193 protein-coding genes, 1 tRNA gene and 7 pseudogenes (2 of these 201 only partly in view) are annotated in these 230,686 nt (G+C 70.0%); 105 read left to right on the plus strand and 96 right to left on the minus strand.

The genetic code is table 11. The features are described 5' to 3' along the window. The 4 genes from AB0B66_RS07650 to AB0B66_RS07665 all read left to right on the plus strand — a co-directional run. Positions 1 to 1,290, plus strand: partial view of a M14 family zinc carboxypeptidase gene (locus AB0B66_RS07650; protein ID WP_360524492.1) — the 3' portion only. The gene continues 552 nt to the left of window position 1, outside the view; 1,290 of the gene's 1,842 nt are visible here — the last part of the coding sequence; the start codon falls outside the window, past its left edge; the stop codon is at positions 1,288 to 1,290. A 250-nt stretch (positions 1,291 to 1,540) separates the two neighbouring features. Then, a complete protein-coding gene (locus AB0B66_RS07655; protein ID WP_360524495.1) occupies positions 1,541 to 2,158 on the plus strand; it encodes a GPP34 family phosphoprotein in 618 nt (205 codons plus the stop codon). A 50-nt stretch (positions 2,159 to 2,208) separates the two neighbouring features. Then, positions 2,209 to 3,708, plus strand: coding sequence for an APC family permease (locus tag AB0B66_RS07660; RefSeq protein WP_360524498.1), 1,500 nt, complete (start codon positions 2,209 to 2,211; stop codon positions 3,706 to 3,708). Beyond that, complete coding sequence (locus AB0B66_RS07665; RefSeq protein WP_360524501.1) at positions 3,705 to 4,301, plus strand: GNAT family N-acetyltransferase; 597 nt, start codon at positions 3,705 to 3,707, stop codon at positions 4,299 to 4,301. The genes AB0B66_RS07660 and AB0B66_RS07665 overlap by 4 nt, the downstream gene beginning before the upstream one ends. A 61-nt stretch (positions 4,302 to 4,362) precedes the next feature. Here AB0B66_RS07665 and AB0B66_RS07670 read toward each other — a convergent pair whose 3' ends face one another. Together AB0B66_RS07670 and AB0B66_RS07675 are read right to left on the minus strand one after the other, a co-directional pair. Then, complete coding sequence (locus AB0B66_RS07670) at positions 4,363 to 5,085, minus strand: sterol desaturase family protein (RefSeq protein WP_360524504.1); 723 nt, start codon at positions 5,083 to 5,085, stop codon at positions 4,363 to 4,365. Next, complete coding sequence (locus tag AB0B66_RS07675) at positions 5,082 to 5,801, minus strand: GntR family transcriptional regulator (protein WP_360524507.1); 720 nt, start codon at positions 5,799 to 5,801, stop codon at positions 5,082 to 5,084. The genes AB0B66_RS07670 and AB0B66_RS07675 overlap by 4 nt, the downstream gene beginning before the upstream one ends. Before the next feature lie 181 nt (positions 5,802 to 5,982). Here AB0B66_RS07675 and AB0B66_RS07680 point away from each other — a divergent pair, with 181 nt between their 5' ends. The 6 genes from AB0B66_RS07680 (at position 5,983) to AB0B66_RS07705 (ending at position 10,726) form a co-directional block, all read left to right on the plus strand. Then, the gene (locus tag AB0B66_RS07680; RefSeq protein WP_360524510.1) at positions 5,983 to 6,399 is read left to right on the plus strand and encodes a helix-turn-helix transcriptional regulator; all 417 of its coding nucleotides are present in this window, start codon (positions 5,983 to 5,985) and stop codon (positions 6,397 to 6,399) included. A 125-nt stretch (positions 6,400 to 6,524) separates the two neighbouring features. Then, on the plus strand, positions 6,525 to 7,997 hold the full coding sequence (locus AB0B66_RS07685) for an APC family permease (RefSeq protein WP_360524513.1): 1,473 nt from the start codon (positions 6,525 to 6,527) through the stop codon (positions 7,995 to 7,997). After that, on the plus strand, positions 7,994 to 8,998 hold the full coding sequence (locus AB0B66_RS07690; protein ID WP_360524516.1) for an acetamidase/formamidase family protein: 1,005 nt from the start codon (positions 7,994 to 7,996) through the stop codon (positions 8,996 to 8,998). The genes AB0B66_RS07685 and AB0B66_RS07690 overlap by 4 nt, the downstream gene beginning before the upstream one ends. A gap of 195 nt (positions 8,999 to 9,193) precedes the next feature. Next, positions 9,194 to 9,832: a GPP34 family phosphoprotein gene (locus tag AB0B66_RS07695; protein WP_360524519.1), complete on the plus strand. Its 639-nt coding sequence runs from the start codon at positions 9,194 to 9,196 to the stop codon at positions 9,830 to 9,832. Positions 9,833 to 9,836: 4 nt separating this feature from the next. After that, positions 9,837 to 10,283, plus strand: coding sequence for a hypothetical protein (locus AB0B66_RS07700; RefSeq protein WP_360524522.1), 447 nt, complete (start codon positions 9,837 to 9,839; stop codon positions 10,281 to 10,283). Continuing rightward, positions 10,283 to 10,726, plus strand: coding sequence for a hypothetical protein (locus tag AB0B66_RS07705; RefSeq protein ID WP_360524525.1), 444 nt, complete (start codon positions 10,283 to 10,285; stop codon positions 10,724 to 10,726). The genes AB0B66_RS07700 and AB0B66_RS07705 overlap by 1 nt, the downstream gene beginning before the upstream one ends. Before the next feature lie 10 nt (positions 10,727 to 10,736). Here AB0B66_RS07705 and AB0B66_RS07710 read toward each other — a convergent pair whose 3' ends face one another. Together AB0B66_RS07710 and AB0B66_RS07715 are read right to left on the minus strand one after the other, a co-directional pair. Next, entirely contained in the window at positions 10,737 to 11,726 is a 990-nt protein-coding gene (locus AB0B66_RS07710) for a hypothetical protein (protein WP_360524528.1), read from the minus strand. 118 nt (positions 11,727 to 11,844) lie between these two features. After that, complete coding sequence (locus AB0B66_RS07715; RefSeq protein WP_360524531.1) at positions 11,845 to 12,552, minus strand: HEAT repeat domain-containing protein; 708 nt, start codon at positions 12,550 to 12,552, stop codon at positions 11,845 to 11,847. A gap of 144 nt (positions 12,553 to 12,696) precedes the next feature. On the opposite strand from AB0B66_RS07715, the gene AB0B66_RS07720 reads away from it, so the two are divergent. Beyond that, positions 12,697 to 14,655, plus strand: coding sequence for a primary-amine oxidase (locus AB0B66_RS07720; RefSeq protein ID WP_360524534.1), 1,959 nt, complete (start codon positions 12,697 to 12,699; stop codon positions 14,653 to 14,655). A 75-nt stretch (positions 14,656 to 14,730) separates the two neighbouring features. Here the strand turns inward: AB0B66_RS07720 and AB0B66_RS07725 are convergent, their stop codons facing one another. Next, a complete protein-coding gene (locus tag AB0B66_RS07725; RefSeq protein WP_360524537.1) occupies positions 14,731 to 16,170 on the minus strand; it encodes an APC family permease in 1,440 nt (479 codons plus the stop codon). 295 nt (positions 16,171 to 16,465) lie between these two features. Between AB0B66_RS07725 and AB0B66_RS07730 the strand changes: the two genes are divergently transcribed. From AB0B66_RS07730 to AB0B66_RS07760, 7 genes are all read left to right on the plus strand, one after another. Then, on the plus strand, positions 16,466 to 17,137 hold the full coding sequence (locus AB0B66_RS07730; RefSeq protein ID WP_360524540.1) for a GPP34 family phosphoprotein: 672 nt from the start codon (positions 16,466 to 16,468) through the stop codon (positions 17,135 to 17,137). Between the two features lie 1,135 nt (positions 17,138 to 18,272). Then, on the plus strand, positions 18,273 to 21,425 hold the full coding sequence (locus AB0B66_RS07735) for a hypothetical protein (RefSeq protein WP_360524543.1): 3,153 nt from the start codon (positions 18,273 to 18,275) through the stop codon (positions 21,423 to 21,425). A gap of 41 nt (positions 21,426 to 21,466) precedes the next feature. Further along, positions 21,467 to 25,087, plus strand: coding sequence for a LamG domain-containing protein (locus AB0B66_RS07740; protein WP_360524546.1), 3,621 nt, complete (start codon positions 21,467 to 21,469; stop codon positions 25,085 to 25,087). 23 nt (positions 25,088 to 25,110) lie between these two features. Next, complete coding sequence (locus AB0B66_RS07745) at positions 25,111 to 31,998, plus strand: RHS repeat-associated core domain-containing protein (protein ID WP_360524549.1); 6,888 nt, start codon at positions 25,111 to 25,113, stop codon at positions 31,996 to 31,998. 5 nt (positions 31,999 to 32,003) lie between these two features. After that, positions 32,004 to 32,450, plus strand: a complete 447-nt coding sequence (locus AB0B66_RS07750) for a hypothetical protein (protein WP_360524552.1) — start codon at positions 32,004 to 32,006, stop codon at positions 32,448 to 32,450. Between the two features lie 250 nt (positions 32,451 to 32,700). After that, a complete protein-coding gene (locus AB0B66_RS07755; RefSeq protein ID WP_360524554.1) occupies positions 32,701 to 33,222 on the plus strand; it encodes a hypothetical protein in 522 nt (173 codons plus the stop codon). A 68-nt stretch (positions 33,223 to 33,290) separates the two neighbouring features. Further along, complete coding sequence (locus AB0B66_RS07760) at positions 33,291 to 33,503, plus strand: hypothetical protein (protein WP_360524557.1); 213 nt, start codon at positions 33,291 to 33,293, stop codon at positions 33,501 to 33,503. Positions 33,504 to 33,531: 28 nt separating this feature from the next. Here AB0B66_RS07760 and AB0B66_RS07765 read toward each other — a convergent pair whose 3' ends face one another. After that, positions 33,532 to 34,734, minus strand: a complete 1,203-nt coding sequence (locus AB0B66_RS07765; protein ID WP_360524560.1) for a cation:proton antiporter — start codon at positions 34,732 to 34,734, stop codon at positions 33,532 to 33,534. 82 nt (positions 34,735 to 34,816) lie between these two features. Beyond that, positions 34,817 to 35,998: a citrate synthase gene (locus tag AB0B66_RS07770; RefSeq protein WP_360524563.1), complete on the minus strand. Its 1,182-nt coding sequence runs from the start codon at positions 35,996 to 35,998 to the stop codon at positions 34,817 to 34,819. A 68-nt stretch (positions 35,999 to 36,066) separates the two neighbouring features. Between AB0B66_RS07770 and AB0B66_RS07775 the strand changes: the two genes are divergently transcribed. Together AB0B66_RS07775 and AB0B66_RS07780 are read left to right on the plus strand one after the other, a co-directional pair. Further along, complete coding sequence (locus tag AB0B66_RS07775) at positions 36,067 to 37,200, plus strand: citrate synthase (RefSeq protein WP_360524566.1); 1,134 nt, start codon at positions 36,067 to 36,069, stop codon at positions 37,198 to 37,200. 178 nt (positions 37,201 to 37,378) lie between these two features. Then, positions 37,379 to 37,912 (plus strand): hypothetical protein, encoded by a 534-nt coding sequence (locus tag AB0B66_RS07780; RefSeq protein ID WP_360524569.1) that lies wholly within the window; start codon positions 37,379 to 37,381, stop codon positions 37,910 to 37,912. Between the two features lie 65 nt (positions 37,913 to 37,977). Here the strand turns inward: AB0B66_RS07780 and AB0B66_RS07785 are convergent, their stop codons facing one another. Next, positions 37,978 to 39,288 carry a hypothetical protein gene (locus tag AB0B66_RS07785; RefSeq protein ID WP_360524572.1) on the minus strand — a complete coding sequence of 437 codons (1,311 nt, stop codon included), beginning with the start codon at positions 39,286 to 39,288 and terminating at the stop codon, positions 37,978 to 37,980. Between the two features lie 169 nt (positions 39,289 to 39,457). Between AB0B66_RS07785 and AB0B66_RS07790 the strand changes: the two are divergent. The 4 genes and pseudogenes from AB0B66_RS07790 to AB0B66_RS07805 form a co-directional block, all read left to right on the plus strand. Next, positions 39,458 to 39,664 (plus strand): annotated as a pseudogene (locus AB0B66_RS07790) (LysR family transcriptional regulator); the annotation flags it as partial. A 7-nt stretch (positions 39,665 to 39,671) separates the two neighbouring features. Further along, positions 39,672 to 39,908 carry a LysR substrate-binding domain-containing protein gene (locus tag AB0B66_RS07795; RefSeq protein WP_360524575.1) on the plus strand — a complete coding sequence of 79 codons (237 nt, stop codon included), beginning with the start codon at positions 39,672 to 39,674 and terminating at the stop codon, positions 39,906 to 39,908. Between the two features lie 142 nt (positions 39,909 to 40,050). After that, positions 40,051 to 41,670: an NAD(P)/FAD-dependent oxidoreductase gene (locus AB0B66_RS07800; protein ID WP_360524578.1), complete on the plus strand. Its 1,620-nt coding sequence runs from the start codon at positions 40,051 to 40,053 to the stop codon at positions 41,668 to 41,670. Continuing rightward, complete coding sequence (locus AB0B66_RS07805) at positions 41,667 to 42,809, plus strand: aromatic ring-hydroxylating dioxygenase subunit alpha (RefSeq protein WP_360524581.1); 1,143 nt, start codon at positions 41,667 to 41,669, stop codon at positions 42,807 to 42,809. Before AB0B66_RS07800 ends, AB0B66_RS07805 begins: the two co-directional genes overlap by 4 nt. Before the next feature lie 69 nt (positions 42,810 to 42,878). Here AB0B66_RS07805 and AB0B66_RS07810 read toward each other — a convergent pair whose 3' ends face one another. Both AB0B66_RS07810 and AB0B66_RS07815 read right to left on the minus strand, forming a co-directional pair. Next, the gene (locus AB0B66_RS07810) at positions 42,879 to 43,397 is read right to left on the minus strand and encodes a YfbM family protein (RefSeq protein ID WP_360524584.1); all 519 of its coding nucleotides are present in this window, start codon (positions 43,395 to 43,397) and stop codon (positions 42,879 to 42,881) included. A 22-nt stretch (positions 43,398 to 43,419) separates the two neighbouring features. After that, complete coding sequence (locus AB0B66_RS07815; RefSeq protein WP_360524587.1) at positions 43,420 to 44,037, minus strand: hypothetical protein; 618 nt, start codon at positions 44,035 to 44,037, stop codon at positions 43,420 to 43,422. 76 nt (positions 44,038 to 44,113) lie between these two features. Between AB0B66_RS07815 and AB0B66_RS07820 the strand changes: the two genes are divergently transcribed. Next, the gene (locus AB0B66_RS07820) at positions 44,114 to 44,725 is read left to right on the plus strand and encodes a hypothetical protein (protein WP_360524590.1); all 612 of its coding nucleotides are present in this window, start codon (positions 44,114 to 44,116) and stop codon (positions 44,723 to 44,725) included. A 124-nt stretch (positions 44,726 to 44,849) separates the two neighbouring features. Here the strand turns inward: AB0B66_RS07820 and AB0B66_RS07825 are convergent, their stop codons facing one another. The 3 genes from AB0B66_RS07825 to AB0B66_RS07835 form a co-directional block, all read right to left on the minus strand. Further along, positions 44,850 to 46,337, minus strand: a complete 1,488-nt coding sequence (locus tag AB0B66_RS07825; RefSeq protein WP_360524593.1) for a hypothetical protein — start codon at positions 46,335 to 46,337, stop codon at positions 44,850 to 44,852. After that, on the minus strand, positions 46,334 to 46,912 hold the full coding sequence (locus tag AB0B66_RS07830; protein ID WP_360524596.1) for a SigE family RNA polymerase sigma factor: 579 nt from the start codon (positions 46,910 to 46,912) through the stop codon (positions 46,334 to 46,336). Before AB0B66_RS07830 ends, AB0B66_RS07825 begins: the two co-directional genes overlap by 4 nt. A 293-nt stretch (positions 46,913 to 47,205) precedes the next feature. After that, on the minus strand, positions 47,206 to 47,688 hold the full coding sequence (locus tag AB0B66_RS07835) for a VOC family protein (protein WP_360524599.1): 483 nt from the start codon (positions 47,686 to 47,688) through the stop codon (positions 47,206 to 47,208). 129 nt (positions 47,689 to 47,817) lie between these two features. On the opposite strand from AB0B66_RS07835, the gene AB0B66_RS07840 reads away from it, so the two are divergent. Beyond that, positions 47,818 to 48,849 carry a hypothetical protein gene (locus tag AB0B66_RS07840; protein WP_360524602.1) on the plus strand — a complete coding sequence of 344 codons (1,032 nt, stop codon included), beginning with the start codon at positions 47,818 to 47,820 and terminating at the stop codon, positions 48,847 to 48,849. A gap of 63 nt (positions 48,850 to 48,912) precedes the next feature. Here the strand turns inward: AB0B66_RS07840 and AB0B66_RS07845 are convergent, their stop codons facing one another. From AB0B66_RS07845 to AB0B66_RS07855, 3 genes are all read right to left on the minus strand, one after another. Then, positions 48,913 to 49,602, minus strand: a complete 690-nt coding sequence (locus tag AB0B66_RS07845) for a DUF4386 domain-containing protein (protein ID WP_360524605.1) — start codon at positions 49,600 to 49,602, stop codon at positions 48,913 to 48,915. Between the two features lie 216 nt (positions 49,603 to 49,818). Beyond that, positions 49,819 to 51,087 carry a PQQ-binding-like beta-propeller repeat protein gene (locus tag AB0B66_RS07850; RefSeq protein ID WP_360524607.1) on the minus strand — a complete coding sequence of 423 codons (1,269 nt, stop codon included), beginning with the start codon at positions 51,085 to 51,087 and terminating at the stop codon, positions 49,819 to 49,821. Further along, a complete protein-coding gene (locus AB0B66_RS07855; protein ID WP_360524610.1) occupies positions 51,084 to 51,608 on the minus strand; it encodes a SigE family RNA polymerase sigma factor in 525 nt (174 codons plus the stop codon). Before AB0B66_RS07855 ends, AB0B66_RS07850 begins: the two co-directional genes overlap by 4 nt. Before the next feature lie 578 nt (positions 51,609 to 52,186). Here AB0B66_RS07855 and AB0B66_RS07860 point away from each other — a divergent pair. Further along, entirely contained in the window at positions 52,187 to 52,333 is a 147-nt protein-coding gene (locus AB0B66_RS07860) for a hypothetical protein (RefSeq protein ID WP_360524613.1), read from the plus strand. A gap of 85 nt (positions 52,334 to 52,418) precedes the next feature. Next, the gene (locus tag AB0B66_RS07865; protein ID WP_360524616.1) at positions 52,419 to 55,376 is read left to right on the plus strand and encodes a glycoside hydrolase family 2 TIM barrel-domain containing protein; all 2,958 of its coding nucleotides are present in this window, start codon (positions 52,419 to 52,421) and stop codon (positions 55,374 to 55,376) included. 106 nt (positions 55,377 to 55,482) lie between these two features. On the opposite strand, the gene AB0B66_RS07870 is transcribed toward AB0B66_RS07865, so the two are convergent. Then, the gene (locus tag AB0B66_RS07870; RefSeq protein ID WP_360524619.1) at positions 55,483 to 56,046 is read right to left on the minus strand and encodes an ATP-binding protein; all 564 of its coding nucleotides are present in this window, start codon (positions 56,044 to 56,046) and stop codon (positions 55,483 to 55,485) included. A gap of 138 nt (positions 56,047 to 56,184) precedes the next feature. Between AB0B66_RS07870 and AB0B66_RS07875 the strand changes: the two genes are divergently transcribed. Beyond that, positions 56,185 to 56,268: transfer RNA gene (locus AB0B66_RS07875), tRNA-Leu, on the plus strand. A gap of 2 nt (positions 56,269 to 56,270) precedes the next feature. Here AB0B66_RS07875 and AB0B66_RS07880 read toward each other — a convergent pair. Next, positions 56,271 to 57,764: a recombinase family protein gene (locus tag AB0B66_RS07880; protein ID WP_360525246.1), complete on the minus strand. Its 1,494-nt coding sequence runs from the start codon at positions 57,762 to 57,764 to the stop codon at positions 56,271 to 56,273. 420 nt (positions 57,765 to 58,184) lie between these two features. Here AB0B66_RS07880 and AB0B66_RS07885 point away from each other — a divergent pair, with 420 nt between their 5' ends. Next, on the plus strand, positions 58,185 to 58,985 hold the full coding sequence (locus tag AB0B66_RS07885) for a hypothetical protein (RefSeq protein WP_360524622.1): 801 nt from the start codon (positions 58,185 to 58,187) through the stop codon (positions 58,983 to 58,985). 67 nt (positions 58,986 to 59,052) lie between these two features. Next, the gene (locus AB0B66_RS07890; RefSeq protein WP_360524625.1) at positions 59,053 to 60,003 is read left to right on the plus strand and encodes a DUF4365 domain-containing protein; all 951 of its coding nucleotides are present in this window, start codon (positions 59,053 to 59,055) and stop codon (positions 60,001 to 60,003) included. Between the two features lie 12 nt (positions 60,004 to 60,015). Here the strand turns inward: AB0B66_RS07890 and AB0B66_RS07895 are convergent, their stop codons facing one another. The 3 genes from AB0B66_RS07895 to AB0B66_RS07905 form a co-directional block, all read right to left on the minus strand. After that, positions 60,016 to 61,524, minus strand: coding sequence for a UvrD-helicase domain-containing protein (locus tag AB0B66_RS07895; protein ID WP_360524628.1), 1,509 nt, complete (start codon positions 61,522 to 61,524; stop codon positions 60,016 to 60,018). Beyond that, positions 61,524 to 63,488, minus strand: coding sequence for an AAA family ATPase (locus AB0B66_RS07900; protein ID WP_360524631.1), 1,965 nt, complete (start codon positions 63,486 to 63,488; stop codon positions 61,524 to 61,526). The genes AB0B66_RS07895 and AB0B66_RS07900 overlap by 1 nt, the downstream gene beginning before the upstream one ends. A 259-nt stretch (positions 63,489 to 63,747) precedes the next feature. Next, positions 63,748 to 63,924, minus strand: a complete 177-nt coding sequence (locus AB0B66_RS07905; RefSeq protein WP_360524634.1) for a hypothetical protein — start codon at positions 63,922 to 63,924, stop codon at positions 63,748 to 63,750. Positions 63,925 to 64,148: 224 nt separating this feature from the next. Between AB0B66_RS07905 and AB0B66_RS07910 the strand changes: the two genes are divergently transcribed. Next, positions 64,149 to 64,466, plus strand: a complete 318-nt coding sequence (locus AB0B66_RS07910) for a transposase family protein (protein ID WP_360525249.1) — start codon at positions 64,149 to 64,151, stop codon at positions 64,464 to 64,466. A gap of 82 nt (positions 64,467 to 64,548) precedes the next feature. On the opposite strand, the gene AB0B66_RS07915 is transcribed toward AB0B66_RS07910, so the two are convergent. The 4 genes from AB0B66_RS07915 to AB0B66_RS07930 form a co-directional block, all read right to left on the minus strand. Further along, complete coding sequence (locus AB0B66_RS07915) at positions 64,549 to 64,770, minus strand: hypothetical protein (RefSeq protein WP_360524637.1); 222 nt, start codon at positions 64,768 to 64,770, stop codon at positions 64,549 to 64,551. A gap of 159 nt (positions 64,771 to 64,929) precedes the next feature. Next, complete coding sequence (locus tag AB0B66_RS07920) at positions 64,930 to 67,353, minus strand: RNaseH domain-containing protein (protein WP_360524640.1); 2,424 nt, start codon at positions 67,351 to 67,353, stop codon at positions 64,930 to 64,932. Beyond that, on the minus strand, positions 67,350 to 70,559 hold the full coding sequence (locus AB0B66_RS07925; RefSeq protein ID WP_360524643.1) for a hypothetical protein: 3,210 nt from the start codon (positions 70,557 to 70,559) through the stop codon (positions 67,350 to 67,352). The genes AB0B66_RS07920 and AB0B66_RS07925 overlap by 4 nt, the downstream gene beginning before the upstream one ends. Next, positions 70,556 to 71,740, minus strand: coding sequence for a hypothetical protein (locus AB0B66_RS07930; protein WP_360524646.1), 1,185 nt, complete (start codon positions 71,738 to 71,740; stop codon positions 70,556 to 70,558). The genes AB0B66_RS07925 and AB0B66_RS07930 overlap by 4 nt, the downstream gene beginning before the upstream one ends. Positions 71,741 to 71,963: 223 nt before the next feature. Between AB0B66_RS07930 and AB0B66_RS07935 the strand changes: the two genes are divergently transcribed. After that, complete coding sequence (locus AB0B66_RS07935; RefSeq protein WP_360524649.1) at positions 71,964 to 72,758, plus strand: hypothetical protein; 795 nt, start codon at positions 71,964 to 71,966, stop codon at positions 72,756 to 72,758. Then, the gene (locus AB0B66_RS07940) at positions 72,745 to 74,016 is read left to right on the plus strand and encodes an XRE family transcriptional regulator (RefSeq protein WP_360524652.1); all 1,272 of its coding nucleotides are present in this window, start codon (positions 72,745 to 72,747) and stop codon (positions 74,014 to 74,016) included. The genes AB0B66_RS07935 and AB0B66_RS07940 overlap by 14 nt, the downstream gene beginning before the upstream one ends. Positions 74,017 to 74,214: 198 nt before the next feature. Here the strand turns inward: AB0B66_RS07940 and AB0B66_RS07945 are convergent, their stop codons facing one another. The 4 genes from AB0B66_RS07945 to AB0B66_RS07960 form a co-directional block, all read right to left on the minus strand. Beyond that, complete coding sequence (locus AB0B66_RS07945; RefSeq protein ID WP_360524655.1) at positions 74,215 to 77,319, minus strand: DUF87 domain-containing protein; 3,105 nt, start codon at positions 77,317 to 77,319, stop codon at positions 74,215 to 74,217. Continuing rightward, the gene (locus AB0B66_RS07950; protein WP_360524657.1) at positions 77,316 to 77,951 is read right to left on the minus strand and encodes a hypothetical protein; all 636 of its coding nucleotides are present in this window, start codon (positions 77,949 to 77,951) and stop codon (positions 77,316 to 77,318) included. Before AB0B66_RS07950 ends, AB0B66_RS07945 begins: the two co-directional genes overlap by 4 nt. Further along, positions 77,941 to 79,026, minus strand: coding sequence for a DUF559 domain-containing protein (locus AB0B66_RS07955; protein WP_360524660.1), 1,086 nt, complete (start codon positions 79,024 to 79,026; stop codon positions 77,941 to 77,943). Before AB0B66_RS07955 ends, AB0B66_RS07950 begins: the two co-directional genes overlap by 11 nt. Before the next feature lie 513 nt (positions 79,027 to 79,539). After that, on the minus strand, positions 79,540 to 80,496 hold the full coding sequence (locus AB0B66_RS07960; RefSeq protein WP_360524663.1) for a serine protease: 957 nt from the start codon (positions 80,494 to 80,496) through the stop codon (positions 79,540 to 79,542). 555 nt (positions 80,497 to 81,051) lie between these two features. Between AB0B66_RS07960 and AB0B66_RS07965 the strand changes: the two are divergent. From AB0B66_RS07965 to AB0B66_RS07980, 4 genes and pseudogenes are all read left to right on the plus strand, one after another. Beyond that, a pseudogene (locus AB0B66_RS07965) lies at positions 81,052 to 81,186 on the plus strand (SAVED domain-containing protein); the annotation flags it as partial. A gap of 471 nt (positions 81,187 to 81,657) precedes the next feature. After that, a complete protein-coding gene (locus AB0B66_RS07970) occupies positions 81,658 to 82,245 on the plus strand; it encodes a type II toxin-antitoxin system antitoxin SocA domain-containing protein (RefSeq protein WP_360524666.1) in 588 nt (195 codons plus the stop codon). Continuing rightward, complete coding sequence (locus AB0B66_RS07975) at positions 82,242 to 82,820, plus strand: Fic family protein (RefSeq protein ID WP_360524669.1); 579 nt, start codon at positions 82,242 to 82,244, stop codon at positions 82,818 to 82,820. The genes AB0B66_RS07970 and AB0B66_RS07975 overlap by 4 nt, the downstream gene beginning before the upstream one ends. Positions 82,821 to 83,705: 885 nt before the next feature. Next, positions 83,706 to 84,074, plus strand: coding sequence for a hypothetical protein (locus AB0B66_RS07980; RefSeq protein WP_360524672.1), 369 nt, complete (start codon positions 83,706 to 83,708; stop codon positions 84,072 to 84,074). Between the two features lie 388 nt (positions 84,075 to 84,462). Here the strand turns inward: AB0B66_RS07980 and AB0B66_RS07985 are convergent, their stop codons facing one another. From AB0B66_RS07985 to AB0B66_RS08000, 4 genes and pseudogenes are all read right to left on the minus strand, one after another. Beyond that, positions 84,463 to 85,602 (minus strand): hypothetical protein, encoded by a 1,140-nt coding sequence (locus tag AB0B66_RS07985; protein ID WP_360524675.1) that lies wholly within the window; start codon positions 85,600 to 85,602, stop codon positions 84,463 to 84,465. A gap of 391 nt (positions 85,603 to 85,993) precedes the next feature. Next, positions 85,994 to 86,425 (minus strand): zinc ribbon domain-containing protein, encoded by a 432-nt coding sequence (locus tag AB0B66_RS07990; RefSeq protein WP_360524678.1) that lies wholly within the window; start codon positions 86,423 to 86,425, stop codon positions 85,994 to 85,996. Between the two features lie 16 nt (positions 86,426 to 86,441). Beyond that, positions 86,442 to 86,735, minus strand: a pseudogene (locus AB0B66_RS07995) (recombinase family protein); the annotation flags it as partial. Further along, the gene (locus AB0B66_RS08000; RefSeq protein ID WP_360524681.1) at positions 86,717 to 87,541 is read right to left on the minus strand and encodes a recombinase family protein; all 825 of its coding nucleotides are present in this window, start codon (positions 87,539 to 87,541) and stop codon (positions 86,717 to 86,719) included. The pseudogene AB0B66_RS07995 and the gene AB0B66_RS08000, both read right to left, overlap by 19 nt. A gap of 113 nt (positions 87,542 to 87,654) precedes the next feature. Between AB0B66_RS08000 and AB0B66_RS08005 the strand changes: the two genes are divergently transcribed. Continuing rightward, positions 87,655 to 88,224 (plus strand): barstar family protein, encoded by a 570-nt coding sequence (locus tag AB0B66_RS08005; protein WP_360524684.1) that lies wholly within the window; start codon positions 87,655 to 87,657, stop codon positions 88,222 to 88,224. A gap of 161 nt (positions 88,225 to 88,385) precedes the next feature. On the opposite strand, the gene AB0B66_RS08010 is transcribed toward AB0B66_RS08005, so the two are convergent. Continuing rightward, on the minus strand, positions 88,386 to 89,507 hold the full coding sequence (locus AB0B66_RS08010) for a hypothetical protein (RefSeq protein WP_360524687.1): 1,122 nt from the start codon (positions 89,505 to 89,507) through the stop codon (positions 88,386 to 88,388). 95 nt (positions 89,508 to 89,602) lie between these two features. On the opposite strand from AB0B66_RS08010, the gene AB0B66_RS08015 reads away from it, so the two are divergent. Together AB0B66_RS08015 and AB0B66_RS08020 are read left to right on the plus strand one after the other, a co-directional pair. Next, complete coding sequence (locus tag AB0B66_RS08015) at positions 89,603 to 90,148, plus strand: DUF4240 domain-containing protein (protein WP_360524690.1); 546 nt, start codon at positions 89,603 to 89,605, stop codon at positions 90,146 to 90,148. Positions 90,149 to 90,492: 344 nt separating this feature from the next. Then, positions 90,493 to 90,678 carry a hypothetical protein gene (locus AB0B66_RS08020; RefSeq protein ID WP_360524693.1) on the plus strand — a complete coding sequence of 62 codons (186 nt, stop codon included), beginning with the start codon at positions 90,493 to 90,495 and terminating at the stop codon, positions 90,676 to 90,678. A gap of 335 nt (positions 90,679 to 91,013) precedes the next feature. On the opposite strand, the gene AB0B66_RS08025 is transcribed toward AB0B66_RS08020, so the two are convergent. Together AB0B66_RS08025 and AB0B66_RS08030 are read right to left on the minus strand one after the other, a co-directional pair. Then, positions 91,014 to 91,511, minus strand: coding sequence for a zinc ribbon domain-containing protein (locus AB0B66_RS08025; protein WP_360524696.1), 498 nt, complete (start codon positions 91,509 to 91,511; stop codon positions 91,014 to 91,016). A 167-nt stretch (positions 91,512 to 91,678) separates the two neighbouring features. Next, entirely contained in the window at positions 91,679 to 92,224 is a 546-nt protein-coding gene (locus tag AB0B66_RS08030; protein ID WP_360524699.1) for a TetR family transcriptional regulator, read from the minus strand. A gap of 164 nt (positions 92,225 to 92,388) precedes the next feature. On the opposite strand from AB0B66_RS08030, the gene AB0B66_RS08035 reads away from it, so the two are divergent. From AB0B66_RS08035 to AB0B66_RS08045, 3 genes are all read left to right on the plus strand, one after another. Beyond that, positions 92,389 to 93,228, plus strand: a complete 840-nt coding sequence (locus AB0B66_RS08035; RefSeq protein ID WP_360524702.1) for an oxidoreductase — start codon at positions 92,389 to 92,391, stop codon at positions 93,226 to 93,228. Between the two features lie 123 nt (positions 93,229 to 93,351). Next, complete coding sequence (locus tag AB0B66_RS08040) at positions 93,352 to 94,224, plus strand: SDR family NAD(P)-dependent oxidoreductase (protein ID WP_360524705.1); 873 nt, start codon at positions 93,352 to 93,354, stop codon at positions 94,222 to 94,224. Between the two features lie 93 nt (positions 94,225 to 94,317). Further along, entirely contained in the window at positions 94,318 to 95,766 is a 1,449-nt protein-coding gene (locus tag AB0B66_RS08045; protein ID WP_360524708.1) for an aldehyde dehydrogenase, read from the plus strand. Positions 95,767 to 95,841: 75 nt separating this feature from the next. On the opposite strand, the pseudogene AB0B66_RS08050 reads toward AB0B66_RS08045, so the two are convergent. The 6 genes and pseudogenes from AB0B66_RS08050 to AB0B66_RS08075 all read right to left on the minus strand — a co-directional run. Continuing rightward, positions 95,842 to 96,006: pseudogene (locus AB0B66_RS08050) on the minus strand (CrcB family protein); the annotation flags it as partial. Positions 96,007 to 96,058: 52 nt separating this feature from the next. Further along, positions 96,059 to 96,760 carry a hypothetical protein gene (locus AB0B66_RS08055; protein ID WP_360524711.1) on the minus strand — a complete coding sequence of 234 codons (702 nt, stop codon included), beginning with the start codon at positions 96,758 to 96,760 and terminating at the stop codon, positions 96,059 to 96,061. Between the two features lie 242 nt (positions 96,761 to 97,002). Beyond that, on the minus strand, positions 97,003 to 97,287 hold the full coding sequence (locus AB0B66_RS08060) for a DJ-1/PfpI family protein (RefSeq protein ID WP_360525252.1): 285 nt from the start codon (positions 97,285 to 97,287) through the stop codon (positions 97,003 to 97,005). Beyond that, positions 97,191 to 97,547 (minus strand): DJ-1/PfpI family protein, encoded by a 357-nt coding sequence (locus tag AB0B66_RS08065; RefSeq protein WP_360524714.1) that lies wholly within the window; start codon positions 97,545 to 97,547, stop codon positions 97,191 to 97,193. The genes AB0B66_RS08060 and AB0B66_RS08065 overlap by 97 nt, the downstream gene beginning before the upstream one ends. Next, the gene (locus tag AB0B66_RS08070) at positions 97,544 to 97,891 is read right to left on the minus strand and encodes a DUF427 domain-containing protein (RefSeq protein ID WP_360524717.1); all 348 of its coding nucleotides are present in this window, start codon (positions 97,889 to 97,891) and stop codon (positions 97,544 to 97,546) included. The genes AB0B66_RS08065 and AB0B66_RS08070 overlap by 4 nt, the downstream gene beginning before the upstream one ends. 219 nt (positions 97,892 to 98,110) lie before the next feature. Then, positions 98,111 to 98,839, minus strand: coding sequence for a hypothetical protein (locus AB0B66_RS08075; RefSeq protein ID WP_360524720.1), 729 nt, complete (start codon positions 98,837 to 98,839; stop codon positions 98,111 to 98,113). Positions 98,840 to 99,060: 221 nt separating this feature from the next. Between AB0B66_RS08075 and AB0B66_RS08080 the strand changes: the two genes are divergently transcribed. Beyond that, positions 99,061 to 100,716 (plus strand): discoidin domain-containing protein, encoded by a 1,656-nt coding sequence (locus AB0B66_RS08080; RefSeq protein ID WP_360524723.1) that lies wholly within the window; start codon positions 99,061 to 99,063, stop codon positions 100,714 to 100,716. Here the strand turns inward: AB0B66_RS08080 and AB0B66_RS08085 are convergent. Further along, positions 100,695 to 101,303 (minus strand): annotated as a pseudogene (locus AB0B66_RS08085) (recombinase family protein); the annotation flags it as partial. The gene AB0B66_RS08080 and the pseudogene AB0B66_RS08085 overlap by 22 nt on opposite strands. Positions 101,304 to 101,643: 340 nt before the next feature. On the opposite strand from AB0B66_RS08085, the gene AB0B66_RS08090 reads away from it, so the two are divergent. Further along, a complete protein-coding gene (locus AB0B66_RS08090) occupies positions 101,644 to 102,213 on the plus strand; it encodes a hypothetical protein (protein ID WP_360524726.1) in 570 nt (189 codons plus the stop codon). Here AB0B66_RS08090 and AB0B66_RS08095 read toward each other — a convergent pair. Both AB0B66_RS08095 and AB0B66_RS08100 read right to left on the minus strand, forming a co-directional pair. Next, complete coding sequence (locus tag AB0B66_RS08095; RefSeq protein WP_360524729.1) at positions 102,161 to 102,655, minus strand: hypothetical protein; 495 nt, start codon at positions 102,653 to 102,655, stop codon at positions 102,161 to 102,163. The two genes, AB0B66_RS08090 and AB0B66_RS08095, sit on opposite strands and share 53 nt — an antisense overlap. Positions 102,656 to 102,990: 335 nt before the next feature. After that, entirely contained in the window at positions 102,991 to 104,202 is a 1,212-nt protein-coding gene (locus AB0B66_RS08100) for a hypothetical protein (RefSeq protein WP_360524732.1), read from the minus strand. Positions 104,203 to 104,311: 109 nt separating this feature from the next. On the opposite strand from AB0B66_RS08100, the gene AB0B66_RS08105 reads away from it, so the two are divergent. Both AB0B66_RS08105 and AB0B66_RS08110 read left to right on the plus strand, forming a co-directional pair. Next, complete coding sequence (locus AB0B66_RS08105; protein ID WP_360524735.1) at positions 104,312 to 104,911, plus strand: helix-turn-helix domain-containing protein; 600 nt, start codon at positions 104,312 to 104,314, stop codon at positions 104,909 to 104,911. Continuing rightward, entirely contained in the window at positions 104,908 to 105,456 is a 549-nt protein-coding gene (locus tag AB0B66_RS08110) for a PIN domain-containing protein (protein WP_360524738.1), read from the plus strand. Before AB0B66_RS08105 ends, AB0B66_RS08110 begins: the two co-directional genes overlap by 4 nt. Positions 105,457 to 105,688: 232 nt before the next feature. Here AB0B66_RS08110 and AB0B66_RS08115 read toward each other — a convergent pair whose 3' ends face one another. Genes AB0B66_RS08115 through AB0B66_RS08135 form a run of 5 tightly spaced genes read right to left on the minus strand, consistent with a single transcriptional unit; the run spans position 105,689 to position 111,110 of the window. After that, positions 105,689 to 106,378 carry an alpha/beta hydrolase family protein gene (locus tag AB0B66_RS08115; protein WP_360524741.1) on the minus strand — a complete coding sequence of 230 codons (690 nt, stop codon included), beginning with the start codon at positions 106,376 to 106,378 and terminating at the stop codon, positions 105,689 to 105,691. Positions 106,379 to 106,393: 15 nt separating this feature from the next. After that, positions 106,394 to 107,455 carry a hypothetical protein gene (locus AB0B66_RS08120; RefSeq protein ID WP_360524744.1) on the minus strand — a complete coding sequence of 354 codons (1,062 nt, stop codon included), beginning with the start codon at positions 107,453 to 107,455 and terminating at the stop codon, positions 106,394 to 106,396. Beyond that, positions 107,446 to 108,708 carry an acyl-CoA dehydrogenase family protein gene (locus AB0B66_RS08125; RefSeq protein WP_360524747.1) on the minus strand — a complete coding sequence of 421 codons (1,263 nt, stop codon included), beginning with the start codon at positions 108,706 to 108,708 and terminating at the stop codon, positions 107,446 to 107,448. Before AB0B66_RS08125 ends, AB0B66_RS08120 begins: the two co-directional genes overlap by 10 nt. 3 nt (positions 108,709 to 108,711) lie before the next feature. Then, positions 108,712 to 108,972 (minus strand): phosphopantetheine-binding protein, encoded by a 261-nt coding sequence (locus AB0B66_RS08130; protein ID WP_360524750.1) that lies wholly within the window; start codon positions 108,970 to 108,972, stop codon positions 108,712 to 108,714. A 41-nt stretch (positions 108,973 to 109,013) separates the two neighbouring features. Next, a complete protein-coding gene (locus AB0B66_RS08135) occupies positions 109,014 to 111,110 on the minus strand; it encodes a thiamine pyrophosphate-dependent enzyme (protein ID WP_360524753.1) in 2,097 nt (698 codons plus the stop codon). A gap of 380 nt (positions 111,111 to 111,490) precedes the next feature. Here AB0B66_RS08135 and AB0B66_RS08140 point away from each other — a divergent pair, with 380 nt between their 5' ends. The 3 genes from AB0B66_RS08140 to AB0B66_RS08150 all read left to right on the plus strand — a co-directional run bounded on the left by AB0B66_RS08140 (position 111,491) and on the right by AB0B66_RS08150 (position 114,122). Then, on the plus strand, positions 111,491 to 112,144 hold the full coding sequence (locus tag AB0B66_RS08140; RefSeq protein ID WP_360524756.1) for a thymidylate kinase: 654 nt from the start codon (positions 111,491 to 111,493) through the stop codon (positions 112,142 to 112,144). Then, on the plus strand, positions 112,141 to 112,995 hold the full coding sequence (locus tag AB0B66_RS08145; RefSeq protein WP_360524759.1) for an NAD(P)-binding domain-containing protein: 855 nt from the start codon (positions 112,141 to 112,143) through the stop codon (positions 112,993 to 112,995). The genes AB0B66_RS08140 and AB0B66_RS08145 overlap by 4 nt, the downstream gene beginning before the upstream one ends. Before the next feature lie 230 nt (positions 112,996 to 113,225). Beyond that, entirely contained in the window at positions 113,226 to 114,122 is an 897-nt protein-coding gene (locus AB0B66_RS08150; RefSeq protein ID WP_360524762.1) for a winged helix-turn-helix domain-containing protein, read from the plus strand. An 8-nt stretch (positions 114,123 to 114,130) separates the two neighbouring features. On the opposite strand, the gene AB0B66_RS08155 is transcribed toward AB0B66_RS08150, so the two are convergent. After that, a complete protein-coding gene (locus AB0B66_RS08155; protein ID WP_360524765.1) occupies positions 114,131 to 114,760 on the minus strand; it encodes a GNAT family protein in 630 nt (209 codons plus the stop codon). A 293-nt stretch (positions 114,761 to 115,053) separates the two neighbouring features. Here AB0B66_RS08155 and AB0B66_RS08160 point away from each other — a divergent pair, with 293 nt between their 5' ends. From AB0B66_RS08160 to AB0B66_RS08235, 16 genes are all read left to right on the plus strand, one after another. Beyond that, on the plus strand, positions 115,054 to 115,713 hold the full coding sequence (locus AB0B66_RS08160; protein WP_360524768.1) for a thymidylate kinase: 660 nt from the start codon (positions 115,054 to 115,056) through the stop codon (positions 115,711 to 115,713). Continuing rightward, positions 115,710 to 116,939: an FAD-binding oxidoreductase gene (locus AB0B66_RS08165; RefSeq protein ID WP_360524771.1), complete on the plus strand. Its 1,230-nt coding sequence runs from the start codon at positions 115,710 to 115,712 to the stop codon at positions 116,937 to 116,939. The genes AB0B66_RS08160 and AB0B66_RS08165 overlap by 4 nt, the downstream gene beginning before the upstream one ends. Continuing rightward, positions 116,936 to 117,934: a hypothetical protein gene (locus tag AB0B66_RS08170; protein WP_360524774.1), complete on the plus strand. Its 999-nt coding sequence runs from the start codon at positions 116,936 to 116,938 to the stop codon at positions 117,932 to 117,934. Before AB0B66_RS08165 ends, AB0B66_RS08170 begins: the two co-directional genes overlap by 4 nt. Before the next feature lie 2 nt (positions 117,935 to 117,936). Continuing rightward, positions 117,937 to 119,454, plus strand: coding sequence for an amino acid adenylation domain-containing protein (locus tag AB0B66_RS08175; RefSeq protein WP_360524777.1), 1,518 nt, complete (start codon positions 117,937 to 117,939; stop codon positions 119,452 to 119,454). After that, entirely contained in the window at positions 119,451 to 119,711 is a 261-nt protein-coding gene (locus AB0B66_RS08180) for an acyl carrier protein (RefSeq protein WP_360524780.1), read from the plus strand. The genes AB0B66_RS08175 and AB0B66_RS08180 overlap by 4 nt, the downstream gene beginning before the upstream one ends. Positions 119,712 to 119,716: 5 nt before the next feature. Next, positions 119,717 to 120,079 (plus strand): cupin domain-containing protein, encoded by a 363-nt coding sequence (locus AB0B66_RS08185; RefSeq protein ID WP_360524783.1) that lies wholly within the window; start codon positions 119,717 to 119,719, stop codon positions 120,077 to 120,079. Further along, positions 120,076 to 121,557, plus strand: a complete 1,482-nt coding sequence (locus AB0B66_RS08190; RefSeq protein ID WP_360524786.1) for a class I adenylate-forming enzyme family protein — start codon at positions 120,076 to 120,078, stop codon at positions 121,555 to 121,557. The genes AB0B66_RS08185 and AB0B66_RS08190 overlap by 4 nt, the downstream gene beginning before the upstream one ends. Then, the gene (locus AB0B66_RS08195) at positions 121,554 to 122,834 is read left to right on the plus strand and encodes a type III PLP-dependent enzyme (RefSeq protein ID WP_360524789.1); all 1,281 of its coding nucleotides are present in this window, start codon (positions 121,554 to 121,556) and stop codon (positions 122,832 to 122,834) included. The genes AB0B66_RS08190 and AB0B66_RS08195 overlap by 4 nt, the downstream gene beginning before the upstream one ends. Beyond that, positions 122,831 to 124,429 carry a hypothetical protein gene (locus AB0B66_RS08200; protein ID WP_360524792.1) on the plus strand — a complete coding sequence of 533 codons (1,599 nt, stop codon included), beginning with the start codon at positions 122,831 to 122,833 and terminating at the stop codon, positions 124,427 to 124,429. The genes AB0B66_RS08195 and AB0B66_RS08200 overlap by 4 nt, the downstream gene beginning before the upstream one ends. Before the next feature lie 52 nt (positions 124,430 to 124,481). Then, on the plus strand, positions 124,482 to 125,426 hold the full coding sequence (locus AB0B66_RS08205; protein WP_360524795.1) for an ABC transporter ATP-binding protein: 945 nt from the start codon (positions 124,482 to 124,484) through the stop codon (positions 125,424 to 125,426). Continuing rightward, a complete protein-coding gene (locus AB0B66_RS08210) occupies positions 125,423 to 126,160 on the plus strand; it encodes a hypothetical protein (RefSeq protein ID WP_360524798.1) in 738 nt (245 codons plus the stop codon). Before AB0B66_RS08205 ends, AB0B66_RS08210 begins: the two co-directional genes overlap by 4 nt. Position 126,161: 1 nt before the next feature. Then, entirely contained in the window at positions 126,162 to 126,902 is a 741-nt protein-coding gene (locus tag AB0B66_RS08215) for an ABC transporter permease (RefSeq protein WP_360524801.1), read from the plus strand. A 64-nt stretch (positions 126,903 to 126,966) separates the two neighbouring features. Continuing rightward, positions 126,967 to 127,146: a hypothetical protein gene (locus AB0B66_RS08220; protein WP_360524804.1), complete on the plus strand. Its 180-nt coding sequence runs from the start codon at positions 126,967 to 126,969 to the stop codon at positions 127,144 to 127,146. A gap of 62 nt (positions 127,147 to 127,208) precedes the next feature. Next, on the plus strand, positions 127,209 to 128,288 hold the full coding sequence (locus tag AB0B66_RS08225) for a nucleotidyltransferase domain-containing protein (RefSeq protein WP_360524807.1): 1,080 nt from the start codon (positions 127,209 to 127,211) through the stop codon (positions 128,286 to 128,288). Continuing rightward, positions 128,285 to 129,679: a TldD/PmbA family protein gene (locus AB0B66_RS08230; RefSeq protein WP_360524810.1), complete on the plus strand. Its 1,395-nt coding sequence runs from the start codon at positions 128,285 to 128,287 to the stop codon at positions 129,677 to 129,679. The genes AB0B66_RS08225 and AB0B66_RS08230 overlap by 4 nt, the downstream gene beginning before the upstream one ends. Further along, positions 129,680 to 131,029: a hypothetical protein gene (locus tag AB0B66_RS08235; RefSeq protein ID WP_360524813.1), complete on the plus strand. Its 1,350-nt coding sequence runs from the start codon at positions 129,680 to 129,682 to the stop codon at positions 131,027 to 131,029. 291 nt (positions 131,030 to 131,320) lie between these two features. On the opposite strand, the gene AB0B66_RS08240 is transcribed toward AB0B66_RS08235, so the two are convergent. From AB0B66_RS08240 to AB0B66_RS08265, 6 genes are read right to left on the minus strand one after another with little or no spacing between them, the layout of a single operon-like run. Further along, positions 131,321 to 133,396, minus strand: coding sequence for a hypothetical protein (locus AB0B66_RS08240; RefSeq protein WP_360524816.1), 2,076 nt, complete (start codon positions 133,394 to 133,396; stop codon positions 131,321 to 131,323). Then, positions 133,393 to 135,720: an AAA family ATPase gene (locus AB0B66_RS08245; protein WP_360524819.1), complete on the minus strand. Its 2,328-nt coding sequence runs from the start codon at positions 135,718 to 135,720 to the stop codon at positions 133,393 to 133,395. The genes AB0B66_RS08240 and AB0B66_RS08245 overlap by 4 nt, the downstream gene beginning before the upstream one ends. Beyond that, a complete protein-coding gene (locus AB0B66_RS08250) occupies positions 135,720 to 137,297 on the minus strand; it encodes a hypothetical protein (RefSeq protein ID WP_360524822.1) in 1,578 nt (525 codons plus the stop codon). Before AB0B66_RS08250 ends, AB0B66_RS08245 begins: the two co-directional genes overlap by 1 nt. Further along, a complete protein-coding gene (locus AB0B66_RS08255) occupies positions 137,278 to 140,754 on the minus strand; it encodes an AAA domain-containing protein (RefSeq protein ID WP_360524825.1) in 3,477 nt (1,158 codons plus the stop codon). The genes AB0B66_RS08250 and AB0B66_RS08255 overlap by 20 nt, the downstream gene beginning before the upstream one ends. Beyond that, positions 140,751 to 142,151: a hypothetical protein gene (locus AB0B66_RS08260; RefSeq protein WP_360524828.1), complete on the minus strand. Its 1,401-nt coding sequence runs from the start codon at positions 142,149 to 142,151 to the stop codon at positions 140,751 to 140,753. The genes AB0B66_RS08255 and AB0B66_RS08260 overlap by 4 nt, the downstream gene beginning before the upstream one ends. A gap of 21 nt (positions 142,152 to 142,172) precedes the next feature. Continuing rightward, on the minus strand, positions 142,173 to 142,829 hold the full coding sequence (locus AB0B66_RS08265; protein WP_360524831.1) for a VWA domain-containing protein: 657 nt from the start codon (positions 142,827 to 142,829) through the stop codon (positions 142,173 to 142,175). Positions 142,830 to 142,971: 142 nt separating this feature from the next. On the opposite strand from AB0B66_RS08265, the gene AB0B66_RS08270 reads away from it, so the two are divergent. Next, on the plus strand, positions 142,972 to 143,277 hold the full coding sequence (locus AB0B66_RS08270; RefSeq protein ID WP_360524834.1) for a hypothetical protein: 306 nt from the start codon (positions 142,972 to 142,974) through the stop codon (positions 143,275 to 143,277). Between the two features lie 123 nt (positions 143,278 to 143,400). Here the strand turns inward: AB0B66_RS08270 and AB0B66_RS08275 are convergent, their stop codons facing one another. The 3 genes from AB0B66_RS08275 to AB0B66_RS08285 are packed head-to-tail and all read right to left on the minus strand — an operon-like array spanning position 143,401 to position 146,980. Next, positions 143,401 to 144,090, minus strand: coding sequence for a DUF6308 family protein (locus AB0B66_RS08275; protein WP_360524837.1), 690 nt, complete (start codon positions 144,088 to 144,090; stop codon positions 143,401 to 143,403). 47 nt (positions 144,091 to 144,137) lie between these two features. Then, on the minus strand, positions 144,138 to 144,533 hold the full coding sequence (locus tag AB0B66_RS08280) for a hypothetical protein (RefSeq protein WP_360524839.1): 396 nt from the start codon (positions 144,531 to 144,533) through the stop codon (positions 144,138 to 144,140). Beyond that, positions 144,530 to 146,980, minus strand: a complete 2,451-nt coding sequence (locus AB0B66_RS08285; protein WP_360524842.1) for an AAA family ATPase — start codon at positions 146,978 to 146,980, stop codon at positions 144,530 to 144,532. Before AB0B66_RS08285 ends, AB0B66_RS08280 begins: the two co-directional genes overlap by 4 nt. Positions 146,981 to 147,018: 38 nt before the next feature. On the opposite strand from AB0B66_RS08285, the gene AB0B66_RS08290 reads away from it, so the two are divergent. From AB0B66_RS08290 to AB0B66_RS08300, 3 genes are read left to right on the plus strand one after another with little or no spacing between them, the layout of a single operon-like run. Next, complete coding sequence (locus tag AB0B66_RS08290) at positions 147,019 to 148,431, plus strand: hypothetical protein (RefSeq protein WP_360524845.1); 1,413 nt, start codon at positions 147,019 to 147,021, stop codon at positions 148,429 to 148,431. Further along, on the plus strand, positions 148,424 to 150,421 hold the full coding sequence (locus AB0B66_RS08295; RefSeq protein WP_360524848.1) for a hypothetical protein: 1,998 nt from the start codon (positions 148,424 to 148,426) through the stop codon (positions 150,419 to 150,421). The genes AB0B66_RS08290 and AB0B66_RS08295 overlap by 8 nt, the downstream gene beginning before the upstream one ends. After that, the gene (locus AB0B66_RS08300) at positions 150,418 to 153,267 is read left to right on the plus strand and encodes a helicase-related protein (protein WP_360524851.1); all 2,850 of its coding nucleotides are present in this window, start codon (positions 150,418 to 150,420) and stop codon (positions 153,265 to 153,267) included. Before AB0B66_RS08295 ends, AB0B66_RS08300 begins: the two co-directional genes overlap by 4 nt. Here the strand turns inward: AB0B66_RS08300 and AB0B66_RS08305 are convergent. Then, positions 153,252 to 153,764: a DUF4352 domain-containing protein gene (locus AB0B66_RS08305; RefSeq protein ID WP_360524854.1), complete on the minus strand. Its 513-nt coding sequence runs from the start codon at positions 153,762 to 153,764 to the stop codon at positions 153,252 to 153,254. The two genes, AB0B66_RS08300 and AB0B66_RS08305, sit on opposite strands and share 16 nt — an antisense overlap. Positions 153,765 to 154,088: 324 nt before the next feature. Here AB0B66_RS08305 and AB0B66_RS08310 point away from each other — a divergent pair, with 324 nt between their 5' ends. From AB0B66_RS08310 to AB0B66_RS08360, 11 genes are all read left to right on the plus strand, one after another. Continuing rightward, entirely contained in the window at positions 154,089 to 154,889 is an 801-nt protein-coding gene (locus AB0B66_RS08310) for a hypothetical protein (RefSeq protein WP_360524857.1), read from the plus strand. Between the two features lie 54 nt (positions 154,890 to 154,943). Next, the gene (locus tag AB0B66_RS08315) at positions 154,944 to 156,107 is read left to right on the plus strand and encodes a hypothetical protein (RefSeq protein WP_360524860.1); all 1,164 of its coding nucleotides are present in this window, start codon (positions 154,944 to 154,946) and stop codon (positions 156,105 to 156,107) included. Next, positions 156,104 to 157,588 (plus strand): hypothetical protein, encoded by a 1,485-nt coding sequence (locus AB0B66_RS08320; protein ID WP_360524863.1) that lies wholly within the window; start codon positions 156,104 to 156,106, stop codon positions 157,586 to 157,588. Before AB0B66_RS08315 ends, AB0B66_RS08320 begins: the two co-directional genes overlap by 4 nt. Further along, positions 157,585 to 158,904, plus strand: a complete 1,320-nt coding sequence (locus AB0B66_RS08325) for an AAA family ATPase (RefSeq protein WP_360524866.1) — start codon at positions 157,585 to 157,587, stop codon at positions 158,902 to 158,904. Before AB0B66_RS08320 ends, AB0B66_RS08325 begins: the two co-directional genes overlap by 4 nt. Next, positions 158,847 to 159,053 carry a YdeI/OmpD-associated family protein gene (locus AB0B66_RS08330; protein ID WP_360524869.1) on the plus strand — a complete coding sequence of 69 codons (207 nt, stop codon included), beginning with the start codon at positions 158,847 to 158,849 and terminating at the stop codon, positions 159,051 to 159,053. The genes AB0B66_RS08325 and AB0B66_RS08330 overlap by 58 nt, the downstream gene beginning before the upstream one ends. A gap of 107 nt (positions 159,054 to 159,160) precedes the next feature. Then, on the plus strand, positions 159,161 to 160,333 hold the full coding sequence (locus AB0B66_RS08335; protein WP_360524872.1) for a branched-chain amino acid ABC transporter substrate-binding protein: 1,173 nt from the start codon (positions 159,161 to 159,163) through the stop codon (positions 160,331 to 160,333). A gap of 543 nt (positions 160,334 to 160,876) precedes the next feature. Next, a complete protein-coding gene (locus AB0B66_RS08340; RefSeq protein WP_360524875.1) occupies positions 160,877 to 161,287 on the plus strand; it encodes a hypothetical protein in 411 nt (136 codons plus the stop codon). Positions 161,288 to 161,442: 155 nt separating this feature from the next. Further along, positions 161,443 to 162,672 (plus strand): serine hydrolase domain-containing protein, encoded by a 1,230-nt coding sequence (locus AB0B66_RS08345; protein WP_360524878.1) that lies wholly within the window; start codon positions 161,443 to 161,445, stop codon positions 162,670 to 162,672. 32 nt (positions 162,673 to 162,704) lie between these two features. Continuing rightward, a complete protein-coding gene (locus AB0B66_RS08350; protein ID WP_360524881.1) occupies positions 162,705 to 162,827 on the plus strand; it encodes a hypothetical protein in 123 nt (40 codons plus the stop codon). A 391-nt stretch (positions 162,828 to 163,218) separates the two neighbouring features. Beyond that, positions 163,219 to 163,827 carry a hypothetical protein gene (locus tag AB0B66_RS08355; RefSeq protein WP_360524883.1) on the plus strand — a complete coding sequence of 203 codons (609 nt, stop codon included), beginning with the start codon at positions 163,219 to 163,221 and terminating at the stop codon, positions 163,825 to 163,827. Positions 163,828 to 163,904: 77 nt separating this feature from the next. Then, on the plus strand, positions 163,905 to 164,510 hold the full coding sequence (locus AB0B66_RS08360) for a hypothetical protein (protein WP_360524886.1): 606 nt from the start codon (positions 163,905 to 163,907) through the stop codon (positions 164,508 to 164,510). 58 nt (positions 164,511 to 164,568) lie between these two features. Here the strand turns inward: AB0B66_RS08360 and AB0B66_RS08365 are convergent, their stop codons facing one another. The 8 genes from AB0B66_RS08365 to AB0B66_RS08400 form a co-directional block, all read right to left on the minus strand. After that, positions 164,569 to 165,345, minus strand: coding sequence for a class I SAM-dependent methyltransferase (locus AB0B66_RS08365; RefSeq protein WP_360524889.1), 777 nt, complete (start codon positions 165,343 to 165,345; stop codon positions 164,569 to 164,571). A gap of 149 nt (positions 165,346 to 165,494) precedes the next feature. After that, on the minus strand, positions 165,495 to 165,821 hold the full coding sequence (locus tag AB0B66_RS08370; RefSeq protein WP_360524892.1) for a hypothetical protein: 327 nt from the start codon (positions 165,819 to 165,821) through the stop codon (positions 165,495 to 165,497). Positions 165,822 to 165,845: 24 nt separating this feature from the next. Further along, a complete protein-coding gene (locus tag AB0B66_RS08375) occupies positions 165,846 to 166,238 on the minus strand; it encodes a VOC family protein (RefSeq protein ID WP_360524895.1) in 393 nt (130 codons plus the stop codon). Between the two features lie 121 nt (positions 166,239 to 166,359). Then, positions 166,360 to 166,599, minus strand: a complete 240-nt coding sequence (locus AB0B66_RS08380; protein WP_360524898.1) for a hypothetical protein — start codon at positions 166,597 to 166,599, stop codon at positions 166,360 to 166,362. Positions 166,600 to 166,896: 297 nt separating this feature from the next. Beyond that, the gene (locus AB0B66_RS08385) at positions 166,897 to 167,397 is read right to left on the minus strand and encodes a Fic family protein (RefSeq protein ID WP_360524901.1); all 501 of its coding nucleotides are present in this window, start codon (positions 167,395 to 167,397) and stop codon (positions 166,897 to 166,899) included. After that, the gene (locus tag AB0B66_RS08390) at positions 167,394 to 167,612 is read right to left on the minus strand and encodes a hypothetical protein (RefSeq protein WP_360524904.1); all 219 of its coding nucleotides are present in this window, start codon (positions 167,610 to 167,612) and stop codon (positions 167,394 to 167,396) included. The genes AB0B66_RS08385 and AB0B66_RS08390 overlap by 4 nt, the downstream gene beginning before the upstream one ends. After that, positions 167,605 to 168,177, minus strand: coding sequence for an IS607 family transposase (locus tag AB0B66_RS08395; RefSeq protein ID WP_360524907.1), 573 nt, complete (start codon positions 168,175 to 168,177; stop codon positions 167,605 to 167,607). The genes AB0B66_RS08390 and AB0B66_RS08395 overlap by 8 nt, the downstream gene beginning before the upstream one ends. 188 nt (positions 168,178 to 168,365) lie before the next feature. Further along, positions 168,366 to 168,941 (minus strand): hypothetical protein, encoded by a 576-nt coding sequence (locus tag AB0B66_RS08400; RefSeq protein WP_360524910.1) that lies wholly within the window; start codon positions 168,939 to 168,941, stop codon positions 168,366 to 168,368. A 394-nt stretch (positions 168,942 to 169,335) separates the two neighbouring features. Here AB0B66_RS08400 and AB0B66_RS08405 point away from each other — a divergent pair, with 394 nt between their 5' ends. Then, entirely contained in the window at positions 169,336 to 172,323 is a 2,988-nt protein-coding gene (locus AB0B66_RS08405) for a S8 family serine peptidase (RefSeq protein WP_360524913.1), read from the plus strand. A gap of 190 nt (positions 172,324 to 172,513) precedes the next feature. Then, positions 172,514 to 173,149: a DUF305 domain-containing protein gene (locus AB0B66_RS08410; protein WP_360524916.1), complete on the plus strand. Its 636-nt coding sequence runs from the start codon at positions 172,514 to 172,516 to the stop codon at positions 173,147 to 173,149. 47 nt (positions 173,150 to 173,196) lie between these two features. Here AB0B66_RS08410 and AB0B66_RS08415 read toward each other — a convergent pair whose 3' ends face one another. After that, the gene (locus tag AB0B66_RS08415) at positions 173,197 to 173,790 is read right to left on the minus strand and encodes a DinB family protein (RefSeq protein ID WP_360524919.1); all 594 of its coding nucleotides are present in this window, start codon (positions 173,788 to 173,790) and stop codon (positions 173,197 to 173,199) included. A gap of 69 nt (positions 173,791 to 173,859) precedes the next feature. Next, positions 173,860 to 174,264 (minus strand): SHOCT domain-containing protein, encoded by a 405-nt coding sequence (locus tag AB0B66_RS08420; RefSeq protein ID WP_360524922.1) that lies wholly within the window; start codon positions 174,262 to 174,264, stop codon positions 173,860 to 173,862. A gap of 352 nt (positions 174,265 to 174,616) precedes the next feature. Between AB0B66_RS08420 and AB0B66_RS08425 the strand changes: the two genes are divergently transcribed. Next, positions 174,617 to 175,201, plus strand: coding sequence for a hypothetical protein (locus AB0B66_RS08425; RefSeq protein ID WP_360524925.1), 585 nt, complete (start codon positions 174,617 to 174,619; stop codon positions 175,199 to 175,201). A gap of 16 nt (positions 175,202 to 175,217) precedes the next feature. Here AB0B66_RS08425 and AB0B66_RS08430 read toward each other — a convergent pair whose 3' ends face one another. Together AB0B66_RS08430 and AB0B66_RS08435 are read right to left on the minus strand one after the other, a co-directional pair. Continuing rightward, positions 175,218 to 177,467 carry a tetratricopeptide repeat protein gene (locus tag AB0B66_RS08430; RefSeq protein ID WP_360524928.1) on the minus strand — a complete coding sequence of 750 codons (2,250 nt, stop codon included), beginning with the start codon at positions 177,465 to 177,467 and terminating at the stop codon, positions 175,218 to 175,220. Positions 177,468 to 177,558: 91 nt separating this feature from the next. Beyond that, positions 177,559 to 178,956: an FAD-linked oxidase C-terminal domain-containing protein gene (locus tag AB0B66_RS08435; protein ID WP_360524931.1), complete on the minus strand. Its 1,398-nt coding sequence runs from the start codon at positions 178,954 to 178,956 to the stop codon at positions 177,559 to 177,561. 288 nt (positions 178,957 to 179,244) lie between these two features. Here AB0B66_RS08435 and AB0B66_RS08440 point away from each other — a divergent pair, with 288 nt between their 5' ends. From AB0B66_RS08440 to AB0B66_RS08460, 5 genes are all read left to right on the plus strand, one after another. Beyond that, positions 179,245 to 180,135 carry a universal stress protein gene (locus AB0B66_RS08440; RefSeq protein WP_360524934.1) on the plus strand — a complete coding sequence of 297 codons (891 nt, stop codon included), beginning with the start codon at positions 179,245 to 179,247 and terminating at the stop codon, positions 180,133 to 180,135. Positions 180,136 to 180,165: 30 nt separating this feature from the next. Further along, complete coding sequence (locus AB0B66_RS08445; RefSeq protein ID WP_360524937.1) at positions 180,166 to 181,527, plus strand: NAD(P)/FAD-dependent oxidoreductase; 1,362 nt, start codon at positions 180,166 to 180,168, stop codon at positions 181,525 to 181,527. A gap of 376 nt (positions 181,528 to 181,903) precedes the next feature. Further along, positions 181,904 to 184,324: a helix-turn-helix domain-containing protein gene (locus AB0B66_RS08450; RefSeq protein WP_360524940.1), complete on the plus strand. Its 2,421-nt coding sequence runs from the start codon at positions 181,904 to 181,906 to the stop codon at positions 184,322 to 184,324. Between the two features lie 208 nt (positions 184,325 to 184,532). Continuing rightward, positions 184,533 to 185,351: an alpha/beta hydrolase gene (locus tag AB0B66_RS08455; RefSeq protein WP_360524943.1), complete on the plus strand. Its 819-nt coding sequence runs from the start codon at positions 184,533 to 184,535 to the stop codon at positions 185,349 to 185,351. A 334-nt stretch (positions 185,352 to 185,685) separates the two neighbouring features. Continuing rightward, positions 185,686 to 187,392, plus strand: a complete 1,707-nt coding sequence (locus tag AB0B66_RS08460; protein WP_360524946.1) for a BTAD domain-containing putative transcriptional regulator — start codon at positions 185,686 to 185,688, stop codon at positions 187,390 to 187,392. A 117-nt stretch (positions 187,393 to 187,509) separates the two neighbouring features. Here AB0B66_RS08460 and AB0B66_RS08465 read toward each other — a convergent pair whose 3' ends face one another. Further along, a complete protein-coding gene (locus tag AB0B66_RS08465) occupies positions 187,510 to 187,764 on the minus strand; it encodes a hypothetical protein (RefSeq protein WP_360524949.1) in 255 nt (84 codons plus the stop codon). A 224-nt stretch (positions 187,765 to 187,988) separates the two neighbouring features. Between AB0B66_RS08465 and AB0B66_RS08470 the strand changes: the two genes are divergently transcribed. Then, positions 187,989 to 191,318: a S8 family serine peptidase gene (locus tag AB0B66_RS08470; protein WP_360524952.1), complete on the plus strand. Its 3,330-nt coding sequence runs from the start codon at positions 187,989 to 187,991 to the stop codon at positions 191,316 to 191,318. A gap of 43 nt (positions 191,319 to 191,361) precedes the next feature. Here AB0B66_RS08470 and AB0B66_RS08475 read toward each other — a convergent pair whose 3' ends face one another. From AB0B66_RS08475 to AB0B66_RS08495, 5 genes are all read right to left on the minus strand, one after another. Continuing rightward, a complete protein-coding gene (locus AB0B66_RS08475; RefSeq protein WP_360524955.1) occupies positions 191,362 to 194,109 on the minus strand; it encodes a BTAD domain-containing putative transcriptional regulator in 2,748 nt (915 codons plus the stop codon). Between the two features lie 132 nt (positions 194,110 to 194,241). Then, positions 194,242 to 194,766 carry a sigma-70 family RNA polymerase sigma factor gene (locus AB0B66_RS08480; protein ID WP_360524958.1) on the minus strand — a complete coding sequence of 175 codons (525 nt, stop codon included), beginning with the start codon at positions 194,764 to 194,766 and terminating at the stop codon, positions 194,242 to 194,244. Between the two features lie 152 nt (positions 194,767 to 194,918). After that, a complete protein-coding gene (locus tag AB0B66_RS08485; protein WP_360524960.1) occupies positions 194,919 to 196,781 on the minus strand; it encodes a BTAD domain-containing putative transcriptional regulator in 1,863 nt (620 codons plus the stop codon). Positions 196,782 to 196,828: 47 nt separating this feature from the next. Then, positions 196,829 to 198,058 (minus strand): DUF6596 domain-containing protein, encoded by a 1,230-nt coding sequence (locus AB0B66_RS08490; RefSeq protein WP_360524963.1) that lies wholly within the window; start codon positions 198,056 to 198,058, stop codon positions 196,829 to 196,831. Continuing rightward, a complete protein-coding gene (locus AB0B66_RS08495; protein ID WP_360524966.1) occupies positions 198,055 to 198,423 on the minus strand; it encodes a YciI family protein in 369 nt (122 codons plus the stop codon). The genes AB0B66_RS08490 and AB0B66_RS08495 overlap by 4 nt, the downstream gene beginning before the upstream one ends. 168 nt (positions 198,424 to 198,591) lie before the next feature. Here AB0B66_RS08495 and AB0B66_RS08500 point away from each other — a divergent pair, with 168 nt between their 5' ends. Then, positions 198,592 to 200,082, plus strand: a complete 1,491-nt coding sequence (locus AB0B66_RS08500; RefSeq protein ID WP_360524969.1) for an MFS transporter — start codon at positions 198,592 to 198,594, stop codon at positions 200,080 to 200,082. A gap of 63 nt (positions 200,083 to 200,145) precedes the next feature. Here the strand turns inward: AB0B66_RS08500 and AB0B66_RS08505 are convergent, their stop codons facing one another. Both AB0B66_RS08505 and AB0B66_RS08510 read right to left on the minus strand, forming a co-directional pair. Further along, the gene (locus AB0B66_RS08505) at positions 200,146 to 200,970 is read right to left on the minus strand and encodes a DUF1295 domain-containing protein (RefSeq protein ID WP_360524972.1); all 825 of its coding nucleotides are present in this window, start codon (positions 200,968 to 200,970) and stop codon (positions 200,146 to 200,148) included. Positions 200,971 to 200,995: 25 nt separating this feature from the next. Beyond that, positions 200,996 to 201,850 carry a hypothetical protein gene (locus tag AB0B66_RS08510; RefSeq protein WP_360524975.1) on the minus strand — a complete coding sequence of 285 codons (855 nt, stop codon included), beginning with the start codon at positions 201,848 to 201,850 and terminating at the stop codon, positions 200,996 to 200,998. Between the two features lie 178 nt (positions 201,851 to 202,028). Between AB0B66_RS08510 and AB0B66_RS08515 the strand changes: the two genes are divergently transcribed. After that, positions 202,029 to 202,331 carry a hypothetical protein gene (locus tag AB0B66_RS08515; protein ID WP_360524978.1) on the plus strand — a complete coding sequence of 101 codons (303 nt, stop codon included), beginning with the start codon at positions 202,029 to 202,031 and terminating at the stop codon, positions 202,329 to 202,331. 52 nt (positions 202,332 to 202,383) lie between these two features. Here the strand turns inward: AB0B66_RS08515 and AB0B66_RS08520 are convergent, their stop codons facing one another. The 3 genes and pseudogenes from AB0B66_RS08520 to AB0B66_RS08530 all read right to left on the minus strand — a co-directional run. Then, positions 202,384 to 202,938 (minus strand): hypothetical protein, encoded by a 555-nt coding sequence (locus AB0B66_RS08520; RefSeq protein ID WP_360524981.1) that lies wholly within the window; start codon positions 202,936 to 202,938, stop codon positions 202,384 to 202,386. Positions 202,939 to 203,006: 68 nt separating this feature from the next. Beyond that, a pseudogene (locus AB0B66_RS08525) lies at positions 203,007 to 203,858 on the minus strand (polysaccharide deacetylase family protein); the annotation flags it as partial. Between the two features lie 87 nt (positions 203,859 to 203,945). Next, positions 203,946 to 204,935, minus strand: a pseudogene (locus tag AB0B66_RS08530) (glycoside hydrolase family 11 protein); the annotation flags it as partial. 498 nt (positions 204,936 to 205,433) lie between these two features. Here AB0B66_RS08530 and AB0B66_RS08535 point away from each other — a divergent pair. Further along, positions 205,434 to 208,244, plus strand: a complete 2,811-nt coding sequence (locus AB0B66_RS08535) for an AAA family ATPase (RefSeq protein WP_360524984.1) — start codon at positions 205,434 to 205,436, stop codon at positions 208,242 to 208,244. A gap of 201 nt (positions 208,245 to 208,445) precedes the next feature. Continuing rightward, complete coding sequence (locus AB0B66_RS08540) at positions 208,446 to 209,348, plus strand: EAL domain-containing protein (RefSeq protein WP_360524987.1); 903 nt, start codon at positions 208,446 to 208,448, stop codon at positions 209,346 to 209,348. Between the two features lie 84 nt (positions 209,349 to 209,432). On the opposite strand, the gene AB0B66_RS08545 is transcribed toward AB0B66_RS08540, so the two are convergent. From AB0B66_RS08545 to AB0B66_RS08555, 3 genes are all read right to left on the minus strand, one after another. Then, on the minus strand, positions 209,433 to 211,295 hold the full coding sequence (locus tag AB0B66_RS08545; protein ID WP_360524990.1) for a LamG-like jellyroll fold domain-containing protein: 1,863 nt from the start codon (positions 211,293 to 211,295) through the stop codon (positions 209,433 to 209,435). Between the two features lie 327 nt (positions 211,296 to 211,622). Continuing rightward, positions 211,623 to 212,402 carry a polyprenyl diphosphate synthase gene (uppS, locus tag AB0B66_RS08550; RefSeq protein ID WP_360524993.1) on the minus strand — a complete coding sequence of 260 codons (780 nt, stop codon included), beginning with the start codon at positions 212,400 to 212,402 and terminating at the stop codon, positions 211,623 to 211,625. A gap of 148 nt (positions 212,403 to 212,550) precedes the next feature. Next, entirely contained in the window at positions 212,551 to 212,967 is a 417-nt protein-coding gene (locus tag AB0B66_RS08555) for a hypothetical protein (RefSeq protein WP_360524996.1), read from the minus strand. Positions 212,968 to 213,042: 75 nt separating this feature from the next. Between AB0B66_RS08555 and AB0B66_RS08560 the strand changes: the two genes are divergently transcribed. From AB0B66_RS08560 to AB0B66_RS08580, 5 genes are all read left to right on the plus strand, one after another. Further along, on the plus strand, positions 213,043 to 213,852 hold the full coding sequence (locus AB0B66_RS08560) for an alpha/beta hydrolase (RefSeq protein ID WP_360524999.1): 810 nt from the start codon (positions 213,043 to 213,045) through the stop codon (positions 213,850 to 213,852). Positions 213,853 to 213,963: 111 nt separating this feature from the next. Then, entirely contained in the window at positions 213,964 to 214,560 is a 597-nt protein-coding gene (locus AB0B66_RS08565) for a hypothetical protein (protein WP_360525002.1), read from the plus strand. Between the two features lie 57 nt (positions 214,561 to 214,617). After that, the gene (locus AB0B66_RS08570) at positions 214,618 to 215,379 is read left to right on the plus strand and encodes a hypothetical protein (protein WP_360525005.1); all 762 of its coding nucleotides are present in this window, start codon (positions 214,618 to 214,620) and stop codon (positions 215,377 to 215,379) included. 190 nt (positions 215,380 to 215,569) lie between these two features. Further along, complete coding sequence (locus AB0B66_RS08575) at positions 215,570 to 217,504, plus strand: transposase (RefSeq protein WP_360525008.1); 1,935 nt, start codon at positions 215,570 to 215,572, stop codon at positions 217,502 to 217,504. Between the two features lie 468 nt (positions 217,505 to 217,972). Then, on the plus strand, positions 217,973 to 219,370 hold the full coding sequence (locus AB0B66_RS08580) for a trehalose-6-phosphate synthase (RefSeq protein ID WP_360525011.1): 1,398 nt from the start codon (positions 217,973 to 217,975) through the stop codon (positions 219,368 to 219,370). Between the two features lie 11 nt (positions 219,371 to 219,381). Here AB0B66_RS08580 and AB0B66_RS08585 read toward each other — a convergent pair whose 3' ends face one another. Together AB0B66_RS08585 and AB0B66_RS08590 are read right to left on the minus strand one after the other, a co-directional pair. Further along, entirely contained in the window at positions 219,382 to 219,630 is a 249-nt protein-coding gene (locus AB0B66_RS08585; protein ID WP_360525014.1) for a hypothetical protein, read from the minus strand. Positions 219,631 to 219,685: 55 nt separating this feature from the next. Further along, on the minus strand, positions 219,686 to 219,814 hold the full coding sequence (locus AB0B66_RS08590) for a hypothetical protein (protein WP_360525017.1): 129 nt from the start codon (positions 219,812 to 219,814) through the stop codon (positions 219,686 to 219,688). A 261-nt stretch (positions 219,815 to 220,075) separates the two neighbouring features. Between AB0B66_RS08590 and AB0B66_RS08595 the strand changes: the two genes are divergently transcribed. Then, positions 220,076 to 221,260, plus strand: coding sequence for a transposase (locus AB0B66_RS08595; protein WP_360525020.1), 1,185 nt, complete (start codon positions 220,076 to 220,078; stop codon positions 221,258 to 221,260). A gap of 209 nt (positions 221,261 to 221,469) precedes the next feature. Here the strand turns inward: AB0B66_RS08595 and AB0B66_RS08600 are convergent, their stop codons facing one another. From AB0B66_RS08600 to AB0B66_RS08630, 7 genes are read right to left on the minus strand one after another with little or no spacing between them, the layout of a single operon-like run. Then, on the minus strand, positions 221,470 to 221,643 hold the full coding sequence (locus AB0B66_RS08600) for a hypothetical protein (protein ID WP_360525023.1): 174 nt from the start codon (positions 221,641 to 221,643) through the stop codon (positions 221,470 to 221,472). Between the two features lie 24 nt (positions 221,644 to 221,667). Next, a complete protein-coding gene (locus tag AB0B66_RS08605) occupies positions 221,668 to 222,606 on the minus strand; it encodes a sugar kinase (protein WP_360525026.1) in 939 nt (312 codons plus the stop codon). Beyond that, positions 222,603 to 223,223 carry a bifunctional 4-hydroxy-2-oxoglutarate aldolase/2-dehydro-3-deoxy-phosphogluconate aldolase gene (locus AB0B66_RS08610; RefSeq protein ID WP_360525028.1) on the minus strand — a complete coding sequence of 207 codons (621 nt, stop codon included), beginning with the start codon at positions 223,221 to 223,223 and terminating at the stop codon, positions 222,603 to 222,605. The genes AB0B66_RS08605 and AB0B66_RS08610 overlap by 4 nt, the downstream gene beginning before the upstream one ends. Then, positions 223,220 to 224,062, minus strand: a complete 843-nt coding sequence (locus AB0B66_RS08615) for a hypothetical protein (protein WP_360525031.1) — start codon at positions 224,060 to 224,062, stop codon at positions 223,220 to 223,222. Before AB0B66_RS08615 ends, AB0B66_RS08610 begins: the two co-directional genes overlap by 4 nt. Next, positions 224,056 to 225,201, minus strand: a complete 1,146-nt coding sequence (gene dgoD / locus AB0B66_RS08620; RefSeq protein WP_360525034.1) for a galactonate dehydratase — start codon at positions 225,199 to 225,201, stop codon at positions 224,056 to 224,058. Before dgoD ends, AB0B66_RS08615 begins: the two co-directional genes overlap by 7 nt. After that, positions 225,198 to 225,908, minus strand: coding sequence for an FCD domain-containing protein (locus tag AB0B66_RS08625; protein ID WP_360525037.1), 711 nt, complete (start codon positions 225,906 to 225,908; stop codon positions 225,198 to 225,200). The genes dgoD and AB0B66_RS08625 overlap by 4 nt, the downstream gene beginning before the upstream one ends. 36 nt (positions 225,909 to 225,944) lie before the next feature. Continuing rightward, the gene (locus AB0B66_RS08630; RefSeq protein ID WP_360525040.1) at positions 225,945 to 226,691 is read right to left on the minus strand and encodes an SDR family oxidoreductase; all 747 of its coding nucleotides are present in this window, start codon (positions 226,689 to 226,691) and stop codon (positions 225,945 to 225,947) included. 160 nt (positions 226,692 to 226,851) lie between these two features. On the opposite strand from AB0B66_RS08630, the gene AB0B66_RS08635 reads away from it, so the two are divergent. The 4 genes in view from AB0B66_RS08635 to AB0B66_RS08650 are tightly spaced (at most 1 nt apart) and all read left to right on the plus strand, a layout consistent with a single transcriptional unit that may run on beyond the window. Next, the gene (locus AB0B66_RS08635) at positions 226,852 to 228,147 is read left to right on the plus strand and encodes an extracellular solute-binding protein (RefSeq protein ID WP_360525043.1); all 1,296 of its coding nucleotides are present in this window, start codon (positions 226,852 to 226,854) and stop codon (positions 228,145 to 228,147) included. A 1-nt stretch (position 228,148) separates the two neighbouring features. Continuing rightward, positions 228,149 to 229,057 (plus strand): sugar ABC transporter permease, encoded by a 909-nt coding sequence (locus tag AB0B66_RS08640; protein ID WP_360525046.1) that lies wholly within the window; start codon positions 228,149 to 228,151, stop codon positions 229,055 to 229,057. Beyond that, the gene (locus AB0B66_RS08645; protein ID WP_360525049.1) at positions 229,054 to 229,878 is read left to right on the plus strand and encodes a carbohydrate ABC transporter permease; all 825 of its coding nucleotides are present in this window, start codon (positions 229,054 to 229,056) and stop codon (positions 229,876 to 229,878) included. Before AB0B66_RS08640 ends, AB0B66_RS08645 begins: the two co-directional genes overlap by 4 nt. Then, a protein-coding gene (locus AB0B66_RS08650) for an alpha-galactosidase (protein WP_360525052.1) crosses the window boundary here: on the plus strand, positions 229,875 to 230,686 show its 5' portion. 1,267 nt of this gene lie beyond the right edge of the window; only the first 812 of its 2,079 coding nucleotides appear in the window; the start codon lies at positions 229,875 to 229,877; its stop codon lies off the right edge, out of view. The genes AB0B66_RS08645 and AB0B66_RS08650 overlap by 4 nt, the downstream gene beginning before the upstream one ends.

Genomic DNA, 230,686 nt, shown 5'->3' on the forward strand with positions numbered 1-230,686 from the left:
ATGAACCTGTTCACCAGCGGCTACGGCTCCGACTCGGCGATCACGAACATCGTGAACAGCCGCGAGATCTGGATCGTGCCGGACATGAACCCCGACGGCGGCGAGTACGACATCGCCACCGGCAGCTACCGCTCGTGGCGCAAGAACCGCCAGCCCAACAGCGGTTCGAGCAACGTCGGCACCGACCTCAACCGCAACTGGTCCTACCAGTGGGGCTGCTGCGGCGGCTCCAGCGGCACGACCAGCAGCGAGACCTACCGCGGCCCGTCGGCGTTCTCCGCGCCGGAGTCGACGAACCTGCGCAACTTCGTCAACAGCCGGGTCGTCGGCGGCGTCCAGCAGATCAAGGCCAACATCGACTTCCACACGTACTCGCAGCTCATCCTGTGGCCGTTCGGCTACACGACGGCCAACAACCCCTCGGGCATGAGCGCCGACGAGTACAACACGTTCGCCACGCTGGGCCAGCAGATGGCCGCGACCAACAGCTACACCCCGGAGCAGTCCAGCGACCTCTACGTAGCCGACGGCACGTCCATCGACTGGATGTGGGGCACGCACCGGATCTGGGCGTACACCTTCGAGATGTACCCGGGCAGCTCCGGCAGCGGCGGCGGCTTCTACCCGCCCGACGAGGTCATCACCGCGCAGACCACTCGTAACCGGGCCGCGGTGCTGATGCTGCTGCAGCAGGCCGACTGCCCGTACCGGGTGATCGGCAAGGAGGCGACCTACTGCGGCGGCGGTGGCGGCACCACGGTCTGGTCCGACACGTTCGAGACCGCGACCGGCTGGACCGTCAACCCGAACAGCACCGACACGGCCACGGTCGGCCAGTGGGCGCGCGGCGCGGCGCAGGCGACCAACTCCAGCGGGGCCAAGCAGCTGACCCCGTTCGCGGGCAGCAACGACCTGGCCACCGGCCTGTCGGCGGGCACCGCGGCGGGCGACTTCGACCTCGACGGCGGCACCAGCTCGATCCAGTCGCCCGCGATCACGCTGCCGGCCACCGGCACGCTGAACGCGAGCTGGCAGTGGTATCTGGCGCACGGGTCGAACTCCTCCAGCGCCGACTTCCTGCGGATCTCGGTCGTGCACAGCGGCGGCACCACGGTGCTGGCCACCATCGCCGGCGCTGCCAGCAACCGCAACGGCGCGTGGGGCAGCGGTTCGGCGAACCTGACCGCGTACGCGGGCCAGAGCGTGCGCTTCCTGGTCGAGGCGGCGGACGCGAGCACGGCCAGCCTCGTCGAAGCGGGCCTGGACAACCTCACGGTGACGCAGTCGTGACGGGCTCCCCGGCCCGCTGAGGCCGGGGACCACGCGCGCACGCAGGGCGGTCCCACTGTCCGTACCGGTTCGGCGACCGGTGCGGCAGGCGGGGCCGCCCTGTCGCGTCCGGTGCCGCATCTGGCTGGGAATATTGCGCATGCAAACGCTCTCAGCCATCCACATAGGACGCTACCTGCGGCGGAGCAAAGGTAAACAGTGAGTGCTCGGCGATGACAGCGAGTAGATCCATTCTGTAGGGTGCCTTCTCGTGCCGATAGCCGACGAGTTCTACTTGATGACGCATGACGATGTCAGCGGCGACTCCCGGCTGCACGCCAAAGCCGTCGGATTCGGTCTGGCAGCCGCGCTGCTGGCCGAACTGTGCCTGCTGGACCTGGTGCGTCCCGCCGCCGAGGGGGTGGCGGTGCGCAACGCGCCGCCGCCGCCGGACGCGCTGGCCGCCCGCGTACACGGGCAGCTGCTGGCAGAGCCGACCCTGCACCCGGTGCGGGACTGGCTCGCCTACCTCGGGCTCAGCGCCGAGTCCGACATCGCCGTCAGGATGACCGCCGCGGGGGCGCTCCAACTGGTCGAGACGCGCCGACTGCTCAGCGTGCAGCGCCGATACATGCCCGTGTCCGTCAACGATGCGGCCTGGCCCACTGCCCGGCTCATCGGGCGGCTGCGGCGGCAGGAGGAGATGTCCGTCGAGGACCGCATCCTCGCCGGGCTCGCCTTCGCGACCGGCCTGAGCACCACCTTCGCCTGGGACGACGTCCGCGGACGCAGCCTGGCCTCGCTCATCGCGGTGCTCGACGAACCCGTGCGGGTGCTCATCGCCGAGACGGAGCTGGCCGTCAGCAAAGCCGTGGCGAAGCTCACCTGAACCAACACCCCCCACCCCCTCACCCCCCACCCCCCTCAAGGAGCAACACCGTGTCCGCACCCCCTAGCTCCGCGCTGTCGTCGGCCCTGGCCGCCGACCGGCTCGGTTCGGCGTCCGTGGCGTCGTTCGCGCTGACCGCCGCGGCCCCGCTCATGGTCATCGGTGGCGTCATCGTCGCCGGCTGGGCCAACGTCCAGGTCATCGGCTTCCCGCTCGGCATCCTGCTGATCGGCGCCGCGCTCGCGCTGTTCACGTTCGGCTACGTCGCGATGTCGCGGCACATCCGCAACGCCGGCGCCTTCTACTCCTACATCTCCCAGGGCCTGGGCCGCCCCGCCGGTGTGGCCGCCGCGCTGTCGGCGGTGCTCGGCTACAACCTGCTGCAGGTCGGCCTGTATGGCATCTTCGGCGCGGCCGGCTCCGGCCTGCTCGGCGCGATGTTCGACGTGAACGTCGAGTGGTGGGTGCTGGCCCTGGTGGCGTGGCTGTTCGTCACGGTGCTCGGCCTGTCCCGCGTCGAGATCAACAGCAAGCTGCTGCTGGTCGTGCTCGTCGCCGAGCTCGCGATCGTGCTGCTGTACGACATCGTGTTCATCGCCAACCCGGCCGACGGTGTCAGCTTCGCCGCGTTCGCCCCGGACAACCTGTTCATCGGCGGCGCGCTGGGCGCGGTGCTGACCGTGACCGTGACCGCGTTCGTCGGGTTCGAGGCCCCGCCGGTGTTCGCCGAGGAGTCGCGCGACTCCCGCAAGACGATCGCCCTGGCGTCGTTCGGCGGCCTGGGCGTCATGGTGTTCGTGTACGCGCTGACCGCGTGGGCGCTGACCGTGGCCACCGGCCCGGACAACATCGTGGCCCAGAGCCAGGAGCACGCCGCCCAGGCCGACCTGATGTTCGTGCTGGCCGGCGAGCACCTGGGCGCGTTCTTCGCCGACGCCGGCAACGTGCTGCTGGTGACCAGCGCCTTCGCGGCGATGCTGTCGTACCACAACACCGTGGCCCGCTACACGTTCTCGCTGGCCCGTGAGGGCGTGCTGCCGCGTTCGCTGGCCCGCACCGGTGCGCGTTCGGGCGCCCCGGTCGGTGCCTCGGTCCTGCAGTCGGTCATCGGCCTGGCTGTCATCCTGGTGTACGCGATCGCGCAGCTGGACCCGTTCACCCACCTGTTCTTCTGGCTGGGCATGACCGGCGGCTTCGGCGTGCTGCTGCTGCTCGCGGGCACCAGCGTCGCCGTGGTGCTGTACTTCGCCAAGGACAAGCGCGGCGAGAGCCTGTGGACCCGGGTCGTCGCGCCGGTGCTGTCGGCGCTGTTCCTGATCTGGGCGGTGCAGCAGACGGTCCGCGACTACGGCACCATGCTCGGCACCGGTGACGAGCACGCGGCCCGCTGGATCCTGCCGGGGCTGTACCTGCTGGTCGCGGTCGTCGGTGTGATCTGGGCACTGGTGCTGCGCGCCACCAAGCCGGCGCTGTACGAGGCGATCGGCAAGGGCGTCGAGGGCGGCAAGACCCAGGTCTCGTCGGCGGAGGCCCCTAAGGTCGGCGTATGACCGGCTCGGACGCGGTGTCGACGGCTGCGGCCGTGGACACCGCGGCCGCGGGAAGGCTGATCTCGGCGTCGTTCCAGGAGCTGGCCGTGGCGCACTGGCTGCTCGACGATCCGGTCGAGCGCGAGCGCATCATGGCCGGGCAGTTCGGCTGGTTCGCCGAGCACGCCCTGTCGTACGGGGCCGTCGACGTGGCCGGTGACGACGCGGTCGCGGTGTGGTTCGACAACACCGTGGACGCGCCGTGGATCGACGGCTACGACGAGCGCCTGGTGGAGCTGGCGGGGCCGCACGCGGCCCGGTTCGCGCTGCTGGACGAGGTGTTCGGCGAGCACCACCCGCACGACCGCCCGCACTGGCACCTGGCGCTGCTGGCCGTGCGGCCGGGGCACCGGGGCACCGGGCTGGGCAGCGAGCTGCTCGGGCGGCGGCTGGCGCAGCTGGACGCCGAGGGCGTGCCGGCCTACCTGGAGGCGTCGAGCACGGGTTCGCGGGATCTGTACCTGCGGCACGGGTTCACGATGCTGGGTGAGGCCTACCACCTGCCCGGCGACGGGCCGGCGCTGTACCCGATGTGGCGTGAGCCGCAGGGCTGAGCACGGATCCACGGCGGGGGCGGTGACCACACGGTCGCCGCCCCCGCTTCGTGTGTGCGGGTCAGCGGGAGGCGTGCAGGTTGCGGGCGGTGGCGGAGGTCGCCACGGTCGCCGGGTCGGGGTAGGTGCGCAGCAGCCGGTCGGCGGTGCCGGCGGTGGTGACGGTGAACCAGTAGTGCTCGTTCTTGTAGTGGTGCAGCCGGTGGTTGCGCCACACGGCCCGGTAGAGCCTGCTGCGGGGCCGGTAGTCGCTGTGGATGGCGTAGTGGGTCCACTCGTAGAGCAGCCCGACGGCGGCGACGCTCAGGATGAAGGTGAGTGCCTCGCCGAGCCGCGGGAACGCCAGTAGCGCGACGGTGGTGTAGGCGGCGATGACGAGCGTCAGCGACCGCCACGGGATGAACACCAGGGGGACGTCGCGCGGGTCGGCGTGGTGGCGGCGGTGGTCGCGGGCGAGTTCGGTGTCGACGGTCAGCCCGCCGAACTTCCGGGGCCGCCAGTGCAGGACGAACACGTGCACGGCCCATTCCAGGGCGGGGAACGCCGCCACCAGTAGCGCCGGTGCGCGCAGGTCGGCCGGCGTCCAGCCGCCTTCGGCGATACGCCAGGCCAGGGCGGCGGCCAGCACGAACAGGATCATCCAGGGGCTGGGGTGAAGCCAGAACCGGTGGAAGATCTGGCCCAGGGTGACGGCGGTGCGGGCGGGGCCGGTGGCCGCGGCCTCATCGGCTGCGAGCCGGTCGCGGGCGGTGCGCTCGGCGGCGGCTTTGTCGGCGGGGGTCATCGTCGGGCTCCTTCCAGCAGGTCGAGGGCGTGCAGCAGGGTCCGGGTGGCGTGGCCGAGCAGGTCGTGGGCCAGCCGGCGGGCGGTGTCGGCGTCGCCCGCGGTGATCGCGTCGGCGAGGGCCCGGTAGTGCTCGACGCGGTCGACCTCGCCGGCCATGACGGTCGACAGGGCGCGCAGGGCGGGTTCGTAGGCGGCGCGCAGGCTGTTGAACATCAGGCGGAACGCGACGGAGTCGGCCGCGTCGACGACCAGCTCCCAGAAGGCCAGGGCCTGGCGTTGGCGGCCGACGGGGTCGGTGTCGGCTTCGATGGCGGTGACGGCGGCGTGCAGGGCGGCGGTGTGGCCGTGGCGAAGCGCTGCGAGCCCGGCGACGACGGGGCCGATGGCCAGGCGGGCTTCGAGGATGCTGCGGGCGACGGCGAGGTCGAGGTCGCCGCCGGGCAGCAGCAGGTGGGGCAGGACGTCGAGGCCGCCGGTGCGGCGGATGTCGCTGACCGTGGTCGCGCCGCCCTGGCGGACGGTGACCAGCCCGGCATGGGCCATCCGTTGCAGTGCCTCGCGTACGGCGGGGCGGCTTACGCCGAGTGCTTCGGCCAGGGCGCGTTCGCTGGGCAGCGCCTGGCCGGGGGTGAGCGAGCCGGAGACGATCTGGCCGAGCACGCGGTCGTAGACCTCGTCCGGCAGTGACCTTCGTTCGATCTTCGCGAATGTCATGGGTCCACCATCGGCCACATCGGTCAGGTGGTCAAGTGGTCTGACCAGTTGTATTCGTGAGCCTGCATTCATGCATGGACGAGTGCGGGTCGGTGTTGTTTACTGTCTCGTGTTTTCAGCCGCGCGGGGTGGGAGCGGTACGGTACGTCCTTTGTGGACACTGACCCCTCGGAGGCGGGGCATGACCGAGCCCTTCACGGGCCGCGCGCAGGCGTCGGCGGCCAGGGACTTCGCGGCGCAACTGCGCTGGTGGCGTGGCGTACGCGGGTATTCGCAGGGCCGGCTGGCGCAGCGCATGCCGCACAGCGAGGCGATGATCGCCAAAGTCGAGTCCGGCGAGCGCTGGCCGACCGAGGACCTGGCGCGCCGCTGCGACGAGGTGCTGCAGACCGGCGGCCTGCTGTCGGGCATCTACCCGGCGGTGCGGGCCGAGCAGCAGGCCAGCGACGGCCGGCGTCGGCGGCGCAAGGAGACCGGGGAAGGGTCGGTCGACGACGCGCGGCGGCTGCTGTCGATGGTGCTGGCCGATACGAATCTGTCGGCGACTCACCCGTTCGTCCGGGACGCGCTGGCCGCATTGGACGGTCCGGACAACTAGCCGGTGGTAGTACCTGTCCGGGCCTCACATCTACCCGGCGGGTCGGCGGTGCTCGCCAATGAGACGTTGGCGTGTGCGTCGCGCCACGCTACGTCGAACATCCGATGACTACTGGAGGCTCGGTAATGTCCGTGCTCACGCCATCGACGGCGGCCACGGGGGACGCGGCCAACCCGGCCGGTGACCCCGAGCTCAGCAAGTTCGGCTACACGCCGCAGCTGCGCCGCTCGCTCACCTTCACCGACCTGCTGTTCTACGGCCTGATCTACATGGTGCCGATCGCCCCGTTCGCGATCTTCGGCTCGGTGTACGCGGCCTCGCAGGGCATGGTGGCGCTGGCGTACGTCGCCGGCCTGGTCGTGATGCTGTTCACCGCCTCGTCGTACGCGCAGATGGTCAAGGCGTTCCCGATCGCCGGCTCGGTCTACAACTACGCGGGCCGCGGCATCGCCGCACCGGTCGGCTTCATCGCCGGCTGGGCCATCATGCTCGACTACTTCCTGGTCCCGGGCCTGCTCTACCTGGTCGCGTCGGTCACCATCGAGGCGGCGGTGCCGTCGGTGTCGGCGTGGATCTGGCTGGTCGGCTTCGTCGCCATCAACGCCGTGATCAACTACTTCGGGATCCGGCTCACCGCCGTCGCCATCAACATCATGATCGCCGGTGAGCTCATCGTCCTGGGCATCTTCCTGGTCATGGGCATCATCGGCCTGGCCGACGGGCGCGGCAACGGCGACTGGACCAGCGCGTTCTTCAACTCCGACAACTTCAGCTTCGGCATCGTGCTCGGCTCGGTGTCGGTGGCCGCGCTCAGCTTCCTGGGCTTCGACGGCATCTCGATGCTGGCCGAGGAGAGCAAGGGCGGCGCCCGCCAGGTCGGCCGGGCCATGGCCGTGGTGCTGCTGCTCGCGGGTCTGATCTTCATCGCCCAGACCTGGGTCGCGTCGCTGTTCGTCACCGACCCGGCCGGTCTGATCAACGGCGACGCCGCGACCGTCGGCAACGCCTTCTACGCCGCCGCCGAGGTCGCCGCGGGCGCGCCGTGGCTGGCCACACTGTGCCTGGTCGCCACCGCGATCGCATGGGGCCTGCCCGACTCGATGGTCGCCCAGACCGCCCTGTCGCGCCTGCTGTTCGCGATGGCCCGCGACAAGCAGCTGCCGAAGTTCCTGGCCAAGGTCTCCAGCAAGCACGCCTCGCCGGTCAACGCGGTCCTGTTCACCGCCGGCGTCTCGCTGGCCATCTCCGGCACCGCGCTGTACTACCTCACCGAGCAGGGCGAGGACACCATCACGCTGATCGCCACGATGGTGAACTTCGGCGCGATGGTCGCCTGGCTGGCCCTGCACGCCGCGGTGATCTGGCACTACATCGTGCGCAACGGCAGCCGCAACTGGCTGCTGCACCTGGTCGTGCCGGTGGTCGGCGCGGGCCTGCTGATCGCCGTACTGATCAACATGAAGCTCTACACCCAGATCACCGGCTTCATCTGGATCGGCCTCGGCCTGGTCGTGCTCGGCGTGCTGTTCGCGATGGGCCGCGCCCCGAAGCTGTCCGGCGTCGGTGGCGGCGACGACAAGGCGGCGGACGTCGCGTGAGCGAGTACATCGAGTTCAACCCGACTCCGGAGCAGCTGGCGTACACCTTCGGGCCCAACCCGCCGGTGGCCAAGGTCCGCCCCGGGGACGTGCTCAAGATCCGCACCGAGGACTGCTTCGGCGGCGTGGTGCGCGGATTCGGCGACCTGCCCTCGCAGGTCTGCCGGTTCCCGTACCTCAACCCGGTCACCGGCCCCTTCTTCGTCGAAGGGGCCGAGCCGGGCGACACCCTGGCGCTGCACTTCGTGTCCATCACCCCGGCCCGCGACTGGGCCGTGTCCAGCACCTTCCCGCACTTCGGGGCGCTGACGTCGACGTCGCACACCGCGACGCTGCAGCCGCCGCTGGAGGAGCGGGTCTGGGTGTACGACATCGACCTCGCCGCGGGCGTCGCCCGCTACAGCGCCCGCAACTCGGCCTTCACGGTGGACCTGCCGCTGGACCCGATGCACGGCACCGTCGGCGTCGCGCCGGGCGCGTTCGAGGCCCGGATGACGATCACGCCCGACGCGCACGGCGGCAACATGGACACCCCGGAGCTGCGGGCCGGGGTGACCGCCTACTTCGGCGTCAACGTGCAGGGGGCGCTGTTCGCCGTCGGTGACGGCCACGCCCGCCAGGGCCAGGGAGAGGTGTCCGGCGTCGCGGTCGAGGCCGCGATGGAGACCGTGCTCGTCGTCGACCTGATCAAGGGCGTCGGCACGCCGTGGCCGCGGCTGGAGTCCGACACGCACCTGATGGCGACCGGCTCGGCCCGGCCGCTGGAGGACGCGTTCCGGATCAGCCAGCACGACCTGGTCACCTGGGTCTCCGAGCTGACCGGGCTCGACCTGCTGGACTCGCTGCAGCTGGTCAGCCAGGCCGGCGAGGCGCCCGTCGGCAACGTCTGCGACACCAACTACACCATGGTCGCCAAGGTGGCCAAGGCATACCTGGGCCGCGCGGGCGCGTACGACGGGGTGCACAACCGGCTCAAGGCGCTGGGCGCGGCGTACCGGTAACGAAACGACAGAACAGGCGGCGGGGGGGGGGGGGGGGCGCCCCGCGGCACCCCCGCGACCCCGACGAGCGGGGGGGGGGGCTGAGCGGCGACGGGGAGCCCCGCGCCCAATTGCGCCCCCGGCGGGGGGCCCGCCGGCGGGGGGCCCGCCGGCCCCCCCCCCCGCCGCTTTTCCGGGGTCCATTGGGGGGAATCGATGCCAGAGCTGGCGCTCGCGGACGAGCTGTTCGTGATGGGACACGACGAGTACAGCGGCAAGCCCAGGCTCAACCACGACGTGCTGTCGGTCGGCCTGGCCGCGGCAGCGCTCGGCGAGCTGATGATCGCCGAGACGGTCACCATCGACGGCGGCCGCCTCACCGGCTGGACCGCCAAGCAGAACGGCGACCCCGTCGTCGACCAGATCGTCGCGCAACTTCAGCAGGTCGGCCCCGGGCACCGCGTGCACCAGTGGGTCGAGCACCTGCGCGCCGACATCAAGGAACTGGTCGGCTACCGGCTCGTCGGGCACGGCGCGGTCCGGCGCGAGACCAGCCGCTCGTTCACGGGCCGGACGCAGGTCCGCTTCCCGGCGACCGACCCGACCGAGGCCACCCGCTCGATGGTGCGGCTGGGCTTCCTGCTCACCCGGCCCGGCGACTTCGACCCGCAGTCGGCGCTGCTGGCCTGCATCGCCAACGCCGTCGACCTGACCATCGTCGCCCCGACCCTGTCCACCGCCACGATGCGCCAGCGTCTGGCCGAACTGCCCGGCCGGCTCGTGCCCGGCTACCGAGACCTGCTCGCCGCCGTCGACTCCGCCGTGGCCGCGGTGGCCCTGCAGGCGCACGGCTGACCGCATGGGCCTGGCGCGGAAGATCGACGACTCGTATGCTCCGGACGTGCCGGTGCCCCGACCCCGCTTCCTCGCCGCGCGGCTGCTTGTCGCCGTGCAGGTGGCGAGCGTCGCGCTGTACGTCCTCGGCGCTGTGCTGCCGTACCTGGTCCTGTTCACCTTCCAGGGCACGGACCACTGCTCGGAGGTCACCGGCTGCCTGGCCCCCGGCGACGCGCTGCCGGGGCCGCTGGTGTGGGCGGCCCTGCCCGCGCTGCTCATCACGATCGTCGGGCCGCCGCTGGCGGTGCTGTCGCTGCTGATGTCGTTCACGTCCCTGGCCCGGCACCGCCGCCAGATGCCCGACGGGCTGCGGCGGTGGATGTACATCGCGGGCGGGCTCACCGTCGCGTTCGTCGCCTTCACCGTGCTGCCGCCGGGCCGCCTGCTGCTGAACTGGGTGCTGGACTGATGACCGACCGACTCTGGCGCGCGCAACTGGCCATGGTGTGGGCCTTCGGGCTGGCCGTGTTCGTGTTCCTGTTCGACCTGATCGGCGGCGTGCACGGCGGCAACAGCAACAGCGTCTACGACATGGTCTACGCGCCGCTGCCCGAGGGCATGTCCGTGCGCGGCTCGATATTGCAGCCGTTCGGCCTGCTCACACTGCTGGCGATGGTAGCGGTGTGGCTCGCGCCGCCGTTCGCGGTGCTGCTGGCCTGGCGTGGGCGGCGGGCGCTGCGGGGCGAGGGCGAGCAGTCGCTGCGCGACCGGATCCAGGCCGGAACCATCGCCGCGTACGTCATCGTCGCCCTGTACCTGACGCCGGTCGGCTGGACCCTGGTCTACGGGCTGACCCGCTGGACCGCCATGAACATCTGGGGCGAGGGCCCGGACGCCGCCAACCTCGGCTGACCTAGGCGAATCAGGCCTTCGTCACGCAGATGACGCTCAGATAAGGCCCCATCCAGGCGCCGGAGTAGCCGCCGCCGTCGAGGATCAGCTCCATGACGCCGATCTCCTTGTCGTCGGCGTCGAAGTACCACTGCAGGCCGACCTCGCCCGGGTCGCCGTTCTGCCCGCCGCCGACCCCGGTCATGTACGAGTGGTTGTCCTCATACCAGCCGCCGCAGGGCTCCCACTCGATCCGGTCGGCGTAGACGGGCTGGCCGCCCGGGCCGACCGGGTTGCCGTAGCCGTGCTGCTCGCCATGGAACACCACGCTCGGCGGGGGAGTGGCGCACACGACGACCGCGCTGACACTCCACGTCGCGGCGGTGCCGAGCGGCAGCTCGCTGGCGATCGCCCGAGCCGAGTTCGGGATCTGCGGGAACGACGCCCATGGGGTGTTGAATATGCCGAACCCGACGTCGTCGAAGCGCACCGCGTGGGTGTCGGTGTTGATCTGCGCGCCCATGCCCACCCGGGTCAGCCCTGCCGGGCACTGCGCGATGGCGGCTTTCGTGGTCGTGCTGCTCGTGACCGTCGTGGCGCGGACGTATGTCAGGTCCGGGTAGGCCGGCCCGCAGGCCACGGTGACCCGCAGCTGCCACGTCCCCGCGTATCCGTAGAGCAGATCGGACCGCTCGACGGCTCTGACGAAGAAGCCGCTCTCGGTGGCGTTGTGCACGGGCTCGGTCCGCTGGATGAGCACCTGGTTGGTGGCACCGAGAATCTGCGCGCCGCCGCCGTACGGCCGGTAGCCCACCGGGCAGGCCGCGCTGAACTCTACGACGCTGGCCGACGCGGGACGGCTGTAGACGGTGCGGTAGATGATGCCGGGGTTGTAGGGGTCGGTGTCCGATCCCGGGGGAGGCGGTGCCGCCTGCGCGGGTGCGGTCGCTGCCGCCAGCAGTGCGGTCGCCACCAGCGCCGTCAGCGTCCGGCGGATCGTGCTGCGCGATACCGAACCCATCGCCGCCTCCTCGGAGCCGCGGCGGGACCCGACCCGCCGGTGTCGCCAGGTTAGGCCCGTTGCCGCGCCGCCGACCCCGTCGTGTCGATGATCTGTCCAGCCGCTCGCTCCGGAAGGTTCAGGCGTGCGCGTACTCCAGGCCGCGGACGGCCCGCCATCGCACCCGCGGGTGCGGGTCGGTGAGGGCGGCGAGGCATCGGTCGCGGTGGCCGGGCACGCCGAGGCGGTACAGCAACTCCAGGCAGATCTCCCTGAGCGGTGGACGGTCGGAACCGAGACCTTCGCGGGCCATGCCGGTGACGGTGGAGGCCAATCGTGGATCGCGGGCGGTGAACGCCAGCAGGCCGGCCATCGCGGTTCCCTGGACTCCGTGATGGTCGTCCGACAGCGCTGCCACAAGGACCGCGACCGACCGGCCGGACGCCGGCAGTCGGCGCAGCCCGGTCAGCGCGGCGACCCTGACCGCGGCGTCCTGATGGCGGGCGGCTGAGACCAGGACCGACTGGGCTGTCACGGGATCCAGTTGAGCGAGCGCGCGGACGGCCGCCTCGCGGGTCGCATGGTCGCCGTCGATGACGAGTGCCGCCAGAGCTTCGGATCCGCGAGCGGCGGGGAGGCGGCCGAGCCCGCGGGCGGCCCTCGTCCGCACCGTCGGGTCGGTGTCGTGTGCGGCGGTGATGACGGCCTCGGCGATCGCTTCGACCTGGACGGGGTCGAGCGTCGGGCGGGCGGCGAGGGTGCCGAGCCCGGTGACGGCGGCTCGCCGTGCGGGCGGGTCCGTATGGCGCGCCTGCATCAGCAGCTGGGTCACCTGATGTGTCAACACGTGACCGAGGATGTCATCAGCGTGCACGGCGGCACTCGCCTGCCGTTGCGTCAGGTGCTCGCGCCACTTCGGACTCGACATCGGACCTGGCTGCGCAGAGGATGTTCGGGTGTCCGTGACTGTCCATGAAAGAGGCGTGCACCTATGAGTTCTTCGGCGTTGCATCAGATCTCCCCGCAGCGGCCCGACGCCGCGCACCCGCTGGCCCGCCTCAGTGCCGAGGAGATGCGCCAGGCCCGTTCGGTGCTCAGCGCCGCAGGGTTGGTAGGGGAGTCGACCCGGTTCACGTATGTGGGGTTGGAGGAGCCGGCCAAGGGCGAGGTGCTCGACACCGGCGGTGCGGTGGTGCCGCGGCGGGCCCGGGTGATCCTGCTGGACGTCGCGACGGGCGTGGCGACCGACACGGTGGTGTCGCTGTCCAAGGGCGAGGTCGACAGCCGGCGGAAGCTGGACCCGGTCCGCGACGGGCAGCCGGCGATCATGCTGGAGGAGTACATCGCCGCCGACGAGATCGTCAAGGCCGACGAGGGCTGGCGGGCGGCGATGGCCCGGCGCGGCATCACCGACCTGGACCTGGTGTGCCCGTGCCCGCTGTCGGCGGGCGCGGCGACCAAGCCGGACGAGCAGGGCCGGCGCATGGTGCGGGTGCTGTCGTTCGTACGCCACCGCGAGAACGACCACCCGTGGGCGCACCCGGTCGACGGCGTGGTCGCCTACGTCGACCTGACCGAGCGCCGGGTGATCGAGCTGATCGACGACGTGCTGCTGCCGGTGCCGTCGACCGAGCACAACCACGACGACCCGCAGTACGTCGGGCCGCTGCGCACGACGCTGAAGCCGATCGAGATCACGCAGCCGGAGGGGCCGAGTTTCACCGTCGACGACGACGTGGTGAGCTGGGAGGGCTGGAAGTTCCGGATCGGGTTCGACGCCCGCGAGGGCCTGACCCTGCACCAGCTGTCGCTCAACGGCCGCGACATCGTCTACCGGGCCAGCGTCGCCGAGATGGTCGTGCCGTACGCGGACCCGTCGCCTGCCCGCTGGTGGCAGAACTACTTCGACGCGGGCGAGTACAGCCTGGGCGCGCAGGTCAACGCGTTGCAGCTGGGCTGCGACTGCCTCGGCGAGATCCACTACTTCGACGCGGTGGTCGCCGACGACCTGGGCGAGCCGCAGACGCGCCCGAACGCGATCTGCATGCACGAGGAGGATTTCGGTGTGCTGTGGAAGCACACCGACCTGTTCACCGGCTCGTCGGAGACGCGGCGGCAGCGGCGGCTGGTGATCTCGTTCTTCGTCACGGTCGGCAACTACGACTACGGCTTCTACTGGTACCTGTACCTGGACGGCACGATCGAGCTGGAGTGCAAGGCGACCGGTGTCATGTTCACCTCGTCGTACGTGCCGGGCAGCCCGTACGCCGACGAGGTCGCGCCGGGGCTGGGCGGGCCGTACCACCAGCACATGTGGTGCGCGCGGCTGGACATGACCGTCGACGGTGTCGCGAACACGGTCAACGAGGTGCAGTTGCAGCGGCTGCCGGTCGGGCCGGACAACCCGCACGGCAACGCGTTCACCAAGCAGGTGACGCCGCTGGAGCGCGAGTCGCAGGCGGCGCGGATGGCCGAGCCGGCCAGCGCCCGCGCCTGGCACGTGGTGAACCCGGGCAAGCTCAACCGGCTGGGCCAGCCGGTCGGCTACGCGCTGTTCCCGCAGGGCCAGCCGGTGCTGGCCGCGGACCCGTCGGCGTCGATCTCGCAGCGGGCGGCGTTCGCCACGCACCACCTGTGGGTGACGGCGTACGACCCGGCCGAGCGCTACCCGTCGGGTGACCTGCCGAACCAGCACGCGGGCGGGGCGGGGCTGCCCGCGTGGACGGCCCGGGACCGGAATCTGACGGCGACGGACGTGGTGCTGTGGCACACGTTCGGCCTGACGCACTTCCCGCGTACCGAGGACTGGCCGGTCATGCCGGTGGACCGGGCGGGGTTCACGCTCAAGCCGGTCGGTTTCTTCGACCGCAACCCGACCCTGGACGTGCCCGCCTCGACGGCCTCGCACTGCGCGACGCCCACGGCCGAGGGTGACAGCTGCTGCTCCTGAGCAGGACGAGAGCAGGGGCGGACGCTCTCGCGTCCGCCCCTGCCGCACAGCTGTGGGCCCCCCGTGGGGCGCGGCTTATTCGGCCGGGCCGCCCTTGCCGATCCGGTCGTACACGGCGGGCTGCGACGAGCGCAGCACCAGGCCCCAGGCCGCGCCGAGCACGACGGCGACGCCGACCAGGCCGGGCAGGATGTAGCGCAGTGGTGAGTTCGCCTCGGCACCCAGCATCGCGTCGGAGTTGACGATCGTCATGACGGTGATCGCGCCGAGGGCGAGGGTGGCCAGGATCGGGGCGATGGTGCGCTGCCAGAGCGTCTCGGCGCCGCGGTGGCGGTTGAGGTACGCGAACACGGCGACCGACGTGCCCACCATCAGCACCAGCAGGCCGACGGCGGAGACGTAGGACAGCCAGGTGAACAGTTCCAGCACCGGGTCGCGCCCGAGCGCGGCGAACACGGCCACGACGATGACGGCCAGGACCGTCTGCAGCAGCGAGCCGACGAACGGCGCGGAGGTGCGCCGGCCGGTGCGAGCCATGACGGCGGGCAGCACCTTCTCGCGTCCGGCGGCGAACAGGTACCGGGCGACGGTGTTGTGGAACGACAGCAGCGCCGCGAAGACGCTGGTGAGCAGGAGCAGGTTCGCGGCGTTGGCGACGGTGTCGCCGAAGTGCGCGGCCATCAGCGAGAACGGCAGCCCCGCTTCGGGGTCCTGGGCCTGGGCGACGACGTTGTCGGGGCCGGCGCCGACCGTCAGCGCCCACGCCGACAGCGCGTACAGCACGCCGGTGATGGCGATGGCCGTGTACAGGGCGCGGGCGACCGTGCGGCGGGGGTCCTTGGCCTCCTCGGCGTAGTCGCCGGCGCTTTCGAAGCCCGCGAACGCCGCGACGGTGAAGGCGAGCACGCCGCCGATGGCGGGGCCGAACAGGTTGCCCGGGTCGAGGCCGTCGAAGGTGATCGAGCCGCCGGCGGGGTTGGCGAACGAGCCGATGTCGAACAGGACGACCGCGGCGACCTCGGCGATGAGCAGCACGGCCAGGACCTTGGCGTTGAGGTCGACGCGCAGCAGGCCCAGAATCGCGACCAGGGCGAGCGCGGCGGCGGCCCATACCCCCCAGTGCAGCGCCGGGCCGCCGTTGGCCTCGACGAACCCGCCGAGCGCGGCGCCGAACAGGCCGTAGAGGCCGATCTGGATGGCGTTGTAGGCCAGCAGGGCCACGAACGAGGCGCCGACCCCCAGCGCCCCGCCCAGCCCCTGCGACACGTACGCGTAGAACACGCCCGCGTTGACGACGTGACGGCTCATCGCGGCGTAGCCGACGGCGAACAGCGCGAGCGCGGCGGCGACGATCGGGAACGCCAGCGGCACTCCGACCGAGCCGGTGACGGCGAACGTCGCCACGACGCCGCCGGCGAGCACGGTCATCGGCGCGCTGGCCGAGACGGTGAAGAAGACCAGTGAGCTGGTGCTGAGCCGGCGGCGGGCGAGGCCGAGGTCGGCGGGGGCGAGCATGGGCGGTAAGGGGGAGGACGCGCCCGAGGGGATTGCAGCTCCCCGTGTCTGTTCAGAGGTGGTCATGGGTCCTCTAGTCCTGGGTTCGGGGGTGAACGGTCGGTGCATAGTAATGCGCGCAGGTACATGGTTCAATGCGTGTCACGCATTGTTAATGAAGTACGTCACCGTCGATGCGTAGGCTGTTGAACGGATCGGCCGCCTCCATTAGCCTTTCCAATTTGCACAGACGAAGGCATGCGGTGTGGCATGCCAGGACTCCTCCGGCGCGCAGTGAACATCATCTAGGACCCTCATGTCGACTCTCCCCGTCTCCGACCGGTTCGCCGTGGCCGACGAGCTCTTCCTCATCGGCCACCATGAGTACACCGGCAAGAAACACGCGGGGGACGAGCAGTTCGGTCTCGGATTGGCCGCCGCCGTGCTGATCGAGCTCGGCTGGCAGCGCGCGATCGCCCTCGACGAGGGCGCGGTCGTCGTGCGCACCACGCCCACCTTCACCGGCGACCCGGTCCTCGACCACGTGCTCGGCAAGGTCGCCGCGCAGGAGCCGGTCACGCACCCGGCCGCGTCGTGGATCGACTACCTGCGCGAGGACCTGTACGCGCTGGTCGCCGAGCGGCTCAAGCGTCAGGCGGTGATCGAGGAGGTGCAGCGCGGCATGCTCAGCCGGCAGAGCCGCCTGGTGGCGGTCAACCCGTTCGTCGCCGCCCGGCCGCGCTCGCTGATGCTCGGCGTGCTGCGCGACCCGCCGGGCCGCCGCCAGCCGCCCGCCAACCCGCACTACGCGGTGCTGGCGGGCCTGGTCGCGGCGATGGAGATGTGGGAGGCGATCCCGACGGTCGGGCCGGACGAGGCGGCCTACAACGCGGCCCTGCTGCTCGACCGGATGCACCCGGCCGAACAGGCGATCATCAAGGGGGTCACCACGACGAAGGCCGCCCTGGCCCGCCGGGTGCGTCGCTGACGCCAGCCGCCGTCCACGCTGCGCCGGACCGTGTTGATTCCGTAGTCTGGGCCTGCGCCGCCCGCGCCCACCTGGGTCAGGAACCGCCGGTAGCCGGCGGGCAGTGCGACGCCGAGCCAGGCCTCCAGGTCGGCGAGGTCGTCGTCGCCGAGCACGGGCGCGAGGGTGTATCCGTGCACGTCGACACCGAATCGCCGCTCGTGGCCGGCCGCTCGCGCAGGCTCTCGACGCGCTCGCGTACGCCGGTCCAGTCCGTGTCGCCCATCGCCGCCTGCCTGGCCGGTCACCCGAACGACGGCATGGTAGATCGCCGGGCTGACGAAGAGAACGGCTCTGCCGGATCGGCGGCTGGGCGACACGCGGCGGAATCCGGTCAATACCTTCGTTCCGTGGTTGTACGATTTGCCCGGTTGGCCCGGCTACCGCCCCGGGGCCGGGCCGACCCTTCGTGATCGGGATTCGCGAAGCGGGCGCCGCCCAGCCGTGCCCGCCCACGAGTGCGGCAGGGCAGTCGCCTCTCAGTCCGTCGGCGAGAAGCGGGCTGAGGCGGCCGGTCCGGTGGTGACGCCGCCGCCGGACCGGCCGCAACGGCGACGGCGATGTGCATGGCTCATTCGCGCCCAAGGCTGAGGACCTCGACCTGTTCGCGACGACGTCGCACCGGCCGGAACGCGATCCCGTTGGCGGTTGTGATCTGGGGCAAAAGTCCGAACAGCGACATATCAGGTGATCATGGCCCACGGTGCCGCTGAGCGGCGGTGGTCGACCAGGCAAACGCCTCCTGGCCAGAAGGTCACGACCTGCTTCCGGCCATAACAGTTCGATTACAACCGCAGGTGGGGGCGGTTCTCTGTCGAAAGACGAGGTTCAGTCAGCAGGTGATCGCTGAATGTGATCGTCGCAGGTGGATTGCCATCTTACTGGCCACCAGCATCATTTCCGCAGGTCAAGTGCGTGAACGTGGGGCACTCCCCATCCGCCGACGCGCATTTGCACAGGTCAAAGGCATGCATATAGCGTCCCGGCCCGTTGATCTTCTATCGGGGGAGTACGCGTGTCGCGTCGCCTTGCGAGCCTTGGCCGTTTCGGCCAAGGCCGTTCACTTCGCTGGCCATTGTGGGGCCTGGCGCTCATCGTGGCAGCCCAGTTCGGAGCCGGAGGCGTGGCGCAGGCCGCGCCGGAGCCTGTGACCGAGCCTGCCGCCGTTCCCGCTGCCGCGCAAGAGCCGGCGGCACCGTCGGTCTCCGGGGTGTTCGACAAGGACACCAGCGTGAAGGTGGCGGCGAAATCGGACCGCGGTTCCGACACCTACCGCAATGCCGACGGATCGCTGACCAAGGTCGTTTCCAGCCGTCCGGTCAACTATCGGGCGAAGGACGGTTCATACCGCCCGATCGACACCAAGCTGGTGAAGCGGGCTGACGGCCGGCTGCAGATGGCCGCCAACTCCGTGCAGGTCACGCTGGCCGGCGGCACCGAGAGCAGCACGACCGCCGATCTCGTTTCGGTGACGCTGGAGGGCGGGCAGAGCATCGCCTACGGCGTGCAGGGCGCTGCCGCCGTCGCGCCGACCGTGTCCGGCTCCACCGCGACCTACCGCGAGCTGTTGCCGAACACCGACGTCGAGGTCATGACCTACGAGTCGGGCGAGAAGGAGAACATCGTCCTGAAGTCGGCGCAGGCGGCCAACTCGTGGCTGTTCCCGCTGCGCCTGCAGGGTGTGACGCCGCGGCTGGACGCCGACGGCCGGGTCGCGTTCCTGGACGCCAAGGGCACCGCGGTGGCCTGGATCCCGCGGGGCTACATGCAGGACTCGCACGTCGAGCTGCCGACCGGTGAGCCGACGACCTCCGACGCCGTGTCCTACGAGCTCGTGGAGGGCGCGGACGGCTGGGCGCTGCGGGTGACCGCGGACCGCGCCTGGCTGAACGACCCGGCCCGGGTCTACCCGGTGCGGGTGGACCCGCAGATCACCACGTACACCACGACGGACGCGTTCGTCGACAACGACACCAGCACGCCGGCCGGTACGCAGAACGGCACGTCGCTGGCGGTCGGCTACGACAACGAGAGCGCGGCCCGCCCGTACATCCACTTCGGCAGCTTCGCCACGGACCTGGCCGGGCGCCAGATCACCGCGGTGACGCTGCGGCTGTGGCACACCTGGTCGTGGGACTGCACCACGCACCTGCCGGTGACCGTGCACGCGGTGACCCAGAACTGGACCGACACCGCGCTCGGCACCAGCACCCTGCCGGGTCCGACGATCAACTCGACCGCGCTGGGCACGCTGACCATCAGCGACAACTACCCGGCGTGCACCAACACCGGAGCTGACCGGAGCAAGGGCGCGTGGCGCGACGTCGCGCTGAGCACCGCCACGTTCAGCAGCTGGGCGACCGGCGGCGCCAACTACGGGCTGTCGCTGCGGGCCTCGGAGACCGACCCGAAGAGCTGGAAGCGGTTCACCTCCTCGGACTTCTCGGCCGGGGCGTACGAGCCGCGGCTGATCGTGACCTACAACGACGTGCCGCAGGTGACCGCCCGGTCGACCACCCCTGCCACGTCGTGCGTGACCGGCTCCGGCCGCCCGGCGATCCAGACGCTGACCCCGACCCTGTCGGCGACCGTGGCCGACACCGAGGGCACCGCCCAGTCGGTGACGTTCGAGTGGTGGCAGGTAGGCGGCTCGGCCGCGCTCGGCTCGGCCACCAAGTCCTCGATCGCGTCGGGCAGCACCGCCTCGCACACCCTGGTCGCGGGCAACCTCGCCGAGGGCGGCGCCTACCAGTGGCGCGTCAAGACCAGCGACGGTCTGTCGACCTCGGCCTGGTCGTCGTTCTGCGAGTTCTCGGTGTACACCACGTTCCCGCCGGTCGCCGGCTGCCAGAACGGCGTCGCCAACGACTTCAACGGCGACGGCGTCAAGGACGTGGCCATCGCCGACCCGAACGCCACCGTGAACAGCCTGTCCGAGGCCGGTGCGGTCCAGGTCGTCGACGGCGCCTCCGGCGCGGTGACCACCCTGACCCAGGACCTCGCCGAGGTGCCCGGTGCTTCCGAGGCCAACGACCGGTTCGGCTACGCGATGACGGTGTACGACGCCAACCGCGACGGCTGCGCCGACCTGGCCGTCGGCGTGCCCTACGAGGACGGGGCGTACAGCGACACCGGCGAGGTGCAGCTGATCTTCGGCTCGCCCGCGGGCCTGGGCAAGAGCGCCACCGCCACGTCGGTGAGCTACGTGCAGGGCACCGGCGGGGTGCCGGGTTCGCAGATCTCCGGCGACTACTTCGGCTTCTCGCTGGCCGGTGCGCAGACGTCCGCGGGTGAGCCGTTCCTGATCGTCGGTGCACCGGGCGAGGACGTCATGTACAACACCCGGATGAACGCCGACGCGGGCCTGGCCTACTACATCCGCGGCGGCGTCGCGGCACTGTTCGACCAGGGCAGCGGCTCCGGCGGCACCCCCGAGTACGACGACATGTTCGGCTACGCCGTGGCCGCCTCGCCGTACCATGTCGCGGTCTCCTCGCCGGGTGAGAGCCGCAGCGCCAGCGCGCAGTACAGCGGCCAGGTGAACGTGTACAGCCACACCCTGACCAGCAATGTGCCGACCCGCACCGGCTCGGTGGACCAGGACAGCTCGGGTGTCGGCGACGCGGCCGAGTCCGGCGACACGTTCGGAAAGTCGATCGCACTCGCGGCGTACTGGCCGGTCGGCGACTCGATCCTGGCCGTGGGTGTGCCCGGCGAGGACTCCACCGCCGGCACGGACACCGGCATGGTGCACCAGTTCCGGATGTCCGGCACGAGCCTGACGGAGCTGGCGGCGCACAACCAGGACAGCGCCGGCATCTCCGGCGGCAGCGAGGCCGGTGACCTGTTCGGCGAGAAGGTGGCGCTGGTCAACACCAGCCCGTCCACTGCGCCCACCGCGTCCACGATGCTGATCGCGATCGGCGCACCGGGTGAGGAACTGGGCACGACCATCGACGCGGGAACGATCCGCGTCTTCGCCGCCGGTGTCGCGACCGTGACCAACGACGTCCCGGTGGAGCGCGGCACGGCCGGCCTGCCCGGCACGCCCGGTGCGCGAGAGCTCGTCGGCAACGCCCTCGGCGTGACCGGCACCGAGCTCTACGTCTCCTCGCCGTACCGGAACAAGGCGGTGTGGGCGATGACGTGGGCCACGCTCGCGGCCGACACCGTGACCGTCTCCAAGACGTGGACCCCCGGCACGGCCGGCATCCCCTCGGGTGTGCTGTTCGGCACTCAGATCGGGTGACGTCGATGAAGCAGCAACAAGGCAATGACAGGAACAGCACGTTGAACAGTTCAACCAAGCAGACCGCCGGCGCGCGGCGCTGGTGGGCACGGCTGGGCGCGCTCAGCGCGGCCGCAGGCCTGGCGGCGGCCACCGTGTGGGCCGGCGGCACACCGCAGACGCCCGCCGACACCCTGGCGATGGGCCCGGGCGGCGTCACCGAACCCGCCAAGCCGTGGACCGAGGCCCAGGCCGTGGGCGCGGCCCGCAAGTCGGGCAAGCAGGTCGAGGTCGCCGCCAAGGGCACCAGCCGCCAGGTGACTTATGCCAACCCGGACGGTTCGTTCACCCACGAGTCGCACGCCGCCCCGTTCCGGGTCATGCAGCGTGGGGAGTGGGTGCCGGTCGACACCACGATGATCCGGCACAGCGACGGCAGCGTCGGTCCGAAGGCCGCCGAGACGCCGATGCGGTTCTCCGGCGGTGGCGACATGCCGCTGGCGACGATCTCGCGGGCCGGTCGCGTGATGAGCCTGACCTGGCCGGCGGCGCTGCCGCAGCCGGTCCTGTCGGGCGACTCGGCGACCTACCCGAACGTCCTGCCGGACGTCGACCTGGTCGTGCACGCCTCGGCCACCAGCTACACCCACGTGCTGGTCGTCAAGACCGCGGCGGCCGCGGCCCTGCCGCAGATCAAGACCGTGTCCTACGGGCTGAAGGGCACCAACCTGACCTTCGCCGTCGAGTCCGGTGACCGGCTCGTGGCCAAGGACACCGGCTCCGGCGGTGTGGTGTTCGCGTCCCCGGTGCCGAAGATGTGGGACGCCGGCGACCCGGCCGAGGCCGCCAAGGCCGACGTCGAGCCGACCCGCTCGTCGCCGGAGTCGGCGCGGCGGGCCGACATCGGCGTGCGGGTCGACGGCGGCTCGCTACGGCTGGTCCCGGACACGGCGATGCTGGCCGACAAGTCCGTCCGGTTCCCGCTGTACATCGACCCGATGACCGCCCCGACCAGCAACAGCTCCTGGACCATGGTCGACTCCGGCTACCCCGGCGAGGAGTACTGGAGGTTCGACGGCGACCGCGACCAGCGCATCGGACTGTGCAACCGGACCGACTCCGGCAACTCCTGCAACAGCTCGCAGGTCAAGCGGCTGATGTACGCGATCCCGACCCCGTACCAGGACGACACCATCGTGGTGTCCAGCGCGACGTTCCGGGTCACGATGACGCACACCTACGACGGCTCGGCGCGCAACGCCTCGCTGTATCGCATGGGTGCGGGTATCACCTCGGCCACGAACTGGAGCAACCAGCCGGCGTGGAGCAAGAAGCAGGACACCCAGGACCCGACGGTGTCGCAGGGTTCGTGCACGACGACGAACCAGAACGTCACCTTCACCGCCACCGGTGCCGCGCAGGAGGCGGCGGCCAACAACTGGTCGACGACCACCTTCGGCATCCGCGCCGACGACGAGGGCAGCAAGTACTCCATCAAGCGGTTCTGCGACAACGCGGTGCTGTCGGTGACCTACAACCGGCCGCCGGCCGCGCCCACGAACCTCACCGCCAACCCCGGTGGGGCGTGCAAGACCGGCACCCCGGACAACACCTGGTACGTGTCCAGCGTGCCGAAGCTGTCGGCGTACCTGGCCGACCCGGAGACCGACGCGGCCGAGCCGCTGACCGCGACGTTCACCGTCACCTGGACCCCGCCGGGCGGCACCCTGCAGACCAAGACGTGGCCCTCGGGGCAGAAGGCCAACAAGTCGACGTTCGACTACAACTTGGCCGACCTCGAATTCGGGGTGCCGAACCTGCCGGAGAACGTCGTCGTTTCGTGGAGCGTCAAGGCCTCCGACGGCACCGCCTCCAGCGCCAGCAGCGTCACCTGCGGGTTCATCCTCGACAAGACCAAGCCTGCGGGCCCGGACATCGACTCGGCAGAATTCCTCGCCTCCGACGCCGGCAACACCTCGCCGACCTGCGTCGAGTCGAGTGAGTGGATCGACGGAGCGGGCCGCTACGGCACGTTCACCTTCGACTCCGCCGCCACCGACGTCGTGTCGTACAAGTACGGCTTCGACACCAACCCGTCGCCGAGCAACGTGCTGACCCCGACCGCCAACGGCGGGCCGGTCAGCGTGAGCTGGGCGCCGATGACCGAGGCGCCGCACTTCGTCACCGTGATCGCGGTCGACGCGGCCGGCAAGGAGAGCGACACCTCCGTCTGCAACTTCAACGTCGCGGCCGGCGGCCCGTCGATCGGGCAGTGGAACCTCGGCGACGCCCTCGGCTCCACCCAGGCCGTCGACGAGCGCGGCGCCAACCCGGCCACGGCCGGGTCGGGCGTGACCTTCGGCCAGCCCGGCCCGGGCGGGGCGGCCCACCCGTCGGTGCTGCTGCCCGGCAACTCCACGGGTTACCTGTCGACCGCGTCGCAGGGGCTGGTGGACACCTCGAAGCCGTTCACCGTCGCGGCCTGGGTCAAGGCGAACTCCCTGACCGGCTACATGTCCGCGGTCTCGCAGGACGGCACCGGCGTGCCCGGCTTCTACCTCGGGTTCAGCCCGGCCAGCAGCAAGTGGCTGTTCGGCGTGCCGGACATGGACGTCAACGCCTTCCGCGACTGGCAGGTCACCAGCACCGAGGTCGTCACCGCGCAGACCGGCTGGACCCACCTGGCCGTCGTCGTCGACAACGTCAAGGACACCATGACGATGTACGTCAACGGCAAGGCCTCCGGCACAGCCCCGGTCCGCTCGCAGTGGGCCTCGCACGGCAACCTCCAGATCGGGCAGCGCCTGGCCAAGACCCAGCACGTGTGGGGCTGGAACGGCGGCATCTCCGACGTCGGCATCTTCGACCGGCTCGTCACGCCGGCCGAGATCGACGCCCTGGCCAAGCCGCGCCTGCAGCGCGAGGTGTACTGGGCGCTGGACAGCGCTGACGTGCCCGACGACAACCCCGGCGTGTTCGTCAGCGCCGAGACCGTCGTCGACGGCGCCACCCCGGACGAGGCCAGGAACCTGACGCTGCACAACGGCGCATGGGTGATGACCCCCGACCCCGACGACCCGTTCGCCGAGCCGGCCCTGGTCGGCGCGGGACACATGGTCCTCGACGGCGGCGACGACTACGCCGCCAGCGGGCAGGCGCTCGTCGGCCAGACCGGCAGCTTCTCGGTCGCGGCCCGGGCCCGGCTGGCCGCCGCGTGCACCTCCGACCAGGTCGTGCTGTCCCAGCCCGGTGCCAAGACCAGCCGGTTCCAGGTCAAGTGCGTCGACATCGGCGGCGGGCAGCTGCGCTGGCAGCTGACCGTCGCGGCCGGTGACGACGCCGCCACCTCGACCACGGTCGTGGTCGACGACACCCACCTGCCCGACCCCGGCAACACCCTGGGTCAGCACCTGGTCGTCACCTACCACGCGTTCACCAAGGAGGTGCGGCTCTACGTCGACGGCGAACTCGCCGCCAGCGCCCAGGGCACCCACGATCCCGTGTGGAACGGACCCGACAAGGGCGTCCAGGTCGGCCGCGCTCTCCTGGACGGCACCACGACCACGCCGACGTACGGCGGGTACTTCTCCGGTGTCCTCGACGAGGTCCGCGTCTACAGCGGCGTCCTCGACGCGGTGACCGTGATCCGGCTGGCCAGCACCACGGCCCAATCCGACCTGTAGCACCGACTAGGTGGCCGGCACCCATGTGGGTGTCGGCCACCTGCAATTCCATCCGCATCAACCAATGGTGGTACCAACGCATGTCACTCACACCTAGGACATTGCTGCGCTTCCCACGTCCGCGGGGCATACGGCCGCTGGCGCTCGGGCTTGCGGCACTGGTGGGCCTCAGCCTGGCCCAGGTCCAGCCATCAGCGCCCGCGGCGGCTGAATCGTCCCGGCCCGCCGTGCAGGCACAGGCCAAGCCGGCCAAGGGCACCGCGCTGAAGTCGCAGGCACCGAAGAAGGACCCCTCCGCCGACAAGACGATGTCGCGCGCCGACACCGTGGTGTGGCCGTCGGCCGGCACGGCCGAGCTGGACGCGCAAACCCGCGATGCGGCGCTTGGCAACGTAGGTGGCTTGCGTGTCGACGTGGCGCGCGCCGAGCGCGGTGCGACAGGTGCGACGCGATCGGCCGGGCAGCATCCGCAGCGGGCAAAGGTCCAAGTGTTCGACCGAGCGGCCGCCAAGCGTGCTGGGGTCGACGGCCCGATGTTCAGAGTCTCCCGCGCCGACGGCGTCGCCGCCGCAGAGGCGGTCAGCGTTGCCGTCGGCTACGACTCGTTCGCCCACGCCGTGGGCGGTGACTGGGGTGCGCGGCTACGCCTGGTGCAGCTGCCGACTTGTGCGGTCACCACCCCTGACAAGCCGGAATGTCGTACGGCGACCCCGGTCGCCACGATCAACGACACGGCCGCCCGTACGCTTACGGCGGACGTGACCGCGGCCGGCGTCGAGTCGGGAGCGATGATTCTGGCGATGTCGGCGGGTGAGTCCTCTGCTCAGGGTGACTACACCGCGACCAAGCTTTCTCCGTCGTCGTCCTGGTCTGCGGCCACGTCCACCGGCGGGTTCAACTGGACGTACCCGGTGCGCAGTCCGGCGACGCCGGGCGGCTTCGGTCCCCAGGTGGCATTGTCGTATTCGTCGCAGTCAGTCGACGGCCGGACCTCGGCGACGAACAACCAGGGTTCGTGGATCGGTGAGGGATTCACCTACGAGCCTGGATACATCGAGCGGCGATACAAGGCATGCTCCGACGACGGCCACGAGACCTCCGGAGAGCAGTGCTGGGCCTTCCACAACGGCACGGTGATGCTGTCAGGCCACTCCGGCGGTCTGGTGAAGGTCGACGACTCGACGTACAAGCTTTCCAGCGACGACGGCTCGAAGGTCGAGCGGATCACCGGCGGCGTCAACGGCGACAACGACGGCGAGTACTGGAAGATCACTACGGTCGACGGCACGCAGTACTTCTTCGGCCGCAACCGGCTTCCCGGCTGGACCTCGGGCAAGGAGGAGACCGAGTCGACCTGGACCGTGCCGGTCTACGGAGACGACTCCGGTGAGCCGTGCTACAAGTCCTCCGGGTTCGACGACTCGTTCTGCGACCAGGCATGGCGCTGGAACCTCGACTACGTGATCGACCCGCGTGGCAACGTGATCTCGTACTTCTACGACCGGGAAATCAACTACTACGCCCGCGGCGGCAAGACCGACGTGAACGGCACCGCCTACGACCGCGGCGGCTACCTCGCCCGGATCGATTACGGCCAGCGCGACCAGCAGGTCTATACCACGAACGCGCCCGCGCGGGTCGTGTTCACCACTGTTGAGCGCTGCATTCCTGGCGGCTCCGTGGACTGCGACCCGCAGGACCTCACAGAGGACACGGCGGCTTCGTGGCCGGACGTGCCGCAGGACCGCATCTGCGCCGCCAACACGCACTGCGAGTTCACCCAGACCTCGGCGACCTACTTCACCCGCAAACGTCTGACGAAGATCCAGTCCGAGATCCGCACCGGTGCCACATGGTCGCCGGTGGAGTCGTGGGGCCTGGAGCATCAGTTCAAGGTCAACGACGACAACTCGCGGACGCTGTGGCTGGCGAAGATCACCCACTCCGGGCACCGCGGTGGGACCCAGACCATGCCGGCCACCGAGCTGGAAGGCATGCAGCTGCCCAACCGCATCGACCTCGACGATGACAATTTCGGGCCGCTGATTCGCTACCGCCTGGCCACGATCAAGACTGACGCCGGCGCGCAGATCACGGTCAACTACAAGACGCCTGACTGTTCCAAGGACAACCTGCCCACTCCGGGAAACTCGACCAGGCGCTGCTACCCGGTGATCTGGAATCCCCTCGGCGGCGGCGACGAGGACAAGGTCACCGACTGGTTCCACAAGTATGTTCTCGACAACGTCGTCGAGGATGACCTGGTCGGCGGAAACGACGACATGGTCACCTCCTACGAATACGTGGGCGGCGCGGCATGGCGTAAGGGTGAGCCCGACGGCATCACCAAGGACGAGGACCTCACGTGGTCCGACTGGCGTGGCTACGGCCAGGTGATCGTGCGCAACGGCGACGGGCAGTCCATGCCGGGCAGGATCGACCACTTCTTCCTGCGTGGCATGAGCGGGGGGAAGAAGGCCGACGGCACCCGTCCGACCGTGGTCGTGGCAGACTCCACCGGCACGAACCACACTGACCATGACGCGTACTCCGGCCACGAGCTTGAGACGATCGCCTACAACGGCGCAGAAGTTCTGTCAAAAACCGTCAACCGGCCATGGCGTCAGATCACGCACACACAGAGTGAGTCCTGGGGCGCGAACGTCGCCGGTTTCGTCCGTACCGACCTGGTGCGCAATCTCGCCGCCATGCCCAAGGACGCCCAGGGCAACCCGGTGTGGCACGAGACGCAGACCGCCACGAGCTATGACCCTGTCTGGGGAAGAGTTGACAAGGTCAACGACCTCGGCGAGGTCGGCCAGGGCAAAGACGGCGACGACCTGTGTACTCGCACGTGGTATGTCGACAATCCGGGCCTGCACATGTACTCCTACGTGTCCCGGACCCAGACGGTATCGGCGAACTGCGACGTGGCGAACCCCGACCTGGGCAAGCAACTGATCTCCGACAGCCGGACCAGCTACGACATGCAGGTGTGGAACGCAGCGCCGACGAAGGGTAGTGCGACTCGGGCAGAGGTCCTTGACCGCTACGACGGAACGAAGATCCTCTACATCCCCGGTTCGGAGACCACGGACCTTGACGGCTACGGCCGCGTCAAGGCCGTCAAGGACGCCCGAGGATTCACCACCAGCACCGAGTACACCGAGGTCGACGGTCTGACCAGTCAGATCAAGATCACCAACCCTCGTGGTCATGTGACCACGACGACGCTCGACCCCGCGTTCTCGGCCCCCACTCGGATCGTCGATGCCAACCTGAAGAAGGTCGACATGGTGTACGACGCCTTCGGCGGGCTGACGGCCGTCTGGAAGGCGGACCGGAATCGCGATCAGGGCGCAGCGCCGAGCATGAAGTTCGGCTACAAGGTGCGCAACGACAAGGCTACGGTCATCACGACCGAGTCGATCAACAACGATGGCACCTACCGGGCATCCTACGAATTGTTCGACGGCCTGCTGCGCCCGCGGCAGACGCAGGTTCCGGGGCCGGGTGGATGGCTCATTTCCGACACGTTCCACGACGGCCGCGGAAAGGCGTGGAAGGCGAACGAGGCGTATCTCGCGACGGGAGTCGCGGGAGACGTGCCGATCGTCACGCCGGAAGGATCTGTCAACGGGCAGACGATCATTCGGTACGACGCGGCAGGGCGGGCCATCTCCGAGACCTTCGCGGTGGCCGGTGACGACCGATGGACGACTACCACTGCCTACGAGGCGTTCAGCACGCACGTCAACCCCCCGGCGGGCGGCGTTCCGGTCACCACGGTCACCAATGCCCGGGGCAAGGTGACCGAGGTGCGTCAGTACGAGGGCGACTCCCCGTCCGGACCGTCGGACGTCACCCGGTACACCTACACGCCGGCGGGTGCGCTGGAGACCGTGACTGATCCGCTGAACAATGTCTGGCGTTATGAGTACGACCAGCGCAATCTCCGGGTGCGCGTGACGGACCCAGACTCGGGCGAGAGCAGGTACACCTACGACTCGGCAGGTAACAACACCTCTGTCACCGACAGCCGTGGGATCAAGCTCTCTAACCGCTACGACGAGCTGAACCGCAAGACGGAGACGTGGCAAGGCGACCTTGACACCGGTACGAAACTGTCCGCCTGGTCGTACGACAACACGGGCAGCAAGGGCCACCTCTACTACAGCCAGCGTATCGTCAGCGGCCAGAGCTACTACACGATCTTCATGACCCGCGACGATCTGTACCGGCCCACCAAGACCCGGTACAGCTTCCCGTCCGGAGGTGTGGGCACGCTGCTCGGCAAGTCGTACGACTTCACGACCGGCTACAACACTGACGGCACTGTCCAATCCGCCGGCACGCCGGCGGCGGGCGGACTGCCCGCAGAGGCGGTGGCGACGACGTATGACAGCCTGCTGCGTCCCACCACACTCACGGGCACGACGAGCTATGTCACCGCGACGTCGTACAGCAGCCTGGGGCAGCTTCTCCAGGCCGAGCTGTTCACCGGAGGAACGGGAAAGAAGGCATGGCTCACGTGGGACTACGAGCGGGGAACTGACCGGCTGCAGAAAACCAAGGTCAACCGGCAGGGCGTGACCGCGGTCGACATGGACGCCAAGTATGTCTACGACGCGGCAGGCAACGTACTGTCGATCGAAGACGCCCCGACCGGCGGCCAGCGCGACGTCCAGTGCTTCGTATATGACCACCTGCGGCGGCTCACCGAGGCGTGGTCGACCGCTAACACGACGAAGACCTGCAACGACGGTGTCGCTCAGACCGGCGTCAGCGGTCCCGCGCCTTACCACCACAGCTGGACCTTCGACAAGATCGGCAACCGCGACACCGAGACCATTCACTCGGTCACCGGCGGTGCCGATACGACCCGCGACTACCAATACCCCACCCAGGGCGGGGGCCAGAACCAGCCGCACACCTTGACCCGTGTGGATGAGAACGGGCCTGGTGGCGCCAAGACCTACCACTACAGCTACGACAGAGCGGGCAACACCGTCTGCCGACCCAACGCCACGATCACCAACAACTGCACCGTCGGCAGCCTCGCCCAGCACCAGGATCTTGCCTGGGACGCCGAAGGTCACCTGCAAAGCAGCACTCCGGCAGGAGGGCAGGCCACCACCTACGTGTACGACGCCGACGGCAACCGCATCGTCCGCAAGGAGCCCGGCGGAAAGACCACTCTCTACCTGCCGGGTATGGAACTCGCCCTCAACGGGACGGTCGTGAGTGGCACCCGGTTCTACGGCTTCGGCACCACCGTCGCCGTGCGCACCACCACCGGTGTGCACTTCGAGGCGGCTGATCACCATGGCACCGCCACTGCCAGCATCGATGCGTCCACGGGCGCGATCACATGGCGTCGGTCGAGCCCCTATGGCGCGATCCGCGAGCCGGTCGTGCCTTCGTTCTGGCCCGATCAGCGGGGCTTCCTCGGCGGGACACTCGACGCTACGACCGGCCTCACGCACCTCGGGGCGCGGGAGTACGACTCGGCGACCGGCCGATTCGTCAGCCTGGACCCCATCATGGATCTCACCGACCCATCGCAATGGAACGGATACGCGTACGCCAACAACACTCCGGTCACGCTGACCGACCCGGAGGGACTTCGGCCCGAGTGCGGCGAGGGCGGAGCCCGCGAAACCTGCGACAACACGGCTCCTATGGCCAACGGGGCCGGGACCTGGGCGAACAACAATACGACGCATCAGGTCATCGACCCGTTCGTCTTCATTCCGGATCCAGAGAAGCCGATCTCGTTCCCGCGTTACGTCGAACTGGCGGGATGCCCGATCATGCCGTCGCACTGCCATGTCAGTGATCTGTCGCAGGAGCAGGCGCTCAGCTTCCTGGGTTCGTACCTCTGCTCGTACATGCAGGAGTGTGACCTGCAGGAGGAGCTGAGTCGGCAATCGGGCCTGAAGTTCATGGAATGGATGAGCTACGTGCCGATCGTCGGCGTTCCCTACTCGATCGCGCTGGCCAAGGAAGCGTGGAGCCAGGGGAACTACGGTGGGGCGGCGCTCGAGATAGCCGGGATTCTTCCTGTCGGGAAACTCAAGGTGCTCAAGGGCGCCGGCGAGGTGCTCGATGTCGCCGGAGACGCGTGCAAGGCGGTCAACAGCTTCGACCCCGAAACGCTCGTCTTGATGGCAGACGGCAGCAAGAAGAAGATCAAGGACGTCATGATCGGCGACGAGGTCATGGCGACCGACCCGATCTCTGGCCTCACCCAGGCGAGAAAGGTCGAGTACGTCCACGTCAACCTGGACGAGCAACTCACCCAGTTGACGGTCGTCGACGGCAGCGGGGTGCGAAGCGAGGTCGACACCACCTGGGAGCATCCGTTCTGGTCGACGTCGCGAGCGGCCTGGGTGAATGCGTCCGAGCTCGAACCGGGCGAGATCGTCCGCGGCTTCGGGACCGAGACCGTCGAGATCGTCGCTGCGGACAACCGCGTCGGCTCGAAGGTGATGTACAACCTCACCATTGACGAACTGCACACCTACTACGTCTTTGCCGCCGAGACTCCGGTGCTCGTGCACAACGCGGGCCTGGGTTGCCTGACGGTATTGCGAAACTGGAAGAGTGAGCGCTTCGTCTTCGGCAACGAGTCCTTCCTGCTGGACAAGAAGGGTATGGAGCACATTCTTTCGCGGCACCATCCCAACTTCTGGGACGGTTCAGTCAAGGCCCAGCAGTCGTTCTTCGACGTCAAGATGTCGGTGGGCGACGTTCAGGACGCTATCCGGTCGGTCATGCAGCAGAACCGCGCGACGCTCGCCTCCAAGGGTTCGACGGGGATGTACCAGATCCGTGGTTCGGTTAACGGAACGAACTACGTTCTCGGCATGAACAATGGACGCGTTGGCCAATTCTACCCGACAAAGTAGGTTTCATGATCACCATTCGGACCTTCCTGCGATCGGAAGACGGCACCTTCCTGCCCGTCGAGGAGCAAGTGCAGCCACTGAGCGACTCTGATTACATCGAAGGTGCAATCGAGATGAACATCAATGGCACCGAGATCATCGGAAGGTCCGAGTGGGACTACGTCGATCAGCTTTGGTCATATCTTGCGAGCATGGTCCACAGCCTGCGCAGTGAAGAGCGGGCGGAAACCCACTTTCCAGATCAACCGGTACTTCTCGAATTCGAGCGGCTGGGCCGAGACCTCCGAATTTCGTGTCGATCTGGCGACGTTGTCCGACAGGCGCGGACTTCTGAATCAGAACTCCTCGACACGTTGGCTTCAGCGGGTCGTTCGTTCTTCGCCAACATGTCCAGGCTGGTTCCGGCGAATGCCGGTAGCTATCGGCTGGCCGAGTCGATGCTGAGAAGGTAGACGTCGATACCTTTATGCCGGGCCGGAGGGTGCCGCCGCGAATGGGCGGCACCCTCCGGCGTGCTTGGGGCGACCGCCGAGCGCAAGCTTGGCTACCGACTTCGGCTGTTCAAGGAGACGCCTGGCTTCCGCGACCCGTGCAGGCGCCTGGGTAACCTCAACCCAGCCACCCGCGAAGGGACTCGGGTGATCGGTGCATGCGGGTGACGGCGAGGGCCATCGCCGAAGGAGAGGGCTTCCCATGGCATGGATGAGTGTCCGGGCCGGGCGAATCGCGGGTGCCGACCTCGTCTCCACCGTCACTCGGGACGATCTCGTTCCCGAGTGGGCGGACGTGGTGAGCCGAGGCTGGACGGTCAGTGACCGTGCGGTGCTCCTCGGTGCCTGGTACATGAGCTACCACGGTGATCGGTCAAGCTTCTCGGAGACCATGGACTACGAGGCCGCGGTCAACGGGCGCGGCATCCCCGACCTCGATCTGACGGTCGAGGGGCAGGAGAGGGCGGCGATGCTGTTGCGCCGGGGCGTGGCTTTCGCGTGGGCGGCGCTGCACGAGCAGCACCGCCAATTGCCCGAAGTCGAAGTGGCCGCGTACATATCCTCGGCCGGGACCCTGGTTGATCCGGACCACTTCACCGGGAACGTGACCTTCTGCGCCGTACGCCCAGGACAGCCGCCTTACATCGACCCGGCGCAGTTGACAGACGACATCGTCGTCTCGATCGCCACCGGCGACTGTGTGGGTCCACTACCGCACAGGCGGCGGTCCTAGCAGCCGGTAACGGTCGTCGCTGCGGGCGCTGGCCTGTTCGCCGGACCGCACGCCATGGAAGAGAGCCGATGACAATCTGTCCGCGATGCGAGCAGGGACTGCTTGAACTGGTCAAGATCAGCCGTTGCGAGCTGACCATCAAGAAATGCGCTGAATGCGATGCCGTCTGGGGCGCGGCCGTGGACCCCAGCCGCGAGACTTTCATTCAGTATCAGCTGCTGCTGGACGTTCTCGGAGAATCCGAGATCGAAATCCCGTACGAGGTGCTTCGAGAGTTATAGGTCGAGCGTTCCGGCCGGGAGGCTTGCGCTAGTGCGTGGAAAGGCCGGTCGATGTCGCGAGCGCGCGGCTGCGCCGGTCCCACCACCAGGCGAAGTAGCGGGCGGACAGCCCGTGGATGAGAATGCTCAGGCTGATCACGACGACGACCACGTCGGCGACCCAGTCCGCATCCAGGCCCGACAGCTGCTCCAGGGCGATGATGCCCAGCACCATGCTGTCCAGCCCGCGCGGCCCCCAGAACCCCAGCGCCCACCGCTCGCGCCACGGCACGTGGCTGCCCAGCAGTGACAGCGCCACCGGCAGCATCCTGATCAGGGTCAGCGACAGGAACGCGTACAGGAACACCCGCCACTCCAGGCCGTCCATGAACGCGGGCACGACCAGCGACCCGAACACGAACCACACCGCCGCAGACAGCACCATCGCGGTGTCCGACACGGTCTGCAGCGCCGCGTGCGGCATGTGGGGGGCGGTCGCGCGAGCCGCCAGCCCGGCCACGAACGCGGCGACGAACCCGTTGCCGTGCAGCACCTCACCCATCGCGAACGCGGTGATCGCCAGCGCGAGCAGCCCGACCCGGTCGGCCTCCGGGGTGCTCCAGCCGCGCTCGCGGGCTATCGAGAGCATCCTGGCTCCGCCGAATCCGACGATCAGGCCCGCGACCAGTGCGATGAGCAGTTCCAGCAGGACGCTTTCCAGGTCCGTGCTGGCGACGGCCCCGGCGAGCAGCAGCAGGACCAGCGGTGCGGCGAGGCCGTCGTCGAGGCCGCTGACGACGGTGATGGTGTGGCGCATGCCGGAGGGCAGACGTCGGTCGTGCAGCAGCGGCAGGATCGGGGTGGAGTCGGTGGCGGCGAGCACGGCGGCGCAGATGGCGCAGACCCACCAGCCGGCGCCGGGCAGCAGGGGGACGCCGGCGGCGAAGCCGAGCGCGACGGTCAGCGGGAACGCGATGAACAGCATGCGCATGGGTACGCGGCCGGTCTCGCGCAGCCATTGCACGCTGATCTCGGTGGCGTCGGTGAACAGGACCAGGGCGAGGGTGATCTCGATGAGGTGCCGGACGATGGGTCCGGTTACCTCGATGTTGACCAGGGGATTGCTGCCGTTGGTGAGGATGAGGCCGGCGGCTGCCATGGCGATGGGCACGGTGACGCTGTAGCGCTGGGCCGGCCGGGCGAGCACGGCCCAGATGACCAGGACCAGGCCGAGCATCAGTACGGCGAGCACGGGCGACTCCTCACCCTGCCCATTCTGGCGGTTTTAGTCCGTTTAGTGGTGAGAAGTCGGTGAGGACCTGCGGCTGCCGCGCTCAGCCGTCGGTGCGCAACGGTGTGGGGCCGGTGTACCCGCTGCTCCACCGGAAGCGGTGCGGCGGCTGGGCGTACTCCTCGATCGCGTGCGCGATCCACCCCGCGGTCCGGGCGATGGCGAAGACGACCTCGGTCGCGTCCGGACCCATGCCGGTGGCGTGGGCCAGCGCGGCCACCGCGAAGTCGATGTTCGGTCGCGTGGGTGCGGTCGCCGCGAGGTCGTCGAGGGTCGCCCGCAGGTCGTCGGGCGTGGGTGTCAGGTCGAGCAGGGCGGCGGCCCGGGGGTCGCCCTCGGCGTACAGCGCCTGCCCGAATCCGGGCAGGCGGCCGACCCGCAACTGCTCGGCCACCGCCGCGGCGGCGCCGTCACGCCGGGCCGCCTCGATCATCCGGTACACCCTCGCGCCGAGCGCGCCGTGCATCGGGCCGTCCAGCGCGCCGAGGCCCGCCGACACCGCCGCGTAGGGGTTGGCCCGCGTCGAGGCGGCGACGCGTACGGCGATGGTCGAGGCGGCCAGGTCGTGGTCGGCGAGCAGGACGAGGGCCGCGTTCAAGGCCCGCAGGCCGGCCGCGTCGGCGGGTGCGGCGGTCAGCCGTGACCAGAGCCGGGCGGCGAGCGTGCCGTCGGCGGGTGTGCCCTGCGCGGGCAGCGCGTCGACCATCGTGGACAGCAGGCGCGGCGCCTGTGCCGCGACCGTGGCCGGGGCGAGGTCGAACCGCAGCGGATCCATCGCGGCCGCGACGGCGACCACGACGGGTAGCCGGTCGAACAGGCGGGCGTGCGGCGGGAGATGCCCGCTCGCCTCGCGTGCCCGCCGCAGCGTCTCCGGGGGCGCCTCGAACCTCGGCGCACCCATCCGGCCGGTCCAGAGCCAGTCGGCGACCTGCTCGAACGGGGTGTCGGTCAGGTCGGCGGCGGCACGGCCCCGATAGAACAGCCGCCCGTACGCGATCAGGGTGATCGCCGTGCGCATCGCCGGGGCGGCGTCGCGGTCGGGCCGGGTGGCCTGGTTGCGCGAGGCGAGCCGTTCGACGTCGGACAGGCGGTACCTGCTGATCCGCTCGCCGGGCACCTTGACCCTGGTCAACAGTCCGCGGCTCACGTACGCGTAGATCGTCTCGGGCTTGATGCGCAGGCGCTGCGCGACCTCGGCGGTGGTGAGCAGCTGTTCCTCGGCCATGTGGGCATGGTCTCACATTGACTGAATCAACGTTGACCAGCGGTCGACCGCAGGACGAATCTGCTGGCATGACTGACACCGTCACCGTCCCGCGCGGGCTTGCCGGAGTGGTGGTCACCGACACCACGATCGGCCACGTCCGCGGCCTCGAAGGCTTCTACCACTACCGGCAGTACTCGGCGATCGACCTCGCCGGCCGCCGGACGCTCGAAGACGTCTGGGCGCTGCTGATCGACGGCGCGCTGCCGCCCGACCCGGCCGCGCTGCCGGCGGAGGTCGCGCCGCTGCGGCACCTGCCCGACGCGGTCGCGGCCGCTCTGCCCGCGATCGCCGCCGCCTCGTCGGCAGTGGACCCGATGGGCGGCCTGCGCGCCGCCCTGGCCGTGGCCGGCCTGGCCGCGGGCGCACGCCCGCTCTACGACACGTCGGCCGCCGAGCGCCGCGCCCAGGCGATGCGCCTGTGCGCGATGACCCCCACACTGCTGGCCGCGTTGTACCGGCTGCGCCTCGGTCTGGAGCCGGTCGCCCCGCGCGACGACCTGCCGCACGCCGCGAACTACCTCTACATGATCACCGGTCGGGAACCCTCCGACGTGCACGCCCGCGCGATCGAGCAGTACCTCATCGCGACCGTCGACCACGGCTTCAACGCCTCCACCTTCACCGCCCGGGTCATCGCCTCCACCGGTGCCGACCTGTACGCATGCATCGGTGGGGCGCTCGGCGCGCTGTCCGGCCCGCTGCACGGCGGGGCGCCCAGCCGGGCGCTGGACACCCTGGACGCGATCGGCTCGGTGGACCGCGCCGACGACTGGCTGCGCGTCCGCATCCTGTCCGGGGAGCGGATCATGGGGTTCGGGCATCCGATCTACCGCACCGAGGACCCCCGGTCGCGCCTGCTGCGGGGCATCGCCCGCCAGCTCGGCGGCGACCTCGTCGACTTCGCGGTCTCGGTCGAAGCCCGCGTGCTGGCGCTGCTGGCCGAGCTCAAGCCCGGCCGTGAGCTACACACCAACGTCGAGTACTACGCGGGCGTGGTGATGGAGCTCTGCGGGCTGCCACGGGAGATGTTCACCCCGACGTTCGCCGTCAGCCGCGTCATCGGCTGGTGCGCCAACGTACTGGAGCAGGCCGAAGACTCGAAGATCATCCGTCCCGACTCGCGGTATGTGGGACAGGTGCCGCCTCAGCCCGTTCCCTGAGCAGAGCCGACGGGACCCGGGTGGTGATCCGACGGCCGATGCCGGAGGGAGCCACCCGGGCCGCCGGCCGCCGATCCGTGGATGCGGACGCCCTCGGGCAGGCGCAACGGGAGGAACATGCGGACGTCGTCGAAGTGCAGATCCTCCACGGCGACGGCGTTAGGCAGACGGGATCCAGATGGATACCGCCGACCACGTCTGGATCGACCACAACACGATCACGCGGATGAACGACGGCCTGATCGACAGCCGCAAGGACACCAGCTACCTGACGATCTCCTGGAACGTGCTGTCCAGCAACAACAAGGCGTTCGGCATCGGCTGGACCGAGAACGTCACCGCCCGCATGACCATCCACCACAACTGGATCAAGGACACCAACCAGCGCAACCCCAGCACCGACAACGTGGCCTACGCCCACCTGTACAACAACTACCTCCAGAACGTCGCCTCGTACGGCAACTACGCCCGCGGCGCGACGAAGATGGTCCTGGAGAACAGCTACTTCGACAACGTCAAGGACCCGTACTACCCCGATTCGACGGCGCAGCTGCGCCAGAGCGGCAGCATCTGCGTCAACTGCACCGGCAAGCAGCAGACCCTCGGGTCGGCGTTCACGCCGAGCAGCTTCTACTCCTACACCCTCGACGCGGCAGCAGACGTGCCGAACCTGCTGCGCACGTACGCCGGACCGCAGGCCGACATCGGCTGAGCCCGGACCGGACCGGCCGGCACCGCCCTACACGGTGCCGGCCGGCCCGCCGCTCCGCCGGTGGGTCAGCCGGTCACCCGCCACAGGGTCAGGCCGCCGGCATCGCCCGGGCACACGACGATCCGCGGCGCGAACGCGCACCGGCTCAGGGGCACGGCCGCGGGCAGCTGGGTCAGCTCGACGCCGCCCGGGGTCAGCCACCCGACCTGCCGGGGGTCCTTGCCCCGGATCAGCACCGTCACCGACGTGGCCGAGCCCATGTGCAGGTCCCAGTCCGTGAGGTCGGCCAGCGGCCGGGCGGTCGCCGCGTCGAGCAGCGCGAGGACCGGCAGCCCGTTCCCGCGCGGCTGCGGCCCGGCGACCAGCAGCCCGAGCGGTGTCGGCACGACGCTGCTGCCGTTGGGGAAGCTTCGGCGCACCTTGCCGGTGGCCTTGTCGACGATCGCGACCGAGTTCGTGTCGGCCTCGTCGGTCGTCGGCAGCGTCGACGTGCACCAGTGCGCGCCGCAGTCCGCGCGGAACAGGTACGGTGCGGTGAGCGCGACAGGTGCGAGGTCGGCGGTGGTGTACCGGGCTGTCGACTTCACGCCGCCGAGCGCCGTCTCGATGGTCAGCTCGTCGCCGAGGACGTTCAGGTCGGTGGGCACGGCCCCGCGCAGGTCCAGCCGATGCCGGCGCAGCACCGTCCCGTCGTGCAGGTCACGCTCGGTCAGCTCGCCGTCGCGCGCCAGCGTCCAGATCGGTATCGGACCCCGGCCGCCGACGGTGGCCGAGAAGTCGATCGCCGGCAGCACCTCCCGCATGTCCCAGCGCGGCTGCCCGGTGCGCAGGTCCCGGACGGTGACCTGCATCGAGGTCCGGTCCTGGCCGGTCGACCAGATCGCGACGGCCACCTCACCGAGCGGCGTAACGGGCAGCCCGTCCTGCCATCGGATCACCCCTGCGACGACGTCGATCGCGTAGGTGGTCCGGCTGCCCGTGGCCCGGTCCTGCATCTCCGTCAGGATCATGCCGGGCACCGCCGTGGCGGGCGTCATGCCGCTGCCCGCCGCCCCGGGCAGCGGCAGGCTCCAGGCCGGTGCGCCGTCGTCGAGCCGGTATCCGGCGAGCCGGTCCGCGTCGCGTACCAGCAGCAGATCGTCGACGATCCGGAAGTCGCCCTGCGCGGTGAACGCGATGGCGGCCAGCTCGCGCAGCAGGCGTGCGGGCACCGCACCGCCGAGCGCCAACAGCAGGACGGTTGCGACGGCGGCGGCGACCGGCCGCAGCATGGGGCGCGTGGCGGGATGGTCGCGTTCGGACGGCTGCTGCCGCCAGCCCGCGCCGAGGTCGATCGCCGCGGTCGTGGTCGAGGCCGGCTGCTGGTACACGGTCACCGCTTCCTGGTCGGCCGGAGCACCCGCTCCGGCGTGCCTGCTGGGTGGTGAACGCCGTGGCGCGCATCGGCGGTTGTCGTCGCCGGGGCCGGTGCCGCAGCCATGAGCCTTTGGGTAGCCTGGCCGCCTGCGGCAACGAAGGCGGCGCTGCGCAAGGGGCGGGGTGCGGGTGGAGTTACGGGACATCGAGATCTTCTCGACGCTGGCCGAGGAGCTGCACTTCGGCCGGACCGCTGAACGGCTGCACGTCTCGCAGGCCCGGGTGAGCCAGTCGATCAAGGCGCAGGAGCGGCGCATCGGCGGCGCGCTGTTCGAACGGACCAGCCGCGCGGTGACGCTCACCCCGCTCGGCGCGCAACTGCGCGACGACCTGCGGGTGGGTTATGACGCGATCCTTCCACGAGGTGCTGCACGCCGTGGCGACCCGGCAGGCGCTGGCGCCGCTGGGTTCGCACTACGCCCGCTACTACTCTCACCCGGGCATCGTGCTCCTGCCGGTCGAGGACGCGCCGTTCACCGAGTGGGCGCTGATCTGGCGCTCCGGTGACCTGTCTCCGCGGGCAAGCGCGTTCGTCGACGTCGCCGTGCAGCGGGGACCTCGCAGCTTCGATCCCCGTTGACCGGCGGTCCCGGCCCGCAGGTTCGGGCTGGGTCCACGGCCGGCCGCGGCTGGTCCCGGCCGCGACAACACCGACGGTAATGAATACCGCGTGGTGAAATTGGGTCTTCCCAACTGAGTGGTCAGTCAGTCAAACTCTCAGCGTGACGCATGACGTGATCATCATCGGTGGTGGGCACAACGGACTCGTCGCCGCGGCGTACCTCGCGCGGGCCGGGCGGCGGGTGGTCGTGCTGGAACGCCGCCACACCGTGGGCGGCGCGGCCGTGTCCGAGCGCCCGTTCGGCCCCGACTTCCTGGTCACCTCCCTGTCGTACGTGGTCAGCCTGCTCCCGCCGGACATGGTGGCCGACCTGCGCCTGGCCGAGCACGGCTACCACGTGTACGAGCAGGGCCCCTACTTCGCCCCCCGCCGCGACGGCCGCCACCTGCACCTGGCGAGCGACCCGCAGCGCCGCCACGAGGAGATCTCCAAGTTCTCCAAGGCCGACGCCGACGCCTATGAGCGCTGGGAGTCCTGGCTCGGCGGGCTCGGCGCGAAGGTCGGCCCGCTGCTGGACGCGATCCCGCCGAAGCTCGGCAGCAAACGCCCCGGCGACCTGCTCGGCCAGGCGGCGCTGCTCAAGACGCTGCGCAACATCGACGTCCGGGCCGCGTTCGACCTGACCCGGCTGTTCACCGCCAGCGTCGCCGACCTGGTCGAGGACCGGTTCGAGTCCGACGCCATGCGGGGCCTGCTGTCGGTGTCCGGTGTCATCGGCACCTGGGGCGGCCCGCGCAGCGCCGGTACAGCGTTCGTGACCCTGCACCACCACCTGGACCAGACCGGCGGCCAGTCCGCGGCGTGGGGCTTCCCGCGCGGCGGCATGGGCGGGGTCACTGCCGCGATGGCCGCCTCGGCCCGCTCATTCGGCGCGGAGATCCGCACCGAGACCGCCGTGGCCAGCATCGACACCAGCGGCGGGCGGGTCACCGGCGTGACCCTGGAGTCCGGCGAGCAGCTCACCGCCCCCACGGTGATCACGACCGCGCATCCGAAGATCTCGTTCCTGCGGCTGATGGACCGCGCCGACCTGCCCGGTGACTTCGTCGCCGACATCGAGTCGTGGCAGACCCGCTCCGGCACCGTGAAGGTCAACTTCGCGGTGGACCGGCTGCCGACGTTCGCCAGCCACCCCGAGTTCGACCCGGCGGTGTACGGCGGCACGATCGTGCTGTCGGAGTCCCTCGACGACGTCGAGACCGCGTTCCAGGAAGCCGCCGCCGGCCGGGCGGCGACGCTGCCGTTCGCCGACGTGTGCATCCCGTCGGTGTTCGACCCGACCCTGGCCCCAGGCTCGGACACGAGCGATGTCACCCGGCGCAAGCACGTGGTCAGCATGTTCACCCAGTGGGTGCCGCACACCTGGGCCGCGCAGCCGCACACCGCCGAACTGGACGCCTACGCCGACCGCCTCGTCGCGCGGATGGAGGCCGTCGCGCCCGGGTTCACCGACTCGGTCATCGGCCGTCAGATCATCGGCCCGCACGAGATGGAGCACGAATACGGCCTGGTCGGCGGCAACATCTTCCACGGCGAGCTGACCCCCGGGCAGATGTTCCACTGCCGCCCCGCGGCCGGCTACGCGGACCTGCGTACCCCCATCAAGGGTCTCTACCAGGCCGGTTCCGCCACTCACGGGGGTGGCGGAGTCACCGGTATCCCAGGCCGCAACGTGGTCCGGCAGGTCATGCGCGACACCGGCCGCCGGGGCCGGCGATGACCGCCGCGCCGCTGCCCGCCGACGGCCTCGACGCGGCGCTGCGGCCGTTCGGGACCTCCCGGATGCTGCCCGTGCGGGCCTACACCGACCCGGCGGTCCTGGCGTGGGAGCGGCGGCACCTGTTCGCCGGATCGTGGACGTGCCTGGGGCGGCGGGCCCAGCTGGCCGAGGGCGGCAACCAGCACGCCGTGACCGTCGGCGACGTCGCCGTCGTGGTCACCGTCTCCGACCAGGGGGTACGGGCGTTCGCGAACGTGTGCCGGCACCGCGGCCACGAACTGCTGCCCGACGGCGGCGCCTGCGAACGCCGGGCGATCGTGTGCCCGTACCACGGCTGGTCCTACGACCTCGACGGCACGCTGAAGACCGCGCCGCGCATGGGCGACGACTTCCCCGCCAAACAGTTCGGCCTGGTCGAGCTGCCCGCCGTCGACTGGCACGGCTGGGTGTTCGTCAACGCCACCGGCACCGCGATGCCGTTCGAGCAGCACCTGGGCACCCTCGACGCGCTGGTCGCGCCGTACGCGCCGCAGATGCTGACGGTCAAGGCCGTGCACCGCTACGAGGTCGCCGCGAACTGGAAGGTCATCGCCGAGAACTACCACGAGTGCTACCACTGCCCGCTGATCCACCCGGAACTGTGCGCGGTCACCCCGCCCAACTCCGGCGACAACTGGCACGAACCCGGCCACTGGCTCGGCGGTTCCATGGAACTGCGCGAACACGCCGAGACGATGTCCCTCGACGGGCGCTCGCAGGGGGTGATGCTCGACGGCGTCGACCGGCGCACCGTGCGCTACCTGGGCCTGTTCCCGAACGTGCTGCTGTCGCTGCACCCCGACTACGTCATGGCGCACCGGATGACCCCGCTCGCCCCGGACCGCACCGAGGTCGAATGCCTGTGGCTGTTCGACGACACCGTCACCGACCCGTCGTACGCGGTCGACTTCTGGGACGTGACGAACCGGCAGGACTGGGCGGCGTGCGAGTCGGTGCAGCGCGGGCTGGCCTCGCCGCACTACCAGCCGGGGCCGCTCGCGCCGAACGAGACCGCGATCTACGACTGGGTCACGTTGCTGGCGCGGGCCTACCGCGATCCCTCGGGGGTGCTCGGCCGCTCGGCCCCCGACGCAGCGTGACCGCTCGTCGGGAACCGGATCACCGCCGCAGGGCCGTTCCGCGGACGCTGTCCGACGGCTACGACAGGGCTAATCGAGCCAGCAGATGATCGCGTCGCCATCCTTGGCCGCCAGGGCGAAGAACTGCTTGACCCCGGGCAGGCAGTGGGCCGTCCAGGTCAGCTCGCCGAGCCGGTCCGAGATGTCGGGGTAGATCTCGGCCTCCACCAGTTCTGCCTGGTCGACGTCGCGGATCAGGTCGTCCTCGGTGATGTCGGCGAGTTCGGCGGCCGCGGCGGCGACCTGCCCGGGCGTGAGGTAACGCGGCGGCCCGTAGCCCCAGTCGACCTCCCACGCGAGGAAGCCGTGCTCGTTGACGACCTCACCGACCGACTCGTCGATGAACTGCTCGGCCCCGGACACGATCGGAATGCCGAAGCCGCACCGGAACAGCAGGTAGGCCAGGGAGTGCCACGCTTTGCCGGTGCTGTGCGCCCGGTCGGCGTCCTCGGACAGGTCCCGGGCGTGGGCATAGGCCCAGTCGAGGTCGTCCTTGGCGCGCGCCAGTTCAGCGGGCGTCACCCGCAGCCAGTTGCCGTTGATGCTCACCGGCGCAGGGTAGATCACGCAGCTACCGGGCGGACGCCGTGGTGCAGGTGCTCAGGATCTGCGTCGTGTCCGGGTCGAAGGTGTAGCGGCGGGGCGTGTTCGGGAGGAAGTCGTCCTGAACCTCGAACGTGTCAGCGGAGACGAACGCGGCCCCGACCGGAATGAGCACGCAGAGCACAGGGGACTGCCTGCTGTGTACGCCATCGACGCTGCGCAGCAGCAGGCGGTCGTCGTCCTCGTCGAGCACGATCTGGTGGCGGCCGTCGGCGGAGCCGGCCAGGACCCGCTCCTTCGGCGCCGACCAGAAGGACGCGACGGTGAACACCAGGGCGACTGCCCCCAGTACCGCGGTGAAACACGTCCAGGCCATCCAGCTGCGGTCACGGGGGTGGTCCGACCACCGCGGGCCGTGTCCTCGCCAGCGCAGGTGCAGGAGGTAGACGCCGAAGGGCAGCGCGACCCAGAACATGGGCGCGTGGTCGAGCCAGCGGTCGAGCAGGACCAGCCGCCACGGATTCCAGGAGCCGACGATGCCCCCGACCGCGAGGGTCGCCGCGGTGATGAACAACGTCCATGCGACCCGCCGGTGGGTGGCGCTGACGGGTACGGCGTCGGAAACGGGCAGGTCAGGTGTAGCCATGCGCGAGATTATGGGTCAGGTCGTCAAGGCTGTCTGCCCCGGCGGCCACGTGACCTTGATGTGTACGATCCCGGCCGTGACTGCCACCCCATCCCCTCGGACCGGTGATCAGCGCGCGGTGCTGAGCCTCGCCGTCATCGTGATCACCATCGGCGCGACGATCTGGCTCAGCACATTGGCCGACGAGGTCCCGCTGCTGCGCGACGCCTACCAGCGTCTGCAGAGCACCGGATACGTGCTGCTGGCCGTGCTCGCGGTCGCCACGCTCGCCAGCGCAGCGCTGCACCCGTTCTGGGCTCGCAAGGCGGGACGATCGGTGCGGCTGGGCTGGGTCAACGCCGCCCTGGTGCTGGCGTACACCGTGCTGGTCGGGCTGCTGGCCTGGTATGTCGGCCCGGACGTCCCCGCGCACGTCAGCAGCGGTCGCGGCGGCGGCCTCAAGGGCAGCTACCTGGCGTGGCTGATCGCGGTACTGCCCGCGCTCGCCGTCGTCGGCTGGGCCGGCTGGCTGTTCCCGCCGCTGCCCGAGGACAGCGCCGCCGCAGCTGCGCTCGAGGCGGAAGGCCGGGTCCTTCAGCCGGCCCGGCCGCGCCGGTTCTACCGCACGGTGCTCGGCACCGCGGCCGTGTGCTGGGCGCTCGGCGTCCTGCCGTTCCTCTTCCTGATCCTGGCCGTGGTCGTCGCCTAGGCCTGCCCGCGTCGGCGGCCGCTGCCGGGTGAGTCCGGTGTGCACGGCAGTCGACGCAGGGCGGGTCGGGGCGCGACGACGGCGTCGGCGGCGGATCTGCCGCCGACGCCGTCGTGGGCGCTGTCTACTGGGCGGCTTGCTCCCTCCGGCGGACCCGGCGCCGCATCGACCAGGCCCCGGCGGCTGCCAGCAGCAACGGCCCCCCGCAGGCACCGACCGTCAGCCACAGGAACAGGTTCGGCGGCCCGTAGGTCGCCGGTTCCGCCGGGCGCAGCGGGTCCGCCAGCCGACTCGTGGCGATCTCGATCGCCGACACACCGGCGGGCAGGGTGAGCAGCCGCGACGGCGTCGCCCGGCCCAGCGTGAACACCTCGACGCCCCTGTCGACCTGCACCACGAGCTGATCCGGCGCACGCCAGCCCTGCACGCGGACGGCGACGTCGGCGGGCAGCGGCGCGAACGCCCCGCCGGTGACCGTGGCCCCGGTCTCCACGTCGACGACCCGGATCTCGGTCGGGCTCGTCGGCTGGCCGCAGCCGACACAGGCGGTGCGGCGCACCATCGCCAGCAGCCGGCCGTCGGGGCTCCACGCCGTGCTGTCGCCCAGCCGCCAGCCGTCACGCGGCCAGGTCACCGGCTCGCCTCCCGCCACCGGATACACCGCGACGCGGTCGTCCTGCTCGACGGCGAACCGCGACCCGTCGGGTGACAGGGCCGCCGTGGCGCCGCCGCCCGGCTCGGCGTACGCGATGGTGCGCAGGGTTTGTCCCGACGCCAGATCCTGCACCTGCCAGCGGGTCTGCGCGCCGTCGGCCGGGTCGTATGCCGCCCGGGCCACGCGCCGTCCGTCGGCGGACCACGCACGTGGAACGGACTCCCACCCCTGACCGCGCACCTGCTTCCCGGTGACGAGGTCGAAGACGCCGTAACCGCCCGCGGACAGCAGGCGGCCGTCCGGCGACAGCACCGGCCACGTGCTGGCCAACTCCTCGTGCACCAGCTGTTCCAGCGGGTCGCTGAACACGTCCAGCACGCGGTAGCGGTCGCCGTCGGCGGCCAGCATGACCACCCGGCCCTCCTCCAGGTTGCCGTGCGTGGCCCGGCCGCTGTACACCAGCGCGACCGGACCCGGCGGCGACTGCTGCAGTTCCGCCGCCGACCACCACTGGTCCGGCGCGGCCAGCCGGTCGGGCAGGCCGACCCTGCCCCGCGGCTCGCCCCACAGCGCGGTGCCGGGCGGCGCGGCCAGTATCAGCAGCACGCCGACCACCGCGGCCGTGACCAGGCGGCGCACCAGCGACCGGCGCGGCAGGTCCCGCCACAGCACGGCCAGCAGCACCAGCAGCACCGCCAGCAGCGCCCAGCCCAGCGGGCCGCCCACGCCCGCGCCGACCAGCCCCGGCAGCACAGTCGGGGCAGCGGCCTCGACCGAGGCTAGACCGCTGCCATGCACGATCTCCAGGCCGATGACGGCGACCGTGACCGCGAGCAGCCCCGTCCCAGCCAAGCGGCGGCGGCGTGCACTGCGGCGTGAGCGGACGAAGAAGCCCTCCGGCAGTGCCGGCGGCGGCTCCGTCTCGGCGACGGCGCGCAGCTGTTCACGCAGACTCATCGGGTCACCACCTTCTCGTCGTGGCCGGTCGTGCTCACGCCGTCCGGGTCGCTGAGCAGGCTGGCGAGCTCGGGTGCGAGCTGGCGCAGCCGTCCCAGGGCGTGCCGGGTCTGGCTCTTGACCGTGCCGGGCGTGACGCCGAGCAGGCGCGCGGTCTCCTCCTCGGTGCAGTCCTCGTAATAGCGCAGTACCAGGACCGCGCGCTGTTTGGCGGTGAGTCGGCGCAGGGCCTGCGCCAGCACGATCCGGACCTCCGGTTCGCCGGAGGTCGCGGACGGCTCGGGGGTCGCGTCGACGAGCACCTCCGGGATCCGCCGCTGCCTTCTGCGCCACCAGGACACCGCCTGGGTGTAGAGGACCTTGCGCACGTAGGCCTCGGGCCGGTCCAGCTGGTCCCAGCGCACCGCGGTGCGTTCCAGTGCCGTCTGCAGCAGGTCCTCGGCGTGGTGCCGGTCGCCGGTCAGCAGGTACGCCGCGTGCCACAGCGACGCCGTCCGGGCCCGGACGAACTCTTCGAACCGGACGGCCCGGTCGTCTGGTGTGCCCGGTTCGGGCAGCGTCCAGTCATCGCGCATCTCGCCACTCCATGGTCAGGTGGACGCCCGCGGTGCCGGGTCCGGGGGGAACCGGAGCGTACTTTTCTGCGACCACGGTTGGTCCGCGGGCGTGCCGGAAGAGTGGTGTTCGACGTTCCGGTGGTTGCAGGGGCTGTACGCCGCCGGTCCTCAGCCCGGCAGCGGGAGACGAATCCAGGTCAGGCCGTCGGTGGTGGACTGCACGAAGCCGGCTTCGCCGGCCGACCCATGGGCCCGTTGCCGGGGGTGCCGCGGTACTCGCCTGGCGGCGGGCACCGCGGGTCGCGGTTTCGTCAGACGACCTCGCGGCCGATGCTGCCGCGGACCATCGCCGACCACTCGGCGTCGGCGTCGATGTCAGCGCGCCGGGGTTCGGTGAGCACGACGACGTTGCCGTCGGGGTCGGTCAGGGTCAGGTCGTCGCTGCGCCACGGCGTGGGGGCCGGTCCTTCGGCGGTGCCGCCGCCTGCCGCGGCCAGCTCCGCGGCGCGCTGCCGCAGGTCGTCGCCGCCGGCCGCCATCGTGACCCGTCCGGTGGCGGCCGGGACGCCCCGGGCGGGCACGAGCAGGATGTCCTGGTATCGCTGTCGTCGCAGGTGGACCAGGGCCGTCGACCCGCCGGGGCCGGGCATGGCCGCGAGGACCACGAACCCGGCGGCTTCGTACCACCTGGTCGTGGCGGGCAGGTCGGCGGCTTCGAACTTCACGAACGCGGGCATCGGGTAGATGTCGCGGTCGATGTCCGGTGCGGGCCGGGTGGCGGGCTGCGTGGTCATGGCATTCTCCTGTCGCTGGTGAACCGAGATGCCTCGACGGTGCCGCCTCCCGCCACGTCAGGGTCAAACTGTTTCGCTGACGGGTGACCTCGGTAGGCGATACCACCTGAATGCTCCTACTCTCCGAACATGGGGCAAAAGCACCTAATAGCCTTTGTGGAGGGCGGCACCATGCACGCCGACGACCTTCGTCCACGGCGGACGCGGCGCGGGGCGCTGCCGACCGTGGTCCTCGCCGCCACACTGCTCGCCACCCCCGCCGCCGCGCAGGCCACCCCCGACCCGTCGACCGGCCCGGCCGCCACGGTCCTGCCACCGGCCGCGACCGCCGACCCGGGCCCCTGCCCGCCGCTGACCCGCTTCCGGCCGCGCGACTTCGGCGACCCCGCCGACCTCGACAGCCCCCACCAGCCGCTGTCGGCCGGCACCGAGATGACCCTGCAGGCCGTCGCCAACGACGGCGGCGCGCTGCTCCCGCACGTGGTCATCCTCACCGCCACCGACCTCGTCAAGAACATCGACGGCGTCTGGGCCCGAGTCCTCTGGCAGCACGAATGGCGCGACGGGGCCGCCGTCGAATCCGCGCTCGTCTTCCAGGCCCAGGACGACCACGGCAACATCTGGCAGCTGGGGGAGTACCCGGAGCTGGTCGACAACGAGCTGCCCGCCGGTGCGCCCGAGACCTGGATCGCGGGTGTCGCAGGCGCCCGCGCGGGGATCGTCGTGCCCGGCGACCCGGACCGCGACGAGCCGCCGTACCTGCGCGCCGGAGCGCCCGCGATCGGGCTGCTGCAGTGCGGCCTGGTCATCCAGACCTCCGCCGACGAGGTCTGCGCCCCCGCCATCTGCTACGACGACGTCCTGGTCGTCGAGGAGTTCAGCCCGCTGCTCGCCCCGCCCGTACGCCGCTCGTACGTGCCCGGCATCGGCCTGGTCGCCGCCGCGCAGGCCAACTCCGACGGCGAGACGCTGTTCCTGTCCGGCAGGCGCAGCCTCACCGTCGCCGAGCGGCTCGCCGCCGACTGGGAGGCGGTGCAGCTGGAGGACCGGGCGTACGAGACGAGCGAGGTCTACGCCGAGACGACGCCGATGCGCTTCAACGCGGGCGACGGCGACGCCGTCGCGGTGCGCCGCCTGATGGCCGACCGGCTGCGGCACTGAGCTTCACCGAGGCAGCGGCGCCGCGACCCAGCGCGGCGCCGCTGCGTTTCTCCCGCCGGCGCGTCAGGCGGTCGCGACCTGCGGGGTCACCGCGGCGGCCCGGTTCGACACGCCTTTGACCAGCAGGTAGCCGACCATCCAGAGCTCACCGACGGTCGCGGGCACGACGAGAATGGTGACCGCGACGGGCATGTCGGGGACGAGCACGGCGGCCAGGACGCTGAGGATGTAGCCGACGCCGCCGGTGATGAGGATCCAGCCGAGCGGGCGGGGCATGTGGCCGGAGTGGATGGCCAGCCATCCCATCGGCATGAGCCACAGGCCGAAGAACAGGCCGCCGAGGGTGAACGCGGCGCCGCTGAGGTCGTAGAGCAGCAGGGCCTGGGCGGCCGATGCCGGGTCCGCGCGCAGGGCGGTGTCGAGTGCGGTGGTCGTGCACATCGCGGAGACGAGGGCGATCACGGAGTTGACGAGGCCGAACGCGGCGACCGATCCGGCGGCGACGGGTGAGGTGGGGCGGAAGAGTCGCCAGAACCAGACGGCGGTGGCGGCCTGGGTGCCGACCATGGCGATGTCGGCGACGATGCCGAGGCGGGCGAGGCCTTCGTGGGCGATGAGGTTCGCCGCGGTGCGGGCGGCGTCGTCGGGCACGTAGAGCCGCTCGCGGATGAGCAGGAAGCCGATGAAGCCGGAGACGGCGAGACCGAGGTAGGCCAGGCCGGTGATGCGGGCGGTGCGTTTCACGTCTGTCATAGGGCACCTCCAGGGATGGGTGGTGACGTCGGGTGGGTGCGCGTCGTGGCTGCTCGGGCACGGTGAGGAGCGGACCGTCGAGCCCGTGTGTCTAAAATCTTTGACATATCGACGGTACGCCAGAGCGTCGCGGCGAGTCAAATATTCTTTACATCACCTGCCGGGGTGGCCCGTCACCGCAGCCCTGAATCGGCGCTCCCGGCTCGGCCGGGCAGATCAGGTCCCGCGCAGCCAGTCGCGGACGGCATGCCGGGGCCCGCGCCGTGACAGCAGGACGACCACCGCCACCGCCACCAGCGTCAACGCCCACCCCGGCAGCCGCAGAGGCGGCCGTGGGCCGGGATCGGCCGCCCCCGGCACGCGCGGCTCGGCGCTGATGCGCACGGTGGCGACGTCGAGCTCGTAGACGGTGTCGGGCGCGGTCAGCAGTACGCGGGGCTGGTCGCCCAGTTCGTACAGCCGCTGATTGCCGACGATGGCCAGGGCCGTGTCGTCGCGCCAGCCGACGACCTCGATCAAGGGTGTCTTCTCGCGGCCCACCCGCACCGCCCCGTCCACGCCGGGCAGCGCGGGCATGGCCGCGCCCGAGGACGCGTCCAGCGGCAGCAGCCGACCCCGCGCGTCCGACAGCAGCAGTCGCCGCCCGTCCGGGGTCCACGCGGCCCGGCCCGCGAGCTGCCCGGCGACCTGCGCGCGCCAGGCGACGGTCCCGTCGCGGCGGTACGCGGTGACCTGGTCGCGCTGCTGGACGGCGAGCATCGACCCGTCGGGTGACAGGGCGGCGCGCAGTTCGCGGTACAGGCCCGGCAGCGGGGTGAGCGGGACCTGCCACAGCTTTCGCCCGTCGGGCATGGACACGACGGTGATGTGGCCGCCGATGGGGTCGTCGCCGGACGCGTCGCCGTCGTAGCGGGCCAGTGCCGCCAGAGTGCCGTCGGGTGACCAGGTCAGCGGTGCGCCGGCGTCGAGGGTGGCCACGTCGCCGGTGGCCACGTCCAGCAGCCGGCTGCGGTGGCTGCCGGTGGATCCCCACCGGGCCATGAGCACATACCGGCCGTCCGGGGAGAGCAGGATCGTGTTGGTCGACTCGGACGCGAAGGTCCATTCGGGCCGGTCGTACCCGCGGTAGCGGTCGTCGCCGCCGACGACGGTCAGCGGGGAGTTCTCACCGGGCAGGAACTGGTCGGCGGTCGCGTACACGGCCAGCGCGCGGGGCAGTGGCGCGTCGTCGAGTGCGGCCGTGCCCGCCGGTGGTGATACCAGGACGGTGGGGAGCTGGTCGATTCCCGGTTCGGCCGGCTCCGGTGGGTTCGGCCGCCATCCGGGAAGGGCGATGCCGCCGGCGATGAGCAGGGTCGTGACGGCGGCGAGGGCGGCCAGGCGGCGTCGCCGGGCGCGGCGGGCGCGGGCGTACAGCCCGGACGGTATGCGCATGGCGGCGTTGTCGGCGACGTCGTGCATGATGCGGCCCAGTTCGGTCGTCACCGGGTCACCGCCGATCTGGGCTGGTCCCCGACCAGGGTGGCCAGGTGCGGGTTGAGTTCTCGCAGCCGTGCCAGGGCGTGGCGGGTCTGGCTCTTGACGGTGCCGACGGCGCAGGAGAGCTGCTCGGCGGTCTGTGATTCGCTGAGGTCCTCGTAGAAGCGCAGGACCAGCACGGCGCGCTGTTTCGGGGTGAGGCGGCGCAGGGCGTCGTCGAGGACCAGGCGCAGGTCCTGGTCGGTGGGTGCGGCGGCAAGGGTGGGCGGCTCGTCGGTGAGGGTCTCGGGTGGGCGGCGTCTGAGGGTGCGCCACCAGGACACGGACTGGGTGAACAGGATGCGGCGTACGTACGCCTCGGGGTCGTCGATCCTCGCCCAGCGGACGGCGGCTCGGCACAGTGCAGCCTGCAGCAGGTCCTCGGCGTCCTCGCGGTGCCCGGTGAGCAGGTATGCGATCTTGGCCAGTGCCGCCGAGCGCCCCGCCACGAACTCCTCGAAGGAAGCCTGTGTCTGCCGCGTGTCCATCAACACCTCCTGCTTACTCAGACGCCCGCCACCGGGGCTGTGGAGGGAGGGAACCTATCGCGTTGATGAGCCGCCGCGGTCGTGCGGCGGGCTCGGGTTCTGGCGAGGCGGTGCGAGCGTGCCGGTCGCGTGAGTGTCCGCTGCCGGCGGTACCGTGCGGCCGTGGACGGGGACGCGTTCGAGGCGGCGTGGCACAACGGCGGATGCCGCGCCCTGGCCGAGCTGGCCGCCGCGCATCCGGGTGAGCGGCTGTACGCCGCGGCGTTCCATCTCTTCTACGGCGACGGCACGCAGATCCTGCCGCCCGGCCCTGGCCGCCAACGCCGAGTCGGCGGTCCGGCATCACGACGGGTACTCGACACGGTTCGCCGCACCGGAGTGGCGGTGGAGTGTCGTGGACGCCGCGAGCGACCGGATGCGCCCGTGGTATCGGCACCTCGCCGACGAGTTCCTGACGCCCGCGCACGGTGCCGATGAGGTGGCCGAGGCGTTGGGTGCACTCGAGGCAGCACACGACGCCGCCATGGCCAGGGTCTGCATGGCGATGACCGCAACCGCTCGCCGCGGCCGGATCCACGGTGCCCCCGGCCGGCTTCTTCGTCGCCATCCTCGAAAGCCGGCGCGGAGACGCCGAAGCCGGCCTGATCCGTGCGAGCGTCGAGCCCCACATCGTCGATGCCGCGCCCGGACTGGCCGAGTATCTCCGAGAGATCGAGACGCAGTGACGGCCGGCCGACCGGACCTTGCCAGGACCGGTCTCGCGCGCGGTTCTTGTTGACATCTGATGGATGTTGTTGGAATCTGTCCGGCGTGCGATACCTGGAGACGATCTCGACGGGATACGGGGCGCTGCCGCCCCGCGCCAACCCGGCCACCGACGCCGCTCGCCTGAGCCTCAACGGCACCTGGCGGTTCCGGTTGACGCCCACCGCCGACACCCCCGCCGACTTCGCCGACCCGGCCTTCTCCGACAGCGGCTGGGACGTGATCGCCGTGCCGTCGCACTGGTCCCTGCAGCGCCGCGACGGCAGCTGGGGCAACCCGATCTACACCAACGTGCGCTACCCGATCCCCGTCGACCCGCCGTACGTGCCCACCGACAACCCGACCGGCGACCACCGGCTCACCTTCGACCTGCCCGGCGGCTGGCCCGGCGGCGACGCGCTGCTGCGCTTCGACGGCATCGACTCGTGCGGGCGGATCTGGCTCAACGGCACCGAACTCGGTGTCGCCTTCGGCAGCCGGCTGCCCAGTGAGTTCGCCGTCGGGCACCTGCTGCGCCCGACCGGCAACGTCCTGGCCGTGCGCGTGCACCAGTGGTCGGCCGGCACGTACGTCGAAGACCAGGACATGTGGTGGCTGCCCGGCATCTTCCGCGACGTCACCCTGCTCGCCCGCCCCGACGGCGGGCTGACCGACGTGCGCGTGCACGCCGGATACGACCACCGCACCGGCCTGGGCACCCTGCGCGTCGACACCGCCGACGGCGCCGTGCTGACCTGCCCTGAGCTCGGCCTGTCGGCGGCGCCCGCCGGATTCGCGATCGAGGTGCCGGTGACGCCGTGGACCGCCGAGACGCCGCACCTGTACCGGGTCGAGGTCGCCAACGGTGTTGAGCGGGCCGTGGTGGCCGTCGGGTTCCGCACCGTCGTGATCGAGGACGGGCTGTTCAAAGTCAACGGGCGGGCGGTGCTGTTCCGGGGCGTCAACCGGCACGAGTTCGACCCCGACCACGGCCGCGTCGTCAGCGAAGACCTGATGCGCGCCGACCTGCGGCTGATGAAACAGCACAACATCAACGCGGTACGCGCCAGCCACTACCCGCCGCACCCGCGCTTTCTCGACCTGTGCGACGAGCTCGGCATGTGGGTGATCGACGAATGCGACCTGGAGACCCACGGGTTCGGGGAGAACGACTGGCGGCGCAACCCCACCGCCGACCCGGCCTGGCGTGACGCGCTCGTCGACCGGGCCGTGCGCATGGTCGCCCGCGACCGCAACCACCCGTCGATCATCATGTGGTCGCTGGGCAACGAGGCAGGCGTCGGCGACAACCTCGGCCACATGGCCGCCGCGATCCGGGCCCTCGACGACACCCGGCCCCTGCACTACGAAGGCGACCGCGACTGCCGGCACACCGACGTGTACAGCCGCATGTACGCCCACCACGACGAGGTCGAACTCATCGGCCGCCGCGAAGAACCGCCGCTCGACGACCCTGAGCTCGACGCCCGCCGCCGCGCCATGCCGTTCATCCAGTGCGAGTACGCCCACGCCATGGGCAACGGCCCCGGCGGACTGCACGAATACCAGCAGCTGTTCGAACGCCACGACCGGCTGCACGGCGGGTTCGTCTGGGAGTGGATCGACCACGGTATCCGGTCACGGACCCCCGACGGGCGGGAGTTCCACGCCTACGGCGGCGACTTCGGCGAAGAACTCCACGACGGCAACTTCATCTGCGACGGACTGGTCTTCCCCGACCGGACGCCGTCACCGGGGCTACTCGAATACAAGAAGGTCATCGAACCGATCCGCATCACCGACGCCGGACCCGGCATGTTCACGATCGAGAACCGACACGACTTCGCCGACCTCACCGGCCTGACCCTGCGCTGGACGTACGAGATCGACGGCATCGAACACGCGGCCGGTGAGCTGCCGTGCCCGCAGTTGGCGGCGGGCGGGTCCGCCACCGTCGCATTGCCCGCGGCCGGCGTGCCGGGTGTCGGCGGGGGAGCAGGGACCGCATCGGCGACCGCGGGTGAGGCGTGGTGGACGGTGCGAGCCCTGCTGACAGAGGACGCGGCCTGGGCCACCGCTGGACATGAGATCGCCTGGGGCCAGTGGCTCGCCGTGGATGCCTCCGCCCAGGTCAACGGGGCCAAAGCGACAGGACTGGCGCTCGACGGCATCGCACCCGTCGAGATCAAAAGCGATGTAGCGCCGGTCGGGATCGACGAAACCGGGGCCGGGTTCGGTGTGCCGCGGGCGGCACGGTTCGACGAGCGCGGGCGGCTGGTGGAGATCGGCGGGATCGGGCTGGTGGCGCCGCGGGTCGACCTGTGGCGGGCGCCGACGGACAACGACGCCCATGCCCTGGCGGCGCAGTGGCGGCACGCAGGCCTGCACCGGGTACATGAGCGCACCGTCGGCGTCACCGCCGACGGCGACGCCCTGGTCGTGCGCACCCGTGTCGCCGCGGCCGCGACCGACACCGGGCTGCTGGTCACCTACCGGTGGAGCGAAACCGGCGACATGCTGCGGTTGCAGCTCGACATCACCCCCGACGGCATCTGGACCGTGCCGCTGCCCCGACTCGGGCTCCGCCTCGGCCTGCCCGCCGCGTACGACCAGGTTGAATGGTTCGGACGGGGACCAGGCGAGGCCTACGCCGACACCCGGCTTGCCGCCCGAGTCGGCCGATTCACCAGCACCGTCGACGCCATGCAGACGCCGTACATCTACCCGCAGGAAAACGGGTCCCGGCTCGACGTAGGGTGGGCGAGCGTGACCGACGCCACCGGTGCCGGGCTGCGGATCGAGGGCCGGTCGCCGTTCCAGTTCACGGCCCGGCGGTGGACCAGCGAGCAGCTCGACGCCGCCCGGCACCTGACCGATCTGGCGCCCGGTGAACACGTGTGGGTGAACGTCGACCTGGCCCAGCACGGCATCGGCAGCAACTCCTGCGGCCCCGCCGTACTGCCCGAGCACGAACTGCACGCCGCCCCGGTCGCCGTCACGGTGGTGTTCACTCCGCTTCGGTGACCGGCACACCCCTCTGCGCTCGCGCGTGCGGTGTGCCTAAAGGTGCTTGGTGGCGCTCATCGGGGTGCTGACATGCGTTGGGTGTGGCCTTGGGGCGTGTGCTGGATCACTGGTGCAGGAGGACCTTGAGCTGGGTCTCCAACGGTTCGGCGCCGGCGCGGTTGTCGACGGTCAGGTGCGGGACCGGGGGTTCGATCCCGGCTCGGATCTGCTCGGTGAAGGCGTCGAAGCCGGCCAGTTTCTGGGCGTCGCGGGGCAGCCCCCGGGCGTGCAGGCGGGCGTGCAGGGTCGTGGGATCCGTGCGGATCCAGACCAGGTGCACCGGGTCGCCGCCGAGCTCGGTCACCCACGCCGCCCAGCGGTCTGGATCATGGATCTGGCCGGTGAACGGGGCGTCCAGCAGCACAGGGCAGCCGTGGGAGCGGATCAGGCGGGCGGCGGCCGTCATGCCGCCGTACTCGTGGATCTTGATGTGCTCGTCGTACCAGGGGCCTTCGCGCTCGCCGTGCGGACGGCCCGCGGCCTCCAGGGTGGCGGCGACGAAGCCGCCGTAGAGGACGTCCTTGTCGAGCAGGGCCGGGACCGGGTCCAGGGCTGCGAGGAGCAGTCGGGACACGGTGCTCTTGCCTGCACCTGGAGGGCCGGCTACGACCCATACGGCGGCGTTCACGCCCGGAGACTACCGACACCGGTAACCCGATGTGCGTGATCAACGGGGAGCGTGTATCGTTGTGGCTCGTGCGGCTGACGCCGGACACCAGCGGAGATGTGCCTCCGAAGGTGGCCCGGGGAAGGTCGGACACCACCGGTCCGGGTGGCGGAATGGCAGACGCGCTAGCTTGAGGTGCTAGTGCCCGTATAGGGCGTGGGGGTTCAAGTCCCCCCTCGGACACGTTATTGTCCCACGGTCTCAATCGACGCTACCCGATCTCCGGGTGGCGTCTTTGCCGTTTGGCGGGGTGTGCGCTGCTTGGGGATCGGTGACATTCGTGGCGGGTCGTTCTTGACGACGACATTGCCGTCGATCTCGAGCCGCCAGGTGTGGTGATCGCACCAGATGATCAGCTGGTGGGCCTCCAGGATGGTGACCAGTTCGACGGGGGTGATCCCGGCCTGTTCGAGGAAGGCCATGGCCTGGTCTTCGCGGGCGTAAACGTTCTTGATCGGCCGCTGCCAGCGGGTTCGTGAACTAGTGCGTCCGTGCCGGCAGCGGTGCGCGGGACGGCAGCGGCTCCAGTGCGGCTCCAGTTTCCGGCCGCAGGGTTCGCAGCCGAACAGGCCGGTCATCGCGAATTCGTGGACGGCGGCGTTGGCGGTGGCGTGCATGTCCTGAGCAGCGATGAAATCAGCCTCGCTGACCAGCGGCTCGTGCACGACGTCGTTGGAGATCGTCCATTGGTTGACCTTGCTCCACCGGGACACCTCGGCGTGGCCGAGCGGGTCGTCGGCCCGGTCCAGGCTGCCGTGATCGGTGTGCTGCCGGTTCCACACCTGCCGGCCGGTGTAGCGAGGGTTAGCCAGGATCGAAGCGACTGTCCGCAGGGTCCAGCCGGCGCCGGTGCGGTGCGGGTTGCGTTGCGGGTCGTGCGCGGACGGGCACGCGGCGCCTTGCTCGTTGAGGCTGACCGTGATCGCGGCCATGCTCCATCCGGCGAGCCGCTGGGCGAACATCCACGACACTGTCGGGGCGGTGACCGGATCGGGGGCGTAGCGATGCAGCCGACGTCCCCAGCGTGCGTGCGCCTTGTTCGGGTGCGGTCCGGCGTCGACGATCAGATATCCGTAGGGCGGCCGGCCTCCTACTGTGCGACCTTGCTCGATCACCTGGGCCTGCATCGCCGCCTTGACGCGGAAGCGGGCTCGTTGCACCTCGCGTTTGGAGTGGACGCCGAGCAGCTTCAGTAACGACGCATGTACCGGATCTTGAATGTTGACGGGGCCGCCGAGTTCGGGCAGCCATACCGCCACGCCGTGCGCTTGGAAGATCGGCATCAGTTCCAGCAGCTGGTCGCCGTAGAAGGCGCGCTCGAACTCGCCGACCACCACCGCGTCGAAGCTGCGGTCCGGACTCATGACCGCGGCGAGCAGTTTCGCCGCCTCGGGGCGGCTCTTCCAGCCACGGGAGCGGGTGAAACCCCGGTCGACGAACTCGACCACGATGATCCCATGGCCGGCGATCAGGTCCACGGCCATCGCCCTCTGCCAACCGGCGGATGACTCGAAGTCCTGGAATCTGTCCGTGGACATTCGGCCGTAGAACGCGAACCGGATGCGATACATGGGTGAAAGCGCGTCGGGGTGACGGTGTTGCCAGCTGGCTTTGTGATCCTTGCGTGAGACCCAGGTGCGCAGCAGGTCCCGGCCACCGTCACCGCCAGATGGCTCCATGTCGTTCACCGCCTTCGCTCAAGCGCTGAGTCCAGGATCCCGTCTCCTGTGGCGTTCGAGAAGGTGGGCGTGCTTGAGTGCACTCGACAGGGCTCGGCATGCGCCCGATCGTGGGATGCGATATTCGCTGAGTCAGCCCGCCATGTCACCCAGACGGGGCCAGCGAAACCCAGACTTCGGCCCTCTGCAGTCAAATGATGTAATCACAGCAGCCGGGCGATTCTCGCGATCATCAAAGGCCGCGTTGTACGCGGCCCAACAGGTTTTAGGCATGAATCTCCGAGCATATAGGTAATAAATTCCCACGGCGCATGGCGGCCTTTGGCCGGGCGCCACCGCGGCAAGGGGGCCAGCGTGCGAAGGGTTGTGCCATCCAGCGAGGCAAGAGGCCCGGGTGACGGCAACAAACGGTACCGTCCGATGATCATGGACTTCGATGCTCGCGCGAACATCCTGAGCACCGAAATCAGCGACGATTGGGCACCGCAGATTCGCGACCAGTGGCGTCAGAACATCGACAACCTACATCAGGAGCTTGCCGCAGAATTCGGTCAACGTGACTTCGCCTCCAAGCTTCAAAATTTTCGGGAGCTGGGAGCCAAGCCATTCTCAGTTTTGGCGTACCACAATATTTTCCTAGACCAAGCACGATCCGCGTTTGTCATGGGTGCCTATTATCCGGCTTTAGTGGCCGCATGCACTTTGGGTGAGAGAATTTTGAACCATCTCGTGATAAAGCTCCGTGATGACTTCAAATCATCACCCCATTATAAGAATGTCTACCGGAAAGACTCCTTCGACAACTGGCCGAAGATGATTGACGCGCTCGCTGACTGGAAAGTTCTGCTACCTGACGTAGTTCGAAACTTCGCCAAGCTCAATGCTCGACGTAACGAATCCGTTCATTTTCGTCACGGCCTTGATCGCGAAACGCGAGCACCTGCACTTGAGGCCATACAGCTACTTGGGGCAATAATCCAACAGCAGTTTACAGCTTTAGGTGGAAGCTCATGGTTCATTGCAGGAACTCCGGGTATGTCCTTTCTGCGCCGCGATGTCGAGACTCTGCCGTTTGTTCGTTTGGTCTTTATCCCGAACAGCTACTTGGTGTCAAGTCGGCATCAGATGCATCTCACGTCTAACGGCCTGCTCGTCACTGATGAGGTCCATGAATCTGCCAGAGATCTGACGGATGCGCAGTTCGCCTTAGGTGAGGTTTAGCTTATTTTGCCGACTCTTGGTCATTCGCCGGGCTGGAAGCCCGAGCGGGCCGAGTTTAAGCTGTGCTGTGCGCAGGATTAGCTCATCGCAGACAGCCGTTGTCGGCGTCACCGTTACTCAGCTTGCAGTACAAGATTCACTTGGTTGGGTGTTCCGCGAGCAGCCATTGGAAGACTTCGGGATCGACGCTCACGTTGAGGTAGTTGACGCAAACCGTGCCACCGGCAAACTGCTGGCGTTGCAGATCAAGAGTGGCGAGTCATACTTCAGATATAAGAGTCCAGATGGGTGGTGGTATCGGCCAGATGCCGACCATGTCAAATATTGGACTAATCACAGTTTGCCAGTGGTAGTAGTAATCGTTGACTCGGAGTCGAGGCAGTGCTATTGGCAGTTGGTCAATACGAAGACATTAACAAGATCAAAGAGTGGTGCCTGGAAAATAAATATCCCTAGGTCAAATGTTCTCGACGAAAAGACATGTCGCCCATGGCTGGATGCGACAGCCGGCGATCCGTATGTGCTTCGAATTCGCGAAATGCAGCTCGCCATTCCGTGGATGCGTATCCTTTCGGCAGGCGATCGTCTAATCGTAGACATCGAAGAATGGATCAATAAGACCTCCGGGCGTGGCTCGATTGTTCTCAGCGTCGATCGTCGGGACGGGAACCCTCCAACACGCCTGGCAAGTTGGGGCGTCTACCTAGGAACACGGGATTACATGGAAGCCGTGCCAGGCATGTTCCGATGGGCGGACGTCATACTCCATCCCGAGACGTATGCGTTTGAAGACTTTGATCGGGGTCCGTTCGTTGAAATTGACGGCGAAAGGCTGGTCATGCTCGCAGACGGCAACTGGCACTCAGTCGACGAAATCCCTACGCTTCGGCCATATCGTAACGGGGCTGGTGAAGTCGACTTCTATCGACTTGAACTAGTTCTCAATGATTTGAGGCGTGGGCTTCTGACTGTAGACCAGTTCGCCCGGACTGGCGATCGGCAACTGATTCCAAAATAGCTTCGCGTCGGACTATATTTCTTCGGTGCGGGTTCGCGCCCGTGTACATGCGACGTACAGCTGACGATGCTTTTCCTGAGTGGGATCGAGCCCGTCGCTAAGTTGGTCTCGCTCAGGTCCGGTAAGCCGAACTCCGACACAGTCCCACTCCCGCCCTTTCGCCTGGTGGATGGTGAGCCCCGGGATGAGCCGTCCCGCATGTCCAAGGCGGGGGCGTAGCTGATCCAAACGTTTTGTATAGTTCGCATGTATATTTGGAAAAGCGCGCGGGCTGAATAACTTCACAGCTTTAACCAACCGCGTATATGCGCATATTAGAGCAGGCTTACCTGGTTCTGCCAGGATATCCAAAATGGCCTGGAACTCTCCACTGAGCGCCACCAGCGCTTCACGTTCGGTGATGCGCAGTACCGTAAGAGCGTCACCGACGTATGTGGCGTTTTCGCCAAAGGCGCTGCGCGTGTAGTGGTTAAGGAGCAGAGTGGCAGCTGCCTCAGGTGGGGTGCCATTAGCCGATCCGAAAGCTAGTGGCAGAACCTGTGCCCCGGTAGCCCAAAGATCTTTCCATACGCACGCTAGAACGACATCAACCTCGCTGAGAGGTGACATGGATCGTGGCGATAGTGAGACACCGCAACGATTCCGAAGGTCGCGGGCCAATGCAAGCTGACTATCGCTGCGCCACCTGAATGATTGGCTGAGAGGCATCGATTTAACGTTAGTTGATTTGATGAGAGCTGGCACCGCGTCCGGTCGTGCGCCGCGAAATGCGTAAAGAGCTTGCCAAGGATCACCGATCATCGTTACTGATATGCCAGCGTCGAGCGCCAGCTTCAGAATTGCGATATCGAGCTCGTTCGCGTCGAACACTTCGTCAACGATGAGGGCCTTGATGGTAGTACGGACCCTTTCAATGAGTAATGTTGCCATGGCCGGCTGTGCAACTGCTTGGCTCAGTACGCTGCGAACGTCCTCGTGCGTACATCGGCCAGCAGCAATCACTTGGGTGAAGGAGGCAAATCCGACCCGGCTCCTTCCTTCCGCAACTTCCAGGTCGCAGGTCACCTGGGCCCCGACTAGACGAAGGACGCATTTGCGAAAGGTCCAAGACGACTCAGCGAGGACCGTCCAACTATCATGCACCTCAAGCAGGCGGTGGTCGCCAGGCCAAATTATTGCGCCGGTGCTAAGTAGGTGAAGCACCAAATCATGTACGAGCGTGTCTAGCGTAATGATCCGATGAGGCCATCGAACCGCCGTCGGGCCCCATAGTTGTCTGACCCGACGCTGTAGCTCCCAGGTAGCCGACCGCGTGAAGCTCACGGCCGTAACGCTTCGGTCATCTATTTGTGCGCCGATAGGCGACATCGGCGCGAACCGTAGCGCCCCGAATCGTTGTGCTGCCACGGTAGTCTTGCCAGATCCGGGAAAGGCTTCGATATAGAGTCGCGCGACCTCGGCAGTCGCTGCGAGCACTTGCTCGTCAGTCAGTCGAGCGATACCCGGATCGATCGCAGTCATCAGTTCGATACTCCCGACTCGGCTTCCGACGACGTGCTCTCGGCAGCAGCCTGGCTGTCGTCGCCGTAGAGAAAATCGAAGAGAGACTGCAGATGATCTGGCAGGATCACCTGCACGTCACCTTTGCTGCGTATCTGGTCCAGCTGGTCGGCCATGGCCAATGCGAACTCGGCCTTTCGCTTCTTCCCTGGACCCGCCGGCGAAGCCGGCCGACCCTCCTTCGCCTTCTGCGCGCTGCGAAAGAGATCGTGTACCGCTTCCGCGGTCAGCGGGCTGGGCACGTCCAACCCGCATTCACGTAGAGCTGCTTCTACGATCGTCTCGTTGCCGACCGTGACGGCAGGCTCAAGAGTCGGATGGCTGTGGAACACACGGACAACCGCTGGATCGTGTGCCGCCAACCAAACAGGCATTGTCGGAGTCTGATCGAACGCTTTGTCGCTGTCGCTGAGTACGGCGAGGCGTTCACACAACTCGTGGTCCTTTGTCGCGAGTAGACGGACTGGCCAGGAGCCCACGCGCGTACCCATGGCGACAATGCTTAGGGCGTCTACGAAGGCTTGCTTGTCCGGATCCGATCCTGCCCAGACGAAGCCGAACTCTCGGATAACAGCAGATTCTGTGACGCCTTCGACGAGAACTAACCTTTCGGCGTAGAGGGATGCCGAGCGGGTGGAGTCAAGGTGGAGCCGGGCCATGCGTAACACGGTCTTGCGATCTTCGATGGGAATCCCGGCCACAGCTCTTGCGGTGCGACGTCCATCAGCAAGCCGACGCAGCACCACGATCTCATCCGGTCGACCGGTAGTGATGATGTCGCTTGCATGGCTCGACAGGATAACCTGCAGCTCAGGGCGCGCCGCCACAACTTTTCGCAGGTACCGTACAAGCGAGTGCTGCAGTTGTGGATGAAGGTGGGCCTCGGGCTCCTCGATCACTATCGTCGCGTGGAACGGCTCGTTCGGAAAGAACGAGTCCGCCTGGGAGTCAGCCTCTGCCTTCGACTGCGTGAGCAGTTCGCGCGCCCTCTCGGCCGTGTCACCGACTGCGTCCTCACTCGCTGCGTGCGATGGAGAATCCGTGGCAGAGGACGCATCTGGCTGGTTTTCGGAAAGCTCGGTGGATCCGTCGGGCAGACCTTCGCCACGTTTGGCCGGATCTGGGATGGCGGCCAGAACCACCGCCATGTGCAGTAGGTTTACGTAACCCAACGCGGAGACTTCGAGCGGTCGAGCGTTCGTTCTTCCTTCAAGAAATGCGAGCATGAGTTCAAGCACTCTTGCGAGATACGCGTCATCAATGACTTGGCCGCGAACATAAGGCCACTGGCGGCTGACGCCCGCCGTGAGGGACCCCAGATGTGAGGTAATACGCTCCTCTACAGCAGCTATAAGGCCATCGCGGGCTAGGGCCTCCAGCAACCTGGAAGCGCTGGCCCGAAGCGAGACCAAGCTCGTCAGTCCGCTGATGCGTTGCTGCTGTGCCCTGAGGAGTTCGACCAGAATGCGGGCCTCCCTGCGCGCCAGTTCGTCGACTGGATTACGCCATGCAGGTAGGTAGATAAAGCGAAACTTCTCGATTGCTGGATGAGTCAAGGACGTTGAAGCCTGAACTGTCCCTAGATCTCGGGCGAGAGTCCTGCTCCAGGACGCTGCAAGCGTGCCCGGCGCAGGCGCGCCGCCCTCTCGTTGCAGCTGGCTTCCGAGGAGCCCCTCAAGCGCGGCATCCCCCTCGAAGCGGTACTCGACGTCCACGCCGCAGGGACCCGGGCCCAGTGCCGCCGCAGTTATCCTGGGCAATCGTGGGAATACTTTGGCGTGACCGAAGTAGGCCGCATCGCAAATGGTCGACTTGCCAGCTCCGTTGGCGCCAACCAGGATCGAAAATCGGCCCGGGAAGGCAACGTCAATTTCCTCGTCGCCACTAGCCCGGAAACCACGCACCGTGAGTCTGCTGAGATACACCGTCGACATTTTCCAGGATGAGCGGCAAGTCCTCAAATTCTCCGCGTTGCGAGCTTTTTTCATTTGTAGTCGTATGGCTCAGGTGTCCTTAATATTTCAGGGTTGGACGATCCAGCCAATCCAACACGGGCAGACCGACGGCCGCCGGTCCGGCGATCATCTTCGGCATCCAGCCTGGCGAGTCCGTCTCACGCGCGACCAGCAGCCCGGCCGCCGCCGCTTGTGCCGCCCCGTCGGCTGAACAGCCGTCGGCCAGCAGTCATGCGCCCGCGACGTCGCTGTCGGCGGCCCGCGCGAGCTGGCCTGTCCGCGGCCGGCGCAGCTCGGCCGAGGCAAGGTGCTCGCAGAAGTCCCTGCGGAAGGCCAACTGCCTCGTGGCGCCGTCGGCAAAGACCCGCTGCGGCGTCGTGAACACCTCCCGCACCGCCCCGGTCACCGAGACTCGTCGAGCGTCACCGCAGCGCCATCAGCTCGCAGCTGCTCGGCGTGGCAAGGCGACGATCCTGGACGGCAATGATCATCGCGATGTTCCGGGTGCGCTGGACCAGCGCCCACAAACTGTGGTGGGTGCACCGTAAGCGCACCTACGGCGTCACCTGCAGGCCCTCGCGAGTGAGAAAGGGACCCTGCTGTTGATCTCCGACGGCTGTCCGGCTCGACCTGACCGCCGCACGCCGACACGGTGTGGTCGACGCCGCCGTCCGCCACGGCCTGCAGTTCTGGGCCGACCGCAGCTACCAGGGTGAGGCACCCACCCTGGTCACTCCGGTCCGTGCCGGTAAGGACAGGCCGCTGATCCCAGCCGCGGCTGCGTACAACCGTCGCCACGCGGCAGTCCGCGCACCTGGCGAACGCGGCTTCGCAACGCTCAAGTGCTGGCAGATCCTCTCCCGGTCCGCTGCACCGTCAGCAAGACCGACACCATCGCGCGGGCCATCCAGGCCCTACACCAAACCACATCGATGCCGATCAGGATGAAATGACCTCTGTAAACCATGGCTAACGGCGATGTAGCGGAGCTCTGCTTCAACGTCTAAGTGCCGGGACCAAGGGTGCGCGATCAGAGATACTGTTTGAGCCAGTCGGGAATGCTCGGATCGTCAACCCTCCACGATTCTACGACCGTCTCGTCCTCCTGCCAGGTATTTTCTGTGCCATCGAAGAACTTCTGCCTGTGGCACTTGTACTTGACGACGGTGTCACCTTCGAGCCGGTACTCGTTCCAGTAGTAGTTCTGCTTCCCGTGGCCGTTCCGCTCCCGGGTTGTGTAGATCGTCGTCATGGATGCCGAGTGTAGCTAAGACGGCAGTGGGACGCCGCTGCACCTTGGTCACGGTGTTCGATAAGGGGGACGCCGATGGCTACCGGCTGGCACCATCATTCGCGTTGTCGGTGCAGACCAGGCGGATGATGGTCGTCAGATTCAGGTCCAAGGGCCGGACTAGAGGAGTCGGTCAGGGTGATCAGCCAATACTTGCTCGGCGAGGTGGAGAGGAGCTGGCCGTGATGTCCGCCCATCCCAGGCCAGCGGGTTTCCGCATAGACGGGCGCTCAGGGCGGCCAGCTGCTGGGGCGTGAAGGCACCGCATTGCATGATCAGAAACTCGGTCATGGTCATCGCGTGCCAGTTGGTGCGTAGGGTCTTGGCGTCTTCGAGCTCGAAGCGAGTCAGCCGGTGCCCTGCTCGGACCGCTGAGTCGAACGCCTGATCAGTACGAGATCGATTTACCAGGTAGTAGGCCTCTGCTGTAGACCCAGCCAGTTTGTAAAGCTTGGTGCTGCCCGGTACCTGGTTCGGGTCTTTGGCGGGTCGTGCGTTTTCGTCGCGCACTGGGCGTGGAAGGTCGCCGTCGTCGGTGTTGTTGACGCGTACGACCGAGATACCGTCGAGCGCGGGCATGCTGAGGTGGGGGAGGGCGCCCGGGTCGCGCATACCTTGGTGCTTGTTGGCGAGGCCCTTCCAGACGTTTCGGCTGCCGTAGCCGTCGACGAAGATGACGATGGGTATGTCGGGGTAGCGAATGCGCAGTTGGTTGAGTGCGCGTTCGCCGTACTCGCCGGCGGCTTGGTCTCGTTGGTCTTTGTCGCGCTGGTCGAAGGCAGTTAACCGAGTCCCGTGGTGGGCGGCAATCGCTACGGCAAGGTCGTTCCAACCGCCCGCCAGAGGGTGGTAGCCGAGCATCTGCCAGGGGCGGTCTTTGCCGTCGGTGACCAGCGCGGTAAGGCTGATCATGCGCTTGGCGGGCCGGTTTTCGGTACGGCTGGAGAGGCCGACGACGACGCAGGGGAGGTGGCTGAGAGGATCGGTGAAGACTGCAGACGGGCGGACCGAGGTCAGGCCCGCGGCGCGCAGGAGATCCTTGACAGCGGCCTGGCCTGGGTAGTCGGTGGCGTCGGGTTTGTTGCCAGCTGAGGCCGGGTCCAGGCCTTGCGTAAGGCTTCCGCGGGCCGCCAAAGCTTGACGGAGCTGGCGCTTGGGGTCGTCTGCGGGCTTGCCTTTCGTCGCGCGGGCCTTGTCGGTCTGTATCAACACTAGGTGGCGGCCGTCCTTCGGCGCGGTGCGGCGAAGCTCGTCGACGAGGCCGATTCGGTCGTCACTGGCTCCGGGCTCGAGCAGGTCTTCGGCGCGCGCGGAGGCGAAGGCGACTGTGAGCGCGCCGTCGAACAGCATTGCCGAGGGGCTCTGTAGCTCACTGTCGGCGACCCCGAGCGTGGCGGCGATGGCCCGGGCAGCCCGCGTTCGGTGAGCGTCGTCGGCGTAGACGACGCTCAGGTGAAGCGGGGTGCCGTGCTCCGTGATCGGCTCTACCAGCGGGGCCGGAGCCTGTTCCCGGGCGGCCTTGGTGGGGATTGTCACGTCAATTGACTGGATCTTGGGGTATTCGAGTGTCACGGGTTTTGCGCACAGGCGTTCTTCGGCGTGCTGCCTGAGAAGTTCGAGGAATCTACGTCCAGGGCCGGTTCCGACGGGGTGGCGGTCGGGAGTGGTGCGGTGACGGGCTCGTACCAGGTGCGGCCTGTGCATGAGGTCGTCGTTGGTGAATGAGGATAGGGCGCCCTGGATGGTGAAAGAGTCGACCAGTTTCGGCAGCGTCCCGGTGATGAGCCGTTTGCCTTCGCCTGCGTAGCGGTGGGCAGCATGCATGATCATCGCGTTTTCGTCGGCGGTGATCCATGCCGTGTCGGAGTTGCCACCGAAGCCGGTCACGCGGCTGATGTGGGCGTCGAGGCCAAGGAGCAGGTGTGGGTAGCCGGGCAGGGTGATCGGTGTGAGGCTTATGGAGTGCAGGGCTTGCTCGCCGCGGGGCTCGTTCTTCGGTAGCGGGTGGTTGAACGCGACAAGGCGGCCTTCTGTGTCGGGTCGGAGGGTGAGCACCTCGCCGTTGGGGAGCTTCATGTTGCCCTTGAGCAGTTCGACGGCATGCCAGGTGGCGAGCTCGTATGCCCAGGGCTCGACGTCGAGGTTGCCCAGTTTGTTGACGGCTGCGAGATGCCTCGCGATCTCGATGCGGCGGGGGCGGGCGTTTAGGAGGATTGGTGCGAGTCGATTCTCGAAGGGTGCCTTGTGGGTGGTGGCCAGGTCCTCTTCGAAGGTCTTGAAAAGTTTGGCAACGATATCCGGGTCGGCTTGCCTGCGTGTCACGACGAGCGTGCCTGCGTCCTTGGGACCTTTTCGGATGGCGGCGTAATCGTTGAGCACGTACCGCAGTGCGGCGGTGAGGTCGTAGTAGGGGAGGCTCTTCGGCTCGCGGGTGTAGCGGCGCTGAAGGTCGCGCCAGGCGTCGTTGAGTTCGTCACTCAGGATGTAGCCGTAGACGGCAGGTGCCATCTCGGGGGTGTAGGGAAACGCTAGAGTGATCATCATCGGTTCCGATCGGTGAGGTCGGCGAACTGCAGGAACGCATCGAGGGTGTCGCCGTAGAGGGCGTTGACCTGGTCGAGGACGCCGGTATCGAGCCAGTGTTTGTGAAGCATGCGCAGCAGGGACGGGAAGTCGCTTCCTGGTGCGGTGCCGCCGCGGTGGAAGGCGTTGTCGACCAGATGCAACGTGGTATCGGTGCCGCCACGTCGGGCGCGACCTGCGAGCTGGATTAGGTCGGTGAGGATGTCCGCGAAGATCGACATCCGAACCGTTTCGGGTAGGCGCCCGAATGCCGGGTTCGACTTGTTGATCAGCTCGAGGTGGTTGGCTGCGTACTGGTGACGGGTGTCGAGTTCCTTCCGGGGGTCGTCGGAGGGTCTGCGGTTGCGACGGGCGTAGGCGCCGGTGTGCGCGACCAGCGCGGCTGGCTCGTCGATGAGCTTCACCGGCCGCACACAGACCCAGATCGAGTCGAGCGCCGAGCGGCTGCCCACAACGATGTTCAGTCCCCGGGCGACCCTGGCGAACGGGGAGATAAGCACGTCACGGCCCGTGTCGGGGAATGCGCGTAGCCGGGTGGCAGGGAGGGCGAGGACGTCGTCGGGGATCTGCAGGCTGTGGGCGGCGCCATCTGCGGGCACTGCCACTGCGACGCGGGTGCGTTGGGCTCCACCGCTGATGAGGCCACGGCACAGGTCGGTGGCCTGCTGGTAGGAGTTCGTCACCAGCAGGACGCGTGCTCGCTGCTGCCGGGCCGGGTCCGGGTGCTCCTGCAAGCTTTGCAGGCGTGCTTCGAGGACCTGCTCCCACAGCAAGGCGCCGATGTCGGACAGCAGTTGGGCTTTGCGGCTGCGATGCGCTCCCGATACGGTTATAGACCTGCCGGTGTTCCGGTCGTTTACCGACGAGCTGGCGACGGTCAGCGTGCCCATCCCAGTGGTCGCGTCGTCAGGGTAGTACCAGCTGACGTCGGCGTGCACATGCGTGGTGGGCGCACCGGGCAGGAACGCAGTGGCCGAAAGGCCCAGCACGATCTTCGGCGTGCCGGTGAGGGCCGGGGCAGTGGTGATACCGAGTTCGGCGGTGTAGGCGTGCGGGTCACCGGAGATGATCTCGGCGTTGAGCTGACGATCACTGGGGTCGGCAGGATCACCGGTGACCGCGAACCCGAACACCGCTCGGCCCATGGGGCCTTCGGGCGTCGCTTGCCACGACGAACCGCGGTCGAGCGCGGCTTCGACGTCGTCGGCCAGCCGCATACCGCAGTCACGCATCAGCGGCAGTAACTGCTCCAGGGCAGCCAGGTCGCGCTGGATGTCGCCGAGGAATGCTCGCCGTAGCAGTAGCTGGGCGGTCTCCAACGGTTCGCGGACCCCGGCTTCCCCGAGTTTGGCCAGCGCTTCGACGATGTCCTGGCGCCGCTGCTCGATGCGGTCGGCAGCCGGATCCTCCGAGACGACCAGGCGCAGCTGGTGGCGCAGGGTGTCCCACCCGTCGGGCAGCTCATCGGGATCGCGATGGTGGAAGAGAGCTTCGAAGAACCTCAGCTGCTCGTCGGAAGGGCGGTCTTCGAGTTCGTCGAGGCCGAACAGGCGGCACGCGAGCAGGTTGTCCCAGCGTCGGGGCAGCTGAAGTCGTTGCTGGCGCTTGCTGAACGGGTCCTGCGGGTCGATGAACTCGTTGACGACGGCCGCCAGGTATCGCTCGGGCAAGTAGCTGAGGCGGTTGATCACCCGTTGGAAGTCCAGCTCGAGTTCCGGCGGTACGTTGCGGGCCCAGACCTGTTCTTTGCGCTGGTCGTCGAGCTTGGTCAGCAAGAGTCGCTGTGTGTCGCGCCGAGCTAGGACCAGGGTTCGTCCGGACAGCCCGACGGCGTGCGCCTGGAAGGCGTCTATCTCATCGATCATGATGACGTCGGCGCGACGGGTCAGTAGCTCCTGGGCACTGATACGTCCACGAGCGCTACCGTCGACGTCGACCGGGATCGGCATCGAGCCTTCCTGGAAGTAGGCATGGTTGGCGATAATGACGCGCGCGGGTCCGGCCGCCTGCCGCCACGGGGCCCACTTCTCGCAGACCGAGATCAGTGGGCAGCGGAAGCGGCCCTCCTCGCCCGGCTGGTGCAGGTCGGTGCACGGTTCCTGGCCCGGCTGCCATTCGGCGTCGCCAGGCAGTAGGCACGAGTAACCCAGCTCCTGCCAGGTCCAGCGGGCTCGGGCAGAATCGCCCGGCGTCTCGTCGCTGCGGCGTATAGCGACCTCGACTAGCCGCCGGGAGGACATAAGTGCCGTGACTGGAACGTGTAGGTCTAGCGCGGCGATGTCGGCTCTGATGTCGGCCACCAGTTCCAGGGTGTTCTCGACATCCGGAGTCAGCAGCACGACCACTTTGCCGGCGGCGGCAAGGTGCACAGCCGCCACACGGGTGAAGACACTCTTGCCCGAGCCCGTCGGTGCGACGGCCAGATTCAGCGGCCCGGCATGCAAGGTGAGCTTGCTGATCCGGGCGCCGTCGCGCCCGCGCAGATGTACCAGGAACTTGCGCAGACTCTCGGCGAGGCTGAACCGCGAGTCGGGGCGCGCATGGTCGATAGCGGCGGCGGTGGCAAGTAGACCGTCGACATCGATGTCGATCTGCTGTGTGCCGCTGCTCCTATCGACCATGACAGGACTGTCAGATAGCGGGACTCGGGGGATGACATAGGTGCTCCGCCGGAACTCGTCGCGGGCCGTCGAGGTGAGGAAGACCGAGGATGAGTAACTGTCGCCGGCAGTGGCCGCTGGCGGCACGTACCAGCGGTCAGCGGCGGCGGTCTCCAGATCTGCCAGCGCCGTTGTGATCAGGTTATCGACAGGTACACCATCACCGATGAGTAGGAGGTCACCGAGCTGGGTGTAGCGTGAGGCACTCTGGCCTCGAAGATGTGCAGTCAGGCTGACCCGGAACCCACCTTCGCTGGCCAGCCGTCGCGGCCGCAGCGCAAGCAGGCGGTCGATCGCTGTGAGGTGCCCAGGGCTGAGGTCGTCGCGCCACCGGTCCCATACACCCATCTGGCCTGACAACAGGAACCGCGCGTCGCGGGGGTCAATGGCGGGGGCGCCGTCGTGTGCAGTGCGCGGCATGAGCGCCTCGGTTATGCCCAGCGCCAGCCGCAGCGCCGGGCCGGTCAATGGACGGAGATTCGATGCCTGCCGGTAGCGCCCGTTCACACCCCCACCGCCTTCCGCACCTGGGCGACGAACTCTGATGTGTGCATCGCGTACTTGCGGCCATTGCCGAGTTCCCGGCGCAGTCGCTCGTTGAGGAGCCGTACGTGTCTAGCGCGGTAGTCCGGCACCACTATCAGAAGCTTGGGGTCGTTGAGGACGTTGCGCCGCAGCAGTTCGGTGGCCAACCGGGCAGGATCGGCGTAGTCCTTCACGTCGATGTGCCACGACCTGCGCAGGCCGTCGGCACTGACATGCAGGTCGTAGCGGTCCGTGTGAGGCCACATCTGCACGTCGACCCCTTCAAGGGCCTGCAACAGGTCACGTAGCCGCAATTCCTCGCAGCCTGGGATCGTCGAGTACCGCCAGACCGGGCGCACCAGGCAGGCGTGCCGGTCGACCGTTGCCACGGTGACCTCGTTGCTGCCACCCAGGGCGAGCGAGCGTTGCTGGTTCCAGTTGCCCACGCCCGGGATCCGCCCTCGGGCGAGCCGGACTGGGATACGCCCAGTTGCCTTCTCATGCGGCAGATACATGCACGCCAGCTTGTTGACCTGCACACGCATGGGGTAGCGACAGATCGGGCAGCCATACCAGTACCGTTCGCCTTCATGGCTGACCCACGCCCATGCCGGGATCGCCTCAAACAATCCCTCACGCGGCAGCCCGGCGTCCTTCACCGCGTCGACGACAACGTGGGTCTTGCCCGACGCATATTTGATGACCGTCTCGCGCGCTCGGCAGTAGCCGTCCTGCGTGCCTGTGGACAGCAGATGTCCGTACAGCCAACCCTGCACCTTCTCCGCGCTCAGGGCCGCCAGTGACCATCCTGCAATATCAGATGGTGACAGCGAGGGCGCCAGGTGCTCCATCAGCAGGTCTGCTGCCGTGGCGCTGAGCGTGCCTTCCTCGATCAACAGCGCCTCGTCGCACTCTTCGCGAAGCGATGCCGGGAGCAGACGCGCGATCGGGCCGTGCAGCGCGTCGACGAAGTCGACCAACGGCAGCGCTACGCCGGCGTGCACGAGATGGGCAAGAGCTACAGTGGCATGCAGCCCGGCGACACGACGCCAGCGCAGCCCGATCGGCTCATCTGAGGTCCACACGTTGGCCGCGTGTGTCAAAGCCGTGATCGCCGCATCCCGGTCAGGATGCTTCACCTGCGCTTTCATGTTCTCCCTCATGGCAGAGAGTCACCCTAGGAGCGGCGGGCACCGGAGAGGCCGCACTGGTTGTGCGACCCGGCACACTGTCCACATCCGAAGGCATTCACGACGAAATAGACGACTCGACTGCTGTTGGCGGCCGATGTCGACATGCGCACGCTAGCAGAGTCGGCAAGGATTCGCGCAAAACTAAAGCGCTAGTGTTACTCTTCTGTGGAGAGATAAAGATCTGGAGGCTTTCGTGGCTAAGCGCGTGTCGCTGCCCTCGTGGGCGGTGTCGATGTTCGGGCGCGACAGCGCCCAGGCCCTCGCCGAGGCCATTCCCGTGGCCATCCAGGCGGCGGTCGGCCGCCAGATGGACATCCACGCCGTATCGGGCTTGAGAACCCGCCACGCGTTCGGCGGAGGCTGGCCCGTTAAGTACGAAGAACTCGCCACACACCTGGAAGGCATCCCGGGGGTGCAGTTCGTCAAACCCTTCGGCGCGCACTACACCGTGGTGCTCATTGACGACATCGTCATCTTGCCGGTCGAGTACGCCAAAGACACCGTCACGCCGATCGACAGCCCTGCGGCCCGCAGAAAGATCAACAAGACGGCGCGTGAGCTCGCCCGGCAGTTCGGACCGAAGCCGGAGCACAGCCAGCCGACATTCGACGGCCTGGACCTCGACCACGAGCAATCCGAACCGGTAGACCTGCTCCGCGGCCTGCAACCGAAAGGTATCGTGATCGTCTACTACGCCGCGCACGAGCGGCGCGGACTGCTGCACATCGGATGGGGCCAGATCAGTGTGACCGACACCGACGACGTGATCTGGGTCAACCCGCAGCCGCTCGCGGTGCCGACGGTCACGCCGTTGCCCGGCACGTATCCCATCCTCCAGGTACCGTCCGTGGCGACCACGCCGCAGCGCTTCGACCACGCCGCTATGCCCATTCCAGTGATCAAGCCTCGCACGCCTGCGGAGTCGGCCGAAGAAGGCCGCAGGGTGCAACAACCAGAAAATCAGCAGCGAAACAATGCGCAAAACTGACGAACCCGACGACCTGTTCTCCTTCGGCGATGTCATCGACACGTCGCCGAAGTGCTTGGCCGCCGAAGCCGCCAAGCACTTCGACCCAGCCCGCCTCACCCAGGCGCGCCAGCTGGCTGGCCTAACTAAACGCGAACTTGCTGACCAGGTCGGCGTAAGCGCCGCAGCGATCGGCCAATACGAGACCGGCACTAGACCCCGCCCCGAAGTACTCATGGGAATTTCGGCAGTCCTGGGCTACGAGGTCGGCTTCTTTCGTATCGGACGGCCCTACGCCAGACTCGACGCATCAGCCGCGCACTTCCGAAGTCTTCGCGACACCCGTGCATACCAGCGTGCTAAAGCGGTTTCGTTCACCGAGCAAGTTTGGGAACTTATCTACGCGCTGGAGCGGCGCATCGTACTGCCATACGTCAATCTGCCGGGCTTCGCCGCAGGTGAGGTAACTCCTGGGACCAATTTACCCAGCGATCCTGTGCTCGCGGCAAAGGCACTACGCCACCACTGGGGGCTAGGCGCCGGACCGATCCCGCACCTGGTACGCACCCTCGAGATCAATGGCATCGTGGTCGTCCACGCTCCCAAAGACGGAGACCTCCGCAAGGTAGATGCGTTCTCTACCTCCCGCCTACCTAGGCCGTTCATCGTGATCAGCAGAGACCGCACCAAAGACGTCTACCGCTCCCGGTTTACTGCAGCTCATGAACTTGGTCATCTCGCCCTGCACGGCGATGCCCTGCCAGGCGATCCTGGCCACGAACGCGACGCAGATGCGTTCGCCGCCGAATTCCTCACCCCACGCGACAGCATCGTGCAGGAGCTGCCAACGAAGGCCAACTTCACAGCCTTCGCTGATCTCCAGCGCACCTGGGGCACCTCGATCAGCAGCCTGATCTTCCGCTGTCGCGAGGTCGGCCTCTACTCCGACACCACCACCTCACGCACCTACCAACGACTCCACCAGCTCATCACCGACGGCGCCATCACACTCGAGCCTGTCGACGGCTTTCCAGGCGAGTTGCCCAGCCTGCTACGCGAGGCGTTCAACCTCGCCGCTGACGGCGGGCTAACTCTGGAAGAACTCGGAAGCGAGCTGCAGTGGCCGCGAAAGCGTCTCAGCCAATTGTTGGGCACAGAAGGAGATAGACCCGCTCTTAGCCTGCTGCGTGGAGACGCCACCGGCGACGGCTCTGAAAGCCTCGGCACCAACAATTCTCAACGTCGCCGACTTACCGTAGTGCGCGGCGCCGAGGTCTGACATGCGATGAGCGCCTGTACGCCGTCAGCGACCTGTGTATTTATGTAGGCCATAGACCCACATGCTGTGGCCGACTCTCCGAATCGCCACGATTGGTGACGGCGTTCGGCGGCCGCCTGCTCTGCTGCTGAGCCGGACGGCTGCCGAAGACGGTGCCGACTGGAAGGATTCGCCGCATCCAGTCGGCAGGAGCCATTGCTACTCGCGCTGGGCGCGGATGACTACCTCCTCTGGGCTGAGCGGCGCCTTGGGGTGGTGCGTTAGGCACAGCGGGGTGTTGACGCGGCTGAAGGAGAAGCCTTCGCCGGCGGCATAAAACTGCCCGTTCTTGAGTACTCCAATGTCGGGCAGTCGGCCCCCCTTGGCCAGCGCCAGTTCTTTCGCAGCGTCAATCTGCGCAGGTGCGTTGAGCAACCCGAAGAACTGAGTGGTGGCGTTGCCGGAGATCTGGTTGTGCAGCCCTTTAGGTGCCTGTGTGGCGAAGACCAGCCCCAGGCCGTACTTGCGCGCTTGCGCGGCGAGCGCGATCGAACTCGCGGTGCACGGCGTATTTCCGGTGGATGGTGCCAGGGTCTGTGCTTCGTCCATGATCAGTAGGCCGCCCAGTGGTCGGTCTCCGGCCGGGTGGCGTTTGATCCAGGCGAACAGCGCCATTTGCAGCTGATTAACGAAGCTTTGGCGCTCCTCGTCGGAGCTGAGACCGATGAAGCTGATGACCGATACCCGGGCCCGTTTGCCGGCCGAAGGGGTGAGCAGCACGCCCGGGTCTGCCGAGGTTCCGTCGCCGCCGAAGAGCGGGTCGGTGACCATCGCAGCCTTGAGCGTCTCGGCGGCGTCCTGAGCTAGCTTTTCGGCCTTCGCCATTCGGCTGACGCCTTCGGGCAGCTCGGAAAGGAAGTCGACGAAGCCACGCAGGCCGACGGTGCGGCCTCGCGCATACTGTTGCAAGGCTTCGGTCAGGACGGCTCGGCCTTGCTGGGCGAGCTTTGTGACACCGCTGAGCCCGGCCCGTGGCACCAGGGCGGCTACCGCGGACCGGACCGCCTGGTCGAACTCGTCGGGAGAGTCCTGCACCGAGCTGAAGTCCGGCAGCGGCTGGAACGCCAGCGGCCGGCCGCCCATGACCCGGGGAGTCCATACCACCACCTCAGTGTGGTCGTGGTAGTCCTGTGCCCGCGCCGGATCGTCGGGCAGCCACCCGGCGGGCCGGTCGGGCCATGGGTCGCCGAGCCTGGCCAGGTCGTTGTTGGGATCAAGCACGATGGACGACACGCCGAGCAGCGCACACTCCTCGACCAGGCGGCGGATCAGAACCGTTTTCCCTGAGCCCGAGCCCGCGAAGATCACGCAGTGCCGGCGCAGGGATTCGAGATCGACGGCAAACGGGGCCTGATCCTCCGCACGATGGCCGAGAGGCACCAGCGCCCGCCCATCGCCGCCGCTCGTGGCGGTTCGTGGCGAGCTGGTGTCGTCGGCAGCCGCCGGTACCAGCTTGTCCCGTAGCAGCTCCCCAAGGAACGTTCGGCTGCTTGCCGGCCTGCGGGAGACAAGCCACTCGGCGAAGCGGCCATCAGCTGTCTGCCGCATCCGGCGCAGTGCGTCCAGGACCTTGAGCTCGGACGAGGCGAGCCGGAGTTCGACACCGCCAGCGTCCCGGAACGCCTGAAGCACCTCCGCGGTGCGCTTGCCGCTGGGCCAGTCCTCTGCGCGCAGCAGGACGAGCTTGCGCAGTGGCATCTCGACATCGAGCCCGATTTTGGTGCAGGCGGCCTTGACCCGGCTGATGACCGCGACCGCGCTGTCACTGCCGATGGCGCGGAATCCCCAGTGTGCCTCGTTCTCAGTCGTGGCGTTGAGCACCTCGATGAGGCGCCCGTGTAGCGCCGGCTTGGCACCCGGGAGAGGGTCGTGCTTGAAGGTGGCCCCGGTCGGCGCCTGCTCGTCGATCCACGCCGCGAGCCCCGCAGCGAGCAGAGCCGGCATGTGGGTGTCCTCGGTCTTTGGGTCCAGGGCGCCGCTGATATCGGCCGTCGCCACGAGCTCCCGGAACTGGACGTCGAGCGCGGTGAACTCGCTGCTCTCAGTCGCACCCTTCCGATGGGGTGGCACGGGTACGTCCTCGCGGAAGCTGTACAGCTCGTCAACCGCGCCCCGGTCCAAGCACCGCCGGACGTGACGGTCGGCGGCGAGCAGCAGCTGCCGAGGGGTGCAGTCCACCGAGTCGTCGAACGCCTTCACCGCGATCGGCCACGTGTCGTACGGTGCGGAGAACCGGTGCTCGGCAAACCCCGCCGCGAAGCGCTTGGCGACGATGGCCTGCCCGATCGCAGCGCTCGGAATACGATCGGGCAACACCGCCACCCGGATGCGGTCCATGACCGGCGACGCTGCGTATGCGGTGAGCAGTTCCCACGTATCCGGAAGACATGAGATCACGGTGAGGGTCCGGCGGGTGATCTCCCGCAGGTTGAGCAAGCCGTCGGCGATTGGCGCGATGACGGAGGCGATCTCCCGGTCTTGCCCGTCGTGCCGGGAGATGATCGTCTTGGCCTGGGCGAAAAGGGTGTCGATCTGGTCCACGGCGATGACCGACGGGCCGAGCGTCAGCGCGATCAGGCGTGAGATATCGCGGACGATCAACTGCGGCGGCCGGACGGCGGGAGAGATTCCCCAATCCCGGCGGCCGTCCGGGTCACCGGGTTCGGACATCAGATAGGCGTCGCCGATGTCCTGCGCCTCGAAGTTCCGCGAGCCGTGCAGCACCAACGCCCGGGCAGTGTCCTGGCACTCCCGGCCGACCTCGTTGGCGTGGGTCCGCAGGCCAACGATGTATGCGTCGAGATGCGCGCGTGTCAGCGGGGCGTCGCCGGCGACCGCGTCGCGTACCTCCGTGGGCAGGCCGAGCTGGGAGGTGAACCGGCGGTGGAACGTCTTCAGCTGACTGCCCCAGCCCAGGGCGTCGCGCCCCAGCGCCTCGACGATACACAGCGCGGTGCTCTCCCAGAATGTCTTGCCGCTGATGAGGCTGACTAGGAAGAAGTATCCGCCGTCGCGCTGGATGCGCTCGCGGACAGCACCAAGCAGGTGAGTCTTACCCGACCCGGCCAGGCCCTGCATGGCGACCATCAGCGGTGCTGTGTTCTCGTCCCGGCGAGCCCGGCCCACGCCGCTGAGGATCTCGGAGACCACGCGTTCATGCAACTCCGGCACGTCGTAGGGCGAGGGACGCCAGACGTCGTCGGGTGTCGGCGCCGGGTTCAGTCCGAGGGCCTCCAGCGCGAAGCGCTCCTGCGGGCTGATCATGGCTGCCCGATGGCGATGAGGTGGGCGTCCTGGGCACCGATACGCAGGGCGGCGACACGGTCGCGCGGCTCGAGGTTCTTGGTGTCAGCGACAGGGATGATACGTACGCCGTCCATGTGGACCATCGCCCGCAGCGTCTCGTCGAGATTTCCTCGCTCGATGTCGGCGAGCTGCTCGCGCAGCTCGGCAAGGCCCACCCACGCACCCGGTGACCTGGCCAGCTTGTCATATGCGCTCCGAACGGCCGACTCGGTGCTCTCCCCGACGACGGCGGTGTGCGTGAAGAACGCGGCATGGCTGACCTGCAGCCGGTCGAGCCCTCGGTGCACGTTGGCGAGCAGAGTGAATAGCGACCTTGCAGCTGAGCCGCCCGCTTTCGGGGGCGTCGAGGTGTGCAGTTCGCGGACCACGCGCCAACCCGTGTCGGTGAGCAGGTGTGTGAACGGGCGCTGCGACCGGTCGGTCTCCACCAGGCCAAGTTTCACCAGCTTGGTGTTGTCTGTGCCGGTCAGCGCGAACCCTGCCAGCTCCTTCAGCTCGCTGTTGGACACCTGGCGCGCCTCGGCCATCAGCACGACCAGAGCCAGTATCTGGTTGGGGGTCAAGTTAGGAAAGGTGTCGTCAATCGGCATGATGTCTCATCTCCGGGATTCGGGCGCTGTCGCGGCGCCTGTTCAACACGCGGTGGATCTGGTGGACGACGAGCTGTACGTCGGCGAGAACATCTTCGTTGGCGAAACGCAGCACCGCGTAGCCATACATCTGTAGATGGACGTCGCGGGCGCGGTCATCGGCCCACTTCACGTGACGGCGGTGGTCTGCTCCGTCGACCTCCACTACGACGCGCTCGGCGGGCCAGCACAGGTCAAGGCGGTACTCGCGCGCAAGTTCGGTCGCCTGGTAGCGGCGATTCCACTCTCGTCCCTGCGCCCACGGCTGCGGAGCGAGTGCGTGCTCAAGTGCCTGCTCGGCTTCGCTGTCTGCGCGTGGTGCACCCGGCGGGGAGGGGTAGCTGAAGACCGGTCGGCGCTCAGGCTCAGCGCTATCGTGGGCGGGAGTCGCTTCGGCGAGCCGCGTCAGCGGCGCGGGCATGCTGACAGCGACGACGCGTACGCGATCCACAGCGTGCAGCGGCTCGCCGACCAGCCATACGGTCATGCCGCCGCGCCAGGCCAGCCACTCGCAGGCGCCGACCAATACGTCCTCAGCTGCTGCGGCGAGTCCTGGCGGCACTTCGACCGCGGTTACCGCCGAGGACCGCGCGTAGGCCCTGGCGATGACGCGTGCAAGCCCTGCGGCCCTTACCTCTGCGGGGAAGGGGCGTGCGGTGGCCCGGCTGGTTGCGGCACGTTCCGCGAGGTCGGCCAGGAATGGCCCGAAGTCCTGTGACCGGCCCGCCTCTCGGTGGGCAAAGGCCCGCAAGGCGGGCATGCCAAGCGTGCCTGAGGTCTCGAACCGTTCCGCGCCCGGTAGCCAGCGGGGAAACAGCGACCTGGCCGTGATGTCAAGGCGTTCGAGTAACAGGTCTATGAGTTCGCCCATGGACCGCGCCGCCGGCGGGCGGAACTGCACGACCGCGGGGGCTCCTTCGGGCAGCGGGTCCAGTGCGATGTCCAGCAAGTCAGGGTCTAGACCGGCGAGGTAGCTGAGCTGGTTACCAGGCGGGATATGCCACCACTGCGTTGCCGCCCGCGCACCCGCTGTCATGCGTACAGACGCTACGGACACTGGCGGATGATTGCATTCGCTGTTCAGGGTGGTAGCCAGTGGCCGTTCGGTCCGGTGCGGCCTGAGAGCCAGATTCAGTGCGGCACCGGGATCACGGGCTACCGCCACCACACCCCATCTCCAAGCGCCCGGCACGGATACGGAACAGGCCGCGACGTTCTTCGGCCTGAGCTGACAGCGATCAGGCGCGGCGCGGACACGATAACGCTCGCGTTAGGGCGACGGTTGAACTGCGCGGGGTCAGATCTGGCCGTTCAACAGGTTCTTGCTGATGCGCGCTAACTCTGTCGGGCTCATGCCTCATCGCGTCGGACCAGAGGAGAGCGTCGTGACGCAGTGGTGCGAACCGGATCTCTTCTGCGTGCCACCACGTTGGCAGAATTGCGGGAGGCGGGTCAGGCAAGTTGTTGGCTGGCCGATCCGACGGTGCGAGGGCGTACTCGGAGAGGACCTGCCGCAGCTCGGCACCGTCACCCTTCCCGGTTCAAATCGTTACCGAACGATATCCTGCGGCCCAAGGCGAAGCGGGGTCGCGCCAGCCGCCGGGTTAGCCTCAACGAACAGCGAGTGCCCGAGCATCGAAGGAACCCAACTGCCGAAGTCTGCAGCCCGCGCGGCATAGCCGAAGTAGGCCCCACCCACCGTGATTTGCCTGACGACCCGCGTCGGGCCGGGTGCCTTCGTCGTGAGGTGGCCGTCACTGAGCTCGAAGACCAACCTGGTCTGCACTACGCCGCCATCGGAGTCGCTGTAATGCATCCGATGCGAACCAACAATACGCACATCAGCGGGTGTCTCAGCGACTACGCGACCATCGGCCAATACATCCAAAAGAGTCTGTCCGGTTCCCTGCTCGCCGATGTAGACGCCGATCACCTGCCACGACTTGCTGCCGTTCGGCTCGTAGGCGCAGATGGGGCTGCCGGAGTAGCCGGCACCGGGCCGCGTGCTCAGCTCGTAGAGGTGATCTCCCTTCACCTTGGGTAGATCTTGGCGGTCCCGCCAGCGGCGGATATAGCCCCGGTCGTAAACCATCTGCGGACTCTCCCGAAGCCGACCGTTGACGACCGTGGAGGTATACGTCACCTCCGGGTATCCCCAGGCCTCGAACTCTTCACCTGGGTTCCGCTGACCACAGTCAAGGCGAAGCATCCCCCACCAAGCATCGACCGTTGTGAACCTGAGAAGGCTGACATCCTCGGTAGGGTGATGCTCGACCTGCGCGATCGGCTCCACGGCAACCGCCCTGCGGTCGGTGGCGAACAGTACCTTAAAATGCTCGATGTCGTTGGGCACACAGTGGCGAGCAGTGAGTGCATATCCCCTCGTCCCGATCAAGAACGCCGAGCCGAGGATCCTGACCTCGCCATCCACTACCGAAGCGAGGGGCACCACGTGATCCTCGATGGCCGGGGTGTGCTCTAGGGTGCCGTCCGATGCGAAGCGCATCCGGCCATTGTCGCCGATACCCTGCAGATGTCATAGGCGAAGACGGTGCAAGCCCGTACACCACCGGCTTGCGGACCATACAGACACCAGCTGGCCACCGTGCTGCTTGGCATCGACCGCCTCTGCGGGTTGGCTGGATCCGCGAGGTCACGCGGTCCTGGGCGAGTCACGGACGCATAGCAGTCATCAATGCGCTCATCAATGCCTGGCAGTGCCAGCGATGTGACCGTCAGCGGCATGTGGGGATCGTGGACGCCGGGGAGAACCGCACGAAACGACTGGCCTGCAGCCGGACGCAGCACGATCGTACGCCCTTTTGCGCGACCGGCCTGCATGTCCGCGCGGACCATATCGGCGTCGTCCACGGTCACCTGCGTGTGGAAGTACATCACCACCCCGACGGATAGGCGCTGCCCGCGACCTCGTATACGGGCTCGAATTGCATACTAATCGGAAACGGCTGCCTGTTCAGCATCTGTCGGAGGACCTTGCCCGCGGTTCCTTGCATGGTTCCGGTCAGAACCTCGTCCTCGGTGCGCAGCAGACAGCCGTGTCCACCTATTCTTGGCCGGCCCCGGCGGCTTGGCGCTGCTGCTCGGACATCGCTGGAACAGGGTCGCTCCGACCGTGGTCTACGAAGACCTCGGTCCAGGCCGCGGTTACACGCCGGCCTCCACGGTCGACGCATGAGGGAGCCACGCCAAGCTTGGCGCGGTAGTGGCGGTGGCTCGACCACCGCCACCACCGCACGTACGAAATCGCCCTGCGCCACCAGCCAGGCGATAGCTCCATCCGGCTGACATGCGCGATCTTGCGGGGGGACACGACACACTCCGGCGCAGGATGGTGCGAGATCATGTTGTGGTCTGGAAGGGCGGGCCGGCCGCTGGGGCTGACCTGTGGCACTTCGACCTTTGGCGAACGTGACCTTCAGCCCGAATCTAGCCGGTGACGCGATCATGCGGCCAAGTGGCCCGCCCAACGGCCAACTATTGTGCCTGGTCGCAACGTGGACTGGATCAGCCGCGTCGCGCGTAAAATGGAACACGTGTACTATGAACTGGCACCGGGTCTGTAGAATTGCTGTCAAGGCGACGCGCCGAAGGTCTGTGGCAAGGTTGTTAGCTCTGTCGCCTATTCTGTCCGAGAGGGGGTGCTCGCGTGGCGACTGTGCACGCTGTTGCAGCTGCGGTCATTGATCAGCTTGGTCCGATGACTGCGATGAAGCTCCAGAAGCTGGTCTACTACTGTCAGTGTTGGCACCTTGCCCGAACTGACCGATTGATCTTCAGTGATCAGATCGAGGCGTGGAGGCAGGGGCCAGTGGTCCCTTCGCTCTACCATCGTCATCGGGGGCACTACATAATCGACAGCTGGCCACATGGGGACGCCGCAACTCTCAGTCTCGACGAGCAACAGTCGGTGGACTGGGTCGTAGACAACTACGGAGCTTTCTCGGCCATCCAGCTATCGCGCATGACGCACAACGAACTACCGTGGAAGCTTGCGCGGGTTGGCCTGTCGGATAACGCTGCCTCTAACGTCGCCCTCCGTACCGACATCATCGCCAACTTCTACAGTCGCCAGCGCGCCGACGCTGAGACGGCAGTCGCGCTAGCCGTAGCCAGCAGCGCTCTCGAGGGAGTTGAGCTCGACGAAGATTGGCAGGAGCGGCTGCGCGACGTAGGCAACGGCACCGTTAGCGCAGAAGAGCTGATCGCTGAAGAGATCGCCCAAGCTGCTCGATGACCGACCCATACGTGATCCCATCGGGCAACTGCCTGCGCAACAAGATCGGGATCGTCGACCCCCAGGTCCTCGCTGCAACGGAAGCCCGCATCGTCAGCGTGCGCGATGTGGAGATCGCGCGTGCAACCATTCCTGGTGATTACGGCATCGACCATCTCAAAGCATTCCACCGCGCCTTATTCCGAGACATCTACGACTGGGCCGGATTGATCAGAACTGTAGATATTTCCAAGGCGGACTCCAGGTTCTGCAACTGGCGCTACATCGAGGACGAAGTCAGCACTGTCCTAAGTGAGCTCGCTGCGCGTGGGCATCTCGTCGGGTACAACCGAGACGCCTTCGTCCAGGAACTCGCATACTTCTATGGTGAGATTAACGCGCGGCATCCATTCCGGGAAGGCAACGGGCGGGCGCTGAGGGCCTTTCTGCGGCAACTCGCCGCCGCTGCGGGCTATCTTCTGGACTGGTCTGAGCTGAGCAAGGAGGGCAATATCGATGCCTGTCGTCACAATCTCCGTACGGCAGACACGAGCAAGCTCGTTACGGTGCTAGATCCAGTTGTGCGGCGAATGTAACATCAGTTGGCTGGAAAGGGCGGAGTGCGCGCGGTACTCACCGCCTACGCCTGCGCGGCCAACCGCGGGCAGCCGAACAGTACGATACAGGGCGAGAGCGGCACGCGGCCTTCGCGGCGGCAATCCTGAGATCGCTGCCCGTAGCCGACCCCCGACGCTCGAGAAGCTGGCTGCCGACTTGGCCGGCGTTCTCGACGCGCTGGCCGACTACCTCGCTTTCGTTGGTAGCCGACCGCTGCGATATCGGCAGGCACCATATCGACCACATCATCCGCAGGCTTATCCCTATCCCACTGCCCTGTCGTGGCGCGACGACGCCGACATCATGCGGACCGAAGCCCGCAGACACTGGCCGAGCATCGACGCCGCTTGTCACCGGCCAGCGACTCAAACCAGAGGAGAAGCAGACACGGGTCGATGCGGTCGGAGCAGGTCTGCGGACTCGGTAAGTCAGACTCAGAAGGCAGCTCGGTGGCGCCGGCGCACCCGCAACCTCGTTGTCACCTCGAGCGTCTTGTCGAAAGCCAGCTGCAGCATGCTGGCCCAGTGGACGCTTATTGTCCCCGCCCGTCGCAAACGCCGTTGACCTGAGTACCCCAGGCGAGGCGACAGCGGCGGGCCGGCGATCTCCCTCTCGTTCCGGCGGCATCGTGATCACCGCCGTGTGGCTGGCATCCCTGCAGCCAATCATCCTGTGTCCACGGGTACCAGCCTGTGAGATGCTGATCGCCGTCCGCTGCGAGGCGGCTGCCGGTCTTGACAGGGGGAGCACCGATGGGCAACGACGGCTACCCGCCATGGCCACTCTGCGGCAGGCCCACCAAGGCGAAGACTGCCTGCAAGATGCGCGTAGTCCGACGCTACCTTCGCTCATGCGAGAAGCACATGACCGATGCCGAGCGGCTCGCTCTACCCATCGCCGAAGCCGCCGAACGCGAGGGATACGAGCGCGGCGTCGCGGTCTCGAAGATGGCAGAGAACTCGGCTCGTGAGCACGCCAACCGACTTGCCGCCGAACTTGCCGCGCTCAAGGAAGGCGCGGCACTAACCCGGATGCGTACGCACGACGGCCGCCAGATCGTGACCGTGAGTACCGGTTACGCCTATGCCGCGCCCGCAGGGCGAGAGTTCGGCATCGGCGAGAAAGTGCGTGTGGCCGCCGCGTTCTGGCACGGGGCGGGCGCCGCCCCGCAGTTGGTCGAGGTGACAGCGTTAGGAACCAAGTACACCGGCTCGCTCGCCAATTGCTGGTGACATCCAGCATGACGGGCTCGGGCCGACCTGACCCGAGCAGCGGGCTCTCACGCCCGTCACCGTGCCCCACAGTGTTCGCCGGACGGGAAGCTGCCTGCATGAACCTCGACGTCGACCACCTCGTCGGCCAGCCCGACCTGTTCGGAGTCCCAAGGCAGATACTCGACCACGCGCCGACCTGCACTACGACCGCGACTTCGATGCCATCGCCGCGGTGACCGGGTAGATTGCCAGGTGGTTAGTCCCAGCCGGCACTGTGCCGTAGCGGCCGCATGGCGACGCAACCCAGTGAAGGTCGCGGATGTCGGCGATGTAGTGGTCCCCTCAGCGCCCGCCATACGCGTTGCGGCTGCCGCTCCAACTGTCTTTGCGCCTCCACACGGTGTGGTCATCCCACACCGTTGCCGATAGTTGGGATCGGCGGTACATCGACAAGGAACGGATGTAGGGAGCCCGTGGCGTGAGGTCGCTGGCGAAACCAGTCCCCGAACCGCATGTTGCGGGTTCCCAGGACGGCCGCGAAGTCGCGATCGTCCTCGAAGCCGTCAAATGCCGGATCGAAGAGCAGTTCGTGGTCGAGATCGTCGAACGCCTCGTCCTCGAACCGGCCGTACGCCTCGTCCAGGTCGATGTCGGGGAGCAGCTCGTGGGCCTCGAGGGTGAACCGCGCGTTATTGATCACAATGCGCAGGGCCAGCGCCTCGGCCGTCGACGCAGGCGAACGCCACTCGCGATCAGCCAACCGGGCCGTGACAGAGATCATGGAGATGAGAAGGTTACGGGCGAACCTGCGGTCATAGCGGTGCGCGAACCGTTCGGGGAGATCCTCAAGAATCATGAACGCTCCGCCGTCGGCTACCGTCTGTCCGTCGAACTCCTCCAGGTCCGAGAACAGCTCATCGATCGCGGTGGTCGACCCCCAGATGAGGGCACCGGCCAGCAGTCGAGCGGCGGGCTCGCCGTACTCGAGGCTGTGGAAGGTTTCCAGGTCGAACGCCTGGAGATAATCGGCGTGCGCGTCGACCCACGCGGCCTGATCAATATCTGGCGGACCGGCTTCCGGTGATTCGGACTCGCCCGGGTCGGCGACCCAGGCTCTCCGCTCGACAAGATCCGCCGGGGGAGCGGCTGGGTCCTCGGCCGCGACAAGGCCGGCCTCGACGAACTTCTGGTTGAAGCCCACCTCGCACTTTGCGATCTCCCACGCCTGCAGCGGCTCGACTGCCTCAAGTACGGCTTCCGCGATCGCCCCGGCACTGCCTTCTGCTGCCTCAAGGCTGGGCGCGTCGATGACCAGCAACATCATCGCGCCCGTGGGATACACGCCAACCCAGTGGCGGATCAGATCGATCTCCACGCTGTCCACGTCCGGGGCCGTCTCGTCGTTGTCGGCTTCCTCCGACTCCGCATCCCCTTCAACGCGGTCCAGCGCTTCGGACAAGAGCGTGCCAGCTCCGGCCATCTGCAGCTCGTCGAGGTCAGGGCTGCCTCCGGGGACTTCGAGATCCACGGTCACCAAGTACTCCACGCCAAGACGCTACGGGGCCGCGACGCTGGTCCCAACTGGGCCGAAAGGCGGATTTCGGGCCGAGTGTCAAACCGGGGCGGTGACCGTGAGTGGTGGGACAGCAGTTGTCGATGCGGCCCCATTGCGGTCGACTGATCCTCGTCCGGGTGAGCTTGGCCCTGACCGATTGAGCTGCAGATGCGCAGCCGCTAGCCTGGAGACTAGGACACGGGTCGCACGCACCGACCCACCGGCGAATGCTATCGGCCGAGGTGGCGGCGTATCGACCGACGGTGAGTTTGACCAAGAGCTCGGGAGGGCATAGCCTGCCCACATGAACACCGGGTTCCCGCACCGGTGCTGTGGAACGGTGTCCCTGTCCCCCCTCGGACACGTTATTACCCCATGAAGATCAGAAGAGCCGGTCAGGCCGCCTCTGATCTGGGATTTTCGCTGATGGCACTCGCAGGTTCTCGACTTCGGTGCTGAGGATCCAGTCGTGCCCGTCGCAGATGATCGTCATTCGCTGTTCGCGTAGCTGCCTGACGAGGCTGTGCTGGTTGAGGTCTGCGCCGAGGCGGGCGAGCTGGGCGCTCAGGTAGGCCAGAGTTTCATCCTCACGGACGTACAGGTTGCCGAGCCGTGTCAGGTCGGCGGGTTTGGCGCTGGTGTGGCCGTGGCGGCAGCGATACCCGGGACGGTGGTTGACCCAGTGGGCGTCCATCCGGCGCCCGCAGAAGCCGCATTGCATGAGCCCGGCGAGCAGGTAGACGCGTCGCTCGCCGTTGGCGGGGCGGGGCGGACCGGACTGCTTGCACGGCGATGAAGTCCTGCTCGGTGACAAGCGGCGGGTGGACGACGCGGGTGGAGATCACCCATTCGCTGGCAGGGTTCCACCGCAGCACTTCCCGGTATCCGCGGCTGGGCTCGGCGGGGTCGATGGGTTCGCGGTCGGTGCGTTGACGGTTCCAGACTTCGTGGCCGGTATAGCGCGGGTTCTCCAGGATCGCGGCCACCGACCGCAGCGACCATGTTTCGTTGGCGCGGTGGCTGTTGCGCTCCCGATCCTCGTCCGACGGGCAGGGCACGTGGTTGTCGTTGAGGTCACGGGCGATGCTCGCGATGCTGCGCCCGGTCAGGCGCTGGGTGAACATCCACGTGATGACCGGCGCGGTGGCCGGATCGGGATCCAGCCGTAGCCGGCGTCGACCTCGCCGGGCGTCGGCGCGGTTGGGGTGCGGCCCAGCGTCGGCGAGCCGATACCCGTACGGTGGGCGTCCGCCCAGATAGCGCCCTTGCTCGCGGGCTTGTGCCCGCATCGCCGCGGTGGTCCGGAAGCGGGAGCGCAACACCTCGCGCCGTGACTGCGCGGACAGCTGCAGGATGCCAGCTCGTGCACTGGGTTGCCCGGGTCGTAGGGTCCGCACAGCTCGGGCAGCCACACCTGCACCCCGTGCCGGGCGAAGATCGGCATCAGGTCGACGAACTGGGTGCCGTAGAACGCCCGCTCACACTCGCCGATCACGATCGCATCGAAGGCGCGATCGGGATCGGCGAGAGCGGCAAGAAGCTCGCGGGCTTTCGGGCGCTGCGACCACGGCAGCCGCCTGGTGTATCCGACATCGAAGAACTCGGCCACGATGCGGCCGTGGTCAGCGATCAGCTCGGACTCGTTCTCGTGCTGCCACAGGTACGAGGTCTGCTGGTCCTGGTGATCCTTCGTCGACATCCGCCCGTAGAACGCGAACCGCAGCCTAGCAGTCATCCTTGGCTGCCTCATGCGGCCGGTTTGCTTGCGCGTGGCGCCGGCCCAGTCCGTCAGAACGGCCGTGGTCGGTGCTTGGCTGGCCAGGTTGCTAGGCGTCCTGGAAGGTGGCGGCGGCGAGATGACATCAATAAGAGGCACATCGATAGAACGATGGATGTCGATTATGGTTGCGCACCTGCGAATCGGGTTCACGTGCCCGACTCGCTCAGGGCAACCTGACCCTGTCAAGATCCAGTTTAGGAGAACGGTTCCACCTGCAGGCGCCGACGGGAATGGCGTACAGGCCGTCGCACTACTCTGGCGGTGTGATCAGTCCGCCGTCGCTCGTAGAGCCCCGCCCGCCCTGGGTGGTTTTCACCCGGCGTGACGACCCGTGGGCTGGCGCAGAGACGGCTGAACTTGTGAAGCGGGGCGGAAGTGTCTTCCGACTGGACGGCCGGGAACTCCGAGACCGGAGCTCGCTGTTCACCGCGTTCGCCCGGGAGCTGACCTTCCCCAGCTACTTTGGGCGCAACTGGGACGCGCTCGTGGACTGTCTACATGACTGGCACAGCCATGTGGGCGGCACGGACGACGTCGCGATCATGATCGACGATGCCGACCAGTTGCTCCATGTCGATTTCCTGGGGATCCTCGTCTCAGTGCTATGCCATGCAGCGTGGAGAGCCAACCTCCAGCTCGATGCTGATGGCAATCCTCACAACGATGATCACTGGACGCCACGCGCCCTGCATACCGTCTTCCTCCTCGGCCCCACTCCGCCGGTGGCCTTCGCCGGCGGCGCAACGAGCGACCTGGACGTCGCGGTTGTCGTGGGCGACGGCCGCTTGTTGGCGACCCTTACGGGCCCGGACTGGCCCGGCGGCGAGGGATGAGGTTCGGTTGATCTTCAGCTTCGCTACGGCGTCGAGGAGGCCGGGAACCGGTCGAGCTGGGCTGCGGAAGTCGGTCGACAGAATCCCCTAGCTCTACCACCGACAGGCGCAGATCCGCGCAGCCGGCGGGAGCATCGCAGGTCCCGCCGGCCTTTGGGACGTTACTCGTCGGTGACGGCGTCGGTGAACGCTCGGAGCGCAAGGCCCGGTGCCAGCGCCCCGGCAAGCCAGGTGACACGGTGGTCACCGGCGGCCAGACCAGCACGGGCGACCGCACACCAGCTCTCGCGATTAAGCAGGGAGAGATAGCCGCCCACGACCTGCTCCCGCCCGCCTTCCGGCCAGGCTATTCGTCGGGCCGATGGCTGACGCAGGTATGCAGCCAGCTGCGCCGCGATCGAGAAGCGTTCCACGGACGGCTCCAGACGACTGGCGTGTTCGCAGTGGGCCTGCAAGACGGCGGCGGCGGGCGGGTAGTGATCGAGCGTGATGCCCGTGCCACCGCTGTCAGCCATGATGGTCAGCAGCAGGCCGGTGTGATCGACCAGCTCGCTGTCGGGATTCGCTGCGGTGATCGCTTCATGTAGGTGTGCTGCGGTGGCGACCTTTCCGGCGAAGTAGCGGTTGAGGTAGTCGCCATCACATGCACGTCGCAGCATCCAGGGCCTCGCCGCAGCGCTGCCAACCTTGCACAACGACTCCACGACGTATACACGCCCCCAGCCCGTGACCCGTTCGGCCAGCCACAGCAACGCCTCCGAGCCGCCACACCACGACCGCCGTTCCAGCGCGCGTGCGGCCAGTGGACCGAAGCGGTTCGACAACAAGCCGATCGTCTTGATCAGCGGAAGGTCGTCGTCATCCCAGAGGGTGGCCAGCAATGCTAGGCCAACGGTCACAGCGCAGCGATCGGTGGCGTGTTGGACAAGCCAGCGACCGGTCGCCCGGACACGGTCAGCGTCCACGCGACAGGCCGCAGCAGCGATGTGATCATTAGGATGGATTGGAACATAAAGGTCATGGAACGCCCCGGCGAGATCGCGTGGCACGGCAGATCGCTCGGCGAAATGCGCATCCAGGACGGCGGCGACGTCAGCACCTTCACGACGCCGATCCTCCGGCGCTTGAGGACGAGACTTCCGACCTCGATGCTGCTCGTCGTCCGGATACGGCTCGCCATCACGGAACAGGGGCGCATCGGGATTCTCTTGATGGGTTCGCAGCGCGTAATCGAACAGCGAAAGCTGGGATCCGAGCAGCCCAGGCTCGGGTGTCACGCTCACCGGCGGACGGAGGGCTCGATTCTTTCGATCATGCCCGAGATCATGCCAGGCACTTCAGCCGGCCAGCAACCCCGCCCCGGATTAATATCCGCGCTATGGCCGAGTTCGATCAGACGGAACGTAAGACGCCCACCGCGGCGGACGAGACCAGGTTCTGGCGGCTTCTGGAGCAGGCATGGGCGCATCTCGATGACAAGGTGAACGAGACGAGACGTTCCCTTGCCAGCCGGCCCGAACATGGGGATACCGATGCCGCCCTTATGGCGGTCGATCGGGCGCTGGACCACTTCCTCGAAGGCCTCACCGCTATCTGCCGGGACATGTCCGCCACCGAGCTGACCGACCTCGACCGGGTCCTGGAACGCAAGCTGTACGACATCGATCGCGCCGACATCCAAGCCGTGACCGACGGATCTGACGACGGCTTCCTGTACGCCCGCGGCTTCATTGTCGCTCTCGGCCAGGACTACTACACGGCTGTCGTCGGCAACCCGCGGCTGGCGATCCTTGACTGCGACTGCGAGTCGATGTGCTACTTCTTCGCGCACCTGCACCACGCCAAGTACGGCGGCTACCCGGATACGGCATCGGGCATCAGCAGAGAGTCGTGCTCCAACCCGGCGGGCTGGGCCTTCGCATGATCGATCGCCAGCCATGGCCAGTGCACTGACGCCCGGACTGTCGGTGGCTGTACTACGCTGCGGCCGCGCAAACAGCCGATGGGTCACGTCCAGGGGCGTGGTGTACGAGTTGACGATCCAGGCAGCCCACTGCTGCCAGTGGCCGCCGGGACGGCGGCGAGGGGGACGTCCGTCGCCGCCCGTGTGATCAGAAGAGAAGGAGGTTACCGATCACCGTGATCATGTAATCGGTTTATGTCCGCCGGTGTGTACTCGACGTACATGACACACACCTCAACCTCGACTGGAGACTTTGGGTAAATGACCGATGCCGCCGACTATCCCAATACCTACATCATGACCTCATGACTGAGCGCAGTTACACGACCGCGGAGCTTCGCGACGAACTTCATCGCTACCATGGCGAGCTCGTGGCGGCCGGCAACCACACCCCAAGCACCATCGGGACGTACGTTCAACATCCCGAGCGATTCATCGCCTTCCTGGAGGGCACCTACAACCCGCGCGTTGCCCGAGGTCGGAACGCCTAACGACTGGCCCTGGGCCGGGTTCGTAGTGTGAGCGGAGCTGCGCTCCGTGCGCGATCGGCCTGGTGGTGGTCGATGTGCTCGCCGCAGGCCAACAGCCCAAGGCCGCTGATCGGCGGCGGCATTGCTGTGACCCTCCGGCAGGACCCTCAAGCTCGATAACCAGCAATAGCGCCGCGACGGCGGCGTGCGACAACGTGTGGCCATGCTGGCCGGGCAGCGACCGCGCGATGACCGCCGCCCGCCGATAGCGATCATGAAAGCAGCAGGTCGCTGGCCATCGTGATCATGTACTTAGGGTTCATGTAGCCCTCGGACACGCAAGTCCCCGCGAGGCATCAGCCATTGACGATGTCTCGCTTGTGTTTCTGCTGCTGGGTCCGTTGTTGGGGGATCCCCGACCCTCGTCTTGAGCCGTTGGCGAGCGCTCTAACGGTGATCGACTTCTCTTGATTGGGTTCGAGCGAGATGCACGTCGCACGGCATTCGACCGTGATGCCGTAAGTGCCCAGGAACCTGGTCAGATCGGGGACGTTCCGGTTCTGCTGGAGCTTCGTGATCTCTTCCACGATGCGGGGATCCCGGCTGGTGATGGTTTTCAGCTGGGCGAAGATCCGGCCGAGGATGACGTCCTCACGCAGGTAGAGGTTCCTGGCCTGGCGCATGGCGGTAGTCTGGGCGCTGGTGTGGCCGTGGCGGCAGCGGTAGGCGACGTTGTTATGGCTGAACTGGGATTCCATGCTGCGACCGCAGAAGGCGCATCGCAGCAGCCCCGCCAGCGGGTACGTGTGCTTGATGCCGTCGACTGGCAGGCACTTGGCGCTGATGTTCTGCACGGTTGTCGCCTACGCAGGTGAAGGTGCGAGCACGTAGCGGTTCGCGACGGCAGATGATGACTACTCCGATCGGGCATCCGTGCTCGCACCTTCCACGGATGCCGGACGCCGCCGGTAGCGAGGAGATCGCGTCGATCGCGGCCGGATCGAGATCACCAGTCGGGCACTCAGCGGTTGCCGAGCCCGTTGAGGAAGGTGTCGACGACCAGGTCCGCCGCTTGGGCGGCGTCGATCTCCGGAAACCGGTGAGCGCCGGTGTCCACCAGTTGATCAAGCACTGCTCTCGCCCAGGACAGCGGGATGTCGCTCCGCAGATGACCTTCGTCGGCCGCGCGCTGGACGAACGCGTCCACCCGTGCGCTGAGCTGGTCACGCCTGACGCTGGCGGCCGGGTCCTGCTGCATCATGTGCCGCGTGTCGACCGGCCATTCGCGGCTGACCGGGATGATGCCTTCCACGTAGCGGTGCAGTGCGACCGCCACGGGCGCCGTTGTCAGCCGGGCCTCGTCGAGGACTTTCTCCGACGAGTCGAGTTTCGCCTGGAAGACTGCGCTGAGTAGGGCCTTGCGTGTAGCGAAATGGCGATGCAGCGTGGTGCGGTCCACGTCTGCCGCAGTGGCGATGGCGGCCAGTGAGGTACTCGGGTCCTTGGCCAGTAGTCGGGCGCCGGTGCGCAGCACCACGGCGAGATTGCGGGCGGCATCGGCTCTCATGATGCGCAGATGCTACCACCAGGTGGCACTCAAGCCCTTGATGACGTCAATCACGCTGCACCTTAGGTCAGAAGTGCTACGTTGGTGTTGCATTTAGGTCCTGCTTCCCGGTGACCCCTTCAAGATCGGACTCGGGGAGCGATCACAAAAATGGGAGAAATGGTATGAAAACGTGGCTTATCACCGGTGGTTCGCAGGGTCTGGGCAAGGCCTTGGCGGTGGCAGCGCTGAACGCGGGCGACCGCGTAGCAGTGGCATCCCGGCAGCCGCAGACACTGGATGAACTGCAGCAGGCCTTTCCCGACAGGCTTCAGGCCCTGCAGTTGGACGTGACGTCGCCCGCCTCGGCCCGGGAAGCGGTCGCAGCGGTGGTCGACCGGTTCGGCGCGCTCGACGTGGTGGTCAACAACGCCGGCTACGCGACCAGCAACTCGGTCGAGGACTTCCCGGAGGACGAGTTCAGGGCACAGATCGATGCAAATCTGTACGGGGTGATCAACGTGACGAGGGCGGCGCTGCCCGTCCTGCGCCGTCAGCGCTCCGGCCACATCGTGCAGGTCTCATCCATCGGAGGCCGGGTCGGCGGCACGCCCGGACTCAGCGCCTACCAGACGGCCAAGTTCGGCGTCGAGGGCTTCTCCGAGGCGCTGGCAAGCGAGGTTGCCCCGCTGGGGATCAAGGTGACCATTGTCGAACCCGGGGGCATCCGCACGGGCTGGGCCGCTGGTGCTGCGAGCGCCTCCGGGAGCATGAATCCCGACTACGCCCCGACCGTCGGGCTGTGGCTCGAGCGCTTCGCCGCCTACAGCGGCAACGAGCCCGGCGACCCCGCACGCATGGCCAAGGCCATCATCGACGTCGTCGGCGAGCCCGAGCCTCCGCGCCGACTGTTGCTGGGCAGCGACGCCCTGGAGATCGCCCTGAACGCCGAGCAGGCGCGGATCGCTGAGGCCACGAAGTGGGCTGCGGTCAGCCGGTCCACGGACCATCCGGCCGGGGCCTGAACGTGCCCGTCCGCCGTCGCGGCCGGTCCGGCTCCGCAGGCTGGGCCGCGTCGCGTGCTCGCAAGGACCGCGACGCAGCCGGCAGCGGCCGCAGAGCCGACCCGGATGGAGTGTGAGTGACCGATGACGAAGACCCTATTGATAGCCGGAGCTGCTGGTGGTTTGGGTCAGCAGTTGGTCGCGGCCGCTCTGGCCGCCGGACACAACGTGCTGGCGGCCGATCTGGAACCTCCGGTTGTGGCCATGTCTTCCGGGCACGATGCCCGATTGCGAGTGCGCGCGCTCGACGTGACCTCGGGTGATTCCGCCCGAGCGGCGGTGCAGTGGGCAGTCGACGAGTTCGGCGGCCTGGATGTCCTGATCAATAGTGTGGGCCGGCGGCCTGTCGGATCGATCGAGGACATGCCCGACGAGGCGTTCCGCGCCAGTATGGACGTCAACTTCTTCGGTGTGGTCAACATGGTGCGGGCCGCGCTGTCCGTGATGCGCGCGCAGCGCTCCGGCCACATCGTGAACGTCTCGACGATCGGTGGCCGGCGCGCCCAGCCAGGGCTCGCGGCGTACCAGTCCGCCAAGTGGGCGCTGGGCGGCTTCACCGAGATCCTCGCTCGAGAAGTCCAGCCTCTCGGCGTCCGGGCCACGCTGGTCGAGCCAGGCGGCATCCGCACGCCGTGGGCGGCCACACCGATACCCATGCCAGAGCTACACGACGAGTACGAGTCCACGGTTGGGACCTTCGTCCGGACCTACAACGAAAACCCGGACGTACAGCGCGGTGACCCGCTGAAGATGGCGCGGGTGATCCTGCGGATCGTCACGGAACCGAACCCTCCCGTGCGCCTGCTCCTGGGGTCCGACGCAGCCTGGCTCGCACCGCTGATCGCCCACGCCCGCGCGGCCGAAGACGCCGTATGGCGTGACGTGAGTCTGTCCACGGACCTTGACGGACTCGGCGACTTCGCCCACACCCCGGTCGCGCGGCTGGTACGTCCCTGACCTTTCTGGGCCCTCTCCTCTGACCCTCTCCGCTCCGCTGGCGGTGCGCCTGCTGCGCACCTGCCGTCAAATCATGCAAGAAGGAAGCCCCTGATGATCGTTCGTGACAAGCTGTACATCGGCGGTGCCTGGGTAACGCCCAGCAACGTCGACCTGTTGGAGATCCGCTCGCCGCACGACCAGTCCGTGCTGGGCCTGGCAGCCCAGGCGGCCGACGCCGACGTGGACGCGGCCGTTGCCGCCGCCCGCCTGGCGTTCGACAGCGGTCCGTGGCCGCGCACCGACCCCGGGCAGCGCCAGGAAGTGATCCGGCGGTTCAACAAACTGCGCGAGGCCCGCGCCGACGAGGTCGCCGCGGCGATCTCCGCCGAGAACGGATCGGCGGGCTGGTTCACCAGGGCCGGTCAGCCGTTCCTGACCCGGCAGGCCAACGCCTACCTCAAGGCCGCCGAGGAGTTCGGCTGGGAGACGGTCGTCGACCCGTCGGATGAGTCGGTCGCCTTCGACACCATCGTCAGGCGTGAGCCGATCGGCGTGGTCGCCGCGGTCATCCCGTGGAACTCGCCGTTCTCCGCGGCGATGGCCAAGCTGGCCCCCGCCCTGCTCGCGGGCAACACGGTGGTGCTGAAGGTCTCCCCGGAGAACTCTTTAAGCATGGCGCTGCTGGCGGACCTCTTCCACGAGGCCGGTCTTCCCCACGGGGTGCTCAGCGTCCTGCCGGCGGACCGGGAGACCAGCGAGTACCTGGTCTCGCATCCGGACGTCGACAAGATTTCGTTCACGGGCTCGACTCGGGCGGGTCGCCGCATCGCCTCGATCGCCGGTGAGCAGCTCAAGCGGGTCAGCCTGGAACTGGGCGGAAAGTCCGCCGCGATCATCCTGGATGACGCGGACCTGGCGGACGTGATGCAGGGGCTACGTTTCGGCGCGCTGGGCAACAACGGCGAGGCCTGCATCCTGCAGACCCGGATCCTGGCACCGCGCAGCCACTATGACGAGGTCGTCGCGGCGCTCAAGGAGATGGTGGAGTCGCTGCGGGTCGGCGACCCGTCGGCCCCGGATACGTTCATCGGCCCCATGATCCGCCGGGACCAGCAGCAGCGTGTGATCGATTACATCAAGCTGGGCATTGAGGAAGGCGCCCGGCTGGTGACCGGCGGCCCCGAGGTGCCGCCGGGCCTGGAAATCGGCAACTACGTCACACCTACCGTCTTCGCCGACGTCGACAACGGCATGCGTATCGCGCGGGAGGAGATCTTCGGCCCGGTTCTGGTCGTGATCGCCTACGACGACGAGGACGACGCCGTGAACATCGCCAACGACAGCGACTACGGTCTGTCGGGAGGCATCTGGTCAGCCGACGCCGATCGAGCCATGAGCGTCGCCCGCAGGCTGCGCACGGGCACCGTCACCCTCAACGGCTCACCCATGAGCTTCGACGGACCGTTCGGCGGCTACAAGGCCAGCGGCCTGGGCCGTGAGTACGGCGCGGTCGGCCTGACGGGATACGTCGAGCACAAGACGGTCACCCGGCAGCGCTGACACGGTCGGCAGGGCCTGGGACACGTCTGGTGTTTCAGGCCCGTGTCGACCTGGCCGCCAACGGTGGGCCACGGGTCAACCGAAGAGGGTACGGGCCAGCACGAAGCCCAGCATTCCGCCGGCGAGGCCCGTGGCGACGCTGCCGACGACGTTGAGCAGTGCCAGCCGGCGGAAGCCGTCCTGGATGAGCCGCACAGTCTCGTAACTGAACGTCGAGTATGTGGTGAGCGCCCCGCAAACCCGGTGCCGCTGCCGCGGGCTGGCTCCTGATGAACCGGATCGGTTACCGGGGTCAGCCGATGGGTAGATCTTCGTCGCTGTCATACTGCACGGCGTATACGTCCAGGACTTCGCGCAGCCAGGTCACGTCGTCATCGTCGGTCAGCACCGAGATCCACTGCTTGACCACATCGACGCCGTCGATCGGCTCGGCCGCCGGACGGGCACGGTCGGGCAGGTTCACCGCGATCCACACGTCTTCGCCCAACGTCTGGGCGGCCCGGCGGATCCGGTCAACGGTCGGGTCGAACGCGAAGCTGCACGGCGTGCCCAGGTCGGCGATGTCAGGGCCGTATTCTGCGGAGTGCTCGTGGACTCCGGAAAGGCCGGCGGTCAGCTTGATCGCCAGGTGCGGACGCTGACGCGCAGGGGCGGCGGCAGGCGCCGTGCGGTTCTTGCCGTACTGCTCCCACGCTGCCTGCGGGTGCAGTGAGACCATGTCGCCCAGTGCCCACCAGTCCATCCCCGCGGCCAGCGCGTCCTCCAGGACTGCCATGAACAGGTACTGGCCGCCGTCACGCAGCCGCTCGGCGGCCAGCGACACCTCCCGAAGCCGCCCTGCGCCAGCAGCCGCGGTCGCGTCGGCAACCGCAGCGTGAAATGTAGCCGTGTGCTCGGCCAGAAACGCGGTCGCCTGGGCGCTGATATCAGAGGTGATCATGAGAAGTGGCCCTATCGCTCGGCAGCAGGCGTGATGAGCGCCGTACATGTTCAACGTTGGGATACCGCAGCGATGACGATGTGACCGACGGCGTACTGCTGGACAGCAGCGTGAGCCCGCGCTGCTACGTGTGGGCTGGATGGTGGACGTGCGGGGTGCCGGTGGTAGCGGCACACTGCAGCTGGCCAGGGTCGACGCCTGCGTCAGCTCGCCGCTGGCGCGTCAGCACGAGTCTTGCTGGCTGGGCTGGTCCCTGCTCGTCCAGCCTCGCTGCATGATCGGCTTTTGTTGGCGCGTCAACGTGGTAGTGAAGCGACGAGTTGGGTGCAGAAGGCGGGCAGGTCGTCGGGCTTGCGGCTGCTGATGAGTGGGAACAGGCCGTTGGTGCACACGGCCAGTTCCTGGTCGGTCCATTCGGCTCCAGCGTTGCGGAAGTCGGCGGCCATGCTGGGCCACGAGGTGATCGTGCGTCCGGAGACCGCGTCTACGTCGATGAGGATCCAGCCGCCGTGGCAGATGACCGCGACCGGTCCGCCGGTGGCCAGGAAGCCGGGACGAACTCGCGGGCCGGTTCCTGCCAGCGCAGCAGGTCGCCGTTGGCGACCCCACCGGGCAGTACTAGTGCCGCGAACGCGGCTGGATCGGCGTCGTCGGCGACCTCATCGACGGCGAACGTGTCGGCCGGCTCGAGGTGTCGGTAGGCCTGGACTTTGCCAGGCTCGGGCGACAGCAGCCGCGGGGTCGCGCCGACCTGCTCGACCGCCCGCCAGGGCTCGGTCAGCTCTACTTGTTCGATGCCTTCCCGGCTCACCAGGAACGCCACCGCGAGTTCACCGCTCACTGCCGGTCACCTCCTCCAACAGGTTCTTCTTCGACGGCGTCATTGGGCTGGTCATGATGCGGACTCGACGACGAGGTCGGGGCAGAACCCACCCGGTGCCGAAGCCGGTCGGACCAGGGCCACGTCCACCGGTACACCCAGGCTGCATCGCGGCATAGCTGCACGCCGACGTCCGCCGTGTAGTACTCAGCGACGCCTTTGTAAGGGCAGACGCTGCGCCGACCGCTTGGCCGCAGGTGGTGCCAGGCCACCGCCTCAGCCGGGAAGTAGCGGATGCCATCGGCGAGCAGCGCGTCCTGGCTGTCAGCCAGTACATGGCCATGGACGACGACTTGCACACGCATTTCACCGCCAAGTTCTCGAACCGGCGTAGGTGGCAGACATGAGCGCAGACGCCGTCTGACGACGTCGAGGCTGGGAACGACGTCGCAGGTGGCTGGCGGCACAAGCCGCCAGCCACCTGCCCAGCCTCACCTGTCGCGCAACGGCTGCCGGTCAGCCACACTCCACCGTCCTCTCGACGATCCCTCGCCGAGAGGACCAACGACACACAAGATCAGTTGCTACGACCGGGTGAGCACGGGCCCGGTACGACGCGCGAGGCCGTCCAACCACCAGCAGACCGTTCGCTCGTCGCCGCCACCGGTGGCAAGGAGCGTGCGCACCACGTCGGTCGCGGCCTCCTGGGTGAGCGGATCAGGCAGCCGACCGGACCGCACGTAATCGAAGTAGTCCTCAGCGGCGACGCCGAAGTTCGCCCACCGCTCCCGGACAGCGTCCGTGGCCCGCTCGGCGGGGGCGAGGGCTTCGACGGCGCCATCGACCTCGGCGAGGACTTCGCCGGCATCGTCGGCCTCGGGATCCAGCGGCGGGAACTCCAGCAGGTCGCACTGGACACCAACTGCATCGCGACGTCCTTGAGTTTCGGGCCGGCAAGCCCGGCCCTGGCGGCGAGCCGGGCGGAAGCCGCGGGACGCGGGCTCGGTGTGCCCGACGGCCGCAGCGACGCGACGGCAGTGACGCGCGCGGAAGGCGTCTGCAAGATCGGTGACGGGGCGACGGCCACCGCTGACACGCCGCTCACCGGCACAGCGGCGGCCAGCCCCGGCGGGGTGGTCGGCTGCTCGCCGTCGGTCTTCACGAGTACGGCCAGCACAGCGATTCCCGCAACCGTGCTGGCCGCCGCGCCGACCATCCAGACCCGGGGGTCCTTTCGCCTCATCGAAAATTCTTCCGTTGATCGTTGCCCGAGCGCCCGCCAGATCGTATTGGCCACACGGCGCAGGTGCCACACACCAGTCCCGACGAAGTGGCGTGCCCGCCGTCTGCGGCCGTGCCACTTGACGTTTCGCCGCGCTGCGGTTGCCGGTTCCGGGTCCACAGTAGGCCCGCTGAAACGCTGTTCCTCCCGCGTTCCGCCACGGTTGACGCACGATGTGATCATGTCCACAAATGAGCGACATCGCCAAGAACAGCGCATGTACGAGCAAAGCCTGCCGGTAAGCTCCGTCTGGTGCCCGACTCATTACCAAAACTGCTCGCCGACCGCTACCGGCTTCTCGAAGTCATCGGCCAGGGCCGTCAGGGACGCGTCTGGCGTGCCAGGGACGAGCAGCTGCAGCGTTTCGTCGCGGTCAAAGAACTTTCGGCGTCGTCGGACCCCAGGGGCGAAGAACAGGCCGCGTCCTGCGAACGTATCCTGCGGGAGACACGGTCAGTCGCACAGCTCGACCACCCGAACGTCATCCGCGTACTCGACGTCCTGACCGCCGACAGCAGACCCTGGATCGTTATGGAACTCGTGCCGGCGCAGTCGCTGCACGAGGTGCTCGCCGACGCCGGACCGATGCCGCCGCAGGAGGCTGCTGCCATCGGCCTGGCCCTGCTGGGCGCGCTGTCCGCGGCCCACCGGGTCGGCATCACACACCGTGACGTCAAACCTTCCAACGTGCTCGTCGCCGCCGACGGCAGGGTGCTGCTCACCGACTTCGGCCTGGTGCCCGAACACGGCGACGGAAATGGGGGAGACCAGGCCGCAGACCTGTGGGCGCTCGGCGCGACGCTGTACACCGCGGTTGAAGGACGACCGGTGTACGACGGCCCCACGCCCGCCGCGGCGTTCGCCGCGCTGACGAGCCAGCCACCACCGCGACCCGTGCAAGCCGGCGCACTGGCTCCCGCCCTGGACGGCCTATTGCGCAGCAACCCCGCCGAACGCATCAACCAGGCCCAGGCATCAGCGCTGCTGCGCCGCGCGCTCAACAGCATGAACGCCGGCACCCGGCCAGACGGCCCGCCCGCTCGGTCCGCCCTGCCCGCGCTGGCAAGGTCCGCGCGGACCAGGACCGGACTCGCCGCAACGGCCACGCCGGTCCCCGCGACCCGCGACACCACACCTGGCCTGAGCGAAGGGACCAGCCCGGTCTCGCCTACCGCCACGACCAAACCGCCCGGAGCCCGGATCGCCGTGCGACGCCGCAGGCGCACGCCGCTGCTCACCGGCGCAGCCACCGTACTGGTCGCGCTCGGCGTGGGCATCGGGTCGGCGCTGTCGCCGAGCGCGGCGGGCACCCATGACACGCCGTCGGCGGGCACGGCAGCTGCCACGACGCCGCAAGCCACCGCCACCTCGGGCAGCACACCGACACCCGCCGCCGGGCCCACCAGCCGGGTGACGCCCTCGGCGGCCCGGCCGGCACCGAGCCTTTCAGTGGTCGATCGAAGCCCAGTTGCGTCGGGTGAACCGGCATCGCCTGCCGCAGACGGCCAGCCGAACCCGACGCGCCGCAACCTCGCGCTGAGGCGTCCAGCGCAGGCGTCCAGCATCGAGAGCGAACCCTGGGCGGCTGCCTTCGCCGTCGACGGAGACCCCCTGTCCCGGTGGGGCAGCGCGTTCGGGACGGACCCGCAGTGGATCTCGATCGATCTCGGCGGCTACTGGACGGTGACCGAGGTCCGGCTGAGCTGGGAGGCCGCGCACGCCACGGCGTACCGGGTGGAGTTCTCGCGCGACGGCTCGATGTGGTCTACCGCCTACTCGACCGACCGGGGCAGCGGTGGCACCGTCACCATCCCAGTCGGAGGTAAGACTGCCCGGTATGTACGTATGGTCGGCACAGCGCGCAACAGCCAGTACGGATACTCGCTCTACGAACTCGAGGTCCGCTGACCATCAGAGGTCATCGAATGCTGGTGATCTATGGTCCTGGCCGGGTTGTCAACCGATGCGGAACCCCACTTGGCGTGCGCGGCGTTGGGGTGTGGCCCGGCGTCGACGAGCCGGTAGCCGAATGGCGGTCGGCCGCCGAGGTTTCGGCCTTGTAGGCGGGCCTGGGCGTGCATCGCCGAGCTGGTGCGGAACCGCGCCCGCAGGATTTCCCGGCAGGAGTACGCGCCCAGTGCCCGGATGGTGGCGCGATGCTCGACGTCAGTGGTGCGGAACGGGCCGTCGAGTTCGGGTAGCCACAGCTGCACGCCGTGCCGTTCGAGCAGCGGCATGAGCCGCAGCAGCTGGCTGCCGCAGAAGGCGCGCTCATACTCGCCGACCACGATCGCCTCGAACCCGCGATGCGGGTCGACGACTGCTGCCAGCAGCGCGGCGGCCTGTGGTCGGTCGGGCCACTCTTCCAGCCGCGAGTGGCCTATGTCGAAGTACTCGGCGACGATCACCCCGCGGTCGGCGAGGAACTCCACCGCCGCGCGTCTCTGCCATTCGTGCGACGAGTCCGGGTCCTGGTAGCCGTCGGTGGAGATCCGCCCGTAGAACGCGAACCGTCGCCGGACAGGGACGCCCTGACGGTGGCCGCGCTGACGAGGGAGGCGCTCGCCATGGGTACGAACTCACGTGCCGAGTGCTTCCTGCTGGAGAGTTTCGTTGCCTGCCATCCGGACCGCCCTACAGTCGTCTGTACTTCTGGGAGGTAGACCGCACGGCATGCGGGCGATGACCGCAAAGGCTGCCAGTTCACTCGCTGGAGTGCCCTGCTTGTGCCCTTCGCCGACGGCTTGACCTGCGATCCAGGCGACGACGTGACGGCCGAGAGCTGCCATCGGGGTTGGTGGTGTCGGATTCGGGGCGTGAACCCGTCTTCTGACAGTGCTTGGCGACTTGCAGGTTGGCGGGCCGCTGCTGGCCGTCCGGTTCACCGAGTTGGAGGAGAATGGCTGGGTGCTCATCGTGCGCGCGACAGCGAAGTTGCTCAAGCTCGTCGGCCGTCAATCCGCCGGTGACGGCGAGCGTGGCACCACGTTGCTGGGTCAGTGGTACGCCACGGCGCTGTTTTGGCGCCCCCGGGTCGTGCTGCTGGTCAACGAGTCGACGCTGCTGCCGGTCCTGATGCCGCTGGCACCCGCTGCCACGCTCCCGGTACGGGTTGCCGATGAGGTCGCCACCGTCCTGCGCGCGCACCGAGCGCCGCAGGCGTTCGTTGATGCGGAAGTAGGCCGGATGCGGGACTGTCGGCTCGGTGTGACCGTGAATCGCAGCGTCGTGGGTGTCATGGTCGAGTTTGCTCGGCTGGCCGAGATCTACCGTGCGGAGCCGCATCCTGACCTGCTGGGCCTGGCGTTACGGCTGGCGACGACGCCGTGCAGTCCGCTATACGGCCGCAACATCAGTCCCGACCGTGAACTGGCGGCCGTCCTGAGTGCTGCAACCGCTGCGTGACCTTGATCTGGGCGATCGGGTCGCCGGGCGCGGTCGCGCCGAACCGGCTGCGGGCGGCGTGCTCGGCCAGCGGAGTCAGCCGGAGCGTTCCGGGCGGCTGCTCGTGAACAGCGCCGAGGTCGATGAGGGCGTCGACCATGCGCCGAACGTCCCGGTCCGTGGCCGTGCGCCAGCCGCGCAGCTGGTCAGGCGTGGCGTCGTCCATCCGGTAGCGGGAGGCCAGCGCAGACCAGACCCGCTCACCGGCGTCGGCGACGTTGATCGCCCCGCCGGCCTCGGTGAAGCCCGTGAGCAGCGCCGCGACGCCGGTGGCGAAGTCGTGCCCGAGCAGGGACGCGTACCAGCCCGACGGGCAGACGGCCGGGCCCATGTGGCCGAACGCCTCGAACAAGACCGGCCACAGCTTCGTAGGCTGGTCGAGCAGCCGCGCGTTCTTCTTCACCGGGACCAGCCTGCCGTGCACCCCGGAGCAGACCCGCGGCCTTCGCCCAGGCCAGCACCGTGGCCAGGCCACGCAGGTCGTCGCTGCTGCGGGTGCGGAACACCCGCCCGCCGATCACCGGATCGATCACGTCGCCGGTGCCGAGCAGATCGACGAGCTCGCGGGCGTCGGCCATGGTCAGCCTGCCGGTCTGGGTCAGCCTGCGGCCGGTGCCGGCCCAGCGGGTCATCATGACGACCCGGGTCAGGGTGCGCGACGCCGCTGCGGCAGCAGCCGGATCAAGACCGGTCATCGGCACGCTCATCTCAGGTCCGTGCGCGCGGCGCGCCGCGTCACTACTCGACAACGCGGGCCTGGTAGTTCGGTTGTGTGCCGTCCCCTTCCGTGCCGGGAAACCTCCGGCCGCGGACGTAGGGGGTGCACCGGTCGGCCAGGTCCGGGGAGAGGCCCGTGCGGGCCGCCAGCCACGAGATCCAGTCCGGCAGTACGTCGATCAGCCGCTCGGCGAAGTCGTCCTCGTAGTAGTCGCGAACGTGTGCCACAGCCGACGCCACCCGGTGCGGCGAGCAGGTGTGGAACAGCGCCGGCGGGCTGTCGATACGCCACGAGCCGGCCAGTTCGGCGGCGATCTCGTCGATGTCGGCGGGCAGCCGGTCCGGCCGGTGCTCGCGCAGCCAGGCCTCGAACTCCCTGGCCGCGTTCGCCGCCTGATCCTCCGCCGGGTCGTACGGCGACACAGTGAGCGTCGACAGGGCCGCGTCGGCCAGCCGCGCGCCGCGGTGGTACTCGGCGAGCTGCTCGGCGGATTCACCGCCCGCTCTGATCAAGCCCTCGCCGGGAAACAGCAGCTCGGCCAGCAGCGACGGATCGTCGACCGGCGCGGCGGCGGCTTCGGCGGCCATCGGGCCGACCCCGGCCCGCCAGGCGGCCAGCGCCTGCTCCTGCGTCGGGTAGTACCCGCTGTGCACGGTGAACGGCATGTACCCGCAGGCGTCGACGTCCCAGAGGTACCAGCGGTCGTCGCCACCGAGGGTCGAGAAGGAGGCCGTCACACCGAAGCGGCTGCCGTAGGCGTCGCGTACCCACAGGATGGGGCTGGTCGCGGCCGGGCCGTCCGGCAGCTCGGGCAGCACCTCGGCTCCGGGCAGGCTGCGCAGCTCGGCGATCGCATCGGCGGCGGCGTCGGCCGCGACCATGCGCGTCACCGCGGTCAGCACCTGCCACGCGCCTCGCCAGCCGTCCGGCTCGGCACCCGCCTCCGGCAACTTGCCGCGTACTGCCGCGGTGGCGGCGGTCAGCACGGCGGCGGCGAAGGTGTTCGGGGCGACGTGGTCGTCGACGGGGCCGTCGGCCCACGTCCGCAGCCGCACGCCCATGCGGGCGCACAACTCGTCCGCCACCTCTACATACGGCCGGCCGTCCGTATGCTCGGCCAGGTCTGCGACCAGCTCCTGCGCCGCCTCGGCGGCCATCTGCTCCCGCCGCGCGTGCAGCTCGTTACGGTAGGCGAACAGGTCGGCCACGGCTCGGGCCGCTGGCGGCCTCATCGGCGAATCGAGTGGCGAACCGGCTCTCGGACGAGGCGTCTGGGGCGATTTTGACTTCTTCGGCTTTCGTTTCCGCGACACCGGCACCGCCGAAGTCTAGGACACCGGCATGACCGGCACAGCGAACCGCCACACCATCCGGACGGTGTGGGACCGACGGCCGCGCCACGAAATACGCCCGACGACCGCCTTGCGTTTTTTTCGCTTTAACGCGGTAAGCTGGTTGACGGAGGAGGCCGTCGTGACCGTAGTACCCATGGGTGGGGCTGTGCCGGATGCAGCAGAGCTGCGTCGTTTCGCGCGCCGCGCGCTTCGCGGCCGCCGTCTGCGCTTGGTCGTCGACGATGAGGCGCCGGTCGACATGCCGCAGGCGGTCGGTGAGGCGCTCGCTGAGGTCGTGGCGATCCTGGGCGAGGGCAGGCCCGTGCTCGTCGTGCCGCAGAACACCCAGCTGACCACGGGTGAGGCGGCGCAGCTGCTCGGCGTGAGCCGGCCGACGGTGGTCAAGCTGATGGAGGACGGCGTCCTGCCGTTCAGCCGTCCCAACTCCAGCCGGCGCATCGCACTACACGACGTCCTGGCATACAAGGAGCAGCGGTCCCGCCAAAGGCGCGAAGCGCTCGACGAGATGACCGCCGAAGCCGTGGACATGGGTGTATACGACCAGGCGATCGGCAAGGCCCGCGGCAGCGACGACGCCGCAGCATGATCAGCGCAGTTCTCGACGCCTGCGTGCTGGTGCCCAGCGTCCTCGCCGACACGCTGCTGCGATGCGCGGAAGACGAGCACTACCGGCCCCTGTGGTCCGCTGAGATCCTGGACGAGGTGCGGCGCAACCTGCCGCAGTCGGTCAGCGCGGCCGCTGCGGACCGGCGGATCCAGGCGATGCGCGCGTTCTTCCCCGAGGCGGAGGTCGACGGGTATCAGGACCTCGTGGACCAGATGACCAACCACCCCAAGGACCGGCACGTGCTGGCAGCGGCCGTGGCAGCCCGCGCGGACTTCGTCGTGACCGCGAATCTGCGCGATTTCCCGGTCCACGCACTCGACCCGCACGCGATCGAAGCACAGCACCCCGACGACTTCCTGTGCGACCTCCTGGACGTGTCGCCCTCGGACACGCAAATCCCCGCGAGGCATCAGTCATTGACGATGCCTCGCTTGTGTTTCTCCCGTTGGCATCGCTGTCGGGGTACTCCTGCTGCCTGTTTCGGGCCGTTGGCGAGCGCCGCAATGATGATCGGCTTCTTTTGATGATGAAGTCGTGCTCGCCGACCAGCGCTTCGTGGGGCTGGCTTGTCGGAGATTGCCCACATCGGGGACGGCGCGAGTTTTCGTAGCCCTGCCATGCCCGGAACGACGTCGTCGGTGGGCTGGCGGTTGGTCTGCTGCCGGTTCCAGACCTGGCGGCCGGGGAGTTTCATGACGACGTAGTGGCGGTCGCCGTCGAGCCCGACGTCGTAGACCGCGGGTACGCCGGGATGTGCTACCCGTCGCCGGCGAGCGCGCACAGCAGGTCGACCAGTTCGTCGGGTGCCTCGAGCATGACGTCGTGGGCGGCTTCGATGCTGTGCGAGGACCAGCCGGGGTCGTGGCGGGCGCGTTCTGCGGCGGCGTCGTACGCGGCGGAGGGGGCGCGTCGCGCGGCGCGCACGTAGCTGCGCCGGAACGGCACCGGCTCGCCTGTGTCGGGCAACTCGACCGGATCGTGGAACGTCCGGGGCGGCTGCATCGACAACCGGCTCGCGGCGAGCAGCCGGGCCAGCCGGGCCGGGTCGGCGTCGCGGAACCACGGCGGCGGGATCGGCTCACCTGGCGGGGTGCGGTGGCGGCGCAGGTCCTGCACGGACTCGCCGTCGTGTGGCAGCAGCGCGTCGAGCAGCACCAGGTGCGCGATCCGGCGCGGTGCGCGGCTCGCCGCGGCGAGTGCGACCGCGCCGCCGTAGCTGTGGCCGACCAGCACGACGTCGCGCAGGTCCTCGTAGGTGAGCACGCCGAGGACGTCACGTATGTGCGTGTCCAGTCCCAGGTCCGGGTGTGCCAGGTGGGTGCGGGCGCCGAGGCCGGTCAGTGTCGGGGTGAAGGTGTCGTGGCCGCGCCGCCACAGCCGCGTGCGGACCTGCCGCCACACGTGCGCGCCGGTCCACGCCCCGTGCACCAGGACGAACGTGGTCATCGAAGCGCCGGGAGGCTATCGGGCACAGCGGTCTGCCAGTCGGAGGAAGAAACGGTGGGATCCGGCCAGGTCGTCTGCCGCCTCGCCGAAGGGCCGGTGCCACCATCGCTGTTCGAGCAGCTGCCGCCGCCGGGGGTCGGTGAGATGGCGCAGCCAGAACAGGTGGGTGGCGCCCCAGCGCAGGCAGGTGTGCAGGGCGAACCAGTCGGGCACCTGGCGCAGCAGGGTGTCGGGCAGCCCGGCGTCGCGCAGGCCTGCCAGGTAGCCGGTCAGTACCGCGTCGTAGTGCTCGTCGAGGGCATCGGCGGGGACGAGCAGGCGGGTGGCGGTGGAGGCGAACAGCTGGCTGGGGTCGGCGCCGAGCGCTTCGATGCCGACGTAGGACCAGTCGACGGCGACGACGTCGCCGTCGGGGGTGTGCAGCAGGTTGCGTTGGTTGGCGTCGAGGTGGTTGAGCGTGCGCGGGATCGCGGCCAGTCGCCCGAGCAGGGCGGTTCGGGCGGTCCACAGTCCGGTGACGAGGGTGCGCGCGGCGGTCGGGTCGACGATCGCCGTAATGTCGGCAAGTCGGGCGAGGTCGGGGTCCTGCAGCGTGTTCGCGACGGCGGGCACGGTGCTGAGGAACCACCACCGCAGCCAGGAGCGGCTCAGCCAGGGCGGCGGCTCGGTATGCGGGTGGCGCAGGTGGTGGGCGTTGAAGGTGGCGAGGGCTGCGGCGGCGGCGTGGTGGTCGGCGGGGGTGCGGGGGGCGGTCCCGTCGACGTGTTCCAGTCGTAGTCCGATGGTGCCGTCGTCGCGGTGTTCGACGGCGTACGGTCGGGGTGCCCGCAGTCCGGGTCCGGCGCAGGAACCGGGGTCGGTGTAGAAGCACGCCTCCCGGGCCCAGTAGTTGGCGGCGCGGGGCGAAGGGCTGACCCCGGGGCCGATGTCGTGCAGGTCCCCGGCCCGGGGTGAGATGATCTTCAGGACGTGGTCGGGCAGGTCCGCGTGGTCCGAGATCTGGAACAGCCCCTGGGTGCCCGCGCCGAAATGGTCCCGGATCGGCACCGCGACCGGGCCGTCCGGGTTCACCTCCACGCCGCCGACCGGTCGGCCTGTCCCGGGCGGGCACCGGCCAGCTCGACGGTGCGGTCGAGCAGCGCCAAGCGGCCGTTGGCCGTCATCAGCCGGTCGTTGGAGTACATCAGCGCCGCGGCCCGCAGGTCCCGGAATGCCCGTTCCAGGGGGTGGGCGGGCGAGCGGACGTAGCCGTGCCGCAGCCCGGCGATGGTGATGAGGTCGTCCACGGCCTGGAACGACGTCTCCGACGCCAGCACCTTCAGGTTGTTGACGTGCAGCTGGAACGCGGTCGCGCCGAACCGGCCGGGACCGGCCTGTTCGTCGTCGAGCAGGTCCTGGTATTCCGCGAGGCAGGTCCACAGGTAGGCGCTGAGGGTGTCCAGCTGCAGGCGTACCCGGGCGAGCCGCTCGGCGGCCAGGTCTGATTCGCGCCAGGCGCCGCGGGTCTTCGGGTTTCGCAGGAGGTCGACCACGAACCGGAAGGCGCCGCGGGCGGTGCCGAGCCAGACGGCAGCCCAGGCCAGATGCCCGACGGGGATCATCGTCTCGACCGCGACGGGGCGGAACCCGCCCGGTCCGTTGATCAGCTGGGACGGGTCGATCTGAGCGGTCAGGCGGACCCCGACGCTGGCGGTGCCGCGCATGCCGAGGGTCTGCCAGCCGCTGCGGAAGGCCACGTCGGCGTCGGTGGTCGGCACGTAGGCCAGGGAGACGTCGTTGGCCGGGCGGTCTGCCGCCGTACGCATCGTGATCAGGTAGGCGTCGGCTTCCATGCCGCCGGTCACGACCGGCGCGTCCCGCTCGACGCCGAGGCGGTGCCCGTCGGCGGCCTGCAGCGGGCTCAGCGCGGACAGCAGGTGCCCGCCCTTGCCGGCCTCGGTGGTGATGGAGGCGAGCAGGCAGTCACCGGCGGCGATGCGGGGCAGCGCCTCGGCGCGCAGCTCCTTCGACCCGTGCCGGACCAGGGTGGCGACCTGCTGGCAGTGCATCGCCCAGATCATGGCGGTCGACGCGCAGCCCGCGCCGAGTGTCCCGGCGATCGTCACCAGCTGCGGCAGGCCCTGACCGAGGCCGCCGTACTCGGTCGGCACGAGGGTGCCGAGCAGGCCGGACTCCCGGAGCAGTCGTACGTTGTCGGCGGGGAAGCGGCCGGATTCGTCGACGTCGTGCGCCGCGGCGGCGAACGTGGCCGCCAGCTCGGTCGCCAGCGCCAGGACGTGCTCCGACGGCGGGGCTTCGGCGGTCGTGGCGCTGTGGCTCGGCGGGGCCATCGTTCAGCCGGCCGAGCGGATCTCGGCGACGGTGCGTCGCAGGCTGCCGACGGTGGCGAAGGCCTCCGGGGTCAGGCGGTCCTCGGGGAAGGTGATGTCGAGCGTCTCCTCCAGTGCCAGCATGAGCGAGATGGAGCCGAGCGAGTCCAGCCCGTACGACGACAGCGGCACGTCGTCGTCGGGGACCTGGTCGTCGGCCAGCTCGGGCAGGAACTCGCGCAGGACGTCGAGGAACTTGTCCGGCGTGGTGGTGGTGTCGGTCAAGGAAGTGTTCCTTCCGTGAGGGTCGGCGGGCGGCGCCGGGGTCAGTCGGCGGTGCACAGGCGCCGGGCGGCCCGGCTGACGTCCTCGGCGGTGAGGACGGCCTGCCGTTCCAGGACGGGCGCGACCGGCTGCACGTCCGCGCAGGCCAGCTGCCTCATGCGTACCGTGGTGGGCATCCGGTCGAGCAGTTCGGCGATGAGGCGCGGGCCGATGGCCTGGCCGCGGGCGGCGGGGTCCACGAACAGGCCGCGCCCGGTGCGGGTGAGACTGTCCTGCAGCGTGGCCCAGTCCAGCGACGGGGTGTCCAGCGCCCGCAGGTCGACGATCTCGGCGCTGACGCCGCGGGTGGCCAGGTCGTCGGCTGCGACGCGGCTCCAGGTGACGCCGAGGCCGTAGGTCACGATCGTGACGTCGGTGCCGGGCCGAACGATCCGCGCGCCGGTGAGCGGCGCGTGGGCGGCGAAGTCGGCGTCGGTCAGCTCGTGCCGTTCGCCGTACAGCGGCGAGAATTCCACGAGCAGCACCGGGTCGTGGCCGGTGAGGGCGCTGTTGAGCACGCCGAGGTAGTCGCGCGGGTCGGCGGGTGCGTGCACGCGCCAGCCGGGGAACGCGGTGAACAGCGCGACGGGGTTGAGGCTGTGCTGGGGGCCGTAGCCGAGCCCGGTGGGCACCTTGGCGCGGATCACGACCGGGGCCTGGGCGGTGTTGCCGTACAGGGCGCGGATCGCTCCGATGTGGTTGAACAGCTGGTCGGCGGCGATGAGCGCGAAGCTGCCGTACATCAGCTCGACGATCGGCCGCAGTCCTGCCATCGCGGCCCCGCCGGCGAGGCCGACGAAGCTCGCTTCGGAGATGGGCGTGTCGATGATGCGTGTGCCGGCGAGGCCGGCGTCGAGGCAGCCGGCACCGGCCAGCAGGCCGCCGGGTTTGGCGACCTCTTCGCCGAGGAACACGACGTCGGGGTCGGTGCGCACGGCTCGGGCGATGCCCTCGGCGATGGCATCGCGGAAGCTCAGGGTGCGGGGCCGGTCGTCGGTGGGCCGGGGTGCCGGGACAGGCGGCGACGGTGCCGGGCCGCGCAGCAGCGCGTACGGGTCGAGCACCGGCGTCGGCCCGGGCGGCGGGACCGCCCGGTAGGCGCGGTCGACCCAGGCGCCGGCCGCCGCGGCGACCGCGTCGGCCTCGTCCTGGCCGAGCAGCTCGTCACGGGCCGGCCCGGACCGCAGGCGCAGCAGCGGGTCGAGGTCGCGCCAGCGGGCCTCTTCGGCCGCGTCGCGGTATCCGGCGGCGCTGCCCGGGGCTCCGCCGGTGTGGTCGAGGTGGCGGTAGGTCTCGACCTCCAGCATGGCCGGGCCCGCGCCGCGGCGGATGCCGGCGAGCAGCTGCCGGGCCGCGTCGTGGGTCTGCAGCACGTCGTTGTCACGTACCCGCAGCGCGGTGAGGCTGTGGGCGACGCCCTGGGAGGTCAGCGGCAGCAGCGCGGACGCCTCGTCCGGGCGGGTGGCTTCGGCGTAGCCGTTGTTCTCCACGACGATGAGCAGCGGCAGCCGCAGGATCGCGGCGAGGTTCGCCGTCTCGTGGAAGGTGCCCTGGTTGACGGCGCCGTCGCCGATGAAGCACACGGCGCAGCCGCCGTCGCCGCGCAGCCGTTGGGCGAAGGCGAGTCCGGACGCCAGCGGGATGCCGCCGCCGACGATGGCGCTGGATCCGGCGAATCCGACGGCTTCGTTGCGCAGGTGCATGGAGCCGCCCGCGCCGTTGTTGACGCCGCCGGGGCGGCCCAGGATCTCGGCGAAGCAGTCGGTCAGCAGGTGCAGTGCCCGTTCGGGCAGCGGCTGCGTCAGCGGGTCCCAGTCCGGTGGCACGGTGCGTGACAGGGTCTGGACCAGGAAGTGGTGGTGTGAGCGGTGGTTGCCGACGACCTGGTCGCCCGGCCGCAGCTGGGGCAGGATCGCCGCGGCGACGCCCTCCTGCCCGATGGAGGTGTGCACGGGGCCGGTGACCAGGCCCTCGTCGGCGCAGGCCAGCAGCCTGGTCTCGAAGGCCCGGACGACGTGCATGTCGAAGAGCATGCGGATCAGGGTGGTGCGGTCCGGTCCGGACGGTGCGCGGGTCTGCGTCACGCTTCGCGTCTGCACGATGATGCTCCCTCTCCTTGCCGCCGGACCCCGGCTCGATCGCCATACGCCCGGTCCTGCGGCGGCGCCCGCCCACCAGCGGGGACGGGGTCTCCGGGGCGGGGGCGGCGGCTCGCCCGGCCAGGTGGGATCCCGCCCTCGGTCCTGGGGCGAGGCGACACACAAGATATGCCCGACCGGTCATCGGTGACCATTCTTTCGGGCGCGACCGAAAGTAGGCCGGTCGTGGCTGGATCCGGTGGAATCTTTCGGCCGCGGCCGAATCTGTGGGACGGGCCGCGGGATCGCCCTATGGTTCGGGGCATGTTCGTACGGGGCACCAGGCCGGTGGCGGCCCAGGCGGGAGGCGCGTTCGCGCGCGCCTGGCGGGCTGCGGCGGCATGAGCGGCGACGGGCAGCGGGCGGCCCTGATCGTCCTGGAGGGGATCGACGGGTCCGGTAAGACCACGCTGGGGCGGCGGCTCGCCGACGCGGTCGCGGCCGCCGGGCTGCCGGTGAAGTGGTGTCCCAACGTCAATCTCGCCCCGGTGCGCGACCGACTCGACGAGGTCGCCCGGGAGACCGGGTACGCCGACCGCGCGGCGATGCTGGGCCGCGACCGGGCGCAGATGCTCGCCGCGATCCTCAAGTGGCGCGACTACGCGGACCTGGCCGACGACATGGCCCGGCCGGGCCTGGTCATGGTCATGGACCGCTACTTCTACACCCACCTGGCCCTGGCGCTGGTCCAGCGCACTGGCAACCTGCCGCGGCTGCGCCGGCTGTACGCGGGCCTGCCCGAGCCGCGCCTGACGCTGCTGCTGGAGATCGATCCGGACGTCGCCGCCGAACGCGTGCGCGCCCGTGGCACCGACTCGACCAGCCCGCAGTTCCTCGCGGACTTCGCCGCCGCGTACCGGGCGCTGCCCGAGTACGGCACCCGGTTCACCCGCGTCGACGGGGCCCGCGACGCCGACGCCGTGTTCGCCGACGCGTGGGCGGCCGTGGAGCTCCACCTGCCGACCACGGCCGCGTCCATGGTGGAGGCCCGGTGAACTCCGGCGCCGCCCCGCCGCCGCGGGTCGCGCTGCTGGGCGCGGGCCGCCTCGGCGAGGCCCTCGTCGTCCGGCTGCTGGCCGCGGGCCACCCCGGCGACCTGGTGCAGGCCACCGTCCGGACGTCCGAGCAGGCGGCCCGCCTGGCCGCCGCCCACCCGATCGCGGTCCACCTCGACACCGCCCGGGCCGTGCGGGACGCGGAGGTAGTGATCCTGACCGTACGCCCCGAGCACGCCGACGCCGTCCTGGCCGAGGCGCTGCCCCGGCTGCGGCCGGGCACAGCCGTGGTCTCGTTCGTCGCCGGTCGCCCGCTCGCCGACCTGACGGCCGGGTCGGCAGGCGACGTCGGGGCGTTCCGGGTCGCCACCAACGCCGTCGCCGTCGAGCGCCGGGGCCTGCTGGCCCTCAGCGCCGCACCGCACGTCGGGCAGGTGCAGGCGCGCCGGGTGCGGCTGCTGCTGTCGCGGCTGGGTGAGGTGGTCGACGTCCCGGAGTCCGCGCAGGACGTGGCGGCGGCCACGCTGGGCAGTGCCGCGGCGTTCCTGGCCTGCGCCGCGGGCGGTGTGCTGGACGCCGCCGGCGCGGCGGGCGTCGACCGCCGGACGGCCGTCGCGTTCACTGCCGACGCGCTGCGCAGCGCGGCCCTGATCCTGGAGCGGGCGCCGTCGGGTGCCGCGGCGTGGGACACGCTGGCCACGCCGGGGGGCATCACCGCCGCGGGGCTTGCCACCATGACCGGCAACCGGGTCCCGCAATCGCTCGCCGAGGCGGTCGAGACGGCCGTGGCGAGGGCCGTCGAGATGGCTCCCGACGCCTTACCGACAGCACCTCCCAGCCCTTGGGCATAGTGTTGCGAATGGATCGACGATCAGTGAGGGTGGAGCGAACCGCAACAGCGGAACCAGGGGGCACGGAGGTTCGCTGAACCGTGATTCGAATACCCATGAGGAAATCCCAGGAGATCGCTGTCCGGGTGGGGAGCAGTTGGCTCTGGGAATCGCTGGCGAGTCTTCATCTCATCGCCGCGAATGACGATTCGGCACCGTGGCCCCGAAGACAATGGACACACCGTTCCCGGATGACGATGAAAGCCGCCGGGCTGGTCGCGCCGGGCTGGCTGGTGGAACTGCTGCGCCGCGGCGGCGGTGCCCTGCCGCCGTTCCTGACCCCGGTCCCGGCCGGCACGCGGGTGTCGCTGGCCGAGGAGCTGCCCGCGCTGCGTGAGGTGTGCGCCGCGGACGTGCGCGCCGACCTGGAACGGTGGTATCCGGCCCGGCGCCCGCCCGCGCTGGACCCGCTGTGGCGCGACCCGGTCACCGCCCTCGGGCAGCTGTCAGTGCTGCTGGAACGCTACTGGGAGCTGGTCCTCGAACCGATCGCCTCCACCATGCACGCCATCATGGAGGAGGAGATCTTCCTGCGGTCGCGGACGCTGGCGATGGAGGGCGCCGAGCAGCTGCTGGCGACGCTGCACCCGGGGCTGAGCTGCGAGGGCACGGTGCTGCGGGTCGCGGCCACCCCGGGCCTGGAGCTGGACCGTCCCGCCCGGCGCATCCTGCTGGTGCCGCTGCTGCTCAGCCAAGGCGCGCCGCTGCTGGCGGTCGGCCGCGACGACGTCGTGGCGCTGTCCTACGGCGCCCGGGGCGCCGCCGTCCTGGCCGGGATGCTGGGCGACACCCGCCGCAGCGACGCGCCGGTCCAGGGTGACCGTCTGGAGATCCTGCTCGGCCGCAGCCGCGCCGCCATGGTGCGGGGCCTGGCCGCACCGACCACCACGTCGGCGCTGGCCTCGGACCTGGGGCTGGCGGTGAGCACCGTCTCAGAGCATCTGGCGACGCTGTCCGCGGCGGGGCTGGTGCAGCGCCACCGGGTCGGGGTGCGGGTGTTCTACGAGCTCGACCGCGCCGGTACGGCGCTGCTGAGTTCCCTGGACGGCGACGTGGCGGCGCCGATCGGCCGCCCCGCCGCGGCGTAGCGCGCGGTTCAGCGCACCAGCGACGCCGCGAGCCGGTCGCGGACCTCGGGCCAGTCCTGTTCGGTGATCGAGTACGTGGCGCTGTCGCGTACGGCCCCGTCGTAGCCTGCGCTGTCTGCCCGCAGGACGCCGTCCAGTCTGGCGCCGATCCCGGCGATGGCGGCGCGGGAGCGCTCGTTGCGGGCGTCGGTGCGCAGCCGGACGCGGCGCAACCGCCACCGGTCGAAGGCGACCTCGAGCATCAGCAGTTTGGCCTCGCGGTTGATGCCAGTGCGCTGGGCGTGCAGCGCCAGCCAGGTCCCGCCCAGCTCGCACGCGTCCGGTATCCCGGCGGGTCGGCGGCGGTACTCCTCCCGCCAGCGCCAGTGTTCGAAGTAGCAGAACCGGGTGGAGCCCACCACCGTGCCGTCGCGCTGGTCGACGACGGCGAACGCCACGATGTTCCCTTCCGCCAGGCCGTCGGCGGCGCGCTTGACGTACCGGTAGGCCTCCTGCTCGTCGCGGGGCACGTCGGTGAGCGCGTACCGCTCCCGCCCGGCCTGCGCGGCGGCCACCAGCCCGGGGACGTGCTGGTCGCCCAGCGGTTCGAGCCGGGCGATGCGCCCGGTCAGCGGGCCGACGGCGAAGAAGTCGTCCATGTCACTGGTCTCCGTTCCGGACTGCGTTCCGTGCGGATCATAGTCAGTCGGGTATGGCGGCGACGGCGTCGCGCCCGGGAAGCGGGACTCCGCCGGGGGCGCACGACCCGCGGACGTATTCACGTTCCACATTCTGAGCGACGACTTTCGTTTATCTGATCGACGTGTATCGTCGGCGACGGTCATTCACGGATCTGCATCGGCGCCGATTCTCGACATCGTCGCATGGCCCATCAATCGTGCTCCCGCCATACTCCTTTGACGATCCGACGGCGCTTGCACACGGGGAATGAATGAAGAATGCCACATTGGTGTCCGTCGAGGGGATCGACGGCTCCGGAAAGACGACGGCGGCGGGCGAGCTGACCGGCGCGCTGACCGCCCGTGGACACAGCGTCACCTGGCACGCCAACCGACCTTTCGCCCCCGTCCGCCGCGCATTGGACGCGCTGGCCCGTGAAGAGGGCTTCGGCGACCGCATCGAGATGTTCGGCGCCGACTTCGCGCAGCTGGTCTCCACCGTCTGCAAGTGGCGTGACCTGCTGCCGCTGCACGCCGAGCTGGCCCGCACCGACCACTGCGTGATCATCGACCGGTACGTGCACGCCCAGTACGCCATCGCCCGCGCCTTCGGCACCGCCAACGAGCCGCTGGTGCGCCGCCTGTACGCGAGCTTCCCGGAGCCCGATGTCGTGGTGTACCTGGACGTGGACGCGGCCACCGCGACCGAGCGGGTCCGTCGCCGCCCCGACGACACCCACACGCGGGCGTTCCTGGAGAGCTTCGGGGCGGCGTTCCGGTCGCTGCCGGAGTTCGCCGGGTTCACGGTCGTGGACGCCACGCAGCCCCTGGACGTGGTCCGGGCGCAGGTGTGGGCGGCGGTCGAGCAGGTGCTCGCCCGCGGCACGGGTCCCCGGTCGACGCCGCAGCCCGCCGGGGCGGAGGCGGCGTGACGGTGCTCGCGGACGCCGTGGTGGTCGGCGGCGGTGTCAACGGCGCCTGCGCGGCCTTCCACCTCGCCTGCCGGGGCGTCGGCCGGGTGGTGCTGTTCGACACGCCCCGGGCCCATGCCGCCACGCCCCGCTCGGCCGCGGTCCTGGCCTGCCACTACACGGGCGCGGCCGACGCGGCGCTGGCGGTCGCCGGGCTGCGGGAGCTCAAGCGGGTGCCCGAACTCACCGGTGGCACGACCGGGTTCCGTGCCACGGGCGTGGTCCAGGTGGTGTCGCAGCGGCACGCTGAGCGCCTGCGGGCCCTGGTCGCCGGACAGCAGCGCGACGGCCTGCCGTTCACGGTCCTGGACGCGGCAGGGCTGGCGGGGTTCTTCCCCGACGGTGACTTCGGCGACGTCGGTGCCGCCGTGCACGAGCCGGAGGCGGGCTACGCCGATCCCGCGCTGACGACGCGGGCGTACCTGGACGCCGCCGTGCGGGCGGGTGCCCGCGTGGAACGTACGGCGGTCCGCCGGATCCTGCGCCGCGGCGGTGCTGTCGCCGGTGTCGAGACCGACGGCGGCGCCGTGCACGCGCCGGTGGTGGTGCTCGCGGCCGGGGCGTGGTCGATCTGCCTGCTCGCGGGCCTCGGCGTGGATCTGGGCCTGTCGGTGCGGCGGGTGCAGACGTGCGACTTCGACGCGGTGCCCGCCGAGTACGACGACCGGCCGGTCCTTTTGGACCAGGTCCACGGTTCGTGGCTGCGCCCGGCCGGGCCCGGCACCGCGCTGGCCGGTCTGGAGATGAGCGTGGCGGTGGCCGACCCGTCCACGCCCGACACCGGCGTCGAACCGTGGTACGCCGAGGTGTGCCGGCAGCGGCTGACCACCCGGTTCGGGCGGCTGCGCGCCGCCGGGCCGCGGGGCGGCCAGTCCGGCCTGATCACGATGAGCCCGGACGGGCGGCCGATCGTCGACGTGCTGCCCGAGGCGCGGGGCCTGTTCCACGTCGTCGGCGACTCGGGCACCGCCTTCAAGTACGCGCCGGTGGTGGGCCGGTGCCTGGCCGAGTGGATCGTCGACGGCGCCGCCCGCAGCGCCGACCTGTCGTCCTTCGGCCGCGACCGGGCCGGGCTGCCGGCCGCCGAGTCCGGCTACGGCCGGTTCGCGGTCTCCGCGCGGCTGGCCCGAGACGTCCATCGCCTTCAACCGACCGCATCCCAGGTGAGAGAGGCTGACCGATCATGACCTACGCACCCGCGCCGGTCTGCGAGGTGTCCGGAACCGTACCGGACGCCCCCTGGCTGAACTGCGACAACGCCCATCTGGCCGCGCTGATGCAGTTCTACGGGGCGGCCGCGCCGTCCGCGCCGATGGGCATGCAGTGGCACTTCGCGCTGCCCACGACCGAACAGGTGCCCGTCACGCTGCGAGTTGCGGTGCTGGACGCGATCGCCGCCGAGACCGGGATCGTGTTCGACCGGCACCGCGTGCCGATCGACCGCTACTACGACACGGTGGCGGCGTCGACCGCCGCGGGCGTGCCGCTGATCGTCTACGGGGACGCGTTCCACATGCCGTGGCTGCCGTACTTCGGCAACGACAGTTCGGCGCACCCGACGATCCTCGCCGGGGTCGTCGACGACGGCGAGACGTTCCACCTGGTCGAGGCGTACACCAACAGCACGCCCTGGGGGCGGGTGGTGCCCGGACCGGCGAGCGTGACCCGGCAGCAGTTCCAGACGCTGGTGGAGGCGCTGCCCGAACCGCAGCGCGGCGAGGTGATCGTCCTGCGGGAGCGTGGGAGTGCCCGGCCGCACGACCCGGCCGACATGCTGCGCGCCAACGCCGAGGGCATCCTGCGCCACGTCGAGCAGGGCGGCGAGCTGGCCCGCTACGCCGAGTGGGGCCGTGCGGCGATCGGCGAGCGGGCCGCCGCGGACCTGTTCGACCTGGGCTGCTGGGAGGTCACCCGGGCCCGGTCCTGCCACGCGTCGTGGCTGGTCCGCCTGGCCGCCGACCGTCCCGACCTGGTCACCGAGGAGCTGGCCCGGCGGTTCGCCACGGAGGTCGACGAGCCGTGGCGGCGGGTGTCGCAGTTCGCGTTCGTCAACGCCCAGCGCGTCGCACGGGGCAGCAGGCCGGCCGTGTCCGCCGCCGACCTGATCGCCGACCGGCTTGTCGCGGCCGAGGTGCGTTTCGCGTACGACCTGCTGGAGCACCTCACCGGACGGAGCAGCTGAGCGTGGAGAGACTGTCGGAGCGTTTCCTGGCCGTCGCCGAGCAGCAGCCCGAGGCGACGGCACTGGTCTACCGTGACCTGCTGATGTCCTATGCGGAGCTGCAGCGGCAGGTGCTGCGGCTGGGGCGCGCGATCGGCGCGGACGGCGACAGCGCCCCGCTGGCGCTGCACGCGACCAAGACGCCCGGCACCGTCGCGGCGATGCTGGCCTGTCTGACCGTCGGGGTGCCATACGTCCCGATCGACCCGGCCGCTCCGCCCGCCCGGCGGGAGGCGATCCTGCGTGACAGCGGCGCGAAGGCGCTGGTGTTCGACGACGGCGCCGGTGCCCGCCCGGAGTTGGGCGACGGTTGCGCTGTGCCGGTCGCGGCGGTCGGTGACCTGCTCGCGCAGCCGGTCGAGGACACGCCGCTGGCGCCTTCGCACATCGCCAACGTGCTGTACACCTCCGGTTCGACCGGTGTGCCCAAGGGTGTGCTGACCACGCATGCCAACGCGGTGACGTTCCTGCGGTGGGCGCACGACCTGATCCCGGTCGGGCCGGGCGACGTGGTGGCCTGCTACGCGCCGCTGCACTTCGACATGCACATCTTCGACCTGTTCGGCACCCTGTCGCAGGGCGCGACGATCCTGTTGCTGGACGACCGCACGCTGCTGTTCCCGGAGGTGGTCTGCCGCACCCTGCGCGAGCAGCACGCGACCAGCATGTACGCGGTGCCGTCGGCGTGGATCGGGCTGCTGCGCAGCACCGCGCTGGCCGACGGCGGCCTGCCGGAACTGCGCACGCTGATGTACTCGGGTGAGGAGTTCCCGGTGCCGCCGCTGCGGGAGCTGGCCGACCGGCTGCCCGGCGTGCGGATCGTCAACATCTACGGCCCGGTCGAGACGAACGCGGTCACGGCGCTGGACGTGACCGCCGAGCACCTGCGCCGCGACCGGATCCCCATCGGCCTGCCGTTCGGCGACTCCCTGGTGTTCGTGGTCGGGCCGGACGGGCAGGTGCTGACCGCGCCGGGCGAGGAGGGCGAGATCGTCGTCCACACCGCCACGATGTGCGAGGGGTACCTCGGCGACCCGGCGGCCACGGCCGCGTCGCGGCTGACGGTGCGGGTCGGCGGCGCCGACTACGAGACCTACCGTACCGGTGACTTCGGCTGCTGGGACGCCGACGGGCTGCTGCACTTCCGGGGCCGCCGCGACGGCCGGATCAAGACCCGCGGGTTCCGGGTGGAGCTCGGGGAGGTGGAGGCACGCCTGGCCGCCCACCCGGCGGTGCGGGAGGCGGTGGTGACGGCACGGCCGCACCCGGAACGCACCCATGAGCTGATCGCCTTCGCGACGCTGCGTACCCCCGACGGCGTCTCCGCGGCGGAGCTGACGGCCTGGTGCCGGGAGTTCCTGCCCGCCTACATGCTGCCCCGGGAAATCCACCTGCTGGACGACCTGCCCCGCACCGGCACCGGCAAGGCCGACCGGGTGCGGCTGACCGAGCTTGCCCGCAGCGCTGGAGTCCAGGCATGAGCGGGCAGGACGCCGTGCTGCGGTCGGTGCTGGAGGTGCTCGCCGACATCATCCCGGGCGCTCCGGTGCTGCACGCCGACACCGACCTGCTCACCACCGGGCTGCTGGACTCGCTGGGGATCGTCACCGCGATCAACCGGTTGGAGCAGCAGCACGACGTGCAGCTGCCGCCGGAGGCCCTGAACCCGGACACGTTCGCCCGCCCGGCGGCCCTGGCCGCAGTCCTCGCCGACGCCGCACGGCAGTCAAGGAGTTGAGCAGCGTGGAGAACACGACCCCCGCACCCCGGCGCTCCCCCGGCGGGCTGCGCCGGTTCAGCCGGCCGCTGGCGGCCGGGGTGACGCTGGACGACCTGGTCCTGCCCCGCGCCGTCACGCAGTCGATGCCGTTCACCCTCAACACCGCGACGGTGGTCGTCGGCGCGGAACTGCCGCTGCACTCGCACTCCCAGCACGAGATCTGGGTGATCACCGCGGGGAGCGGGCGGCTGGACCGGGGGACGGAGACGTTCGACATCGGCGAGGGCGACGTGATCCTGTTCGAGTCGCAGACGCAGCACCATCTCACCAACACCGGCCAGGTGGATCTGCAGCTGGTCTCCGTCTACTGGGACCCGGCCCGATGAGTGCGACCGACAGCGTGCACGGGCTGCTCGACGCCGCGGCCGCACGCCACCCGGACCGCCCGGCGGTCATGACCACCGAGGCGAGTCTCAGCTACGGCGAGCTGGCGGCGTGCAGCAGGCGGATCGCCGCCGTGCTGCACGGGCGCGGCGTACGGACCGGTGACCGGGTGCTGCTGCTGGGGCACAACGGTCACGCGCTGGTCGCCGCGATCCACGCGGTCTCCCGCCTGGGTGCGGCATTCGTGGTCGTGTCCACCACGGTGCGCCCGTTCCAGCTGCGGCACATGCTCGCCGACGCCGGACCGGCGGCGGTCCTGGCCGACGCGGAGTTCCACCAGCTGCTGGCCGAGGCGGGCAACACCGCCCCGGTCGTGACCCTGGTGGCGGCGGCCGGCGCGGCGGAGGCCGACTTCCCGCAGGCGCCCGCCGACGCGGGGCGCACGGCCGCGCTGATCTACACCTCGGGCAGCACGGCAATGCCGAAGGCCGTCGTGAGCACCCACGCGAATATCGGGTTCGCCACCCGGGCGATCCAGCAGCGGCTCCAGTTGCGCCCGGACGACGTCGTCGGCTGCTTCCTGCCGCTGGCCTTCGACTACGGCCTCTACCAGGTGTTCCTGGCCTGCTCGGCCGGTGCCACGCTGACGCTGGGCACGATGGCCGACGTCGGCCCCGGGCTGCTGCGCCGGATGCATCAGTGGGGCGTGACGGTCCTGCCCGCGGTGCCGTCGATCCTGTCGGTCCTGCTGAGCCTGCTGCGGCGCGGGCCGTCGGGCGTGCCGCCGCTGCGGGCGCTGACCAACACCGGCGCCCACCTGCCTGCGGGTCACGTCGAGCAGCTGCGGGCGCTGCTGCCCGGCATCGCCGTGTATCCGATGTTCGGGCTGACCGAGTGCAAGCGGGTGTCGATCCTGCTTCCCGGGGAGACCCCGGCCCGGCCGGACTCGGTCGGCCGCCCACTCGACGGCACCCGCTGCGAGATCGTTGATGAGGACGGCCGGGTGCTGCCGCCGCACGCCGTCGGGCAGCTGGTGGTGTACGGGCCGCACGTGATGGCGGGGTACTGGCGGGCGCCGGAGCTGACCGCGCGGCGCTTCGGCACCGGCCCCGGCGGTGAGCCGGCCCTGTTCACCGGCGACCTGTGCGCCATGGACGAGCACGGGTTCCTGTACTTCCACGGCCGCCAGGACGACATCTACAAGCACCGCGGCTTCCGGGTCAGCACGGTCGAGGTGGAGGCGGCGGCCCTGGACATCGCCGGGATCGACGCCGCGGCCGTCGTCCCGCACGGCGGCGACGGGCCGGTCCTGTACGTCACCGGCGAGCACGACGCGGCCCACGTCCTGGCGCAGCTGCGTACCCGCCTGGACGACTACAAGGTGCCGGTCGCGGTGCGGGTGGTGGAGCAGTTGCCGGTCACCGGCAACGGCAAGGTCGACCGGCGGGCCCTGCACGAGGCCGGGGAGCCTGCCCGATGACAGCACCTGTGGACTGGAGCAGACTCGTCGCGGAGTACGGCAGCCCGCTGTACGCCTACGACCTCGGCGGGGTGCGTGACGCGCACGCGGCGCTGGCCGCGGCGCTGCCCGCGCAGGCGGGGATCCTGTACTCGCTCAAGGCCAACCCGCACCCGGGCATCGTCGCGCAGCTGCGGCGGCTCGGCTGCGGGGCGGAGGTGTCCTCCCGCTCCGAACTGGTCACGGCGCTGGACGCGGGCATCGACGCGGCCGACATCGTCTACACCGGACCGGGCAAGTCCGCGGCCGAGGTCGGGCAGGCCCTGCGCACCGGAGCCCGGCTGTTCTCAGTGGACTCGGCGGCGCAGCTGGACACGCTGCGCGAGGTCGCGTCCGGCCTGTGTGTGGACGTGTCGGTGCTGCTGCGGGTCAACCCGGACCGCAGCAGCACCGGGGCGAGCCTGGCGATGACCGGGGTCGCGTCGCCGTTCGGCGTCGACGCACGCCTGCTGCTGGCGCAGCCGCACCGGTTCGCCCCGTCGGCCGGATGCGACGTCGTCGGTCTGCACTTCTACCTGGGCAGCAACCTGCCATCGCGGGAGGCGCTGGGACGGCAGTTCGCCGAGTCCATCGAACTGGCCGCCGAGCTGTGCCGGGCGCTGGGCGTCCGGCCGCGGATCCTGGACCTCGGCGGCGGCTTTCCCCGTTCATACCTGGTCCCGGAGCCGCCCGTCGACCTGGCCGGGCTCGGCGAGGTGGTCGACGATGCGCTGGCCGCGGCGTTTTCGGGGCCTGCGCAGCAGCGGCCGCGGCTGCTGTTCGAGTCCGGCCGATACCTGGTGGGGGCCGCCGGGTGGCTGGTCGCGACCGCCGTCGACGTCAAGGTGTCGCGGGACAGGACGTTCGCGGTGCTCGACTCCGGCATCAACCACCTCGGCGGAATGTCGGGTTTGGGTCGGCTGCCGCGTATCCGGCCCGAGGTGACCAGGGTAGGCGATCCGACCGCCGAACCGCGCCCGACCGATGTCGTCGGGCCGCTGTGCACGCCGCTGGACTTCTGGACCCGCAGCAGCCCGATCGGGGTGCGCGCCGGAGACCACGTCGTGGTGCCCAACGCGGGCGCGTACGGGCTGACCGCCAGCCTGCTGGCGTTCCTGGGCCGGGACTGCCCGGCGGAGGTCGTGCTCGACCACGGGCAGGTGGTCGACGCGTCCCGCCTGATCTACGAACGCCGCCCCATCCCCGCCACCACCGACCGGCACCTCGCCGGGCGACCGCAGGAGACCGGTGCCGCATGACGACGACATCCCCGAACCGGGTCGCCGCCCCGGCCGACCCGGCCGCGATCGGCGCCGACGCGTGCGTGGCGCAGCTGCGCGAGACCGGTCTGCTGCCCGCCGACACCCTCGCCGTGCTGCTGGTCGGCTCCGCCGCGCTCGGCTGGGCGAACGAGGGCAGCGACTACAACCTGTACGTCGTCTCCGCCGGACCGTGGACGCCCGGTGAGGGTCCGGGCAAGTATGCGCCGCTGACCCCGCCGGTGATCCCGACCCGGGCAGTGTCCAGCGGCGACCGGACCTGGCAGCTGAAGTACTGGTCGCAAGGGCAGATCGACCAGGTCCTGGACAAGGTCGCCAGGGCCGTCGCGGATGGGCCGCCGTCGGGCACCCCGCTGGCCGAGATCGAGGAGCTGTTCCTGGAGCGGCTGCTCACCGGCGTGAGCGTGCTCGGCGGGGACTGGCTGGCCCGGCACCGCGACCGGGTGTCGCGCGGCGGCTTCCAGGCCGCCACCGTGGCCCGGTCGCTGGCCGACGCCGCGGCCGACGCCGGGCGGACGCGGCGGCGGCTGGCCGCGGGGCAGACCGAGGCGGCGGTGCTGGCCGCGCGGCTGGCGTTCGACGCCACCGTCGACGCGCTGCTGGAGAGCCACGGCGACTACGGCGTGTACGTCCCGAAGTGGCGGGCCCGGCGGATGCGGCAGGTCGCGCCCGCGGAGCTGCCCTTCGACACGTACTGGACCTGGGAGACCATGTCCGGTCTCGACCGGGACCGGCCCGAGGCATGGGTGGTCGACGCGCTGGCGCTGTGCGACCGGATCGCCGCGGCGATCGCCGCCCGCATCCCGACCTCGCCCGCCGTGGCGCCGCGGCACGCGCCGGTTCCCGCGGGGGCCGCGGTGCTGCACGCCGGTCCGGCGGTGCGCGGCTGGACCGAGGGCGACGAGGACTCCTACCAGTACGTCATCGGCGCGGACCCCGGCGACGCCGCCGAACCGACCGGACCGCATCCGGTCGCGACCGGGGTCGCCGCCCCCGGCCGGTGGCACTGGTCGGCATCCGCGGTCGACCGGCTCCTGGCCCGGGTCGGCGCCGAGCAGTTCGCCTCCGGCGCGGCCCGCAAGCCGCTGCGCAAACACGAGGAACTGCTCCTCGAACACCTGATCACCGGCACCGCCGTCGCGGGCGGCGACTGGCTCGACCAGCGGCGCGCCACCGCCCGCGACAGCGCCTTCGGTAGCTTCGCGACCAGCCGCTCGCTCGGCGACGGGCTCGCCGCCTGGGAGGACGCGACCGGGCAGCTGGCCGCCAGTGACGTGCACAGCGCGGTGCTGTCGGCCCGCAAGACGTTCGACCACGCCGTCGACGCGCTGCTGGAACGCGACGGCGTCTACGGCGCGCACCTGCCGCACTGGCGGGAGCAGCGGTTCCGGGCGGCCGCGCCCGCAGAACTCACTGCGGAGCGGTACTGGGCGGTGGAGACCATGGCCGGGCTCGACCCGGCCGACCCGGGGCCGTGGGTGCGGCAGGTGACCGAGCTGTCGCGCGACCTGCTGGCCGCGCACCCGGACGCCGTGACCCGGATGGCGACCCGCGGCCCGCGCCGTGGCTGGTGACAGTGGCACCCGACCTCTACTGCCAGACAGCCCCATCGAAAGGACGGACCACATGAGCACAGGAGCGGGCATCGAGACCCGGGCGCTGCGGCGCGAATTCAAGGACCGGCAGGGCCGCACCCGGACCGCGGTCGTCGGCCTCGACCTGGTGGTCCGGCCCGGCGAGGTGGTGTCCATCCTGGGACCCAACGGCGCCGGCAAGACCACCAGCGTCCGCATGCTCACCGGGCAGCTGCTGCCCACCTCCGGTGAGGCGTACGTCGGCGGGTTCGACGTCGTGCGCGAGCGCCGCCGCGCCGCCCTGGCGTGCGGGGCGAGCCTGGGCGGCGACAGCGGCCTGTACCCGCGGCTGACCGCGGCGCAGAACCTGAGCTTCTTCGGCCTGATGTACGGGCTGTCCGGGGCGGCGCTCAAGCAGCGGGTCCCGCAGATCCTGGCTCTGGTCGACCTCTCGGGCCGCGCCGGTGACCTGGTCGGCACGTTCTCCCGCGGCATGAAGCAGCGGGTGCACCTGGCCCGGGCGCTGCTGCACGACCCGCCGGTGCTGATCCTCGACGAGCCGTCGGCGGGCCTGGACCCGCAGTCGGCGGCGTCGATGCGGCGTCTGGTGAAGGGGCTGGCCACCGACGGGCGCAGCGTGCTGCTCACCACCCACGACATGCGCGAGGCCGAGGAGCTGAGCAGCCAGGTCGTGCTCATGAAGGACGGCGCGGTCCACTCCGCGGCCACCCCCGCCCAGCTTCGGGTACGCGCGGCGGACCGGCTCGGGCACACCGTCGAGATCGTCTGGAACGATGATCGGGGCGGGCCCGACACCGACACCTGCCCGGGCCTGATCGCGGTCACGCACGAGGGCGGCGCGACCCGGCTGCGGGTGCGTGACGGCGCGGCGGCCGTGCAGTGGGCGCTGGAGCGCTTCGGCGACGAGGCCGCGAACGTGTCGGTCACCTCGCCGACGCTGGAGGAGGTCTTCCTCGAGATGGTGGACCACCGATGAGGACCAGGACCGCGCTGCGCGCGGCCGTGGACCAGTTGCGCATGCACGGCACCAGCCCCATGTCGCTGCTGTCGGGAGTGGTGCTGCCCTGCGTGTACGCGTACATCCTGCACAGCTACCGGGGCGGGCGCACCGATGCGGAACTGGCGGTGGGCATCGCCGGGCTGGGCGTGCTCGACGCCCTGGTGATCCTGGTGCTCATCGGGCTGCTGGCGGAGAAGAAGTCCAAGACCCTGCCGTCGGCGCTGAGCAGCCCCGCCGGTCTGGCACCGGTCATCCTGGGCCGGCTGCTGGGCATGGGCCTGCAGTCGCTGTTCTCCATCCCCGGCACGTTCGTGTTCCTGCTGCTGATGTTCGGCCTGGAGCCGGGCTTCGACTGGACCCGGTGGATCGTCGGCACGCTGGCGCTGGCCGTGGCCACCACCTCGGTCGTGGGGCTGCTCGGCTATGTCGTGCTGCGCTTCCCGTTCTCCCCCGGCATGACCAACGGGCTGGTCAGCCTCGTGCTGTGGATGAGCGCGCTGCTGGTGCCGGTGACGGCACTGCCGCTGGTGCTGCGGGTCCCGGCCTGGGTGCTGCCGCAGAGTCACATCATGGCCTGGGTACGCGGCGACGGCGGCGACCACCTGGCCATCGCCGCGGCGCTGACCGCGGTGTCGGCCGCCGCGATCGTCGGCAGCATCCGGCTGCTGGAACGCGCCGTGCGGCGCCACGCCCTGCTGCTGGAGGCCTGAGGTGCGCGACTTCTTGCACGGCGCCGTGCTGTCCTACAAGGCGCTGTTCACGTGGCTGAACCCGCTGGGCTACCTCAGCTCCCGGATCGTGCGCCCGATCGGCCTGACGATCGCGTTCGCCGCCACCAGCTCCCACTACGGCGTGCCGGTAGGCCCGACGCTGGTCGGCACGAGCCTGCTGGCCGGTGCGCACGCGGTCATCTACGGCATGGCGCTGTCGGTCGGCAACGAGCACAACTTCGGCACCATGCCGACGTGGCTGGCCTCGCCGCAGAACATCCTCGGCGCGATCTGCCAGCGGGCGGTGCCGCACGTCTTCGATGGCTTCGTCAGCGCGATGCTGACCTACCTCGTGTGCGCGCTGCTGTTCGGCGACCTGTTCCTGCCGGTCCCGGCGTTCACGCTACTGCTGCTGCTGGCCCTGCTGAGCTCGTTCGGGGTCGGTCTGGTCGTCGGCGGCGTCAACCTGCGGGTACGCGACCAGTTCGTGTGGCCGAACATCGCGGTGCTGGCCATGATGCTGTTCGCCGGTGTGCTGATCACCGCCGAGCGGCTGCCGTCACTGCTGCGGCCGCTGGCGGACGCGTTCCCGCTCAGCCATCTGATGGCCGCGGTCCGCACCGGCTCGCTGACCGACCACCTCGCGACCGCCCTTCTCGGCGAGCTGGCCGTCGCCGCCGCGTGGGCCGCCGCCGGGACGGCGACGGTCCTCCTCAGCTTGCGCCACCGCACACCCGACTGAGCGGCGGCCGCACGCCCCTCGTCCGGCCGGGCGAGGTCCGCAACCAGATCCGAGGGAGGTGAGCATGGAAGACATCAAGGAGTTCGGCGACATCGAGGCTGAGGTCGCCGGCCAGGTCGAGGCGGCGGCCGCTGTCGCCGCGGTGGACGCGGCTGACGCCGTCGACGCGGTCGACGCGGTCGACGCGGTGGACGCGGTCGACGCGGTCGACGCCGTGGACGCGGTCGACGCCGTCGACGCGTAAGCAACGTCTCCGGGGGCACGGTCGTCACGGCCGTGCCCCCTCCAGCGAAAAGGATCACTGTGATGACATACCGCGAAGAGAAACTGAAGACGGCGCTCGCCAACGCCGAGGCCCTCATTGACGACGCCCGCGCTGACTCGGTGTATCTCGGCGGCAGCCTGACGGCCGGGCTGGGCAGCCCCACCAGCGACGTCGACGTTTTCGTGCTCACCACCGACACCGAAGCCCAGAGCGGTGTCGCCCGGCAGTTCAAGGTGGACACCGAGCGCATCGACCTGGAGACCTACACCGTCGCGTGGGTGGACTCGCTGCTGGACAAGGTCGGGCAGTGGGAGAGCAACCGGCAACGGCTGCGCCACAACGCGCTCAACGCGACGGAACTGGATTTCCTGCTGCGCCTGCGCCAGATCCAGGTGATCAAGAACTCGGCTAACCTCGACCGGATCCTGGCGCGGCTGGCCGAGCACGACGACCGCCTGCGGCAGATGGCCCTGTCGACGTGGGCGCTGTCGTGCAACGGCTGGCTGTCGGACTTCAAGGGTGCGCTGCTCGACAACGACGGCGAGTCTGCCGGGCTGATCGGCCAGAGCGTGCTGGTGTGCGTCGGCAAGGCGGCGGCCGCCGCGGCCGGTGACCTGTACTACGGCCTGAAGTGGGTGCACCAGCAGTTGCACCGTTCGATCGGTGACGCCTTCCCACACGAGGTGTTCCGGCATTGGCAGCGGGGAGGCTGGGCCACCGAGCCCGCCACCGCCGACGGCCTGGACTTCCTCGTCTTCCAGCAGACGGTCGGTGCGGCCGCGCAGCTGCTCGGCTGGAACGGCCCCGCCGTCAAGGAATGGCCGTTCTGGGAGACCGGCACCGGCCAGTACCGGCGCAACCCGCAGTACAACACCATCCACCTGACCGAGGGCGTCCTGCTCAACTACGAGCTGCAGCGCCAGCTCGTGGTCAAGCCGGACGTGGCCCTGGTCTGGGCCCTGAGCAACGGACGCGACGAGGACGAGATCGTCGACGCCGCCGTCGCCCTCGGCCCGCACGTGTGCCTTCCTGGCGAGGACCCGCTCGGCGGCGACCGGGCGCGCGAGCTGCTGGCCCTGCTGGAGCGCCGCGGACTGGTGTCGAAGGACCTGTTCCGGTGACCCCGGCAGCGGACCCCGGCGCCGCCGCGCAGGACCTGCTGGCGGTGGCCGACCACTGGTGTACGGAAGCGACCCGCCTCGGTGTCGAGTACGTGCAGGTGTTCGTCGAGGCCGCTGCCGACCTGCGATTCGACTGCATGGTCCGGGACGGGGCCGCCCGCACGTCCGGCTCCACAACGAACCGGCGTGCCGGTGTCGGTGTGCTGGTGCGGCACCGCGACTCGTGGTGGTACGGCTCTGCCCCGCTCACCGAGGCCGCGACGCTGGCCGACCAGATGTCCACCATCGCGGGGCTGGGCCGGCCGCACACCCCGCCCGCACCGGCTCCGCTGCCCTTCTCCCACGGGCCGTCACCATGGCCGCAGGCGTTGGCGACCGGCGCCGCCGAGCAGTGGTGCGCGGCACCGGAGCAGGTCCGGGTGACTCTGACGCAGGACTTCTTCCAGCGCTGGCGCGCGGTGGCCGACTCCCGCGGGATCCGGCAGCTCACCGCGAACCTGGGCAGCCGGCAGCGCTGCGCCGCCGTCGTCACCGGACCCGGCTCCACCGCCCGGGCCTTCACCCGGCTCAGCAGCCCCGCGTGGACCCCGCAGACGCCCACGTCGGACCTGGTCGCATCGGCCGGGCACCTCACCCGCGACGCCGTCGCCCGCGCCCGCGCACTGCTGCCCGCCCGCCCGGCCGGGCACCGCCGGACCCCCGTCGTGCTCGCCCCGAAGGTCGGCGCGGCACTGCTGCACGAACTGATCGGGCACGCCCTGGAGGCCGACAACCACGCCAAACTCGCCGCCCGCCCGACCGGCTTCGGCGACACGACGGTGTGCAAGGCGCCGCTGCGGCTGGTCGACGACCCGACGGTCCCCGACGGGGCGGGCAGCACACCCGTCGACGACGACGGCACACCCGCATCGGCCACCACGCTGGTCGACGACGGCGTCATCGCCGGGGAGCTGACCAGCATGCGCGCCGTCTACCCCGACGCCGAGCCGTCGACCGGCAACGGCCGCCGGGAGGACTACACGAAGGCGGCGCTGCCTCGCGCCACCAACACCGTGGTGCTGCCCGGCCCCGACCGGCCGGAAGACCTGTGCGCGGTGCCGCGCGAAGGGCTGCTTTACGTCGCCTCGCTCAGCTCCGCCGAGACCGTCGCCACCCGCGACGAGTTCTGCTTCTCCGCCGGTGAGGCGTATTACCTGACCCCCGCCGGGGAACGGATGCCGCTGCGCGACGTCAACCTGTTCGGCGACACCAGGGAAACGCTGCGGCGGCTCGTCGGCATCGCCGACGACGTCGAGGGCGACAACGCCACCTGCGGCAAGCAGGGCCAGCAGGTCCTCATCGGCCTGCACTCGCCCACCATGCGCTTCGCCGAACTGGACTGGTGGTGCTGAATGGACGAGCTGCTCGACGCCGGCCGTGCCGCCGCCGCGGCGGCGTGCGCCCTGGCCGCCGACGGCGAGACCGTCGAGGTACGGGCCACCGGCCTGGCCCGCCGCAAGCACAAGGTCACCGGGGGCGGCGTCCGCTCCTCGGCGACCGTGACCGCCCACGGCCCGTACGGGCTGCGGCTGGCCCGCGACGGCCGCGAGGCGCACCTGCTGACCGACACCCTGTCCGAGCCGGTCGTGCGGCAGGCGTTCGACGACCTGCGCGAGATCGTCCCGCACGCGCGGCGTTACCACGACCGTGCTGCCCGGCATCCCGACGGCGGCTGGTCCGACGACCACCACCTCGACCGGCGACTGCACGAGCCCGAACAGCCGCTGGCCGGGTTCTGGCGGGACGCCCAGGCCGCGGCGGCGACCGTCGGCGAGCGCCTGCGCGTCGACCTCACCGTCATGGACTGCCTCGTCACCGTGGAACGGCACACCGAGTCGTTCACCGGCTCGGACCGGGTCCCGGTCGAGTTCACGTACTCGCGGGTCGAGGCCCGGCTGCTGGTCCAGGTGCGCGTGGGGCAGCGCCAGGTCCGGCTCTGGACGGCCTGGAACACCAACCGTCTCGCCGACGTGCCACTGGACCACACGCTGGCCGACGCCGGGCTGCGGGGCGCGGCCATGCTCGCCGGAGTCTCATCGGCGCAGCCCGGCGGGCCGCTGCTGCTCACGCCGCACACCGGTGCGGCGTTGCTGAAGGTGCTGGCCCATGACCTGTTCGCCGACCCCCGGGGCCGTCGGCTGGAGCGCGAGCCGGGCTGGGTGCCGGTCGACGACGCCCGCGCGCCGGGTGGCCAGCACTGCCGCCCCATCGACCACGAGGGCACGTACACCGGCGCGACCGTGCTGCTGGATCCGTCGGGAGCGTCCGTGCCGCTCACCGTCCGGGCCGCCGAACCCGGTGGCGCGCTGACCGGCAACGCGTACATGTTCCGGGGCTTCGGGGCGCCCGAGCCGCAGCCGACGAACGTCCGGCTGCAGCGCGTCACCGACGGGGAGGACGACCTCGGCCCGTACGGCTTCACGGGGCTGCTCGGCGTGGGCCTGCGCGGGGAGGGGACGCAGCGGTTCCGCAGCGGGGAGCTGCTCCGGTTCCGGATCGACACGGTGGTGGTGCGTGACGGGACGGTGGTCGACCGCGCCGACCAGCTGCTCGTGATCGCCACCGCCGCCGATCTGGTGACCGCGATCAGCGCGGCCACGCCGACCGGCGGCTACGCCCCGTGGCGGGACTTCTCGAGCAGCTGCTCATGGATCGCGCTGGACGGCCTCGCCGCGGCGGCGGTCGGCACGCCCTCACGGTGACGCGGCACCGGCCGGGGAGGGGCCGCCGAGCGGCCTTCCCCGGCCGGACGAGCGCCCGAAACGCTCCACGAGCCGCGTCCCGGACGGGGTCGTCGAAGAGCGCGCCTGCGTGCTGGTCCCCAGCGTCCTTGCCGACGCGGACTTCATCGTGACCACGAACCTCCGCGACTTCCCGGTCCACGCACTCGACCCGCACGCGGTCGAAGCACTGCACCCTGACGACTTTCTGTGCGACCTCCTGGACGCGTCGCCCCGCCGCATCGTGCAGATCCTGCATCAGGAGCAACGCGCTCATCCCGTCGGCAAAGTGCATCTGGCACAGTTCCGCGACCCCTGCGCGTTTCCGCACTTGGCACACCAGGGACAGATGAAGATCCGATCGCGGACGACGCACGGCGCGGCCAGAAGATCGACGCTGAACTTCCGATCGATCTGGTCGCCGTCGAGTACATCAAGTCCGCTTCCGGCCGGGATGCCGATCAACGGATATGCGCGTTCGCACGAACGGCACAGCCTGATCTCCCACTCCGCTTTGCAGACCGGGCAATGGCAGTGATAGGTGCCGTCCTCGCGGAACTGGAAGGTCCGCTCTGGCTGCGGAGATGTCGCACCGCACTGTGGGCAGGTGGTGAGTTCCTTGGTCCGCTCCACCCCCGCCTGGATGTCCTCCCAGGCTGATCGCAGAAGTTCCTGGGCACTGTCCCGTCGGTTTCCCCGCATCACCTCGGTCCAGGCCGTCGACGAGCGGGTTCGGGCTGCGGCGAGCTCGTGTTCGGCAGGGATGCGGTGTACGACGAACCCGGTCGGCGTGGCGGACAACCAGTCGGCCACGGTCGCGATCGACCGTGCCAACGCCGGCTCACACGGCACCTGCTGGGGGTACGCCGAGAGGCGGTGGTGTTCCAGGAACCATCGCAGGGCCCGGGCGAGCCGGACGACGCTGTCAATCTCGAGCGGGGAGACAGGTATCGCCCACACGTTCTCCGGGCGGTGCTCGGGCGCCGGCGCCCCGGGTGACTCGAAGGCGCGTAGCCGCGTGTGCGTCGCCAGGGCGGCCCGTTGCTCGCGAGTTCCGGGGTAGAGCACCAGCGTCGGCACCGATGGCTGAGCGTGTGAGATCGCTTCCAGTTCGGCGCTCGCCCCGGCGGGTGAAGCAGTCAGCGAGTCCGGTAGCGCCACGACGCGGACCAGAGGCTTGTCATCGATGCAGAGGCACAGCACGTTGCCCTCGTCGTGGACGAGCGTCACCTTCGTCGTGCCGTACAGGTAGGTCGCGGGCCGCGACACCGTGGTCGATGCGGACTCGGCTGCGCCGATCTCGTCCAGCGCGCGAACCACCAGGACCTCGACGTAGGCCGCAAACCCCTGGCACCACCGTTGGAACTGCCGCCGCCGCTCGTCGGCGGAGCCGGCGTTGGTCCGTGTTGCCGTCCAACGGTGCCACAGTTCGGCGACGCCCCGGTAGCGCTCGTCGTTGGTGAGAAGGTTCGTGGTCCGCAGTGTCGCGCCGAGGGACGCGCGCCGGTCGACTCCGCGCCACACCGGCGACGAACGGACCGCGGACACTCTGGTGCGCAGGTCGTCCAGTTCTGCGATGCGCCGGGTGGCTTCCTCCCGCCAGCCGTTTTGGTCGATGAGATCGGCCACGAGTTCCCAGAGGCGCTCGCCGCCCTTCCGCCATGGTCGGGTGCTCAGGTCGTCGACATACTGCTGGATGTCGCTCAGCATTTCGCTGATGCCGCGGATCTGGCCGATCCTCATGGTGAGGAATCGTCGGCTCTGGTCGCCGAGGTGTGCGGCGACCCGATTCTCGTACAGGTCGAGGTCGCCCTCGCGCTCTGGACTCAGCACCCTTTCGGGACGTACGCCGTCAGGTCGCAGGGTGGACCAGTCCTCGCTGTGCGCGGCTAGATAGGCGAGGGAACGCGGTGTGACCAGCCGTGCTCGCGATACCGGCAGCAGCCGGTCGACCCGCCGCACCCGGCCGGCCGGGCGGAAACATACGGCGAGCAGGAAGCGCCTGTGCTCGGCGATCACGAACTCGAACGGGTGCCTGTCCAGGGCGAGACGGGCTGCGGCACCGTCGAGCAGTGGAGACACGTCGCTCAGCGCGGCGTGTGCGGCATTCTTGTGGCGTAGCGCGGCCACCCTCTCGCCGATGGTGATCACCGCCTGCATCGTCACTGCGTCAACCGGGGCGGCATCCTCTCGGCCCGGTTCGGCGTCGTGAAAGTGGCCTGGAGCCGTCCCGTTGAGCGCATGTTCGGCATCGGGCACGGACATCAGTCGACCCAGCGCGATGCGTCCGGCACTGGTCGGGGTGGAGCGGCCCGAGATCCGGTCGATGATCTTCTCCGGCGGCATCATGCGCCGCCCAGGTGCCGGATGACGTCATCGAGGAGCGCCAGCGACTGTGTCGGGTCGTCCTCTGCGGTGTGCTTGGACCACATGATCGGCAGGTCGTCACGCAGGCGTTTGACCATGTCGATGTTCAGTTCGTAACGCCCCTTGAGCTTTCGGAGGATCTTGGTGGCGAGGATGTGGTCCGTGGCTTCGCCAATGGAACCACCTGCTGCCATGACCACGGGAAGTGACCGGTCGAGTTGGCGGTTGAGCCGACTTCCCCATGCGATCCGGAAGTCTGCCGCGAGGCGGTCGGCGATCGTCGTCGACAGGAACGCCTTGGTCCTGTTCGCCTCGTCGGCGTAGGAAACTGCGGCGGCATCGAATGCCGCCTGCAGTGCCGTGAAGCTCAGCGGCGGGAGTGGATCCACGAGGCGGCCGCCGAACTCCACCGGCTTGGCGGGCAGCTCGGTCACATGCGCCCGGTCGTAGGTCTTGTCGGCGAACGAGACCGTGGTCTCATCGTGGTTGGCCGTGCCCACGAAGTGGACGTATTTCGGCAGCGGCAACAGTCGCCCTTCCCGCAGCAATCGCGGCGACGGGTCGACCGACGAACTCATCAAGACCAGGTCAGGTATCGCAGGCGTGCCGTACGTGTGCTCGAGTGCCGAGAGCACGTCGTTGAAATACTGCTCGGGGTGGGAGAGGTTCATCTCGTCCAGCACGATGAACGTCGGCTGAGCCGCGAACTGCGGGGTCTGTGCCCGGTACAGCGCCTTGGTGAACTCGGACTCGTAGAAGCGACGCTCGAAGGCGTTGTAGTAGCCCATGAGGTCCTGGGGCGTGCGCCAGTCGGCGCCGATCGAGACCACGGTGCAGTGTGCTCCGATCGCCTCGGCGAACCGCTGCGGTAGTTGTGTCTTGCCGATACCGCTGAGGCCCTGCAGCAGGTGCAGCTGGCTGGAAGCCAGGCCCGCGAGGAAGGACCGCAGATCGGCCTCGTTGTAGAAGAGCGAATGCTGCTGCCGGATCAGATCCCGCACTCGGGTGACGAGATCAGCGAGCGGCGGCACCGTGTCGGCCAGATCCTCACGCTCATCGGCGTGAAGTTCGTCCATCTTCGAGCACGACGGGAACGCCGAGGCGCCCTCCTTGCGCTCCACGAGCTGGCGCCAGTCGGCCTTCTGCTCCTCGACCACGCTGCGGTAGGCGGCGATCTCAGCCTCCATCGCCTCTCTGGTGACGGTGAGGCGCTCCAACGAGGTGGCGGTGATCGAGTGTGCCGACAGCTGCCGCTGCAACCTCTCGTTGTCTGCCGAGTAGACCAGGCAGGTCTCACGCAGGCGGTCCACCTCCTCCTGCAGCGCGGCCAACTTGTGTGCGGTCTCATCCGGCGCGGCCATCCTGAGCCGTCGCAGCTCGGTGCCGTCGGCGCGCAGTTTTTGCAACTCGTCGAGCACCTCCTCGGGCTCTTGGTTGCCAAAGGCCCGCATCAGCCGCTCGTACTCCGCGATCCGGCGGCTGTGCTGTTCGGCGTTCTGCGACGCGATTTCGTACAGCTTTTGCATGTGGTCGGCCCGCAGCTGGGCTTCTTGCACCGCGGCGGCGACAGCAATGGTGATGCGGCGCTCGTATAGCTCCTTCGTGTCGGCCAAGTCCTCCTCCCGGACCCGCAGGCCCCGCTCCAGGTCACGAAGCCGCCTGCTCTGCTCGTCGAGGTCGGCTCTGTCCTGGTCGACCTGCTGCCGTTCGGCCGCGAGAACCTCGTGCAGCCGGCTCTGCTGCCGGGCCAGCTCCTGGTCCAGGTCCTGTTGCGCGAGGTCGAAGCGGCCTCGGACAGCGGAGAGCTCGGCCCTCGCCTGGCTGATCACGGTCTCTTTGGCACGCTCCTGCTCGAGGGCGAACGCCGTCTCGCGGGCGAGCAGGTTCTCGTCCCGAGCATCGATCTCCGCCAAGCGCGCCAGGCGCTCCTGCTCCTTCACGGCCTGCTCGTGTTCCAGCTCGGCAAGGCCGGCTCGGGTCGCCTCGTCGGCGGACGCCCGCTCCACCATCTCCTGTTCCCGCCGCTGCAGCTCCTGCTCGCGTGCGTCGTGGTCGGCGATTGCCCGCTCGTAGGCCATCCTCGTTCGAACAGCGCTCGTCCAGAGGTCGCGTACCTCGTCAAGAGAGGTGTCGTCCGCCGGGGGCAGGTCGATAGTGGGGGCGGCTCCCAGCTGCTCGACCACCAAGGCGATGCCTGCGGTGATCTCCGCGGCCAGCGTGGACGGTCCAGCCGGCTTGTCCTGCGGGGGCCGTGGGACCGGGGTGGTCAGCGGACGTCGCTGCTTCTTGTTCGGGCCCTTGGCCATCAGAAAGTGGTCCTCTCGTGTCGTGGCTGGGGCAGGCGGGTGAGTGCCGTGGTCGCGCAGGCCGCTGCCTGGCGGCACCAGTCCGTGTCATGCGGGTTCGTGGCATCGCGACTGGCGTGCGCGCCGCGGTTGCGCAGCTGGTTGAGGGTTGCGATGACGACCGGCAGGTCCGGCTGCTGCTGTGCCATGGCCCGCAGCGGATGGTCGGGGTACTCGGTGGCGGCCAGCAGCGACAGCACACACATTGCCTTGACGAACGCTCGCTCGCTCGACTCCTGGGTCTTTCTGAGCTCCTGGTCCTTGACACCGGTGTAGAACGTGGTGACCTGGTGGAAGCCGATACTCTGCGCCGCCTTCTCCAGCAATGCACGACGCAGCTGGAGGTTGCCCATGTAAGAGTCGAACAGTGCCGGGCTGAGCGGGTACATGCGTAGCAGGCGTTTGAACAGGACCTCGTACAGGCGCAGCGCCGTGTGCGCGATCCGTTCCACGGCCTCGTCTCGCGCGGTCCCGGCCACGGCCATCTCCAACTCGATCATCAGATCGAAGGCATCCTCGTCATCGCGGATCTGCTGACCGAACTCCTGCACGAGGTTCAGCTCCAGCAGCGCGCGCAGTTCTCGGTCTGCCGTCTGGTAGCGGTTGCTGGCCTGGGCGATCTCCGCCTTCGTACGTGCCTGCACCTGCGCGTCGAGCGATCCGTCGGCGCGGCCGAAGCGGAAGACCAGGCTTTGGAAGAACTCGCTCGGGCCGAGCCCGAACGGGTCGTGTGCGGTCCATGCCTCGGCGGTCTCGATGGCGGAGTCATTGCCCCGCACCTCGATGAATCCCAGCAGGTAGACCGGCACGGGATCGTTGAGGAAGGCCACCCGCAGCAGTTCGGGTGAGTCTGGGAACTCCGAGGCACGGGGTTGGGCGACTTCCTGCGGCGCGATACTCATGGCGCGGAGCCCGGCTCGGCGCTCGAACTCGGCCATCCGAAAGTGCTCATGGGCGGCGCGGCTGGCGGAAGCGGCCTCGACCACCCGCGCCGGGCTGGGGCGGACCGGGGCCCGATGGGGTGGTCGTACCCTGCGCGCCCGCGCGCGGTCAGACCTGCCGGCGGTGGCGAGCTCCAGTTCGACGCCTTCGCCGGCCACCCCTACGACGTAAGCCTCGTTGAGGTTCTCGACGACGCGTGGCCAGACGTCTCCGGTGAACGGGTCCTCGAAGACGTAGCAGACCTGCCATTCCGGTGTCAGCGCCGAGACTCCCGTACGGAGCGCCTCACGTCCGGTCTCGGTGACCTCCGAACGCGCATTGAGCCGCCCGGATGCCATTGACTGCTCCATGATGTGCGCACAGAGGCGAGCATCCAGCTTGATCATTTTTCCGATCTCGCCAGGCTGGCGCATCCCGGTCTCGCACAGGGCCAGCACCACCCGCTCGAAGACGTCCAAGCCGCGCTGCTTGAGCACCGGTGCGGTCACACGGTAGGCCCATGCCGGCCACAGGACAGAGAAACGGGTGTCGGCGGGCAGCGGCGAGGCGTAGCTCAGGACGCGTGCACGGCCCCACTCAGGAGACGAAGACTCCATGCGGTCCACCTCCTCGACATATGCGCAGGAAGTCCGACACCGGGCCCAGCGCGGCGGGTGTCTGCGGCCCGTCGAACATGGCCGCCGCGCCGACCGCGATGAGGACCCGCTGCTGTCGGCTCATCGCGACGCAGAGCCGGTTGATCAGTGTCAGGTGCCCGTAGCGTCGAGCGGCCCAGCGATGGTATTCCGGACTCGCCGGGTCGGGCACGACCCCATGACGTGGGCTGCATCGCGTCATGGACAGCAGGACGATGTCGAACTCCTTGCCCTGGAAAGCGTCGACGGTGCCGACCATCAGCCGGTCGAGTCGCTCACCGGAGCTTTTGTAGCGCAGCCGCTCGACGGGCTCGTAACCCTGGCCGGCGCGGGTGAGCAGCTCCTGCGCGGCGAGCTGCCGGTAGATCTCTTTGACCTGCCCGGAGTAGAACGAGATGACTCCGATGGTCAGGTCGGGAGCTTCGTCGACCAGGCGTTTGACCTCGGCGGCTACCGCCTGGGCCTCGGCGACCCTGGACTTGCTGCGCTCACCGCTTTCCGGTCCGGCCTGCGGCGGTACGTCCAGCCACACCGCCACGGCGTCGCCGTACCGGGGAAGATGGTGTACGAAGTCCGCATCGGGCCTGACGGAGTCGAGCTTGCCTCCGTAGAAGTTTCGGCTCACGAACTGGCCCAGTACCTGGTGCATCCGGAACTGGGTGTCGAGGGTGACGACTCGGGCGACCGGTGAGCCAGGTCGGTTCAACGACTCGAATAGACGCTGGAACAGGCTCTCCGACAGGAGTCTGCGCATGTCGGGCTCGAACTCTCGTTCCACGTCCGGTTCGAGCATCTGCGGCAGCTGATTGTGGTCACCGACCAGGATGATGCGGCGCCCGGCGTGAATGAGCGGGATCATCAGGTCGAGCGGGTTCGCTCGCGCCGCCTCGTCGACGATCACCGTGTCGAAGATGATGTCGTCGACCCGTGACTCACCTTTGACCCGCGCCATCCCCGGTGAGGCGACCTGCTGGCAGGTCGCGGCGTAGGAGGCGGTGTACTCGCGCAACGTCCAGTCGACGGCGGCCGGGTCACCGTGGATCGCCTCGCGATAGTCCAGCAGGGCCAGCGCCAGTCCGTCGCCTGGCGACTCGGCGACCCGCTGGGCCATCTCGTCCATGAGCTCTTCCAGCAGCTGCCGTAGTGCCGGATCGACCGTGGCGGCCGGACTGGGGCCGTTAGGCTGTGCCAGCATCTCCAGCAGGGCGGTCTGGGCCGGTTCGAGGTCCGCCAAGAACGGTGGCGGCTCCGCCTCGCCCCATGCGGCCGCGGCGGCCAGCAGGGCCGCCGTCGTGGCAGGGAGCTCGACGTCGGCGAGGGCTGTTACCCGGCGCAGTGCCTTGGCTGCGGCAGCCGGACCGTCGTCAAGAAACGCCGTCGCCGTGACCCGCAGGCCACGTACGGCGACGATGGCAAGCTCTTCGGCGTCAGAGCCCCAGGCATGCGGCTTGGGGGCACGGGTGAGCAGCAGCTGGTGGCGTAGCCGGTCCACGAGCCGATCCGAGGCCAAGCCGTCGGCCAGCTGGATGATCTCCTGCAGCATCGACTCGGTCGCTGCCAGGTCTGTCGGTGCGAGAAGGTAACCAGCGGCGAGCCCGGCCGCACGGCGAAGTGCGACGACACCCGGGCCTGCGGGGCTCTGGCGCAGCCGGTCGTCGAGGTGCTCGATCGTCGCCGTGCGCCAGCGGTCGATCTGGACCGTCGCGCCGCGGTCGGTACGGTCGACCTTGTTCGCCGGCAGCCCGAAGACCGTCGACCGTTGGACCAGTTCGTCGACCGCCGCATGCTGGTAGCTGGTGAGCAGCATGCTGCCACGCAGCTGTGCGAAGCCGCGTCCCGACTCGGCGAGCCGTGCCTGCAGCGCGGCGATCAGCTGCGTCTTGCCGGTGCCCGGGGGACCCTGGATGATCGCGATGTCCGGAGTATTCAGCGCGACATCGAGCGCGCGCTGCTGCGCCAAGGTCGGCCTGCCCCCCTTGAAACAGGCCCAGGCCGCGTCGGATTTCGGGTCGATCCACCTGGTCGGCGGCGGAGCCGGGACCGGATCCCCCTCCAGAAGGGTCAGTAGGTTCGGGATACGGGTGCGGCCCTTCAGGATGCGGTCGAAAGCCTCCCGGCGGCGCATCAGACGCCGCCGGTCGCCGCGGAAGGCCCGGTAGAGGAAACCGGAGTTCGGTGGCTGGACGATTGGCTGGCCGAGCTTGGCATTGGAGTTGGCCATCATCCGCAGGTCGATCGTGCTGGCCTCGGTGCTGGCCGCGACGACGGTCCCGCTGACGTGGTCGGCGGGAAGCTGGTCGTCGAGCAGGCCCCAGTCGTGCTCGGCCGCCGGTTCCCGAAGCAGAGCGCTCGGTAGCTCAGCGGACGCCTCGAGCTCCATAGGCTCGTCGTCGCCGACGTCAGCCAGGTCGAGAAGTGACAGCCGACCGTCGTCGGGCCCGGTCGGCACACTGACGTGGAACCTCAGCACGCCGTCGTGACGACGGGCGACACGCTCGAACTTCAGGTACCCGCTGTCACGGACCCGCCGATGGGCCCACCAGCTCTCCTTGCGGTTGTACGAGTTCCACATGGCCAAGAAACCTTCGCCTGACGCGAGCTTCGCGAGCTGGTGTTTCATCTCCTCGCGCAGGATCGTGGCGCGAGAGACGTCGGCGAAGGTCACCGCGCGCTCGACCAGCCTGAGCGGGCCCTGCTGCGTGTCGTGCCCACGGAGCACCACACGGCTGAGCATCACCCGGTTGTCGACGATGCGAACGTCTGCCGACAGACCGCGGCCGTGGATGCGGAAACCGACCGGTTCGTCGGCGCTGCGCCTGGGTCCAGCCGAGATCACGATCCGGTCGGGCGACCCGGCGGCCGCTCCCGGGCGCGGCGGAAGCACCAGGCGGTCCCGCAGCCAGGCCAATGCCCACTCCTGAGACCGGCGGCGATGGCGGTCTTCCGCCGCACGGTGGATCGAGGCGAATTCCTTGTCGGTGACGCCGATGGTCAGCGGCTGGTCGGTCGGCCCCTTGTCGTATACGTAGATGTTGAGGTCCAGCCGCGCCCAGCGTGAGCCTCGCGGCTGGGGGTCCAGGACCAGCACCATGGCGACCCGGCTGCGCACCTGCTGCATCACCTGCCGCAGGGTGTCGTCATCGGTGGTCGTGAACCCGGAGGCCATGGCGCTCCTGCCGTCGATCTCGACGACGACGCCGCCCCCGGGGCTGCGGGTCAGCACGGCCTCGGTCCTGTCGGCGACCACCGACGGCGGTGCGCCATGCAGCTGCCATTCCAGGGACACCAGGGTCGCCGCGCCCGGCAGTGGCGCGAGCGGCGGTCCCGACGAGCCGGCCGCAGCTTGGTTGGCGGGTGGTCTCGACTGGCCGGAGCCGGCGCCGGCGGGCCGACGACCGCGGGAGGACGGCCTGGTCATCGATCGGTCCCCCTGGTGAGGCGATGGAATCGGAGAAGTCGGTGCGGCTCGTACAGTGAGCCGAAGTGGAGCTCCCAGATCGCACCTGACCGTCCGGGCAGCTCGGATTCATGGCCCGGCTCGACGGGCAGGTGGGGCCCCCCGCCCGGACCGACGATCCACAGCGGCCGGTCCCATCGGTTGACGGCAGTGAGTCCTCCGGCGCTACTGAACCGGATGGTGGCGAGGACCCGTTCCGGCTCCGCTGCGGCGGGCAGGACGGCTCGGGCTGAGATCGACGTCTCCGCCTCCTGCTGGACCAGCACCGCCCGGCGCAGCGGCGCGGTGCCTGAGACGTTCGAGCCCGTTGGGGGCACGTGGGCGAAGGCCGCCGCCACATAGGCCGCCGGAGCCGGTGCCGCGCACCACGGGCACGTGGCCTTGTCGCCGTAGAACGAGGCTGAGCACTGCTCGCACACGAGTGTCATGTCGGCCGCCTCGAAGAGCTTCGAACACCACTCGCCCACCGTCGGCCGCGCGGTGCGGTCGTTGAGACCGGACTCGAACGCACGCCGGGACAGCGTCTGAAGGCCGGGGGTGAGCACCTTGGCTCGCGAGATGCCGAAACGGGAGCGGTTGGTGGGATCGGACGTGTGGTCGATCCACGGAAGCCGCCCGGCGAAGGCCTCCTCCTCCAACTCAGGTTCACCGTCATGGACGGGGTCGCCGATGAGGGGATGCTGGGCGGTCAGGGTATGGAACGCCATCACGGCGAACGCGAAGGCGTCGCTCAGACTTGTCACACCGAGGCGGCCGGAACTCACCTCGGGTGCGGCGTACCCCGGCGTGACGTAGGCGCCACCACGCAGGTCGGAGGCTACGGCGATGTTGTCGACGTCGATCAGGTACACCTGCTCGAAATCGAGGGACTCCGAGACCATCACGTTCACCGGCGAAGGATCGCCGTAGCACAGACCACGTGAGTGCAACTGCGCGAGGCCCGCCGCCAGGCGGCCCAGCAGGCGCAACCTGCGTCGCAACCCGCCTGTGCGCGCGTACCACCTGGCCAGGTCTTCGCGGCCGCGCGGCGTCATCAGATCTCGCAGCGCGACCATGTCTGCCAACATGGCCATCGTGTAGCCGAGGGTCGGCGGCCGCAGCAGTGCGATGGGCCGTGCCAGGGGCAGGCCGCCGAGGTCGAGCAGCCGCACCGCCCGCAACCGGGCCGCCAGACGCTGGGCCGCAGCCTGGTCACGGCTGTGCAGCAGCTTGACGGCCACTCGACCCCCCGTGGCCTCCCACACCTCTCCCTGCCCACCGGCGCCAAGTCGTCGGACGAGTGTGATGGGTTGGTTATCCTCCGTGTGCACCGTGACCTGCAGCCCGCTCGTGTGCCAGGTCGGCGTGTCGGTCGACATGCGCTCCGCTCCCGCTTGTGATCAGTTCATGAAGTCGAGCAGGTCGTCGTTGTTGACCCGGCCGCTGCGCACCTGCGTGGTGACCGTGGCCGTGACCCAGTCGAAGAAGCGAGGGAGTTCGTGGACCTGGTCGGCGCGAGCCACGGGGATCCTCGGGTCACCGATGAAGGCCTCCAGGATCGCGAAGTCGTCCTGGTCCATGTCCCGCCCCACGCTCACCGCCAGCCGCAGCGACCTGCTCCCACGTCCGGAATTCAGTAGCCGCATCAGCTGCTCCCGCCATCCGTCGGTCGGCTTGCCGTCGGAGACGAGCACGATGGTGGGACGGAAGGCCCGGCGGGGGACCACCGACTCATCCTCGACGAGCGACGTGACCAGTTCCAAGGCCGCGCCGAGCGGTGTCCGCCCGGCGGCGACCATGTCCTGCCAACCGGTGTCGGTCATCGGGGAGAGCGGGCGATGAAGCGTTGCTCCGCCCAGGCCGAAAGTGATGACAGAGGCCCAGATCTCGCCGCGGATCGAGTCCTCGGCGGCGAAGGTCCGCAGCATCGTCGCGATGCTCTCGTTGAGGACCTTGATCTTCTCGCCGTCCATGCTGCCGCTGACATCGGCCAAGATGAATACGGGTAGAGGGCGTGGCTGCTGGACGAGCGGGCGTTGCGGTGCTGGTTCAGTCATGGCAATCCTACGATCCATATCGGATGGACAAGCGGGCAGAACGTTTCAGGATTCCGATTGCCGGCAGGTATGTCAAGCTGCTGGTACCGATCGAATGATCCTGCGTCGGGCCTGTTCCAGGTGTCGTCGAAGGGGTCAGCGAGTGTTCGTACTGGGCGTCTTCAAGGTCGCGGAGTTGCCGGGAGGAGTCATCTACCGCTGGGAGGCCGACGGCGGCGGTACGGCCGCAGGCTTCGTGCTGTTCGAACCGGAAGTTCCGGCAGTCAGACCATGCATCGAGGAGGGGGCCGTCCAGGGTGACCTGTTGATATCCGGCCCGCACTTGGTGGTCAGCGGACATGATCCCTTCTCGGACCGGCTCCAGGTGGTACGCGTCGCCGGCGCGATCATCACGAAGTTTCTGCAGCTCAGCGAGCCACCGGAGACCGCGCACAAGTACTACGCCTGAACCAGGCGCTGGTTCGGGAAGCTCCGGTGCCGTTCTTCAAGCGGCGTTCTGTGTGATCGGTGGCGATCGCGAACACCTGTTTGACGGGACATAGGGTCCCGCCGCGCGATGTGGGAAGGGGTGTCATGCGCGCCACGCCGTACAGTTCGGTCGCGAGGGGACTTCGGCAAGGTTGAATCCGGAGCAGCCTGCGTTGGTGTGAACCCGCCGGTGGAACATCCATAGCACGACGTCGAGCACCCGGATCGCGGACGCGGGTTCAGGCAGGTCCGCGTCCGTACGCAGCTTGGCGAGACGGCCTAGCAGCGCTCCGCCGTCGGTTCGGAGTTGGTGGTGCAGCCAAGTCCAGAACTCATGCTGCGGCGGGTTGAGCACGCATCCGACGACAGCGTCGTACACGGGAATGAGCCGCGGGCGCTTGCGGGCCAGGAGCTTGCCCGCGATCACTGATCCGATACCGCGCTGGTCGGTGAGTTCATTCCACGCGGTCCTTGCCGGACTTTTGTCGTCTATCAGGCGGCCAGCGCCGTTGGTGCCGAGGTCGACGTCAGCCGGGATATCGCGTAGCAGCGCTGAGAGCCGCCTGCCCGGATCGCCTTCCAGTAGGCCGATCGCCGCTTCGGCCGGCACGTTGACGCTGAGCAGGCTCACGGCGACGATGTCGACCGGGGTGAACTCATGTGGATCCGGATCCGCGCCTTCGAGCCGGCCGAGTGATTCGAACCGCCTGCCGGACCAGCCGGTGTAGTAACAGCGCAATGCGTTCTCTGCCGACGGGTGATCGACAATGGCGAGCAGGTCCTGGTGGTCCATGCGGTGGTGTGCCTCCTTTGCGGAGATCTGTTCGGCCGGTGTCGGCGTTAGCTGTTTGTCGAAGGGGCCACGGTGCCGGACATGATGTCCCGCAGTGCCGCGACGACCGTGTTGACGTCGTCACACAGTCGCCGCAGTTCCCTGGCGGTCAGGGCGAGTTCGTAGCTGTGCTGGTGGCCGGCGCGCGACAGGCAGGCCCAGGCTTGGCTGGCCTGGCGGCTGACGTCCCTGGTGGCGTAGCCGCCGAGCAGCAGTAGCTGGGCTCTGCGCGAGCGGACCTGAGTCACCGGCGGGCAGGTCCCGGCCCAGAACGCGGTCAGCTCGTTTTCCAATGCGAGCCGGATGAGCCAGGCGCAGGCTCGCGGCCAGGTGCCGCGGGTGCCGGGGACGACGTCGGTGAGCAGCCGCTCGGCGGCGGCCAGGTAGGTGTCGGTGTGGTTCACCGGAGCTCCTTGACCAGGCGGGTGGTGTGCTGGACGAGTGTTTCGAGGGTGCCGTGCTGTGCACCGTGGACGTTCTCCTGGCATGCTTTGAACGCGTCGGCGGCCCAGGGCCCGATGCGGTTGAGCGCGGGCAGGACATCGCGGCCGCGTTGCTGGTCGTCGAACATCGCCAGGGCGACGGTCTGCGTGAGCGTCTGCGCGCGGTCGATCAGTTCCTCGATCTGCGCGTGTCGCTCGCCGCGGTGGATGCGGTGGCGCCGGATACGTTCGTGGCTGGCGGCCTCGATGGCTGAGCGGCAGAACCCGGCGACCACGGGTCGGCGTACGTCGTCGACGAGTTCGTTCGTCTTTGCCAGCGCGTTGGCGTCGTCGAGGTAGCGGCGAACCGGGTCGAGGTTCTTTCGCAGCTCGATCACGGAGCCTTCGCGTCGCTGCACCTCCCAGATGGTGGCGTCGATCTGGAGGCGGCGGACGGCTTCGGGCAGGCGGTTGTCGTGGGTGAACACGATGACCTGGCGGTCGCGGGCCAGTTCGTCGAGGACCTGGGCCAGGCCGTCCACCTTCGACGGGTCCATGCTGTGCACCGGATCGTCGATGATCAGGAACTTGAACGGGCTGTCCTGGGCGCAGGCGCGCGGGAGGAACACCGCGAGACCGAGGGCCTGCAGTTCGCCTTGGCTCATGACGGCCATGGCCGAGGTGGCGGTGCCGTCGACGGTCACGGGAAAGGCGACGCGTCGGCGGGTGGTGGTCCCGTCCAGGCGCATGCCGGACAGCTCGACGTTGCTTTCCTGGCGCAGCCGGTCCCAGATCTGCTGCGACTGCGACGCGAACGGGGCCAGCCGGGCGGTACGGAGTTGTTCGGCGGCGTCCCGCAGCCATTCCCGCGCGGCCTTGAGCTGCGCCAGCAGCGGCTCGTCGGCGCTGGTGCCGCGGGCTTTGCCGAGCCAGTCCTGCAGCGCGGCGGCGTGGGCGCGCCAGGCGTCGTGGCGCTGGCGCAGCCACTCGGCCGCGGCGTCACGGGTGGCTGTCATCGCGTCGTACAGCCCGGGGTAGGCCGTGCTGATGTGGGTGGCGAGCTGTTGCGGGGTGGCATCGGCGGGGATCGCGGACCACTGCGCGAGTGCGTTGCGCAGCCGGCTGAGGTGCTCGCCAAGCGTGTCGGCGAGCATGTCATCGGCTGCGGCCAGGTGGCGGCCGCTGCCGAGCAGGGACCTCGCTTCGTTGCGGGCCTGGTCGAGTCGGCGGTCGGCTTGCCGGGTCTGTTCGGCGTCCGTGCGCATCCGGGCGAGGGCACTCGCGGCCTGGGCGTGCCAGTCGGCGTCGAGGGAGCCGGCCCCGCACACGGGGCAGGGTCCGTCGCCGTGCGTGTCGTGGTGGACGATGGCGAGGTCCAGCAGCGTGGCCAGCCGGTCGCTGGTCTTTCCGCGCTCGGCCTGCAACGCGCTCACGAGGTCGGCCGCGGCGGCGAGCTCCGCGGCGACGCCGATCGCGGACTGCGGTTCGGGAAGAAGCACAGTGGTCATGTGTCGGCAGGCGTCGGCGGCAGGGTCTGCTGCTCGATCGTCAGCGTCGGCGAGCAGTGTGTCGAGGGCCGCCAGGTCGGGTCGTCGCGCGGCCAGGATGGCGCATGCGGCGCGGGCCCGTTCGTCGCTGACGTCGGCGAGCCTGCGCAGCAGGTCCTCGCGGGCGGTCTTGACGGCGGTGACCCGTGCGTTGAGGTCGCGGCGGGCGCGCATGATGCGCTGGTCGGCGTCGGTGATGGGGTCGATGCCGAGGATGGGCGCGAGCGCGTCGAACAGGCCGCTGGGGGTCGCGGTCATGAGGCGGCCGAGGTCGCCGGCGGTGAGGAACGGCCGGTAGGTCTGCATGGGCTGGGTCCAGCCCAGCTTCTCGATGTCGGGGTAGGTGTTGCCGTGAGCGCTGATGCGGGTGACGGCCTGCCCGGGGTCGGTGTGTTCGGGCTGCCACGTCCGGGTGATGCGGATGGGTGTGGTGACGCCGTCGGCGCGTACCGTCACTTCTATGCTGCAGGGATCTGCGTGGTGTAGGTTGCGCCACCCGTCTCGGAAGACGCTGTTGCGTTCGGCCCAGCGTGCGCTGTCACCGGTGAGAGCGAGTTCGGCGGCTTCGGCGAAGCTGGATTTTCCGGATCCGTTGCGTCCCACGATCAGAGTCAAGCCGGCGTGGGGCTGCAGCCGCACGCTCGCGGAGGGGCCGACGCCGCGGAAGCCGGCGACGGTCACGGACTCGAGGTAGAGCGAGCTGGGACGGGGTGCGCGCGTGCCGGCGGGCATGGGCAGGTCGGCTTCAGCGCCGGCCATCGCTGCCGTGAGCTGGTCGTCGCCTGCATAGGCGCCGATGATCAGGCGGGTCACGTCGGGCCCCGGGCCGTCGGCGGCCAGCTTGTCGAGCACGAGTTGCTGCAGGGATTCGTCGGCGTCCACTGTGGCCTCCCTCGGCGCGGTTCCAGGAATACTGGCAATTGCTGGAAAACAATGGAGGACTGTACAGTGATGAAGCGGCACCGTCCAGGCCGGCCACGTACGGGTTACACCGACCACTGCACGACAAGCCTGCAGATCACCAGGAGGACGCCTTGCCTTTGGCAGGACTGACACTGCCCGCAGTATCCGCCTACGACCCTCCCGTGAGTGGTGAAGGCAGCCTCGATCCGGTCGGCCTGGCGAGCATCTCGGACCGTTTGGCTGACCTGCTCGTGCCCGGTTTGCGGGCCCGCATGGGCCAGGTGCGGTTCGTGACCGCCATCGCGGTCGGCTCCCTGGCCTGCGAGCCCCTGGCCGAGCAGGTCCCCGCCGACGGGATCTCCACGCCGGCGATCTGCTTCGAATGGCTGGCAGTCGAGGCCTTCGTCCGCAAACTCGGCAAGGAGCTCCCGTCAGGCATCCCGGGCAGCCAGAAGGCGCGGGCGGTCCTGCAGCGTTCGCAGCGGCTGTCCGCGGCGACCTATCTCAAGGGCCCGTCGGTTTTCGGATTCAACGGCGTGTACAAGCCTTTCGCCGTTGACGCGAGGGTGGTCGGACCGGGTCTGGAGCCGGGTACGCGCTGCGCCGATCTGGTCCGGGCCTGGGAACACGACCAGGACCTCAAGGGGTTCACCGACGACGTGCCGGGCACCACCGGACACGATCTGCGCAAGAGAATCCGGCTGGAAGTACAGGACGCGCTGGCGGCCGGCGGTTGCCGGACAGCTGCGGGCAACCGGGTGTTCGGCCAGCTCGCAGCCGCGTTGCGCCCCGATGACATGGGCCCGACCGAGCGGCGGGTCCTGCGCTCCCTGATCACCGACCCGGGCCACGAGACACGTGCCGAGCTCGCCGGACTCGTCGCCGACCTCGACCCGAGCCGGTACGAGGCAGAGCTGCTCGAGTCGGTTCGCCCCCGCTGCTCACCGGCACTGGCTCGGATCGTCGACGCCGTCGTCGCTTACGAACAGTTCGCGGCCCTGGTGGATGCCGGGTTCCGGACGCTGTGCTCCATCTCGTACTCGCTCGGCGGGCAACCCTTCACTCCCGCGGCGGCCCGCGAACACGAAACGATCAGGCATTGCGCCGACCATTTACCCGCGAGTTACCGGCGTGCGGCCGATGCGGTCGCGCAGGTGCTGCCTGACGCCGTTCTGGAACATCGCCTGGGTGAGCTGGCGTTCCCACGTACACCCGCCGAGCTCGCTGAACAGCTGCTCGCCCACCACGAGCAGGTCCAGGCCGGCAAGCCGCCCCACGGGCGGCGGCCCTGGTTCGAGCCACTGCGCGGTGGCTGGGTCGTGCGCAAGGCCTACGGCGCGGGAGACCCGCCGCAGCTGGGCCCCTGGTTCGTGCACCCGGTGCGGGTCGCTCCGCTGCTGCGCTTCATGAAGGACACCGCCGATGAGTGACGTCCGCCTGCTCGACCACTGGTCCGCGCCCGACGGCGCCGGCGCGCCACTGGCGTGCCTTGCCGCCAGCTTCACCTTCGACGTCGACTTCTTCACCCAGGACTGCATGTCGCGGTTCCTCGGCCTGTCGACGGTGTCGGCCGAAGGCGATCACATCTCATCGATCGCCGCGGTGCTGGAGGAGGAGGACCGGCTCAGCGAAGCCCAGGTCACGGTGCTGGTCGATCGCAGCAGCCCGGCGGAGAAACGCAATCTGCGCTGGGATCTGCTGCCCGTGGCCGCCCCTGGAGGGCTCCTGCACGCCAAGGTGGCAGTGCTGCTGTGGCAGCGGCACTGCCGCATCGTGATCGGATCAGCCAATCTCACGCCCGCCGGCTACCGCAGACAGGTGGAGCTCGCGCTGGCACTGGAACTCGCCGATGGCTGCCAGGTGCCGCGCCAAGTCTGCGACGACCTTGTGGCCGAGCTGCGCCGCATAGTCGCCCTGGCCGCCGGGCCGGAGGACATCGGACCGAAGGCACGCGCACTGCGCACGGTCGACCTGCTCGCCGACCGGGTGGCCGAGCTCGGCCTGCCGACGCGGCCTGAGGGACCGATGCGCCTGGCCGTGGCACCGGCCCGGCCGGGCATCAGCCCGCTGGTCCGGCTGGCCGACGTGTGGCAGGGGCCGCAGCCGCTGCGCGCCACGGTCCTGTCGCCGTTCTGGGACGACGGCCGGCCGGCACACTCCGTCGCCGCGGTCACACAACTGCTCACCGGTCGGCCGAAGGACCGACGCGAGCTGACCCTCCTGGTCGGGATCGACTCGCACCGGGGCAGCCTGCAGGGGCCGCCGACGCTGGCGGAACAGCCCGGCGCCCGGATCGCGACCTACACCCCGCGCGGCGACGAACCGCGGCGCCTGCACGCCAAACTGATCATGGTCGAAAGCGACGAGTGGGTCGCGGCGATGGTCGGCTCGTCCAACGCCACCACCCCCGGCCTCGGCCTGCACCCGCGCATCGGCCACCACGAGCTGAACCTGTGGATCGGCTGTCCCGCCACCGGTGGCGACGCCAAGGCACTACGTGCCCTCGCCGGCACCGGCACACCCGTCGAACTCGACGAGCAGGTCTGGGAGACGGTGCCCGACGAGGACGAACCAGCCGGGCCGCAACTGCCCACCGGGTTCATCGACTGCCTCATCGAACCGGGGCCGCCGACGCGGGCAAGGCTCACGCTGGAGCCGGCTGACCTGCCTGCTGCCTGGGAAATCATGCACCCGGCAGGGCAGACGGTGCTTGCTGCCAGTCGGTGGCAAGCCGCGGGCGCGGCCGTGCACAGCAGCGTGGACCTGCCGGCCGGGCCGCTACCTGCTTACCTGGTCGTGTGCTGGAGCGACGCCGGCATGGCATACCAGGCCGCGCTGACCGCCAATGTCGCCGACCGCACCACGCTGCCGCCGCCGGCCGAGCTCGCCGAGCTGCCTGTCGACGTCCTGCTCGCCGCGCTGGCATCCACCCGGCCGCTGCCGTACGCGCTCGAACAGTCACTGCGCGACCGCCACGGCACCAGCGCCAGCGCGGTCGAACGGGAACTGGACCCGCTGCGCCGCTTCGACGGCAGCGGCCTGCTGCTGCAGCGCACCCGTCGGCACTCCCTGGCCCTGTGGCGGTTGCAGGAGCGGCTCAGCAAACCCGCCACCAGCGTCGACGCCTTGCACTGGCGGCTGCACGGCGCCTTCGGCCCGATTGCCATCGCCGACGGCCTCGTCGCCGCACCTGAGCAGGACGCCGTCGCAGGCGAGCGCCACTTCCTCGTCGCCGAACTCGCCCTCACCGTCCGGGCTGTCGACTGGCCGACCGCCACCTCTGGTCTCGATCAGGCGACAGTCCGCGAACTCGTCACCCAGACCGTCGAGCAGCTGCGGCAACGCCGGGACAAACTTGGGCCGGCGCCTGACCCCGCACTTGACGCATACGTGCGCGATGCCCTGGAGGCCAGCCGGTGAACTGGACGCTCAGCGCAGACCTCACCCTGCACAACGATCGCGTGCCGGCTGACGACGCCGCACGGCAGACCCGTACCGCCGCGGAGATCCTGCGCCGCTTCGCCGACCAGCCCGGCGTCGTGCTGGCCGACGAGGTCGGCATGGGCAAGACTTACGTCGCGCTGGCGGTCGCGGTCAGCGTGCTGGCGGCGACCGGCCGCCAGCGGCCCGTCGTCGTGCTGGTCCCACCAGCCGTGGCCGACAAATGGCCGACGGAGTGGGAGGTGTTCGCCGAACGCTGCCTGCCCGCCGGCCACGGCCTGCGCGCCGCACCCCGGACCGTGCGCCACGGCAGCGATCTGCTGAAACTGCTCGACGACCCGGCCGAGACCCGGCAGCACCTGATCTTCGTGACGCACGGCGCGCTCACCCTCGGCCTGTCCGACCCGTTCGTGCGGCTGGCCCTCCTGCGGCAGGCGACGCGCCGCCACGCGGACCTGCTCAAGCGCCGCGACTCGCTGGCCCGCTTCGCCGGTGAACTGCTGCGCGACCAGCGCTTCCGTGACCGCGACCTCGTTACCGACCTGCTTGGCACTCCGCCCGGCAGGTGGCGTGACCAGTGGCGGCGCCGACGTCCTGACCAGCCCCTGGACGACGATCCCGTGCCTGCGGCGCTGCTGCAGGCCGTGGAACGAGTCGACCTCGGTCCGCTGCAGGAAGCGATCCTGACCGTGCCCGTCTACCGCACCGCGACATTCGACGAGCGCATCAAAGACGCCCGCCGGCTGCTCACCACCGCGCTGAACGAGACCTGGACGGCCAGTCTCCAAGCGCTGGATGTCACCCTGCCACTGGTGATCCTCGACGAGGCACACCATGCCCGCAACGACACCCAGCTGGCGAAACTGTTCGCCAACGCGGAAGCGGAAGACGACGCCGACGCGCTGCAAGGGCCGCTGGGCAACATGTTCGAACGCATGCTGTTCCTCACCGCGACACCGTTCCAGCTCGACCACCGGGAACTGCTGCGGGTGCTCGACCGCTTCCACGGCGTACGCTGGCCCTCGCCCGGTGCCCGCAAAGCGTTCGACGACCAGCTCGCCGACCTCGAACAAGCCCTGGACCGGGCCCGGGCGACCGCGCTGTGGCTGGAACGGACCTGGTCACGAATCGATCCGGCCGACGCGGACACGGTTGCCGCGCTCACCTCGCTGGACCCGCGGCAGGACCAGCCCGAGCGGGTGCGAGAAGCACTCGTCGTCGCCGGCGAAGCCCGCACCGACCTGCGCCGCGCGCAGGACCTGCTGCGGCCCTGGGTCATCCGGCATCTGAAGCCGCACAAAGCCCAGCGACGCCGCTACCTGCCTGGACGCGGCATCACCGACAACGAGCCCGCGCCGGTCGGGCTGGCAGTGGGCGGCTCTGCGACGCTGCCGTTCCTGCTCGCCGCGCGAGCCCAAGCGGTGGCATCGCTGGACCGCACCGGCGAGCGCGCCACTCGCGCCTACTTCGCCTACGGCCTGGCCTCGTCGTTCGAGGCGTACGCCGAGACCCGCCGCGACCAGGCACCCGCGCAGGACGAGCGGCCCACCGACGAGCCGGTGGGCCGGACCCGGCAGCTCGACTGGTATCTCGACCGCATCGCGAAGGCGCTGCCTGCGGAGACCGCCGACGAGTGGGCCCGCCACCCCAAGATCGCGGCGACGGTGCGGCGGGTGGTCGATCTTTGGTCCGCCGGTGAGAAGACGCTCGTGTTCTGCTTTTACGTCGAGACAGGGCGGGCACTTCGCACCCACATCTCCCGCGCGCTCAAGGCAGAGATTCTCGACCGTGCCGCGGCCGGACTCCAGCTGGAAGGCCAGAACGAGACGGAGGTGCTCGCTGCGCTGGACCGCGTCGGGGAACGGCTGCTTCGTAGCGACGTCCGTGGCTACCAGGTGTTCCACGACCGCGTCAGGGAGCAGATGGGCGGGCTCGACGACACCTCGGCCGAGCGGGCCACGGAGATCGTCGTGCGCTTCATGCGTACCCCCTCGTTCCTGGTCAGGTTCGCAGACCTGCTCCCGGACATGACCATCGACGACCTCATCGCCGGGCTCGACCGCCACGACTCCTCCGGGACGACCCTGAGCGACCGGGTTTCCGCGTTCGCGCGTTCGCTCGGGCAGCAGGTGGTGGCTGAACGCCACGAGCTGCTCGACGCACTGACGACCATCCAGACCGGTGGTATCGCCGCAACCGCCGACCACTACGACCCTTCGGAGCGCTCGCCGCGGCGGGAGCTGCTGCTGCCCAACGTGCGCCTGGCCAATGGAGGAGTGCGGGCCGACACCCGTCGGCGGCTGATGCTCACGTTCAACACGCCGTTCTTCCCGGAGGTGCTGGTAGCCAGCTCGGTCATGGCCGAAGGCGTCGACCTGCACCAGGACTGCCGGCACGTCATCCACCACGACCTTGACTGGAACCCCAGCACGCTGGAGCAGCGCAACGGCCGCGTCGACCGGATCGGTTCCAAAGCCGGGCGTACGGGACGGCCGGTGGTCATCTACGAGCCGTACCTGGCGGGTACGCATGACGAGAAGATGTTCCGGGTGGTCAAGGACCGTGAGCGCTGGTTCGGTGTGGTGATGGGCGAGACGCCGGACTCCGGCGAGTGGGCAACGGAGCGGCAGGCTGCGCGGGTGGCGCTGCCGGAGACGGTCGCGGCGGCCCTCACCATGGATCTGTCCCTGGTTGGCAAGCCTGACCCGGACGACGGCAGGGGCCCGGCCCGGCTGGTGCACCAGCGTGGACCAGCCGACCGGGCACAGCCGGGCGGCCCGGCCGACGGGACGCCGGCCGGGCGGTCAGGTCACAGCGCCCAGTAGGCGGCGGGCTTGTCGAAGTCCCAGCCGATACCCTCGATCTGGATCCGGCCGCCGTTGAGGTCGGCCTTGGACACGTCGAAGACGATCTTTCCGGCCACCTTCTGGCCCTGCGACAGGTCGATGCTGTCCAGGGCCCGCTTGAAGCCGGAAGCGTACGCGGTGTCGCGCACGGTGCCGTCCTTGGCGACGAACTTGAAGTTCGCGGGGCTGGCGTAGTGCGTACCCTCCTTGCACACCACGGTCACATCGAAGGCCAGGTAGACACCGCGCTCAGGCTTGCTGCCCCAGGAGCCGGGCTCCTTGGTGTGCTGCTTGCCGTTGGCGAGTGTGATCTCAACGGTGTCCTTGTCGCCGAGGCCGTCGTAGCTCAGGGTCACCGCCTGGCCGACCTTCGCGACGGTGGTCGTCTTCTCCGGAGCGGGGCTCTCGATGGACTTGCCCTCGCCGCCGGTGACCGAGGACGAGGTGTCGCCGGACCCGGCACCGCAGGCCAGCATCGTCAGGGTGGTGATGGCAGCGGCAGCGGTGACCAGGAGGTGCTTGCGGGTCGTGGAGGTGGTTCCCTCCGCGATTGGTCTGTAGCCGTTCGGTCTGGATGCTTGCGCGCAGCCCGACACCGAATGGAGATTGCTGGTAAATACTGAAAGAACCTGGAGGAATGTACATGCTCGGCGGGGCGCTGTCCACGCCACTCGTGCTACTTGCCCTTCTTGCAGCTCAGGGCCAAAGCTGCTGGTTGTGTTCATCGCGGCGGCGCCGCGTGATGTCGGAGCGGCGACTGGTTGTTGCTGGGAAATGCTGGAATCGGTATGGTTACGTCCGTGACAGAGGCAGCCGAGGCGCTCGAGCGCCGCATCGACGAGCTGCGTGCCGCGGTGCGCCGGGCGGTGGCCGGCGGCAATGCCGAGCGGGCCAAAGCGCTACGCGTCGAGCTGCGCAGAGTTGAGCGCGAATGGGACGACGCGCTCGAGGCCATGGCCGAACGTGTCGAACAGGCGGACAAGGCAGCTCCGGTTCGCCCCTCGGCGCCGCTGCTTCCGCTGCGAGAACAGGTGCACCAGGCGCTGGTGCTGCTGGGCGCGCCGGCCGCACCGAAGTTGATCATCGCGGTGCATGAGGCCTTCCAGGCCGGTGAGATGGTGCCGGCGCGGTTGACCAGCCTCCGTCGAGACGAGGAACGGTCGTTCCGCTCCGCCCCCTATGCCCGGCCCTATTATCTGTGCTCGGCGTTGACTTCCGATCTGCTGTCGCCGGCCCGGGGTCTGCTGGCGGTGTCGACCTGGCCGATGGAGCGGCGGATCATCGGTCCCCTCAGTCCGCGAGTCGATTTCCTCACCGCGGCGATCCGCCTCGCCGAGCACGTCGAACGGATACCGAATCCTTCGCCGGCGGCGGTCCGGCTGCTGTGGCGGTTCGCCGCCAACATCCCCGACGCGGCGTTGCGTGCCGATGCCATGACGCCGGTGAACGTCGCGACGGCCGCCAAGGCGGAACTCGACATCCACGCCGATGCCGACCGGGTCCACCGCGAAGCCGCCGCGAAACGAGCGAAGAAGCAGCTCGACGACGTGAAGCAACTGTTCGGCACCCAACTGCGCGAAGCCGGGGCTGTCGCCGAGTGACAAGGCGGTTACTCTCCTAACTTCTTCTGACGCTTCCCCCGCGAAGGAAACCCTGTGCAGAACGACGACACCGAGAGCCGCCTGCGGCGACTACGCGGGCGCGTGCAGCCCAAGCGCCACAACGCGCGCACCATCGCAGCGCTGACCAGCAATCCGGGTTGCGCCCGGCGCGGCGTGTGCGATGCCGCAGGTGTCGACAAGGACGCCCTCGCCAAACGAGTCGGATTCCCGGCCCGCTTCGGCCAGTCCTCATTCGCGATCACCCGGGGCAACGCGTTCGAGGCGCAGGTCAAGGCCAACGGCTGCGCCGAGCTGCTGACCCTGTTGCGCGAGGTGCTGAATCTGGAGATCACCGAGGTCGGCTACACCGACCTCGACGAGGTCGGCGGAAACGACAGCCAAGGCCTGCGCCACGCCCACTCCCGCTCGACGCTGCTGGCCGCCGCGGCCGGGCGCGACGACGTGGGCACCCTGTTCGACCATCCGCTGCTACGCATGGAGGTCGCAGGCAACGGCGTCTACCTGGAGCCGGATCTGATCGCGTTCCAGTACGCGGGGATCTTCCACATCATCGAGATCAAGTCGTTCGCGGTGATCGACGGGCAGGCTGACGGCGGGAAGGTCGCCTCCGCCGCGATCCAGTCCGCCGTGTACGTCCACGCGCTGCGCGCCTTGCTCGGCAACGACGATGCCGTCTCGTCCGACATCGTGCTGGTGTGCCCGAAGGACTTCTCGAACAAGCCCTGCGCGACGAAGGTCGATGTACGCAAGCAGCTGATCGTGCTCAAGCACCAGCTCAACCGGTTGGCCGGCATCGACTCGCTGCTCGATCCGCTGCCGGCGGGTCTCACCCTGGACCTGGCCAAGGACGACGCCGGGCAGCCCGCCCGCACGCCGGCGGAGCTCGTCGAGGCACTGGGTTGCATCCCGGCCCGGTACTCACCCGAGTGCCTGGCCAGCTGCGAGCTCGCGTTCTTCTGCCGTGAGGAGGCGACCGGCGAGACCGCGGCGCTGGGAAAGAGCGTGCGCGAGGAACTCGGCGGGGTCGAGACGGTCGCCGCGGCGCTCGGGCTGGCCGCCGGGAGTCTGCTGCCGTCCGAGGAGCAGGCCGAGATCACGGCGTTGCTGCGTGCCGCTGCGCGTATCTACGGTGAGTCGGCCCCGGCTGTCACGGCCGCCGGCGGCTACGCACCCCTGGTGGCGCAGGCGGCGGCATGAGCGCGATCACCTCGTACGCCCGGGCCATGGCGGTCGCGGCCCAGGTCGCACAACCGATCGCGACCGTGCGCCACGTGCACGTCGCGGACCGGCCGCTGGTGTTCGTGCCGCTGACCCTGGCCGGGGAGGCCAACGCACCGCTGGCAGCCCTGGTCGGCGACGCCGAGGACGTCCCCCGGCTGCTGGTCGTTCCGCAGCCGCGAGACCGCACCCAGCGGTTCGCGTTCGCGGCCGAACTCGCTGACGTTGTCGTCGGCTACCTCACGTCGTTCTGCGGCGCCGCGGACGAGATCAAGGGCCAGGTGTGCTTCCGGAACGCCCCGCAGATCCTGGTGCCCAACCCGGCCGGGGTCGGGTTCGTCAAACTGTTCGGCCGCTCGACCCGGTTCCGCAGCACCACCGGGCCGTACGCGGTCGCGCCGAACGTGCCGCTGCTCGGCCGTTGGCTGACCTGGTTCGCCGAGCGCGCCGAACATCCCGGCTCGGCGAACCTGCTCGCCATGACCGAGGTGCTGTCGATGCACTGGGCCACCGGGCAGAGCGCCATCGAGGACGCCAACCTCGCCGCGCAGCTCGGCTGGATCAGCCCACCGCCGGGGCGCACCGGCCCGCAGGCAGCGCGCGATGCCGAGGACCCGCTGCTGTGGCCACCCGCCGGGCCGACCACGGACCCGGTGTTCGACAACGAAATCCTCGCCCCGGCCATCCGCAACTACAGCGGCACCGAGCCCGGATCACCGAGCCAGGCACGAGCGGTCGAGCGGCTGCGGCAGGCGCTGCACAGCCAGCTCGAACCGACATGGCGCCTGATGTGGCACGGCGTGGCCCGGCTGCGTGAGCTGACCGCCGGGGCGTCGGTCGAGGGCCGGTGGATCGACGACCGGCTGCGGTTCACCGGCTTCCACGAATACCTCGTTGACGGAGGGCTACCGCAGGCCCGCCGCGACGGAGCGATCGCCGCCGCGCGTCGGCTCAACCGGCTCGAGCGCGCGCAGCTCGCCTATGACGTCGCCCGCGCCTTCGACGACCCGCTCGTCATGGCGAACCACCGCGCCGCCGGCGAGGCGTTCCTCTGCACGGTCACCGATGTCGAGCGGGAGCGCCGCGTCGCCAACGCCAACGGCAACGCGGTCACGCGGCCGCTGATCGTCGTACGCACCGCGGACCCGGCGCTGATCGCACCCGGGGCCGAAGTGCGCGCCGTCAGCCGCCAGCAGCAGAAGGCGGTGGTCGTGGCCGTCGACCCGCAGCCCGCCGGCGCCGATGTGAGTTTGGAGATCCAGAGCGGGATGGGCAGGTCCAAGACCCCGCCTCCAGGCACCGTGCCGGAGATCGGCGAGACGCTGATCTACACGGCGGTACTGGCCGACAGCATCCCGTCGCCGAAACTGCCCGACGCCGAGGACACCCCGTGGACCCACGGTGGCCCGCCCCAGCCCTACGTGCCCAGCGACGACGACGCCACGGAGGTGTGGGAATGAACGCCTTCGACCCGTCCGGCCAGGCTGAGCAGGTCATTCAGGCGGTGCTCGCCGATCTGCGCTCCGGTGCGCGCCGCGGTGTGGTCGTCGACTCCCCGCCCGGCGCCGGCAAATCGACCCTGGTCGTACGAGCCGCCGCGGAACTCGCCACCACCGGTGAGCCGCTGATGATCGTGGCGCAGACCAATGAGCAGGTCGACGACCTTGTCGAACGGCTTGCCGTGCCGTTGGCCCAGGCGCTGCCGGGAGCTCGGGTCGCCCGGCTCAGCCGGGCCGGATATGAGGCCCCGGCGCGTATCGCCGGGCTCTCCAACGTCGACGTCGACAGCGACCTGGCCGCGCTCGGCACCCCGGCGGTGACGATCTCGACCGCGGCGAAGTGGGCGCATGTCAAAGACCGCACCTGGCGGTGGGCGATCGTGGACGAGGCGTACCAGATGCGTTCCGACGCGCTGCTGGCGATCGCGCCGCGGTTCGAGCGGGCGCTGTTCGTCGGCGACCCCGGCCAGCTCGACCCGTTCTCGACCGTGGAGAACGACCGGTGGCGTGGCCTGTCCTGGGACCCGATGCAGAGCGCGGTCGCGGTGCTGTTGCGCAACAACTCCGACGTGCCCGTGCATCACCTGCCCGTGTCGTGGCGGCTGCCGCACAGCGCGGAGAAGGTTGTCGCGGAGGCGTTCTACCCGTACACGGGCTTCCGGTCGGGTACCGGGCCGGGGGAGCGACGGCTGACCTTCGCCACGAAAGGCTTCGGGGACACCGCACAAGACCGAGTGCTGGAGCGGGCGGCGGAGACCGGCTGGGGGCTGCTGGAGCTGCCAGCACGGCACACGATGCGCACCGACGCCGAAGCTGTTTCCGCGGTGGCTGAGCTGGCACGTCGGCTGCTGCAACGCGGGGCGAGCACACACTCCGAGCGCGGCACCCAGCCGGTGACGGCGCAGCGGATCGCGATCGGTGCCGCGCACCGGGACCAGGTCGCCGCGATCCGGGCCGCACTCGGTGACGCCGAGATCACCGTCGACACCGCCAACCGGCTGCAGGGCCGCGAGTACGACGTGACGTTTGTGCTGCACCCGCTGTCGGGCCGACGTGACGCGACCGCGTTCCATCTGGAGGCGGGCCGGTTGTGCGTGCTCGCCTCCCGGCACCGTCACGCGTGCGTGATGGTGGCACGGGCAGGCATCCGCGAGCTGCTCGACGCGCACCCGTCGAGCGAGCCGGTGCACCTTGGGCAGCCGGTCAAGTTCCCCGACGGGTGGGCGGCCAACCAGACGGTGATGGCTCACCTGGAAGGCCACCGGGTGCGCGCCTGATAGGTGGCGTCGTAGGCGTCGCCCGCGCCGCCTACGACAAGCTCGCCCACAGCCACAAGCGCGAGCATGTGCACGCCGTCGAGAGCGCGAAGAATCGCGGGACACGCCGGCGGCGTGTCGAGAAGGCCATCGCGACCCCACGGAGTTGATCCCCGAAGGACTCCGCACGTCGATCCCACCGAGTGGGACGCTCCCCGAGTGGCGACGGAGGTCGGGAAGGTGGCTGATTTGAGGATTAATCGTCACAATTGCGGGCATGAAATTTTCGGGGGTGCTCGGTGGCGCGGGTCGGCGGCTGCTGGCCGCGGTTGCCGTGCTCGCCGTGGCGACGGGCACTCTCGCGGCTTGTAAAAAAAGTGATGAAAATGACGAAAAACCTCCCATCCGGCTCGGGGCGCTGCTCCCGCTGAGCGGATACTTCGCCCCGACCGGCCAGCCGATGGCCGACGCGTACAACATGGCGGTCAAGGAGGCCAACGAGGCGGGCGGCGTACTGGGGCGCCCGGTGGAGATCGTCTTCGGTGATGACGCCTGCGACCCGGCCGCGGCGGTGGCCGGCGCCAACGAGCTCGTCGGCAAGGACATCACGGTCTCGGTGGGCGGCGGGTGCAGCGTGGCGGCCGTGCCGAGTCTCAAGATCTTCCACGCGGCGGGGATCCCGATGATCATCCCGGCTGCCAACTCCACCGATCTGCTCGCGCCCGGGTACGACAGCGTCTTCCTGCTCGCCGGAACCACCAAGCTGGAAGCGAAACGCAGCATCGAGGTCATGGGCGAGCTCGGCGTCCGGCGGCCGGCCATCGTCGATGACGGCACGAGCTTCTCCGACACCCTGGCGTCGGAGACGACCACGTTCGTCCAGGAGGCCGACGGCGGGACGACCTTCACCGGGCGGCAGCGCGTCAGCCAGGGCGCGACGAGCTATCCCCGGGTCGTCGCGACCGTGCTACAGCAGCGGGCCGACCTGGTCTTCTACACCGGCTACTACGCCGAGGCCGCCAAGCTGGTCCGGGACCTGCACGCCGCCCACTACACCGGCAAGATCCTGCTCGCCGACGCGGGAACGGACCCGGCCCTGCTCAAGCAGATCACCCCGGCCGAGGGGGACAACCTCTACGGTCTCTCGCTGCCCGTGGCCCAGTTTATGCCACAGGCGTCGGCGTGGGCCGCGAAGTACCGCGCCGCCTACGGCAGACAGCCCGGACCGTTCACCATGCAGTCGTACGACGCCGCCCGGCTCGCGATCAACGCGATCGCCCGCGCCGGCACCACCGACCGTGAAGCCGTCCGCAAGGCGATCGCCGACACCGAACCGGGCGACGTCCAGCTCCTGTCGGGACCGTCGGAATTCCGCCGGGACGGCACGCAGGTCAACCCGACCTTCCTGCTGCTGCGGGCCCAAAACGGGGCGTTCGCCCTGGCGGACTAGCCACAGGCGCGCTGGGTCGCAGGTGAGGCGGGCCACCTGCCGTCGAGTCCTGTCGGTCATGACCTGGCTGGCTGCGCCGGCCGTTGCGCACCGTCCACCACCGGCTCCGGCAGTTCATGACAACAGCGGGAGTCCCTACCCGCATTCAGCCCGGCTGGGCGGCCGCCCGCAACGGATCGGCCTGACCTCCAGCACGCGACGGGCCGAATGCCGCCGTCAACCGATCCGCTTTCCGCCCGCCGTGCTGTTTCCGGCTGCGGCACCGGGCAAGCCCGTACCGCCGGCGACCCGAGGACTGCTGGTCGAATGCGGGCTGAGCAGGGTCTTTCGCCTGCAGCGGGCGTCAGTGCGGGCGTCGCGTCGTCGTGTCAGCGGCCGTGTCAGGACGGCGACGGCCCCGCGACAGGACGCCCCGCGATCGTAAGCGCCATGAACGGTTCAGCCACACAACCGCAAGGCCCCGAGAGCAACGCAGCACACACAGGATCCACGTCCCGCCCCCCACTCAACGCATCCGCGCCAACGCCGAAGGAGCACACCACCATGTCCCTCACCCTCACCCTCAGCGACCAGGACAAGCGCACCCTGCGGACCGCCGCGTACGGTGCGGTCTCGCTCCTGGCAGCGGCCGGTGCCGCCGGCGGCTCCCCGCACCGGATCGCCACCGACGGCTCCATCGCCCTGGCCTCGGCCACCGGCCCGGTCGGCCACGTGCTCGCGGCGAAGACCAGGGACCTGAAGCTGAAGGGCACCTCGGTCGCGCAGATCGCCGACCAGGTGCTGCCCGCCCTGACCGAGGCCATGCGCCTGCTCAACCGGCAGGCCCCCGTCGAGGCCGGCAACTTCCGCGACACCGTCCTGCTCGCCCTCGAAGCCGCCACCCGCAAGGACGGGGCGAGCCCCACCACCGCGGACATGATCAGCAAGATCACTGCGGCGCTCGACGCCGCATGACCTGCCGCCCCGGGGTCCGCGCGGACCCCGGGGCCCTGGACGGCCGATCCACACAGCTCAGAACCGGCGTCGAGGCGTCGGCTGCTCCGGGATTCCGCTCGGCAGCACGACACCGAACCGCTCCCGCACCTGACGAATACACCAGGAGACTCATCATGAACAACGACAACCGTGGCTTCTCCCCGACGGGGCTGCGCAAGATGCACGACGTGCTGGCACGCCACGTCGACTCCGGCAAGATCCCCGGCCTGGTCGCCCTGGTCAGCCGCGGAAACCAGACCCACGTCGAGACGATCGGGACGATGCGCCACGACGGCGGCCCGCCGATGCAGCGCGACAGGATCTTCCGGATGGCCTCGACGTCCAAGCCGGTCACCGTCGCTGCGGCCATGATCCTGCTCGACGAGTGCCGCCTGCGGCTGGACGACCCGGTGCAGCAGTGGCTGCCCGAACTCGCCGACCGGCGGGTGCTGACCCGGATCGACGCCACGCTCGACGACACCGTCGCGGCGCGGCGGCCGATCACCGTACGCGACGTGCTGACCTCCACGTTCGGGCTCGGCATGGACATGACCGCGCTCGGCACCCCGATCATGGGCGCGATCTTCGAGCAGGGGCTCACCCCGAACCTGCCCACTCCGATGCCCGAGCCCGACGAGTGGCTGCGCCGGCTCGGCGCGCTTCCGCTGATGCATCAGCCCGGCGAGCGCTGGCAGTACCACATCAGCAACGACCTGCTTGGCGTGCTCGTCGCCCGGGTCAGCGGCCAGACGTTCGAGGCGTTCCTGGCCGAGCGGCTCTTCGAGCCGCTGGGAATGAAGGACACCGGCTTCCACGTACCCGGCGACAAGATCGACCGGCTGCCGCCGCTGTACGCGCCCGACCCGCAGACCGGGGAGTTTCACGTGTGGGACGACGCGGTCAGTGGACGGTGGAGCCAGGCTCCGGCGTTCGCCGGCGGCGGTGGCGGGCTGGTGTCCACGGCCGACGACTACCACGCCTACTTCCGGATGCTGCTCAACAACGGCGTGCACGGCTCGGAGCGGATCCTGTCCCGGGCTGCGGTCCAGCTGATGACCGCCAACCAGCTCACAGCCGAGCAGACCGCCGCCCGTACCGCCATGGCCCGCGACAACGTCCACATCTCGTTCGGCCAGGGCCAGCACGGCGGCTGGGGGTACGGGATGGCGGTGCGCACCTATCGCGGCGACTACGCCAACATCGGCCAGTTCGGCTGGGACGGCGGCAGCGGCACGTCGACCTACGCCGACCCGAACGAGCAGCTCACCGGAATCCTGCTCACCCAGGTCGGGGCGTCCGTGCCGGACTCCATCCGGGCCATGCACGACTTCTGGACCACGGTCTACCAGGCGATCGGCGACTGACGTCCGTCTGCGCCCGGTTGGGGGCGCCTGTCATGGCGTTCGACATCGGCACAGGCAAGGCGGCGCGGCTCATTCGGGAGTCGCGCCGCCGGGCGTCTGCGATCGGGACCGGCGATGCGGTCGGCTTCGCACTGCTCGATCATGCCGCGGTCTGAAGCCGGGCTCTGAACTTGCCTCCGGAGGCGGCCTTCGTGCTGGCCACGGCCCCGTTATCAGGTTGTGATGCAGTCGACTTGGTCGACGGACCGTCACGGATCGCCGTCCGCTTTGTGGCAGCCACGCACTGCTGACCGAGTCGGAATCACTGCGGGTGAACGCCGATTCGGCACTGTGATCGGAGTCCGTGAATCAACCGGGCGAAGCAGGCACCCGCGCTGGGCAACCGATGGGTAATGTCCGGGCTCCCATGAAGAGGGGCGCTGCCGGCGGGTGAGAACCGCGGTGGGCGCCCACCCTCTTCTGGGACCTCCCGGCAGAAGCGGGGAGCGGCCGCGGTGCTAGAGACACCGCAGCCGCTGCAGTTCTCTCATGATCTAGGGGACCACAATGAGAACACGAGCGATCGTACACGCTGCGGCGAAGCTGTCAGCCGTGCTGGCCGTCAGCGCCGTGCCCGTCCTGGTAGCGCCGGCCGCCGCCAGCGCCCAGGACGTCGCACCGATGGCCATCACCTGCGACCCCATCGGGGTCACCTGGTTCTCCTGGAAGAACAAGGTCAGCTCCACCGTGTTGACGCACTCTTCGGCCTGGGACAACATCACCAACATCACCCAGTCGGGAGCGCTGCAGACGCAGACCGCGACGGCCGTCACCTCGACGATCACGAACACGGTCGGCACCGGCGTCAGTGCCAAGGGCGTCATCGCCTCAATGGAGATCAATTACAGCCTGCAGCTTCAGGACGCCGGCACCTCGACGACCACGGAGACCGTCACCGCGAACGTGAGCGTCCCGCCGCACAGCACCGTGGTCGCCTACGGCGGCACCATCCGGTACACCGCCGACTACGAGCACTTCAAGTGCCCCTCGGGCGTCGCCGTCCGGGACCAGTACGGCAAGGGCATCTCGTGGGACACCATCCGACGGGGCTGGGTCGACTGCTCCATCAGCACCTCGAACACGCTGGCGAACCTGGCCAAGGCCAAGGAGTGCTGAGCGCGCCACCCGAGCGGCGCTGATCGGCAGGCGGCAGGGCGGTGACGCCCTGCCGCCCTGAATCTGAAGGAAAACCCATGCGCAGACTCCTGATGTCCACCTGTACGGCGCTCGGCCTGCTCGCCCTGACGGCGTGCACGGCGGCGGCTCCGGAAACACCCGCCGCAACCCCGGCGACCCCACCGGCCTCCGCTGCCGCCGCCGCGCCGCTGACCTGTGCCCAGCAACCGCAGCTCAGCTGGGGCGAGCTGCGCTCCGAAGACGTACTGACGCGGGCCGTTGTCATGACGGTGGGCAAGGGTTCGCAGGTGACCGAGTCGACGACCGTGGACGTGACGCAGGTCGTTCCCGGCGTCGTCGGAGCGGACCTCGCCGAGGACTTGAAGTCCTACCTGTACGCCCAAGCCGGTGAGCACACCGGGGAGATCGTCGACGGTGGTCCCACGCCGACCGACGTCGAGGGCGCCTGGGACCCCAAACTCGCCACCCCCGGTCGATACGTCCAGTATCTCGGCGTGAAGAAGCTGACGATCAGCGTCTCCATCGCGTGCGATGGAAGGAACGCGTCGGCGCAGTTGACAGGCTGGCGAGGTTCCCGCGCCGGAATTCTCGAATGCACCGTTACGCCTTCGGCGACCCAGGTCATCGCCAACGAAGCCAAGAAACGCTTCTGCACCGCCTGACCCGCTGCACGGGCACCCTGACCGATGCCGGTCAGGGTGCCGGCCCAGACGAGGTGGCCTACTGCGGACGCGGCCGAAGCTCGGCCCGCAACTGCAGGAACCGGAACAGCCCTGGCCGGCCGGCGACCTTCTGGTACTCGTCGACGACGGCGTCGACGAACGCGGGAACCTCCTCAGCCGGCAGCCGTGACGTCCAGTCCGCGAACCCGACCGTGCACCACTGCGCGAACTGCTCGCGCGAGCCGAAGTCCCATTCCCGGTCGACGACCGAACTTTGCACGACCTCCAGGCCCGCGCTGCCCGCGATCGCGGAAAGCTCGTCGGGCTCGATGTGCACATACGGCTGAGCGAAGCCGGCGAAGGCCTGCGCCCAGCGCGGATCGCGCACCGTTTCCATCGCGACGCGTTCGATGCTCGGGCGGTCACCCTGGCAGACGACCTGCACGAGCACCCGACCGGTGGGTTTGAGCGCCGCCGCGATGTTGCGGTAGGCGGTCTGCTGCTCGGCCACCCAGTGCAGCGCGTTGAACGAGACCACCAGGTCGAAGTCCGGCCCGAAAGCCATCGTGACGACGTCGCCGACCTGGAACGACACGTTGGTCAGCTGGTCGTCGGCGGTGCGGGCCACCTCGATCATCCGCGGCGACGGATCAACACCGAGCACCGCTCCGTCGGGCACCATGGAGGCGATCAGCCGTGTCACGAATCCGTCGCCGCAGCCTACATCGAGCACCTGCTCGGTGCCCGCGACCGTCACGGATTCCAGGCAGGCCGTCGCCATGGCTCGCTGCAACGCGCTGATGTGGGCGTAACCGGCGCCGTCCCAATCGGCCATCCGCACTCCCGGACGTCATTCAACTGAAGCACGCCCAGCCGGTACCGGACCGTTCCCGGAGCCGGCTGGCTCGTCATGCATTCTGCCGCCTGCGCCGGGCGGAAACCGGTCGACGCCTTTTCTGGATCGGTTCAAGGCGATGGCCACGGTCAGCCGGCCGAACCCTTGACCGGCATGGGCCCGGGGGACAGACGACGGATGCCGGTCAGCAGCGCGGCGACGAACGGGTCTTGTTCGAACCGGCCATATCCGCCGCTGTGGCGGTGGCCGCGCACTTCGTAGAACAGACAAGCCCGTAGCACGTCGAGATCGTCGCCCACCTCGGCCGACTCCTGCCAGCGGTGTCTGACGGATCGGACCAGCCTGCTGAGACCCTCCATCTCGCCGTGAAGTTCGTAGCCGTTGTAGCTGTGCGCGAACTCGATGAACTGCGAGCTCTCGGCATCTGCGGAAGGCACCCGCACCTGCTTTGCCATGATCGACCAGACCTCCGCGCGGGCTCAGGCCAGATTCAGTTGCCAGGACACGCCGAAGCGGTCGTTGACCCAGGCGAACCGGGTGCTGAAGCCGTAGTTCGAGGGCGGCATGAGTTCCTGGCCGCCTTCGGACAGCGCCGCGTGCAGGCGGGTGAGTTCGGCGTCGTCCTTGCACCGGACGAACAGCGACAGCGACGGCGTGAACGTGAAGGCGTGCTTGACGAAGCTGTCGCTGCACAGCAGCCGCTGCCCGGCCACCCTGAATTCGGCCAACTGCACGCCGGTGTGCTCGCCCTGGTGCGGCGTCACGCTGATGATCTCGCCGTCGTCGAACAGCGAGACGTAGAAGTCCATGGCCTGCGTGGCGGCGCCTTCGAACATCAGGAACGGAGTGATCGCGGGGTCGTCGATGCTCATGACCGAACGTTAGGCAAGTGTCTGCTTGCCTGTCAAGGCGACCCGCGCCGCCTGCCGCGGTCGGGACCCGGCCGACGTCGCGCCGACGGCACCGGATCCCGACCACATTGCCTGCTGCGGGTCACCCCGCCGGGTTGAAGCCGCGCCCGTCCAGCTCGTTGATGAGCGCGTCGTCGCGGGTCACCTCGATACCGCGGCCGCGCAGCTCGGCGACCAGCTCGGCCTCGCGCTCGACGGGGATGTGCAGGAAGCCGCCGTTGAGCGCGGTGAACTCGCCGGCCCCGAACCGGGCCTGCACGTCTTCGGGCAGCAGGTCGAAGGCCTGGGACGTCACCATCGGCGGCCAGTCGCCGTCGATCACCGGCCCGACCTCGCTGATGTCAAACGCGGCGTCGTCGGGTTCGGTGTTCGCGGGTCGTCGTCAACTCCGTTCGGCCGGGGCTTTCCCGCGCCCGGCTGAACCTGCGTTCCGAGTGGTTGATCAACATGGGCGTGACTGATGATGCGGCGAGGTCCGCCCTTCGCTGGCGCCGACCCTGCTTACGACGCTGGAGCTGCTGGGCTTACGCCGCAAGACAGACAAGATCGACGGACTGCTGCGCTTCGGCCTGACCATCGCCGTACGTACCGGCCGGGTGACCCGCGACAGCCACGGCTACTACCGCCACGCGGGCTGAGGCGGCACCGCCGACCGGCTACCCGTGCGCCCGCAGCCGGCGGCGGCGGGCGGCCTCGGCGATGCCGTGCACCAGTCGGGCCAGGTCCGCGGCCCCCCGGCGTCGTCGGCGCGGCGCACCGTCGTGAGGATCGCAGCGACCTCGTCGAGTTCGACGCCCTCACGCAGCAGCACGAACTGCAGCACCAGCCCCGCCAGGCGGGCGTTGCCGTCGTCGAACGGGTGGAAGAACGCGACGTCGAGGTACGCCCGCGCCGCGCGGGCCGTCACCGGGATCGCCCGGTCGGCGGTCTGCGCCAGGCACGAGACGAACCGCTGCTCGGTGTCGGCGTGCAGCCCATACCGCTCCCGGCCGTTCTTCGCGTACGCCGCAGCCCGGCGGAACGCCGCGACCGGGACACCGCGGCGGCGCGCCAGCGCCCACTGATCGTGGGTGGACTTGGTGATCGACCCGGCCCACCGCGACGACGACAGGCCCGTCAACCCCCGCTTGCGCTGCGCCCACCGACCATTGTCGTGGCCAAGCCCGTCACACAACGCTGCTTGAGATCACCAGCGGCCAGAGAACCCAGATGTTCACCCACCGCAGCCAGCACATACTCGTCCTCGACGCGCAAGCCCTTGAGGCGGGTGCGGATCGCCACCCCGGACGGGCCGGACACCACGAACGGCGCGGCCATCGACCGCAGGTCAGCCATGCGCGGCGGCCTCCAACGCCCTGCGAGCGCGGTTGTTCGCCGAGCGGCGCCCATACAGGCGGGCACAGAACGAGGTCAGCACCTCCACCATGTCCCGCACCAGGTCATCATCGACCCCGCCGTCGTCGAGGACCACCAGTCGACGGCCGCAAGCCGACAACGCGGCCTCCACCAGTTCGGTGTTCATCCCGAGCCGGTCACGGTGCTCCACCACGACAGTGATCACCTTCGGATCGGCGAGCAGGCGCCGGGCCCTGGTACGGGAGCCGTTCATCCCCGAGGCGACCTCGGACTCGATCCGTACCACCGCGTGTCCGGCCTGCGCCGCCCACCGCGACAACCGTGCCACCTGACGATCAAGATCTGCTTTCTGATCGCGCGAGGACACCCGGGCATACAACCCCACCCCGGCAACCGGGCCCGGCCCGGCGTTCGCCTCGACATTCACCAAAATCGTACGTGGACCCACCCGCGTCGCCGGCACCGGCAACGTGCCCTCACGAAACCAGCGATACGCCGTATGGGGACTGACCCCCTGTGCCCTCGCCCAATCCGCAAGATTCACAAAAGAACCCTAGCATCCACCCATGCGCATTAATAACCGCTTATGCACACTCGCCCTCAGCTGTTCGCGACCCTTGACCTCCCGCACGGCAGCCGACGAGCATAACGGGTCCTGTCGGCAGCCACCTGAATCAGGACCCGAGTCCCGCATCGGCCGGCTGCCCGACACCGCCCACCACCCGCGCTGTGTCAGAGCAGGTTCCACCGGTCGAGCAGCAGCGTGAGCAGGGACTCGCCGACGAGCGCGATCACCGTGAACACGGCTGCCTGCAAGCCGGGCGGCATGGGGGAGCGCCGCGCGAGCGGGGTCAGTGAGTAGGGGACCATCACCGCGGCCGCGATTGGTACGCCGCCCAGCAGGCCGAACAGCAGCGTCCCGGCCCCGTACGCGCCGGCCTGATACCACGACAGCCGCAACGCCATGCCGTCGACGAGCCGCACCTCGACGGTGCTGCCCGGGGTCGGCTCGCCGCCGGTGTTGGGCATCGCCACCTTCCACGGCAGTTGCGATCCGTCTGCAGGAGTGAAGTATCCGGTGCAGTCGGTCCATTCGGTCATCGTCTCGTGGTCGATGACCTCCGACGTACAGCCGGAGACCCGGACGGTGCCGGGCACGCCAGCCCATCCGGCGCGGGCGAGCGACTCCGCACTCAGCTCCCGTACGAGCATGGCGTTGAACCACATCCACAGCAATACCACGGCGAGCAGGCACAGGCGCACGAGCACGACGGAAGCCTTCTCCCGGAAGGCGGCCGCGCTGCTCATGTGGCAAAGCTACCTGTGGGCGGCGAACCTGCGGAACGGCCCGGATGGGACCTGCGGTGAATCCACACAGGACGTTCGCTGCATCGGCCGTTTCCGGAGGTGGTCACGTGGCGCGATCACCGCACCGTCGTCGTGCCTGCCGTCCCGGCAGCTCGTGCGGCTGGGGATTCCCCAGCCCGCGTCGTGCCGGGCGCGGCATCGGATTGTCGTGGCCGTGCGGCAGGTGTGGCCTGCGCCGATCGATGATCGTCATGGGGTGGATTGAAAGTTGCCTCTGGTGTCGCGCAGCGGGGATGTGCAACGATCCCTTCGCATCGCGGTAGGGCGTATCAACGCACCGGACCTACACCCCGTGGTCCCGCGCCGCTATCGCCTCATCCAGGAGGACACCCCCGTGAGACTCGTTCGACCGGCCGGCAGACGTCCGGCCTCGATGGCGTTCGCCGCCGTCGCGGCAGCCGCGCTCGTGGCGGCTTCGGTGGCAGGCGGCGCGCAGGCCGCCCCGCCGGCTTCGACGGCCACCGCGCTGTACCTCGTCCAGACCGTCAGTGAGCCGGTCGCCAACTACGCCGGTGGTGTCAGCGGCTATGCCGCGACCCGGCCGGCCGCCGGTGAGCGCGTGGACGCGCATTCGGCCGCGTCGAAGAAGTGGCGCGACCGGCTGCGGGGCGAGCACGACGCCGCGCTGCGCGGCGCGCGGGTCGACACCGCGAAGAAGTCCTACGACTACGGCGTCACGTTTAACGGTTTCAGCGCCCGGCTCACCGCGGCCGAGGTCGCGCGCCTGCGGGCCGACAGCGGCGTGCTGCGGGTGTGGAAGAGCGAGCAGCTGACCGCGGACACGATCACGACCCGTGACTTCCTGGGCCTGACCGGCTCCGGCGGGGTGTGGAGCAAGCAGTTCGGCGGTGACTCCCACGCCGGTGAGGGCGTGATCGTCGGCATCATCGACTCCGGCATCTGGGCGGAGAACCCGTCGTTCGCCGCGCTGCCCTCGCCGCGGCCGGACCAGCGGGTCATCAACAAGAAGTGGAAGGGCGTCTGCGACGCCGGTGTCGAGCAGCCGATCGCCTGCAACAACAAGCTGATCGGCGCCCGCTACTTCCACGACGACGCCAACGTCAACGACGCCGAGTTCCTGTCGCCGCGTGACTACAACGGCCACGGCTCGCACACCGCGTCGACGTCGGCCGGCAACTCGGGGGTGACCGCGTCGATCAACGGCGGCGTCGTCGGCACCGTGTCCGGTGTGGCGCCGGCGGCGCGGATCGCGGCGTACAAGGTGCTGTGGCACAACCCGGTGGCGGGCAACTCCTCCGGCGGCACCGCCGACATCGTCGCGGCGATCGACGCGGCCGTCGCCGACGGCGTCGACGTCATCAACTACTCGATCTCCGGTTCGAGCCAGTACGTCGTCGACCCGGCCGAGATCGCGTTCCTCAACGCCGCCGCGGCCGGTGTGTTCGTGTCGGCTTCGGCGGGCAACTCCGGTGACACGATCGGCGTGAGCAGCGTCGCGCACAACTCGCCGTGGCTGACCACCGTCGCGGCCAGCACCCACGACCGCGGCAACACCAAGACCGTGACCCTGGGCAACGGTGCGACCTACACCGGTGTCGGCGTCGGCGTGGCCGCGGGCCCCGCGACGCTGATCGACTCGACGAACGCCGGTCTGGCGGGCGCGGACCAGAACCTGGTCAACCTGTGCTACCTGGGCACGCTCGACCCGGCGAAGGTGACCGGCAAGATCGTGCTGTGCGACCGGGGCGGCAACGCCCGCGTGGAGAAGAGCGCGGCCGTGGCCCAGGCCGGCGGTATCGGCATGATCCAGGCCAACACCAGCGCCGCGCAGTCGCTCAACGCCGACTTCCACTCGGTGCCCAGCATCCACCTCGACGCCGCCAGCGGCGCCGCGGTCACCGCGTACGTCGCCTCGGACGCGAACCCGACCGCGAGCATCTCCGCGGTCAGCACCGACCCGGTGCGCGCCCCGGCCATGGCCGGCTTCTCGTCCTACGGCCCGGCCCTGGCCGGCAACGGCGACCTGCTCAAGCCGGACATCACCGGTCCCGGCGTCGACGTCATCGCGGCGGTCTCGCCGGCCGCCAGCGGCGGCAACCACTTCAACTCGCTGTCGGGCACGTCGATGTCGGCCCCGCACATCGCCGGCGTCGCCGCGCTTATCAAGAGCAAGAACCCGAAGTGGTCCCCGATGTGGATCAAGTCGGCGATGATGACGACGGCCACCACCAAGGACAACACCGGTGCGCCGATCCAGTGGTCGCAGGGCGACGCCACCCCGCTCAACTACGGCTCCGGCCACGTCGTACCCGGCAGCGCCTTCGACCCGGGCCTGGTCTACGACTCGACGCCGGAGCAGTGGCTGCAGTACGCCTGCGGCATCGGCCAGCTGCAGCTGATCACCGAGCCGGAGTTCTGCGCCTCGGTCGGCTCGATCGACCCGAGCGACCTGAACTACCCGTCGATCGCCGTCGGCGACGTCCCCGGCGCGCAGACGGTCACCCGCCGGGTGACCAACATCAGCAAGAACAGTTCGGTGTACACCGCGCAGGTGAAGGCCCCGGCCGGGTTCACCGTCAAGGTCGAGCCCAAGACGCTGACGGTTCCGCCGGGCAAGTCCAAGACCTTCAAGGTCACCATCACCCGCACCACCGCCGCCGCCGGCACCTGGGCGTTCGGCTCGCTGACCTGGTCGGACCTGCGCAACCACAAGGTCACCAGCCCGATCGCGGTGCGCTACTCGGCACTGGCGGCACCGGTCGAGGCCACCGGCACGGGCACCAGCGGCAGCACCACGCTGTCGCTGCGCACCGGCTACGCCGGCACCCTGACCACCGCCGTCGGCGGCCTCACCGCCGCCTCCGTCAGCAACCTGGCCTTCGCCGGCCCGAACCCGACCTTCACCCCGATGGAGTCGGACTCGGTCAAGAAGGTCACGGTGACGGTCCCGGCCGGCACCGCCGTCGCCCGGTTCTCGACCTTCGACGCCGACGTGCCCATGGGCACCGACGTGGACGTGTTCGTCTACCCCGCCGGCAACACCAGCAGCCAGGTCGCCAGCAGCACCGGCGGCACCGCGCAGGAGTCGGTGACCCTGACCGAGGGCAGCTACGACGTTTACGTCCACCTGTTCGCGGCATCCGGCGCGGTCACCATGCCGGGCAACGCCTGGGTCGTGCCGAACACGGCGGCTGGCAACCTCACCGCCACCCCGGCCACCCAGACCGCGGCCGTCAACGGCCCGGCGACGGTCACCGCGACCTGGACCGGCCTCACCGCGGGCGTCCGCTACCTGGGCGTACTCGCCTACGGCAACGGCAGCTCGCCCGTCGGCCAGACGGTGCTGTCCGTCAACGGCTGACCGGCAACGCAGTGACAGGGGCGCCTTCCCGTGGCAGGGAAGGCGCCCCTTCTGCGCGCCGGACGCCGAAGTGACAAGGGCATGGAGCCAGCACACGGCCTAAAGCGACCAATCATCCGATTCGCCCTCAAAGCTGATATCCAAGTCATACGGTGGTCGAGAACTGTGTGCCGATCACCGGAGGATGCAGATGAACACCCGGACCCGATCCCTGGTCCTGCTCGCCGCCGTCATGACCGTGGCCGGCGGGGCCGTCACCGGCTGCGGCACGACCACGGCGACACCGGCCGTCGTCGCCGCGCAGCCCAGTGCCTCCGGACAGTTCAACAACACCGACGTCCAGTTCGCCCAGCAGGCCATCGCCCTGCGGCAGCAGGCCCGCTGGCTCGCCCAGCAGGCGGTCGAGGGCGCCCAGTCGGTCGGGCTCAAACAGTACGCCACCGAGGTCGAATCGGCGTCGCAGCCGCAGATCGACCAGCTCACCGCCTGGCTCACCCAGCACAACCTGCCCGTGCCCTCGGCCGCACCGGGTGGGATGGCGTCCATGCCCGCCATGGCGTCGGCCGCGCCGAACGCGATGCCGTCGATGCCGGCCATGCCCGACGCTGCCGCCCTGAAGGGACTGAGCCCCGAACAGTTCCAGGCCAAGATCGTCGAGCTGTTCTCCACCAACCACGAAGGCCTGCTCGGCTCCATCACCGCCGAACTCGCCAACGGCGTCGACCCCACCGTCAAGGGCATCGCCGACAAGCTCAAGGCCACCGCGACCAGCGAGCAGCAGCAGCTCAAGGCCCTGGCCGGTCCCACGCCGACGCCTTCGCGCTGATCCGGGGCAGGACACGACGCACCAGTCGCTGACCGCAGATGCCGCGGTCAGCGGCTGGTCTTTTCGGCGGACACCCGCCTGTCGGCGTCCAGGGCGGCCTGTTCCACACGCCGGCGGTAGTCCGACCACCACGGCTCGTCGCCGGCGGGCAGGTTGTCGTGGCTGGGCAGCAGCCCGGCCGCGCCGTCGATGAGTTCACGGACGATGTCGGCGTGACCGGCGTGCCGCTGGGTCTCCGCGGTGACGTGGACCAGGACGTGGCGCAGCGTGGGCGTCGCATCGCCCCACCACGGCACCCGGCCGACATCGTCCAGCGACAAGGCTTCGATGGTCGTGTCGGCGTGGGCGGCCGCACGCCGGTACAGGTCGACGATCTCCTCGCGGGTCTCGTCCGCGGTCGCCCACATGTCGGCGTTGGCCTGCGCTGCCTCGCCGACGAAGGGCAGGTCCTGCTCGAAGGGCCGGCCGAACACGACACCGAAGTAGAGGATCTCCGTGGCCGCCGAGTGCTTCACCAGGCCGAGCAGGTTGGTGCCGGTCCGGGTCAGCGGCCGCCGGATGTCGTACTCGCCGAGCCCGTCGAGTTTCCACAGCAGCGACTCGCGGCCGCCCCTCAGGTATCCGTGCAGGTCTGCCTTCATCGCGCCACTATGGCAAAGGCCGGATGAGGGCGCTGCCCCGAATGCCCGGGGCCACGGCCGCGCCGCAGGTCAGGAAGAGAGCGCTTTGTTCTTGAGCGCCTCGAACTCGGCCTGGGTGATCGCTCCGGTGTCGAGCAGGGACTTCGCCTGTGCGATCTGGTCGGCGGGCGACGCGCCCGTGCCGACGGCGGCGCGGATCTGCGCGTCCATCTGCTGCTTCATGGCCTGCTGCTGCTTGAGGGCGCGGGCGCTCATGCCGCGGCCGCGCACGATGAGGTAGAGCAGGATGCCGATGAACGGCAGGACGATGACCAGGATGGTCCACAGGGCCTTGGCCCAGCCTGAGGTCTCGTGATCGCGGAACAGGTCCGAGAAGATCATGATCAGCAGCCAGAACCAGATCACGAACAAGAAGAATTCGAACATGAACAGCAGGAAGTCGCCGTTGCCGAACGACGACTGAGCCAAGGTCATCATGCGTGTCCCCGGGTGTCGTTGATTTCGACCCGGCGCGTCATCGCCACCGGTTTATTCCCAGACGCTAGGGCAAATGCCGCGGTTATGTGGTCAAACGGTCCGATAAGGGGGCGGGGCTCGGCCCGGTGCGGGTCGGGCGGGCGCTGCGCGGATGGCTGCGCGGGCCGGTCGCGAGGCGGTCCCGGCTTGCGCCGATCCGGACAGGTGCCCATTATGTGCGTTGATCACGAAGGTGATGAAGGAAAGTGACGTCCCCCTAGGTCGGCCCGCCGCCGCCTCACCAGGCCGCGCCCGAGCGTCGTGGCACAGGCCGACCAGGCGTCGCAGCGTCGCGAGGAGGACAGCACACGTGCCAGACGAGACGACCGCAGCCGGCGCAGAGCACCCGGACGCACACCCGCAGCACGACGAAGCACAGCGGCGACACCGCCGACGACGGTGGTGGCTGTTCACCGCCACCGCCCTGGCCGTGCTGCTCTGCATCCAGCCGCTGTTCGCCGACGGCGACGACGCGGGCTCCGCGCCGTCGTGGCATCCGGACACGACACCCGACGGCCACTGGTCGATCGGCGCGGCGCAACCGACCGCCGGGCCGCCCTCGGCCACCGCCAGCCCCACACCGGCGCCTGCGCCGACCTCGGCAGTCCCGACACGGCCCGCGGCCACGGGTCCGTCGCGGTCACCCGCTCCGGAGCCGCTCGGCCCCGCCGACGCGGCCGGGGTGCAGGACCTCGCGGCGAAGTACTGCCGGCAGCATGTGAGCGGCTCCGTGGCGACACCCCGCGCGGACGGCGGCTGGCAGTGCGTACGGCTGCTGGTGTTCGTGCGAGCCGTCGACATGGACGTCGCGTGCGCCGACGCCTACGGCAAGGGCGCCTACGCGCGCACCGCCGACCAGGACGACGCGTACGCCTGGCGGTGCTACCGGCGCTGATCCGAAGGACCCCCGCTCACCGGTGGTCGTCGGGGTCCGGCTGGGGCACGGCGAGCTTGTGGGCGACATCGTCGGCGACCGGGTGGCCGGCGTTGGCGTACAGCTTGTACGCGTGCTCCCAGCGTTCACGGGCCGTGGCGTGCTCGCCCAGTGCCTGGAACGCGTCACCGGCATGGTTGGCCAGCTGCGCGTCCAGGATCGCATCGCCCACTTCCCGGACCAGGTCACGGGCGATGTCGTACTGCTCGATCGCGGCGGCGTACGCGCCGAGGGCGTGGTGGGCCTGGCCGATGTTGTCCAGGGACACCACCTCGTTGACGGTGTCACCGGCCAGGTGCTGGTCGGCGGCGGCCCGCTGGAAGAACCCGATCGCCGCCGCCGGGTCCCCGCCGTAGGCCAGATACAGGCCGACGCCGTTGGCGGCCCGGCCCGCCCAGCTCGGGTCGTCCAGACCCGACCACAGCTCCAGGGACCGCTCGACGTGGGCCAGCGCCTTGCCGAGGTCGCCCTGCAGAAAGCACACGTAGGACAGCACGAACTCGGTCTCGGCCTCCCCGCGGTGGTCCCCGGTGTCCCGGCACAGCTGCATCGACTCGTGCATGTGCGTGTACGCGTCGGTGAACCGCTGCAGACGCCCCGCGACGGCCCCGAGGAACCGGTGGGCGTGCGCGGCCGCCGCATGGTCCATCGATGCGGTCGCCGCCCGCAGCGCCACCGCCCACGCCGCCCCCTCGTCGTGCCAGCGGTGCTGCTCGTACAGGAACGTGTCCAGGGCCCAGCCGAGCTGCCACGCGTACTGGTCCTGGCCGTCGTCGCGGGCCTGGCGCAGGGTCGCCAGCAGCACCGAACGTTCGGCTTCCAGCCAGGCCAGCGCCGTGCGGTAGTCGGGCCGGTGGCTGCCCTCGGCGGGCGGTACCGGCAGCGGGATCGCCGGGCGGATCGGGTTCAGGACCCGGTCGGCCTCGTGGGCCTTGCGCGTGTAGTGGTCGAGCAGCCTGGTCAGCGCGTCGCGGCGCTCGTCGCCGCTGTCGGTGGTGCGGGCCAGCTCGTGGGCGTAGTCGCGGAGCAGGTCGTGTAGCTGGTAGCGGCCCGGCCGGTGCTCGACCAGCAGACCGGCATCGACCAGTTCGTCAAGTTCGGGACGGGCGTCGTGCACCCCGGCTAGGGCGGCGGCCGCGTCGGCGGCGATGTCGGGTCCGGCGGTGAGGCCGAGCCGGCGGAACAGCCGCGCGGCCGCTGGGCCGACCGCCGCGTACGACCAGGAGAACACGGCGTGCAGGCTGTCGTGGCTGCGCGAACCGGCCCGGCGCAGGTCGGCGGCGGCCGTCGCCAGCGGCGACCCCGTCTGGGCGACCCGGGCGGCGGTCAGCGCGAGCGCCAGCGGCAGCCGCCCGCAGACGGCGACGGCGTCGGCGGCCGCGGTGTCGTCGGCGGAGCCGGGCAGGCGCGACCGGACCAGCTCGACGGCTTCGGCCTGGCTGGGCAGGTCGACGGGCACCGGCACGGCGGCGTATTCGGCGACCAGCGAGGTCAGCGGGCTGCGGCTGGTCACGATCGTGCGTACGCCGGGGCCGGCGGCCAGCAGCGGGCGCACCTGGTCGGTGTCGCGGGCGTTGTCGAGCACCACGAGCAGGCGGCGCTCGGCGGCCAGGCCGCGGAAACGGGCCGCCTGCGCGGTGGGGTCCGCGGGGATGTCGCGGGCGGGCACGCCGAGCGCGTCGAGGAAGACGCGGATGGCGTCGGCCGGGTCGAGGATGCCACCGTCGCGGGCGTATCCGCGCAGGTCGGCGTAGAGGCGGCCGTCGGGGAAGGCCGCGGCCTGGGCCGCGGCCCAGTGCACGACGAGCGTGGTCTTGCCGATGCCGGGCGGCCCGGACACCACCGTGACGGGCTGGACAACGTTGTCCAGCGCGGTCAGCGCAGCGGCGCGGCCGACGAAACTGCCGGCCATGGCGGGCAGCAGGTTGGGTCCGGCCGGTTTGGTGCCTGCTCGCTGGCGCAGTCCTTCGTGGACGCCGACGAGCACGTCATGGCGGCGACGCCACTCGGCCAGTTCGGCCTCGCTCGCGCCGCAGGCGAGCACGAACGGGCGTACCAGGGTCTCGAAGTCCGGCGGCCGTTTGATCTGCCCGTCGAGGATCGCGTAGAGCTGGGTCCGGCTGATGCGCACCTGCCGGGCGATGCCCGGCAGGTCGCGTCCCGAGGCCTGCCACAAGGTCCGGAGGTTGGCGCAGAACTGCGTGACGGGGCTGGTGCGATCGTCCACATAGGTCACCCTATCCGGTGTGCTCAGGTGCCCGTATTCCGCAGGACGGCGACGATCAGGTGAACGGACCGGCCGACGGCGACCGCCCGGGTCAGAAGACCGCCCCCGGGTTGAGGATTCCCGACGGGTCGAGGCAGTCCTTGATGCGCCGGTTGAGCTCCAGCGCGTCCGGGCCGAGGTAGTCGGGCAGCCACGCCTTCTTGAGCCGGCCGACGCCGTGCTCGCCGGTGATCGTGCCGCCCAGGGCGATGGCCAGGTCCATGACCTCGCCATAGGCGCGCTGGGCGCGCGCCGACTGGTCGGCGTCCATCGGGTCGAACACGATCAGCGGGTGCGTGTTGCCGTCACCGGCGTGGGCGATGACGGCGATCAGGACCTCGCGTGCCCGGGAGATCGCTTTGATGCCGCGTACCAGCGCACCGAGTGCGGGCACCGGCACCCCGACGTCCTCCAGCAGCAGCGAGCCCTTCTTCTCCAGGGCCGGGATCGCCATGCGCCGAGCCACGGTGAACGCCTCACCGGTCTGCGGGTCGTCGGTGGTGAACACCTCGACGGCCTGCCCAGCGCGGCAGAGTTCGGCGATGTGCGCGATCTCCTGCGCCGCGTGCGTGTGGGGCTCGTCGGACTGGATGACGAGCATGGCTTCGGCGTCGCGGTCCAGGCCCATCCTGGTCAGATCCTCGACGGCGTTGATCGAGGTGCGGTCCATGAACTCCAGCATGGACGGGCGCAGGCCACGCGTTACCGCCAGGACTGCGCCGGTGGCGTCGTCGAGGGAGGCGAACGTGGCGACCAGGGTCGCCCGCGGCCGCTGGGCCGGCAGCAGCCGCAGCACGATCCGGGTGATGACGCCCAGCGTCCCCTCGCTGCCGACGAACAGCTTGGTCAGCGACAACCCGGCGACGTCCTTGATCCGGGGTCCGCCCAGCTCGACCGCGGTGCCGTCGGCGAGCACGACGGTGAGCCCGAGCACGTAGTCGCCGGTGACGCCGTACTTCACGCAGCACAGGCCGCCGGCGTTGGTGGCGACGTTGCCGCCGATCGAGCAGAACTCGTACGACGACGGGTCGGGCGGATACCACAGGCCGTGTTCGGCGGCGGCCGCCTTCACCTCGGCGTTGAGCAGGCCCGGCTCGACGACGGCGGTGCGCGACGACGGATCCACCGTGATCGCGCGCATGCGCTCGGTCGAGACGACCAGGCATCCCGCCACGGCCGAGGCCCCGCCGGACAGGCCCGACCCGGCCCCGCGGGTCACCACGCCGATGCGGTGCGCCGTGGCGAACCGCATCACGGCCTGCACGTCGGCGGTGCAGGTGGCCCGCACGACCGCGAGCGGCACCCCGGCGAGGGGATCGTTGGCGCGGTCCCACCGGTAGGCGTCCATGCGGTCCGGGTCGGTGATGACACAGTCGGCGGGCAGCGCGTCCACCAGGGGCGTCACGTCGACGGAACCGGTCGGGCCGACACCGCGAGAGGCTGGGTCCATCAGGCACCTCCCTGATGGCCAGGGCCGTCGCGAGCACGCCTCGCCGCAGACCATGACCTTCGATCTCTGATCCTATCGGGTCTTCGTCGATGGTTCACGGGCCCGAGGCCGCGACACCGAAGGGCAGGCTGTGCGCGGCGACCTGGCCGGGTGACGCCGCGCACGCACTCGATTGCCACTGCCTGCGCACTGGGCGTCCGTAGCGTCGTCGATGCACGAGGGCGGCTGCTGCTGCCGGTTCGGCCGGCATCGCGCTGCGTCGCCCGAGGACGAGCGAAGGAACATCCCATGACGATCAATGCCGGTGCCCCTGTCGTGGTGGGCGTGGACGGCTCGGCCGAAGGGCTGGCCGCGGTGCGCGTGGCGGCCCGGGAGGCGGCCCACCGGCGGCGTGCGCTGCGGATCGTGCACGCGTTCATCTGGCCGCTGATGCACGTGCCGGTCGGCCCCGCTCCGGGCGGCCCGGCCGACGGCGGACTGCGCCATCAGGCCGAGCGGTACGTCGAGCAGGCGTTGGCCGAAGCGCACCAGGTCGCCCCCGAGGTGCCGGTCACCGGTGTGGTCGTCGACGGCGCGCCGACCCCGGTGATGGTGCACGAGTCGCGCGGGGCGGCGCTGCTGGTGCTAGGCAACCGGGGTCTGGGCGGGTTCGCCGAGCTGCTGATCGGCTCGGTCACCGTGCAGGTCACGGCCCGTGCGCTGTGCCCGGTGCTGGTGGTACGCGGTGAGCCGCGCGCCCGCGGGCCGGTCGTGGTCGGCGTCGACGGCTCGGAACTGTCGATCGAGGCGGTCGGGTTCGCGTTCGAGGAGGCCGCCAACCGCAGCGCCCCGCTGATCGCGGTGCACGCGTGGCTGTTCGCGACACCCGCCCTGCGCGACGGCTCGGTGCCGCGGGTGCACGACGTCGACGGGCTTGGTGAGGAGCTGGACCGGGTGCTGCCCGAGGCGGTCGCCGGGTACGCCGAGCGCTTTCCGCAGGTGGCGGTCCAGCACCTGCTGGTGCGCGGCACCCCGGCGCACGTGCTGGCGGAGCAGTCGAAGACCGCCCAGCTGGTGGTCGTCGGCGCGCACGGCCGCGGAATGCTCGGCGGGCTGCTGCTCGGCTCGGTCAGCCACGCGGTGCTGCACCATGCGCAGGCGCCGCTGGCGATCGTGCGGCACCGGTCCCGGCCGCACTGACCTGGTCGCGGGATGAGTGGAGGAGCCGGGATGGGCGAGCGGGCCGATGTCGTCGTGGTGGGTCTGGGGCCGGGTGGCGAGCACGTGGCCGGTGCGCTGGCCGAGGCGGGCCTGGACGTGGTGGGCGTCGAGGCGGAGCTGGTCGGTGGGGAGTGCCCGTACTGGGCGTGTGTACCCAGCAAGATCATGATCCGGGCGGGGAACTCGCTGGCCGAGGCCCGCCGCGCGGCGATCCTCGCCGGCACCGTCGAGGTGAGCGCCGACTGGGGCCGCGTCGCCGACCGGATCCGCGAGCAGGCCACCGACGGCTGGAACGACCGGGCGGCGGCCGGCCGGCTCACCGCCAAAGGCGTGCGGCTCGTCCGCGGAACGGGCCGCCTGACCGGCCCGCGCCGCGTCGCGGTCGGCGAGACGGTGTACGAGGCACGCCGCGGCGTGGTGCTGGCCACCGGCAGCCGGCCGCGGATCCCCGCGGTCGCCGGGCTGGCCGCGACGCCGTACTGGACCAACCGCGACGTCATGAAGGTCGAGCGGCTGCCGGCGTCGCTGCTGGTGCTGGGCGGGGGACCGGTCGGGGTGGAGATCGCCCAGGTGTTCGCCTGGTTCGGGTGCGCGGTCACCGTGATCGAGGGCGGTGAGCGGCTGCTGTCGAGGGAGGAACCCGAGGCGGGGGAGCTGGCCGCCGCCGCGCTGCGGGCCGACGGGGTGTCGGTGCTCACCGGCGTGCGGGCCGAGCGGGTCGAGCACGACGGCGCCGGGTTCGCGGTGTGGGTGCAGGGTGAACCGGAGCCGCTGCGCGGGCAGCGGCTGCTCGTGGCGGCGGGCCGGGGCGTGGACCTGGCCGGGATCGGCGTCGCAGCGGTGGGGCTGGACCCGGCGGCCAGGTCGGTGCCGACGGACGCCCGGATGCGGGCCGGGGACGGGCTGTGGGCGGTCGGCGACATCACCGGTGTCGGCGCGTTCACGCACATGGCGACGTACCAGGCGCAGATCGCGGTCGGCGACATCCTCGGCCGGCCGGGGCCGACCGCCGACTACCGGGCGCTGCCGCGGGTCACCTTCACCGACCCGGAGATCGCCGCGGTCGGTCTGACCGAGCAGCAGGCCCGGGAGCAGGGTCTGCGGGTGCGGACCAGCCTGGTGCCGATCGACTCCTCGACCCGGGGCTGGATCCACGGGCCGGGCAACGACGGGTTCGTCAAGCTGGTCGCCGACGTCGACCGGGGTGTGCTGGTCGGGGCGACGTCGGCGGGCCCGGCGGGCGGCGAGGTGCTGTACGGGCTGGCCGTGGCCGTACACGCGCAGGTCCCCGTCACCAGCCTGCAGCACATGATCTACGCCTACCCGACCTTCCACCGGGCGGTGCTGCCCGCGCTGGAGGCCCTGCACTGACCTTGCTCCCCAAGCCCCAGCCTGGCGGCCCGCCGGCCGCGAGCGCGGTGAACGCCCTCCCCACCGCGCCCCCGGCGGCCACCAGGCTGGTTTATCGCAAGCGGCCGCGGCCGTCGGCAGCGTGGTGCGGGATGCAGCCGGCGGATCCGGAGCCATGGCCGGTCCAGTGCCCGGTTGGGCGTTTTCGGTGGTCCGCTGAGCAGGGCGGACCGTCCGGACACCGGATCTGTGACAGCCCGACGAAGATCTCACCGCGAGCGGCCCTGGGCTGGGCAGCCGCCGCCTGACCGGCCCACGATTGACCGCGACCGTGACCTGCCCGGCACACCGAAGCGATCTTCGGTGGGGGTGGGCGACGAGGCGATGGGGGCGTGTGATGACCGGTTGTGCGTTCGGCGAGCGGCTGCGGGAGATCCGGCAGTCGGCCGGGATGACCATCGAGGAGCTGTCCGCGGCGTCGGGTGTGAGCGGCCGGGCGATCAGCGACATGGAACGCGGGCACAGCCGGGCCCCGCAGGAACGGACCCTCGCCGCGCTGACCGGCGCGCTGGGGGTCGCCGACCCCGACCGTGCCGGGCTGGTCGCGCTGGTGCGCGCGGAGCGGGCGGGCAGCCGGGTCGGCCGGCCGCGCACCGGCGAGCTGCCCCGCGGGATCGGCGACTTCGTGGGCCGCGAGCGGGAGCTGCGGGAGCTGCGCGGCCACGCCGCGTCGGGCAGCGGCCGGACACCGGTGGCGCTCGTGCACGGCCAGCCGGGGCTGGGCAAGACGGCGCTGGCGATCCGTGCGGCCGAGCAGATGCGCGACCTGTTCCCCGACGGGCAGGTCTACCTCGACCTGCGCGGCACCGACCCCGAACCGATGGGGGCAGGTGAGGCGCTGCGGCGGCTGCTGCGCGCGCTGGGCGTGGAATCCCGCGGCATCGCCGAGGACGAGCAGGAGCGGGCCGGGCAGCTGCGGGCGATCACCCGCGAGCGGCGCTGCCTGCTGGTGCTCGACAACGCGGCCGACGAGCGGCAGGTGCGGCCGCTGCTGCCCGGGGCGGGCGCCGGGATGGTGGTCGTGACGAGCCGCCGGCTGCTGGGCGGGCTGGACGGGGTGCTGCGGATCGGCTTGACGCCGCTGACCCCGGACGAGTCCGCGCAGCTGCTGCGGGCGGTCGCGGGCCGGGCCTTCGACCAGGCACCCGGGTACGAGCTGGGTGCGGTGACCCGGCTGTGCGGGCACCTGCCCCTGGCGCTGCGCATCGCCGGGACCCGGCTGGCCAGCCGTCCCGGGTGGACGATGGGCCACCTGGCCGGGCGGCTCACCGACGCCGACCGGCGGCTGGCGAACCTGCAGGTCGGGGACCTGGGCGTGGCCGCGGCGTTCGCGTTGTCGTACGCGCAGCTGTCCGGCCCGGCGAAGGTGCTGTTCCGGCGGCTGGCCCACGTGCCGGGGGCCGACTTCGCCGCCGCCCACGCCGCGGTCCTGGCCGAGGTCGACGCCGCGCAAGCCGAGGACAGGCTGGACGAGCTCACCGAGCTGGGGCTGCTGCAGCACGAGGGGTGCGAGCGCTACCGGTTCCACGACCTGATCCGGCTCTACGCCGCCGACCGGCTGCGCTGCGAGGAGTCCGCACAGGCCAGGGCGCGGACCGGGCAGCGGCTGGGCGACTGGCTGCTGGACACGGCGGTCGCGGCCGGGCTGCGGTTCGCACCCGATGCCGGTGCGCGCGGCGGGCCGGGGCCGGACGACCGGCCCGGTCTGCCCGCGTCGGCCTCGCCGGAGCAGGCGCGTGCCTGGCTGCGCGCCGAGGCCGACAACTGGCTGCCCGCGCTGCGCTCGGCGGCCGCCGACGGCCGGCACCAGCGGGTCGCCGACGTCGGCGAGGCCCTGCACTGGCACGCCGAACGCAGCGCCCACACCGGACGGTGGCCGGAGGTGTTCGGCCTGTCGCGGGCGGCCGCGGCCCGGCTGCCCGACCGCAGGCAGGAGATCACCCACCTGGCCTACTACGGCTGGGCCGTGTCGGTCTGCCAGCGCCGCCACGCCTACGGCGTGGACCTGGCGATGGAGGCCTACCGGCTGGCCGAGGACCTCGGCGACACCAGGGAGCAGGCCGCGGCGATGCACCACGCGGCCCACGCGTGGCGGCTCGGCGCCGACGCCTGCCGGGCCGTGGCGGCGTACCGGCTCGCCCTGGACCTGGCCGGCACGGCCGGCGACCACGACGGGTACGTACAGGTCCGGATGGGGCTGGCGCAGGCGCTGGTGGAGTTCGGCAGGCCGGCCGAGGCGATCGAGGAGTTCCGGGGCGTGCTGCGCGAACTCGACGCGCGGGCGGTCGATCCGGCGGCGGCGCGGATGGCCGCGATGACGGCCCGCGCGGCGCTGGCCCGGTGCCTGGGCGACGTGCGGCGCTGGCCGCAGTCGCTGGCCGAGGCGGTACGGGCGCTGCCGCTGGCCGGTGAGCACGGACCCCATTTCGCGGGCCGGGTCCACCTGACGCTGGGCCGGTCGCACTCCGCGCTCGGGGCCACGGAGCAGGCGCGTGCGCACCTCACCCGTGCGATCAAGCTCCTCGGCGGCCACGACTCCGGCCCCGGCGCGGCCGGGAGCCGTGCTCCGTCCTGCACGCGGGCGCTGTGCGAGGTGGAGATCCCGGTGTGGGCCTGGCACCGGGGCATCGCCCAGCACGCACACGTCGGCGTCCACTGCGCCGAGCACCGCACCACGTCGATCGGTGTGGCGCAGGCCGCATTGGCGGCCCTCGACGGAAGAGACCACGTAACCGCAGTTCAGGGCGCATGCGTCTGAGTGAAGCGGGAGCGCGGGCCGGGGCTCGTGAACGCACTCGGGTGCCACTGCTTCGGCACTGGGCCCGCCTAGCGTCGGTGCGGACAGGGACGACACGGATCGCGTCGCCCCAGGCGGCGGACCGGTCCACAGAAGGGCCGCCGCGGCCGGACCGACCCGGACCACACCCGCGACCGCGGTGCGGTCCGACCTCAGGAAGGAAACACACGTGTCACCGAGAAAGAAGTTCCTGGCCATGGGTGTGGCCGCGGCGGCAGTGCTGGGCGTGGCGGGCGTCACGGCGATCGCCCCCAGCGCCGCGCAGGCCACGCACGACCGCGGTCCGAAACCGACGGTCGTGCTGGTGCACGGCGCGTTCGCCGACTCCGGCGGCTGGAACGGCGTGACCCGCGAACTGCTCCGCGACGGCTACCCGGTCGTGGCCGCCCCGAACCCGCTGCGCGGTGTCGCCTCCGACGCCGCACAGCTCAAGGCCAAACTGGCCCAGATCGACGGCCCGATCGTCCTGGTCGGCCACTCCTACGGCGGCATGGTCATCTCGGCCGCGGCCACCGGCAACCCCAACGTCAAGGCGCTGGTCTACATCGCCGCGTTCACCCCCGACAAGGGTGAGAGCGCGTTCACGCTGGCGTCGAAGTTCGAGGGCAGCACCCTGCCGCAGACACTGCGGCCGGTCCCGCTGCCCGACGGCAACGTCGACCTGTACGTGGACCAGCAGATGTTCCGCCGGCAGTTCGCCGCCGACGTCCCGGCCAAGGACGCCGCGCTCATGGCGGCGACGCAGCGCCCCGCCACCGCGGCGGCGCTCAACGAGGCGGCGGCGGGCGAGCCGGCCTGGCGCACCATCCCCAGCTACCACCTCATCGCCGAGGCCGACCAGACCATCCCGGCGAAGCTGCAGCACTTCGGCGCCGAACGCGCCCACGGCGTCAAGCAGCGCGAGCAGGGCGCCTCGCACGCGGTGTTCGTGTCCCGGGCCGACGACACCGCCGACTTCATCGAGCGGGCGGCCCGCGAGACCGACTGACTTGAAAACAGCCGACCGCACTGAGGGGGGCGGTGGGCAGCGGGTGGCGGGGGCCGGGGGGCTCACCTGCCAACCGTGTCGGGTGGCGGAAATCGGGGGATTGACCCGCCACCCGTGTCGCGGCCGCAGTACGGACCGTTCTCGTGGCATTCGAATGTCACCGGATCCGTACTGCGGCCGCCTTGGCGTGCGATGACACCGCCCGGCCGATCGGGGAACACGGCGTGCACACCCGATTCTGCGTAACTTCTGCCTGGTAGACGGCCAGATCCGCTGGTTGCATGGAGGGTCGAGCCGGTCCGCACGGGACCGCGACCCGACAGCGAAGGCAGCCATGACTGAGTCGACGACGGCGGTGCGGTTCACCATCCTGGGCCCGGTCGCGGCCCGGCGCGGCGGCGTCGAACTCGAACTCGGCGGCCGCCAGCAGCGGCTCGTGCTGGCGCTGCTGCTCGCCCACGCCGGATCGGTCGTCAGCCTCACCGAACTCGTCGACACGATCTGGCACCAGGACCCGCCGGCCAGCGCGGTCAACGTCGTCCACCGCTACATCGGCACCCTGCGCCGGCTCATCGAACCCGACCTGCCCGTACGCGCCGTCGGCAGCCACCTCATCCGGCACGCCGCCGGCTACCGGCTCAAAGTCGACGAGCAGTCCCTCGACCTGCTGCGGCTGCGCCACCTCGTCGCCCAGGCCCGGCAGGCGAGCGAACCCGCCGCGGCGGCACGCCTGTTCGCCGAGGCGCTGACGCTGCGGCGCGGCCCCTGCGGGATCGGCCTGGACACCGACGCGCGCAGGCCCGCGGTGTTCGCCGCGATCGACGCCGAGTGCGCGCACGCCGTACGCGACGCCGCCGACACCGCCCTGCGCTGCGGGCAGGCCCGCCTGGTCGTCCCCGCACTGCGCCAGGCGGCCGCCCTGCACCCGCTCGACGAGGCGCTGCAGGCCCGGCTCATGCTCGCGCTCGCCGCCGACGGCAGGCAGGCCGAGGCGATGGAGACATTCCAGGACGTGCGCCGCTGGCTGTGCGACGAACTCGGCATCGACCCCGGCCCCGAGCTGCTGGACGCCTACGACCGGCTGCTGCACCAGCGCATCACGACCGGGCCGGAGCGCGCCACGCCGCCGCCCGTCCCCGCCGGCCCGATTGGCCAGGCGAACGACGGCGAACGGGCGGATCCGGTGTCGTCACCCCCGGCCCCGGCTCAGCCGCTGCCGATGCTGCCGCCCCCGGCCCAGCTGCCACCGGACCACCCGTTCTTCGTCGGCCGCGACGACGTCCTCACTCGCGTGCGGCAGCTGCTCGACGAGGACCGCCGCGAAGGCCGCGCCATGGCGCTGGCGGTCCACGGGATCGCGGGCGTCGGCAAGACCACGCTGGCGATCCATCTCGGACACCGCCTCGCCGCCGCGTACCCCGACGGGCAGCTGTACGCCGACCTGCGCGGGGCGGCCGCCGACCGGCGCGCGATGAGCCCCGCCCAGGCGCTGCGCGGATTCCTCGGCTCGCTCGGCGTCGCCCCGCAGCACCTGCCCGCCGAGCTGCACGCGCTGGCCGGGCTGTACCGCAGCATCCTCGCCGGACGGCGGATCCTGGTCGTGCTCGACAACGGCCGCGACTTCGAGCACGTGCGGCATCTGCTGCCGGGCACCCCCGGCTGCCTGGCCGTCGTCACGAGCCGCCGCCCGCTCACCGGCCTGATCACCACGGGCCGCGCCCATCCGCTGCCGCTGGACCCGCCGACGCCCGACGAGGCCCGGCTCTACCTGGTGCGGCGGCTGGGAGCCGAGCGCATCGCCGCCGAACCGGACGCGATAGAGGAGATCATCGCCGGCGAGCGGCTGCCGCTGACCCTCGCCGTGCTGGCCGCGCGCGCGGTGGCCCGTCCCCGGACACCGCTGGTGCAGCTCGCCGCGGACCTGTCGGTTCCCTTCCCGGCGGGACCGGCCGGACAGTGGTGGTCGTGCCGGGCGGCGCGACGCGGACTCGGGGTGGGCAACATGCCGTTCACCCGCTGGGAGCGGTCGGATCGGCGCTGACGGGCCATGCCCTGGTCGGCGTCGGGGATCCGGCGTGACAGCGCGGGGCGGTGATCGAGCCCAGGCTGCCGAGCACCACTACCGGTGCGAGCATTCAGGCCTCGGCGGACTCGCAGGTCAGCTCAGCGCCTTGATGAGGTGCACCGTGCCGGACACCACGAGCACCGCGCCGAACAGCATCCAGCCGATGCCGAGGGCGCGAGTGCTCTTGAACGTCAACCGCCTGACGCGCTCGGCCAACTCGTGGCTGTCGCGGCCGTGCTGTCCGGCCACGCCGAACAGGTTCGCCGCGAACGCCAGGCCGACGCCGACGTCACCGACGAACAGGCCCAGCAACAGGATGGTCAGCGCGTTCCCGGTGTCAGCGGCCACGATCTCCACGATCCCCCCTCGTCTGGCAAGCACTCATTGTGGCCGGGCCGCGCCAGATCATGTGCTCGCCGACGGCAGGTGCCCTTTCGGCGACCCGCAGGCGCGGGTGCGTAGGACCGTCGCGCAGACCCGCTGATGTGATCCAGGTCACTTATCCGAACTTTCGTTCGCCGGACACGTCTGGATCACCGCCCGGATACCTCTCGCGATGGTCTAGGAGAACGATGCCGTCAGTACGCAAGTTATCGGCGCTGGCACTGGTGGTGCTGGGCGTGTCGGCGGTGGCCCCGGGCGGGTCACCAGCCGCGGCCCAGCCCCAGTCGCCGCAGCCGACGACCACACCCCAGGTCGCGTCCAAGCCCCGAACGGTCACTCTGCTCACCGGCGACACCGTTCACGTCAGCAAGGTGGACGGCCAGACCGCCGTCAGCGTGGTGCCGGGCAAGGGCCGGGAGAAGATCCCGTTCCTGACCCACAGCGCCGGTGACGACGTGCGGGTCATCCCCGCCGACGCCGTCGGCCTGCTCAACCGGGGCAAGCTCGACGAGCGCCTGTTCGACGTCTCGGCGCTGATCGGCTTCGGCTACGACGACACCCGGGCCACCCTGCCGCTGCTCATCGAGCACAGCGGCACCGCCGCCGGGCTCACCGGCGGCCGGACCACCCGCGAACTCGACGGGATCAGCGCCGTCGCGCAGAACCGCGCCGACGCGGTGTCGTTCTGGAACGGACTCACCGCCGAGGCCGGCGCCGAGCGGCGGCTGCGGGCCGGATACGACAAGATCTGGCTCGACGGTCTGCGCAAGCCGACCCTCGACGTCAGCGTCCCGCTGACCGGCGCCCCGACGGCCTGGCAGGCCGGGCTGACCGGTGCGGGCGTGAAGGTCGGCGTCATCGACACCGGCGTCGACCAGACCCACCCCGACCTGGCCGGCCGCATCGCCGCGGCGGAGAACTTCACCGCCGAACCCGACGCCCTCGACCTCGTCGGGCACGGCACCCACGTCGCGTCCACCATCGCCGGCACCGGTGCCGCGTCCGAGGGCCGCTTCAAGGGCATGGCGCCCGGTGCGAGCCTGTACAGCGCCAAGGTCTGCACCATCGACGGCTGCCCCGAGTCGGCGATCCTGGCCGGCATGACCTGGGCCGCCCAGCAGGGCGTCAAGGTCGCCAACATGAGCCTCGGCGGCCCCGACAGCGCGGCGACCGACCCGATCGAGGCGGCCGTGGCCGACCTCACCCGCCAGTACGGCATCCTGTTCGTCGTCGCCGCCGGCAACTCCGGCCTGGGCGGGGAGTCGACCGTCAACTCGCCCGGCAGTGTGTCCGAGGCGCTGACCGTCGGCGCGGTGAGCAAGACCGGCGAGCTGGCCGAGTTCTCCAGCCGCGGCCCGCGCGCCAACGACGCCGGCATCAAGCCGGACCTCACCGCGCCCGGCGTCGGCATCCTCGCCGCCCGCAGCGCGACCTCCGACCTGTACCCGAACGACGAGAACCCGCAGTACGCCAGCCTGTCCGGCACCTCGATGGCCACCCCGCACGTGGCCGGCGCGGCGGCGATGCTGATCCAGCAGCACCCCGACTGGACCCCGGAGCGGATCAAGTCGACGCTGATGGCCTCCGCCCAGCCCAGCGCCACTATCGGCGTGTACGAGCAGGGCGCGGGCTTCCTCGACATGGCCCGGGCGATCGGGCAGACCGTCACGGCCGGCCCCGTCAGCGTCGCCTTCGAACGCACCGCCGCCGCGCAGACCCGCACCATCACCTACACCAACAGCGGGAACGCGGCCCTGACCCTGGCCCTGTCGCTGGAGGCCAAGGACGCCGACGGCGCTCCCGCGCCGGCGGGCCTGTTCAGCCTCAGCGCGTCCTCGGTGACCGTCCCGGCCGGCGGCACCGCCACCGTGGACGTCACCGTGCAGGCCGCGACCGGCCTTTCCGACCGCTACTACGGCGGCGAGGTCACCGCCACCGGCGGCGGCGCGCAGGTGCAGACCCCGGTCGCGCTCGACGTCGTACGCAGCAAGCTGTCGCTCAAGCTCGTCGGCCCCGACGGCGGCGCGCCCAAGGCCGAGCAGGGCTGGGTGACCGTCCTGATGGACCTGGACCGGCAGGTCATGCTGGTGCTGGACGACCCGTCGGCCACCACGCACCGGGTCCGTGCGGGCCGCTACCTGGTCCAGACCTACCTGGTCACCGGCGACCCCGGCGAGCCCGACATCACCACCATGGTGCGCCCGACCCTCGACCTGACCAAGGACCAGGCGCTGACCGTCGACACCCGGCAGGCCAAGGCGATCGCGGTGACGGTGCCGAACGCGAAGGCGACCCTGGTGCACCCGGAGTCCGGGTGGACGATCCGCACCGAGCAGCCGCAGATCTGGGGCAGCAACGACCCGTTCGGCGTGCTCATGAACGTCGGTTTCCAGCACGTGCGCACCGCGCAGATCGGCACGGGCAAGACCCCCGGGTTCGTGTCCTACGTGCACGGGATCTGGGGCCAGGTCGACCCCGACGGCGGCCTGCACAACAGCCCGTACGTCTACCGGGTCTACCTCTACGAGCCGCAGAAGATGATGACCGGCCTGAACCGCAAGCTGCGCGCGGGCGACTTCGCCAAGGTCCGGTCCCAGATCGGCGCGGACGTGGCCGGGGTGCCGGTCGGGCGCAACGCGGTCGCGCACGCGCCGGGCAACTCCCCGGTGTACCGCGACGACCGCAACGTCCAGCCGACCTTCACCTACGACGTGCCCAGCACCATCACCGAGTACTACAACCAGGACAAGCAGGCGCAGTGGCAGTCGACCTCGGCGCAGTTCCGCTACACCTACTACCAGTCGGACTGGACCAGCTTCAAGCCCGGCCGCACGTACACGGTGAAGTGGGCCAACGCGGTCGCCGGGCCGGTGTACCCGCAGCCGAACTTCGGCCAGCAGTACGCCACCCGCTACTGGGGCGACAACATCGGCGGGCCGGGGCCGCTGCACGGCGACGGCGCCGGGCACATGGGCTTCCGGCACGTGCGCGGCGGCAGCGCGCAGGTCAACCTCTACCGCGACGGCGTCGAGATCGGCACCGCCAGCGAGGTCCCCTACGTGTGGCAGGTGCCCGCCGAGACCGGTGACTACCGGCTGGCCGCGACGTTCCACAGCGACCCGGCGTTCACCCTGTCGACCGTGGTCGAGGCGGAGTGGACGTTCAAGTCCGGGCACGTGGCCGACGGCGAGCTAGTCAAGCTGCCGCTGACCGCGATCCGGTACACCCCGGCCCTGGACGTCGACAACAAGGCCCCGGCCGGGCGGCTGTTCGCGATCCCGATCTCGCTCGACCGGCAGGTCGGCGCGGCACCGGGCCGGACCAGGTCCCTGACCGTCGAGGCGTCCTTCGACGACGGCAAGACCTGGCAGAAGCTGCCCGTCATGCGCTTCGGCGAGCAGGCCACGGCCTGGATCTGCCACCCGAAGGGCACCGGTTTCGTGTCGCTGCGCTCCGCGGCGACCGACAGCGGCGGCAACACGGTCAAGCAGACCGTCATCCGCGCCTACCGGTACTGATGAACCGACCCGGACGCGGCGCCGTGCCAGCGCCGCGTCCGGGTCACCGGGCCAACCGGTCGCGGATGCGCCGGGCCACCGGCGAGTCCGTCCCGTCCAGTTCGGCCAGCGCCTCCCGCCACGTCCGCCGGGCCAGCGCCGCCTCGCCGTTGCCGGCGTGCACGTCACCGACGGCGACCAGCACCTGCGCGGTGTGGTGCGCGGCCCCGGCACCCCGGAACGTGTCGACCGCCTGCTCCCAGATCGCCATCGCGTGCGGCAGGTCGTCGATCATCGAGTACGTGTGCGCCATCCACGCCTGCGTCGTGCCCACCCCGTGCAGGTCACCGAGCACCTCGAACTGCCGCTGCGCCTGCGCGAACATGCCCAGCGCCTGCGCGTGGCGGCCCAGCCAGCCCTGCGCCCGCGCGATCGCCAGCAGCGCCGTCGTCGCGCCCCGCACGTTGCCCGCGGCCCGGAACAGCTCCCGCGCCGCTTCGGCATGGCGGACCGCCTCGGCGTAACGCCGCTGCTCCAACCGGATCTCGGCGATGTTGTTCTCCACATGGCCCTGCTCGGCGTGCAGGCCCAGCCGGTCGAAGATCTGCCTGGCCCGCTCCAGGTGCGACAACCCGCCGTCCAGATCGGCCAGGAAGTAGCACGCCCCCGCCAGGCTGCGGTGCAGCAGCGCCCGCGCGGCCGGATCGTCGTCGGCCGCGGCCAGTCCCGCACCGGCCACCGCCGTCCACTGCTTGAACTGCGCGGTGTCCTGGAAGAAGTTCTGCATCGCCAGCGCGACCTGCCACGCCGTACGCGGCCGGCCACGCCGCGCGGCCTGCGCGACGACCTCGGTCAGCACCCGCTGCTCGGCGGCGAACCAGGCCATCGCGTCGGCCCGGCCGGTGAAGGCGCGGCCGGTGACCCCGTGCGCCGACGGCTCCGGCTCCGGCAGCGGCACCTGCGGCAGCAGCAGCAGCTGCGCCGCGTACGCGCTGAGCTGGTAGTAGTCGTACAGCCGCGCGACTGCGGCGGCCCGCTCGGCCGCGCTGTCGTGCTCCTCGCCGAGCTCGGCGGCGTACGCGCGCAGCAGATCGTGCATCCGCCACCGGCCCTCGCCCGGCTCGACCAGCAGCTGCGCCCCCAACTCGGCGAGCAGCCCCCGAGCCGCCCGCAGCGGCACCCCGCCCAGCGCCGCCGCCGCCTCCGTGCTCAGCCCACCGGCCGGATGCAGCGGCAGCAGCCGGAACAGCCGCGCCGCCGCGGGCGTCAACGCCCGGTACGACCACGAGAAGATCGCCTCCAGGTCGGCGTGCGCGTCACCGAACCCCGACAGCCGGCCGTCGGCCTCGGCCAGCTCACCCAGCACCGCCGGCAGGCTCAGCCCCGGCCGGCCCATGCTGCGGGTCGCGACCAGCGCCAGCGCCAGCGGCAGCCGCCCGCACCGCGCGATGATCTCACCGACGGCGGCCGGATCGGCGGCCACCGCGTCACCCAGCCGCCTGGCCAGCAACTCCCGCGCCTCGTCGTCGCTGAGCACATCCAGGTGCAGCGCGAACGCACCCGCCGCACCGGCCGCGCCCGCGATCCGGCGGCGGCTGGTCGCGATCACCAGACTGCCGCCGGTGCCCGGCAGCAGATGCCGGATCTGATCCCAGTCACGGCAGTTGTCGAGCAGGATCAGCATCCGGCGCTCGGCCAGGATGCTGCGGTACAGCCCCGCCTGCGCGTGCAACTCGTCCGGGATCTCCGCCGGGGCCACCCCCAGCGACCACAGGAAACCGCGCAGCGCCTCCGCCGGGGTCATCACCGACTCACCCGAGTCGAACCCGCGCAGGTCCGCATACAGCTGCCCGTCCGGGTAGCGGGCAGCCAGCCGGTGCGACAGGTGCACCGACAGGGTGGTCTTGCCGACCCCCGGCATCCCGTCGACGACCAGCGCCGTGGGCCGCTGGCCGCCGGCCAGCAACTCCTCCACGGCGGCGATCACCTCACGGCGGCCGGTGAAGTACGGATGGTCGGCCGGCAACTGCGCCGGCGGCTCGGCCCCACCCGGCACCGCGACGTCCTGGTCGAGCAGCCCGTCGCGAGCCGCGCGCAACTCCGCCCCCGGCTGGATGCCCAGCTCCTCTGCCAGCCGGTGCTCGATGCCCGCGTACGCCGCCAGCGCCTCGGCCCGCCGCCCGTCCGCGGCCAGCGCCAGCAGCAGCCGAGCCTGCAGCGCCTCGTCCAGCGGCTCGTACTCGGCGGCCAGCCGAACCGCCGGCAGCACCACGTGCACACACCCGGCCCGCAATGCCGCGTCGGTCGCCGCCCGCACCGCCGCGAACCGCTCGCCGTCGACGGCCACGAACTCCGGATGGGCCCGGCCGTCGGTATGCAGGCCCGAGGCGCACCGATCGCGCCACAGCGCCAGCGCCTGCCGGTACAGCTCCACGGCCGCCTCGCCGGAGCCGTCCGCCGCCTCGGCGACCAGACGCCGGAAACGCAGCAGGTCCAGCGACTGCTCGTCGACCAGCAGCCGGTACTGCGCGCCGTCGCGGATCAGCACCGACCCGGCCGCACGTGCCGCCAGGTCCGGTTCGAAGCGCCGCCGCAGCATCCCGACGTGCCGGTGCACCACGTTGACCGCGCTCGGCGGGGGATCGGTCGCCCAGAGCAGGTCGACGAACTCGGCGACGCTGACCGCGCCACCGGCACGGGCCAGCAGCAGCGCGAGGATCAGCCGCTGCTGCCTGGTGCCGAGGTCTATCTCGGACCGGCCGCGCCAGGCCCGCACCGGGCCGAGGACGGCGAAGGTCAGCGGGCCGGTCATGGCGCTGCGATCCGCGTGGAACTGGTTGTCACGATCGCCGTAGCGTGGCAGGGCCCACACCGTGACCTGTGCGGGCCTCGCGGCGCTGTGAACTTGGCCGTACGCCGGAACCGCGGCCCGGCGGGGTGCGTCTCAGGCGGCCTTGAGGCCGGTACGCAGCGCGCACAGCGCATGGTGGGTCCGCGACTTCACCGTGCCGACCGGCATGCCCAACCGCCCCGCGACCTCCTTCGGCGACCGCCCGACCAGGTAGACCTCGCACAGCAGGCTCCGCTGCGCCGGACTCAACCGCCCCAGCGCCTGCCGTACGGCGTGCGAGGCCAGCGCGGTGCCGGTGGTGTCGTCCACGCCGGGGATCCAGGTCATGTCGACCAGGTGGACCTCGGCGGGCCGGGTCGAGCGCCGCCGTACGCCGTCGATGACCAGCCGCCGCGCGACCGTCAGCAGCCACCGGCGGGCCGCGTCGGTGTCGGCCGGCACCGAGTCCAGGTGCTGCCAGGCCCGCAGCATCGTCTCCTGCAGCAGGTCCTCGGCGCTCTGCCGCTGGCCGTTGGTCAACGCGAGCAGCAGCCGCAGCACGGCCGCGGCGTGGTCCGCATGCAGGGACGTCATGCGCTCGGTCGGATCGGCAGTCGAGCGCTCGGGTGCCAGCAGCACGGCAAATCCCCCAAAGCCAGGTGGAACGGGTGAGTGCGGCCCGAGCCTAGGCAGCGTCGATGCGATCGCACTGACGCGCAAGTGCGGATTCAGTGCCGTCACCCAGTGCCACCGGCCGTGGCTGCGGCGTGACCGTCGAGGTGGCGCGGCCGCTACTCGCCGGTCCGGTGCAAGCGCAGTCGTGCGGCGGCGCGTTCGGCCGGGCTGTCGGAGTCCTCGCCGAGTTCGGCGGCAAAGGCCAACAGCAGGCCGTGGACGCGGAACCGGCCAGGCCCATCCTCGCTGACCAGGTGCGCGCGGCTCAGCTCCCCGACCAGCGCCCGCCCGACCCGCGGCGGCACTCCGGCCAGGGCCGCCGCCCCGGCGACCGAGATGTCGGGGCCGGGATGCAGCGGCAGCAGCCGGAACAGCCGGGCGGCGGGGCCGGACAGCGCCTCGTACGACCAGGAGAAGACGGCGCGCAGCCCGGTCTGCGGATCATCACCGTCGAAATCGTCCAGGCCGGCGGAGGATCCGGCCGGCTCGGCGGCGAACGCCGGCGAGGTCGGCGAGGTCGGCGGCAGGCTCGCCACGCGCGAGGCCGCCATCGCCAGCGCCAGCGGCAACCGCCCGCAGGCGGCGACAACGGCGTCCACAGCGGACGGGTCGGCCGGGCCGTGCAGCAGGTCCAGCAGCATCGCCCGGGCCTCGCCGGCGCTCGGCAGGCCGACCGGCAGCGGGTACGCGCCCGCCGTGGTCTGCAGGGCCGTGAGCCGGCTGCGACTGGTGACGATCACCAGGCAGCCGGGGCCGCCCGGCAGCAGGTGCCGGACCTGCTCGGCGTCGCGGCAGTTGTCCAGCACGATCAGCAGCCGACGGCCGGCGAGCCTGCCGCGGTACAGGCCCGCCTGGGCGTGCAGCTCCGCCGGGATGCCGTCCCTGGGCACCCCCAGCGAGCCGAGCAGGCCGCGCAGCGCCTCGTCCGCGCCCATCACCTCCTCCCGGCCGTGGCCGCGAAGGTCGACGTACAACTGCCCGTCCGGGTAGCCGCCGGCCAGCTCGTGCGCCAGGCGCACGGCCAGGGCGGTCTTGCCGACCCCGGGCATGCCGTCGATCGCCAGCACCGCCGGCCCGCCCGGACGGGCCAGAGCCGCACGGGCCTCGGCGATCATCTCGTCACGGCCGTGGAAGGAAGGCAGGTCCGGCGGCAGCTGCGCGGGGCGGGGCAGCGCCGACGACGGCCCGGCAGGCACCGGCGGGGTGCGCTGGTGCAGCAGCCGGTCGTACGCCTCCCGCAGCTCCTCGCCCGGTTCGACCCCCAGGTCGTCGGCGAGCCGCCGCCGCACCACCCGGTACACCTCGACGGCTTCGGCCTGGCGGCCGTCGGCGGCCAGCGCCAGCAGCAACCGGCTCTGCAGCGACTCGTCCAGCGGGTGCAGTTCGGCGGCCAACCGCAGCGGCGCCAGCACCTCGCCCAGCCGGCCGCACCGCTCGGCGGCGTCGGCGGCCTCCCGCACGGTCTGGGCGCGTTCGGCCTCCACGGCCAGGAACACCGGATGCCGCCGCGAGGCCGGTTCCAGGCCCGCGGCGCACCGGCCGCGCCACAGCGCCAGCCCGTCCAGGCCGTGCCGCAGCGCCGACTCCGGATCGCCGTCCTGCAGGCTCCGGCGGGCCGAGCGGCTCAGCGCCCGGAATCTCAGCAGGTCGAGGGACTGCTCGTCGACGCGCAGCCGATAGCCCGAAAGCTCGCGCAGGATGTGCCGGCCCGTGGACCGGGTGGGCAGGCCGGGTTCGAGCAGCCGCCGCAGTTCCCCGATGTGGCGGTGCACGACGTTCACGGCGCTGGCCGGGGCCTGCTCGTCCCAGAGCAGGTCGACCAACTCGGCCACGGCGACCGGTGCACCCGCCCTGGCCAGCAGCAACGCCAGCACCAGGCGCTGCTGGCGGGTGCCCAGCGTCAGCTCTGCCCCGGCGCGGTGGATCCTGATGGAGCCGAGCACCGAGAACCCGAACGATGCTCCCGGTTCCCCTTGCACGCGGGCAACGGTAACCGGCCCGTCGGCTACCCGCAGGTACGGCGGATTCAGGTGAGCCGCTTGGCACGTTCGGTGAGGTACCGCTGCTCGGGCAGGCTCGCGGTCCGCTTCGCGGCCAGCCGGTACGCCTCCCGGGCCGCGGCGGCGTCGCCGGCCATCTCCAGCAGGTGGGCGCGGACGGCGGGCAGCCGGTGGTGCCGGGTCATGCGCTCGTCGGCCTCCAGCGTGTCGAGAAGTTCCAGCCCCGCCCGCGGCCCGTCGGTCATGGCCACGGCGACCGCCCGGTTGAGGGTGACCATCGGGTTCGGCGACAGCCCTTCCAAGATCCGGTACAGCGCCGCGATCTGCGGCCAGTCGGTCTGGTCGGCACTGGCGGCCTCCATGTGCACCGCCGCGATCGCCGCCTGCAACTGGTGCGGACCAGGCGGGAACGTGGCCATGGTGCGGGTGATCAGCGCCAGGCCCTCCTCGGCCGTGTCGGCGCTCCACCGGGTGCGGTCCTGCTCGGCCAGCGGCACCAGCATCCCGTCGGGGCCGGTGCGGGCCGGGCGGCGCGCGTCGGTGAGCAGCATCAGCGCGAGCAGCCCGGCGACCTCGCCGTCGTCGGGAAGGATCCGGTGCAGCGACCGGGTCAACCGGATCGCCTCGGCGACCAGGTCGGGTCGCTGCAGGTGCGCGCCGGAACTTGCCGTGTAGCCCTCGTTGAAGATCAGGTAAAGCACGTGCCGGACCACCTGCAGCCGGTCGTGCCACTCCGACATCGGCGGCAGGTCGAAGGTGGCCCCCGCCTGCTTGATCCGCTGCTTGGCCCGGCTGATCCGCGGAGCCATCGTCGCCTCGGGCACCAGGAAAGCCGCCGCGACCTGCGCCGTCGGCAGACCGCCCAGGGCGCGCAGCGTCAACGCCACCTGCGAAGCCGGGGTCAGCGACGGATGGCAGCACATGAACAGCAACGTGAGCGTGTCATCGGCCTCCGGCACCTGCTCGGAAGCGACACCGGGGACCACGGGAGCGCCGGCCAGCGCGGCGGCGGTCGCCTCCCGGCGACGCCGGGCGACCTCACTGCGCACGTGGTCGACCAGCCGCCGGGTCGCCACGGCGCTCAACCAGGCGCGCGGATTGTCCGGCACTCCGGCGGTGGGCCACTGCTGCGACGCGGCGATCAGGGCCTCCTGCACCGCGTCCTCGCAGGCGTCGAACTCCCCGTAGCGGCGCGCGAGCGCACCGAGGACCCGCGGGGCGAGTTCCCGGAGCAGGTCCTCGGTGCGGGCGGTCACATCTCCATCCCGCTGGAGAACATCACGGGCCGCACCTCCACGCCGAGCCCGTCGACAGCCGCGTCGGGGATCATCGCGGCCAACTCCAGCGCCCGGTCCCGGTCGGCGCACTCGACCAGGTAGTAGCCACCGAGGAACTCCTTGGCCTCCAGGTACGGGCCGTCGGTGACAGCCGGGACACCGTCGCGCACCCGCACCACGGCGCTGTTGGACGGATCGGCCAGCGCCTGGGTGACGATCAGCTCGCCGGACTCCTGGATCGTCTTGATGAAGTCGCCGTGGCCGTTCATGATCGCGGTGCGCTGGTCGTCGGTGAGCGCGTTCAGCACAGCCGGGTTGTTGTGCAGCAGCAGCAGGAACTTCACTTCTGGCCTCCTCAGGTCGGCGGGTCCGTGGCGGTCCCGTCACCCTGCAGTCGGAGCACCCCATGCGTTCTTGACATCCGCCGGAGAAGTTTCCGCGTGCCGTCGGCGCAAGAATCCGCGACCGGTCCCGACCTCCTCGCGACATCGTTTCGACGAGGAGGAGCCGCCATGGCCACGATAACGTCCCTGGACCGAGCCGGACGGGCTGGCCTGCGCGAATGGCTGGGCCTGGTGGTGCTCGCGCTGCCCACGCTGCTGGTCGCGCTGGACATCAACTCGGTGTTCCTGGCACTGCCGCACCTGAGCGCCGACCTCGGCGCCGACGCGGTGCACCAGCTGTGGATCGCCGACGGGTACGGGCTCATGGTGGCCGGGTTCGTCGTCACCATGGGCACCCTCGGCGACCGGATCGGCCGGCGGCGACTGCTCATGATCGGCGCCGCGGCGTTCGGCCTGCTGTCGGTGGCCTCCGCCTACGCGACCAGCCCGGCGATGCTGATCGCGGCCCGGCTGCTGCTGGGCGTGGCCGGCGCGACCCTGATGCCGTCGACACTCGGCCTGATCAGCGCCATGTTCACCGACGCCCGGCAGCGAGGCCTGGCCATCACCGCATGGTCCACCTGCGTGTTCGCCGGGGCGGCGCTGGGGCCGGTGCTCGGCGGGGTGCTGCTCACGCACTACTGGTGGGGATCGGTGTTCCTGATCGGCGCGCCGACGATGGCCGTACTGCTGGTCGCGGCCCCGCTGACGCTGCCCGACTCCCGCAACCCCGACGCGGGCCGCCTCGACCTGGCCAGCGTCCTGCTGTCGCTGGCCGCGATCCTGCCCCTCACCTACGGCGTCAAGCAGCTCGGCGCGGACCTGGCCGACGCGCCCGCCGCCCTGGCCGCAGCCGCCGTCGGCGCACTGTTCGCCATGCTGTTCGTCCGCCGCCAGCGCGGCCTGCGCGATCCGCTGCTGCGGCTGGACCTGCTGCGCGACCGCACCGTCGGCGCGGTGCTGACGGCGATGGTCGCCACCGGTGCCGGGCTGGCCGGAGTCGGCCTGCTCACCACGCAGTACCTGCAGCTCGTGTGCGGGTACTCGCCGCTGGCATCGGCCGTGTGGTTCGCGCCGATGGGACTGGCCATGGCCGCCGGCTGCACGCTCGCTCCGCTGACTCAGCGGCGGCTGTCTCCCGGTGCGGCGATCGTCGCGGGCCTGGTCGTGTCCACGCTCGGCTTCCTGCCGGTGGCCCTGGCCGACGGTCCGGCGACAGTCGTCGCCGGGGCCGCATTGATCGCGTTCGGCACCGGCCCGCTGTTCGCGCTGGGCACCGGCGTGGTGATCGGCTCCGTCGCACCGGAGCAGGCCGGGTCGGCCGCGGCGCTATCGGAGACCAGCAACTATCTCGGTGGCACCGCGGGCATCGCCCTGTTCGGGACGGTCGCGGCGGGTGTCTATCACGCCCGGCTGGCCGGATTCGGCGAAGCACCGGACGCCGCACGCGAGTCCGTCGCCGGAGCCGTGGCCGCCGCCGCCACGCTTCCCGCCGGGCCGGCCGGCCGGCTCCTGACCGTCGCGCACGCCGCGTTCACCGGCGGCCTCAGCCTGGTCGCCGCCTGCGCCGCAGTCCTGTTCGTCGCGTTGGTGGTCGTCCTGGCTCGACGTCTTCGCTGACCGGATACGCCTTCGCCGGCCACGGCAGAGCACCGGTCCCGCCGCCGATCTCCGGCGGTGGGATCAGGCCCGATCGTCGGACGCGCCGCCGCGGCGTGGCGGCCAGGGCACGATCGGCGAGGTGACCGCACGGTAGTCGGCATACTCCGGATACCGGGACAGGGTGATGCTCTCGGTGAACATAGTTGAACCGACGAACAGCGCGGTGAGCAGCACCGGGCCGATGACCGTCCACTGCAGCGCCGAACCGGCCGCGGCCGCGCCGATGCCGAACACCACCCACCACTGCGCCTGCTCGAAGAAGTAGTTGGGGTGGCGCGAGTAGCGGAACAGCCCGGTGCGCAGGAAACGTGACTGCGGCTGCCGGCCTTGGGCCAGGTCGGCGTGCTTGCGCCGGTGGAAGTCCCACTGCTGCTGGTCGGCGACTGTCTCCCCGGCGAGCAGCGCCAGGAACACCACGGCGAGCACGGCGTCGAGCACGCCGAACGGGCTCGGGTGCGTCAGCGCCGTGTACGCGGGAAGGGCGATCAGCAGCAGGATGATGTTCTGGTACACGGTGATGAACAGCAGGTTGAACAGCTGGAACTGCCATTGCGACAGCCGCGCCCGCAGGATCGCCCAGCGGTAGTCCTCACCGCCGGGGGCGTAGCCGCCGCGTCGGGCGAAGTTGAACGTCAGCCGCGCGCCCCACAGCAGCACCAGCACCGCGAGCACGTTCAACCGGGTGTCGGCGAAGTCGGCCGCGGCGGCGAACACGGCGACGTACACCACCGGGACGATCGACCAGATCCGGTCCACCCACGAGTGCTCGTTGGTGACCAGGGAGGCGAGCCACGTCGCGGCGCAGACGCCGGCGCAGATCCACAGGCAGACGATGAGGGCGTCCATGATCGGGCACAGTAGCGGCCCGGGTTCAGCCCGGGTAGCCACCATGAGGGTCGGTTTCGGCCTGGCCGCGCAGCGCTTCGGCGGCGGCGCGGCGGCCCGCCTCGGTGAAGCTGCGCTCGTTGGAATCGACCGGGTGCCACTTCGCGTCGTGCAGGCGCACGCGTACCGCCGCGGTCGGCAACCCGCTGGTGCCGACGGCGCACAGCGTCTCGTGCACACCGAGTTCGAAGGCCTCGGCGTACTCCTGGGGCAGGCGGCTGTCGGCGAGCTCGCACACGAATTCGAAGAGCAGGTCGGATCCGGTCGGCAGCGGCTCGAAGTCGGCGGTGGCGATGGCGAAGACACCGCAGGCGGATGCGACGGCGAGGCGGACGTGGACGTCCCGGACCGGGCGGAACGCCGGGCTCGTCCAGTCCTGCGCGACGTCGTGTGCCGGCGGTGTGAACGCGGCAGTACGCGGCGCCGGCCAGCGTCTGACATAGGCGCGCGGGCGGGCGTCGCGCTCGATGCACCGGGCAGCCTCGCGGGCCGCCCGCCGCCCCGCCCACCCGAACCCGGCCTCGCTGGACTCCTGATCGCGCCAGCGCGCGTCGCGCAGACGGATGCGCAGCGCATACGGCGGAATACCACGGTAGGACCACTGCCGCAGCTGAGCGATGGCCCCGTCACCGAACGCCGCCGCGAACCGCGGTGGCAGCTCGTCGGCGGGCACCTCGTTGACGAAGGCGAGCACGTCGGTGCGGTCCTCGCCGACCGGCAGCGGCTCGAAGTCGGCGCAGGCCAGGGCGTACGGGCGTACCCCACCCCGGCTGGACAGGTACGTCTGCACGCCGCGGACCGGATGCTGGATGTCGATCGGGAAGTCGCGGACTCGTGGCACGCAGTCAACCTAGACGGCGCGTACCACGTCGCTCACCTCGATCACGCGCACGCGGTTTCGGCCCTGATGACCGTCTTCTGCAGGTGAGACCACATCGCGTCCTGAAAACGCTTGCCCATTCGCCGCTGCGCAGCGCATAGTTCGAGGTAACCCCGCCCCCTGCGTTAGGAACGCCACAGTGTCTGCCGACAACCTGCCGCCCGCGCGTTCCGATATGAGCGCATTGACGGAAATGACGCACGCTGCGATGGTGGCGCGGTGGCAGCAAGGTCTCGTCACGCCGATGTCCTCGACGATCAACACCATCGCCAAGACCGACGGCAGCTGGTGGACCGAAAGCCAGGGCGCATGGCAGCGGGTGCCGCAGGCCGAGCGCAACGACCGCCTCGACTACCACCACGAACGCTTCGGGTCGGTCTGCCAGGCCCGGGGCCCGGCGGGCACGGATTCACCGTGGGGACTGGTGAGCCGGGGCGTGTGATCGGCGTCGGCCCTGGCCGCCGACAATGCCGGCGCTGCTCGGCCGCCACGGGTCACGCCTCGAAGTCGGTGTAGCCGTACCGCATCTCGGCTTCGGGCATCGCCTGCTCGCGGGCTTCGTCGGCCGCGGCGTCCCCGGCCATCCGTTCGTCCATGACGACGAGGTCGCCGGGGCGGGCCGGCTCGCCGCGCAGCGCGGGCACGTCGACGGCGGCCCAGTCGACGGTCACCGTGGTGACCTGCTCCACCGCGCCCCTGAAGAACAGGTCGGACAGGCTGCCGTCGTCGACGTTCTGCTCCTCATCGGAGCCGAAGTCGTGCCCGACCGGCTCGCCCGGCCCGGTGAACGTGATCCGCGGATAACCCTCGACGTCGATGGAGATGTACGGGTGCAGGTCGATCGACCGGGTGCGCCTGCCGTACTGGTAGACGTCGAGCGCCAGGTCCGCCCCGTACCAGCAGAGCAGGTAGAGGTTGCCGCCGTCCGCGAGCTCCGCGGCCAGGTCGGCTTTGACCTCGTCGAGGGTGCCACGCAGGTAGTGGGCGTCCTTGCGGGCGCCGCCCGGGGCGACGCCGAAACGCAGGTCGTAGAAGCTCTTGCGGCTCACGGCGGCAGTGTACGGCCGAGGGGCGGGCGGTGGGGACGTCCGTCACGCGACGTCCCCACCGCCGCGGGTCAGGCCGCGGCGCAGCTAGCGGTCGGGGTGGTGGTGTTGCCGTTCTTGTAGAGCGTGATGCCGAAGTTGTTGCCGGAGCCGTTGGGCCTGGCGGTGAGGGTGCCGGTGCTGCCGCTGACGGTGGCGTTCCAACTGCTCTGCAGGCTCTGGCCGCTACCGAGGTTGATCGTGACGGTCCAGTTGCCGCCGCCGCTGACGGCGAAGGTCACGTTGAACCGGTCGCTCCACTCGTCGGCACGGCTGACGCTGACGGTGCAGCTACCGCCGCCTCCGCCACCGCCGCCACTGCCGGACGGGGCGACGGCACGACCGGTGCTCGCCGAGATGTGGCCGGTGCACAGGTTGCGGGCCTGCAGGTCCTGAATGATGCCGGGCAGCGCCGAGATCGTGTTCTGCGGCCAGTCGTGCATGAGGATGATCTGGCCGTTGGTCAGGCGTGAGGCGGCCTGGCGGATCGCACTCGCGCCGGCGTTGTTCCAGTCCTGCGAGTCGACGTCCCAGATGATCTCGCGCAGGCCGAGCGAGTTCTCGATCTGCTGCAGGGTGGAGTTCGTCTCCCCGTACGGCGGGCGGAACAGGTTCGGTGTGACGCCCGCCGTCTGCTGGATCGCCTGCTGGGTGCGGGTCAGCTGCGACTGGATGTCGCTGGAGCTCATGTTGATCAGGTGTGGGTGGTCCCAGCTGTGGTTGCCGATCTGCAGCCCGGCGTTGCGGTAGGCCTGCATCAGCGACGGGTTCGACTGGGCGTTGGAGCCGGTCGGGAACACCGTCGCGGTCGCGTTGTACTGGCGCAGGGTGTTGACCAGTTGACTCGTCGTGCCGGTGTTGGGGCCGTCGTCGAAGGTCAGCCCGACGTAGCCGGCCGAGCAGCTGTTGCCGCCACCGCCGCCTCCGGTCGGGGAGGGCGACGGCGTGGGTGTGGGGTTGCCGCCGCCTCCTGAGGCGGAGCAGCTCGCGGTCGGGGTGGTGTTGTTGCCGTTCTTGTAGACCGTGATGCCGAAGTTGTTGCCGGAGCCGTTGGGCCTGGCGGTGAGGGTGCCGGTGCTGCCGGTGACGGTCGCGTTCCAGCTGCTCTGCAGACTCTGGCCGCCGTTGAGCCCGATCGAGACGGTCCAGGCGCTGCTGCCGCTGACGGCCAAGTTCACGTTGAACCGGTCGGACCACTCGTCGGCGCGGGTGGTCGTGACGGTGCAGCCGTTGCTGCCGCCGCCGCCTCCGCCACCCCCGCCGCCGGATCCCTCGCTGACGGTGATGTTGGAGTTGCCGCTGCTCTGGTAGCCCTCGGTCGCCATGATCTGGTAGTCGTGGCTGCCGAGGTTCATGCCCTTGCTCGCCCAGGCGTCGAAGTGGTTGCCCGCGGTGATGGTGCCGCCGGTCTTCTTCGACTGGCGGACGCTCCAGTACTGGTAGAATGTCGCGGTGCCCTCGATGGAGGGCTGGTTGACGCGCTGGGTGCGGTAGATGTCGTAGGTGCCGCCGTCACTGGTGACGGTGCCCATGAATGTGCCGGTGGGCCGGTAGGTGCCCCAGTTGTCGACGATGTAGTACTCGATCAGCGGGCTGCGGGTCCAGCCGTACAGGGTGAGGTAGGCGTTGCCGGACGGGTTGAAGCTGCCGGAGTAGTTGACCGTGCGGCGTGCGCCCGGCTTCCAGCCCTTGCCGGCGACGAAGTTGTTGACGTTGCTCCACTGGGTGCTGTACTGGCCGCCGGCGCCCATGGTCATGGAGACGTTGCCGCTGTCCTTCCAGAACGAGTAGTAGAAGCCGTTGTCGGTGCCGGTCTGGTTCGTGGTGACGGTCGTGTCGGCGTTGGCGTTGCCGGCCGGCAGCACGGCGGCGACGGCCAGCGCCGCGGCGCAGGCGGTGCCGAACAGCAGCCGTAGGCGGCCGTGCCTGCGGCGGGTCGGGCGGTCGGGGGTGTCGGGCATGGATCCACCTACTCGTGAGGCCTGGGCGAGCCAGGAGGTGTGGGCGCGGGCCGACGTCACGGGAGAACCCGCGCGGGACTTCGGGTACGGGCACCGGATCGCTGATCGGGACGGGTCGACGACGGGTTTCGCCTTGCCGGAGCCCGGCTCGGCGCGATCACGTTCATCGATAGACGAATCGTCGGGCAGCGCCGATCGCCAAGTCAACAACTTCCGGAAACTATCGGAGCAGTGTCTGCTGCCAAGCTCCTTACTGTCATCGATCATTGATGATCGCCTCACTTGGTGGTCGAAGATGCGACGGCGACCGTTACCGGAAGTTTCGGAGACTTCCGGAGGGTGTGTTCACCAGAGGAAGCGCGTTCTCCGTGCCCGGTTCCCGCCCGGCCCCGAGGTTGCGGGCGATAGGCTGGTGTCACCCGAAAACGATGGTCGTGCTCCGGGCCTTCAGGGCTCCGGCGGCATCCTGGTCGACGGCTCTCACGGGAGATGTCCGACATGTCTGCGGACCACGGGCTCTACGGTCGCCGCACCGAGTGCGAGGCGCTCGACCGGCTGCTCGGCGAGATCCGGGAGGGCGGGCACGCGGTCCTGGTGCTGCGCGGGGAAACCGGAGCAGGCAAGACCGCCCTGCTGGACTACCTCGCCGACAATGCGCCGAACATCCCGACCCATCGCGTATCCGGCATCGAGTCCGAAATGGAGCTGCCGTACGCCGGCCTGCACCAGCTCTGCGGCCCGATGCTCGACCAGCTCGACCGCCTGCCCGCCCCGCAGCGCGACGCGCTGCGCAGTGCGTTCGGGCTGGCCGAAGGGCCTGCGCCGGACCGGTTCCTGGTCGGCCTGGCCGTGCTGACCCTGCTGTCCGAGGTGGCCGCCGGCCGGCCGCTGCTGTGCCTCGTCGACGACGTCCAGTGGCTCGACCAGGAGTCAGCCCAGGCCCTGGCCTTCGTCGCCCGGCGGCCGACAGCGGACCCGATCGGTCTCGTCTTCGCCGTACGGGTACCTCGGGACGAACTCCAGCCCGAGGACCGCGAACTGCTCGGACTGCCCGAACTCGCGGTGGCCGGCCTCGACGACCGCGACGCGCGATCACTGCTGGCGTCGGTGGTGCCCGGACCGCTCGACGAGCGGGTACGCGACCGGATCCTCGCCGAGGCCCGCGGCAATCCGCTGGCCCTGCTGGAACTGCCCACCGAACTGACCGTGTCCGAACTGGCCGGTGGGTACGGCCTGCCCCGCAGCCGGCCGTCGCTGAGCCAGGTCAGCCGGATCGAGCAGTGCTACCTGCGCCGCCTGGGCGAACTTCCCCCACAGACGCGACGGCTGCTGCTGGTCGCCGCCGCCGATCCCCTCGGCGACCCAGGCCTGCTATGGCGCGCCGCGTCCGGGCTCGGCCTGCCCGCCGACGCGGCGGTGCCCGCCGAAGCGGCCCGGCTGATCATGATCGGCACCCGGGTGCAGTTCGCGCACCCGCTGGTGCGCTCCACCGTCTACCGCTCTGCCCCGCCCGCCGAACGCCGACAGGTGCACCGCGCCCTGGCCGAGGCGACCGACAGCGTGGCAGACCCCGCCCGGCGCGCCTGGCACCTCGCGGCCGCGACGCCAGTGCCCGACGAGACCGTCGCCCAGGACCTGGAGCGCTCGGCCGAGCGCGCCCAGTCCCGCGGCGGCGAAGCGGCAGCCGCGGCGTTCCTGCGGCGGGCCGCCGAACTCACTCCGGACCTGCGCCGCCGCGGGGAACGTGCCCTGGCCGCCGCCCAGGCAGCGTTCGACGCCGGCGCGTCCGACATGGCCAACGACCTGCTGGCCACGGCGCAGCTGAGCCCGCTGAACCGGCTTCAGCAGGCACGGCTGGAACGGCTGCGCGCGCAGCTGGCGTTCCTGCGCAGCCGCGGCAGCGAGGCGCCCGGTCTGCTGCTGCACGCCGCGCAGCGGCTCGCCCCGCTGGACGGCGCGCTGGCCCGCGAGACCTACCTGGAGGCACTGCTCGCGGCGGTGTTCGCCGGTGCCGGACGGCTCGAACCGGAGTTCGGCGTACGCACCGTGGCCGAGTCCGCCCGCACGGCGCTTTCCGAACCCGGCTCGCAGCAGCCCGTGGACCTGCTGCTTGAGGGGCTGTCGATACAGTTCACCGACGGATACCCGCAGGCGGTGCCCACCCTGCGGCGAGCGATGGAGGCCGTCCGCGCCGTCGAACAGGACCTCACCTGGATCTGCCTCATCACCGCGCTGGTGGCGGCTGAGCTGTGGGAGGAAGAGGCGTTGCGGGACCTGCTCGAACGCAGGGTCGGCGCGGCCCGGCGGACGGGAAAGCTGAGCCTGCTGCCGATGGCTCTGGACTACCTCGCCAGCTATTACGTGCAGGCCGGGGACTTCGTCGCCGCGGCCGCGTGCGACGACGAGGCGGCGGTGCTCGAGGCGGCGATCCGGGTGTCGCCCCCGCCGTACACGCCGCTGATGCTGGCGTCATGGCGCGGCGACCAGCAGGCCACCGCCCAGCTGACCCAGGACGGCATCTCCGACGCCTTCCCGCGGGGCGAGGGCAGCGCCCTGGTGTTGACGGAGTACGCCGCGGCGGTGCTGGACAACAGCCTGGGCCGCTACTCCTCGGCGCAGGCCGCCGCCGAACGCGCCACCACCGGCGACGTCTTCGTGGCCCGGTCGTGGGCGCTGACCGAACTGGTCGAGGCCGCCGCGCGGGCCGGGCAGCCCGAGGCCGCCACGCAGGCGCTGGCACAGCTCACCGAACGCACGCAGGCCAGCGGCACGCAGTGGGCGCTGGGCATCGAAGCCCGCTCACGCGCGCTGCTGAGCGAAGGTCCGGCCGCCGAGCAGCTCTACCGGGAGGCGATCGACCGGCTCGCGGCCTGCCGGATGAACGCGCACCTGGCCCGGGCGCACCTGGTGTACGGCGAGTGGCTGCGCCGGGAGAACCGCCGCGCCGACGCCCGCGAGCACCTGCGCCGCGCCCACGAGATGTTCTCGGTCATGGGCGCCGAGGCGTTCGCCGAGCGCACCCGCAACGAGCTGCAGGCCGCCGGGGAGACGGTGCGCAAACGCACGGCCGAGTCGGTGCTCGACCTCACGCCCCAGGAGTCCCTGATCGCCTCGCTGGCCCGCGACGGGCGCACCAACTCCGAGATCGGGGCGGAGCTGTTCATCAGCCCGCGCACCGTCGAGTGGCATCTGCGCAAGGTCTTCACCAAGCTCGCCATCAACTCGCGCCGGGAGCTGCGCGAGGCCACCATCGACGCCGCCGAGCCCGCCACACCGTGGGTGCATCCTCAACCTAGTCCACCTGGTTGACGACCAGGGATCCCTGGAAACGGACACCGGTCCCGCACCCTGGGTCGCCGCAGGCGGCGTGACCTGCGGGCCGGGGTGCCCGGGAAAGCGACCGCAAGCATGCGACCAGTGCCCGACACGGGCTCGTGGCGACCTCGCGGCGGCGACAGTTGGTGCACGTCCTCGCCGAGGACGGCCTTCGTTGCTGAGGGGAGCTTCCCGATGTCAGTCCACGTCCCGATGGCGCTGTGGTTCGTCAGCCTCGTCGACAGCCTCGCCACCCTGCCGTACCTGTCGGCGCTCATGCGCATGGTCAGACGGTGGCGCGAGCGGACCGTCACCCGCACACACGATGCGGCGCACGTGGCCGGACGCACCGTCGCCCAGGCCGTCGCCGACGGCGAGCTGCGGCTGCTCTACCAGCCGATCGTGCGGCTCGCCGACCGCACGGTCGTGGCGGTGGAGGCCCTGGTGCGCTGGCAGCACCCGACCCTGGGCCTGATCGCCCCCGACCGGTTCCTGCCCGCGGCCGACCGCGGCGGGCACCTGACCCTGCTCGACCGCTGGGTGCTCAACCGGGCCTGCGCCGACATGGCCGCGCTGGCCGAGTCCCTCGGCCACGCCGCACCCGCGCACGTCAACGTCAACCTGTCGCCGGCCACCCTGGCGACCGACTTCACCGGTATGGTCACCACCGCCCTGCACGACGCCGGGCTGGCCGCGCACCGGCTGCGGCTGGAGCTGTGCGAAGGCGCCGACCTCAAGACGCTCCTCCACGCCGGCCCCCGCCTCGAGAAGCTCATCCGCCACGGCGTCGGCGTGGCCCTGGACGACATGGGCGCGGGCTCGACCGACCTGCGCTACCTGTCCCGCCTGGCCATCCAGGGCATCAAGATCGACCGGGAGTTCGTGGCCGGCATGCTGCACAACCCGCGCGACCACGCCATCGTCAAGATGCTGACCGACATGGCCCACACCCTGGGGCTGCACGTCACCGCCGAAGGAGTCGAGACCCGCGAGCAGCTCGCCGCGCTCGCCCGCGTCGGCGTCTCCTTCGCCCAGGGCTACCACCTCGCGCTGCCGCTGACCCTGCCGGCACTGTCCGGGGTACTGCTCGCGCAATGAGCGAGGACGGCCGATCGCGCCCGCGGCGCAGAGACAGAACGGGGCCTTCGACCAGTTGGTCGAAGGCCCCGCCTCGTGCTGCCGTTACGGGGTGACCACCGTGCCGCCCAGCGTCACCACCAGCCGGCCGTCACTGGCGAACGACCAGCCCAGGGTGCCGCTGAGCCCGGAGCACCGCGACCCGTTCGTGCCCGACCAGAACTGGTTCGAGCTGTCGGAGTTGCCGACGATGCGGTCGTTGGTGCCGCTGCTGAACCGGCACGAGGTGTTGTTGCGGAACACCGACGAACCCGCGTCGAAAGAGAAGTTGCGCTCGTCGTTGTCGATGCTGATGTTGTTCGACACTGTCATCGAACCCGGGTTGCTGTTGTAGGTGAACCCGTGCTTGCCGTTGTTGAAGGCGATGTTGCGCCGCACGATGTGGTTGACCCCGATGTCCTCGCCGCCCAGCTTGTAGCCGTTGCGGTCACCCGCGCCGGCCTGGCCGCCGTTGCTGAGCGTGCCGTTGTTGTACGCGATCGAGTCCTCGATGGTCACCACGCCGATCGGCCCGGTGTCGGTCTTGGTGTACAGGTCCCAGCCGTCGTCGATGTTGTTGTGCGACACGGCGTAGCGGAACACGTTGCCCGAGCCCACCGTGAGTTTCGCGGCGAAGCCGTCGGCGTCCTCACCGTCGGAGTCGGCGTTGTCGTGCGACTCCGCGCTCAGGATCAGGTTGTTGGCCGGCCACAGGCTCTGCGGCGTGCTCGACAGGGTCCGCGACAGCTGCAGCCCGGTGTCGCGGTTGAACCGCGTGATCGTGCGCTCGAAGATGTTGTTGCTGCCGCCGACGAAGATGCCGTTGTCACCGGCCCGCTCCACGACGATGCCGTACACGTGCCAGTAGTTGCCGTTCACGGCGAGCCCGCGGTTGGCCGGGTCCTCGGCCTGGGCCGAGAAGTTCAGCACCGGGACCTCGTTCTGGTACGCCGCGATCTTCTTGCGGGCGCTGGACGTGCCGTTGTTGCCGGTCTCGACGGTCACCGTGGACGAGAAGTTATACGTCCCGCCGCGCATGAAGATCGTCCCGCCCGCGGTGACGCGGGTGATCGCCGAGGCGAGCGTCGTCGGGCTGGCCAGGGTGCCGGCCGCGCTCGCGCTGCCGTTGGGCGCCACGTACAGCGCGCCGGACGGCGGCTGGCTGACGCTGGGCGACGGCGACGCACTGGACGGCGACGGCGACGGCGACGCGCTCGACGGTGACGGGGACGCGCTCGACGGCGAGGGCGAAGCGCTGCTGCCCGACGGGGCCGGGCTGCTGGGCGGGGTGGTGACGCTGTCGGTCACGGTGACGTCGTCGAAGCGGGCACTGGCATACCCGGTGAACAGGCCGATGCGGCCGGCGGCGATCGCCGAGCTGCTGGCGGTGCCCACCAGCGTGCCGTCGACGTAGCCGCTGACGGTGGTGCCGCTGGTGGTGATCCGCAGGGTGTACCAGGTGCCGGTCGACACGGTGCGGGACACGCCCGCCAGGACCGTGACGCTGCTGCCGTTCATGTGCTGCAGCTCGACCCGGTTGCCGCCGGTCAGCGCGAGCCGGTACATGACGGTGGCGCCGCTGGACCGCGACACCAGGGCCGCGACGCCGCCGGACCCGAACGTCAGCGGCTTGACCCGGGCCTGCACGGTGTAGTCGGTCCAGCTGCTGGAGCCGGCGAACTGGCGGGCGCGGTCGGTGGTGGCGCTGGCCTGCTGGAACACCTGGGATCCGTCGGCGACGACGGTCCAGTCGCCGCCGGACTTGGACCAGCCGCTCGCGCCGGCTTCGAAGTCGGCGCTGAACAGTGTCGCGGCGCTGGCGGGCGTGGTCAGCAGGGTGCCGGCGACGACGGTCAGCGCGGCCGCGGCCGCGGCGGTGACCAGCGCGGCGAGGCGTGCGCGCCGGCGGGGGAGGGAGTGCGGTTTCATCGTGCAAGATCCTTCGGGCTGGGAGCGGACCATGCCGTTGGGCGACGGCATGGGACGTGCCTGGCACCGGTGCCGCGAGCTGCGGTCATCCGGTCGAGCCGCGCTTGGAAAGCGCATTCCCGGGCGACGGTAGACGAGCCCGCCGAACCGGTCAACAGGTGAAGTTCGATGTCGCCGCCGTTCGCGCCCGCATTTGCAGTGACGGAAGTCGATATTTTGTGGATACGGGGTTGTCGCGTACCCACTGCGGGCCTTCGTATTTGCAGGATTGCTCCGCGCTCGCGCGACGCCGCCGGTCGACGCCCGGCCCCGACGCGAGGGAACGGCTCATGCCCCGAAGCGGCGCGAGCGGGCCGCGTACGAACGCAGCGCGCGCAGGAAGTCCACCTCGCGGAACCCCGGCCAGTACACGTCGCAGAAGTACAGCTCCGAGTAGGCCGCCTGCCACAGCAGGAACCCGGACATGCGCCGCTCCCCGCTGGTGCGGATGACCAGATCCGGATCGGGCCGGCCGTCGGTGTACAGGTGTGCCGCGATCGCCTCGGCGGTGATGCCCTGCGCCACATCGGACAGCGACGCACCGGCACGGGCCTGCTCGTCCAGCAGCGAGCGCACGGCGTCGACGATCTCCTCCCGTCCGTCGTAACCGATGGCCACGGTCAGGTGCAACAGCGCGTCGCGCTCGCGGGTCGCCTCCTCGGCCAGCTTCAACGCGTTGCGCGTCGAGTCCGGCAGCACGTCCAGCCGCCCCGCCAGGTGCAGCCGCCAGCGGTTGTCCGGGTGGGTCAACCGGTGCGCGATGACGTTCTCCATCATGGCCATCAGGTTGTCGACCTCTTCGCTGTCGCGCTTGCGCATGTTGTCGACCGAGGCGACGAACACCGTCACGTACCGGATGTCCGCCTGGGCACACCAGCCCAGCACCTCGTCGATGTGCTCGGCGCCATGGCGATGGCCGGTCTGCGCGGTCAGGCCCCGCTCGCGGGCCCAGCGGCGGTTGCCGTCCATCACCATGGCGACGTGCCGGGGCAGGCCGGCACCGGCGAGCCGGCGGCGCAGGCGGTGGGCGTAGAGCCGGTACGCGGCGGCACGGAACATCTGCAGCATGAGTGGATCAGATCACCGGCGGCAGTTGCGTGTGGTCGCGTCGATGCCGGATGTGGCTGTCGTGTGAAGATCCCGTGGCGGTGTCGTGCAGTACTCTCGGTGAGCCTTGTGCTCCTGGTCGGCAGCACACGGCAGGCGATCCCGTGCCTCAGAGCGCACGCGTGCGGCGGCCGGCGCGCAGCGCGACGAGTGTGGCGAGCGCGCCCGCCCCTTCCCAGGCCGCCACGGCAAAGAAGCCGGCCGGCGCGGCATCGGTCAGCACCAGGGCGGTGAACACGGTGAACGTCACCAACCGGAAGGCCACGGTGAAGGCGAAGAACGCCGTCCAGTCCTTCGCCGCGGCGAGCAGGTAATACACGCCCATGTTGAACGAGGCCATCGCCGAGGTCCGGACGAACACGAGCGTGTAGTCGTCGGCGGCGCGGGCGGCGGTGCCGTCGTGGGTGAAACCCATCGAGGCCAGCAGCGTCGCCGGGCTGATCAGGCCGACCGCGCCGAGCAGCAGCGCCGCGAGGCCGAAGGCCGCGATCGTCCAGCCGGCAGGTGACAGGCGGGGCATGGTCATGTGATGTCCTCCGGGGGGTGGCCGTCAAGCGAGGTATTCTCGGCACATCGTAGTGATCATGGATGGAGTGAACCCGTGACCGGATACCCGCCACCGGAGCCGCGGCCGACCGTCACCTACGCCGACTGCACCGTGGCCGTGGTGCCCGGTTACCGGCCGCTGCACCTGGACGTGCACCTGCCGCCTGGCGACGGGCCGTTCCCGGTCTTGCTGTGGGTGCACGGCGGTGGCTGGCTGGAGGGCAGCCGGGTGGGCCTGCCGGCGACGGTCGCACCGCACCGGTTCCACCAGCGCTTCCTCGACCGTGGCTGGGCGGTCGCCGACGTCGACTACCGGCTCGCGCTGGAGGCGCAGTACCCGGCCCAGCTGCTCGACGTCCAGTCGGCCGTGCGCTGGCTGCGGCTCTACGCCGACCAGCTGAAACTGGACCCGGCGCGGTTCGCCGCGCTGGGCGAGTCGGCGGGCGGCCACCTCGCCGCGATGGCCGGGCTCACCGGCACCGGCGACACCGCGATCCAGGCGGTCGTCAATTGGTACGGCGCGGTCGACTTCTTCGCCTTCGAAGACCTGGACGACCCGACCTCGCCGCCCGCGATGCTGTTCGGCGGCCCGGTCAGCGGCCGGCGCGAGTTCGTTGCCTTCGGCAACGCGCTGAACCGGGTGCACGCCGGAGCCCCGCCGTTCCTGACGGTGCACGGCACCGAGGACCGGATCGTCCCGCATGGCCAGGGGCAGGCGATCACCGAGGCGCTGCGCGCGGTCGGGGTGCGGGCCGACCTGGTGCTCGTGCCCGGGGCCGACCACTGCTTCGAGGGCCACGACGACATCGGCGGCCTGATCGAGCAGGGCATCGACTTCCTGGACGAGGTGCTGCCCGGCAAGTGACCGCGACACGTCTCGACTATCGGCTGTGTGATCGATTCGGGACTTGTCGTCACGGTGATCCTTGCGGATGCTGTTCTCGTGCAGCCGACTCCGCCCCGTCGTGATTGGACCATGCCCGTGGTGGTGGGCGTGGTGGCGCTCGTCGCGCTGCTGGTGCTCTGCCTGGCCGGGGGTGCCGCGGCCTACCTGGCCCTGCGCGCTGAACCGGCCGCGCCGCCGAGCCCTTCGCCGACGGCCGCAGCGTCCCCTTCGCCCTCGCCGCCGGCACCGCTGCCGAGTGCGGCTCCGGCCGACTGCCTGATCGGCAGCTGGCGGGAGACCGCTTTCACGGCCAACTGGGAGATGTACGGCAACAAGATCCAGTTCACGGGCTCGGGCACGCTGATGCAGATCAAGGCCGACGGCACGATGACCACCGTCGACAAGACGACCCGGCGCGGCTCCGGTTACGGCGACCGGTTCGAGATGATCCACAATGGCACGACGAAGCTCAACTACGTGGCCGACGACAAGACCATCAACTACAGCAACCCGCAGGCGACCGGCTGGACCACGTTGAAGGTGAACGGAAGCCAGCGTGCCAAGGAGCGGCTCAAGGCCACGATCACCCCCGAGACCTACAGCTGCAAAGGCGACCAGCTGCGCCTGTTCGGCACCGTCTACTCCAGCGAGTGGCAGCGGATCCTGCCGCCGGGCCGGCCGGTCTGACCGCGGTGCCGGGTCGCGGGTCAGCGCGCGAGCCGCCGGAGCCTGCAAGATACGCACGTGCTGAAGACGTGGTGGCGGCCCGCCGGGTGGCGGGGGCGGATGGCGTATGCGGTGCCGGCCGTGATCACAGCGGTGGCGCTGATCGGCCGGTGGCACCTCGGGGAGCCCTGGATCGCGGTGGTGTGCGCGCTGATCGTGCTCGTGCCGATGCTGGTCGTCGTGGTGGTCGCTGCCACGCTGCGAGTGGCGCTGACCGCGTTCGCGGTCCAGTCGATCGCGCTGGTGGGGTGCCTGCTGGCGGCACACGTGTGGTTGAACAGCGGGCCGCTGGCACCGGAGCAGGACTGGCTGCTGCCGTACACGGCGCTGGCCTCGCTGGTGCCTGTGGTGGTGATGCTGGTGGGGGGCTCGGTGCGCGGCCGGCGGTTCGAAAGTCTGACCGCCCTGGGCGCGGCGGTGCTGCTCGTGGGCTGCTGGGGTTTCGTGGGGGCGAAATTTCCCGGCGCGCGGATGCCGTCGGCCAGGGATGCCGTGCCGTGGGGGTCGGGCCTGTCGATCGCCCGGGAGTGGGACGAGGGCTGCGGCCAGAACGGGGCGCTGTGCGCCATGACGGTGCTCCTGGAGGGCGAACTGACCGTGTCGCAGGTGCGCGCGGTGCTGGCCGGTTACGGCTGGACGCGGGAGTGCCGTCCGGTCACGGGGATCCTGTCCCGCGTGGGGGCCGCGTACGAGCAGGTGTGCTTGACGGTCCGGGATACTCCGGGAGGAGTCGAGGTCGTGCTCATAGGGGAGGCGTACTGGTGGCGCAAGCCGCGGTGAATGCCCCGGCCCGGTCATCAACTTCTCCCGGTCCCGGCTTCGCGTCGCTGGCTCAGTAGACCAGGTGTGATGACGTACCCGGGTTCTTGTCAGAGGGGCTAGCTAGGCTGGTGTGTATCCATTTTGGTTAGTGCTGAGGCGGGTGTGGTGCCGATGTTGTCGCCGGGTGCCGCAGGCAAGGGTCGTGTCGGTGGGTGAACTCACGGCGACCGCGACCTGTGTGGCGCTGTGGGCGACTCTGCAGGCCGACGGGCAGCGGGTGAATGAACGCGTGCTCGCGGTGCGGGTGGGATGGCTAACGGGGCTGATCGCAGGTATGGCTGCGGAGATCGTGGCCAAGCACTGGAGCTGCGAGGCTCTGAACATCGTCGCGGCCGGGGTCGGCCCGGATGGGCGTGCGCTGCCGGCCAAGGGATGGATGGCCATGCGCCGGCTCGGCTGGTCGGCGGTCGCGCCGCAAGGTGTGTATGCGAGCGACCGGGTGCGTCGGTGTGCGGAGGAGGAAGCGGCACGGGCGTTGCGGTTGGCGGTACACCGCCGCGGGATCCTTTGGGCAGTCATCGGCACCTGGCCTGATGGTGGTATCCGTGGTGAGGGCGACTGGCAGGCGCTGCGCAAGCGACTGGCGATGGGGGTGTCGGCGGCGCAGGTCCGTAACCGGACCCGGCAGGTCCGCGCGTATCTGGACACCAGCGGTCGGTTGCCGGGGGACCTGCTCGACCTGGAGGGCACGCCTGCGGTGTCGGCGCAGGCGCTGCTCGCCGCCGCCGACCGGCAGTTGACCACCCTCACCCGTCAGGGCGACGACCGGGCTGTGCTGCGGGTACAGCTGCCGCTGGTAGAACGACCTTCCTCGTCGGCGGACTGGGCGTGGCATGTCCTGCCGCTGACGCTGCCGCCGAATGTGGCTGCCGATGCGACGATCTGCGCCCCAACGTTGCGGGTGGTCGGGCACCGGGTGCGGATCGACCTGCCCCACCGCATCACCATCACCGCCGCCAAGCCAACTGGGCACGCGGTGGCCCTCGGCCTGGACTGGGGTTGCAACACGTTGCTGACCGGCGCGGTCGGTCGGTTGACCGCGCAGGGCAAAGTGGTCACCGACGGGCGGGCGCTGCGCTATGACGCCACGCCGGTCTCGGCCAAACTCCACCGGCTGCGCGGTCACCGCGAACACCTCGCCGCCAGACACGGTCGCTACACGACGTTGCTATCAGGGCTGGCCGCCACCGACCCCCGCGCCGCGAAACTGCAGGCCCTCGTAGCCCGCGTCGGCGGCGAGCACGAGCGGGTTTGTGCCCGCATCCGCCATCTGAACAAGACCCTTGCCTGGTCGGCGGCCCGATGGGCGGTCGACCAGGCCACCGCCCTGCAAGCGACCGTGATCTACGTGGAAGATCTGGGCAGTCTGGAGGTACGTGGCAGGCGCAAAGGCAACTCCCGCCTGTCCGGTCAGGTCCGCAGCGTCGTCATCGACGCAGTCACGCATCTGGCCGCCAAGGTCGGACTCGCGGTTGTGACCGTCCCCTCCCGCGGCACCAGCAGATACTGCCCCCGGTGCGGCACCGGACGTACCGAACTCGCTCACGTTAAAGCTCCCGACCGGACACGCCAGCGGGGCTGGAAGTGGGCGATCTGCCCGGGCTGTGGCCTGTCGGCCGATCGTGATCATGCTGCCGCCATGCGCATCGTCGCCCGAGGGCTGCTGGCCCAGCACTGCGTGCGCACCGACCGCAAGACCGGCAGGCATACCACCACGACCGTGGTCGAGGGCAACGTCGCCACTGTACGACGCCGCGCCCTTGGCCCGGTAACATCGCGCACGGCCACCGCCCGGGTCGGCAAGACTGGCCCGACCTCGAAGCGGCCTTCCGCGTCGAAGCTTTCCCACCGTGTGCCCGACCGGCGCACGGCCCCCGCCCCACCCGCCGGTGGTCAGCGTCCGGCGGGGCAGGAACCCAAGAACCACCACCCCAAGGTGGCGGCGTCAGGTCCTGCGCACGATTCCCTGAAACCACAGCACCACCGGACCGGCTTCCACCACGTCCGCGCCACCCCCGTAATCCCCCTCCGCGGAGACTTCGGACCAGGCACGACACGGCCACGCCGCATCCGCAACGTCTGAACTCTCAGGCAATCCAGGGAATCAGAGACGCTCATGTGCCGCAGGATCGAAGTCACCCCACCGTGTCGGCCAGCGGGCAGAGTCTCGAACTTGTGAAAATGAGCTACATATATGAGCAAGGTCGAGAAGCTAATCTTCATCGCCTGGTGAGCGCGGCCGACGGCGCGCGGATGTGCGGACAGTGAGGTCGGACCTGAGTCGGAATCGAGGCGTGATTCACGTTCACACCTGCTTCTCGCACGTGCGAGCTGCGTAATCAAACCGTCCATTGTGTACGGCGTGATGAGACGAACATGGATCGCGCGGGACTCGGCGGTTACTGTGAGGAAGACTGGCACGAACGAAGGACGTGCGTTCTGTAATCGCGGCGTAACTTTGGGTTGGTACAAGTTCGCGTGGCCCGATCAATAACCGCAGAGCCACACGAACCGTCCTCATGTCAGTAAAAGACCGGAAAGGGGGCACCCGATGCGGGACGCCTCGCTAGTCGTGGTCGCCAGCCGTCTGCCCATCAACGACGCCGCCGCCTCCGAGGGAGTCTTCGAGTGGCGGCGCAGCCCCGGTGGCTTGGGCGAAGCCCTGCATCCCGTGCTCATCAACAAGCCGGCCACCTGGATCGGCTGGGCCGACAAGCCCGGCCCGACCCCACCGCTGCCCGACGTCGACGGCGTGCACCTGATCCCGGTCGAGCTGTCCGAGGACGACATCCGCGACCACTACGAGGGCTTCGCCAACTCCACGCTGTGGCCGCTCTACCACGACGCCGTCGAACCCGCCGTGCACCACCGCCGCTGGTGGGAGGCCTACCAGCGGGTCAACCAGCGCTACGCCGACCGCACCGCCCGCGAAGCCGCCCAAGGCGCCGTGGTCTGGGTGCAGGACTACCACCTGCAGCTGCTGCCCGCGATGCTGCGCGCGCAACGCCCCGACCTGCGCATCGGCTTCTTCCTGCACGTGCCGTTCCCGCCCCCGGAGCTGTTCATGCAGCTGCCGCGCCGCGCCGAACTGCTGCGCGGCATGCTCGGTGCCGACCTGATCGGATTCCAGCGCATCCAGGCCGTCCACAACTTCCAGCAGCTGGTCGCGAAGGTGCTCGGCGCGAACGTCGACGAACGCGGCATCGAACTCGACGGCCACGTGACCTGCACCGGCGCGTTCCCGGTGTCGATCGACACCGCCGAGATGGAGGCACTTGCCAGCCGCGACGAGGTCGTGCACAAGGCCGCGAAACTGCGCGCCGACCTGGGCGACCCGCAGCGGGTGATTCTCAGCGTGGACCGGCTCGACTACACCAAGGGCATCGAGCACCGGCTCAAGGCCTACCGGGAACTGCTCGCCGACGGCCGGCTCAAGGTCCCCGAGACGGTGCTGGTGCAGGTCGCCATCCCGGGCCGGGAACGCGTCGAGCAGTACCGGCAGCTGCGCGACCGGGTCGAACGCGAGGTCGGCCGGATCAACGGCGACTTCGGCCGGCTCGGCGTCGCCCCGGTGCACTACCTCAGCCAGGTCTTCGACCGCACCGAACTGGCCGCGCTGTACCGCGCCGCCGACGTCATGGCGGTCACCCCGCTACGCGACGGCATGAACCTTGTCGCCAAGGAGTACGTCGCCGCCCGCGTCGACGGATGCGGGGCGCTGCTGCTCAGCGAGTTCGCCGGGGCCGCCGCGGAGCTGACCCAGGCCTACCTGGTCAACCCGCACGACGTGGAAGGCCTCAAGGACACCATGGTCGAGGCGCTGGAAGCCGACCCGTCCGAGCCGAACCCGCAGATGGCCGCCATGCGGGCACAGGTGCGTGCCAACGACATCCAGGCCTGGGCCCGCTCCTACCTGACCGCCCTGGAGGCCGCCTGCGCCGGACGGTGACGGCAGGGCGATCAGTAGGTGATCTCCTTGCCGCTGGAATCCCAGACCCTGGCCCAGTTCCTGCCGTCCACGAGCGGGAAGTTCGGTTCCAGGATCGTCAACCGTCCCGGCTCATGGCAGATCGAGCCGGGCGAGCCGAACGACTCCGGCCACTCGATGAGGATGTGGTCGCCCGGCTCGACCACCACCTCCCAGGGAAGAGGCTCGAAGTGCACGGTCAGCGGATCCGGCCCGTCCGCCATGACCTGAAACCGAAACATCGCCGAAGCGTACAGAGCTGGTGATCGCGGTGCAGTACCCGGAGCTTCGAGCATCTCAGTTGCGAGGCAGGTCTGCGGCGGCGGGCAGACCGTGGATGTCGACGTCCACCGCCAGCAGTGCGCCGTCGAGCGGGGAGGGATCGGCGAGCCCATAGGACGCGGTCGTGACGAACAGCCGCCGCATGCCGGACCGCCAGACACACGTTCGTCGGCCTGGCCGCGTCCAGCCGGATCTCCCGGTCCAGGGTGCCGTCCGGCCGGTAGTGGCGTACGGCATGGCCGCCCACTGCGCCACTCACGGGTTGCCCGCAGAGTCGACGGTCACCGAGCAGCGGTACTTCGGGCACCAGACCACGTGCAACGTGCAGCGGTCACGACGTTGTTGCTCGATCTACTCAAAGTCCATTATGGACAGTGACGTGTTCTGCCCGGTATGGTCGTACGCATGTTCGAGACAGTGCGTTTCACCTACCGCCTGCGGCCTGGCCGCCGGGCTGAGGCGGCGTTGCTGTCGGAGTGGGGGCGCTGCCGGTTCCTTTGGAACGAGGCCGTCCACCAGCAGAAGAGCGGACGTAGACCGACCCTGTGCAAGCTGTCCAAGCTGCTCACCGAGGCCCGCGGCCGGCACGCGTGGCTGCGGGCCGGCTCCCAGGTAGCCCAGCAGCAAACGTTGCGCACCTACGCCAGCGCCCTAGACGCTTCGTTCAAGGTCAAGGGCCGCGGTCGTCCGAGGGTCAAGAAGCTCAAGGCGGCGCTTCCCAGCCTTGAATACACGGTGCGGGGCTTTCGGATCAAGGACGGCAGGCTCTGCCTGCCCGCCAAGGTTCGCATCCCTGTCGTCTGGTCCCGCGAACTGCCGTCCGAGCCGACCAGCGTGCGGGTCTACCAGGACAACCTTGGCCACTGGTACGCGTCGTTCGTGGTTCGCCGGCAGGCCACCGTGCCAGCCGCTCCCGTCGAGCCGGCTGTCGGCGTCGACTGGGGCGTGAAAACCACCGCCACTACCACTGACTCCCGTTTCGACCTGCCGCACCTCGGCCACCGCAAGCGGTGCGCAGCGCAACTTGCCAAGGCGCAGCGCACCATGGCGCGTCGCCGCCGGGCCAAGGGCCAGACCCCGTCCAAGGGCTACCAGGCCGCGAAGCGGCAGGCCGCCCGGGTCGCCAAGCGGGCGGCACGGCAGAACACCCACGACGCACGGCAGTGGGCCAAGCGGGTCGTCGACCACCACAGCCTGATCGCGGTGGAAGACTTCAAGCCCAAGTTTCTCGCAAAGAGCCGAATGGCCCGCAAAGCGGCAGACGCCGCGATCGGCGCGTGCAAACGCGAACTTGTCTACCGGGGTACGCGGGCGGGCCGGAAGGTGGTGCTGGTGCCGCCCGCCTACACGACGATGACCTGCAGCGAGTGCGGTACGAGAACCAAGGAACGCCTCGGGTTGGGTCTGCGCATCTTCGAGTGCGTGGCCTGCGGTTACACCGCCTGCCGCGACCGAAACGCCGCGAGGACGATCCTCGCCACGGCCGAACGCGACCGTGCTGGTGCCGACGACGTCAGACATTCGATCACCTCCTTCCGGGACGGTCGACCGGATGCGGTCCGAGCCAGGAATCCCCGGAATCTTCCGTAGGGAGTCGTTAAGCTCCCGGCCCAGAACCGCCAGCCGTGCTGGTCGGCAACCGCGTCGTTCATCCTGGCCGGGACGGGGTTGGTGGACTTCAGGTCGATCACCGACGGACTTGCCCCGTCGAGCAGCGCCAGGCCCGTGCGGGCGGCGGCCAGCCAGCAGCCAAGGTGCCCGGCGACCGGCGCCGCCGCGCCCAGCGGCCGGTCCAGCCGTTAAAGCTCGCGCAGCGGGCCGGGCGCGTCGCCGGCGGTCTCCAGCAGCCGCCCGGCGAGCAGGTCGACGAGCACGAGGCGGCCGTCGACCCAGCGGGCTCCTTCGCCGAGTTCGAGCCGGTCGTCGCTCCACGCCACCGGCTCGCTCAGGATCGTGTGCTCCTGCGTCGTCATGGTGTTCCTCTCCGGGGCTGGGTGTCAGCGGACGGCGCTGCCGGGGTCGTGGTCGAGCAGGGCGAGGTCGTCGCGGGATGGCAGCCCTTGCCAGTCGCCGCGGGTGGCGACCGCGAACGCCCCGACGGTGACGGCGCGGTCGAGCCGGGCCGTCGCGTCGGCACCGTCGAGCAGGCCCGACAGGTAGCCGGCCACGAACGCGTCGCCCGCGCCGACGGTGTCGACGACCGGCACCCGCCGGGCGGGGCGGTGCAGTGTGCCGTGCTCGCCGTGGCTGGTCGCGCCGCCCGCGCCGTGCTTGACCACGACCTCGCGTACGCCCGCGGCCAGCACCGCGGCGACCGGGTCGGGGTCGTCGGTGAGCACGGCGAGTTCGTCGTCGGAGGCGATGATCAGGTCGAGTGAGGGCAGCAGGGGCCGTAGCGCTTCCGCGGCCTGCCGCGCCGACCACAGCCGGGTGCGGTGGTTGACGTCGAGGCTGACCAGGCTGCCCGCGGCCCGCGCGTGTCCGACGGCGTACCGCACGGCCTCGTACGGGCCGTCGCCGAGCGCGCAGGTGATGCCGGTGACGTGCACGATCCGCGGCGTGCGGCCGTCGGTGAACGCGGGATGCACGTCGTCGGCGGTCAGCCGGGAGCCGGCCGACCCGGTGCGGTGGTAGACGACCCGGGTGAGGTCGCCGACCCGGGGCTCGAACAGGATCAGCCCGGTGGGGGCCTGGGCGTCGACGCGCGCCAAGGCGATGTCGACGCCTTCTGCGCGCAGGCTACGGCGTACCAGCTCACCGGGCTCGTCCGCGCCGGTGACGCCGAGCCAGCTCGCCCGGTGGCCGAGCCGGGCCAACCCGATCGCGACGGTGGACTCGGAACCGGCGATGGACAGGTGCGCCGGGCCGCCGAGCCGCAGGGGTCCGGCCATCCGGAACGCGGCCATGGTCTCGCCGAGGGTGAGCACGTCGGTCATGCGGCCACTCCGGCCAGGAACGCCTGGGTGCGCTCGCGCAGTGCGGCGAGGTCGCCGCCCCGGACGGCGTCGCCGAGCAGCGGCGACCCGACGCCGACCGCGATCGCGCCCGCCTGCAGGTACTGCGGGGCCAGGGTGGCGTCGACGCCGCCGACGGGCACGAACGCGGTCTGCGGGAACGGGTCGCGCAGCGCCCGCAGGTAGCCGGGGCCGCCGATGGAGGCGGGGAACAGCTTGACGGCGGCCGCTCCGGCGAGGGTGGCCTGCACGACCTCGCTGGGGGTCAGCGCACCGGCCAGCACTGGCAGGCCGAGGCGGGCTGCTTCGGCCAGGCTCGGCGCGATCGCGGGGGTGACCAGGAAGGTCGCTCCGGCGTCGGCGGCCTGGCGGGCGTCGGTCTCGGTGAGCACCGTCCCCGCGCCGAGGGCGAACCCGGGGCCGAGCGCGGCGCGGGCGCGGGCGATGGTGTCCAGCGCCCCGGCAGCGGTCAGCGACACCTCGATCAGGTTGACGCCGCTGTCGGCGAGGGTGAGCACGCTGTCCAGGGCGGCCTGCGGGTCGGGGCCGCGCACGATCGCGAGCAGCCGGTGGGCGCGCAGGGTGTCGAGCAGGTTCATGCGGGGGTTCCTCCGCGGCGGTGAGCGGTGATGGTGAGCCGCCAGGTGACCTGGCCGGACGCGGGCACTTCGGCGGCGTCGCCGGGGCCTGCCTCGGCGAGGTCGAAGACGGCGCCGAGCATCGGCTCGACGCCGATGCTGCGGTAGGGGCCGGGTTGGGGCCAGCCGCGCAGGTTGCGCCACAGGGCGGTGGAGCGGGGCTGGCCGTCGCAGTCCAGGTGCATGGTGAGCCGGTCGGCTCCGTCGGTGACGTGCACGGTCGGGCAGCCGGTGAGGACCGCGCCGAGCGCGGTGCCGTCGTCGGGGCCGAGCCGGTCCAGGGCCAGCCCGGCCGGAGCGGGCCAGGATCCTTCGAGCCAGGGTTGGTCGCCGGTCCAGGGTTCGGCGAGCAGGGATGCTGCTTCGGGGTACAGCCGGGTGACAGTGCCGTCGGGTGCGTCGAGGTGGGCGGCGGGGCTCAGGTCGAGCAGCGCGTGTGCGGCCCACACGAACCGGTAGCCGGGGTCGGCGGCCAGGGTGTAGTCGGCGACGACCGCGCCGTCGCGGTGGTGCACGGTCCTGGTCAGGGTGAACTCGGGCCGGGTGATCGTCGCGCCGTCCAGGCTTCGCCGCCAGGCATGAGGCCAGAGATCGCCGTGGTCGGGCAGGCCGCGTACGGTCGGCAGGCATTCCTCCAGGCCGCCGGCGTCGACGAAGGCGTCACCGGGGCGGACGTCGTCGCGGCCGGTGCCGGGGCGGTGCCAGAGCCATTCGCGGCCGCCGCCGGACAGGCTGGTCCACCGGCCGCCGTGGGCGGGGTCCAGCGCGGCGCGCAGCGCGACCGGTGCGTCGTTCACCATTCGGCGAAGGAGCCGTCGTCGTGCCGCCAGACCGGGTTGCGCCAGGCGTGACCGGTCGCGTCGGCCTTGCGTACGGCCGCCTCGTCGACGGTGATGCCCAGGCCCGGGGCGTCCAGGCGGTTGATGTGGCCGTCGACGAACGCGAACGGCGCCGGGTCGACCAGGTAGTCGAGCAGCTCGCTGCCCTCGTTGTAGTGGATGCCGATGCTCTGTTCCTGGATCAGGAAGTTCGGCGTGGCCAGCGCGACCTGCAGGCTCGCGGCCAGCGAGATCGGGCCCAGCGGGCAGTGCGGGGCGAGCACCGCGCCGTGGGTCTCGGCCAGCGCGGCGATGCGCCGCACCTCGGAGATGCCGCCCGCGTGGGACAGGTCGGGCTGCACCACCGCGACACCGGCCTGCAGCGGGGCGAGGAACTCGGCCCGGCCGTAGAGGCGCTCGCCGGTGGCGATCGGCACGGGGGAGCAGGTCACGATGTCGTGCAGGCGGTGGGCCTGGTCGGGCAGGACCGGCTCCTCGGCGAAGAACGGCCGCAGCGGCGCGATCTCGGGCAGGATGCGGCGTACGGCGGCCGACCCGGCCCGGCCGTGGAAGTCCACGGCGATGTCGCGGTGCTCGCCGAGGGCCTCGCGGGCGGCGGCGACGCGGCTGACGACGGCGTCGACCTCGGCGGAGGTCGGGATGGGGGACAGCCGGCCGGAGGCGTTCATCTTGACCGCGGTCATCCCCGCGGCGACCTGTGCGGCGGCCTGCTCGCCGATCTCGGACGGGTCGTCGCCGCCGATCCAGGCGTAGATGCGTACCCGGTCGCGGACCGGTCCGCCGAGCAGGGCGTGCACGGGCGCGCCGTACGCCTGCCCGGCGATGTCCCACAGGGCCTGGTCGAGTCCGGCGACGGCGCTGGACAGGACGGGGCCGCCGCGGTAGAAGCCGCCCTTGGTCAGCACCTGCCAGTGGTGCTCGATGCGCAGCGGGTCCTCGCCGATGAGGAGTTCGGCGAGCGTGTCGACGGCGGCCCGGACGACTTCGGCCCGGCCTTCCACGACGGGCTCGCCCCAGCCGACCAGCCCGTCGTCGGTCTGTACGCGGCAGAACAGCCAGCGTGGCGCGACGAGGAAGGTCTCGATACGGTCGATCTTCACCGGGTGTCCTTCTGCTTGCGGACGTGGTCGACGTCCTGTGCTGCCTTGTCCAGCAGGTCACCCATGGCGCGTTCGGCGGCCGCAGCGTCGCGGGCGCGGATCGCGGCCACGACGGCCTGGTGACTGGGGACAGGGTCGTCGTGGTGCTGCGCGCCGTGCACGAGCTTGTCACGTTCGGCCAGGCCGGTCTCCATGACGACCTTCATCCGTTCGAGCCACTCGTTGTGGGCGGCGTGCAGCAGGGCACGGTGGAAGTTCAGGTCGGCGGCGACGGCGGCGGCCGGGTCGTCCTGGGCGTCGGCCATCTGGGCCAGCGCGGCGTCGAGCGCGGCGAGGTCGTCGTCGGTGGCGCGTGCGGCGGCGAGTCTCGCGGCGGCGGGTTCCATGATGGCGCGTACCTCGTGCAGCTGGTCGAGCAGCGAGGCGTCGGCGCCGCCGGCGAACTGCCAGCGGATGACGTCGGCGTCGAGCAGGTTCCACGCGGCGCGGGGGCGCACGAACGTGCCGCGTTTGGGGCGGGCGTCGACCAGGCCCTTGGCGGTGAGCACCTTGAGCGCCTCACGCATCACGGTGAGGCTGATGTCGAGTTCCTCCTGCAGCGCGGCGAGGTTGATCGTCGAGCCTTCGGCGATCTCGCCGGCGAGGATCCGCCCGGCGATGATCTCGACGGTCTGCCCGTGGACGCCGCGTCCTGTGTACTGTGCCAATGCTTCGCGCCTTCTCGCTCGTCGGTGCCGGTCAGGTCAGGCCGAGGCCTTGGTCGCGGTCCAGCCGCCGTCGACCACCAGGCTGGTCCCGGTGATGTAGGCGGCGTCGGCGGAGGCGAGGAACGCTATCGTGGCGGCGACCTCGTCGGGGGTGCCGAACCGCTTGGCCACAGTCTCGGCCACGCTGGCCCGCCGGTCCGCTTCGGACACGTCGTCCCACGCGGCGGTGAGGATCGGGCCGGGCAGCACGGTGTTGACGCGGATCTCGGGACCGTACTCGACGGCGAGCTGGCGGGCCAGGGCCACCAGGCCGCCCTTGGCGGCGGCGTACGCGGGGCGGCCGGGCAGCCCGACCAGGGCGTGGACCGAGGAGACGACCACGACCGCGCCGTGCTCGGCGCGCAGGTCGTCCAGACATGCGCGCACGCCGAGGAAGGTGCCGGTGAGGCTGACGGCGAGCTGGTGGTCCCAGGACTGGCGGCTGGTCAGGTGCGCGGGGGTGACCTCGACGGCGTAGGCGTTGCTGACCAGGATGCCGATCGGCCCGAAGGCTGCGCGCACGGTCGCGGCGGCGGTGGCCCAGGCGGCCTCCTCGGAGACATCGACGGTCACTGACAGTGCTCGCCCTCCGACCCGGTTGATCTCGTCGGCGAGCGGGCTGGTGTCGGCGATGTCGAGCAGGCCCACGGCGACGCCCTCGGCGGCCAGCCGGCGGGCGGTGGCCGCGCCGATGCCGCCGGCCGCCCCTGTGATCAGGGCGTTCTTGCCGTCAAGGCCGCGCATAGACTGGCTCCCCATCTGCCGGAGTAGTGATCCCCACCCGAGATCTAATCATTAATTACGAAGATATCTTGACAGTTGCCGGGGCGCGATGCAACCTGTTCGTCATACGGATTTACGTGATCGACATACGCACAGTCACCCCCAGCATCCCTCAGGAAGGATGTCCTCAGTGAGCGACTTCGATCCCAGTCGTCGCCGGCTGCTCGGCCTCGGCCTCGCCGGCCTCGGCGCCCTCGGCGCGGGCCCCCTGCTCAGCGCCTGCGCCAGCTCCGCCGGTTCCGGCAACACCCCCGCCGGCGGCGGCATCACCCTCCAGTCGAACCTCACCGGCGCGGCCAAGTCCGGCCTCGAGAAGCTCATCGCCGACTTCAACAAGCTCGGCAAGGGCACCGCGACGCTGAACACCGTCGCCACCGAGATCTACCGCACCCAGCTGCCGACCTACCTCAGCTCCGCCAACCCGCCGGACCTGTACACCTGGTACTCCGGCTCGGTCGCCAACGCGTACTCCCGCAAGAACCTGCTGCTCGACGTCTCCGACGTGTGGCAGGGCCTGGGCGACTACACCCCGGCGATGCGCAACGTGTCCACCGACGAGACCGGCAAGCAGATCTTCGTCCCCATGAACAACTACTGGTGGGGCTTCTTCTACCGCAAGTCCAACTTCGCCAAGTGGGGCGTGCAGCCGCCGAAGACCTGGGCCGAGTTCCTGACCCTGTGCCAGACCCTCAAGAGCAAGGGCATCCCGCCGATCGGCATCGGCCTGGGCGACACCCCGTGGGTCGCCTCCGCCTGGTTCGACTACCTCAACATCCGCGTCAACGGCGCGCCGTTCCACCGCGAACTGCTCGCCGGCAAGCAGCGCTTCGACGACCCCAAGGTCAAGGCCGTCTTCGCCAAGTGGAGCGAGGTCCTGCCGTACTTCGACCCCAAGGGCAAGGCGTACCCGTTCCAGGAGGCGACCACCGCCCTGCTCGCGGGCAAGACCGGCATGTTCCTCATCGGCACCTTCCTGGCCGACGCCACCGCCAAGGACGTCGTCGAGGACCTCGACTTCTTCCAGTTCCCGATCATCGACCCGGCGGTCCCGGTCGCGGAGGAGGCGCCCACCGACGGACTGTTCGCCAGCGCCAAGACGGCCAACCCGGCCGCCACCAAGGCGCTGCTGACCTACGTGGCCTCCGTGGAGGCGCAGGAGGCCTACGTCGCCAACAGCGCCGGCATCATCCTGCCCGCCCACCCCAAGGCCAAGGCGGCCGAAACGCCGCTGGTCGCCAAGGGCAAGGCGATGCTGGCCGGCGCCGCCGAGCTCACCCAGTTCTTCAACCGCGACTCCAGCGACGCGCTGCAGCCCACCGCGGACACGGCGCTGACCAGGTTCATCGACAAGCCCGACCAGATCGACGCGATCCTCGCCGAGTGGCAGAAGAACGCCGAGAAGGTCTTCAAGGGCTGACGTGACCGCGGTCAGCTCCACCAACAGCACTGCACGGCGGCGGCGGTCGTTCCGGCCGTCGCCGCTCCTGCTCACCTTCGTTCTGGTGCCGTTCGTGGTCGAGAGCATCTGGGTGTTCTGGCCCGCGATCCAAGGGGTCTTCTTCTCGTTCACGCGGTGGGACGGGTTGGCCGCCCCGGTGCCCGTCGGCTTCGACAACTACGTCGAGCTGGCCGGCGACCCGGTCTTCCGGGGCGCCCTGGGCAACACTGTCCTGTGGCTGCTGCTGTTCGGCGGCCTGTCCGTCATCGGCGGCTTCGGCATGGCGCTGGCGCTGCAGCGCGAGCGCCGCGGCGTCGGTTTCTACCGGGCCGCGCTGTTCCTGCCGGTCGTGTTCTCACTGGTCGTCACGGCGCTGGTCTGGCGGGTCTTCTACCAGCCCGACGGGCTCGTCGACCAGGTGCTGACCGCGGTCGGTCTCGAACACCTCATCCGGCCGTGGCTGGCCGACCCGGAAACCGCGTTCTACGCCGTGATCATCCCGTCGCTGTGGCGGCAGATCGGCTACATCATGGTGCTCTACCTGGCCGGGCTCAAGGCCGTCGACCCGGCCGTGCACGAAGCGGCGAAAGTCGACGGCGCCAACAGCTGGCAGCGGCTGTGGCACGTCACCGTCCCGCAGCTCAAGGGCGTCAACGCGGTCATCCTGTCGGTCATCGTCATCGACTCGCTGCGCTCGTTCGACATCGTCTGGTCGCTGACCCGCGGCGGCCCGTACCACTCCTCGGAACTGCTGAGCACCTACATGTACTCGGCCGCGTTCCAGAGCCTGCGCCTGGGCTACGGCTCGGCGATCGCCGTGGTGATCTTCCTGCTCGCCCTCGTGGTCATCATCGGCTACCTGGTCCGCGCCTTCCGGGAGGAGTCATGATCAGCAAGCTGCGCACCGGCGGCTACCACGCCGCCATGATCGCCGTGTCGCTGCTGTGGCTCGGCCCGATCATCTGGGTCGTCGTCCTGTCCACCCGCACCTTCGACGACATCGCCAGCAACGGCGTCGGCAGCCTGCCGCACTCGTTCACCCTCGACACCTATGTCCAGGCGTGGACCGACGGCGGCCAGCTGCAGGCCCTCATCAACAGCCTGCTGGTCACCGTGCCCGCGGTCCTGCTCAGCCTCGGCCTGGGCGCGATGGGGGCCTTCGCCCTGAGCCGCTACCGCATCCCCGGCCGGCGCACCATCCTGCTGCTGATGCTCGCCGGCAACCTGCTCCCACCGCAGATCGTGCTCATCCCCGTCAGCAAGTTCAGCGAGCTGACCGGCCTGTACGACACACTCTGGGCGCTCATCGCCGTGCAGGTCGGCTTCGGACTCGGGTTCTACACCTTCGTGCTGCACGGCTTCATGCGCGACCTGCCCAACGAGATCCAGGAGGCCGCCACCATCGACGGGGCCGGCGTCGGGCAGATCTTCACCCGGGTCATCCTGCCGCTGACCCGACCGGCCCTGGCCGCCCTCGGCGCGCTGTCGTTCACCTGGATCTTCAACGACCTGCTGTGGGCGATCACCGTCATCCGCACCGAAGCCACGATGCCGGTCACCCCGGCACTGCTCGGCCTGCAGGGGCAGTTCGTGTCGTCCTGGAGCGTCATCGCCGCCGGGACGGTCATCGCCGCCGTGCCGACGGTCGCGGTGTTCCTCGCCTTCCAGCGCCACTTCATCTCGGGCCTGGCGATCGGAGCAGTCAAATGAGCAACCGACAGTGGACCCTGCGCGGCGAGCACACCGAGTACACCGTCGCCGTGCCCGACCACGGCCGCTGGCTGGAGCTGGTCGCCTGGGGCCCACACGGTGTCAGCGCAGGCCCGTCGCCGGTCGCCTACACCGGGCCGACACCGTTCCTCACCGCAGGCGACTACGCCCCGGTCGAATACGCCACCGACGGCGTACGGCCCTTCGCCGCGGCGGAACTCGTCGTCGAACTGCCGAACGGCGACCGGCGCGTGTCCTGGGAATTCCAGGAGGCGACCGGAGACGAGCGGCAGCTGCGCGTGCTGTTCACCGACCCGGTCACCGGGCTGCGCGCCGAGCACCGCTACCGCATCGCCGAGGGCACCGACGTCGTCGAACGGTGGACCGAACTGCACAACCCCGGCGACACCACGCTGCGCCTGGTCCAGGCCGCCTCCGCGGGATTCAACCTGCCCACCCCGCACGGCGCCCGGATCAGCTACCAGTGGGGCCAGTGGGCGCAGGAGTTCCAGCTCGACCACGTCGACCTCGGCCAGGGCCGGTTCGCCGTCGGCAGCGCCCAGGGCGTGCCAGGGCACCTGTTCGTGCCCTGGCTCGCCGTGCGCGACCGCGCCGACGAGACCGGCCCGGCCTGGGGCGTCGCGCTGGCCTGGACCGGCTCCTGGGAGATCAGCGCCCAGCGCGACACCGGCGGCCTGACCCGCGTCATCGCGGGCCGCCACCTCGCCGACGGCCCGCTCGAACTGCTCCCGGGCGGCACGATCACGCTGCCCGTCGCCGCCGGCGCGTACAGCGGTGAAGGCCTCGA

The sequence above is a fragment of the Catellatospora sp. NPDC049111 genome (assembly GCF_040648615.1).
Classification (GTDB): Bacteria; Actinomycetota; Actinomycetes; order Mycobacteriales; family Micromonosporaceae; genus Catellatospora; species Catellatospora aurea.

What these genes read in the sequence shown, in the direction of transcription:
- AB0B66_RS07835 (WP_360524599.1), bottom strand. Translation starts at nt 47,688, where the DNA reads ATGACCACGCAGCCCGCCACCCGGCCCGCACCGGACATCGACCGCGAC.
- AB0B66_RS07920 (WP_360524640.1), bottom strand. Translation starts at nt 67,353, where the DNA reads ATGATGATCACTCTAGCGTTTCCCTACACCCCCGAGATGGCACCTGCC.
- AB0B66_RS08610 (WP_360525028.1), bottom strand. Translation starts at nt 223,223, where the DNA reads ATGAACCTGCTCGACACCCTGCGCGCCCACCGGCTGCTCGCGATCGTG.
- AB0B66_RS07845 (WP_360524605.1), bottom strand. Translation starts at nt 49,602, where the DNA reads ATGACAGACGTGAAACGCACCGCCCGCATCACCGGCCTGGCCTACCTC.
- AB0B66_RS08600 (WP_360525023.1), bottom strand. Translation starts at nt 221,643, where the DNA reads ATGACGACGCAGGAGCACACGATCCTGAGCGAGCCGGTGGCGTGGAGC.
- AB0B66_RS08115 (WP_360524741.1), bottom strand. Translation starts at nt 106,378, where the DNA reads ATGACCACGTTCGTCCTGGTGCACGGGGCGTGGACCGGCGCGCACGTG.
- AB0B66_RS07795 (WP_360524575.1), top strand. Translation starts at nt 39,672, where the DNA reads ATGACGCGATCCTTCCACGAGGTGCTGCACGCCGTGGCGACCCGGCAG.
- AB0B66_RS07815 (WP_360524587.1), bottom strand. Translation starts at nt 44,037, where the DNA reads ATGGCTACACCTGACCTGCCCGTTTCCGACGCCGTACCCGTCAGCGCC.
- AB0B66_RS07940 (WP_360524652.1), top strand. Translation starts at nt 72,745, where the DNA reads ATGCGCAAAACTGACGAACCCGACGACCTGTTCTCCTTCGGCGATGTC.
- AB0B66_RS08500 (WP_360524969.1), top strand. Translation starts at nt 198,592, where the DNA reads ATGGCCACGATAACGTCCCTGGACCGAGCCGGACGGGCTGGCCTGCGC.
- AB0B66_RS08180 (WP_360524780.1), top strand. Translation starts at nt 119,451, where the DNA reads ATGAGCGGGCAGGACGCCGTGCTGCGGTCGGTGCTGGAGGTGCTCGCC.
- AB0B66_RS08030 (WP_360524699.1), bottom strand. Translation starts at nt 92,224, where the DNA reads ATGAGAGCCGATGCCGCCCGCAATCTCGCCGTGGTGCTGCGCACCGGC.
- AB0B66_RS07720 (WP_360524534.1), top strand. Translation starts at nt 12,697, where the DNA reads ATGAGTTCTTCGGCGTTGCATCAGATCTCCCCGCAGCGGCCCGACGCC.
- AB0B66_RS08630 (WP_360525040.1), bottom strand. Translation starts at nt 226,691, where the DNA reads ATGCGCGGCCTTGACGGCAAGAACGCCCTGATCACAGGGGCGGCCGGC.
- AB0B66_RS07725 (WP_360524537.1), bottom strand. Translation starts at nt 16,170, where the DNA reads ATGCTCGCCCCCGCCGACCTCGGCCTCGCCCGCCGCCGGCTCAGCACC.
- AB0B66_RS08195 (WP_360524789.1), top strand. Translation starts at nt 121,554, where the DNA reads ATGACAGCACCTGTGGACTGGAGCAGACTCGTCGCGGAGTACGGCAGC.
- AB0B66_RS08035 (WP_360524702.1), top strand. Translation starts at nt 92,389, where the DNA reads ATGAAAACGTGGCTTATCACCGGTGGTTCGCAGGGTCTGGGCAAGGCC.
- AB0B66_RS08475 (WP_360524955.1), bottom strand. Translation starts at nt 194,109, where the DNA reads ATGACCGGCCCGCTGACCTTCGCCGTCCTCGGCCCGGTGCGGGCCTGG.
- AB0B66_RS08390 (WP_360524904.1), bottom strand. Translation starts at nt 167,612, where the DNA reads ATGGCTGACCTGCGGTCGATGGCCGCGCCGTTCGTGGTGTCCGGCCCG.
- AB0B66_RS08505 (WP_360524972.1), bottom strand. Translation starts at nt 200,970, where the DNA reads ATGGACGCCCTCATCGTCTGCCTGTGGATCTGCGCCGGCGTCTGCGCC.
- AB0B66_RS07945 (WP_360524655.1), bottom strand. Translation starts at nt 77,319, where the DNA reads ATGATCAGCCCGCAGGAGCGCTTCGCGCTGGAGGCCCTCGGACTGAAC.
- AB0B66_RS08440 (WP_360524934.1), top strand. Translation starts at nt 179,245, where the DNA reads ATGACGATCAATGCCGGTGCCCCTGTCGTGGTGGGCGTGGACGGCTCG.
- AB0B66_RS07805 (WP_360524581.1), top strand. Translation starts at nt 41,667, where the DNA reads ATGACCGCCGCGCCGCTGCCCGCCGACGGCCTCGACGCGGCGCTGCGG.
- AB0B66_RS08305 (WP_360524854.1), bottom strand. Translation starts at nt 153,764, where the DNA reads ATGCTGGCCTGCGGTGCCGGGTCCGGCGACACCTCGTCCTCGGTCACC.
- AB0B66_RS08200 (WP_360524792.1), top strand. Translation starts at nt 122,831, where the DNA reads ATGACGACGACATCCCCGAACCGGGTCGCCGCCCCGGCCGACCCGGCC.
- AB0B66_RS07680 (WP_360524510.1), top strand. Translation starts at nt 5,983, where the DNA reads ATGACCGAGCCCTTCACGGGCCGCGCGCAGGCGTCGGCGGCCAGGGAC.
- AB0B66_RS08540 (WP_360524987.1), top strand. Translation starts at nt 208,446, where the DNA reads ATGTCAGTCCACGTCCCGATGGCGCTGTGGTTCGTCAGCCTCGTCGAC.
- AB0B66_RS08445 (WP_360524937.1), top strand. Translation starts at nt 180,166, where the DNA reads ATGGGCGAGCGGGCCGATGTCGTCGTGGTGGGTCTGGGGCCGGGTGGC.
- AB0B66_RS07665 (WP_360524501.1), top strand. Translation starts at nt 3,705, where the DNA reads ATGACCGGCTCGGACGCGGTGTCGACGGCTGCGGCCGTGGACACCGCG.
- AB0B66_RS08015 (WP_360524690.1), top strand. Translation starts at nt 89,603, where the DNA reads ATGGCCGAGTTCGATCAGACGGAACGTAAGACGCCCACCGCGGCGGAC.
- AB0B66_RS08545 (WP_360524990.1), bottom strand. Translation starts at nt 211,295, where the DNA reads ATGAAACCGCACTCCCTCCCCCGCCGGCGCGCACGCCTCGCCGCGCTG.
- AB0B66_RS08110 (WP_360524738.1), top strand. Translation starts at nt 104,908, where the DNA reads ATGATCAGCGCAGTTCTCGACGCCTGCGTGCTGGTGCCCAGCGTCCTC.
- AB0B66_RS08415 (WP_360524919.1), bottom strand. Translation starts at nt 173,790, where the DNA reads ATGAAGGCAGACCTGCACGGATACCTGAGGGGCGGCCGCGAGTCGCTG.
- AB0B66_RS08045 (WP_360524708.1), top strand. Translation starts at nt 94,318, where the DNA reads ATGATCGTTCGTGACAAGCTGTACATCGGCGGTGCCTGGGTAACGCCC.
- AB0B66_RS07960 (WP_360524663.1), bottom strand. Translation starts at nt 80,496, where the DNA reads ATGCGCTTCGCATCGGACGGCACCCTAGAGCACACCCCGGCCATCGAG.
- AB0B66_RS08265 (WP_360524831.1), bottom strand. Translation starts at nt 142,829, where the DNA reads ATGACTGAACCAGCACCGCAACGCCCGCTCGTCCAGCAGCCACGCCCT.
- AB0B66_RS08555 (WP_360524996.1), bottom strand. Translation starts at nt 212,967, where the DNA reads ATGACCATGCCCCGCCTGTCACCTGCCGGCTGGACGATCGCGGCCTTC.
- AB0B66_RS08105 (WP_360524735.1), top strand. Translation starts at nt 104,312, where the DNA reads ATGACCGGCACAGCGAACCGCCACACCATCCGGACGGTGTGGGACCGA.
- AB0B66_RS08410 (WP_360524916.1), top strand. Translation starts at nt 172,514, where the DNA reads ATGAACACCCGGACCCGATCCCTGGTCCTGCTCGCCGCCGTCATGACC.
- AB0B66_RS08210 (WP_360524798.1), top strand. Translation starts at nt 125,423, where the DNA reads ATGAGGACCAGGACCGCGCTGCGCGCGGCCGTGGACCAGTTGCGCATG.
- AB0B66_RS08295 (WP_360524848.1), top strand. Translation starts at nt 148,424, where the DNA reads ATGAGTGACGTCCGCCTGCTCGACCACTGGTCCGCGCCCGACGGCGCC.
- AB0B66_RS08365 (WP_360524889.1), bottom strand. Translation starts at nt 165,345, where the DNA reads ATGGCCGATTGGGACGGCGCCGGTTACGCCCACATCAGCGCGTTGCAG.
- AB0B66_RS08255 (WP_360524825.1), bottom strand. Translation starts at nt 140,754, where the DNA reads ATGACCAGGCCGTCCTCCCGCGGTCGTCGGCCCGCCGGCGCCGGCTCC.
- AB0B66_RS07730 (WP_360524540.1), top strand. Translation starts at nt 16,466, where the DNA reads ATGTCGACTCTCCCCGTCTCCGACCGGTTCGCCGTGGCCGACGAGCTC.
- AB0B66_RS08235 (WP_360524813.1), top strand. Translation starts at nt 129,680, where the DNA reads ATGGACGAGCTGCTCGACGCCGGCCGTGCCGCCGCCGCGGCGGCGTGC.
- AB0B66_RS08150 (WP_360524762.1), top strand. Translation starts at nt 113,226, where the DNA reads ATGACGATGAAAGCCGCCGGGCTGGTCGCGCCGGGCTGGCTGGTGGAA.
- AB0B66_RS08155 (WP_360524765.1), bottom strand. Translation starts at nt 114,760, where the DNA reads ATGGACGACTTCTTCGCCGTCGGCCCGCTGACCGGGCGCATCGCCCGG.
- AB0B66_RS08565 (WP_360525002.1), top strand. Translation starts at nt 213,964, where the DNA reads ATGCCCGTGGTGGTGGGCGTGGTGGCGCTCGTCGCGCTGCTGGTGCTC.
- AB0B66_RS08470 (WP_360524952.1), top strand. Translation starts at nt 187,989, where the DNA reads ATGCCGTCAGTACGCAAGTTATCGGCGCTGGCACTGGTGGTGCTGGGC.
- AB0B66_RS08580 (WP_360525011.1), top strand. Translation starts at nt 217,973, where the DNA reads ATGCGGGACGCCTCGCTAGTCGTGGTCGCCAGCCGTCTGCCCATCAAC.
- AB0B66_RS07695 (WP_360524519.1), top strand. Translation starts at nt 9,194, where the DNA reads ATGCCAGAGCTGGCGCTCGCGGACGAGCTGTTCGTGATGGGACACGAC.
- AB0B66_RS07780 (WP_360524569.1), top strand. Translation starts at nt 37,379, where the DNA reads ATGGATACCGCCGACCACGTCTGGATCGACCACAACACGATCACGCGG.
- AB0B66_RS07840 (WP_360524602.1), top strand. Translation starts at nt 47,818, where the DNA reads ATGGGGCAAAAGCACCTAATAGCCTTTGTGGAGGGCGGCACCATGCAC.
- AB0B66_RS07770 (WP_360524563.1), bottom strand. Translation starts at nt 35,998, where the DNA reads ATGGCCGAGGAACAGCTGCTCACCACCGCCGAGGTCGCGCAGCGCCTG.
- AB0B66_RS08375 (WP_360524895.1), bottom strand. Translation starts at nt 166,238, where the DNA reads ATGAGCATCGACGACCCCGCGATCACTCCGTTCCTGATGTTCGAAGGC.
- AB0B66_RS07975 (WP_360524669.1), top strand. Translation starts at nt 82,242, where the DNA reads ATGACCGACCCATACGTGATCCCATCGGGCAACTGCCTGCGCAACAAG.
- AB0B66_RS08355 (WP_360524883.1), top strand. Translation starts at nt 163,219, where the DNA reads ATGAGAACACGAGCGATCGTACACGCTGCGGCGAAGCTGTCAGCCGTG.
- AB0B66_RS07855 (WP_360524610.1), bottom strand. Translation starts at nt 51,608, where the DNA reads ATGGACACGCGGCAGACACAGGCTTCCTTCGAGGAGTTCGTGGCGGGG.
- AB0B66_RS08615 (WP_360525031.1), bottom strand. Translation starts at nt 224,062, where the DNA reads ATGGTGAACGACGCACCGGTCGCGCTGCGCGCCGCGCTGGACCCCGCC.
- AB0B66_RS07825 (WP_360524593.1), bottom strand. Translation starts at nt 46,337, where the DNA reads ATGAGTCTGCGTGAACAGCTGCGCGCCGTCGCCGAGACGGAGCCGCCG.
- AB0B66_RS07880 (WP_360525246.1), bottom strand. Translation starts at nt 57,764, where the DNA reads ATGGAGCCATCTGGCGGTGACGGTGGCCGGGACCTGCTGCGCACCTGG.
- AB0B66_RS08535 (WP_360524984.1), top strand. Translation starts at nt 205,434, where the DNA reads ATGTCTGCGGACCACGGGCTCTACGGTCGCCGCACCGAGTGCGAGGCG.
- AB0B66_RS08040 (WP_360524705.1), top strand. Translation starts at nt 93,352, where the DNA reads ATGACGAAGACCCTATTGATAGCCGGAGCTGCTGGTGGTTTGGGTCAG.
- AB0B66_RS07830 (WP_360524596.1), bottom strand. Translation starts at nt 46,912, where the DNA reads ATGCGCGATGACTGGACGCTGCCCGAACCGGGCACACCAGACGACCGG.
- AB0B66_RS08170 (WP_360524774.1), top strand. Translation starts at nt 116,936, where the DNA reads ATGACCTACGCACCCGCGCCGGTCTGCGAGGTGTCCGGAACCGTACCG.
- AB0B66_RS08335 (WP_360524872.1), top strand. Translation starts at nt 159,161, where the DNA reads ATGAAATTTTCGGGGGTGCTCGGTGGCGCGGGTCGGCGGCTGCTGGCC.
- AB0B66_RS08595 (WP_360525020.1), top strand. Translation starts at nt 220,076, where the DNA reads ATGTTCGAGACAGTGCGTTTCACCTACCGCCTGCGGCCTGGCCGCCGG.
- AB0B66_RS07745 (WP_360524549.1), top strand. Translation starts at nt 25,111, where the DNA reads ATGTGGGTGTCGGCCACCTGCAATTCCATCCGCATCAACCAATGGTGG.
- AB0B66_RS08645 (WP_360525049.1), top strand. Translation starts at nt 229,054, where the DNA reads ATGATCAGCAAGCTGCGCACCGGCGGCTACCACGCCGCCATGATCGCC.
- AB0B66_RS07670 (WP_360524504.1), bottom strand. Translation starts at nt 5,085, where the DNA reads ATGACCCCCGCCGACAAAGCCGCCGCCGAGCGCACCGCCCGCGACCGG.
- AB0B66_RS07950 (WP_360524657.1), bottom strand. Translation starts at nt 77,951, where the DNA reads ATGCCGATTGACGACACCTTTCCTAACTTGACCCCCAACCAGATACTG.
- AB0B66_RS08160 (WP_360524768.1), top strand. Translation starts at nt 115,054, where the DNA reads ATGAAGAATGCCACATTGGTGTCCGTCGAGGGGATCGACGGCTCCGGA.
- AB0B66_RS08125 (WP_360524747.1), bottom strand. Translation starts at nt 108,708, where the DNA reads ATGGCCCCGCCGAGCCACAGCGCCACGACCGCCGAAGCCCCGCCGTCG.
- AB0B66_RS08140 (WP_360524756.1), top strand. Translation starts at nt 111,491, where the DNA reads ATGAGCGGCGACGGGCAGCGGGCGGCCCTGATCGTCCTGGAGGGGATC.
- AB0B66_RS07955 (WP_360524660.1), bottom strand. Translation starts at nt 79,026, where the DNA reads ATGACAGCGGGTGCGCGGGCGGCAACGCAGTGGTGGCATATCCCGCCT.
- uppS (WP_360524993.1), bottom strand. Translation starts at nt 212,402, where the DNA reads ATGCTGCAGATGTTCCGTGCCGCCGCGTACCGGCTCTACGCCCACCGC.
- AB0B66_RS08370 (WP_360524892.1), bottom strand. Translation starts at nt 165,821, where the DNA reads ATGGCAAAGCAGGTGCGGGTGCCTTCCGCAGATGCCGAGAGCTCGCAG.
- AB0B66_RS08400 (WP_360524910.1), bottom strand. Translation starts at nt 168,941, where the DNA reads ATGAGCAGCGCGGCCGCCTTCCGGGAGAAGGCTTCCGTCGTGCTCGTG.
- AB0B66_RS08190 (WP_360524786.1), top strand. Translation starts at nt 120,076, where the DNA reads ATGAGTGCGACCGACAGCGTGCACGGGCTGCTCGACGCCGCGGCCGCA.
- AB0B66_RS07885 (WP_360524622.1), top strand. Translation starts at nt 58,185, where the DNA reads ATGATCATGGACTTCGATGCTCGCGCGAACATCCTGAGCACCGAAATC.
- AB0B66_RS07895 (WP_360524628.1), bottom strand. Translation starts at nt 61,524, where the DNA reads ATGACTGCGATCGATCCGGGTATCGCTCGACTGACTGACGAGCAAGTG.
- AB0B66_RS07775 (WP_360524566.1), top strand. Translation starts at nt 36,067, where the DNA reads ATGACTGACACCGTCACCGTCCCGCGCGGGCTTGCCGGAGTGGTGGTC.
- AB0B66_RS08220 (WP_360524804.1), top strand. Translation starts at nt 126,967, where the DNA reads ATGGAAGACATCAAGGAGTTCGGCGACATCGAGGCTGAGGTCGCCGGC.
- AB0B66_RS07760 (WP_360524557.1), top strand. Translation starts at nt 33,291, where the DNA reads ATGACAATCTGTCCGCGATGCGAGCAGGGACTGCTTGAACTGGTCAAG.
- AB0B66_RS08585 (WP_360525014.1), bottom strand. Translation starts at nt 219,630, where the DNA reads ATGTTTCGGTTTCAGGTCATGGCGGACGGGCCGGATCCGCTGACCGTG.
- AB0B66_RS08420 (WP_360524922.1), bottom strand. Translation starts at nt 174,264, where the DNA reads ATGACCTTGGCTCAGTCGTCGTTCGGCAACGGCGACTTCCTGCTGTTC.
- AB0B66_RS08350 (WP_360524881.1), top strand. Translation starts at nt 162,705, where the DNA reads ATGGCGTTCGACATCGGCACAGGCAAGGCGGCGCGGCTCATTCGGGAG.
- AB0B66_RS07980 (WP_360524672.1), top strand. Translation starts at nt 83,706, where the DNA reads ATGACCGATGCCGAGCGGCTCGCTCTACCCATCGCCGAAGCCGCCGAA.
- AB0B66_RS08605 (WP_360525026.1), bottom strand. Translation starts at nt 222,606, where the DNA reads ATGACCGACGTGCTCACCCTCGGCGAGACCATGGCCGCGTTCCGGATG.
- AB0B66_RS08590 (WP_360525017.1), bottom strand. Translation starts at nt 219,814, where the DNA reads ATGCGGCGGCTGTTCGTCACGACCGCGTCCTATGGGCTCGCCGATCCC.
- AB0B66_RS07930 (WP_360524646.1), bottom strand. Translation starts at nt 71,740, where the DNA reads ATGAGGGAGAACATGAAAGCGCAGGTGAAGCATCCTGACCGGGATGCG.
- AB0B66_RS07755 (WP_360524554.1), top strand. Translation starts at nt 32,701, where the DNA reads ATGAGTGTCCGGGCCGGGCGAATCGCGGGTGCCGACCTCGTCTCCACC.
- AB0B66_RS08225 (WP_360524807.1), top strand. Translation starts at nt 127,209, where the DNA reads ATGACATACCGCGAAGAGAAACTGAAGACGGCGCTCGCCAACGCCGAG.
- AB0B66_RS08245 (WP_360524819.1), bottom strand. Translation starts at nt 135,720, where the DNA reads ATGGCCAAGGGCCCGAACAAGAAGCAGCGACGTCCGCTGACCACCCCG.
- AB0B66_RS08320 (WP_360524863.1), top strand. Translation starts at nt 156,104, where the DNA reads ATGAGCGCGATCACCTCGTACGCCCGGGCCATGGCGGTCGCGGCCCAG.
- AB0B66_RS08435 (WP_360524931.1), bottom strand. Translation starts at nt 178,956, where the DNA reads ATGGACCCAGCCTCTCGCGGTGTCGGCCCGACCGGTTCCGTCGACGTG.
- AB0B66_RS08020 (WP_360524693.1), top strand. Translation starts at nt 90,493, where the DNA reads ATGACTGAGCGCAGTTACACGACCGCGGAGCTTCGCGACGAACTTCAT.
- AB0B66_RS08345 (WP_360524878.1), top strand. Translation starts at nt 161,443, where the DNA reads ATGAACAACGACAACCGTGGCTTCTCCCCGACGGGGCTGCGCAAGATG.
- AB0B66_RS08325 (WP_360524866.1), top strand. Translation starts at nt 157,585, where the DNA reads ATGAACGCCTTCGACCCGTCCGGCCAGGCTGAGCAGGTCATTCAGGCG.
- AB0B66_RS07675 (WP_360524507.1), bottom strand. Translation starts at nt 5,801, where the DNA reads ATGACATTCGCGAAGATCGAACGAAGGTCACTGCCGGACGAGGTCTAC.
- AB0B66_RS08100 (WP_360524732.1), bottom strand. Translation starts at nt 104,202, where the DNA reads ATGAGGCCGCCAGCGGCCCGAGCCGTGGCCGACCTGTTCGCCTACCGT.
- AB0B66_RS07705 (WP_360524525.1), top strand. Translation starts at nt 10,283, where the DNA reads ATGACCGACCGACTCTGGCGCGCGCAACTGGCCATGGTGTGGGCCTTC.
- AB0B66_RS08450 (WP_360524940.1), top strand. Translation starts at nt 181,904, where the DNA reads ATGACCGGTTGTGCGTTCGGCGAGCGGCTGCGGGAGATCCGGCAGTCG.
- AB0B66_RS08360 (WP_360524886.1), top strand. Translation starts at nt 163,905, where the DNA reads ATGCGCAGACTCCTGATGTCCACCTGTACGGCGCTCGGCCTGCTCGCC.
- AB0B66_RS08250 (WP_360524822.1), bottom strand. Translation starts at nt 137,297, where the DNA reads ATGGAGTCTTCGTCTCCTGAGTGGGGCCGTGCACGCGTCCTGAGCTAC.
- AB0B66_RS08635 (WP_360525043.1), top strand. Translation starts at nt 226,852, where the DNA reads ATGTCCTCAGTGAGCGACTTCGATCCCAGTCGTCGCCGGCTGCTCGGC.
- AB0B66_RS07750 (WP_360524552.1), top strand. Translation starts at nt 32,004, where the DNA reads ATGATCACCATTCGGACCTTCCTGCGATCGGAAGACGGCACCTTCCTG.
- AB0B66_RS08205 (WP_360524795.1), top strand. Translation starts at nt 124,482, where the DNA reads ATGAGCACAGGAGCGGGCATCGAGACCCGGGCGCTGCGGCGCGAATTC.
- AB0B66_RS08460 (WP_360524946.1), top strand. Translation starts at nt 185,686, where the DNA reads ATGACTGAGTCGACGACGGCGGTGCGGTTCACCATCCTGGGCCCGGTC.
- AB0B66_RS08340 (WP_360524875.1), top strand. Translation starts at nt 160,877, where the DNA reads ATGTCCCTCACCCTCACCCTCAGCGACCAGGACAAGCGCACCCTGCGG.
- AB0B66_RS07700 (WP_360524522.1), top strand. Translation starts at nt 9,837, where the DNA reads ATGGGCCTGGCGCGGAAGATCGACGACTCGTATGCTCCGGACGTGCCG.
- AB0B66_RS07915 (WP_360524637.1), bottom strand. Translation starts at nt 64,770, where the DNA reads ATGACGACGATCTACACAACCCGGGAGCGGAACGGCCACGGGAAGCAG.
- AB0B66_RS08070 (WP_360524717.1), bottom strand. Translation starts at nt 97,891, where the DNA reads ATGCGTGTGCAAGTCGTCGTCCATGGCCATGTACTGGCTGACAGCCAG.
- AB0B66_RS08260 (WP_360524828.1), bottom strand. Translation starts at nt 142,151, where the DNA reads ATGTCGACCGACACGCCGACCTGGCACACGAGCGGGCTGCAGGTCACG.
- AB0B66_RS07710 (WP_360524528.1), bottom strand. Translation starts at nt 11,726, where the DNA reads ATGGGTTCGGTATCGCGCAGCACGATCCGCCGGACGCTGACGGCGCTG.
- AB0B66_RS08240 (WP_360524816.1), bottom strand. Translation starts at nt 133,396, where the DNA reads ATGATGCCGCCGGAGAAGATCATCGACCGGATCTCGGGCCGCTCCACC.
- AB0B66_RS07685 (WP_360524513.1), top strand. Translation starts at nt 6,525, where the DNA reads ATGTCCGTGCTCACGCCATCGACGGCGGCCACGGGGGACGCGGCCAAC.
- AB0B66_RS08275 (WP_360524837.1), bottom strand. Translation starts at nt 144,090, where the DNA reads ATGGACCACCAGGACCTGCTCGCCATTGTCGATCACCCGTCGGCAGAG.